Origin of the sequence: Bacillus sp. B1-WWTP-T-0.5-Post-4 (genome assembly GCF_009183795.1) — a bacterium.
In the GTDB taxonomy this organism is placed as follows: Bacteria; Bacillota; Bacilli; order Bacillales; family Bacillaceae_G; genus Bacillus_A; species Bacillus_A cereus.
The window spans coordinates 402,592-633,277 of sequence record NZ_WEIJ01000002.1 but is presented as its reverse complement, the minus strand read 5'-3'; the positions used below and the strand labels follow the sequence as shown (position 1 = coordinate 633,277).

The following is a 230,686-nucleotide window of genomic DNA, read 5'->3' as shown; positions in this document are numbered from 1 at the left end:
TCGGAAAAATAGAGAAAAAAGGATTCAGAGTGAGTCATGTAGATTATATTTAAGTTAAAAAAAGTACCTATCTGTTATATATAGATAGGTACTTTTTTGTCCCGCCATTTGTGGGCAGTAAAATCCGAGCCTCAAAATTCAGCGCAAGTAAAGAAGTTAAGTGGGGGGACGGATTGCCCATAAAAGCCCAATTGGTGAGGGCTGATTATATGTGAGTAATGAACTTTATTTTGAAACAGGAGGCGGGGATAATGCTAGATCAGATAAGAAAATAAAGTCTGCATGCTCACGAATTTTAGGGATAGAAGTTTCAATAACGCGTGATGTAATTTCACCTGGAGGGCCCACATGCCCGATAGCTACCATAATAGGTTTTTCTTGAATTTTTTTGATGAGTAATTGGGCTTGTTTTGAAATATGTCCTGCTGTATACACATCATCAAAAAATAGTTGGTTTTCAATAATAGGAACTCCTAATTCCTTTCCGATTTTTGGGACGACACTATTAGGATTCGTTTTACTATCTAAGTAAAATAAACCGTGTTTTTTACAAGCAGCAAGTATAAGGCGAACAATTCTTTCATCCGCTGTTACTTTTGACCCCATATGATTGTTCATTCCAATTGCATGCGGTACTTCTTGAATCGCTTGTTCAAGTCGGTTGTTTATTTCTTCATCGCTTAAATCAGTTGTAATTGCTTTCGGCCCAAGCCATTCTTTTTTACCTTTTATAGGTTCCATTGGCATATGTATAATAACTTCATGGCCTTTCTTATGGGCAGCTATTGCATCTTCTTTTGTGGAAGGAAGAAAAGGCATAACAGCAACAGTGAGTGGAATGGGAAGTGATAACATTTGATTAGTCCCCTTCATATTATTTCCGAAATCATCAATGACAATAGCAACTTTATTCGTATGAGCATTTGCTTGAATAGGAAATAAGAAGGACGGTAAAAACAAAACAATGATGAGTAATGCAATCGTATATTTTCGCATATAAATATTTCCTTTCTATTGTTATCCCGCTATTTGTGGGGAGTAAGACTCCCACCTCAACATTGGGCTGGATAGGTGGGAGATTCACTGCCTACCCGATTGGTGAATACTAATAATCAGTGGGGGCTGAACAAAAAACACTGATTAAAGTTTCACTTTATCAATCATCATTATGTTTTGCTTTTTTATATAAATTAAACAAAAAATGTCGAAGAAAAGTAGGTGGAAAATTAAGAATCACCGGTTTACGTAGCATTTATAAAAAAACAAGATGAAAAAAATGTCTATTATTGCGAATGTATTTACAAAGATAGAATAATTTGTAATAATTCTCAAAGTGAGGGTAAAGATTTGTAAATTACAGGGAGAAAATGTTAAAATTTCTGATTCTTCAAATTTGCATATGATTAAGTAGTTAAAAAAGTCAATGGAGAAGTGAAGTTAAGAGCATGGAAGTATAATAAGGGGGATATGGATGTTTACTGTAAAAAGGAAGTACACATTAGAAAAGCTTTCACGTGATATTCATATGAAACGTGAAGAAATGATTCAACTAGGATTAACAAGTGGGCTAAATAGTAGGGAGACAATTCAAGTTAGTCAAGAATTGGACAAGCTTATTTTACAATATCAATGTTATAAAGAAAAACAAACACCGAAATGGTTTTCAATTATAAAAATACCTATTTTCCAAATCGGGTATGAAGGAAAATCAAATAATTTTTGGCGAATGCTTGTGGCTGGTTTTATGAAATAAGTATAATTACCCTTATAGGATAAGGATAATTATACTATGTGTAACGGAATTTCGATATGAACTGTTGTTCCTTCGTTTTCTGTACTGTCAATAAAAATATGCCCATTATACATCTCTACAATTCGTTTACATATGACAAGTCCAAGACCTGTTCCAGTATCTTTATTAGTAAAGAACGGATGAAAGAGGTGTTTTTGAATATGTTGCGGAATCCCTTTTCCAGTATCTATAATCTGCAATTGTGCGTGTGTTTCATTGTTTTTTACTACAATGGTTAGTGTATCACTAGAAGTCATGGCCTCAATTGCATTTTTTGTAATGTTTAAAACCACTTGTTTCATATGGTCTTTCGAACAACGGATATGAACAGGATGGTCTGGCAAATGTAAATGGAATACAATGTTATGTAAATTCGCCTCAGATTGAATAATTAATGCTACCTCATTTAGAATTGTTCTTACATCATACGTTTGTTCGATGATGGCGGTTGGCTTTCCGAGAATAAGAAATTCACTTACAATTTCATTGATTCGCTCTATTTCTTGTTCAATTACGGAAAAGTAGAACTGATCTTGCTCATCTTTATATTTCTCTTTTAATAGAGCGACGAGCCCTTTAATTCCAGTAAGAGGATTACGGATTTCGTGTGCTGTACTCGCTGCAAAAGTTCCAACTAATTCAATTTTCTGTAGTTCATTTTGTTGTCTTTCAAGTTTTGTTTGCCGTTTTAACAAAATATATTGAGCAAGTAAAAATAAAATAGACATTAAAAATAAAGTAGCTATACACTCTATTGTAACCCACTGGTATAAGGTTTTTTGATGAATAGGTAATGGAGAAACAGAGACCTTCCAATTTAATCTTTGGAGTGGGGTAGTAAGCATATTAGAATGCGTATCACTTGTGTCGTTATTATCATCGGTTAGAAAAACTACATCATGTTTATCAGTTACCTCAAAATGGTATTGTGGTTTAATGGCATTTAAAGAAGATGAAATGTAATCAAAGCGTAAACTAGCTAATAATAATCCTGAGAGCTCCTTCTGTTTATTAAATATGGGGGCAGCAATTATAATAGCTTTATGTCCAAGAACGCGATCAGTAATGACTGATGATACAGTGGTTTTTTTAGTTTGGAGCGCGTCTTGAATATATTTACGGTCTGAAACATCTATAGGCTTTGATTCATCTTCAGATGCGATTGTAATGACTCCTTCTGGTGTAGCGTAATATAGACCAGAAAAGCGTGCATCGTTTCCATCTGTATCATGTACAATTTGTTTAATGCCATTTATATTACCAGTCTCGGTGCCTACAACTTTTGCAAGCATGTCTAAAGCAGAAATTGCTTCACCAAGATGATGATCCAAATAATCTCTATATAAAAAGAGAACTGTATGAGCAGATAATTTGTTTTCCTGTTTCATTTTATATGTATGATACGAATAAAATGTAGCACCAATCCCTATTGTCGGTAGGATAACAAGCAATATATATACAATTATGCTTTGGAATTTGACTTTCAAATGTGGTACTCCTTCTTTTTTTATTATCATTATATATAAACTATGTTAAAATTGTCATGTTTTTATTCAAGAATGATTCTTAATATATTAGGGGAGAGGAAATGGATGAGTGAATGCTCATTCGGAATTCACATGAAGTATGAAGTGGCATTTTCTTTTTATTGCTGAGAATTTAAGTGAAGGGTTGAAAGTTGTATGACATCAAATAATGAACGAGAAGATATTTCTCAATCTTTAAAAGTATTTATTGCATTATCTCGTGTACATCGTTCTGTTATGGATACTACAAATAAATCTATACAAAGTAACGGATTAAATCCAACTGAATTTGCTGTATTAGAACTGCTATATCATAAAGGCGGTCAACCACTTCAGCAAATTGGTGAGCGTATTTTAATAGCTAGTGGCAGCATTACATATGTTGTAGATAAGCTGGAGAAAAAGGGATTAGTAAAGAGAATTCCATGTCCGAATGACAGACGTGTTATTTACGCGCAATTAACTGAGTCTGGCGAGAACTTTATTGCTTCTATTTTTCCGGGGCATGAGAAAGTTATACATCAGTCTTTTGAAATGTTAACGAAAGATGAAAAAGATGAATTACTTGATTTATTAAAAAAAATTGGGAAGTATGAAAAATAATATGTTCCAAAGGAGCTTTGGATAAATAAATCCAAGGCTTTTTTTATTTGTAATGAACTCAGGGCAGTCACTGCCGAAATTTGTTGAAAATTAAGAGGGAATTCAAGAATACGTATTGAATTATAATAAAGGTATGTAATGGAGAGGAGGCTCGTTCATGTCATTTAAAGACTATGAATATAAACGCCCAAATATTGAAGAGTTAAAAGAGAAATTTACTGTTGCTTTAGAGAAGTTTGATAACGCAAAAACTGTAGAAGAACAAAAACAAGTCATTCATTCAATTAATGAGATTCGCAACGATTTTGGTACAATGGGAAACCTTTGTTACATTCGCCATTCTGTTGATACGACGGATACTTTTTATAAGGAGGAGCAGGATTTCTTTGATGAATTCTCTCCAGTTGTACAAGGATATGGTACAAAATATTATAAGGCACTCATTAATTCTCCATTTCGTGAAGAATTAGAGGCGTATTATGGAAAACAATTATTTGCTCTAGCAGAATGTGATTTAAAAACATATTCAGATGAAGTCGTGAAAGATTTACAATTAGAAAATAAATTATCATCGCAATATACACAGTTATTAGCATCTGCAAAAATTGACTTTGCTGGAGAAGAAAGAACGTTATCGCAACTGATTCCGTTTATGCAAGGAAAAGAAAGAAGCGAACGTAAAGCAGCAAGTGAAGCATACTACGGATTTTTAGCTGGAAATGAGGAAGAACTAGATCGTATTTATGATGAGCTTGTTAAAGTGAGAACGAAAATCGCAAAATCTTTAGGTTTCAAAAACTTTGTTGAACTTGGATATGCAAGAATGTACCGTACAGATTATAATGCGGAGATGGTGGCTAATTACCGTCAGCAAGTGCTAGATTATATCGTTCCCGTTACAACGGAATTAAGAAAGCGACAACAAGCACGTATCGGTGTAGAGAAGTTAGCTTATTACGACGAAAACTTTGAGTTTGCTACAGGTAACCCAACTCCAAAAGGAGATGCGGATTGGATTGTTGATCATGGAAAGACAATGTATAAAGAGTTATCGGCTGAAACAGATGAATTTTTCAATTTCATGCTAGATAATGATTTATTAGATTTAGTTGCGAAAAAAGGAAAAGCTGGTGGCGGATATTGTACATATATTGAGAATTATAAAGCGCCATTTATTTTCTCAAACTTCAATGGAACATCTGGTGACATTGATGTATTAACACATGAAGCAGGTCATGCCTTCCAAGTATATGAAAGTCGTAAATTTGAAATTCCAGAATATAATTGGCCAACATATGAGGCGTGTGAAATCCACTCTATGAGTATGGAATTCTTTACATGGCCATGGATGAAGCTATTCTTTGAAGAAGATGCAGATAAATATTACTTCTCTCACTTAAGTTCAGCACTTCTGTTTTTACCTTATGGTGTATCTGTTGATGAATATCAACATTATGTATATGAAAATCCTGAAGCATCACCTGAAGAGCGTAAGACAGCATGGCGTAACATAGAGAAGAAATATTTACCACATCGTGATTATGAGGAGAATGATTATTTAGAGCGCGGTGGTTTTTGGCAACGTCAAGGGCATATTTATAGCTCACCGTTCTATTATATTGATTACACGCTTGCTCAAATTTGTGCGCTACAATTTTGGAAACGTGCAAGAGATAATAGACAAGAGGCGTGGGAAGATTATGTGAATCTGTGCCAACAAGGTGGAAGTAAATCGTTCTTAGAATTAGTAGAGGTTGCAAATTTAACATCACCATTTGCTGAAGGCTGTGTGAAAAGTGTTATTACAGAAATTGAAGCATGGTTACATGCGATTGACGACACAAAATTGTAAAAAACATGCGCTTTTTTCACATGTTTAACATCGACATAATGGGAAAATGATGAGATAATAAAAGAAAATTCAGAATACTGAAGGGGTGTTTCTAATAAGGAGCACCTCTTTTCACCAACAAAAGGGGGGAACAAGTATGCTTCAATCTAATATGGATGTAAGTTTAGAAAGTTTAGTAAACTCATTACAGGCTACTCGAAGCACGCTATTATCAGAAATTGAAATGTTAAATGACACAGAAGTGAATGTAAAGCCACGCCGTGATAAATGGAGTATTATTCAAATTTTACACCACTTGCATTTAGTTGAACAATCTGTCACGTCTGCCCTTGTATATGCTTTACAAAAAAATGAAAGAAACATGACTCCATTTAAAGACCTCCAACTTACGCTTGATCGCACACATAAACGAGAAGCTCCTCAGCAAATGCAACCAACAGAAACTTTAATGAAAAAACAGCAAGGAATTCAATTACTAGAACATTCACGCCAAGAACTATTACACGCGCTTCATAGTGTTATAGATGAAAAAGATTTATTTGAAAATGGATTAAAGCATCCTGTTTTTAATGATCTGAATTTGTATCAATGGGTTCAATTTCTTGATTTGCATGAACAAAGACATCTTACGCAGTTAAAAGAGGCGAAACATGCAATTTTGCAACGCTAAAGTGGAAGAAGTGGGAAACCACTTCTTTTTTGATACGTGCATAGTTTTCTTTCTTATTTTGGAATACTACATGGAGAAAGAAAAGAAGGAGTTGAAAAAACATGTCTAAGAAGAAGCGAGAAGAAGAGCGCGCCTGGAAAGCACGTAAAGAAAATCAACAACCGCACGGAAAAGTGAAAGCTTTTGCTGAATTAGTTGAAGGAACAGAAAAAACGTGATGAGTATTTCATCACGTTTTTTGTATGAGTGGAAAAGTTAATAAAAAGGTTGTACCGATTCCTTTTTCACTTATAATATCAATTTTTCCATTCATAGCTTGAACAACACTGAATACGACCATCATTCCAAGTCCAGTACCTTTTTCTTTCGTTGAATAAAAGGGCGAACCAAGACGTTTTACTTGTTCTGAATCCATACCGACTCCTGTATCTTTTATATATAACTGAATATGCTTATGATCAGGAACTAATGTGAAATAAAGATCACCGCCTTTTGGCATAGCCTCAATGCAATTTTTTAAAATATTTAATAAACATTGATTTAGTTTTTGCTTTTCTCCAGCGATAAAAAAAGAAGTGCTTTGCTTTATATAATGAGTACGTACATTTGTTAAATTAGCAAGCGGTGTAATTAACGACAATGCATGTAGTAATTCTTCTTCTAACTGTAATGTTTGTTCTTTTTCAATGCTTGGTTTAGCAAAGGTTAAATAATCTGTAAGAACATGATTTGCTTGTTCGATGCCATTAATGGCAATGTCGATATATAATTTTCGTTCCTGCTCAGTGCATGTATCTGATTGTAACAGTTGTAAAAAACCTTTCGTTGAAGTTAATGGATTGCGAATTTCATGAGAGATAGACGCTGCCATTTCACCAATTAAATGAAACTTTTCAGCATTTATAAGTTCGTTTTGGAGACGAACTTGAGTTTGTAATATGTGTAGTAAATATAAAATTAGAATCGTACCAAGCATTGAACATAATTCATACACAATAATATGCGGTATATAATCAGTCTTATTTGTAACCTTTGAAAGGAAGAAGGGTATCCAACTAAATCCGTATGTGAGACTGTAGATAATAGCAAGTGTTATTTTTATACGATTAGAAGTTCGATTGAAAAATTTATATGTTAATAATAGAACAATAAATAGAAGAACAGAACCGATAAGAGATGGGAAAACACCTATCCCACCTAATAATAAGCGATATATGTTTAATACAACTAAGATAGAACCACCAGCAATAGGCCCTCCCGTTAATGTACCGACAATTAATACAATATGGCGCATATCAAATTGAAAACCATTATTTGTTTTTGCTGCAAATGTAATACAGAGTACGGTAGCAAGGCAACAGAGTACAATGAATATAGCTGAATTTAATTTAGGAGAGCGTTTCCCTTTTTGATTCCAAAATAAATGATATACGAGCATTGTAATCAGGATGAATAATATATTTAAAAAGAGATAAATAATAAAGGGTTTCAGTGGGATGCCTCCTCTCTTCTTATATTAAATTAATCATACTATAAAATGAAAGAAATGAAATAATAAATAGCTGAAAAATCAGAAATTTTTACGCTAGTATACAATATGTTACAATAAGCTGTGTCAATGAAAGAAGAAATTCCGTGCACCGCGCGGGAGAGGTTCGCGAACTCCCTCTATAAAAAACTATGGAAACAACAATATCCTTAGGTATTGTTTTGTTTTTTTATTGTGACAGTTCAAGAACGTTCTTTCTTCTTATTTATAGTAGAGAAGGAGAATGAGTGAAATGAAAAAAGAAAAAGCAGTTGTTGTTTTTAGTGGAGGACAAGATAGTACGACATGTTTATTTTGGGCAATAGAGCAGTTTGCAGAGGTAGAAGCTGTAACGTTTAATTACAATCAACGTCATAAGCTAGAAATTGATTGTGCAGCGGAAATTGCAAAAGAACTAGGAATAAAGCATACGGTACTAGATATGAGTCTATTAAATCAACTTGCTCCAAATGCTTTAACGAGAACGGATATGGAGATTACACATGAAGAAGGTGAATTGCCATCGACATTTGTAGATGGACGAAATTTACTCTTCTTATCATTTGCTGCTGTATTAGCAAAACAAGTTGGAGCACGTCATATTGTAACGGGTGTATGTGAAACTGATTTCAGTGGTTATCCAGACTGCCGTGACGTGTTTGTGAAATCGTTAAATGTTACTTTAAATTTATCTATGGATTACCCGTTTGTCATTCACACGCCACTTATGTGGATTGATAAAGCTGAAACATGGAAATTATCAGATGAACTTGGAGCATTTGAGTTTGTTCGAGAAAAAACATTAACATGTTATAACGGAATCATTGGTGATGGTTGCGGTGAATGTCCAGCATGTCAACTTCGTAAAGCAGGATTAGATACGTACCTACAAGAACGCGAAGGAGCGAACAACTAATGGATAACTTTTTTGGATTTCGCATCGTAGAGAATTTGCAAAAAATGGACAAGGATATTCAGCGTAAACAACTCAAATACCATAATAAAAGAGTAATGGTCAGCAAGGAATTTACATTTGATGCAGCACACCATTTACACTGTTATGAAGGGAAATGTAAAAACTTACATGGTCACACATATAAAGTTGTATTTGGAATTAGTGGATATGTAAATGAAATAGGTCTTGCAATTGACTTTGGAGATATAAAAGAAATTTGGAAGAATGAAATAGAAATTTATCTAGATCATCGTTATTTAAACGAAACGTTACCTGCAATGAATACGACTGCTGAAAATATGGTCGTTTGGATTTATGAAAAGATGGCAGAAGCACTAACAAAAGAGAATCGAGTGAACGAATATAAAGGAGCTCGCGTTGAATTTGTTCGTCTATTTGAGACGCCGACTAGTTATGCGGAAGTAAGACGGGAGTGGATGCTTGATGAGTAAAATCCCTGTCTTAGAAATATTCGGTCCGACTATTCAAGGTGAAGGAATGGTTGTAGGGCAAAAGACAATGTTTATCCGTACAGCTGGTTGTGATTATAGCTGTGCTTGGTGTGATTCTGCTTTTACGTGGGATGGATCAGCTAAAGATCAAATTAGACAGATGACACCAGAAGATATTTGGGATGAGCTTGTTGCAATTGGAGGAGAAAATTTTTCTCATGTTACGATTTCAGGTGGAAATCCGGCATTACTGAAAAATATTGAGTTTCTTCTTTCTATATTAAAAGAAAATGGAATGCGAACGGCAATTGAAACGCAAGGGAGTAAATGGCAAGATTGGTTACTTCAAATTGATGAGATAACAATTTCTCCAAAACCACCAAGTTCAACGATGAAAACAGATTTTCAGAGGTTAGATGCTATTATTCAGAAACTAGCAGGAAAAGATATTAGTTTAAAAGTAGTAGTATTCGATGATCATGATTTTGAATATGCAGTTAAGATGCACGAACGTTATCCAAAGGTACCATTTTTCTTACAAGTAGGAAACGATGATACAAAAACAGTGGATGATGCGATGCTTATAAAAAAATTATTAGATAAGTATGAATGGCTGATTGATAAAGCTGTAAATTGTAAAGAGATGAATGATGCAAAAGTATTGCCTCAGCTTCATGCGTTAGTATGGGGAAATAAGCGCGGCGTATAACGAGAAGGGATGTTTAAAATGACAGGAAGATTAGATGAAGATTTAAAAGATGTAACATTACTAGGGAATCAAAATACAAAATATTTATTTGAATATAGCCCAGAAATATTAGAGGTATTTGATAATAATCATCCAAACCGTGATTATTTTGTAAAATTCAATTGTCCTGAATTTACAAGTTTATGCCCGAAAACAGGACAACCAGATTTTGCAACAATTTATATTAGCTATATTCCAGAGCAAAAAATGGTAGAGAGTAAATCTTTAAAGTTGTATTTATTTAGTTTCCGCAATCATGGTGATTTCCATGAAGATTGCATGAACGTTATTATGAACGATTTAATTAAATTAATGGATCCACGTTATATTGAGGTATGGGGGAAATTCACACCACGTGGTGGTATTTCAATTGATCCATACTGCAACTACGGGCGCCCAGGGACGAAGTATGAACAAATGGCTGATTACCGCATGATGAACCACGATCTATATCCGGAAACAATTGATAATCGTTAATAGAAAGAAAGGGCCTGTATAGTATACAGGCCCTTTCTTTCTATTATATTATGCATTTTGATTAATGACAGTATAGTTTTTATGACTTACAACTGTAAGAGGTTCCATATCTAGTTCTCTAAAATTCTTCATAATTGTTATATCAACAATAACAGAGTTTTGATTTACTTTTTGAACACGGCCTTGCATTCCACCTTTAAATTCGATGATATCTCCAGTTTCTGCGATCTGCATAAGCAACTCTCCTTGTTACAGTTTTCCCAAAAAAAGAATAAATTTGGGTTTTTTTATTTCCTCCTATTTTGAACCATATTTCCTACTTTGTAAATGTTTCCAAAGTAAAAATTCGAAAAATATTCACTTTTTGTAAGAAAATATGTAGAAAATCCATGTTTTTTGAAAAAAATAGCAAAAATGCGAGAATCTTTATATCGAGGTATAATGAAAAAGTAGAATAACCTGCTGAAGTGGGAGAAATTAGAGGCGGTAAAATGATGTTTGAATTTGTGGGGAGTGTTATAGCTTTAATTTTATTTTTATTTTCTTATATGCATTTAAAAAAGATTCGTCAATATGATACGAGTACATATTTTGATGGGATGGATGGTATCCATGCTTCGATAACACATGATAATGGTGGGGAGATGTAAAGGTATATAACTTTATTTTCTTACGTGGTATGATGTTTAGAACTAGTGCATAATAGAGTTCATAAGTGATGAATGGAGAGTGAAAAGAATGAAGATTTCTTTTATTCGTCATGGTCGCTTAGATTGTACTATAGAACCAATGACGGTTACATCCTTTCATGAATGGATAAAAGGATATGACTTACATACTATAACAGAAAAACAACCTATACCATTGGAAACAAGAGAAGCGGTTGAAGTAGCGAAATTGATTGTAACGAGTGATCAAAAGTGTGCTGTACAGTCAGCAGCTGAATTAATGGATTCTTTATGTTTTATACAAAATTCTCTTTTTAGGGAAGTGGCAGTTCCGGCGAGCTTTTATGCGCCAAAATGGTTGAAGTGTAAACTTAACGTATGGATGTGTATTGGACGAGCATTATGGATACTTGGTTACCATAAAAATGTTGAATCTTATAAGGAAGTAAGAGAGAGGGCAAGGCAAGCAGCTTACGTATTACATCGTTATGCTCTCGTACATGGAAGTATTGCTCTTGTAGGTCATAATTATTTTAATTCGATGATTGGAACGGAGCTGAGGGCAATGGGATGGTCTGGTTCGCCTATTTTGCATAGAAAGCCATGGGGATGTACAACATATACGTTTCACGAGGCGATGGATGGAAATATATTAAATACGAATTTAACATAAAAGCACACGATTTATATAAATCGTGTGCTTTCTTTTTAAGATACAGAAATTTTGACGTTTAATGGTTTTACGAGATGAGCATAAGGTTCGCCTACTAGCATAACAATTTCATCTTTTTTATAACCTAACTTTTCGTATAGTGAATAGGCGCGTGTGTTTTCTAAATTAACAAGTAAAGCGATTTTTTCATGCCCTTTTTCAGTTGCATAGATTTCGGCAACTTCAATTAATTTAGAACCGATACCTTTTCCGCCGTGTGCACTTGAAACTGATAGTGTATCAATGTAATACTCATCAAGCTCAGCTTCTTTTTCTAACGTAATTGATTCATCTTTATGTAATTCTCTTAAGTGATGTACAATTGGTGCGTCAAGCTGTGTTGCTTCACTACCGTGATAAGCGACAATAACTCCAACTGCACTCTCGTCTTGTTCATAGACAAAACAGTTTTCGTAGCTCAGACGGTTATTTTCTTTTGAGAACCATGTCTCAAGTCCTAGTAATACTTCTGCTTCATCTGTGCTACCTGTGATTTTTTCAGCAATTTCATGCAGAGCATTATACAATAAAGGAGCTATTGCCATTGCATCTGTCTTTTTTGCTTTCCGAATCATAGTATCCCTCCTAGTTCTATTTGTATATTGTAGCATAGTGGTATGGAACTTTGCATAATTGAATGCCGAAATGTTTGATATAGAGAAGTAGCTATGTTAGTATATGATATTTAGTGGACATATAGTAAAACGATATTGTTTGCGAAATAACGAAAATAAAATCATGGCATAACAACGAGATAAAGTGAAACGTTAATCAGTAAGATTTTTTGTTCATTCCACGACTGATTAGTAGTCAACACCAATCGCACTACCTGCAAATAGCGGGATAAATTTACAGTTGTTGACCTATAGAATATACGATAAAATAAAATATTGCAGAGAGGTGAAATACATGGATAAAGAATTAGCAAATACAATTTTAGATCAGCTAAAAAATGGTGAAATAAAGGAGTATGTTGTTACGAAAGATGTATTTTATACGTTCAGAGAAGTTGTTGTAAATAGAGAAGACTTTAAGCATTTCATTGGTAACGCACAGCGAGGCGGGCAAGTGATTTATACATATTCAGAAACGCCACGTTCATAAAGGGGAATTTTGATCAGCAGGGCATCTCTCACTGATTAGTAGCCTTTCACCAATCGGACGTTTAATGCGGGATAAATAAAAGATAAAGGAGAGGGGAATTATGGGCGATTTTAAACAAGGCATTTTACCACATTGGGATTATATGTGGAAAGATAGAGCCGGCAATCGATTTATGGGAATGGTTATGTATCCAGAGAAACGAAAATGTTCAGCAAAAATGCTTCAGAAAATAAAAAGAGCATATGAAGAAGCAGTAGAAATTAAAGTAACTGTACAAGTTCGACATACATATCAGTACGTAGAAGGAATGATTGTATACTTTGATGAAGAGGCTCCGGTATGTACAATGATTGATAAAGATGAAAATCCGCATCATATATTTGTAAAAGATATTTTGCGCATTGAGCACTCTGAATAAACTTTTCATAAATAAATTGAAGTTCCATAATAATAATCTTTTTCTATAATAGTTATCTTTTAGTATGTAACGAGAAACGAAAGTATATGTATAATATATTTAATAAGGTAAATTTGATAAATGTAATCGTTTTTTAGAGCAGATTATAGTTTCATATCTGTTCTTTTTTGCGTGATGCTGGAGAAATATATTTCTTCAGCATCTACCGTTTTATGACAAAATATATTGTTAACTTTTTTAAAAATAAGGTTAAATTCGTTGACAACTTTTTTGAAAAGCACTTTATTGACATGAGTTTTAGAATGTTGTTTCATAGTCATTGTATTGAAAAAAAACGGCTATCATGTCGAAAAGTAAAAGTTAAAAAAAGAAAGAATTTATACATATATCTTGTGTCTTATTTTGAAACGTAATACAATATATAGAGAAATCAAGAACAACATATAGAGAATATAGATTTGAGAGGGAGGGTCGGAAATGTTAGTTGCATATGATTCTATGACAGGAAACGTGAAGCGTTTCATTCACAAATTAAATATGCCGGCCGTTCAAATTGATGAAGATCTAGTAATAGATGAAGACTTTATTCTTATTACGTATACAACAGGTTTTGGCAATGTACCAGAACGTGTTTTAGACTTTTTAGAGCGCAATAATGAAAAATTAAAAGGCGTATCTGCAAGCGGCAATCGTAACTGGGGAGACATGTTCGGTGCAAGTGCTGACAAGATTTCTACTAAATATGAAGTGCCTATTGTATCAAAATTTGAGTTATCTGGAACAAATAACGATGTAGAATATTTTAAGGAAAGGGTGCGGGAGATTGCGACACATTGAACTGAATAATGAAATCACGCAAATGCAGGACGGTTTTTATCAGCTTCATAAAGATAAAGAGGCATTAGAAGTCTTTATGGAAGAAGCTAGAGAGAATACCGTTCCTTTTAATAGCGTGGCAGAGCGAATGGAGTATATGAAAGAACATGATTACTATTACAACGTTCTGGACGAGTATAGCTTGGAGGAAGTAGAGGAAGTATATAACATCGCTTATGGTGAAAACTTCGAGTTCCAATCTTATATGGCAGCATCTAAGTTCTACAAAGATTATGCGTTAAAAACGAATGATCAAAAACAATACTTAGAAAGCTATGAAGATCGTGTAGCAATTGTTTCATTATACTTAGGACGCGGTGATGTTTCGAAGGCAAGACAATTCGCAAGCATGATTGTAAAACAAAACTACCAACCAGCGACACCAACCTTTTTAAATGCGGGAAGAAGCAGAAGAGGAGAAATGGTGTCTTGTTTCTTGTTAGAGATGGACGATAGCTTAAATTCGATCGGCTTTAACATTAATACTGCGATGCAATTATCGAAAATCGGCGGGGGAGTAGCTTTAAACTTATCTAAGCTACGCGCACGCGGTGAGCAAATTAAAGGTATCGACAACGCTGCAAGTGGCGTAGTACCTGTTATGAAATTGCTTGAAGATTCGTTTTCATATGCGAATCAGCTTGGTCAACGAAAAGGTGCCGGTGCAGTATATTTAAACATTTTCCATTGGGATATTATTGAATTCCTTGATACAAAAAAAATAAATGCCGATGAGAAGAGCCGTATTCAGTCTCTATCAATCGGAATTATCGTTCCAAGTAAGTTCTTTGAGCTTGCTGAGAAAAACGAACCTTTCCATGTTTTCGCGCCTTATACGGTTTATAAAGAATATGGCAAGCATTTAGATGATATTGACATTGATGAAATGTACGATGAATTAATGAGCAATCCGAAAGTGAAGAAGAAGCCACTAGATATTAGTGCACGTGATATGCTTATTAAAATCGCTATGATTCAGCTTGAGTCTGGTTACCCATACTTAATGTTTAAATCAAATGCAAATAATCAACATCCATTGAAGGATATTGGAACTGTGAAGATGTCGAACTTATGTACAGAAATCTTCCAGCTTCAAGAAACTTCAGAAATAAATGATTACGGTACAGATGACATTATCCGTCGTGATATTAACTGTAACTTAGGATCGTTAAATATCGTAAACGTAATGGAAAATAAAGAAATTCGTGAAGCAGTTCATGCGGGAATGGAAGCTTTAACAGCTGTTTCTGATATGACGATTATTCCGAATGCACCAACTGTGAAAAAAGCAAATGACGAGCTTCATTCAGTTGGACTTGGAGCAATGAACTTACACGGATATTTAGCAAAAAATAAAATCGCTTATGAAAGTGCAGAAGCGAAAGAATTCGCTCGTACATTCTTTATGATGTTAAATTACTACTCTATTGAGAAAAGTATGGAAATCGCTACAGAAAAAGGCGAGACATTTAAGGACTTCGATAAATCTGATTATGCGAATGGCACATACTTCGAAAAGTATGAAACGACAGATTACAGCCCAGTAACTGAAAAAGTTCAGCAACTATTTGAAGGAATTCATATTCCAACAAAAGAAGATTGGACAAGTTTAAAAGAGCAAGTACAGAAGAATGGTTTATACAACTCATATCGTCTTGCCATTGCTCCAACACAATCAATCAGTTACGTTCAAAATGCAACTTCAAGCGTAATGCCGATTGTAAGTCAAATCGAATCAAGAACATATGCGAATGCGACAACATATTATCCAATGCCGTATTTATCAAAAGATACGTTCTGGTACTATAAATCTTCTTACGATATGAATCAGTTTAAATTAATTGATTTAATCGCAGAAATTCAAGAACATATTGACCAAGGAATTAGTACAATTCTTTACGTTAATAGTGATATTTCAACACGTGAATTAGCACGTTACTACATCTATGCACATAAAAAAGGCTTAAAGAGTCTGTATTATACGAGAACACGTAAATTAAGCGTGGAAGAGTGTGTGGCTTGTACCGTTTAATATAAAAAGTGAGACATGATGAGCAGGGTTTTCTGAACCCTGCTCATGCTTAGTTATCATATTTAGAGAAGGGGCGATTTAATGCGTGCGGTAAACTGGAACAAAAAAGAAGATGATTTTAGTTTAATGTTTTGGAAGCAAAACATCGCTCAGTTTTGGACAGAAGAAGAAATTGCGGTTTCGTCTGACAAAAATACTTGGGTGCAATTATCGAAAGAAGAGCAAATTGCTTATAAGCGTGTATTAGGTGGTTTAACACTTTTAGATACGAAACAAGGTGGCGAAGGAATGCCACTTGTACTGGTTCATCTTGAAAATTTACAAGCGAAAAGTGTATTAGCTTTCATGGGAGCTATGGAAGAAGTACATGCGAAAAGTTATAGTCACATTTTCACAACATTAGCTACAGAAGAAGAGATTGATGATATTTTTGACTGGGTAGACAATCATCCGTTACTTGAGAAAAAAGCTGGTATTATTACTAGTTACTATCGTCGTTTATTAAAGCCTGAAGTAACAAAAAAAGAGTTATACATGGCAATGGTAGCAAGTGTGTTCTTAGAAAGTTACTTATTCTATAGCGGATTCTTCTATCCACTTTACTTAGCTGGTCAAGGAAAACTAACAGCAAGTGGTGAGATTATCAACTTGATAATTCGTGATGAGTCAATTCACGGCGTATTCGTCGGTATTTTAGCACAACAAATCTTCGCAGAACTTTCTGCAGAAGAGCAACAAGAAGTGCAAAAAGAAACACAAGATTTATTAATGGAACTATATGAAATTGAAATGGCCTATACAGAAGAAATTTACACTTCTATCGGTCTTGTAGAAGATGTAAATCGTTTCGTTCGTTACAATGCGAATAAAGGGCTTATGAACTTAGGACTTGAGCCGAAGTTTGAAGAAGAAGAAATTAACCCAATCGTTTTAAATGGTTTACGTACAGATACGAAAAACCATGATTTCTTCTCTGTAAAAGGAAATGGTTACGTAAAAGCAACGAACGTTGAAAAGTTAGCTGACGATGACTTCGTGTTTAACTTTTAATATAGGATTATAAAGAAAAACTGTCTTATTCATTGATAAGACAGTTTTTCTTTATAATTTTGTTTACATAACACTATTATTTTTGTATAGCGATTTATATTTGGGAAGTTCTATTCGTTTAACGGATAGAACTTTTTTGTAATTAAATGGGTATTTACAAACCTTTTGTATCGGTGTATTATTTAACTAGTACACCGATACAAAAGGAGGGAAGAAATGAAAATAGAGTTTTCTCCAAATACACCAATTTACATTCAGGTAATGGAATACATAAAAAAAGAGATCGTAACAGGACATTTATTGCCTGGTGATAAAATTCCCTCTGTCCGTGAATTAGCGAGTGAATTACAAGTGAATCCAAATACGATTCAGCGTACATTTCAAGAGCTAGAACGGGATGGAGTTGTTGTCACACGTAGAGGAATGGGACGGTATGTAACGAATGAAGGGGAGAAAATTATGGAGCTGCGAAAAGAGATGGCGAAAGAATTACTTCATTCTTTTATAGATGGAATGGACAATTTAGGTTTTTCAGAAGAAGAAATTCTTACAATTCTTCGTTCTTCATTACATGATAAGAGGGAGGAGAGCCAATGACAGAGCTATTGAAAATAGAAAACTTATGGAAGAGATACGGATTAAAAGCAGTGATCCGTGAATTAAACATAGAGATTACGGAAGGGAAAATCGTTGGGCTTGTTGGAGATAACGGGAGCGGGAAAACGACGTTATTGAAAATGATTGCAGGCTTGCAACACCCTTCTGAAGGTAGTATTACAATAGACGGTAAAAAGGTAGGGTTACAGACGAAAGAAATTGTTTCATTTATGTCCGATAAGCCAATCTTTGATGATTGGATGACTGTAAAAAACGCTTTATTTTTCTATCGAGATTTTTATAAAGACTTCGATATTCAAAAAGCGGTAGATACGATTGCAGAATTTAAAATACCGTTAGAAGAAAAAATTACAGCATTGTCAAAAGGTATGGTTGAGAAGTTGCAGATTATTTTAACGTTTTCTCGAAAAGCGAAGCTATATGTACTGGATGAGCCATTGGGCGGGATTGATCCTCTTTCTAGAGAACATGTATTGGATCTAATTCTACAGTTCTATAGGGAAGATTGTACGATATTAATTTCCACTCACTTAATAAATGAAATTGAAAATATTTTTGATGAAGTGATCTTTTTAAAAGATGGAGAAATGGTTCTATATGAAAATGTAGAAGAAATTCGTTTTCAGAGAGGAAAAGCAGTTCATGAATTGTTTAAGGAGGTGTTTAGTAAGTGAAGTCAGTACTTTCCTATTTATGGAATGTAAATAAGAAAAGATATATTGTTACTTTTTTATTCTTTGTGCTAATTGAAGCTGTGTTATTTTCACAAATGATTGTAAGAAAAAGTGATGCGGCTATCAGTAGACAAGAGGGTATATTTGGAATCATTATGATTATATTTTTCTTTTATATTGTTTATATGTTTATACAAACAATGAAATCATATTCACGCTTACTAACTAATCCAATGTTACGACTTACAGCAATATCTGGGAAACAATATGTAATTTCTATGCTTATTTTCTCATTTATCGCAATGGCTATATGGTATGGGATATGTGGAATTCTTTTCTACGTAAGTTATGTATTAGCTTTTCCTACGACTTCTGTATATGTAGAAGCAAAAGAGATTATGCAAGTAGGCATAATTAATAATTTAATATATACGATAAGCGATTTATTTGAGTTTTTGTTTAGTGTTTTACAAATCATATTGGTAATTACTCTAGTAAAGTTACTTACGAAAAAGAAAAAGGCGCAAAATATACTAATCGTTATTATTTTTCTAGTAATAAATATCGCGATTACTTTAGCGACAACCTTGCTAGGAAAATTAGCTCCAGCTTTCCAAGTATTGCGAAGAGTAGAATATCATAGTGAAAGCAAGAGTCTGTTTATTAATATGTTTCAAGAAAATGGATTTAACATTTTTAATATAAGTTTCATGGTAATGGTTAGTGCTCTAATAATATATGTAATTGCTTATATTATCGATAAAAAACTAGAAGTCTAAAGGAGGAATCAGCATTGGGAAACGTAGTAGTAAAGTTAGAGAATGTTCGAAAAAAGATTGGTGGAACGGAAATTATTCGTGGTTTATCATTTGAGGTTCGTGAAGGAGAAGTATACGGATTCCTTGGACCGAACGGTAGCGGTAAGACGACGACGATCCGTATGATGACAGGTCTTATTTCAATGACAGAGGGCGATATTACAATTTGTGGACATAGTATTCGCTCGGAGCGTGAAAAGGCACTAGAGCAAATTGGAGCGATTGTAGAAAATCCTGAACTATATGATTATATGACAGGAATGCAAAACTTAAAGCATTTTGCGAACATGGCCATTACACCAATTAGTAAAGAGCGCATTGCTGAGATTGTAAAGCTTGTTGAGTTAGAGCATGCGATTCATAAAAAGGTGAAAACATATTCACTTGGTATGAAACAACGTTTAGGAATTGCACAGGCATTACTTCATCAGCCGAAAATCTTAATTTTAGATGAGCCGACAAATGGATTAGATCCAGCTGGTATTCGCCAAATTCGTGATTATTTACAACGTTTAGCGAAAGAAGAGAATATTGCTGTAATCGTATCAAGTCACTTATTGAGTGAAATTGAATTAATGTGTGATCGCGTCGTTATTATTAAACAAGGTGAGTTTGTACAAGAGTACAACTTACATGAAAAAGTGAAGCATGATGAGGCAGTCGTTGTAGCGTTTGAAGTAGATGAAGTTCAGAAAGCGAATGAAATCATTAAAGGTAAAGCAAAAGGGAATGTAATTGTAGCATCTGTAACAAAAGACAACATTCCGCAACTTGTAAAAAAACTTGTTCATGCTGATGTGCTTGTATACGGAGTTACTGTTCAAAATAAAACGTTAGAGGATGAGTTCTTAGCGATTACTGGGGGAGTGAAAGCGTAATGTTTAAATTAATTCAAAATGAATTTTTAAAGTTGCATGCGAAAAAAGGTATGTATATTTTAATTGGTGTCATTGCTTTATTGGAGATTTTAGGAGCAGTAGTACTGGCGAAATGGGGTGAAGCTGGTAGTTTAAATGGATCTTACTTAGATTTTGTAAGTTCAGATATCGGCTTAATTATGATATTCGCAACGATTTTTGGAATTACAACAGCTTCGCGTACAATTACAGATGAATTCCAAAAAGGAACGATTAAACAATTATTAATTCGTCCAAGAAAACGAATGACAGTTTTATTTTCTAAATATATTACAGTGTTATTAACGATGTTATTTATTGTATTTGCTAGTACGTTAATTGCTATGATTATTGGATTAATTGTAATGGACGGTAGTAAAACTGAATTAACGTTAGGAATTGTTTTAAAAACAATATTATATCAGCTGCTATCACCATTTTTCTTTGCAACACTTGCATTTTTCTTAGCAAACGTATTTAGAAAATCTGTATTACCATTAATTATTACGATGTTCCTATTCTTCTTACAAGGTGCAATTAATATGGTATTAATAATGTTTGCAAAAGGTGTAGCGAAGTTTGTAGTATTCAACCATTTGGATTTAAGAGCTTACGATAGCAATAAATTAATCAATGGTGGAATGGAACCAACATTTACAGAATTTACGTTTACAACTTCATTATTACTTGTAGCTGCATACTTTGTTGTGTTACTTGTAGCATCAAGTGCATTATTCCAAAAACGTGACGTATTATAATAAAAGAAATCCCCGCTTGTAAAAACGGGGATTTTTATTACATAAATTTCACTTGGATTGCAACTTGAAGAACAACGATATGGTATTTTAAGAGATATGCTGTTTAAAAAAATGAGAAAAATAGGAAGGATTTCAACTATATTCATATTATAATTTAGTTATCCTGCTATTTATAGGGAAAGGATTGCCTATAAAGTACTAATTAAAGTTTTATTTTTACTATCTTTGGGGGTGTTTTATATGCACTATGCATTTTCACGTATAAGGCTACGTAGCTTTTTTGGATGGATGATTATAGGGGTGTTCCTTATAATGATTCCATTAGATCTAACAAATGTTTCTGAGAATACGATGGAGGTTATTTCACAAATAACTGTATTTTTTGTATTTCCGTTACTTTGGCTATACGTAAAAACAAATAAAAATAATGTTGTATTTAACAGTTTTTTTGATAAGCCAGGACGTTTATCTTGGGGATTAATTGTATTAGCAACGATAATGGGGATGATTTTTTCAGTTGGCATATCTCAGATTCAATTTTACATATTAGCACATACGTTACCGAATTTCTTAGTTACTATGCTAGAAGACGGAAATGTTATTAATACGAGTAACGTATATATGACGATATTTACTTTCATTTCAGCATGTGTGTTAGCACCTATTATGGAAGAGGTTATTTTTAGGGGATTTTTCTTACAGCGAATGGCTTATAAATGGGGAATTAAAAAAGCTGTAATTATATCTTCAATTATTTTTGGCTTAGGACATTTTGATGTTATTGGTGCGTTCATGTTTGGTGTCGTTATGTGTCTTTTATACATAAAGACAAAAAATATATGGACGAATATAGCTGTGCACGCTCTAAATAATTTGATTGCAACAAGTATGCAATTTTTCGGTGGAGAAGAAAGCGGTACAATCTCAATTACTGAATTACAAGCGCAAAGTAATTTATGGATTGGTATCGGTCTTACAGTTGTTGGATTGCTTTGGTTAATTCCTTATGTTTGGAAACAATGGCGTACAGTAAAAGAAGTTGGCGTGCCACCAGTACGTTTTATAAATGAGCAAAAAGTAGTGAGTTCATCACAAGAAAATGAAGTGTATAGTCAAGTGATCTTAACCGATAGATTGATGGCCATAGAGTTACCAGATGAGGCTGTAAATAAGCTTCGGTTAGAAGAAAATGATTATGTAACAGTATCTGTAGAAGAAGATAAAATCGTTATAAAGAAAGCACATAATAGATAATTAAAAAGTAGCTCCTAAAGAGCTACTTTTTAATTTGTAATAATTTCTACTCGAAAATTATTACCGTTCTTTACATATTTAATATCTGTAACAGTGCGGACCGTCTTTAAAATCTCCACTTTTTCACCAATTCGCGGGATGGTTGGAACATTGTCCCAAATACCAAGCAAGTCATCTAATTGTGCCGTTTTTTCATAAAACCAGATTTTCAATGTAAAGCCCCTTTCTCGAACTTTATGTATTTTAATACATAATATATTATTTTTATTCTTATTGTAAGGGGTTTTTTTATATTTTTTGAATAAAAATAAATTAATCTTCTGGGAAGATATGTTCAATATCAGGAGTAAGAGATACTTCTGATAATACGATATGAGAAACTGTCGTTGCATATGAAGAAACATCATTGATAAATTCTTCAAGTTCAACGAGTGAAGGAACAGAAATTTTTACAATGTAGCATAAGCTTCCTGTTACTCGGTAACAAAAACTTGCAGATGGATAAGACTGAATAAATTGTTGCATACGTGTTGTATCACCATTTTTTAAAGTGATTTCTAAAATACAATCTAAAACGAGTCCTGCCTTTTTATAATCAATATCGATTGTGTATTTTTGAATAACACCTTCGCTTTCGAGCTTACGAACACGTTCTGAAGTAGACGGAGCAGATAAGTTTACTCGTTTCGCCAATTCACGCATCGAAAGGCGACTATCATTATATAATTCATTTAAAATTTTTCGATCAACACGGTCTAATTGCATTTGTAAATATACCTCCAGTAAAATAATGATTTTTGTAAAGGGAAAATATAAATTAAGATTCATATGAAATGTAAAGTGAACGTTATTTATTTTACAATAAAACAGAAGGAAATAGGAGGGGAAATGATGGAGAGAATTTCATTATCAAATGTAGGAGATACAAAGTTTCAAAAGTTATTAGGGCATAATTCGGATATATTACATTCGTGGAGTACGTTAGAAGATACACTGTACAATACAGGAACTCTTTCAGCAGAGTTGAAGGAGCAAGTGAGAAGAACATTAGCGTATGGGAATGAATGTCCGTACTGTATGGCAAAGGGAAGACCTGATGATGTGCAAAAGGCAGAGGAGATTGGTGTAGCTGTTACTTTTGCGCATACATTTGTTCATGACCGAAAAGCAATAGATGATACTATGTTTCACGTATTAAAACAATATTGGACAGAAAAAGAAATTGTAGAGCTTTGCGCCTATGTTTGCTTTATTACTGCGTCACAACAACTTGGTTTTCTATTTCAATTACAGCCAAATTAAGGGGGAAATGATGACAAATCAAATAGCACTTATCATAATCGATGTACAAAAGGCATTTCAATTACCAGATTGGGGCGAGAGAAATAATATTTTTGCTGAAGAAAACATGAGAATTTTGTTAGAAGAATGGAGAAAAAGGGAACGACCAGTTTTTCATATTCAACATGTAAATAAAGAAAATGCTCAGTCAATGTTTTATGAGAGAGCGGAAACGGTAAACTTTAAAGAAGAAGTGCAACCACTACTTGGTGAAGTGGTTATTCAGAAATTCGTTAACAGCGCGTTCATTGGGGCAAATTTAGAAGAGCAATTAAGAAAGAACAAATGTAATGCAGTAGTGGTTGTAGGATTAACGACAAATCATTGCGTGGAAACTACGACACGAATGGCAGGGAATTTAGGATTTACAACATATTTAGTGAGTGATGCAACGGCTACGTTTAACCGTAAAGGTTTAGATGGTAAGGAGTATAGTGCAGAGGATATTCACAATATGACACTTGTAAATTTACATGAAGAGTTTGCTACGATTGTGACGACAAAAGAAGTATTAAAATTATTTTAAGAAAATAATTGCGAATTATGTAGAAAAAAATAAGAATATTTCGTATAATCTAAGTACAATCATTTTGAAAATAGGGGTGGCATCATATGGAGCAAATTTCAGTAAAGAAATTAGAAGAGGTACTTGTTGTAGCAGGGAATGATAAACAGAAGCAAAAGGAATTTTATGAATTGCTCTTATCTACTGAGTTTTATGTTGCTGGTTCACTAGAAGCAGAGGACGGGGCAACAGAAGGAATACTTCGTTTGCGTCATTTCCAAGGAGAAGGTAGATGGATCGTTCCGTTCTTTACACAAATGGAATTTGTAAAAGATGTGTTGCCAGAAGGAACGCCCCTTATTACGATACGTGGGAAAGAGTTATTTGGTAGCATTGAGAAAGATGCTACAGCTGTATTAAATGTTGGCACTGATATAAGTAAAACATTTATTCCAGAAGAAATTGCAGATATCGCATCTGGACGAATTTTTAATTATTATAAGTAAAAGGAAAAGCGTAATCGCTTTTCCTTTTTAATTTGAATATGGAGTGGCTATACCAGAAGAAATAGAGACTGTTTTATTATTCGTGTTTATTGTTGCTGTAGCTCCAAGTGGAATACCGATGTTTGGACTTATATGTCCAATTGGTAAATCGAATAGGACAGGTATATGATATGGCGCGAAATATTCATATAATATTGTTTGCAATGATTGAGAGGGCTTTGAAGGAGTGCAGTCGTGACAACTTGTGAAAATAACGCCCCTGCATTCATTAAACTTTCCAGATAAAAGTAGCTGATTTAACATACGGTCAATGCGGTACGGTTCTTCACCAATGTCTTCAAGTAATAAAAGTGTATTGTCCGTATTTATCTCGTAGGGCGAGCCAATTATACTTGTTAACACAGCTAAATTTCCTCCAACTAACGTACCTGTAACTGTACTGTGAGAGCTAGGTACGATACATTCTGATGCAGATAAAATGGTTGAATACGGATGGAATAGCTGATTAAAAGAGGATAAAGATAGGGAATCAATGCCTTTTCCTAGTTCTTCAATCATCGGACCATGAAATGTTATAAGCTTTGCATAACGTGAAACAGCAGTATGTAAAGCTGTAATATCGCTATATCCCCAAAAGATTTTTGGATTCTGCCTAATAACTTCATATTGAATGTGAGGAAGAAGACGAGCACTTCCATAACCACCTCGTGCACAAAAAATTGCCTTCACTTCATTATTTGTAAATGCTTCATGTATATCGTCAAGCCGAACTTGATCACTTCCGGCTAAAAATCCATATTTCTCGTAAACACTCTTCCCGATTATTACGGATAACCCCATCTCTTGTAATACATTCACACCTTTTAATACATTTTCGATTGTAGGTGGACCAGATGGTGCAATAATCATTACTGTATCACCTTGTTTTAATGCATTTGGATAAATCATTAAGCTCAGCCTCCTTCTCTTTCAATATATTCGCTTCATATGAAGTTCAACCCTTGCAAAAGCAGGGGAAAGCTTATCAAATAAAGAAGATATAAAGGAAATAGGAGGGGAAATGATGTTTACAAGTCGAGTAACAGACATATTAAAAATTGAGTATCCCGTTGTTCAAGCCGGTATGGCAGGCGCGATTACGACGCCAGAACTTGTTGCAGCAGTAAGTAATAGTGGAGGATTAGGGACGCTTGGAGCGGGCTATATGAGCCCAGAACAAATTCGTGAAGCGATTTATAGAATAAGAGAACTAACAGATAAGCCTTTCGGTGTTAATTTACTTGTAACGAAAGAGATAGAAATAGAAGAAGAGAAGGTAGATGAGGCGAAAGTATTACTAAGCGGAGTGAATAGAGAATTAGGTATAGAAGTAGAAGGAACGTTAAAGCTTCCAAAAAGCTATAAGGAACAATTACAAGTGCTATTAGATGAAAAAGTACCGGTCGTTAGCTTTGCATTTCAAACGTTAGAAAAAGAAGAAATAAATGATTTAAAAAGAAGTGGAATAAAAGTTATCGGAACAGCTACCCATGTGAAGGAAGCGAAAGTACTTGCTGAGCTAGGAGTAGATATTATTATTGGGCAAGGTAGCGAAGCAGGAGGGCATAGAGGAACGTTTATTGGGAAAGAACGAGATGCTATGATTGGTACGTTTGCGTTAATACCTCAGTTAGTAGGGGCTGTTCCGCATATCCCAATTGTCGCAGCAGGTGGTGTAATGAACGGACAAGGGCTTGTTGCGGCATTGGCACTAGGAGCAGAAGGTGTTCAAATGGGATCAGCCTTTTTAACAAGTGAAGAGAGTATTACGCACGATGTGTATAAAGAAGCGGTTTTACATAGTACAGATACGAGCACAACTGTAACTCGTGCGTTTTCCGGGAAATATGCACGCGGTATTCGGAATGAATTTATAGAGAGACATGAAGGAAAAGAAGAAGGGCTTCCGGTATATCCAGTGCAAAACGTATTAACTTCTAAAATACGCCAAGAGGCAGCGAAGCAAAATAAGGAAGAATATATGTCACTTTGGGCAGGGCAGGCAGCATCATTGGCACGAATCGAATCAGCTCAGCATGTAGTGGAGCGAGTTATGAAAGAAGCGGCGAATGCAATCGAGCAATTACAAAATATATACAAAAAGACCACTTGAGTAATTCAAGCGGTCTTTTCGTTAGTTTGCTTTATAAAATTGTTGGATGGCTTCGTCGATGTAAACCCAGCCTTTCCAACCTAAGTGCATATGATCTTTTAAGAAGTATTTATCGTATTCATGATTTGAGAAGTCGGCAATTGGATAACCAGCTTTTTCAATTTGCTCATGAACTTTCTTATAGTATGCTTCGCGGCGTTCTTTCGGGAAGCCAGCGTAGTCGTACCAAGGACCTTTGACAGGAACAGAAATGAAGAGTGGTTTTGCACCAGATTGTTTTAATAAATCAAGTACAATTTGTAAATCTTCATATTCTGGCGATTGGTCATAAGCATCATTTTTTAAGTAACCTTCACGTTGCTTTAATTTTTTCTTAATTTTGCTATTGAAGTAACCATCTTCGATACCATATTCATTAGATCTAGATTCTGCTGCACCTGTTTGATCCGCATGTTTACGAGCCTCTTCCCAGTTCATTTGTTTTAATGAAGAATCGAGCTTCTCTTTGTGCGGTTTAATATTAAACATAGCTGTAAATAAATCTTTACGATCTAAAATGTTACGGTAAATATAAGCGAAAGGTTTAGCAGCAAGTGCTTTTACTTTATACTTCGTATCATCATAAGCGATACCTTCAAGCGAAATTTTTAATAAAGTTTCTTTTTTTACAATCTCAAAGTTTAATAAACGCTTTGCAATTTGTTTTTTCATTTCAGGTTTTAAATCATTGTTGAAAATGAAGTGGTAACCTTGTTGTTTTGAAAAGTTAGGTGCAAAGTGCGTTTCGTCAATACCTTGTGGTACAAACCATTGCGGAGAAAGAACGAATACCATTTTCTTATCTTTCAATTGATCCATTGTAGATGCGAAGTTTAATACATGTACAAGGTCTTGTGTTCCGCCGCGTCCAAGAAGGAATGGCGTAAATCCTTCAGGCTTTACTTTAAAATAATTAGATGGATGGAAAGCATCCATACGTGCGAATTCCGATGAACCGTACATCGGAAGATATTTTGGATCTGCTAACATCTTTTGCTGTAAAATCATACTTTGAATTTTTTCTTCTTTTAAAGAAGTAGCAGCTTGTTCTACTTTTTCATCACTTAAAAGTGGAAGTAGGAAGCGCGTTGGAATAAGTAAGAATACAGCAAAAAGGGCCAATGCTAAAAGCATCGGACCAAATTTTGCTTTGTTCATCGGATTTCTTCCAACTTTTTAATAACCATGTTTGGTGTAGCCCACTCGTCACGGTCAAAATCAGAAATAGAAACTTCAATATCTAAACGCTCTTGGAATTCAACTAATAAAGATACTACAGCGAAAGAATCAAGGATACCTTCTTCAAATAATTGAACATCTAAGTTTTCTTTCACAATATCGTTTTCACATACTTCTTCTAAAATATCTAATACTTGCTCTTTGAATTCTGCCATTTTTAAAATCTCCTTTATATCCGAAATTATTATATGTGCAACTTCTTAATGGAATAAGAAGGGTGCATTAAAAGTATCTGTTAAGGTGTCCAGAGAAGATTAGGAAACCGAAACATACAACGTGGAACGTAATTACAATCGCAAGGATGTGTGTAAATTTATTGTTTGGCCAAAACTTATGCTTCTTGTTTTTTCGTTCGAAAATATCGAATAAAATAAACAGTGCGGCATGGTATAGACCATAAATAACATACTGCGCAACAGCGCTTCCTTGGATGTGCCAAATTCCCATAATGAAGAAGTTTAAAAATGCCCCGATATACGAAATAGTGTAACGGTTCTTAATTAACTTTTTCTTCGTTGCAAAAAAGACGAAACGCATGTAAATAAAATCACGGAACCAGAATGATAAACTCATGTGCCAGCGGTTCCAGAAGTCTTTAATATTACGACTAAGGAATGGCTTATTGAAGTTTTCTGGCGTTTTAATTCCCATCATATAACTTACACCAATTACAAAAGAGCTATAACCAGCAAAATCAAAGAATAGATATAAGCTATAGCTATACATGTAAATCATATTTGAAAATATTGTATCGTGTTGAGCGAATGCTGGATCCATACAATATTGCTTTATTAAGTAAGCAATAATAAATTTATACAAGAAACCTTGGAAAATACGATTTAGTCCTGTATATAGTAAATTTTGATATTCTTCAGCGCTAGGTGGCTTTTGAATATCTTTTTGGAATCTTCGGTAACGATCGATAGGTCCTGTTGAAATCGCAGGGAAGAATAAAACGAATTCCCAGAAGTTAAAGAAAGAAAGCTCTTTAATTAAACCATCACGAACTTCAAATACCATTTGAACTGCTCTGAATGTTACGTAAGATATACCTAGGAAAACAACAAGTTTTAACTCAGGTAAAAACGATGCAAACGGCGCGATTTTTGCCAAAATAAGAGGCAAAATCGATAAAATAACAGCTATGCAAAATGTGAATGTACTATTATTTTGTTTTCTTAAAATTAAATAGCCTTTAATAAGGACATATTGCCAAATAATAAATGCAGCTAGCATCATTGCTTGCTTTGGTTTATCTGAGAAGATAATAGCAATCATGACTAATGTTAAAACGGCATTATATTTGCGCAACATTTTACCTTTTAATCCAGCTATGATAGTAGGTATTAATAAAATGCCCACTATAGCGAAAAAATAAAATGATCCATATGCGGTCATGCTGTAACCTCACTCAATAATTTTTTGCGATCTACCTTTCCATTTGGTGTCATTGGAATAGAAGATTGATACATGAATTTACGTGGAATCATGTAGTTTGGTAATCGCTCATTGAGTTCTTTTTTGATTGCAGATGTTAATTTGAATTCTTTTTCAAACGAATGCTCCCCAGGAACAACAACCGCTAATAAATAATCGTATTTCTCACCTTTTTTAATTGGAACGATAACTGCTCCTTCTACGTAAGAACACGCACGAAGGTGATGCTCAATTTCTTCTAATTCCATTCGATAACCATGCAGCTTAATTTGGAAATCAAGACGACCATTATAGAATAGAAGACCATTTTCAACATAGCCAGCATCGCCTGTTTTATAGGCGCGCTCACCGTCAATCATAGTAAATGCTTTTTCTGTTAATTCAGGGCTTCCTAAATATCCAACGCTTACGCTTGGACCGACAATTACGATTTCACCTTTTTCACCATCAGGTGCGATCGTGCCATCTTCTTTCATAATAAGAAGGCGACAGTCTGATTTACAATAGCCAACTGGAAGTGATTTGTATTGATCAAGCACTTCTTCTGTAACGTGAATACCTGTTACAGCGACAGTAGCTTCTGTTGGACCATACGTATTCATAATTGTTGCTTTAGGGAAACGCTCAATTAATTTTCTAGCTACTTCATTTGGTAACACTTCACCGCAGAATAAGAATGTTTTCATGTTCGGTAGCATACTCTCAGAGAAAGATGCTTCCATTAAACACATTTCAGCGAAAGAAGGTGTGGAAGTCCATACTTGAATATCCGATTGCTCTAAAGAAGCAAACAAGTCTTTTGGACGCGCAATCATATCTTTATCGATTGCCCAAAGTGTACCACCTGTTACTAATGATGGGTAAATATCCATTACAGATAAATCAAATGAGAAAGGTGCTTGGTTTAAGAATACTTGCCCTGTTTGTAAGTTGAAATCTTCTACAGCCCATTTTGTAAAGCTAACAAGGCAGTTATAAGTAATCTGAACCCCTTTCGGATTACCTGTGCTTCCTGATGTGTAAATAATGTAGAAGTTCTCATCACCTTTTACCGCATGTTCAGGATTTGGAGTGTTCCCTTTATGAGTAAAGAAAATATCTTTTAAGTTGTCTTCACTTACGATGCGAACTGGTAAATCAGTTACAGTTACTGCTGTTGCCGATAAAAGTAATTTCGCACCAGAATTTTCAGCAATACGTTGTACACGATCAGCTGGGATAGATAAATCTACAGGAATGTAAGCATGTCCAGCTTTTACACATCCTAAAAAGTTAATAATCATTTCAGGTTGCATATGGCCATACACCATAATTGGTGAACGATCGTCTGGATACTCAGAAGAAATCCAATGTGCCAACGCATCAGAATCTTCCTTTAATTGTTTGTACGTAATTTTCGCATCTCGCCAAACAAAAGCGGTTTGATCAGGCGTTTCTGCAGCCCACTTTTCAATTTGTTCTAATAACTTCATAACGTTCCCACCCTAGAATTCATTGTAAATAAATGTACTTGTGTTTGTATCATGGAATCCATACAACCAAAGTAATGCAAATAAAATTGCAAGATAATAAACCGTCTTTGCAACCCATTGTGTGAGTGGTCGAGACCATATCTCTTTTAATCTTTCCATGTCTTTCCCTCTCTTAATGAAATAATAGCTCTTTGTAGGTATCATGTCCTACATTATTGTGAAAAAAACAAAATCCCACATTTTAGGTAAAAATAAGTCAAAAGGCTCTTTTTTGATATTAGCACTAAATACTAAAAAAGAAAATCCCTAACTTAGCAATTATATTACATTCAGCATGAATTTGTAATGGGTTTGACATGTAAATAGAAAGTGGATTGTGTGAATACATAAAAGTGGACTATAAGAATACGTAAAAATACAGTGTTTGTTTTTATTAATCATTTAAGACGGAGTAAACTTTTAAATTTCTAGTTCTTTTGAAAAGGAGGAAATTATCATGAATAGAGTGTGGAAGAATCTAATTTCGGAAGAAAATATCGTGAAATGGAGAAGGCATTTCCATAAGTATCCGGAATTATCATTTCATGAAAAAGAAACTTCGCAATTTATATATGATACATTATGCTCATTTTCTTCTTTTGAAGTAACGAGACCGACGAAGTATAGTGTACTAGCAATTAAAAGAGGTGTGAAGCAAGGGAAAGTAATTGCGATTCGAGCTGATATAGACGCTTTGCCAATTCAAGAGGAGACAAGTAAATCTTATACATCTGTGAATAAAGGAATGATGCATGCATGTGGGCACGATGCTCACGCAGCTATTTTATTAAGTACAGCAGAGGTGTTATCAAATATAAAGGAAGATTTTGCAGGTGAGATTCGTCTATTCTTTCAGCACGCAGAAGAGGTGTATCCCGGTGGGGGACAAGAAATGGTTGAGGCAGGTGTAATGGACGGTGTTGATTATGTAATAGGTTTACATGTTATGTCAGGACTTGAGAGTGGAAAGATAGGAATTGCATATGGACCGATGATGGCAGCTCCAGACGTATTTACAGTTGAGATTCAAGGCAAAGGAGGACATGCGGCGCGACCAGAAGAAACGATAGATCCTATTGCTATCGGAGCACAGATTATTACAAATCTACAACATATCGTATCAAGAAATACAAGTGCTTTTATGCAAAGGGTTGTTTCAGTTACACAATTTCATGGGGGAACGGCTGACAATATTATTCCTAGTACAGCAACTTTAATGGGAACTGTTCGTTCATTTAATCAAGCATTGAGGGTGGAAGCAGAAGGGAAAATCGAGAAAATTGTGAAAGGAATTACAGAAGCACATGGAGGATCGTATACATATACGTATCGATATGGATATGATCCGGTTATTAATGATGAATATATTACGAAAATAGTAGAAGAAAGTGCACTACATTTGTTTGGGAATGAGCGTGTTGTGAAGCTTGAACCTTCTATGGGTGGAGAAGATTTTTCAGCATATTTAAGAAAAGCACCTGGTTGTTTCATTAAATTAGGAACAGGTAATGAAAATATATATACTTGTTATCCACATCATCATCCGAAATTTGACGTGGATGAATCAGCATTAATTTGTGGAGTGGAGCTATTTTTAGAGACGACTATAAGATTACTAAAATTATAGAAAAACAAAAAAAGGCAACTGCACTCTATTGCAGTTGCTTTTATTTCTTTCCGTCAGAGAGGGCTGAGAAAGAACTATGCTCATTCATAGTATATGAATAGCTAACGGACAAGCTTGTACATTTTAATCATTTTTTTAAAAATAGTTATTGACATTGATAATCAATGTCAATTAATCTAAATATAGTTGAAATTGATAATTATTATCAATAGGATGGATGCGACATGTTAATGAGAAAGAATTTTCACCTTCTGCGGAGGGGATTAAAAGATAAAAATAAAGATGTTGATCAGCATATGGAATGGCAAAGAAATGTAATTCGGTCTGAATATGTAGATGAGAAGAAGAGCATTCAAACAGAAAAAGAGATACAAAGTAAAGGGAGAGGTTCAGTTGAGTAAGTTAGTAATGATTTTTGCAAGTATGAGTGGAAATACAGAGGAAATGGCTGACCATATTGCCGGCGTAATTCGTGAAACAGAAAATGAAATTGAAGTTATTGATATTATGGATTCACCAGAAGCTTCTATATTAGAACAGTATGATGGAATTATTTTAGGTGCATACACTTGGGGAGATGGCGATCTTCCTGATGATTTCTTAGATTTTTATGATGCAATGGATTCTATTGATTTAACTGGGAAAAAAGCGGCAGTATTCGGATCATGTGATTCGGCTTATCCGAAATACGGAGTGGCAGTTGACATTTTAATAGAAAAGCTACAAGAGCGCGGGGCAGCAGTTGTGTTAGAAGGACTAAAAGTAGAATTAACGCCAGAAGATGAAGATGTAGAAAAATGTTTACAGTTTGGAGCTGAATTTGTAAAACACCTTTCTTAATGGCAGAAGGGAGATGAAGAGCAAGTGCATGAGAAAATCTCAATCAAAACGATGACAGATTATCATTTGTATGATTTTATGCGTTGTCCGCATAAATTTTATTTTCGTCACATAAAAAGAAGAGAACCTTCTTCATTTGAATGGCAACAAATAGCACAAATGATTGTCAATCAAATTATTAACGAGTATTACACGCTACCTGCGGGTCAACAAACGAAAATTGTACTTTTAATATTAATAGAAAAGTATTGGAAAAAAGTAAGGATTAATATGTTTGCTTCGAAGACGGAATACTATATTGTATTAGCGAAGCTAACGGATCACTTATTACAGTTCGTTGAAAAGGATGATAGTCAGACACCACCATTGTTTTTATACGAGAAGTTTCAAACATATATGGAAGAGTTAGGTGTCCACATGTCATTGACATTTGAAGTTGGTGAGTGGAGTGCTGAGTCGTTTGTAATTAAAAAGTATGTTGTCGATGCAGATGAGGAAATGCTTGCTCTTTGTCAGAAGCTAATGACAGTATTCAGTTATAAAGCTTTCGGAGTTCTTCCAGGAAAAATTGAAGTTATTAATTTAATAGAAGGAACTAAGTATGAGTACATTCCGAAACAGGAAGATATTATAACTGGAATGGCTGATTTATCTAGAATGAAAGAAATGTTAGAGCAACCTGAGCATTATACAGAGCGTCATTTTCGTTCTGAGTGTATAAGTTGTGCGTTTCGTAGTGAATGCCAAGGGGAAGAAGTAAAGACAGAAGCGAAACAGAAGAAAAATATAGTTCATTAAAGGATGCAACTTTGCATCCTTTTTTGTTATTGACATGAAAAGCTTTTCATCATTTACGGTATATTTGTAGCAGATTTTAATAAAGTGAAACTTTAATCAGTGGGGGTTTTGTCAATCACCCACTGATTATCAGCCCTCATTAATCGGGCTACCCACAAATCAGAATAAAGGGAGGAATAATCAATGAAAGATGAAACAAAAGTATTTCAATGGTTAAAAGAACAAAATGCTCCTTTTGAAATTCAACTGCAAATTTTACAGGCGTTTCAATTGTATAAAGTTATTGTTGAAATGGATAAAAAGTTAATGATGTATGAGGAGAGAGTATATAGGGAGAGAATGTAATCTCATCCCTGTAATATCGTTTTTAGCTGTTCTGTGCCTGTAATGAATTCGAGTTCATTCTCTGACTCAAAATTATAAATAATATTATGTAGTAAAGGACTGTATTGATAAAAGGTAGTAATACGATGAATGAGTAATGGATCATGATGAGAAATAAGTGTACTGTACTGTTCATATACAGATGTAGTAAACTCATGTCCGAAATCATAATATAGTCCTGCAAAATCAAAAGCAGGATCGCCAATTTGCGCATCACCAAAATCGATAACACCTGAAATGCTTTTGTTATGCTTGTTAAATAAAATGTGATGATGAGTAAAATCAGCGTGAATGATTGTGTTTTGAAAAGTGGATGTAGCTAAACATGCAAAGAAATTTTCAAATAAGCGATTTAAGGCTAGTTTCTGTAATGAAGTAAGGCTAGTAGTGAGATATTGGTTTAATTTTGTTTGTAGCTCTTTCCAGTAGGTACATGTTTTTTCAATAGGGAAACATAGCGTTGTAACTTGGTGTAAAGGAATACTATGTAGTACCGCAAGGAAAGTAGCTAATTGTGTAATAATTGCTTTCAGCTTTGGATCCTCCAGCGTGGCAACTGTTTCTGTTTTTAATGGTTCACCATGAATGAGAGTATAGTAACTACAAAGAGGAACCTCATCAGATTCATTTTTATAAATTAGGTGATATTGTGGAACTTCGATTTCTTGTAGTGATTGAGTGAGAATTGCGCATAGTTCTTTTTCTAACGGAATTCGCATCGCATATTCCTGTTTTCGCGGGAAACGAAACAGTAGCTCATCATTTACTATAACTGCTACATTATCCCATCCTTCTTCATTTTGTTTATATGAATGTATAGAAAGATTAGGCAAAGCTTCTTTTATATAATGTTTGTAAGAGTCCATAATTGTTCCTCGTTTCTGAGTTAAGTTATTCTATTTTATGATATCAGAATTTTCTTTCTATATGTTAAAATATATCTATTATTATGAAGAAGGGCGGGAGTATTACGAAAAAAAGACTGTTAATCATTTCTCTATGTATCGCTTTTGTATTGTTTTGGTCATATAAAGAGGAGGTTTTTGCTACCTTTAAACCGATTGATCAGTACGAGTTAAATAAGGAGTTAAAGAACAAAAGTATAGAAAACTTAACTCATAATGAAATGAAAAAGGTAGGAGAGCATTTTGTGACCGAGCAACTATCAGTGTTTGGGTCTACTAATAAAGAAGATGTGAAACGAAAAGGTGAAGAACTATTTTTAAATAGAGGGTATGAACAATTAATGGGAAATTATTATCCAAATCGTTTTCAAGATTTAGAGTATAAATTTACAAACGAGGAGATACGTGAAGAGACCAATGAGAGTTTTCTTTATCAAGCTGTAGCGTACGTTGCGGGTACTGAAAATGGTAAGAGTAAGAGAAGCGAAATGAAATTGAATTATGAAGTGAAAATTGTAAAGGTTAATAATATATTTATGGTGCTAGACCAAAAGCAGCGCGTACAATAAAGGAAATTCATTGCTCAATAGAACATTTGAGGGTGTATTACTTAATGCGGAATAAAAAGACCCTTAAGGAATAAAGGGCCTTTAAAGATTTTCATTTTGTTGACCAAGTTCTTTTTGAGCAATATATAAATTCCCTTGCTCGACTTGTTTAAGAGTATGAACAGAATCTCCTGCATATCCTTTTTGTGTTTTAACAGTTCTTTTTGAACGATTGGAATCTTGTTTCTTCATATAATAGGCCACCTTTCATCAAAAATAAACGAAAATGATAAGTATGAGTAATACAGCAGCGAAAATGGTAATGCCCATTAAAAACGAAGTGTTTTTATATTTAGGTGGCTTATGTACATCTTGCCGATATCCAGGTGAAATTTCAGGGGCAAATTCTTCATCGAATGATTGCTTTTTTTCTTTGTCGTCCATATGTACCCACCTTTCTTTTTCATTATATTATACATTACAAGAAAAAATATGCATAAAGAAAACAGCCGCTTTATTATTAGCGGCTGTTTTGTGTTGTATATTTTCGTTGTACTTGAAAGAGACGGATAAGTAGGAAGGCAGCGCCAAATGCTAGACCGATAATAAGACCGATCCAATAGCCTTTCGCGGCCCATTCTGTATACGTCGCTAATATGTAACCTAGTGGTAGACCTATTATCCAATAAGCAATTAAAGTCATAATTAGAGCAACATTTACATCTTTATAACCACGCAAAGCTCCTTGTACAGGGGTTGCAATTGCATCTGAAATTTGAAATAAAATTGCAAAGATAAGAAATTCTTTTGCTAAATGATGAACTTTTGCATCTGTCGTATAAATAGAAGCAATTTGATCATCAAAGAAGTAGAGAAGAATCGAATATAATAAAGCAAAGGCAAGGGCTAATCCAATTCCAATCAGTCCGTATTGTTTTGCATTATCGTAACGTTTTGCTCCAACTTCGAATCCAACCGCAATAGTCATTGCCATTGCTAAACTTAGCGGAGTCATATATAACAAGGAAGCAAAGTTCATAGCTGCTTGGTGAGCTGCAATAGTTGTCGTACTAAAATTACTCATCATGAGCGTTACCGCAGCGAAAATACTCGTTTCAAAAAAGATAGCAAATCCGATAGGGACGCCAAGTTTTAAGAATGCTATCCAACTCGAAAGAGAAGGTCGGTATAATTGTTTGAAAATGTTGAAAGAGGCAAAAGGCTCTTTCGTCTGAATAATAATGACTGTAATAATTAAAATGCACCAATATGTTGCAGTGGAAGCAATTGCTGCTCCGACACCACCGAGCTTTGGGAAACCGAAGTTACCAAAAATTAATAGGTAATTTAATATTACATTAATTGGTAATGATAATAATGTAATAATCATCGTTGTTCGAGTTTTTCCTAATGCATCAATAAATCCACGTAAAACAGTGTAAGTGAATAAAGGTATAATTCCTATTGCGATAATACTTAAAAATTGCGCTGCAATACGTTCCACAGGTTCTTCTAAGCGCATGCCATTTAAAATAGGTGAAACGACGAAAAAACCGATGAGGATAACAACGAAGCTAGCACAAATTGCTAAATAAACTGCTTGTATGACAACGTGGGGAACGTCCTCTTTTTTCTTGGATCCAACGAGCTGTGCAACAATGGGAGTAGTAGCCATTAAAATTCCTGTTAACCCCGTACTAACTGGAATCCATATACTTGTTCCAATTGCCACACCTGCTAAATCAGTTGGACTTGCATGTCCTGACATCGTTGTATCAAAAAAACTCATCGCAAATAATGACATTTGCGTTACGAAAATCGGAAAAAATAGTAATACAAATTGCTTTAACTTTTGTGAGAATGAAGTAGTTTCTTTCATAAAATCCCCTTTCCGTATAAAAAAACAAACTCTTACTATCATACAATTTAATCAAAGATTAGAAAAGAAATACGCGCCTATAACATATGAAGCCAATAAAAAAAGGATGCACTTTGAAAAGGGATAAGGTATTATGATAAGGTGTGAAAAAATTACATATTATTTGTTATTAAGGAGGCACTACTTGTGGCTGATTGGTTAATTGGTTTAATCATGGGTGCTGTTGAAGGGTTAACAGAGTTTCTACCAGTATCATCAACAGGACATATGATTTTAACAGGACATTTAATTGGATTTGACGATGAGAGAGCGAAAGTTTTTGAAGTTGTTATCCAATTGGGATCGATTTTAGCAGTTGTTGTTATATTTTGGAAGCGTCTATGGTCGTTAGTTGGAATAGGTAAAGTAACAGACGGACCATCGTTAAATTTATTACATATTATTATCGGGATGATTCCTGCCGGGGTACTTGGCGTATTATTCCATAGCACTATTAAAGAGGTTTTATTTGGTCCAGGACCAGTTGTTATTAGCTTAGTAGCCGGTGGTATTTTAATGATTGTTGCTGAGAAGTTTTCGAAACCAAGTACAGCAAGAACGTTAGATGAAATCACATATAAACAGGCATTTACAATTGGAATGTTCCAATGTTTAGCTCTTTGGCCAGGATTTTCTCGTTCTGGTTCTACAATAAGTGGTGGTTTATTAGCTCGCGTGTCGCATACAGCGGCAGCTGAATATACGTTCATTTTAGCGGTACCGATGATGGTAGCTGCAAGTGGCTTAGATTTAATTAAAAGCTGGGATGTATTAAGCTCAGCAGATATAACGCTATTTGTAACAGGGTTTGTAACTGCATTCGTTGTTGCGATGCTTGCAATTGTTTCATTCTTGAAATTATTATCTCGTGTAAAACTAACACCGTTCGCTTATTATCGTTTCATTTTAGCTGCGGTATTCTATTTCTTCATTATGTAATAAAAAAACCTGCCGAGCTCGGCAGGTTTTTATTTTACTACTTTTTCCATCATGTTTTCCATTACATGTTCCCAAAGAGAAGTATCATCAGCTAATGTAGCACGGAAATTAGCATACATTTCTTTTTGTTTTTCTTCGAAAGTTGGATCTTCTTTTTCAGGTAATGTAGCGCGCATTGAAGTTACTAATTCTTGTACTTTTGGAGCGCGTGGTCCCCAAACAGCTTGTTCATTTCCATCTTTATCAATGAAAATAAAGATTGGAATCGCACGTGCTGTTCCATTTGTTAAATATTGATCCATTAATTCTAAGTTTTCATCGCGAATTAATAAACTCATATCAATATTTGCAACTTCAGAAATTCGTTTCATAACAGGTACGCATAAAAGAGCATCGCCACACCAATCAGCAGTTAATACGATAACACGCCAGCCATCATTTTGACGTTCTTCTAATACAGGAAGTAATTCATTTGGAATTAAAAAATTATTGTAAATGTGTAGTAGCTCGTATTGGTTTACTTGCATTTCATTCACATATGTATCAAAGGACATACCTTTATCAGCCCATTGTTGTAAGTTCATAATTAACACCTCTTTAGTAAGATTTGCTTTCATTGTACCAATTTTTATATAGAAAAGCTTGTATTCTTACTCTTTCTTGTCACTTAATAATTTATTTAATAGAAAAAAGAATAGTACGACACATAATTCAGTTAAGTTGGACATTTGTACGCTTTCTATCCAATCATCAGCAGTATGAATGACGAACCAATCTAGTGTAATTTCAATGAATGAGAAAAGAGTGAGAGAAATCCAATTTGACATGTTTTGAGTCAATGGATATAGCAGCGCTTTGAAGAAACTGAAAATAAATAATGTAATACCATCTAAGAAAGTGATTAATAAAAAAAAGAGAAGTAAAGCAGTACGTGAACTATACGCTATACCTGTAATTTGAAAGATTCCTACATATACAAAAAATATAAATGTAAAAACTATAATGAGAAAAAGAGCAATAATACTAATGATAATTGTTTTATCTTTTAGGCTGAGATTTGAGAACCTATCCTCCTCATGCATTAAAATACCCCTTTTTCTGGAAGTTGACTTCATTTTATCATGAAATACATATTAAAAAACTACGAATTATGGGAAAATAAGGTGACAAAAAGTAAGATTTCATGTAAAATTATTAATAAGGTTTTTATTTAACTAAATGAAATAAAAGGAGCTGTCAATGTTGTCTCAAAATCGAGAGCAATTAATGGAAGAACTATCGACAAATGTGTTTGCTATGTTTCGCACGTTGCGTAATGATATCGGAAAAATATTTGGTGGTTACATACCGTGGAATGAATTCATCGTCCTAAGAATATTAAATCGTACGAATAAAGAAATGGTATCGCGTGTAGCAAATGAATTAAATGTGTCGAATAGTCATATTACAGCTGTTACAGAAAAATTAATTAATAAGGGTTTTGTAACTCGTTCACGTTCTACATCAGATCGCCGAGTTGTGTATTTAGAGATTACAGAACAAGGGAAAGATTTAGTTGCGAAAATGGAAGATGCGAAAAAACAATATTTACAAGAAAGATTCTCTGCACTTTCAGAAGATGAAATGAATGTAATGATTTCAATTTCCAAAAAACTTATTTAAGTGATTATAAACAAGAAAACGCTTACGTGATAAAATAGAAGGTCTTCCTTATAGATGGGAGATCTTCTTTCGTGTGTAATAGATGTTAATAAATAAAATGTGTATGAAAAAAGATAGAGCGCCATACTACTAATACAAGGAAGGAGGGAGAAATATGACGAATCGTAACGGTAGTAAAGGGAGCGGTAATCAAGGATCACCAAAGTCCGGCCAGTTTAATCAGGAATTTAGCACTGAATTTGAAACTGGTAATGATAATAAAGGGAAAGAATATCGTTCTAAAAAAGGGAGTAAATCAAAAAAGGAGTGAAATAATTCACTCCTTTTTTGATTTACGATGCTGCCGATTGATCCGTATTATATTTTTCTTCTGATTTTGCGACAATCATTGCGCAAATTGCATCACCAGAAATGTTTACAGCTGTTCTAGACATATCTAGAATACGGTCAATACCGATAATTAAAGCGATACCTTCTACTGGTAGATTTACTTGATTTAAAACCATTGTAAGCATTACAAGTCCAACACCAGGTACACCAGCAGTACCGATACTAGCTAGTACAGCAGTTAATACGACCATAGCTAATTGCGGTAATGTAAGTTCAACTCCGTATACTTGAGCGATAAATACAGTGGCTACTCCTTGCATAATGGCAGTACCATCCATATTAATAGTTGCCCCTAGTGGTTGTACAAATGAGCTTATCGCTTTTGGAACGCCAAGCTTATCTTGTGCTGTTTTCATTGCAAATGGAAGCGATGCATTAGAGCTAGATGTACTAAATCCAATTGCCATTACTGGTCCGAAATGTTTAAAGAAACGAACAATACTTTCTTTTGCTAATACCTTTAATAAGCCGCCATATACAAAGACCCCGTGAATAATGAGTACTAACATAACGACAATCATATACTTGAACATCGCAGCGACGCCTGCAAGCCCCATTTTACCAACGGATGAAGCGAGCAAACCGAATGTTCCAATTGGGGCTAATTTCATAACGAGATTAACAAGATACATCATTAATTCGTTGCCCTGTTCAAGTAATGAATGGATACCTTGAACTCGTTTTCCTAAAATAGCTATACCGAGTCCAATCAATACGGCAAAGGCAATGATTTGTAACATGTTTCCGTCAGCCATCGCTTTTGCTGGGTTATCTGGTACGATATTTAGCAATGTGTCGACGAAAGATGTTTCAGTTTTTGCACCTTCATACTTAAGACCTTCTGTTTTAAAATTACCGCCAGCTCCTGGCTTTATAATAAGTGCAAATGTAACCGCTATAGAGATGGCAACCGCAGTTGTTACGAGAAAGAATGAAATTGATTTTAAACCGATTCTTCCAAGTTGTTTCGGATCTCCAAGGCCGGCAGCACCAAGTACGATAGAAATGAACACAACAGGAACAACTAGCATTTTAATAAGTCGAATAAACAATTGACCAATTGGGTTGAACACATATTGATTTAGTGGCTCAAAGATAGATGGAGCAGCTAAATTTAGAGTGAGTCCAACAACTAGACCTAGAAATAATGCGATTAAGATTGCTTTTGTTTGTCTCAATAAAATCCCCCCTTTTGTTTTTGCGAAATTTCTTTCTAAAGTAATTATACCGAAAAAATACCTAATTTGACAATATTTTCTGAATTTTTATTTTTTTTAAGTGTAGATAGACAGATTTTGTGTTTGGAAAATAAAATAGACCATCACATAGGATGGTCAAGGGAAGGGGACAATTTATGTCAATTTAATTAGGGATGGAAGTTGCTTTAAGACACTGGGGAATGTCTTATAAATTAGGGAGGAACAACTTCGATACATATACTATAAAAGATAGGTGTGACTCTCATGTGAACATAGGGTGAAAGAGAGGGGGAGTTTTAAATAAAAGATAGAAAGACAAAAAAATAAGACCATCATATATAAGATGGTCAAGGAAGGGGACAATTTATGTCAATTTAATTAGGGATGGAAGCTGTTCAAAGACACTGGGGAATGTCTTATAAATTAGGGAGGAACAACTTCGATACATATACTATAAAAGGTAGATGTGACCTCTGTGTGAACATAGAGTGAAAGAGAGAGGGAGTTTTAAATAAAAGATAGAAAGACAAAAAAATAAGACCATCATATATAAGATGGTCAAGGAAGGGGACAATTTATGTCAATTTAATTAGGGATGGAAGCTGTTCAAAGACACTGGGGAATGTCTTATAAATTAGGGAGGAACAACTTCGATACATATACTATAAAAGGTGGATGTGACCTCTGTGTGAATATAGAGTGAAAGAGAGAGGGAGTTTTAAATAAAATGAAAATTTAATGAGTGTTTTTTGTTCATCCCCTGTTGATTATTAGCCTTAACCAATCGGGCGTTTATTGCCCACAAATAGCGGAATAAAAGATAGAGAAAACAAAAAAATAAGACCATCATATATAAGATGGTCAAGGAAGGGGACAATTTATGTCAATTTAATTAGGGATGGAAGCTATTCAAAGACACTGGGGAATGTCTTATAAATTAGGGAGGAACAGCTTCGATACATATACTATAAAAGGTGGATGTGACCTCTATGTGAACATAGAGTGAAAGATATGGGGATTTGAAAAATAGTACATATGAAATTGTTATTGCTAGCAATATTGAGTTAGGATATAGAGTTTTCCCAGCATAAAACGAAAAGGAATCTGAATATAAATAAAAGTTGTAATCTATGAAAAAAAGGATTATGCTCAACTATATTATGAGAATATAAGGTTTGTCCCAATTATTTAAGGGCTTTTAAAAAGCTTTTTATTGTATGAGGGGAAAGCTTCACTTTAATAAGGGAGTTAGTGATATGGACGTAACAAAAAAACAAGGGCTGTATAATCGTCTTATACGATTAAACCCACCACAAATATTAGCATTAGGCTTTTTCTGCTTAATTGTGGTTGGCGGTTTGTTATTAAAATTACCATTCGCAACGAAAGTACATATTAGTTGGGTAGATGCTTTCTTTACAGCAACGTCAGCAGCGACCGTAACTGGTTTGGGAGTAGTGGATACAGCAAGTACATTTACGATGTTTGGCGAAATTGTTATTATGTTTTTAATTCAAACAGGTGGTCTAGGTCTTATGACAATTGCCATTTTAATTGTTTGGGTACTAGGTAAAAAAATCGGATTACGCCATCGTTTATTAATTGGAGAAGCATTTAATCAAACAAATATAGGTGGTCTTGTAAAATTAGTAAAGCGTGTCTTTATATTTTCGATTTGTATTGAACTTATTGGGGTCATCTTTTTATCGTTTCGCTTTATTCCAGAGTTTGGTTTTGGAAAAGGTTTATATTATAGTATTTTTCATGTAATTGCATCTTATAATAATGCAGGATTTGCTTTATGGCCAGATAATTTAACAAGATATGTAGGGGATCCCATTATTAATATTGGGATTTGCTCTTTAATTGTAATTGGGGGACTCGGTTTTACCGTATTAATTGATATATGGTATAGCCGCAGTTTTCGAAAATTATCACTTCACTCAAAAATAATGATTATTGGAACAGTAGTGCTAAATGTTATAGCAATGATTGTAATTTTTGTATTGGAATATAATAATGTGAAGACGTTAGGGAATTTATCTTTAAATGAAAAACTATGGGCTTCCTTCTTTCAAGGTATTACTCCGCGGACAGCTGGATTTAATACGGTTGACTATGGAGGTATGGAAGAATCATCTATATTATTTACGATGATTTTAATGTTTATTGGTGCAGGAAGTGTATCGACAGGTGGAGGAATTAAATTAACGACGTTTGTTATCTTAATTACATCTGTCCTTTCTTTCTTTAGAAAAAAGGAGGAAATTGTTTTATTTCAGCGTACAATTAAAATGTCGACAGTAACGAGGGCCTTAGCGATTGCTGTTGCCAGTCAAATACTTATTTTAGCAGCGGTATTCATATTAATGCTTACAGAAAACTTCAGCTTTATTCAATTATTATTTGAGACAATATCAGCGTTTGGCACAGTCGGATTAACGATGGGAATTACTGCAAAGCTATCGGCATTCGGAAAATGTATTATTATGTTTGTTATGTTCTGCGGATTAATTGGACCATTAACACTTGTGTTCTCTTTAGCGCGACCAGCAAAACAAAAAATAAAATATCCATCGGAAGATGTGTTTACAGGATAAGGTATCCCGCGTTAAGCGAGATACCTTTTTCTTTTTTAGAACAGGGAGAACAATAGACCAATAAGTGCTACTCGGAATAAAATTGCGATAAGTGCAGCAATTCCACCGACAACTGCAGCGATACCGCCAGTTACAGTAGCTCCGCGATTATAAGCGTAAATACCGAGTAAAACAGAAACAAGACCAAATAGTGTTGGAAATGTAAATAGCGATAAGATAGATAGCGCAAGAGCGATAAAACCAGCAGTTGATCCAGCAGCGGACGATTTTACAACATCTTTATCGTCTTTATCATCGTAATCATAATCAATGCGTTGTGGTGCAACCTCAGCGGCGTACTCTTCTTTATAGTCACTATAATCACTATCTATTCTATCTTTTCTTTTATAATCATCAAATTTCTCAGTCAAAGTCATGACTCCTTTCATAACAAGGTTCAATAGTAGTATGTATCTCTTTTTCTTTTTTATCCCGCTATTTGTGGGAGTCGAGAAACGTGCACATCCCACTGATTAAAGTTTCACTATACCGGAGCATGTACAGGGAGTAGTATCTTTTAAAAGGAGGAAAATGTTTTCTTGAAATAGGAAAAGTTAGTATGACTTCCTCTATTTTGGAAAATATAAAAAGGAATAATGAGGAAAGGGTGCAATACATAATGGAACATCCAATTGAAAATTTAATGAAAACGGCAATGACAAATTTAAAAGAGATGGTAGATGTAAATACAATTGTTGGGAGCCCGGTTTCAACAGCTGACGGAAATGTAGTATTAACAGTATCTCAAGTGGCTTTTGGTTTTGGAGCTGGTGGAAGTGATTTTAAAGGGGATTTCATTACTGAAAAACATAACGGTGGGCAAAATCAGCATAAAGAGAACAAACAAGGGCATCCATTTGGAGGAGGAAGCGGGGCTGGGGTTTCCATTAGTCCAGTAGCTTTTTTAGTAGTTGGTTCTAATGGGGTGCAAGTATTACATCTCAACAGCAGTACACATTTAATTGAAAAGGCTTTAAATACTGTACCAAGCACTGTAGATAAATTTGTGAATGGTCGTCAAAAGTGAACTTGCATTTTTTAGGAATTATGATATATTAGAAAAAGTGCGCTTTAGGATGATCGGAATAATTGAAATGTAAATATATATGATGTGTGGAATAAGGGAGAGGAATTTATGATTAATATCAAAAACTTAGTAGTTGGCTTATTCATGTTAGTAAGCGGCTTTGTTGTATATGTAATAAAAGAAAAAGCTCCATTCTAAAACAGACAAACCGTTAATGTCTGTTTTTAATTTGCGGAAAAAAGTTGACAAGTTATTGTATTGGTGTTATAATTTTAATTCGTGTCTCGGTTACAGCTAGTGTAAAGTAAATATCTCTTATGAATGCAATACGAAAAGTTTGCGAAAGATCGGGTAATTTTATCAACAACTTTTGTGAACAAACCCTATAAATTGTATTTGTAAGCTATATATGTATACTAGTGAATCAAGGAGCGGTCAGTGGAACCGTAATGATGAGAGAGAGGTAGGGCTTTCATCCAGTATATGTTACTTTCCCGTTAGGTGAATATAAAAAAGAGGACTCCTTTTAAAAGGAGTCCTCTTTCATTTTTTAAGTGCGACTTTCAACTTGTTGACAAATTTCATCTGTTGTTAAACCGTGAGCTGTAATGACTGATCCTTTAATTGATGTATCTGCAATGCCCATCACATTAGAATCTTGCCCAGTTACAACGCAACAATCACACCCTTGTGCATCCTGTTCTGAGTTAAGTGTAACAACTTCATGACCTTGTTGCTGAAGAGCTTGTTGAACGTCTGTTAATGAGTTTTCAACGCCAATTCTAGCCATAATTCTCACCTCCCTACCATCTAATTGCTAGTATGCTCAAGTTCACTGCATATATTTATGAAAAGACGGTAGGAAGTAAATCTTTGTTTAGTCGTTATATACGCCAGTAAGCATTTGACTAACGAATTGATCGTTTAATAATGTATCTTGTGCTGAAGAAGTATTTGAATGGATGTCGATTGAAGCAATAAAATGATTATGTTCTTGCGTATTTGGTTCTACCTCTACGTAATTATCGAATTTACAAAAACCTTTCGTATCCATTAGATCAAATAATTGCAGCATTTCTACTACCTCTTGTCTCGTTCCTTTAATTTGTACACACGCCATATTTATTTCCTCCTTCATTTTGACAAATTGTTTTTTAAAAATAGGATTATGATTACGAAATGAAAAATATGAATGTTATTTTTAGACAGCGCTATTTTTGTTATTTTCCCCCTTTTTCAGCAAAAGTCGTTATATATTTCCGGATTTATAAAATCGGACGTCCGTTTATTGAATACAATAGATTCGTATCAATTGATGAAAATCCTTCTTTTAAACAAATATTTTTTTAGTGGAAATTGGCGAAAAAAATTTTTGACTTTTTGTAAACGTTAACAATGTTGTTAAATCAGTATAAGTAAAGAAGTACGTATGATTAAAAATTATAAATTTTCTAAAAATTCACTTGATTTATTTAGAAAGGAGAGTAAACTAGGAAACAATAAAAAATTCATAGAACATAGGAGGCGCTTCTAGTGAATGAGCAATGGATTTTCTTAAATGGAGAATTTGTTCCAAAAGATGAGGCAAAAGTTTCAGTATATGATCATGGCTATTTATATGGCGATGGAGTGTTTGAAGGAATTAGAGTTTATAGCGGTAATGTTTTCCGTTTGAGAGAGCATCTTGTCCGGTTGTATGAATCAGCAAAATCAATCCTTTTAGAAATTCCATATTCATTAGATGAAGTAACAAATATTGTTGTTGAGACGATTCGACAAAATAAATTATCTAATGGATACATTCGCCTTGTTGTATCAAGAGGAGCAGGAAATCTTGGATTGGATCCCGATTCATGTAAGAAGCCGAATGTAGTAGTAATTGCAGAACAATTATCTTTATTCCCACAAGAATATTATGAGAAAGGGATTCCAGTTGTAACAGTTGCAACGCGCCGAAATCGTCCCGATGTTTTATCCCCTCAAGTAAAATCTTTAAATTACTTAAACAATATTTTAGTTCGTATTGAAGCGAAATTAGCTGGAGTACAAGAAGCGCTTATGTTAAATGATCAAGGATATGTAGCTGAAGGATCAGGAGATAACGTGTTTATTGTTAAAGGAAATAAATTAATTACACCACCAAGTTCTGCTGGAGCGTTAGAAGGTATTACACGAAACGCCATTTTAGAAATCGGCGAAAAACTTGGGTATGACGTAAGAGAAGAGTTATTTACAAGACATGATGTATATGTAGCTGATGAAGTGTTTTTAACAGGAACAGCTGCTGAAGTGATTGCTGTTACGACAGTAGATGGTAGAACGATTGGCTTAGGGCAAACAGGTCCACATACGAACCGTTTATTAGAAGAGTTTCGTAAGTTAGTTGTAGAAGATGGAGAGAAAATTTACGAAGAAAATAAAGTTGGATAACAACTTTTTTAACATAAGAAAGCGTTGATAGGGAGGAGTAGTTGATTGTGAAGCCTCACAGAGAGTCGGTGGTTGCTGAAAACCGATGGTTCACGTCGACGAACATCGCCCTTGAGTGCTAAGCTAAAGCATTTGTCTAGGCTTAGACGGTAGCTCCGTTATTAGCTAGATCCATTTATGGATCACTGAGGCAAGAGTATTCTTGCAAAGAAGGGTGGTACCGCGAAATCTTTCGTCCCTTCAGCACATAGCTGGAGTGTGGACGTAGGATTTTTTTATTGTATAAAAGGTTGAAAAAGGGGGCTTATAAGAACAATGTCTTCAAAAACGGAAGAGAAACTGGAAACTGGTGCACAGCTATTGTTAGAAGCGCTAGAAAAGGAAGGCGTAGAAGTGATTTTCGGTTATCCGGGTGGTGCCGTTTTACCTCTCTATGATGCATTGTATGATTGTGAAATTCCGCATATTTTAACAAGGCATGAGCAAGGGGCAATTCACGCTGCTGAAGGGTATGCCAGAATTACAGGGAATCCAGGGGTTGTAATTGCAACGAGTGGACCAGGTGCTACAAATGTAATTACGGGTCTAGCTGATGCGATGATTGATTCATTGCCACTTGTAGTATTTACAGGCCAAGTAGCAACAACGTTAATTGGGAGCGATGCTTTTCAAGAGGCAGATATTATGGGACTTACGATGCCAGTGACAAAACATAACTATCAAGTGCGAAAGGCCTCAGATTTACCTCGAATTATTAAAGAAGCATTTCATATTGCTAAAACAGGAAGACCAGGACCAGTCGTTATTGACCTTCCGAAAGATATGGTAGTCGAGAAAGGTGAGCGATGTAGCAATGTACAAATGGATTTACCAGGATATAACCCTAATTATGAACCGAATCTACTTCAAATAAACAAATTACTCAAAGTAATTGAAACCGCAAAAAAACCGTTAATTTTAGCTGGAGCGGGTATATTGCATGCGAAAGCTTCGAAAGAATTGACAAGTTTTGCTCGTAAATATGAAATCCCTGTTGTGCATACATTACTTGGACTTGGTGGTTTTCCACCAGATGATGAACTATTTCTAGGGATGGGGGGAATGCACGGTTCTTATACAGCCAATATGGCATTATATGAATGCGACTTACTCATTAATATAGGCGCGAGATTTGATGATCGTCTTACTGGAAATTTAGCTTTTTTTGCTAAAGGGGCGACTGTTGCACATATCGATATTGATCCAGCAGAAATCGGGAAAAATGTGCCAACAGAGATTCCTATTGTTGCAAGTGCTAAGCAGGCGTTAGAAGTATTGCTTCAATCAGAAGGAAAGAAAGAAAATCATCATGAATGGCTCTTTTTATTAAAGAATAGAAAAGAAAAATATCCATTCTCTTATAAAAGAAATTCTGAAAGTATTAAACCTCAATATGCGATTGATATGCTATATGAAATTACGAAGGGAGAAGCGATTGTAACAACAGACGTTGGGCAACACCAAATGTGGGCAGCGCAATATTATCCACTGAAAAATCCAGATAAATGGGTAACTTCTGGTGGACTAGGAACGATGGGGTTCGGATTTCCAGCAGCAATCGGTGCGCAAATTGCAAAGCCTGAAGAATTAGTTATTGCAATTGTTGGTGATGCTGGGTTTCAAATGACTCTGCAAGAATTAAGTGTATTAAAAGAACACGCTTTACCCGTTAAAGTATTTATTTTAAATAATGAAGCTTTAGGAATGGTAAGACAATGGCAAGATGAATTTTACAATCAAAGATATTCACATTCTTTATTACCATGCCAACCAGATTTCGTCGCTCTTGCAAATGCATATGGCATAAAAGGTGTTCGTATTGACGATCCACTTCTTGCAAAGAAGCAAATCCAGCATGCGATCGAATTACAAGAGCCAGTCGTAATTGATTGTCGTGTACTTCAATCAGAGAAGGTTATGCCGATGGTTGCGCCAGGAAAAGGTGTTCACCAAATGGAGGGAGTGGAAAAAGGGTGAAGAGAATTGTTACAGCGACAGTTCGAAATCAAAGTGGTGTGTTAAACCGAATTACAGGGGTTATGACACGAAGACATTTTAATATTGAAAGTATTTCAGTAGGTCATACAGAATCATCAGATATATCGCGAATGACGATTGTTGTACACGTTGAAAGTGAACAGCAAGTGGAGCAGTTAATTAAACAACTGCATAAGCAAATTGATGTTCTGAAAGTATCAGATATTACAGAAGAAGCGATGATTGCTAGAGAGCTTGCTCTTATTAAAGTAGCAACTTCTGTAGCGAGGGCAGAATTATATAGTTTAATTGAACCGTTTCGAGCCGCTGTAATAGATGTTGGGAAGGATTCCATAGTTGTGCAAGTAACAGGTACGCAAGATAAAGTAGAAGCGTTAATTGAATTACTTCGTCCATACGGTTTGAAAGAAATTGCTAGAACAGGTGTAACAGCATTTACACGTAGTATGAAAAAACAAGATAAGCAAGTTATGTTAATTCAATAATCATTTAAATATAGGGGGAAATGAAAATGGCAAAAGTTTATTATGAGAAAGATGTAACAGTAAATGTATTAAAGGAAAAGAAAGTAGCAATCATCGGATATGGCTCGCAAGGTCATGCGCATGCGCAAAATTTACGTGATAACGGATTTGATGTAGTAGTAGGTTTAAGAAAAGGTAAGTCTTGGGATAAAGCGAATGAAGATGGGTTTTCTGTATATACAGTAGCAGAAGCTGCGGAAAAAGCTGATGTAGTAATGATTCTATTGCCTGATGAATTACAACCAGAAGTATATGAAGCTGAAATTGCACCAAATTTACAGGCTGGAAACTCTCTCGTGTTCGCACATGGATTTAATGTTCACTTTGATCAAGTAAAACCACCAGCTAATGTAGATGTATTTCTAGTAGCGCCAAAAGGACCAGGGCATCTCGTACGCCGTACGTTCGCCGAGGGCGGGGCTGTTCCTGCATTATTTGCAGTATATCAAGATGCAACAGGAGTTGCGACTGAAAAAGCACTTTCTTATGCTGACGGAATTGGAGCAACGAGAGCTGGTGTACTAGAAACGACGTTTAAAGAAGAAACAGAAACAGATTTGTTTGGAGAGCAAGCTGTACTTTGCGGCGGAGTGACTGCACTTGTAAAAGCAGGGTTTGAAACGTTAGTTGATGCGGGATATCAGCCTGAACTTGCATATTTTGAATGTTTACATGAATTGAAGCTAATCGTTGACCTTATGTACGAAGGTGGACTTGAAAATATGAGATATTCAGTTTCAGATACAGCGCAGTGGGGAGACTTCGTATCAGGACCACGCGTTGTGACTGAAGATACGAAGAAAGCGATGGGGGCAGTATTAGCAGAAATTCAAGATGGTACATTTGCAAGAGGGTGGATTGCAGAACATAAAGCAGGAAGACCAAATTTCCATGCGACAAATGAGAAAGAGAATAAACATGAAATCGAAGTAGTTGGACGTAAATTACGTGAAATGATGCCTTTCGTACAGCCGCGAGTAAAGGTAGGGGTTAAATAATATGAAGCAGGTTTTGTTCATGGATACAACGCTTCGTGATGGCGAACAATCACCAGGAGTAAATTTAAATGAACAAGAGAAATTACAAATTGCTAGGCAATTAGAGAGGCTTGGTATTCATGTAATGGAAGCTGGATTCGCGGCAGCTTCCGAAGGCGACTTCCAATCGGTAAAACGTATTGCGAATACAATTCAAAATGCTACGGTTATGAGTTTAGCTAGAGCGAAAGAAAGTGACATTCGAAGAGCATATGAAGCTGTGAAAGGCGCTGTATCTCCTCGTCTACACGTATTTCTAGCTACGAGTGATATTCATATGAAATATAAACTTTGTATGTCAAAAGAAGATGTGTTAAATAGTATTCATCGCTCGGTTACGCTCGGAAAATCATTATTTCCGACAGTACAATTTTCTGCAGAAGATGCGACAAGAACATCGAGAGCATTTTTAGCTGAAGCAGTAGAAATTGCGATTCGAGCAGGAGCGAATGTAATTAATATTCCGGATACAGTTGGATATACAAATCCGGAAGAGTATTATTCTCTTTTTAAATACTTACAAGAATCCGTTCCATCATATGAAAAAGCGATTTTTTCTTGTCATTGTCACGATGATCTTGGTATGGCAGTAGCAAATTCGTTAGCTGCGGTTGAAGGGGGAGCATTGCAAGTAGAAGGAACGATTAATGGCATTGGAGAAAGAGCAGGGAATGCAGCGTTAGAAGAAGTTGCGGTAGCTCTTCATATTAGAAAAGATTTTTATAAAGCAGAGCCTTCGATGACTTTAAAAGAAATTAAGGCGACGAGTATATTAGTAAGCAGGTTAACGGGTATGGTTGTACCGAAAAATAAAGCAATCGTTGGAGCGAATGCATTTGCTCATGAATCGGGCATCCACCAAGACGGGGTTTTAAAAGAAGTAACAACTTATGAAATTATCGAACCAGCGCTTATAGGAGAATCTCAAAATCTCTTTGTACTTGGGAAACACTCTGGCCGTCATGCGTTTACGGAAAAAATGAAAGAGCTTGGTTATGAATTTACAAATGAAGAGCGAGATGCGGCATTCGAAGCATTTAAAAAATTGGCTGATCGTAAAAAGGAAATTACTGAAGAAGATTTACGCGCACTTATGCTTGGTGAAGCAGCATTTGCAGCTCAGCAATATAACATTACGCAATTACAAGTGCATTTCGTATCAAATAGTACACAATGCGCAACAGTTGTGTTGAAGGATGAGGAAGGAAATGTATATGAAGATGCAGCCACTGGTTCTGGTAGTATTGAAGCGATATACAATGCGATTCAAAGAATTTTAGGATTAGAATGTGAATTGGCAGATTATCGCATACAATCTATTACACAAGGTCAAGATGCACTTGCTCACGTTCATGTTGAATTAAAAGAAGGTAGTCACCAAATATCAGGTTTCGGAGTTGCGCAAGACGTATTGGAAGCGTCGGCGAGAGCTTATGTCCATGCAGCAGGGAAATTAAAATCTCTTATAGCGCTTGTGAAATAAATAATTGATAGGTGAGAGAAGCTTTCCTCACCTATCAAATTAAAGTTCTGAAAATTCGGTTAAAAGGAGTGTTAAAAATGGAAAAACGTATCGTTTGTTTAGCTGGTGATGGTGTCGGTCCAGAAGTAATGGAGAGTGCGAAGGAAGTATTGCATATGGTAGAAAGGCTATATGGACATCATTTTCATTTGCAAGATGAGTACTTTGGTGGTGTTGCTATCGATTTAACTGGGCAACCATTACCACAGCGAACACTTGCCGCCTGTTTAGCGAGTGATGCGGTTTTACTTGGAGCAGTAGGTGGACCAAGGTGGGATAGTGCGAAAGAAAGGCCTGAGAAAGGATTATTAGCATTAAGAAAAGGACTCGGTGTATTTGCGAATGTTCGCCCTGTAACGGTAGAAAGTGCAACTGCACATTTATCACCATTAAAAAACGCTGATGAAATTGATTTCGTTGTCGTTCGTGAATTAACAGGCGGAATTTATTTTTCTTATCCGAAAGAGCGAACGGAAGAAGTGGCGACAGATACACTTACGTATCATCGCCATGAAATTGAACGTATCGTTTCGTATGCTTTTCAATTAGCAAATAAGCGGAAGAAAAAAGTAACATCTATTGATAAAGCGAATGTTTTAGAGTCTAGTAAATTATGGAGAACTGTGACAGAAGAAGTAGCACTTCGCTACCCAAATGTGGAAGTAGAACACATTTTAGTAGATGCAGCAGCTATGGAATTAATTCGGAATCCAGGAAGATTTGACGTTATTGTAACGGAAAATTTATTTGGTGATATTTTAAGTGATGAGGCTTCAGTATTAGCTGGATCATTAGGAATGCTTCCATCAGCAAGTCACGCTGAAAAGGGACCTTCATTATACGAGCCTATTCACGGATCAGCACCGGATATTGCGGGGAAAAATAAGGCGAATCCAATTGCGATGATGCGTTCTGTTGCAATGATGCTTGGGCAATCGTTCGGATTAACGAGAGAAGGATATGCAATTGAAGAAGCAGTTTCTGCAGTCCTTAAATCAGGGAAATGTACAGCAGATATCGGGGGGACTGAAACGACAACTTCATTTACAAAGGCAGTTATTCAAGAAATGGAAGAGCAAGCGTTAGTAGGGAGAGGGAGATAATGGGAAAAAGGTTACTAGATAAGCTTTGGGAAAGACATGTAGTTGCGACTAATGAAAATGGATTGGATTTATTATATATCGATCTACATCTTGTTCATGAAGTAACGTCACCGCAAGCCTTTGAAGGCTTGCGGCTTACAAATCGAACAGTCCGCAGACCAGATTTAACATTTGCAACGATGGATCATAATATTCCAACGAAAGATGTTTGGAATATTACCGACCGCATTGCGAAGCAGCAACTAGATACACTTCGGCAAAACTGTAAACAATTTCAGGTGCCATTAGCGGATATCGGAGATGAAGAGCAAGGGATCGTTCATGTAATAGGACCAGAACTTGGACTCACACAGCCAGGAAAAACGATTGTTTGTGGTGATAGTCATACAGCAACACACGGTGCTTTTGGCGCACTAGCGTTTGGTATTGGTACGAGTGAAGTGGAACATGTATTGGCAACGCAAACGTTATGGCAACGAAAGCCGAAAGCGATGGGCATTGAGTTAAAAGGGAAGTTACCGCAAGGTGTCTATGCGAAAGATATTATTTTACACCTTCTTTCAAAGTACGGAGTAGCAGTTGGAACAGGTTACGTAATGGAATTTTATGGAGAGGCCATTCATGCTATGGATATGGAAGAGAGGATGACGCTTTGCAATATGGCAATTGAAGGGGGAGCAAAGGCTGGCATTATTGCACCAGATGAAAAAACGTTTGCTTACGTAAAAGGGCGTAAATATGCACCGAAAGACTATGAATCTATTAAGAAAAAATGGTCAGAACTTTATACAGATTTAGATGCAGTTTATGATTTACATATTCTAGTAGATGTTACGGATTTAGCGCCGTACGTTACGTGGGGAACAAATCCTAGTATGGGTGTTCGGATCGATGAGAAATTGCCAGAAAAGCATGATGCAAATGATGAAAGAGCGTTTTCTTATATGGGATTGAGTCCCGGACAAAGTACGTATGACATTCCAGTTCAACATGTTTTCATTGGATCTTGTACAAATTCCAGGCTTTCTGACTTAGAAATTGCTGCATCTGTCGTGAAAGGTAAAAAAGTAAAAGAAGGTGTGCGAGCACTTGTTGTACCTGGATCTCAAAGGGTAAGAGAAGCAGCGATGCATAAAGGATTACATCGCATATTTGAAGAAGCTGGATTTGAATGGAGAGAGCCCGGATGCTCAATGTGTCTAGGTATGAATCCAGATCAAGTGCCTGAAGGAGAACATTGTGCCTCTACGTCCAATCGCAATTTTGAAGGAAGACAAGGAAAGGGAGCACGAACGCATTTAGTTAGCCCGGCAATGGCGGCAGCGGCTGCGTTATATGGTCATTTTGTTGATATTAGAAAGGAGAGTTATGATGGAGCCATTTCGTATTCATAAAGGTACTGCCGCAGTACTGATGAATGATAACATTGATACAGATCAAATTATTCCGAAGCAATATTTAAAGAGAATTGAAAGAACTGGGTTTGGGAAGTTTTTATTTGATGAGTGGCGATATGATAATAATCGCCAAGAAAACCCTAATTTCCCGCTTAATGCACAAGAAAGAAAAGGAGCCAGCATATTAATCACAGGTGATAATTTTGGATGTGGCTCGTCAAGAGAACATGCTCCATGGGCACTTGCTGATTATGGTTTCCGCGTTATTATCGCTGGAGGATTTGCCGATATCTTTTATATGAATTGTATGAAGAATGGCATGTTACCGATTGTAATGGATAAAGATATGCGTGAACAACTTGCTAAAACAGATGCGAGGGAACAAATTACAGTTGATTTAGAAAATGAAATAATGACAACGAATACGCATAGATTCCATTTTACGATCGAGAAAATGTGGAAAGAGAAGTTATTAAATGGTTTAGATGAAATTAGTATTACAATGCAATATGAACAAGAAATAAAAGAGTATGAAAGAAAAGTGGCTTTACATTAAAAAAAATGACGGAATATTAAAAATATATTTACATTCAAAATTAACTGTTATATACTATGTGAAAATCAGAGGAGAAAGGGAGTAAGTATTATGAATATCGTGCAATCTATTACAATGCTTACACAACTACATCATCATACATGAAACCCTTGAACTTAGCGTGAAAACGTGTAGGTACAAGGGTTATTCCCGTTGTACCTACACTCTACTGAAGAGCCTTGTAGGTATTTTGTCTACAAGGCTCTTTTTATTTTCGGCTTAGGGGAATGAAATAGGCATACATTAGAAGGGGAAAGGTGTGAAAATTTAGATGACAAAATGGAAACGAGCAAACCCGAATGGAACGAGAGATTATTTATTCGAAGAATGTACGTTAATTGAAGAAGTAGAACAAAAATTAAGGCTTACTTTTTTAGAGAGAGGTTATGAGGAAATAAGAACACCTACAATTGAATTTTATGATGTTTTTGCATTTCAAAATAGACCGATAGATGAAGAGAAGATGTATAAATTTTTTGATGAAAAGGGAAGGATTATCGTTTTACGTCCAGATATGACAATTCCTTTAGCGAGAGTTATTGGAACACAGAGATGGGATACGCCACTTAAAGTGACGTATAGCGGGAATGTATTTCGAGCGAATGAATCCCATTCTGGAAAATATAATGAAATCGTACAAAGTGGTATTGAAGTTATCGGGATTGATAATGTAAGAGCTGAAATTGAATGTGTAATAAGTGTCATTCAAGCACTTCAAAAGTTGAAGGTGCAATCTTTTACAATTGAGATTGGGCAAGTACAGTTATATAAATGTATTGTAAAAAAACTCTCCATCCAGGATGAAGAAGAAAGGGTACTTAGAACGTATATAGAAAGTAAAAATTATGCAGCCCTCTCAAATTTTATCGGAGAAAAGAAATTAGATCGATGCGATGAGACAGTAAGATTACTTGAGAAATTGCCAAGGCTATTTGGAAATTTAGAAGTTATTGAGGAAGCAGAAAAGCTTGCTTCAAGTAATGAAATGAAAATGGCAATTGCAAGAGTAAAAGAAATGTATGAAACAATTGAAATGTTAGGATATGGTTCTTACATATCAATTGATTTGGGCATGATTCAACACTTAGATTACTATACGGGTGTTATTTTCAAAGGATATATATATGAAATTGGAGAAGAAATCGTTAGTGGCGGAAGGTACGATGAGCTAATTGGGAATTTTGGAGAAATGCTGCCAGCTGTTGGACTCGCGGTACAAGTAAATCAAATTGTGAAGGCGCTGCAAGAGCAGCAAGAACCATATGAACGAAATCAAATTGATATTGTGATTCATTATGAGTTAAATAGATTAGCGGAAGCAGAAAGGCTACGAAATTTACTTCGAAAGGATGGGAAAAATGCTTGGTTATCTCTATTCTCTAATTTAAGCGATACCTTTCAATTTGCAAGAAAAAATAAAATAGGAACGGTCGTTGAGGCAAAGAATGAATACTTAGTGGAATATGTATGGAATGAGAAATGGGTAGTCCAGAAAGAAGGAGAGGCTTCATGCGTAACATTCAAATTGCGTTAACGAAAGGAAGATTAGAAAAACATGTCATTCCACTTTTTGAGCAGATTGGAATTGATTGTTCCGAGCTCAAAAATAAAGGTCGGAAGCTTGTATTTCAAAGTAAAAATACAAATGTTTCATTTATTTTAGTAAAAGCGATTGATGTTGCTACTTATGTAGAACATGGGGTAGCTGATATTGGCATCGTTGGAAAAGATATTTTAATGGAAAACGAGAAAGATATTTATGAAATGCTGGATTTAGGAGTGGGGATTTGTAAGTTTTGTGTTGCTTCTATTCCTACGTATAATCCGAAGAGTTACCGGAAGAAAAGAATCGCTACGAAATACCCCCATATTACTTCTACTTATTATCATGATAAGGGAGAGGATGTAGAAATTATTAAGATAGAAGGTTCTGTAGAAATCGCTCCTCTTCTTGGATTGGCAGATGCGATTGTAGATATTGTTGAAACAGGAAAAACATTACAAGAGAATGGACTCATTGTATTTGAGGAAATGTACTTTATATCGGCTCGGATGATTGTAAATAAGGCAGCCTTAAAAACTAAAAAAGACGAAATATTCAGCATTATAAATATGATGGAGCAAGAAATCTTATCAAGGAAATAGGAGGATTTAAAATGGAAATCATTTATGAAGAATTTAAGGAGGCATTATCTAAAATAAAAGTGCTAAGAGAAAACGCTAATATAATAGAAGAAACTGTTCAAAGAAGTGTAAGAGAAATCATTAGACATGTAAGGGAAGGGAAAGATGAGGCTTTATCTTTCTATACAAAAAAGTTTGATGGTGTAGAGATGAAAGATTTTCGTGTAAGTGAAGAAGAAATACAGCAAGCGAGTATGTTTGTAGAGAATTCATTTTTAGAAGCTTTAAAAGAGGCGAAGAAAAACGTTGTTTCGTATCACGAAAAGCAAAAGAAGCACTCAATATTCGATTGTGAAAGTAAAGGGATAATTAGAGGGCAACTCATTCGGCCGTTAGAAAATGTAGGTGTATATGTACCGGGTGGGACAGCCTCATATCCTTCTTCAGTATTAATGAATGTATTGCCGGCGAAACTCGCAGGTGTGAAAAAGATTGTAATGGTAACACCGCCGAGGAAAGGAGGAATTGATCCGCATATATTAGCTGCTGCAGATCTTGCGGGAGTAGATGAAATTTATACGATAGGTGGCGCACAAGCAATTGCTGCTTTAGCATACGGGACGGAATCGATTCCGAAAGTGGATAAAATAGTTGGACCGGGAAATTTGTACGTCGCTCTAGCGAAACGAGAAGTATACGGAATAGTAAATATCGATATGATTGCTGGTCCATCAGAAATTGTAGTTGTCGCGGATGAAACAGGTAATGCAAAATATATCGCAGCGGATTTATTATCGCAAGCAGAGCATGATGAGAGAGCAACGGCGATTTGTATTACAACGAATATAGAACTAGCTAAAGAAGTAGAAAAAGAGGTAGAAAGACAGTTAGAAACGTTACCAAGAAGTGAAATTGCACGTGAATCAATAAATAGAAATGGAGCCATCTTTATCGTTCCTTCTTTAGAGGAGGCGCTAAAGTTATCAAATGAAATTGCTCCAGAACATTTAGAGTTACATATAAAAGAACCGATGAATGCTCTAGATTATGTGAAACATGCAGGTTCTATTTTCCTTGGGTCATATGCACCTGAACCGCTCGGGGATTATTTAGCGGGACCGAATCATGTATTACCAACGAGCGGAACGGCAAGATTTTTTTCTCCGTTATCAGTCGATGATTTCGTGAAAAAATCAAGTTTTATTTCTTATACGGAGGAAGCATTAAAAAATGTACAGCATCATATTGTAGAGCTTGCAAATAAAGAAGGGTTACATGCACATGCGAGAGCAATCCAAATAAGGTTTGAGGAGGAACAATAATGCGTCAGTCCAGTCAAGTACGTGAGACGACAGAAACAAAAATTAAATTAAGTTTGCAGCTTGATGAAAGTACAAATGTATCTATTCAAACGAGGGTTGGTTTTTTCGATCATATGCTTACTTTATTTGCTAGACATGGAAGATTTGGATTGCAAGTTGAAGCAGAAGGTGATGTATTTGTCGATGCACATCACACCGTTGAAGATGTTGGAATTGTACTCGGAAATTGCTTGAAAGAAGCATTGCAAAACAAAGAGGGAATTAATCGTTACGGTTCTGCGTATGTACCGATGGATGAATCTTTAGGATTTGTCGCAATTGATATAAGTGGACGCTCATATTGTGTATTTCAAGGGGAATTAACAAATCCGAAGCTCGGGGATTTTGATACAGAATTGACGGAAGAATTTTTTAGAGCAGTTGCACATGCTGCCAATATTACATTACATGCGCGCGTTCTATACGGAAGTAATACACATCACAAAATTGAAGCATTATTTAAAGCTTTTGGTAGAGCGCTTAGAGAAGCGGTCGAAAAAAATGCCAACATTACTGGTGTAAATTCAACGAAAGGAATGTTGTAATTGATTGCCATTATAGATTATGGAATGGGGAATATTCGCAGTGTAGAGCAAGCATTAAAATATATTGGCGCAGAGTACATTGTAACGAGTGATAAAAAAGAGATATTGAGAAGCGATGGCGTGATTTTACCGGGAGTAGGTGCATTTCCGAAAGCGATGGACGTATTAGAAGAAAGAGATTTAGTGTGTGTACTAAAAGAAGTTTGTGACATAGGAAAACCACTCCTCGGTATATGTTTGGGTATGCAACTTTTATTTGAACGAAGTGAGGAACTAAAAGATTGTAGCGGGTTAGGTTTACTACCAGGGGAAATTCGTAAGTTAAAAGTTTCGTATAAAATTCCTCATATGGGATGGAATGAATTAAGGAAGGAAAGAGAATTTCCACTTTGGAATGGATTAGTGGATGGTTCTTTCGTGTATTATGTTCACTCATATTACGCGGATTGTCCAGATGAAATTGTATGCGGAGTAAGTGATTATGGAATGCAAGTACCAGGGTTTGTCGCGAAAGGAAATGTATTTGGTGCACAGTTTCATCCAGAAAAAAGTGGCGAAATTGGCATGCAAATATTGAAAAATTTTCAAGGGGTGGTAGAAGCATGGAAATCTTCCCAGCTATCGATTTAAAAGAAGGACGATGCGTTAGACTTTATCAAGGAGAGTTTAGTAAAGAAACGGTGATGAATGAAGATCCAGTAGCGCAGGCGATCATATTTGAAAAGCTTGGAGCGGAAATACTACACATTGTTGATTTAGACGGTGCAATTGCTGGCGAGTCTTTAAATTTGCCCGTCATTGAAAAAATCTGCAAGGCGGTATGTATTCCTGTGCAAGTGGGAGGAGGAATTCGTTCACTTGTAACGGTGGAGAAGTTATTGTCAGCAGGTGTAGAAAAAGTGATTTTAGGAACAGCAGCTCTTTATGATAAGTCATTTTTAGAGGAAGCAGTTCGTCTATATAACGAGAAAATCATTGTTGGAATTGATGCGAAAAATGGTTTCGTAGCAACGAGAGGTTGGCTTGATCTATCTGAAATTTCTTACGTTAGTTTAGCGAAACAAATGGAAAGTTTAGGTGTTCAAACGATTGTGTTTACAGACATTTCGAAAGACGGGACGCTTGCAGGTCCAAATTTTGAACAATTAGCGATACTTCAAAAAAGTGTGGGCATTCGTCTCATCGCCTCTGGAGGAGTGGCATCTATTCAAGATGTGAAAAAGTTAAATGATATGAATATATATGGTGTCATAATTGGAAAGGCGCTTTACGAGAAAACGATTGATTTAGAAGAAGTATTACAGGTAACAAAGTTATGTTAGCGAAACGAATTATTCCATGTCTAGATGTGAAAGAAGGGCGAGTCGTAAAGGGTGTAAATTTTATAGGATTACAAGATGTCGGTGATCCGGTTGAAATAGCTGAAGCATATAACGAGGCAGGGGCAGATGAAATCGTATTTTTAGATATTACGGCGACTCATGAAAGAAGAAAAACGATCATAGATGTTGTAGAAAAAACAGCAGCAAAAGTATTTATTCCTCTTACGGTTGGCGGGGGGATATCAAGTGTGAAAGATATGTACAATTTACTAAGAGCTGGGGCAGACAAAGTTTCAATAAACTCAGCGGCAGTGCGAAACCCGAAGTTAATAGAAGAAGGGGCAGAACACTTTGGATCACAATGTATTGTCGTGGCAATTGATGCTAGAAAAGTAGCAGAAGGTAAATGGAACGTATATGTCAACGGCGGAAGAGTTGACACAGGAATGGATGCCATAGAATGGGCGAAGCGTGTTGTTAAACTTGGGGCAGGTGAAATTTTGTTAACGAGTATGGATGCAGATGGAACGAAAAGCGGATATGACCTTCGTTTAACAGAAGAAATTTCAAAAAGTGTTTCTATTCCAGTCATCGCATCAGGGGGCTGTGGTCATACGAATCATATTATAGAAGTTTTTCAAAAGACAACAGTTGATGCAGCGTTAGCGGCATCCATCTTTCATTATGGTGAGGCGACAGTGCATAGTGTAAAGCGAAAATTAAGAGATGCAAATATTGAGGTGCGGTTATGAAACCTAATTTTTCAAAAGGATTAATACCGGCAATTGTCATCGAAGAAGGTACGAAAGACGTTTTAATGCTAGCTTATATGAATGAAGAAGCATATGAAAAAACGTTAGAGACGAAAAGAACATGGTTTTATTCTCGTTCTAGGCAGTCGTTATGGAATAAGGGGGAAACATCAGGGAATGTTCAATATGTACAATCTTTATATTTAGATTGTGATCAAGATTCAATTGTTGTGAATGTGAAACAAGTAGGACCTGCTTGTCATACGGGAGAGAAGACATGTTTTCACTATCAAATTATATAGGGGGATACATATGGAAAATGCCTTTAAGTTGCTGTATAAAACAATTGAAGAACGAAAGGGAAGCCCACTTCCTGAATCGTATACAAATTATTTATTTTCAAAAGGAGAAGATAAAATTTTAAAGAAAATTGGTGAAGAGTGTGCTGAAGTAATTATCGCATGTAAAAATAATGATAAAGAAGAAGTAGTGAAAGAAATGGTTGATGTATTTTATCACTGTTTCGTTTTATTAGCTGAAAAAAATATCGCATTGGAAGATGTCATGCGAGAGGTGAAAGAACGAAATGGAAAGCTTTCGAGAGTTGGGGATAGAAGGGAAATAGATACATTATAAGGGGGAATGTATATGAAAGTAGATTATCATCTTCACTTAGAAGAAGGACCGTATTCAATAGGATGGCTTGCTAAAATAAATGAAGCGTTGGAATGTTATGAACCGCTTCAAGAAAGGCATTCTATGGATTGGCTTATGAAAACACAAGAGCGTTTGCAAAAACGTGTGAAGGAAGGGCCATTTACAACAGAATGGATAGATCTATATTTAGAAGAAGCTGTGCGAAAAGGAATAAAAGAAGTGGGAATTGTTGATCATCTATATCGTTTTCATGAAGCGAAAGGATATTATGAAAAATATGTAGATATTAGTGATTCTAAGCGCGGTCGTATACAGAAAGAATGGTTAGATCAAGTAAGGGTAGTTTCACTGTATGATTTTACAAAGGCAATTGAAGAGGCGAAAGAACGATGGAGTAAAAGAGGTGTCACACTTAAACTTGGAATTGAAGCGGATTATTTTATTGGTTGTGAAGGAGAGTTAAAAGAATTATTAGCGCTAGGAGACTTTGATTATGTAATTGGCTCTGTTCATTTTCTAAATGGCTGGGGATTTGATAATCCAGATACGAAAGAATATTTTGAGGTGCATGACCTACGCGCATTATACGATACGTTTTTTAAAACAGTTGAGAGTGCGATTCGTACCGAGTTATTTGATATTATCGCTCATCTAGATAATATAAAGGTATTTAATTATCGATTGGATGAGAATGAACAGCTTTCTTATTATGAGGAAATTGCCTGTGCGTTAGTAGAAACGAATACGGCAACAGAAATAAATGCAGGATTGTACTATCGTTATCCTGTTCGTGAAATGTGCCCAAGTCCACTATATTTACAAGTATTAGCTAAGTATGGTGTTCCAATTACGATTTCTTCGGATGCCCATTATCCAAATGATTTAGGGAACTATGTACAAGAGAATGTACAAACATTACGAGCGCACGGTGTTACTCAGGTTGCAACATTTACGAAGCGAGCAAGAGTAATGAGGTCGCTTGAAGAAGAAGTAACAAATTCAAAATGAAACGCAATTTTTTGATGAAAACCACCCTTTTTGTTCAAAATAAGAAAGAATGAAAAGGAGGGTAAGAAATGGCGAAACAACAAAATAAACAAAATGTACAAGTTGCACAGCAACAAGCTTATACTTCTGAAACGAATGCTGCATCTCAATCGGTTATTGAGGAGCAAATTAGCGATACGGTTGCAGAAGGAACTATTGATGTGAAGCTCGGAAAAGAATCGCAGGAAAAAGCGTAAGAAGAGGGGAGAGTTGCATCTCCTCTTTTTTCATGGAAAAGTGTCGATTTTCAAAACTATAATCAAATTCCTTGGTTTTTATATGTGGATTTCTTACAATGAAATATAAGAGATATCTTATTTTCTATAGAAGAGGTGTTAGTAGTGGCAAAAATATTAGTAGCGGGAAAAATTCCGGAAATTGGATTAGAACTATTAAAAGATCATGATGTAGAAATGTACGATAAAGAGGAATTAATTTCTATAGATGAATTAACAGAGCGTGTAAAAGATAAAGATGCATTGTTAAGTTTACTTTCGACAAAGGTGCCAAAAGAAGTTATTGATGCAGCGCCTCATTTAAAGATTGTTGCAAACTATGGTGCTGGTTACGACAATATTGATTACACGTATGCGGGTGAAAAAGGAATTGCAGTAACGAATACACCGAAAGTATCAACGGAAGCGACTGCAGAATTAACATTTGCACTTCTTTTAGCAGCGGCGCGTAGAATTCCTGAAGGGGATACGTTATGTCGTACGACTGGATTTAACGGATGGGCACCGTTATTTTTCTTAGGACGAGAAGTCCACGGTAAGACAATCGGAATTATTGGTCTTGGAGAAATCGGGAAGGCTGTTGCAAAACGTGCGAAAGCATTTGGAATGGATGTTTTATATACAGGGCCAAATCGTAAGTTTGAAGCTGAAAGTGAACTGGGAGCAACGTATGTGACGTTGGAAAAATTATTACAAACAGCAGATTTTATTACAATTAACTGTGCTTATAATCCGAAATTACATCATATGATTGATGAAGAGCAGTTTAAAATGATGAAGAAAACAGCGTATATTGTAAATGCTTCACGTGGACCAATTATGAATGAAGCAGCACTTGCTTATGCATTAAAAACGAATGAAATTGAAGGGGCAGCTCTTGATGTGTTTGAATTTGAACCGAAAATTACAGAAGAGCTAAAAGAGTTAAAGAATGTAGTACTTGCTCCACATGTAGGGAATGCAACGTTTGAAACTCGTGATGCGATGGCTGAAATGGCTGTCAGAAATATTTTAGCTGTATTAAACGGCGAAGAGCCAGTAACACCTGTAAATCAAAAGGTATTAGTCACAAAATAAAAAGAAACCTTCCGGACTCGGAAGGTTTTCTTATTTTTCTTTATTCGCTTTTTTAGACGGTCTTTGTCTAATGAATTGAGATAACATGTACAAAATATATAGTGGAATGGCAATGAATAAGAAAACAGAAAAATTGCCAAATCCTGTTTGATACATTGTAATAATGATTCCAACTAAAAATAGTGTAATAATGATGCTATATCGTGGAATTGGTACATCTTTTAAACTTGGGATACGAATGCGGCTCACCATTAAAAATGCGAACGTTACAAATACGGTAATAAGAACGATTTTTGGAATGGTATGTGAAAATAATGTTAAGAAAGCAACAAGCCCTCCCGCTGCTGTAATCGGTACTCCGGTGAAATATTTCATTGAAGTAGAAGATGGTGTTACATTAAATCGTGCTAAACGATATGCTCCGAAAAGAGGGAATAATCCCGCTATGTATAATCCGATGATTCCGTAGTTTGAGAAAGATGTGTAATACATTAAAACAGCAGGTGCTGCACCAAATGTTACGACATCTGCAAGCGAGTCGAGCTCTTTTCCCATTTGTGAATCAACACGTAATAAACGAGCAACACGACCATCAAGACTATCTAACATCATCCCGATAAGTACTAAAATAGCAGCTGATTTATAATATCCTAAAGATGCATAGCCGATTGATAAAAATCCGCTATATAAATTTCCGAGCGTAAATAAGTTTGGAATAGCTGCTCTATACAAAATCTGATCCCTTGCTTTCTGTAATAAATTCTTAATTAGTGTATGAAAGTTTACTTATTTTATCATACCATAAATTTATTCCTCATACGAAAGAAATTACCAATTTGTGAAAGATTTCATAGAAGGATGGTTTGAAAATTAAGTGAAAATAAAAAGAGGAAGCAACTTGTATAAAGTTGCTTCCTTTACTATTCAAATTTCGTTGTCATCGTTCCAGTTTTATATCGATTATTAGGATCGAAGCGTAATAAATCTCCATAAATTAATTTGTCGGAGAATTTTAATTCTGTTTTTGCTTTTTCAATATACGGCTGACATAGCGTCATGTCAGCTTCTTCACCCGTACTTCTTTTGTAGCACATATTTTTTGTATAAACATACTCTTCAGAAACAAAGCTACCATCACGCATTACCATAAGCGGGTCTTTCTCTTTAATAAATAAGTCAGTTCCAAATTCAACGGATTTATTTGTTTTAATACCAAGTAAATGAAGGAGCGTTGGCTTAATATCAATTTGACCGGATACTTTAGAAACAACTTTTCCTTCTTGGCCAGGCACATGAATAATAAGAGGGACTCGTTGTAATTGCATAGAATCGAATGGTGTAATAGTATCTTTTCCTAGGAACTGTGCCATAGCTGCGTTATGGTTTTCGGAAATACCGTAATGATCACCATAAATGACAATAACGGAATTATCATATAATCCTTCTTCTTTTAATTGTTGAATAAATAATTTAAGAGCTTCATCTGTGTAACGAACAGTTGGGAAGTAGCGGTTTACAACACCACTTTCCGAGTTGAATTCATCAACATATTGATCTTCCGGATTTAGAAGAAACGGAAAATGATTTGTTAATGTAATAAATTTTGTATAGAACGGTTGCGGTAAAGATTTTAACTTTGGAATAGATTGTTCAAAGAACTCTTTATCTTTTAATCCCCAACCGACAGACATTTGCTCCGTTCCTGCGTAATCATTTAAATTAAAATAACGATCATATCCAAGCGCAGGATACATTACATCCCGATTCCAAAACGTTTTATCGTTTGAATGGAAGACGGCAGAAGAATATCCGTATTTCTTTAATTGTTCTGGTGTCGCTGTGTATTCATTTGTTGCATGAGTAAAGAATACAGAACCACGATCTAGCGGATAAAGTGAGTTTTCAACGATAAATTCAGCATCAGAAGTTTTGCCTTGTCCAGTTTGATGATAGAAGTTATCGAAATAGAAACTATCCTTAATAAATTCATTTAAAAATGGTGTAATTTCTTTTCCATTTATTTTTTTATTAATAACAAAGTTTTGTGTAGATTCCATTGAAATTAAAATTACATTTTTACCTTTTGCAGCTCCAAATAAGTTTTTATCAACTTGTTTGTCTTTTGAGTCTGTATAGTTTTTAATTTCAGAAAACCCATCCCCACTTGCAAATACACGCTCAGCTGAAGACTTGGATTGAAGCGTAATATCAAATAGATGGTATGTGTATAAACCTAAATTCTTCACGACAGTTTGACGGTCAAATGAGCGCGAGAACATTTGTGGTTTATAAATAACTGATACAACAATTTGTAGTGCTAATAAAGCTGTTACACCGCTAAAGAATGTTCGCTTCTCTGAGCGGGAAAGTGGTGTTTTGTCGCCAAATGATGGGAATTTACGTGAAATAAACATTAAAATAATTGCATCTGCAAATAAAAGTAATGTTTTGTACGTAAAGAGTTCTTTTATACTTGTCCCTAAATCAGCCATATTGTTTGTTTGGAATAAAACCGGGAAAGTAACGAAATCGTTATAGAACCCATAAAACATTGCGTTTCCAAATAAAATAAATGACAGTATAAAACTGATTCCAATTATAATTCGGTTTCGGTGCTTAGATGCAAGTAAAGCTAAGCCGAAAAATAAAAGTAACGCAGCTAGTGGATTGATAAAAAGCATGAATTCTTCAAAGAAATTATCAATTTTAATATCAAATGCTAGCTTGTACACAATATATGTTTTAATCCATAGTAAAACGACTGCAACGAGTGCAAATCGCAGTTTTGGAAACAGATGTTGTAGCATAATATACTCCTCTCCTAAAAAGCATGACAGTTCTTGTGAGTCAGTTTGCTTAACGACTCATTTTATATATACGAACAGTCCTTTGTTATTATGATTATTATACTATGAGTATCATTATACGAAAATAAAAGAAGGTTGTGGGCTTTTTTATAATAATCGAGTAGAAAAAGAGTGGTGGGAGACAATAAAACAGAATTTCTATGTATGATAATTATCGTACGCAGAAAGAATCGCGTGATTATACGGAGGTTATAATGCGAAAATTATTATATTTTATAGCATGCAGTAGTGTTATACTTTTTACTTCACCGAGTGTGTCGGTAGCCCAATATGATGCACCTCTTATGGAAGATGCACTTTATTCTGTTTTATTTCCAAAAATAAATAAAGCAATTGAAAAACAATATGGAAGTTTGAAACCTTATCAATGTCCTAAAATTATTAGTTTAAAAAAAGTGTATAGCGGTACATATTTATTTCAAGCAAGTATTGAAGTGACAAAGTATGAACGTGTTGCTGGGAAAATTGCTCCACCATTTGAGAAGGTAACGATTACATTTAATAACGAAGAAGGCGAATGGGAAGTGACAAAGATTTCAGTAAAGCGCTTACCAAATGATACGAAACTAAACTGTAAAAAAACAATATAAAAATTGTTTGACAAATAAAATGGTCCTTTGGTATTGTTAATAGCAACAATTAGATGTTTGAAAATTAAATAGACTTACCTCATCTACTCTCAAAGGTAGAGGCCGCGATAGGAAAGAGTAAGCTATGGGAGATTTAATGGAATCTGTGATCATAGGTTGAAAGGGACTATTGCCGAAATATAAGAATAACCATCTTATTCATATATTGGGACTGCATTGAATAAATGTAGTACTGTCATAAGATTTATTTTATGGAGAGCTATTTGGAGATGTTGATGCGGTTTCTTATTTTGAGGAGATAACAACTCGTTTATTTTTTCAATATATATTTTTCCTAATAAGAAACGCGTGTGAACATTGTTCCGCGCGTTTTTTGTCTATCTAAAAGCGTGCTGCAATGAATAGAAGATTGGGGTTATGAGTTTTAGAGGAAATAAGGGAGGAATTTAAATGTATTTACACGGCACAAGCCGAATTAATGGGCAAGGACACTTAGAAATTGGAGGGTGCGATACGACGCAGCTAGCAAAGCAATACGGAACACCACTTTATGTATACGATGAAGAGTCTATTCGAGGAAAATGCCGAGCATTTCATCGTGCTTTTAAAGAAAGTGGTTTCTCTTATCAAGTAGCATATGCAAGCAAGGCGTTCTTGTGCATGGAGATGTGCCGAGTAGCTCGTGAAGAGAGTATGTCATTAGACGTTGTTTCTGGGGGAGAATTATATACTGCGCTCCAAGCAGGATTTCCGGCATCACGTATTCATTTTCATGGAAATAATAAAACAGAAGAAGAAATAGTGATGGCTCTTCAGGCGAATATCGGTTGTTTTGTCGTAGATAATTTCTTTGAATTAGAAGTTTTACACGATTTAGCGATGCAACATGGGAAATTTGTGAACATATTAATTCGTGTAACGCCTGGAGTAGAGGCGCACACACATGAATATATTACAACAGGTCAAGATGATTCGAAATTTGGATTTGGTGTTTCAAACGGTCAAGCGATGCAGGCAATTGGATTTGCTTTACAAAAATCAAATTATAATGTGCTAGGGATCCATTCACATATTGGGTCGCAAATATTTGAAACAGCTGGTTTTGTTCGAGCAATTGAAGTTCTTCGCCAATTTTTAGAAGAAGTGAGAGAGCAAACAAACTATGTAGTAAAAGTGTTAAATGTAGGCGGGGGATTTGGAATACGTTACACAGAGTCAGATACACCATTAACTCTTGAGACATATGTGCGAGCTGTAACAAGTGCAGTGAGAGAACAATTTACTGTATGTGAATATCCATTGCCAGAAATATGGATTGAGCCAGGCCGTAGCATTGTAGGTGATGCTGGGACAACAATTTATACAGTTGGATCTGTGAAAGATATTCCTGGTATTCGGAAATATGTATCAGTCGATGGTGGAATGACAGATAATTTAAGACCTGCTTTATATAGTGCGCGTTATGAAGCGATGTTAGCGAATCGAGGGAATGATGAGAATGAGGAACTCGTTTCGATTGCTGGGAAATGCTGTGAGAGTGGAGACATGTTGATTTGGGATATTCATTTACCGAAAGTCGCTGCTTCTGATTTACTAGCAGTTTCCTGTACAGGAGCATACGGGTACTCGATGGCGAATAATTACAATCGGATTCGAAGACCAGCCGTTGTCTTTGCAAAAGGCGGAACATCGCAAGTAGTTGTGGAACGCGAAACATATGAAAATATTATTGGGAACGATCGCATACGTATTAAAGAGCTTGTCTAAATAGGAAAAGGAGTTGTTCGAATGGACAATTCCTTTTTTATAAAATAAAATAATTAAAATATATCGGAAAACTAGGATTGAAAAAAATCAGAATTGTGATAAAATACAAATACAAAGCTTATCAAGAGAAGCGGAGGGAACTGGCCCGAAGAAGCTCGGCAACCTGCTTATAGAAAGCAAGGTGCTAAATCCAGCAAAATGGGATCCATTTTGAAAGATAAGGTAAAATATATTACCGAACAGTCTTTTCGAAATGGGAAAGATTTTTTTTATGAATAAAAAGGGGGGCTGTTCGCGTGAGTGTACGGGAACATTTTGATGAAGTATCCGAGAAGATTGAAGCGATGCTTGCTGATATGAAATATGGTTCAATTACAATTGTTGTGCAAGATGGAAAAGTAATTCAGTTAGAGAAAAGTGAAAAAGTACGTTTAAAGTGAAAAGCGCTGACTAGAAAAACTAGAGGCGGTTTTAACCTATTTTCATTAGGTTAAAACCGTCTTTTTGCTTTTACAGGGGGAAAAAACATGTTGACGTATGAAACGTGGGAAGAAAATGTTGTTTCGTTTTCGGAAGAAGATGAAACAAAAGGTGCGTTATCAGTATTAAATTGGGCTTATAAAGAATATAAAGATGAGGTTGTCTACGCATGTAGCTTTGGGGTGGAAGGTATGGTATTGCTGCACATTATAAACCAAGTAAATCCATCTGCTAAAGTTGTATTTTTGGATACAAATGTTCATTTTCAAGAAACGTATGAATTAATTCAAAAAGTGCGGGAACGATTTCCTTCATTGAATATTATAGAAAAACAGCCAGAACTTACACTTGATGAACAGGCGAAGTTGCATGGTGAAAAACTGTGGGAGAGCAATCCGAATCTTTGTTGTAAGATTAGAAAAATTTTACCTTTAGAAAAATCATTAGTCGTGGAAAAAGCATGGATATCGGGCTTAAGAAGGGAACAATCAGAAACACGTAAGCATACAAAGTTTATAAATCAAGATCATCGTTTTCAATCTATTAAAGTTTGTCCACTCATTCATTGGACGTGGAAAGAAGTTTGGCGATATGTATACAAACATAGCTTGCCGTATAACCCGTTGCATGATGTTGGCTATCCAAGTATTGGGTGTGAGAAATGTACGTTACCTGTAGGGGATGGTGGCGATTCAAGAGATGGTAGATGGGCTGGAAAAGTGAAAACTGAATGTGGTCTTCATTACCAATAAGATGAATCTTGAAATAAAGCGAAGAGAGGATATAGAAAAATGAGCATAGTAAACGAATTAGTAAACCGTATAGATGAGACATATGACGTATCACAAATTGAAAAAGAAATTAAATTAGACAATATTGCGTTAAGTGATTTAGAACTATTGGCGACAGGTGGATATAGCCCCCTTACTGGTTTTTTAGGGAAGGAAGATTATGATTCTGTTGTAGAAACGCTTCGTTTAGCAAATGGTAGTGTGTGGAGTATACCGATTACATTACCGGTAACAGAAAAAGTCGCAGAAAGCCTGAAGGCTGGAGAGGAAGTAAAGCTTGTCAACAATGGAAATATATACGGTGTCATTCAAATAGAAGATATTTTTGTACCAGATAAAGAAAAAGAAGCGTTACTTGTATATAAAACAACGGATGAGGCTCATCCAGGAGTGAAAAAATTATATGAACGACCAAACGTTTACGTTGGAGGAACTATTATTCTAACAAAACGCTTTGAAAATAATCAATTTCCTTCTTATCATTTAGACCCAATTGAAACGAGGGAAGCATTTAAAAAACGTGGGTGGAAAACAGTGGTCGGATTTCAAACGAGAAACCCGGTACATCGTGCCCATGAGTATATTCAAAAATCTGCTCTTGAAATTGTAGATGGTCTCTTTTTAAATCCGCTCGTTGGAGAAACGAAATCGGATGATATTCCTGCTGATGTAAGAATGGAAAGCTATGAAGTACTTCTTCAAAACTATTATCCGAAAAATCGTGTCTTTTTAAGTGTATTTCCTGCTGCCATGCGTTACGCAGGACCAAGGGAAGCGATATTTCATGCGTTAGTAAGAAAGAATTTTGGATGTACCCACTTTATAGTAGGGCGTGATCATGCTGGAGTAGGAGATTATTACGGAACGTATGAAGCGCAAGAAATCTTCACAAATTTTACGATAGAAGAGTTAGGAATTACACCACTATTCTTTGAGCATAGTTTTTACTGCACGAAATGTGAAGCGATGGCTTCAACGAAAACATGTCCGCACGGAAAAGAAGATCATGTTATTTTATCGGGTACGAAAGTAAGAGAATTATTAAGAAACGGTGAGATTCCGCCAAGTACATTTAGTCGTAAAGAAGTAGTGGAAGTGCTAATTAAAGGCTTGAAAAAAGAAGTAGTAACAGAATAGGGAGAGAACGAGATGGATACGAATATTACTTGGCATACAGCTTCGGTTTCAAAAGATGAGAGAAGAGTGAAGAATGGACATCATAGTTTTGTAATTTGGTTTACTGGTTTATCAGCTTCGGGTAAATCTACAGTAGCGAATGCGGTCGCTCGTAAACTGTTTGAAAAGAATATTGGAAATTATGTGCTGGATGGGGATAACATTCGCCACGGTTTAAATAAAGACTTAGGATTTTCTGAAAGTGATCGCATGGAAAATATAAGACGTATTGGCGAAGTGGCAAAGTTATTTGTAGACCAAGGAGCAGTTGTCCTTACAGCATTTATTTCACCATTTCGAGTAGACCGCAAACAAGTAAGAGATTTATTAGCGGCAGATGAATTTATTGAAATTTTTGTGAAGTGTCCGATTGAAGAGTGTGAGAAACGTGATCCGAAAGGACTTTATAAAAAGGCAAGAAAAGGTGATATTAAGGATTTCACAGGTATTGATTCGCCTTATGAAGAGCCAGAGCAAGCGGAATTAATTGTAGAAACGCACAAATATTCTATTGAAGAATGTGCAGAACAAATCGTGAAGTACTTACAAGAGCGTAGTTTTATATAGGGGGATAAACAATGAGTTATGAAAAAGTATGGGCTAACAATGAAAAATTAAATCAGACCGAGAAAAATAAATTAGAAAAAGATGGCTTAGAAATTTTTAATGATATTCCTTACTATGCGGAAAATGGTTTCGAATCTATTCCGAAAGAAGAGTGGGATGCCTTTAAATGGGCAGGCTTGTATTTACAAAGACCGAAAGAAGCTGGTTATTTTATGATGCGGGTAAATGTTCCGTCAGGGATTATTACAAATGCACAGGCAGAAGTACTTGCTTCTATCGCTGAAGATTATGGACGTAATGTAATAGATATTACGACGAGACAGGCGATTCAGTTTCACTGGTTAGAAATTCAGCAAATTCCAGATATTTTTAAAAGATTAGCAAGAGTTGGGTTATCTTCAGCGGGGGCTTGTGGTGATATAACGCGGAATATTACAGGTAATCCGCTTGCTGGTATTGATGCAAATGAACTATTCGATACAACGCATATTGTAAAAGAAGTATATGATTACTTCCAACATAATGAAGAGTTTTCTAACTTGCCACGTAAATTTAAAATGTCTATTAGTTCTAATATTTATAATTCAGCAAACGCAGAAATTAACTGTGTTGCATTTACGCCTGCAACGAAAGAAATAGATGGTGAGAAAAAAGTTGGTTTTCATATAAAAGTAGGTGGAGGATTATCAGCTCGACCGTATTTAGCTGATGAATTAGATGTATTCGTTTTACCAGAAGAAGTGAAGGCGGTGGCGATTGCGATTGCTACTATATTCCGTGATTTTGGATATCGTGAAAAACGTCATTTAGCTCGGTTGAAATTTCTTGTTGCGGACTGGGGAGCAGAGAAATTTAAAGAGAAACTAATAGAGTATACAGGGCCTTTACAAAGTAAAGGGGAAAGTGCACTCAAAGGATGGAATGCAGGCTATTTTTATGGTGTTCAAGACCAAAAACAAAAGGGATTAAAATATGTAGGTTTTAATGTACCGGTAGGTCGTTTACATGCAGAAGAAATGTTTGAGATTGCAAGAATCGCAAAGCAATATGGAAATGGACAAATTCGTACATGTAACTCGCAAAACTTCATTATTCCAAACGTTCCTCCAGAAAATGTAAAAGGATTACTTAGTGAACCGCTGTTTGAAGCGATATCTGCTAGCCCGAAATCATTTATTGGTCATGCGGTTTCATGTACCGGTATTGAATATTGTAATCTTGCACTAGTAGAAACGAAAGAAAGATTACGAAAAATTGCAGAATACTTAGATACACAAATTGCACTCGATGTTCCAGTTCGAATTCATATGGTAGGCTGCCCGAATTCATGTGGTCAACGTCAAATTGCTGACATTGGGTTACAAGGGGTGAAAATGAAAACGAAGGAAAAAGGTATTGTTGAAGCGTTTGAAATATACGTTGGTGGAACATTGTTAGATGGCGGTGCCTACAATCAAAAGTTAAAAGGAAAAATAGATGGCGAGGATCTACCTGATGTACTCGCATCATTTATAAGTTATTTCAAAGAGAATAAATTACCAGCCGAAACATTTTATGATTTTGTAGGTCGTGTTGGTGTAGATACATTACAAATAGCGTTAAATAACGTGCTAGAAGAAGTAATAGCGTCTTAGGAGGGACGATATGGATTTATATCGATTTGAAGCTGTGTTAGTAAATAGTATTGTTCCGATTGTTGTTGTTGCTCAAAGTGAAGAACAGGCATTTAAGCTTGCGGAGATTGAGCTTGAAAAGCATTTTTTACCGTTGCCAGAGGTAAAAGAGATTTCTTTGTTTGAAAAAAAGAAGCTTCGAAAAGGTGGGGCATTTGTTATCCATGAGTAGAGATCAGTAATACGAAAAAATAAAAACTTCCATTCTTATATACGAATGGAAGTTTCATTTTAATAGAAGAAATGAGGAGAGATGATGGGAAAGGTTTATATTGTTGGAGCGGGTCCTGGCGATCCAGATTTAATTACTGTTAAAGGGTTGAAATGTATTGAGAAGGCAGATGTTATTTTATACGACCGACTTGTGAATAAAGAGCTGCTTTCTTACGCAAAGCCTGACGCGGATTTAATTTATTGCGGAAAACTCCCGAATTATCACACGATGAAGCAAGAGACAATTAACACGTTTCTTATTAAGTATGCGAAAAAAGGAAAAGTTGTAACGAGGCTTAAGGGCGGCGATCCATTTGTGTTTGGTAGAGGGGGAGAAGAAGCTGAAGCATTAGCAAAGCAAGGTGTACCATTTGAAATCATTCCTGGTATTTCAGCTGGAATAGCTGCTCCTGCTTATGCGGGCATTCCAGTGACGCACCGTGATGCAAGTGCAAGTTTTGCTATTGTGACTGGGCATAGGAAAGAAGGTGCTGAAGAAGAAGTGAAATGGGAAAGTTTAGCGAAAGGTGTAGAGACTTTAGCGGTATATATGGGGGTTAGTAATTTGCCCTACATATGTGAGCAACTTATGAAGCATGGAAAAGATAAAAGTACGCCAGCTGCTATTATTGAGCAGGGGACGACGTCTATGCAACGCACAGTTGTTGGAACGTTAGGGACAATTGTAGATGTTGCGAAAAAAGAGCAAATTCAAAATCCGAGTATGATTGTAATTGGAGAGGTTGTCCGTTTTAGAGAAAAAATTCATTGGTTTGAGAAGCAGACAGAAAATGCTTATCAAGTAAGTGGAGTGTTGTAAAATGAAAGCCGTCTTATATATATGTCATGGAAGTCGTTTGAAGACAGCGAAAGAAGAGGCGATTCAATTTATTACATCGTGCATGAGCCGTATAGAAGCGACTATTCAAGAAGTTTGTTTTTTAGAGTTAGCGAATCCTTCTATTGAAGATGGTTTTCGTACATGTGTGAAGCGTGGGGCCACTGAGATTATTGCTATCCCTGTTTTTTTATTAGCGGCAGGTCATGTGAAAAAAGATATCCCTTTTGAATTGGAAAAGTTAACTAATCAATTTTCGGATGTTAAAGTGACCTATGGTAATCCGTTTGGTGTATCAGAAACACTTGTTAAATCGGTGTATAGCGGAAGTGGCATCGAACAGGAAGATAAAAATGAAGTGACGTTACTTCTTGTTGCAAGAGGGAGCAGTGATCCTGAAGTATTAAGAGATATAAACTGGATTGCTTCTTTATTTCAAACAAAAGAGAAGGTTAAAAAAGTAGAAGTTTGTTATTTAGCGGCTGCAGAGCCAAAATTTGAGGAGAAGTTAAAGGAAGTTGTAGAACGAAAAGAAAAGAACATCGTTGTACTGCCTTACTTGTTATTTACAGGTTTACTTATGAAACATATTGAGAAAGAAGTGCGTCAATATGAAGTGGAAGAGATAAAAATCAGTCCATATTTAGGGAAGAATGAAGCGTTTCAAGATATGTTAATTCAGAAAACGACGGAGTTATTGAAAGGAGATCAGTATGTATCCACTTACAGTGCGAGTTAATAAGAAACGCGTTGTTGTTATTGGCGGGGGAAAAGTTGCAGGATTTAAAATTATTCCTTTACTCAAACAGGGTGCGGATATAGTTGTGATAAGTCCAGAATTAGATGCGAATTTAGTAAAACTTGTGGAAGAAAAGAAAATTCGTTGGTATCAAAGAGAATATGAAAAAAGTGATATTAAAAGTGCTTTTTTAGTTGTTGCAGCGAGTAGTGATTCAATATTAAATGAACAAGTTGCTGAAGATGCCGCTGAGAATCAATTAGTAAATGTTATTACAAATCCGGAAAGTGGTAATGTTCATTTTCCGGCAGCGATTCATCGTGGTTTACTTAATATAGCAGTTTCTACTGGGGGAGCGAGCCCGAAGCTCGCAAAAAAAATTCGAGATGATATTGCAAATAAATATGATGAGACATATGAATCGTATTTAGATTTTTTATATGAAGTAAGGTTGAAGTTAAAAGATTTACAGTTAGAAAAGAGGGAACGAAATATATTGCTCCAAGAAGTGTTGAAATCAGTATATGTGCAAAATGAGGGGAAAAGAGAAAGTTTTTTACGTGAGTTAGAGGAAAAGGTTTTAAAATAATAAAAGATAAAGTGCGCTTTACAAATATAAAAATATAATTTATAATCACAAGTAACTTCAATAGATGAAATCGATGAGCAAGAAGAGTACGTATATTTGATGCGTTCAGAGAGCTGGGGTTAGGTGGGAGCCCGGTACGATAAAATATACAGAATGGGCTTGCGAGAGGTATGTTGAACATTGTAGTAGGCAACCCGGGTTCCGCCGTTAAAAGGATAGAGTATCGGAATTATTCCTGTACTTGAACAAGTGGGATTTATCAATCCAATTGAGGTGGTACCACGGTATTTACATTACATATATCGTCCTCTACATGCATATTTGCGTGTAGGGGACTTTTTTATTTTCTAAAGGAGGTGTGCGAGTATGACATGAAAGTGTATAATTAACAAAAGTTTAAATATTCAGAAAAGGAGAAATTATGATGAAAGAAACACAGCAATGGACGTCGAAAATAGGCTTTGTACTCGCAGCAGCCGGAGCCGCAGTAGGTCTTGGTGCGATATGGAAATTTCCATATGTTGCAGGTAATGGCGGGGGAGGCGCATTCTTCCTTGTATTTTTACTATTAACTTTATTTATAGGTATGCCTCTTCTAATAGCAGAGTTTGTTATTGGACGTAGCACGCAAAAAGAGGCGGTTACAGCTTATAAAGTACTAGTGCCAAATAGCAAATTATATCCTTGGATTGGTCGTATGGGAGTTGTTACTTGTTTTAGTGTACTATCTTTTTATAGTGTTGTAGGTGGATGGATTTTACTTTATTTATATTATAGTGTGACAGGAAGTTTCTGGAATGGTGCAGCTGATTATGGACAATTGTTCGGTGAAACGATTTCAAATCCATTAAGTGCGATTGGAGCACAATTTATCTTTATGCTTTGTACGATTTTTGTTGTAAGTAAAGGTGTAGAGAAAGGGATAGAAAAGGCAAGTAAGTACATGATGCCGCTATTATTTATTTTATTTATTGCGATTATTGTTCGTGCGCTAACACTCGATGGTGCTTTTGCTGGAGTAGAGTTCTTCTTAAAGCCAGATTTTTCAAAGCTTACAGCAGATACGATTTTATATGCAATGGGACAATCTTTCTTCTCGCTAACAGTAGGTGCCTCAGTAATGGTAACGTATAGTTCATATTTAAAGAAAGAGGAACATTTAACGAAATCAGCAACATCTATTGTAAGTTTAACTGTTTTTGTTACAGTACTTGCAGGATTAGCAATTTTCCCAGCGATTTTCGCATTAGGAGTAAAACCAACTGAAGGACCAGGATTACTGTTTATCGTCCTTCCAGCAGTATTTGCAAAAATACCATTTGGTCAATTTTTCTTTATTATGTTTTTAATTTTATTCTTCTTTGCGACTTTAACATCAGCAATTTCAATGCTTGAAATTGTAGTAGCATCTGTTGCGAAAGGTAATGAGAAGAAGCGTCCGTCAGCATCATTATTAATTGGTATTCTTATTTTTGCAGTCGGTATTCCATCAGCGTTATCATTTGGGATTATGAGTGACGTGAAAATATTTGGGAAAACGTTCTTTGATTTAGTCGACTTTTCGGTAAGTAACGTATTGCTACCGTTAGGAGTACTAGCTATTTCATTATTTGTACCAAATAAAATGAGTAAAGAATTGTTGATGAAAGAATTAGAAGTGACGGAAACGAAAGGGAAAACGTTATTTAACATTTGGTTCTTCTTACTTCGTTATGTTATTCCGGTAACTGTAATAATTGTATTTTTAAATGCGATAGGTGTATTTAAAATGTTTGCATAAAAAAAAGGCGGGGATCTCCCGTCTTTTTTTATGTTGATGAATGTAATAGACGATTATACGCTTTATAGGCTGTGGTGACTGCGAGGAATGAACCGATTAAAAATAAAACTGAGCCGCCAAATGTAAATATTCGGCCAATATACGTTCCTCTAGCTTCTTCTATTTTTTGTTGTAATTGCGTATTCATATGGATCACCTCGTCAACTATAGGCATTTAGTTATAGTCTATGTAGAACGCCTATATTGTGTGAAGTGTAAATGAAAAACCTCGGTAGGCACCGAGGTTTTTTATAATCCGATATAAGGAGATGGGTCAACTGCGTTTGTCTTGCCGACATTCCATTCTCCAAGATGAAGTTCGAAGTGTAAATGTTGTCCGTATGATTGGCCCGTATTCCCCATAAATCCAAGCTGATCGCCTTGTTTTACAGTTTGTCCATTCGATACAGAACGACTATTCATATGAGCATATACTGTCGTATATGTTTTTCCGTTTATACGGTGAGATAAATACACTACGTTTCCGTAACTAGATGATAATTCTGAGCGAATAACAACGCCATCTGCAGCAGCGATAATTGGAACCGTTCCCGAAGCAGCGATGTCAATTCCTTTATGGTTATCTAAAGAACGTACACCAAATCCGGAAGTTTTTGATCCAGCTGCTGGTTTGATAAAACCACCGATATTTGTATCATGTGGTGTTGGGGCCGCTTGAGCAGATTTAGTAGCTTGTTGTTTGCGAGCCTCTTCTGCCTGGCGGGCTTCTTCCGCTTTACGAGCTTCTTCCGCCCGTTTTTCTTCTTCAATTGCTTTTTGAACAGCTTGACGTTGATTTTCTAAAATGCCCTTGGATTCTTCTAATCCTTCAATCTCTGAATCTACTTTTGCTACTTTCGTATGTAGATCGTTAATAAGAGTTTGTTGCTGCTGTTGATTATTTTGTAATTCTTGTTGTTTTTGTTCTAGTTTTTGTTCAGAGTCTTTCAGTTGTTGTTCTTTTTTCTCAACAGCCTCTTTTTCTGTCGTTACAGCATTTTGATCAGATGTTTGTTTTTTTACAATATCTGTATCGTTGTTTAATATTAAACTTACGGAGTACATATTATCAACAAGATCAGCAATGTTTGTAGAGTTTGTTAATACTTCTGTAATGATATTTGTACGCGGTTTTTCTTGCATAGATTGTAATCGTTGTTTAATAACTTCCTGACGTGTATCTATGTTTGTTTGTAATTGTTCTATATGTTTCTTTTTGTCAGTAATTACTTGTTGTGTTTTGCTAATTTCTTTTTTTGTATCGTTTAATTCAGTCTCATTTTTATTAATGGAAGTAGTTAATTCATCGATTTTCTTCTGTAATTCTTGAATTTCTTTTTCTATTTGTTCTTTCTCGACTGATTTATTTTGTAAGTCACTTTGTTTGCCTTCTAATTCAGATTGAATGTTAGATAATTTATCTTGATTCGTTTCAGCGTATACGGGTGAAAGTAACGGGGAAGCAAAAATCGTTCCTGCTGCTAAAACGCTAAACGCTGCAAATTTCTTTTTCATTGTTGTCTGACTCCTTTCCCTATGAATGTTATATATCATAAGAAGAAGGGTGTCTATCGTTGTAATCATAATGTAAAGAAAATTTTATAAAATTGCTAAGTTTTGTCGGAATTTATCATTTTTCAACTGTAATTGTCATAGTGCTTACATTTTATTCATATGTGTAACAAAGGTAAATTTTGGGATTTATCTGTGGAATGAAGGAGGAAAGTAATCGTTTTTATGAGGTGAAATATTACTTGGAAAGCTAATAAAACACTAGTAAGGAATCGTTCTCATGTTAGGTTTTCTAACATGGGTCTGCTTTTTGTCAAGAAAATTATTTGTGTTCGGGCAAAGTTATTTTGTTGTCAGATTTAAATTTTTGATTTATGATTTTTAACAGGGACAAAATGTAGTGAATTGTCGAATAATATGTAATACTCTTAATTTCTTAGTTTTATAGAGATAGAATGAGAGATAGAGTGACACATCGAAGAGGGGGTTACAACAAATATGAAAAGAATAGGACTTGCATGGCAAATATTAATAGGACTTGCGCTTGGTATTGCGGTTGGTGCGATTTTCTTTGATAATCCAGCTGTTGTGAAGTACTTACAACCAATTGGTGATATTTTCATCCGATTAATTAAAATGATCGTTGTACCGATTGTTGTAGCAAGTATTGTTGTTGGGGTTGCTGGTGTTGGCGATGTTAAAAAACTAGGTCGACTAGGCGGAAAAACAATTCTTTACTTTGAAATTATTACAACAATTGCAATTATTGTTGGTCTATTAATAGCGAATATTTTCCAACCAGGAAAAGGCGTAAATATGGAGCAGTTAACAAAGACAGATATTTCGAAATATACACATACGACAGAGCAAGTACAAAGTCATTCATTTGCAGATACATTTGTAAATATTGTTCCAACGAACATTATGAAGTCGTTAGCTGACGGAGATATGCTTGCTATTATCTTCTTCTCTGTACTATTTGGTTTAGGTGTAGCAGCGATTGGTGAAAGAGGAAGACCAGTTCTTCAATTTTTCCAAGGTGTAGCTGATGCAATGTTTTACGTAACAAACCAAGTTATGAAATTTGCACCATTTGGTGTGTTTGCACTAATTGGTGTTACAGTTTCTACATTTGGTCTTGCTTCATTAATTCCGTTAGGGAAATTACTAATTGTCGTATATGGAGCAATGATTTTCTTCGTCGTAGTTGTCTTAGGACTTACAGCGAAAATATTTGGAATTAACATTTTCCAATTCTTTAAGATTTTAAAAGACGAGCTGATCTTAGCGTATTCTACAGCAAGCTCAGAAACAGTTTTACCAAAAATCATGGAGAAAATGGAGAAATTCGGTTGCCCGAAAGCAATTACATCTTTCGTTATTCCGACAGGTTATTCATTTAACTTAGATGGATCAACTTTATATCAAGCAATTGCGGCTATTTTCTTAGCGCAAATGTACGGTATTGATTTATCTATTACACAACAAATTACATTGTTGCTTGTATTAATGGTTACATCAAAAGGTATCGCAGGTGTACCGGGCGTATCATTCGTTGTATTATTAGCGACACTTGGTACAGTAGGTATTCCACCTGAAGGCTTAGCGTTCATTGCTGGTATTGACCGTATTTTAGATATGGCTCGTACAGCAGTTAACGTTGTAGGAAACTCTTTAGCAGCTGTAGTTATGTCTAAGTGGGAAGGTCAATATGACGCTGAAAAAGGACAAGCTTATTTAAAAGAGATTTCTGAAAAGGGTCAAGCGGCTTAATTATAATATGAACAAGCTCTCACATAATATGTGGGAGCTTTTCTGTATATAGAAGAGGAGCAGACATAATGAAACGAAAATATGGTGACGGTTCTTCGTGGAAGAGACTAATAGAAAAGAGTTATACGGTTAAGCAAGTGGAAGAGGGAATGCTCGGAATACTGGATATAAAAATGGTGAGAGAGCCTAGTTGTAAAGAATATGATGGTAAAGAAATTTGTATTGCAGCGGATCAGTATACGTGGATTCAATATTTCATAGACGGGAAAAACTTTGCGATTACCGCTATGTTAGATGATCAGAAAAAATTAGTGCAATATTATATCGATGTGGCGAAAGAATATAAAATAGACGATCGTGGTTTACCGTATTTTGATGATTTATATTTAGATGTAGTATTATTATCTAGCGGTAAGGTGTATGTATTAGATGAAGAGGAGCTAGAGGATGCTTATAAAAGTGGTGATGTCACGAAGGAAGAGTATGAGCTAGCTTGGTACACTACGAAATGGATATTAGCAACAATGAAAAATAGTGAATTTTATTGGATTTCAATATTGGAAGAAGAAATCGAAAAGTTAAAATGATTGTTGTATTCAAATTTTTGTATAATTACCAAAAAAATCTATACAAAAAATAATTGACTTTTGTTTTGTAAGCGAGTAAAGTTAGGGAAGAAATTATTATTAAAAAATAAATATGAAACCTTCTTATAAAGAGAGGCGGAGGGACTGGCCCTACGATGCCTCGGCAGCGGACTCGATTTCAGAGTGCTGTGCCAAATCCAGCAAGCGTGTGCTTGAAAGATGAGAAGAGTGTTTCTTATAGATGTATAAGACCTCTTCTCATCGGAAGAGGTCTTTTGTTATTCATTAGAAAAAGGTTGAAACTAGGGAGAGATGGTACTTTGAAAGAAACGAGAGGAAATGGTTTAGCTTTATTACCACTTGGGATATTTTTGGCGCTATTTATTGGTTCTGGAATTATTACAGGTGATTTCTATAAATTGCCGATACTTGTAGCGATTTCAATTGCTGTAGGAGTCGCTTTAGTGATGAATCGTAAAGAAAGTTTTAATGTGAAAGTAGAGCGGTTCGCTAAAGGTGCAGGAAATCCGGATATTATGATTATGGTATTAATTTTTGTGCTTGCAGGTGCGTTTTCTGAAACTGCTAAAGGAATGGGCGGAGTAGACTCAACTGTTAATTTAGCGTTAACTATTTTACCGCCAGGATTTATCGTAGCTGGAATCTTTGTTATTGGTGCATTTATTTCATTAGCGATGGGAACTTCAATGGGAACAATTGCAGCATTAGCGCCGATTGCTGTAGGTATTAGTGGTCAAACTGATATCTCAATTGCGCTTGCAATGGCTACTGTTGTTGGCGGAGCGATGTTTGGTGATAATTTATCATTTATTTCAGATACAACAATCGCAGCTGTTCGTTCACAAGGAACAGAAATGAAAGATAAGTTTAAAACGAACTTTTTAATTGTGTTACCAGCGGCTATTATTACAATTGTACTATTAGTAATAGTTACTTCAGGGAGTGACACGCAGATTAAAGCACATAGCTTTGATTGGATAAAGATTTTACCGTACGCAGGAGTACTGATTACAGCGCTACTTGGCTGGAATGTACTTATTGTATTAACTGGTGGAACTGTACTATCTGGTGTTATCGGTCTTATAGATGGAAGTTACACGTTAGAAAGTTTCTTTAAAAGTGTAACGACTGGAATGGGCGGTATGATGGAGTTAGTATTACTTGCTATATTAATTGGCGGTATGGTTGAATTAATCCGATATAATGGTGGTATTCAATATTTAATGAATGTATTAACACGTAATATTCGTTCGAAAAAAGGAGCGGAATTTGGTATTGCTGGTTTAGTGAGTATGACGAATATGTGTACAGCGAATAATACGATTTCAATTATTTTTACAGGCCCGCTTGCAAAAAATATTGCAGATCAATATGAAATAGACCCTCGTAAATCAGCGAGTGTATTAGATCTTTTCTCATGTTGTGTGCAAGGATTAATTCCGTACGGTGCCCAAATGTTAACGGCAGCAGGATTTGCAGCGTTATCTCCAGTTGAATTGTTACCGTATGCATTTTATCCAATTTTAGTTGGAGTATGTGGGATTGTTTCTATTTTAATTGGGTTTCCAAGGTTTTCGAAAGTAGCTAAGAAAAAAGAGTATCATAAAACAGCTTAATTTAATATGAATGTTAGTAATTAAAAAACGTGCAGAGAATAGACTCTGCACGTTTTTTTTGCGTAAAGGGCTGAATATGACTCGGTCTTAAGTCTGAGTAGAAAACGGTTCTTAAGCTCGTTATGGAAAGATGAAAAAATAGTTAAGATAAGAGTATCAAATCGAAGGGAGGCAAGCACAAGATGAAACAATTTCTAGCGTTTATCGCAGCCGGTATTTTGGCTTTAATTGCTCTTGGTAGTCTTGCTGGTATTGTAGGATTCGCAATCGGAGCAGGAGTTGTATATTGGAGCTATAAATCATTTGTGCGAGCTAAATCATTTTTTGGAAAGTTAGCTTGGGGTATTGTTGGTTTAATCGGTTTATCCATTGCACTTTCTCATTCGCCAGCATTAATCGGTATCGCTGCTTTAGTGGTTTTATACTACGGATACCGTGAGTGGAAAAAAGAAAAAGATGTAGTTGTTGAATCTGCTCCAGAAAGTTCTAAATCATATAGCAACTTTGAAGATGAGTGGAACAAATTAATGAAAAACTAAAACAATAAATCAAATTATAATTAAAGTAGAAGAGAGGAAGATTTATAATGAAACAATCTTTATTCGGACGTGTACGCGATGCAATTTTAGCTGATTTTCATAACGTGTTAGATGAGAAGGAAAGAAAAAATCCAATTGCGATGTTAAACCAATATTTACGTGATAGTGAGCGTGAAATAACAAAAATTGAGAAGTTAATTGAGCGTCATAAAACATTAAAATCTAACTTTGCTCGTGAGCTTGAGCAAGCACGTTATTTCGTTAATAAAAGATCAAAGCAAGCTATCATTGCTCAAGAAGCAGGTGAATTACAATTGCACGAACGTGCGTTAGAAGAGGTAGCTTATTATGAAGGGCAAGTAACTCGATTAGAAGAAATGTATGCAGGTGTTGTAGAGCAAATTGATGAGTTAGAGCGTCGTCTTTCTGAAATGAAAAATAAATTAAAAGAAATGCACGCAAAGCGCATGGAACTAATGGCACGTGAAAATATGGCACATGCAAATCGTCGTATGAATACTGCGATGCATAAAATGGATGAAAATAATCCGTTCTTACGATTTGAAGAGATTGAAGATCATATTCGTGACTTAGAAACTCGTATGAATGAAGAGCATGAGCGTGACACGTTTGATATGAAAATTGCAAAACTTGAGCGTGAAATGAAAGAAAAGAATGATGTATCGTTAACGAAAGAGTTAACAAAATAATAGTAGTATATTATAAAACAGGCTTATGATATAGTGATAGGAGAAAAGGTGTTGGAAAGCAATGCCTTTTCTTCTATGTATATGTGACAAGAAGGGGGGAGCTGAAATGAAGAAACATTTTTCAAAGACACAATTAATGGGGATGCTCCTCATCATATTTGGATTCGGTCTTTTTCTTGATATGATACTTGGACATTTTGAACCAGGTGGTCTCATTTTTGCATTTATTATGCTTATGTTTGGAAGGCATTATCGTAAAAAGAATCGTTATGTACGGGGAAATGTATTTTTATTTGTTGGTGGTATCGTATTTTTATTTTTCTTATTTTCATCAGCAGCATTTGTTCTTGTCGTATTTGCTTGTTTAGCTTTAATTGGTTATCAATTGATTCAACAAGGGCATCAGCAAAAAGCAATGAAGGTTGAAATTAAAGAAAAAGGGATTATAGACGAAGAGAAGCAAATATATCGTACAGAAACATATTTGAAAAATATGTTTGTAGGCAATGTACGAATGATGGATCATATTTATGAACTTGAGGATATTAATGTTCAATATGGTGCTTGTGATGTGGAAATAGATTTAACAACTGCTATGATTCCAGAAGGGGAAACGGTAATTGTTATTCGGGGTGTCGTTGGTAATATTCGTTTATATGTGCCGTATGATATTGAACTTTCTTTAAATCATTCTGTTATTGTCGGACGTGTGCTCTTGCCAGGTCATGAAGAGACAGGGTTTAACCGCAATGTTACATTTAGAACAGAGCAGTATAAAGAGGCTCCTCGACGTATTAAAATTATTTCTTCGCTTGTCGTAGGCGACACGGAAGTGAGGAAAGTATAATGAAGAAACAAAAAAATATTTCGTGGATGTATATTCGTTATTCTATGTTGTCCTCTGTTAGTATCGCACTCATTTGTACAATTGTATATGTATGGAAAAGCGAGCAACAAGTGTATGATTTATTATGGAAGGAATCCATCGCTTCTGTTCCAATTGGCTTGTTTATTATGACTACAAGTTTACTTATCGGGGGAATTGTAGGATATGCAATCGGTTATTATATAGAGCAGCGTATACAAGGATTAAATACTTTTCTATTTGAAGTAGAGCGAGGGAATTTTCCGAGCGATGTTTCGTTTACTGCAGATGATGAATTTCATGAAGTGGAACGAAAAGTAATCGTTCTGGCTCGTCGATTAGAGGAGCAAGCTGGACTCTTTCAAAAAGTAACGAATGAACGAGCTCATTGGAATGAAGAGATGAGACAAGAAGCGATTTCTCAAGAAAGGCATCGTTTAGCAAGGGAGTTGCATGATTCAGTAAGTCAGCAGCTTTTCGCAATGTCGATGATGATGTCAGCGATTAATGAACAAATAACTGAATTTCCAGATGTGACAAAAAAACAATTGCAACTTGTTGAAAATATGGTTGTAAATGCTCAATCAGAAATGAGAGCATTGCTCCTTCATTTACGTCCTGTACAATTGGAAGGTAAGAAACTGACAGAAGGTATAGAGGAATTATTAACGGAATTATCGCGAAAACAACATATGAAAATTGAATGGCTTATTGAGCCAATAGAATTAAAAAAAGGTGTAGAAGATCATTTATTCCGTATTGTGCAAGAAGCGCTATCAAACACGTTGCGACACGCGAAGGCAAAGAAAACAGAAGTGCGCCTTCGAAAAATTGATCAATATGCGATTTTAAAAATCATTGATGACGGCGTTGGGTTTGAAGTAGGGGTTAATAAGGCTGGTTCATATGGCCTAAGATCGATGCAAGAGCGTGTTCATGAAATTGGTGGGACACTTAAGGTACTTAGTTTCCCGGCCAAAGGTACACAAATAGAAGTAAAAGTACCGATTATGATTGAGAGAGGGGGAGAAGTATGATAAAAGTATTGCTTGTCGATGATCATGAAATGGTTCGTATGGGTGTATCGGCATATTTATCGACACAGCCAGATATTGAAGTAGTAGGGGAAGCTGAGAATGGAAGAAAAGGATCAGAATTAGCATTGCAATTAAGGCCGGATATTATTTTAATGGACCTTGTTATGGATGAGATGGATGGTGTCGAAGCAACACGTGCTATTATTCAAGAATGGCCAGAAGCAAAAATTGTAGTTGTAACAAGCTTTTTAGATGACGAAAAATTGTATCCTGTTATTGAGGCTGGGGCGACCAGTTACTTATTAAAAACATCAAGAGCAAGTGATATTGCTGATGCTGTACGAGCTACTTATGATGGAGAAACAGTATTAGAGCCGAAAGTTACCGGGAAAATGATGTCCCGTATGCGTCAAAAGAAAGAGCAACCTTTGCATGATGATTTAACGGAAAGAGAGTTTGAGATTTTGTTATTAATTGCAGAGGGAAAAAGTAATCAAGAGATTGCGGACGAGTTATTTATTGCACTGAAAACGGTAAAGACACATGTGAGTAATATATTAAATAAATTGAATGTAAGTGACCGTACTCAGGCGGTTATTTATGCATTTAGGCATCAATTAACGAAGTGATAAAGTGAAACTTTAATCAGTGGGGAGGTTGTTCCTCTCCCACTGATTATCAGCCCTCACCAATCGGACTTTTACGGGCAGTTAATGCGGGATAAAGTAAAACTTTAATTGGCGGGGAATTCCTCGCTGATTATTGGCTCGATACAATATAGATTTGGCGTTAAAACAATTGAATGTTTTTATTGACGACAAATAATGTAAGCGTTATCATTGAGGTGTTAACAGTACATATAAAGGGGAGAATGTATATGTTAGTTCAAACTATATTCGGAATGGATAAGTCTAAAAAATTAGGGGATTATGTGAACGCATTACAAGCGCTTTGTGAACAATATAATGTTGAAACAGATAAAATTGCGATTATTGAGGCAACAGAGGAATACTATTTATTTTTAGTAAAGCAAGAAGAGCGCTATGATGTTGTCAAGGTAGAAACAGTTGATACGAATATTGAATATTATACGAAGGCTTATAAAATAAGCAGTTTTAATCATGCTGCGTATCAAATGTAAAAAAACTCCCTTTTGGGAGTTTTTTTAGGAGGCTTTTACTTCGTGAGATTCGGTTACTAATGGAACTTTTTTCGTACCGCTTAACTTAGCCATTGCAAGACCAATAAGACCTCCTACTAATGCTGGTATTAGCCAGCCGATTCCTTCATTATATAAAGGGATAAATTCAAAATATGGTGTGATAAATGAAACTGAAATACCACCTTGTTTTAATCCATCAAATACGCTCACTACAGCTGCTCCAATTAAAGCACCTACATAAACAGAGCGATATCCACCGAAGTATTTATGAAGTAATGATAGTAGTACGAGTACAATCGCAATTGGATACACAACAAGTAGAATTGGAACAGAGATTGCGATAATTTTCGTTAAACCTAAGTTGGCAACTAGTAATCCTAATGCGCAAATGATACTCGCGAACGTTTTGTATGAAAATGTAGTCAATAATGTTGAAAAATATTGGCTGCACGCAGATACGAGTCCAACGCATGTCGTTAAACAAGCGAGTGTAACGATAAGAGATAATAGGAGCAAACCGTATGGACCGAATAATTGTTGTACGATAACAGTAAGTAGCTGTCCGCCATTTTTTGCATATCCGAGCGAGACGCTAGTTGCCCCAAGCCAGCCGAGTGCACCGTATACAAGTACGAGCCCTGTAGCGGCAATAAGCCCTGCTTTTGCTGTGGCGATGGCAATGGACTTACGATCATTCACACCTTTAGAGCGAATTGCATTTACAACGATAATTCCGAATGCAAGTGCTGAAATAGTGTCCATTGTTAAGTAGCCTTCCATAAAGCCTTTGAAGATTGGAGAAGTTTGATACTCTTGCATTGCTGGTCCTGATTGCCCAAGTGGTGTAAATACACTTTTAACAAACAATAAGAAAATAGAGAGTAATAAAATAGGTGTTAATACATTTCCAATACGATCAACAAGTTTAGATGGATTCAAACTCAGCCAAAATACGATAGTAAAGAAGATGATTGTATATACAAATAGCACTAGGCTGCTAGAGCGGATTGTTTCTGGTAAGAAAGAACTAACACCCATTTCATAAGCGACATTTGCAACACGTGGGATGCCCATAGATGGACCGATAGCAATGTATACAATTACTGTAAAGAAAATTCCGAATAATGGATGAACATGACTTGCAAGTTGCTGCATTCCATTTCCAGATAGAGAAATTGCGATAACAGTTAGTAGTGGTAAGCCAACTCCTGTTAGTAAAAATCCAATCATTGCTGGCCAAAAGTTTTCACCTGCATTTTGGCCAAGCATGGGAGGGAAAATTAAATTACCTGCCCCAAAAAATAAAGAAAATAGCATAAGACCCGTGAAAAAAATATGTTTTTTTGATACAGTGTTCATTGTTTTTCCTCCTTTTTTAAATTCATTTGTAAGAACACAAAAAACTCGTCCCTAAAGAAAGGGACGAGTTATATTTACCCGCGATACCACCCTAATTTACACATGTAGAAATAAATCTATATGTATACGGCTTTGCAACGTACAACATGATACGTGTTCCTTGTAACGGGGGACGGCCGGTAAGAACTTACTGTAACATTCGGTTCTACTTCTCGGAGATGATTTTCGGTTACGCGCTGAACGTTGGCTTTCAGCAAATCGCCAACTCTCTGGGGAACAGTTCTATAACGTACTCGTTCTCGTCAATGAATTTTTATTCAAGTATTCTGACAGTATTGTTGCATGTTTTTTTTAGAAAGTCAATATGTTTTTTGAAAGATATATTTATATACGGAAATATCGAAAGTGATATTCGTTGTTGTAAAGGAAATGATGAATTGTAAAATGGGAGTGAAAATTTGCGGAGAATTGTAAAATTTATAGAGAAAGTTGATATTTATAAGAGTAAAGAAGGGATTGTTTGAATTTACAGAGAATAATACAACAATCCACTTGCTGGAAAGAACAAACCAAAAGAGGTGACTGAAATGCTTGCGATGGGAGTATTATTTGGCATTATTGCTATAATTGGTTTTATGTGGTTATATTATTCGCGTTCGTTTAAACAAGCAGAAGTTTTACTCTTTCAAAAAGGTAGTTTATTGACAAATCAGTCTAGATATTTAGTATGTCCGAAGTGTGGAAGTGCACAGGCCAGAAGTGGAGGATATCAAGAGTGTTGCAAAATTAGATTATGAAAGAAAGGAAGCCTCACATTATTTTGTGAGGCTTCCTTCCTTACAACTTCATGGCGCTCCAAATTGTCCATCGATCTCTTTCAATAATAGGAGAGACGTTTTGTAATGCGGTCTGTATATGTTGTAGAAGTTGAGAAAGTTCATCATCTGTTAACTCATATAGAATAGATCGACCTGTTCGAGGAGATAAATCTTGCAATAATGCTTCTACAGAATCATGTATTTTTCGTATTTCCCATTGTGTTTGTGTGGGAAGTACATGAAGAGAATGTTTTTGTAATTCTGTCTGTATAGTGTTGGTTTTTGGACGTCTTTTTGACTCTATTTCAATAAGTTTTGGAAATAGAGAGAAAAAATATCCGCGAATGTGTTCGGGACTTCCTGGAATTGTACAATCTTCAATTGTTCGATCTTGTAAAATAAGTACACCGTTTTTATTTAATATACGAGAAGCTTCACGTAAAAATGTAGGAATGTCTTGTAAATGATGAATAACTGCACGCGAAATAACTATGTCGAATGTTTCATTAGGGTATGGGATATTATGTGCATCACCGTGGATGAATGAAATGTTTGAAAAGTTGTTACAATTTTCTTTTGCAGCTTGTAATATTTCTTTTGAAAAATCAAGTCCCACAACATTATTGGCTCCCATAAGAGCGAGTTCTTTCGTATAAATCCCACCACCACAGCCGATATCAATTATTTGCTTGTTTTGTATTTCTGTAATGTTTTTTACCATTTCAGCCCAAGAAATATGAGCGTTTCTTGTTGCATATGTGTACTTATTATTTTCATCATGAAAATTAATGGACATGATAAAGACCTCCTTTCAATGATTAGTATAGCGTATTTAATAGGATGTCACGTTTTTGTTTTATGTATGAAGATTATAAGGATTTCTTATCGTAAGAGGAGGATTAATTTGAAAGGGAAATATGTATTGGTGTTGTTGTTTGTTATGTTACTAGCAGCTTGTGGTCAAGTTGAACCGAAAAAAGAAACAAAAAAAGTAGAAGAGACGGTGAATGAAGTGAAAGAAACAATAGGGGTAACCGTTATACAAAAAAAACATAAAGAGAAAAAGTTGCAGGAATCAGAAGCGAAGTTAGTAATAGACATTTTGAATAAAGCTGAGAAACAAGAAATAACAGGAAGCTTCGGTGAACCTGAATATGAAATACAAATTAGTAGAGATGGGAAAAAAGAAACTTATTATGCATGGTTAAGGGGAGAAGATAGACGAGGATGGGTGCAATATAAGAAAGCTATGTATATGTTGAATGAAAAAGATACGGAAAAGCTTTTGGATATATTTCCAAATGTCTCAGAACAAAAAGAAGATGAGATGCAGGTAAGCCCTTTAACGGAAGTAACAAAAAAAGATTTGCAGATTACCGCGTTTCATATTAAAACAGGCGATCAAAACGTGAATTATACGGTACGGTATACGATTTCACAATCACTATACAATAAGTTAGTGAAGGAGCAAGAATATTATTTGCAACTCAATTTTCCAGAAAAAGTTCAAAAATTAATTGGAGCAAAAGAGAGTGAAATGATTTTAGGTGAAAAAGTAAAGGAAGGGTATAAGCAATATGAATTACATGCTACTGTTCCGATAAAAAGCGCTTCAGAATCACAATTAAAATCATTAGAAACATATTACGAAAGTTATGATTTGAAAATATTAAACAGTGAAAAAGAAAAAATAGGTGTGTTTCAAAATATAATTCAGATTGTTAAAGATTATGGTGAAAAAATGAATTTTCAAAGATAAAGTGAGACTTTAATTAGCCCTTACGGATTGGAATGAATATAAACTCGTCAAATCTATATGACCTTTCCTAGGAAATGATAATAGAGAGGGGAAAGCACCCCTCTCTATTACTTTGCTTTTGTAGATGGCTCATTCATTGATTTTCGTGTAATAAGAAAAGAAATCATAAGAGCGGAAAGGATGACAAGGGCAATAAATACGTGATTGGGCAACAAATCTAATAATAATACGTAACTAACGGTATAAAAAATAAGAGTTGAAGCTAAAAACGATAGAGCACCTATTATAAGAGATTGTAAATTCATTTGTGTACACCTCCTTTTATTTATATTTTTGGCTGAAAATGGATTATATAAACATTATTTCTAACAATAGAAAAAAATATGTCATAATAGAGAAAAGAACAAGCTTTGATGAATGATATGATTCATTAATGAGAGATAAAGGAGAGGAATATGAAAAATAATAAAAAAGGATTATGGGGAATTATTGTTGCGATAGGTCTATTTTTACTGTCTAAGTTAAAGTGGGTATTTGCAATTTTTAAATTAGCAAAGTTTTCAACGGTATTTAGTATGTTTCTATCGCTTGGCGCATACGCAGTTCTATATGGTTGGAAATTTGGAGTGGCGCTCATTTATTTGTTGTTTGTTCATGAAATGGGCCATTTATGGGCTGCGAAAAGAAAGGGGATCCCAACATCGCCAGCAATCTTTATTCCATTTATGGGGGCCCTTATTGGAATGAAAGAGATGCCGAAAAATGCGAAAGATGAAGCTTACATTGCCTATATGGGTCCGCTTTTCGGACTTCTGTCATTTTTACCAGCGATACCGCTTTATATAATGACGAAAGAGCCATTTTGGGCGCTTGTTATTTTGCTTGGAAGTATGATTAATTTCTTTAATTTAATTCCCGTTTCGCCGCTAGATGGTGGGCGAATTATTTCAGTTGTCAGTACTAAAATTTGGGGAGCAGGCCTTATTTTATTACTTGGCTATTCAATTTACTTTAAAAGTATTTTGGGAGGATTTATTGTTATTATCGGTTGTATGGAGTTATATAGAGTAATAAAGAGAGATGAGCCGATTAAGGAATTAGGGCATAAAATTGATGGGATGAAAGAATATGTTACTAGGCTTGAAGAGGAATTAAAAGAAACGGGTGCTGTACATCGGACTATATACGTGATGCATCATGAGATGAATGCATTAAGACAAAGAGAACGGGAAAAAGAGTTACAAATAGGTGAACTTCAAAAAATGGAAGTGTTAGAGTATCTTTTACCGAAGTTCGAACCGTTAGATTATGTTCCATATGAAGATGAAAAAGATGAGTATACAATTCACATAAGGGAAGCATTTGAAGCGTCAGAAAGAAAATTAAATGAATGGAAAACAGAAAAGGAACAACAAGAAAACTATTATAAAGTGGATGCGAAAACGAAATGGACAGTATTTGCTTGTTATATCGGATTAATGGCTATACTCGGTTACACAGCTTATGAAGGATATATTGTTTTACAAGAACATTTGCCAACGAGAAATGTATAGAAAAATATTGTCGAAATGATAGGAAGAATTTATACAGGAATTATATTTCTGCGAGAGAAAGTTACAAGTATAGTCATACATTGTAATATTTTTAGTAGAGAAGGAGTTCTGTATATGAAGAAATTGTTAAGTGTATTCGGGATTATTATCGTGATGATCATTGCAAGCTATAGTCTTATGAAAGTGCTGTTACATTATGCGAATAAGCCTGCTGAGGTAAATACAATAGCTCAAATAGAAGATGTGCAAGAAGAGACAAAAGTGCTAAATTTTATTCGAATGACACATGAAAGCTATAATAATTTCTTAAATTACGGTAAAGCAGAGAATTATACAGACGGGGATTGGAATCAATTTAAGCAATGGTTTCAACAACAAGAATCATCGTTAAAAAATATACATACAGAAATAAAGAATGAAAAAATAAAACGCGATGTAAATAGAAGCTATGAAATTGTAAAAAAAGGTGTGGAACTTCAAAATATTGAGTATGTAGTGTATGCCCACCGTGTATATCATGACTTGGATATTATCGTAAATAAATATAGAGGTGAAACGAATATCTGGGGATATACGGAGTTTGGCGATGGGAAAGATATAAAAGTAATTGAACAAGCTATACAAACAAAATAATAAGCTAGCTAGAATTCTAGTTAGCTTATTTTCTTTTGTAAATATAATGTTCATATATTATTCACAAAAACACCGTGTTAATAGTGATTAAAATCACAATCTGCATTATAAGATTCAGTTAAACTAAAAACAGTTAAGGAAATAGAGGAGTGGGATACAATGTTAAGTGCAAAAACAATTGAAATCGTAAAGTCAACAGTACCATTATTACAAGAAAAAGGCGTTGAAATTACAACGAGATTTTATGAAATTTTATTTTCGGAACATCCGGAGTTATTGAATATTTTCAACCATACAAATCAGAAAAAGGGAAGACAACAACAAGCGTTAGCGAATGCTGTTTATGCAGCTGCAACGTACATTGATAATTTAGAAGCTATTATTCCAGTTGTAAAACAAATTGGTCATAAGCATAGAAGTTTAGGTATTAAAGCAGAGCATTATCCGATTGTAGGTACATGTTTACTACGTGCCATTAAAGAGGTCGCAGGTGCACCTGATGAAGTTTTAAATGCATGGGGAGAAGCATATGGTGTCATTGCTGATGCATTCATTAGCATTGAAGCAGAGATGTATGAAGAAGCTGCACATAAAGAAGGTGGATGGAAAGACTTCCGCAACTTTGTGATTGTAAAAAAAGTGAAGGAAAGCGATGTTATTACGTCATTTTATTTGAAACCTGAAGATGGAGGGAAAGTTTCTTCATTCATCCCAGGTCAATATGTAACGATTCAAATCAATATTGAAGGTGAGACATATACACATAATCGTCAATACAGTTTATCCGATGCTCCTGGGAAAGAATATTATCGTATTAGTGTAAAAAAAGAAAAAGGTGTAGATACACCAGACGGTAAAGTGTCTAATTACTTACATGAACATGTAAAAGAAGGAGATGTTTTACCAGTAAGTGCACCAGCGGGAGATTTCGTGTTAAATATGGATTCAACATTACCAGTTGTACTAATTAGTGGTGGAGTAGGGATTACACCGATGATGAGTATGTTAAATACGTTAATTGAACAAGATTCAAAACGTAATGTATATTTTGTTCATGCAGCAATAAATAGTAATACACATGCAATGAAAGAACACGTTAAGGCAGTAGAAAATGAATATGAACAAGTTAAAGCATATACTTGTTATTCTGCACCGACTGAAAAAGATTTAGAAATGAAGAACTTTGATAAAGAAGGTTTCATTGAAAGTGAATGGTTAAAAACTATTATTCCGACAACTGAAGCAGAGTTCTATTTCTGTGGTCCAGTAGCATTTATGAAGCATATAAATGCTGCACTAACTGATTTAAGTGTGAAACAAGAGCATATTCATTATGAATTTTTCGGCCCAGCAACAAGCTTACAATAAGCAAAAAAAACGAGGTATTTATTTTACCTCGTTTTTTATTTGTTCTCGTAATAAACGGTTTACTGTTTCACGGCGTATACCTATCAGTTGGCCAATTTCGGTTTGTGTTAATATTTCATATATAGGAATGTCACCTAAATATAGAGTGAACCATTCTTGTAAACGATGAAGACGTTCTTTCGGAGAGACGGTTGTCAATTGATCAATTCGTTGTTGCATCATTCTTAATTTAGATTGCAATTGCATAGCAATGTTAGCATACGATTCGGGATTTGCTTGAAGCCTCTCATACCATTCACTACTAGTGATCGGTTCCACTTCTGTTTTTATTAAAGCGATAGCTGTACCGTGATATTCTTTCGGTGAAATTAAAGAATGATGAGGTATCGTTTCACCTGGAACGATAATATTGAATAAAAATGGTGTTCCGTTTTCTTCTAGCCGAACTACTTTTAATAAGCCTGTTTTTATAAAGTATAAAGGACCGTCCTCGCCTTGACGGAATAGTACATCTCCTTTGTGTAGAATCAATGTTAGCCCCCCATTAATATGTTTCTATTTCTTCTATTTTAGCGTATATGTATATAGACAATATGCTATTTCAACAGCAATTTCATTGACGAAATGTATGCTATTACAGTAGTATACTATTTAGTGTGTAATAGTACTAGCAATGAATACGCTGTAGGGGGTTTAGTATATTGTTAGATGCGATGAGAATGACGGATATGAGAATTCCGGCGAATGCTATCATTCATGTAGAAGAGATGAAAGGTGGAGTCGTTTTATCCGTTGAAGTAGACGGCCAAATTATTTATACGATGGCTTATGATGAAGAAACAGATAGCTATGCTGAATTATATGATCGAAACGATAAGAGGGCGTGCCAAGTACATGAAGACTTCATGGGGTGGTCACTTCTTCATTAAAAAAGATGTCAATATGACATCTTTTTTTATTAAATCGATAGAATATACAAAGAAATGAAATATAAGGATAAAATTTGTAATAATTGATTTTGCATTGTTAGCACTCTGTAACTGCAAGTGAACTATTTTTTCGCTATCATAAAGATAACAGTCGCAGTTATAGGAGTGGTCAACTTGAAGAAAGTACATATTTCAAATTATATGTTATTATGTGTTTGTTTAATTTTATTTGTTCTCCTCGGAGGATTTTTATATTCATGTGTATAAGAAAAACGCATTCTAAAAAGAATACGTTATAAAAGGGAAATAATGATTAATCTAGTTCCAAGAATAATCAACGTAATACGTAATAAATTAATTACGGCGTTACCACTTAGTTTTGTATTAATGTAAGCCCCGATTTTTCCGCCAATCCATGCACCCGGAATCAGGATTAATGCATAAATCCAGCTGACATTTCCAAGTGAGATGTGAGTTGCAGAACTTACAATTGCTGATAGAAATACGATGAACATTGAAGTTGCTACTGCAATATGTGCTGGGAATGCAAAAAGAAGCATCATTGCTGGAACAAGTAAGGCACCGCCACCAATTCCAAATAATCCAGATATAAACCCAACTATAAAGGCGATAAAGATAGCAAGAAACGGTGGGAATTGGTAGTGTACAGTATTTCCATCATTATCTGTAAAAGAACGCTTAATTACAGACGTATTTGAGAGGGAAAGAGGTTTTAATTTGTCTCGAAGCATAAGTAGAATTGAGACGAATATAAGGAAAATCCCAAAGTATAAAGAAAATGTGTCTTGGTTTAAAAATTTATTTGCCCATGATCCGATAATACCACCAGGGCCGCTTCCGATAAATAAAATAAGTCCACTTTTATAATCTACTCGCTTATGCTTCATGTAAGTAAGGGTGGAAGATAGTCCTGTGAAAACGACTGTTACCATAGAAGTCCCTACTGCAAGTTGTGGTGATAAACTGTGTAATCCAATTAATAACGGAACAATAATAATTCCGCCTCCAAGCCCAACTAGGCTGCCGACTGTTCCGGCGATTAGTCCGATGAAAAGTAACATGATGTATTCCAAAATTGCCAACTCCTCTAAATAACTTATCCACCAATTATTATACACGCTTTTTAATGAGAAATAGGCTTGTTCACAAAAAAGTCGTCTTCCTAGAAAAATAAGGAAGACGACTTTTGATTAGAAAACAAAATGTAATAGGTAGTAAAACAGAGCAGCTAAAGAAGCTGAAATAGGAAGTGTAATAACCCATGTAATTAACATGCGTTTTGCAGTTCCCCATTTTACCCCTTTCACACGGTGAGAAGCACCAACCCCTAAAATAGAAGAAGAGATAACGTGCGTCGTACTAACCGGTAAGTGAATGAATGTTGCACCGAAAATAACAAGTGATGATGATAAATCGGCAGCTACACCATTTACAGGACGAATTTTCATAATTTGTCCACCGACAGTTTTAATAATTTTCCATCCGCCGACAGAAGTACCAAGCCCCATTGCGATAGCACAAGATAATTGTACCCAGAATGGGATATCGCTAGAAGTATGATAGTTATTAGCCATAAGAGCCATCGTAATGATTCCCATTGCTTTTTGTGCATCATTCGTACCGTGTGTGTAGGCTTGTAATGCTGCAGTGAAAATCTGGAATATACGGAAGTTCTTATTCGTTTTTGTTAAGTTAAAGTTTTTAAATACTACTTTAAAAATACTGTATACGGTATAACCAATAACGAAAGCGATAATCGGTGAAATGATTAAAGCTTCAATAATTTTAATAAATCCTTTAAGATTTAGCGAGCTAATCCCAGCGGCCGCAATTGCTGCACCTGCGATTGAGCCGATAATTGCATGCGAAGAACTACTTGGAATACCGTAGTACCAAGTAATTAAGTTCCAAGCTATTGCCGCAAGCAAAGCAGCTAAAATTACAAGAGAACCATTTTGTAAGGCGAATGGATCAACGATATCTTTTGTAATCGTTTTTGCTACACCTGTAAATGTCATTGCGCCTAAAAAGTTCATAATAGCCGCCATAATAATGGCATGTCTAGGCTTTAGAGCTTTCGTTGAAACAGCCGTTGCAATAGCGTTTGCTGTATCGTGAAATCCATTGATAAAGTCAAAAGCTAAAGCGCAAATGACTACTAAAACGGTCAGTATCAAGAGTGTATCCATGATCAAACTCCTTACGCGTTCTTCATAATAATTGTTTCTAATACGTTTGCAACGCTTTGACAGCTATCAGCTACTTCTTCAAGCTCTTCGTAAATCTCTTTAAATTGAATAATCTTAATCGGATCTTTTTCACGAGAGAATAAGTTCTTAATCGCATGACGGCGAATATCATCACACTGTGATTCATAATCCTTAATCTTAATCGCATTTGTACGAATGTCGACTAATTTTTTGTTAGACATTAATTCAACAGAGTTTGCAATCTCAATCGCACATTGATTAATTGCTTCTACGAATTTAATCATGTATTCATCTGCTTCTGTAATAGAATACATTTCGAACAGACCAGCACTGTGATCTAATCCGTCTAATACATCATCCATACTCATTGCAAGTTGTAGGATGTCCTCACGCTCAATCGGAGTGATAAACGCTTTGTTTAACTCCATAATGATTTCGTGAATAAATGAGTCACCTTTTGACTCATACTCTTTCATGCGCATAGAAAACTCTTTTAAATCGCTAGCATTTTTAATTTTATACTCCACGAAAAACTGCGCGCCTTCTTTTAAATTTTCGGAAACATTCATTAACATTTCAGAAAATTTATCTTTTTTTGATTTAAAGACCATTATTGTTACCCCCACAAAAGTAATATATGTAAAATATATTGGCTAATCAATTCTAACAAAAAACTGTCGTTTTTTAAAACATTTTATCGAAAAGTTTACAAAAACTTAACATAACTCTCGTTGTTCTATTAATAATATTAATATCCAATAGTGAATATCTTACTTGTAGAATGTCCTTTTCTTGCAAAAAGTATGAATGTAAAAGAAAAGCTTTACACTATAGGAATGACTACGTTATTATAATAAATTTAAAAGGCGGTATATTCTTCCTTTTAAAAAGAAGAGTGTAAATAAATGAAGGAAGTGAACGAATGAAATTGAAGAACACTCATTTTAAAAAAATGCTTGAGTGGTTCAATAAGAGGAAGAAACTTCGTAATTCATTAATTGTATTGGGAAGTGTATTCGTTACTCTATTTATTGCTGTAAATATAATAATTTCCATTCAAGACATATCTGAATTAAAACAAGCTGTTCCACAACCGACTTTAATTTATGATGCAAATAATGAGGTCGCAACTAAATTAGCTTCCTCGAAAACAGAAGGCGTTAAAAGAAAAGATATTCCTGATATTATGGTTCAGGCAATTGTTGCAGTAGAAGATAAGGAATTTTTTAACCATCATGGTATTTATTATAGTGGAATTATAAGTGCGGTTTTTAAAAATATTACAGCAGGAGAAGTTGTAGCAGGGGGAAGTACAATAACACAACAACTTGCGAAAAATGTATTTCTGACACAAGACCGCACATACTCCCGAAAAATAAAGGAATATTTTTTAACGAAAAAAATAGAGCGCACGTATACGAAAGATGAAATCATTGAAATGTATATGAACCAAATTTATTTTGGTGAAGGTGCTTGGGGTATAAAAAGGGCAGCTAAATCTTATTTTGATAAAGATGTAAAAGATTTAACAATTTCAGAAGCTGCAACGATTGCGGGCTTGATTAAAGCACCATCTGCGTATTCACCTTATAAAAACTTTAACAAGTCAATTGAAAGACGTAATGTCGTATTAAGTTTAATGAAAGAGCAAGGGTATATTTCTGACGAACAGTATAATAAAGAAAAAGAGAGCGGACTTGTGTTAAAACGTGGCGTTGATGATAAATATAAGGGAAAATACTCTCAATATGTAGACTATATTGTTAGAGAAGCGATGGAAAAGTACGAATTAACACAAAATGAAATTTTAGCGGGTGGTTATCGTATTTATACAGAGCTTGACCCGAAAAAACAACAGGCTGTAGAAGACGTTGTGAATAATGATAGTTATTTCAAAGATAGTGGCTCAAACCAACTTATGCAAACGGGTGTAGTTCTTATGAACCCCAAAACAGGTGGTGTACCAGCTCTAGTTGGAGGCAGAGGGCCGTATCAGTTTTTACAGTTTAACCATGCAACCCAATTAAAAAGACAACCTGGCTCAACGTTAAAGCCTTTGGCTGTATATGTACCAGCGTTAGAACAAGGATATGAAGTATACGATATATTAAAAGATGAACCATTTAACATTAAAGAATATAAACCACAAAATAGCGATCATACTTTTCACGGTGATGTGACAATGTATGAAGCTGTGGCAAAGTCGTACAATGTTTCAGCTGTGTGGCTATTAGAACAAATTGGATTAGATAAAGGATTGAAATCTTTAGAGCGATTTGGTATCCCATTAGTGCCAGAAGATCGTACGTATCCGATTGCTTTAGGCGGTATGCATGTGGGGACATCTCCATTTGTAATGGCTCAAGCATACAGTACATTTGCAAATGATGGAGTCCAAGTGGAAGCTCATGCAATTAGGGAGGTACAAAATGCTGAAGGTGAAACGCTTGGAAAGTGGTATAAGAAAGAGACACGAGTGACGAGCGAGAAAGTTTCTCAAAAGATGACATATTTATTAAAAGGTGTTGTCGAAAAGGGAACGGGCGAAAAGGCGAAAGTTAATAATGTTGATACGGCAGGTAAGACAGGAACTACTCAAATTGTAAATGGCCCGAGCACCGGTGCAAAGGATTCATGGTTTGTTGGATACACGCCAGATTTGGTAGGTGCGATTTGGGTAGGATATGATAAAACAGATAGCGATCATTATGTTCCGGGGGGTAGTCAAATTACGACGACAATGTTCCGGGATATTATGAAAAAAGCAAACGCAAATCCAGCTCAAAAAGCATTCCAGTTATCGCTCATATCTGAGGCTGATTATAAAAAACAATTGACTACAATAGAAGAGGAAAAACGAAGAAAAGAAGAAGAGAAGAGAAGGAAAGAAGAGGAACAACAACGAAAACAAGAGCAACAAGAGTGGCTTGATAAAGTGAAAGAATGGATTCCTTCATTTTGGTAAAAGAAAGAGGCGAATAAAAAAATTCGCCTCTTTTTTTGTATGAAAACAAAATAAAATTTTAATCGGTAGAGATTTTTGTCTATCTTAATTAGCTATTAATCCATATCCGTTGAGATACATGATATTACTCATTAAGTACAATATTCGTACTGCCAAAGGATTCGGAATCGTATGTGACGATTATTTTGCCTTTACTAATAGGTTCGTAAGGCAATTCTTCTTCGTACTTACCATTATTTTCATTGTGGATAGAAAGTGTAATTTCATCGATTTTTTTATTTGTATACTGATCTTTAATCGTTTCAGCGATTTGGAGTAACGCCTCGGAACTAGAAGCTTTCGTAATAAGCATTCCTTTTATAACTTTTTTTTCATTATTTGTTGCATTGGAATAAGGGATGTTGCTTTGTTTTGTATACAAAAGTTTGTATGGAACAGTTTTTCTCTCTGCTTTTGATATAGTGGAATATTTTAGAGTTAAAAAAAATCCTACACATAAAATAATGCATACCATAAGAGCAAACCAAATGCGTATTAGTGACATAACTCTCATTTTCATCCCTCTTTCATATCTTTGACTTCATTATTTATCATACAAAAAGAGGATTAAGATAGAGTAAATTTGAGGTAAAGAAACGTAAAGAAGGAGCACTTACCCTCCCAAATAAGTGCTCCTTTCTATATAAAGAGAGATTTAATAGTCAATCAAAAGCACATCTATTACTTATAAATGTGCTTAGTCCTCCCAAAATATTTTCGGAAATTGTGGTTAGTAAATTCGGAAGACAGATAGTGTCGCAGTTGTATCGCCCGCAGGTCCTTGTTGAGGCCCTTGAGCACCAGTAGTCCCCGTAGTTCCTCCGCCTAGGCAACCAGATCCATATTGAACTAGAATAGCTTGACCAAGAGTTTGAAGAAGTCTAACAAATTCTGTAAGTTCTGACTTAGGGATGTTAATATGGCTACATGCTCTTACTTCGCAACAATCATTACCATAAAATACTTTTCCTTTATTTTTATTGTTCATCTTTTCATTCTTTTCTTTCATAGAATCATTAGTCATTACTATATATTAAAATGAAATTTATACTAAATTCGTGATGGACAAACTACCATTTCTAAAAAAATAAGAAATTGGCCCACCTAGAAAGAAATAAGTAAGATATAGAGAAAGGTTTATATAATGTAAAGAAGAAAAGTGCAACATAAAAAACTACATGCTAATTGTTGGGAGTGTTTAACAATTGGCATGTAGTTCGTGGATTAGTCCTTTATTTACATTGATTTAATTTTTCAAGGGTTGTTTTAGGTAAGATTGGAATAGAAATAGTGAAAGTTGTACCGTTTGAAGCACTAGTCATTTTGAGCGTGCCGTTATGATTTTGGATGATTTTTTTTGTTACTGACAAGCCTAGTCCTGTTCCCGAATCCTTCGTTGAGAAGAATGGATCAAAGATATATTCTTGAATAGCTGGAGGAATACCAATTCCATTATCTGTGAAAGTAATCCGAACGAAGTTATCAAGGCGATAACTAGTAATTTGAATAGAAAGAGGTTTGTCGCCTTGAGCATCGACGGCATTTTGAAATAGATTTAAAAACACTTGAACAAGTTCATGTCGATCAATATTGACTAAAATATCATCTAATTCATTAGAGAAGTTATAATCAATTGAAATATTATGCAAGGAAACTTCACTAACTAGTAACTGTTGAATATAGTCACGTAAAAATGTATTAATGGGAAACGGTTCTCTTGTAAATTCCCGTGTTTTTGAAATGGCTAAAAATTTTGTAATAATATTATTTGCACGATCTAATTCAGGGATAAGCAAATTTTTAAATAACTCTTTATTTGATGGAGAAACGCTTTCTTGTAAAAATTGTAAGTATCCTCGTACTGTTGTAAGAGGATTTCGTACTTCGTGTGCAATTCCAGCTGCGATTCGCCCTGCTAACGAAAACTTCTCTGCATCACGTTCTGTATTTAAATAATGAAAGACACTAATAACTCTAAAAATCTCCCCGTTATAATCACGAATAATTCGGTTATTTATAATGCCATAGTTTTTGTCTAAAACTTCTTCATTATATATTTCTGTTCCCGTTTTTAATGTTTCAATCGCTTTAATTTTTTCTTCCGGCAAGTTTAGTAATTGTTGAATCGGTTTTCCGATAATATCATTTCGTATTACACCGAAATCATCTGCAGCAACTTGATTACATAAAGTAATATTCCCTTTATTATCGACAAAGGTTACATGATGTGAAAAGGCATCAAAAATATGTACAAAGTGTTTTTCGAGTTGTTCAAATAAAAATAATGAATCACAAGTAAGTTGAAAATGAGCCTCTTTATTCTCTTTTGGTATTTCTTGAATGGAATGGGTTGTTCTAGTTTTCTTTATTCGTAAACCAATATGTGGATTTTTGTATGTGAAATGATGTGGTAATTGATTCACAAGTTCTTCATAAAAACGTACTTTATTTTCTAGTTCTTCAATTCGTTTTTCATGAGATACAGTAGCATCGTTTGGAAGCATAAATAAATAACCCCTCATTTTAAAAATTCTTCCATATAGTATATCATATTTTTATAAGGATACTCTTAAAGAAAAGGCTACATGATGCAAAGTGTTTGGAAAGTGAATAGAAGATGAAGTTAAAAAGGGAGGGGTATATGTGCTGTTTATTGGAGTGACAGGATGGGGAGATCATGATTCTTTATACATAAATCCCTATGAAAATAGAAATAAATTACGAACATACAGCGAGTATTTTCCTATAGTAGAAGTGGATAGCTCATTTTATGCGATGCAACCTGCACGAAACTATACAAAATGGGCAATGGAAACACCGAAAGATTTTTCTTTTATCGTAAAAGCATATCAAGGAATGACAGGACATATGAAAGGTGAAATTCCTTTTTCTACGTTCGATGAGATGTTTGATGTATATAAACAATCTATTCTTCCTTTAATTGAAGCTGGTAAATTAAAAACGATTTTATTTCAATATCCACCATGGTTTGATTGTAAAAAGAAAAATGTAGATTTTCTCCGATATACAAAAGAAAAAATGGAAGGTTTGCCGTGTGCGATAGAATTTCGAAATCAAACATGGTTTTATCCAAAAATGAGAGATAAGACGTTACAGTTCCTAGAGCTGGAGAAATGGATTCATACAATTTGTGATGAGCCACAGGCAGGGATGGGTTCAGTACCGCTTGTATTAGAAGTAACGAATGCAGAGATGGTGTTAATACGTTTTCATGGCCGGAATGTTCATGGCTGGCTTGATAAAGGGGAAAATTGGAGAGCGGTGCGTTGCTTATATCGCTACAACAATAAAGAATTAGAAGAATGGGTAGAAAGACTAGAACAATTAAAAAAGAAGACAAAGGACATATACGTACTATTTAACAATAATTCGGGCGGCGATGCAGCAGATAATGCGAAACAGCTTATGAAAATGATGAACATTACATATGGTGAGCCGAAGCCGGAGCAATTAAATTTTTTTGAATGATAATAAACAAGAAAGGCACTGTACAAACAGGGGGAATGTACAGTGCCTTTCTATATGAAAAAGAGGGGTAACAATGTTACTGAGCGTTTGGTTGATTCATCAATTGTTGGCTTCATAATAAATGATAATGGTTATCATTATCATTGTCAATGGTTTTTCTAAAAATATATAAAAAACTTTGTATATTTTAAATAGAGATAAAAAAAGAACAGCATTAATGCTGTTCTTTTCCGTTGACGAATTGTTGTAAATCAAAAGGAGTTATCGCCTGGATAAATTCTTTTGAGATAAGTGTTTGAACGAGAGTGCTCTCAGAGATAGAAGCACCTGTTTTCTTTTCATAAGCTTGTTTTAATAAATCAAGTTTTTCAGCCGTTTCTTTTGGTAATTCAATTGTAAGTGTGTTCATAATTTCTCCCCCTTATTATTAGAGTACCACTACAGTATAGGAGAGACAAGAAAAGAGAATATGAAATATAAAAAAGGTTACCAAATTTTCAAATGGTAACCTTTTTTATGTATAAGAGTTATTAAGCAATACCGATATACTTTAAAGTTTTTGATGGAGTACTGTGATCAAAGAAGTGTTGTAAAAATGCGATATCAACACCTGATTTGTATGCACAATAACCCCAAGTTTTTCGAAGTGTATGTGAGCTAATCCCTTCTAATCCAACTTCTTTTGCAGCTTTGTTTAAAATGTACCATGCATGTTGTCTCGTAATAGATTTTGTTCCTTTTTGAGATTTTAACAATGGTTCATTACGTTTCCAAGTTTTACGTTCTTTCATGTAGTCTTCGATTGCGTGCTGTAAGTCTTCATTTACAGCAAACCATTTATGTTTCTTCACTTTTTCATTGTAAAATAAAATGGAATGGCGAACATTTTCATTTTCATCGATTACATCACTAACTTTTAATTGTAAGATTTCACTTACTTTTAAGCCAGAATTTACAGCTAATACGAATAATAAGCCATCACGTTTCGAAGATTGTAAAAGTATATTTTTGATAGTTTCTAATTGTTTTTCATTTTGAATAGGTTGTCCTGCTTGTTTCATTTCACGCACTCTCCTCTTTTATATGTGTAAAGGAAAGGATTAACTTGTTTCTTACTATAAAGGGAGAGTGTGAATTTCATGTGAACTCCTAGTGAAATTAAGACAAATTATTTGACTTCTTTTACTTTTTGTAAATTGAAATAGAATACAACACTGTTAGTCGTATTATACACACCATACTCGGCATGATGGAGGTCTAAAATGTTTTTTACAATAGATAATCCGAGACCGGTACCTCCAGTGTGACGGCTACGCGATGCATCTAGACGATAGAAGCGATCCCAAATTTTTTCAAGACTTTCTTCAGGGATAGGGTTTCCTGTATTCTCGATTTCGACTTTTACGGTATCTTCTGCTTCTATAATGGAGACTTGTATTTTTTCTCCCTCTGGCGTATAACGGATTGCATTACTTAGTAAGTTCACAACTACTTGCTCAATGCGACTGCGATTTGCTTTAACAAGTATAGAAGAGTCTGCATCGATGTTCACTTGTAAATGTTTTTCTTCCATGCTAAATAATAATTTTGTGTAGACTTGTTGCGTTAATTCACCGATTGAGAACGTCGTCATATCTAGTTTGTAAGTACCAGATTCCAACTTTGCTAATTCTAACATTTCAACAATCAGCCTGTTCATATTTTCTGTTTCTTCTAAAATAACATCAGTATAATACGAAGTATCCTTACTAACACCATCTTTAATTCCTTCTGCAAAACTTCTAATTACACTTAGCGGTGTTTTTAATTCGTGTGATACGCCAGAAATGAATTCTTTTCTTGTTTTTTCTAATTGACGTTCACGTTCAATATCTTGTTGTAACTTTGTATTAGCAACATTTAATCGATCGATTCGATCTTTTAAATTTACAGATAATGTATTGATACTGCCAGAAAGCCCGCCAATTTCATCGTCAGCTGTAACAGGTAATTTCTCGCTGAAATCAAAATTAGCCATTTTTTTTGTAACACGATTTATTTTAATTAATGGCTTAACAATGATTTTTGAGTAGTAGAAGGATAACAAAATAATTACGAGAAACACGATGATTAAGGCATAGACATAATAATCTTTTAAAACGAGCATCGCTTCATTAACAGGCTGCAAAGATGCTATCGCAAAAGCGTATTCTGTAATCCTTCCATTTTCTATAATCGGTTTTACAAAGATACTATTTTTTATATTTTCTCCGCCATCTAATATGAAAGTACTTAATTGGTTCGAGTTAGAAGTTCCCTCTCTAATCATATCTGCAAAATATTGAACGGCTTGTAATGTTTCAATATCATTTGCAAGACGAACCTCCGCTTTGGATGGGAGCTGTAACTTAGTTATAACACCTGTAAAGACAATTCGAGTTGTAGATTTGTATCGGCTTGCAAGTCTGTTCTTAGAAGGGTTACCATTAATTGACTGAAAATCCGAATAGAAATGTTCGTTCTGCCATTGATTATAATTCGTTCCTAATTTTTGTGGTGTGATTATATTATTCTCTTGTACGACTCCATCAACATTGATTATTACATCTTTTTTTAAACCTAAATTTTCGAATTTATTATATTCTTCTGGTGTTAAAAGATTATTAAGTGGAATGGAATACTGTTTATTATTGTTGGGATTAAATACATCGATATAGTAATTGTTATCACTTTTAATAATACCGTTAGAATCCAAAAACTGCATATCGGCATTTGTTTTATCATGAAATTCTTGTTTTAATTTTCTAACCTGCTCATAACTTTTATCACTTTTATCATAATTATCTACGAATTTTTCAAAAGCAGTTTGGACTGTTTTTACTTTCTTATTAATATAAAATTTCTCTAAAAATAGAGATTGTCCTAGGAAAAAAAGTAGGAATATGATTGTAAATAAAGTGGATGTTAATAAAAATAGTTTAAAGACGATACTTCTGTTTTTCACTGCGTCACCTCTTATGAGAAATACTGTAAATGATTTCTTTATCCCGCTTTAACGGGCAATAAGACTCCCACTTCAAAATTCGGCGAATACAAGGGAGTTAGGCGGGAGATCAATTGCCCGTAAAATCCGATTGGTTCAACTAATAATCAATGGGGGATGGAAAAAACCTCCACTGATTAAAGTTTCACTTCATTATAACAAACGTTACAAGAAAGTAGAGGGGAGAAATCTGTCTCTTTATAAAGTAGTTATTTATAAAAAGTCACATAAAAAGAACTCGCCAGACGTATGACAAGTTCTTTAGTGTATTATTGTTGAATTGCTGCATCTAAAGCGATTTCAATCATTTCGTTAAATGTAGTTTGACGCTCTTCAGATGTTGTTTCTTCGCCAGTGAAGATGTGATCGCTAACTGTTAATACAGATAATGCATTTACACCGTATTTCGCTGCTAATGTGTAAAGAGCAGTTGTTTCCATTTCTACTGCTAATACACCGTAATCTCCAAGTTTTTTAACCATGTCCATGCTTTCACGATAAAACACATCTGCTGTTAAAACGTTACCGACACGAACGTGTAATCCTTTTTCAGTTCCAGCATCATAAGCTTTCTTTAAAAGGTCAAAGTTTGCAGCTGGTGCAAAATCAAATCCTGGGAATGTTAAACGGTTCATATTAGAATCAGTACAAGCCGTCATTGCGATAATAACATCACGAACTTTTACATCTTTTTGAATTGCACCGCAAGTTCCAACGCGAATTAAATTTTTAACTCCGTAGCTTTGGATTAATTCGTTTACATAAATAGAAATAGAAGGAACACCCATACCTGTACCTTGAACAGATACACGTTTTCCTTTATAAGTTCCAGTGAAACCTAACATACCACGCACATTATTATAGCAAGTAACGTCCTCTAGAAATGTTTCAGCGATATATTTTGCACGTAATGGATCACCAGGTAATAGAATAGATTCAGCGATTTCGCCTTGTTTTGCTTCGATATGTACACTCATAAAAAAGTCCTCCTTATAATGTATTGATAGAAATCAATATCATTTGCATTATACACTACGAATCCTTTCAATTAAAATCTTTTTATTATTTGTAATATGTACAAAATAGGAGGATTTCATAAATCATAATCTAGAATATATATCTTAAGAAGTTTTGTATGAATAGAGACAATAAAAATGGTAGGTGATGTTTTGAAAAATCTTGTCATTGGGCTTATTGCGTTAGTACTTATTGTGGCAGGAGGATTTTACATAAAAAAATATCAAGAAAACGAAGAGACTGTAGGAGATGTTCAGGAAGTAAAGTGGGATGTTTCAAATGGAAAGGGAAATGAGAAAGTAGATATTGTATTTCAGTTGTTAAACAACAAGAATAATGAAATTCGTGGTGTAAATGATCAAATGCGGGCAGTGATTGTAGATGGACAGTTAAAAAACATACAACAAATTAAACCCACATTTGCAGGAAACGGGTCATATAAGTTATCTTCCAAAATAGCGAAAGACGAAGAATATACAATATTTTTATACGAAGACAAAAATAAGTCCGTAGAGTCATTCGCTAGGAAGAATTTTGGTAGAACGAAAGAGGAGAACAATAAGAAAAAAGTGAAATTTCCAATCGACAGTGTACTTACAAAAAAAATAGGAGAGTATGAAGTTTCTCTTTTATTTGGCGCATTACATCCGAATGAACCAGTTACGTTAACATTTCAGTTTCAAGCGAAAAAGGGTGAAAAATTGAAATTGCATTCAGAGAGAGGAGAAGTAGAGTCACTCTATATAGTGGATGAAACGAAGGAGAATTTTTTATACGCTATGCCTGTAGATACGGATGAGCAATTACAATACCGAATTACATTTCCTGCCGAGGGCACGTATAAAATGTGGGGGAATTTCTATATAAATGGTAAGAAGTATGAAAAAGAATTTATTGTACAAGTTCAAAAAAGAAAAAACAGCTAAGAATTTAGCTGTTTTTTCTTTTTCCTATTAATTTTGTTACAGAGAGCATTGTAATTGGTAAAGAATGATTCTTCCTAAATGCTAAATATTTACCGCTCCATGCTGGTTTATATTTTTCTTTAAAATGTCGTAATCCGCTGAAACTATACGTATAACGAACGTTATTAAAGATTGCAGCAGCCACTCGTTCAGACCAGAAAGACTGTGTGGATAAACCAACATTTGAAAGTGGTGCCATACCGATATTAAAGGAGTGGTATTCATTTTCTTTTGCCCACTGGAATAAGTGGATGAAAATTGCGTCCATAATGCCGCTAGGCGCATCTGGATAATATCGCATTAAATCGACAGATAATGATCCGTTTTGATATACAGGCATGAATGTTGTGAATGCAATAATTTTTCCATCCGCATCAGATAATGTTGCGATAGGAGCGCGACTAATATATTCACGATCGAAGTATCCGAGTGAAAAACCTTTCTCTTTTTTTCCACCAAGCCATGCATCTGAAACTTTTCTTAACTCTTCATATAATTCGTCGGAGAAAGGTGGCTCATGAATAGAGAATGTATAGCCTTCTCTTTCAAAACGGTTGAAAGTAGCTCGCATGCCAGCGCGTTTCTTTCCTGTTATTGTAAAGGTATTTAAATCAACAACAGCTTCTTCACCAAGCTTAAAGAAGTTATAACCAAAATCGTGGTATAAACTCATCCATTTACTTTCAATTTGATAGAATACACAAATGTATCCAAATCGATCAGCCTCAGCTAAAAACTCTTGCAATACAGTACGATAGGAGGAAGGGGCCCCAATTGGATCACCTAGTACAATAAGTCGTTTTCCAGTTATTGAGAAGAGAATGAGTGCTTTTCCATCACTACTGAAAAAGAACTGTTTATCTCCTAAAAAACCTAAATGACTAAGTACATTTCCACCATGTTCATCTAAGAAGTTTTGTAATCGTTTATCATTAGCTGGTTGCCCGGGAAATTCATTTCGATAACGATTTGCAATGAGTGAACCAATTAGTAAAAAAGTAGGAACAAAAAAGGCAGCTGCTAATGCACTTCGTTTTACTTGTGTAATATTACGAACGACAAAATCAGGTTTGAAAGCTTCTTTTGCACCTGCAAATAAAATACCTAAGTTTTTATATAAATATAACGTTACAAGTAGGAATATAAAAACTTTTACGATATCGGAAAGTGAGACTTCCATTTTCTCACGTACAAACCTTTTACGAAGCATATACAATACAGCGAGTACGATTAATAAAATAAAAGTTTCTTCAACATCAATTCCTTTTAGTGTGTTAAAAATAGCCGCTCCAATTAAAGAAACAATCGTCATATAATAAGAACGTTTTGTTCCGTAATATATCCCCCGCGAAAGAATGAGGAGGAGAATACCGAATGTTAGCGATAAGCTAAAAGAAAATTGAATAAGATGTTTTGGAGCTAGAATATGTAAGGCGTGTGCCCGATTTATACTTGTCGGTAGAATGGTTGATAAAATAACCATTAAGCCAGCAAATACTGTTAAAGCAGCAGATGCCCAAGAACCTAACTTTCCTAGAAAGTCACGCTGCAAAGTCCATATAACACCAGTTGTCTCTAATGCAGGCGCAATAAAAGGTTTATCTTCAAACTTTTTAATGGCTACTCCTGTCATTTCAAAAGCTGCAAAAATGAGACCAAGGCAGAAGGGCAAGATGTAATAGACGAGACGATATAATAACATAGCAGGGAGTAAAACACCTGTATCGATGCCGTATTGCCCAAGCCCAGTTAAGAAGACAAGATCAAATGATCCAAGGCCACCAGGAACAAGACTAACGACACCAGCTAAAGCAGCAATAACATATACGCCTAAAAACTTTTGGAATTCGATTTCAATGCCAAATAATAGTAATATGACGTACATAACAATACCAGCAGATACCCATTCGACTAATGAAACTAATGAGTATAAAACAGTTGGGTTTTTCTCCTCTTCTTCTTGTTCCTCTGTTTGCGTCGCTTTTCTATTTTTTAATTTAGAAAATCCGATATATATAGGGACGAAAAGAGCGAAGAAGATAAGAACAGGCCATAGCCATGGTTTTTCATGCAAAATAAATCTCGTGTCTAATATTCCGATAAGACCAAGAAATGAAAGAATGGCTAATCCATTAATAAAGGCAGTTGTCATCCAAGCGATACTTTTAATAAGTTTTCCATTTTCTTTTATATATGGACGATAAAGCATTGTGCGTACGCCGGCTCCAACAAGACCACCAAACCCGATAAATCCATTTAAAGTATTAGCAATCCACGAGATACGGAAAATCTTTTGGACAGGAATATCAGCTTTTAAGTAACGAAGCATAACATAGTCATAAAAGAACATTGTTGATACAGCGAATGCACCAAGTGTAATTGCTAAAAAGACTCCTCCAGTTGGAATGTTTTTAATTGTATCAATCGCTTCTAAAAAAGAAATGCCCGCTAATTCTTTTTTTGCTTGAAAGAATACAATTGTTAATACAACAAATGGGAAGATAATTTTCCCGATTTGTAAGAAACGTTTCCATGAAAACGACATAAATACAACTCTCCTTGTATAAGAAAACTGAGACAATAATATTATTATGACAAACTTCAAGAAAAATAAAAAGGTAATTTCCTGTATAGGGGAGCTATTTTTTATATAGGTATATTTAAAAGAATATTTTGTTTATCGGAAAATTAAGTTAGAATAAGGTGAAAGAAGGGTGAGGGGGGAGTATATGATTATAAAAGGTTACGTAGGATATGAGTTAGAAAAAGAGAAACCTAATACATCAGAAGATTTTTTTAACAGATCTGAAGTGACATATATATTAAATGGTAAAGAGAAAACTTTTTCGGTTTTATACGTTCGATATTTTGAAGAAGTTTTACAAGAAATTACTCCTTTTGAAGGAAATCCAGTGTATAAAGTAGAAGAACAAAACATATATTTGCGCGATATTGTAGCGATATGTTGTTTAATGAAAGATAAGGAGCTTCGTGCGCAAAAACGTTTGTATTTAAATAATATGGAAGAATTTCAACAATATTTTGATGAGGGAACGGTGTCGAAAGTACAAGAAATATTGGCTGAATTACATAAAAATAAAAGAGTAGAAATAGCGTGAAATGGCAAAGGAGAGAGAAAAAATGTCTAATTTGATGGTTGAAAATCAAACAGAACAAGTTTCTATATTTTTAGAAGATGCTATTAATTTGATAACCAATTATGTAAATTATCATACGTTACCTTCTTTATTAGAGGAAACACCAGCAGGGAATGAGCGATATTATAAAGGGTTATTAGCATCAATGAGACGACTTCTCGTTTTTTGCGAAGAAGGACAGGATGCATGTTTTGTTTTGTTGAATAGCCAGCCATTTCGAAAAACAGCAGCTGAAAAAATTTTATATAAGATTTACCATCAAGTAATTGCAGAGTTTTTTTCACCGAAGAGTGATCATTGGTATGAAAATAGTCGGTCTGCATATACAGGGAAAAATTCTATCGTTTTTCAACAAACACCACCTGCATCTTTAGAGCAAGTGATGAAGAGTTTAGAAGGTAAATTTCAATTGATGCGTGAAGAACTAGAATATTATGAGACGGATTATCAGACAAAGATGTTACACAAATATTGATTGAGGAAAAGAAGCTAAGGTGACTTAGCTTCTTTTCCTTTTGTACAGTTATATAAGGGATTTTCATTGAATATAGTTAAGTGGATAGCATTAGGGAGGTGCAACATGAATCAGCAAGGTGTATTTACAGATTACTTTCATGAAGTAGAAAATTGGTGTGAAAGTGTTCTTCACGTATTAGATAGTCGCGCAATGGAAGTGTATGATGTCCATATGCTTGCTTATAAAATTCAGACGTTATTAGAGCGTATGAAAGAGCATGAGTATGAAACAGATGCAGAGTTTATGTATGAAATAAGCGATGATGTAGAACATATTCAGCATCACTTGCAGGAAGTATTTATGCAAGAAGAAGAGGAATATGAATTATATGAAAGAGGGGATAGTGAACGAGCTGTCCCAATTGGAGGACATACACTCCCGCCATTACCTTATCCATATAATGCGTTAGAACCGTATATTTCTAAAGAAATTATGATGTTACATCATGATAAACATCATCGGAGTTACGTGGAAGGATTAAATAAAGCAGAGAAGATGATGGAAGAAGCGAGAAAAACAAATAAATTTGATTTAATTAAGCATTGGGAAAGGGAAGCGGCTTTTCATGGGTCAGGTCATTACTTACACACGATATTTTGGAATAACATGAAAAAAGACGGTGGTGGAAGTCCAAGAGGAACTTTTTCACAACAAATTGAACAAGATTTTGGGAGCTTTTTACGTTTCCAAAAACATTTTACAGAAGCAGCCTCTAAAGTAGAAGGTTCAGGCTGGGCAATTCTCGTTTGGGTACCCCGGTCTGGAAGGTTAGAAATTTTGCAAAGTACACTTCATCAATTATTTACACAATGGGATACGATACCGCTCCTTGTACTAGATGTCTGGGAACATGCGTATTATTTACAATACCAAAATCGAAAAGATGAATATATTAAAAACTGGTGGAATGTTGTAAATTGGCCTGATGTAGAAAAAAGGTTTGAAACTGCGAAACAAATTGAATGGACACCATATTAGACGCAAATTCTCTGCGTCTTTTTTAATGGAAGTAGAAGGAAGATTTCGTTCATATTTTAAAAGGCCAAGCATACACTTGTACAAAAAGTGCCAAAAGGACGTGGGGGGAAATATGAGACGAATTTGTGTAATCATTACGCTTCTTATGATGTATGCAAGCGTTATGCCGATTCCTACATATGCAAAGATGAACAGCAATGTTAGTGCTCGAAATGCTGTATTAATGGAGCAACAGTCTGGTCGTGTATTATACGGAAAGGCAGAACATGAGCCTCAAAAAATTGCTAGTATAACAAAAATTATGACCGCCTTATTAGCTGCTGAATCAGGGAAGATGAAAGAAATGGTATCAGTTAGTAATGAAGCGGTGAGGGTGGAAGGATCGGCAATCTATTTAAAGCCTGGACAAAAAGTGAAGTTAGAAGATTTAGTATACGGACTCATGCTTAGATCTGGTAATGACGCAGCGCAAGTAATTGCTGAAAGTGTGGGTGGGAGTATAGATGGATTCGTATATTTAATGAATCAAAAAGCGAAAGAAATTGGAATGAAAGATACGCACTTCTCAAACCCTCATGGCTTAGATGGAGATGGATCACATTATTCGTCGGCTTACGATATGGCATTATTAACGAAATATGCAATGGGAAACGAGACATTTAAGAAAATCTTTGGAACCAAAACATATAAATCAGATTCTTGGGATTACCCGTGGAAAAATAAACATAAGCTGGTAACGTCTTATTATGAATTTGCAACAGGGGGAAAAACAGGCTTTACGAAGAAAGCTGGGCGAACGCTTGTTACAACGGCATCAAAAGGTGGACTAGATTTAATTGTCGTAACTTTGAGTGCCTCTAGTGATTGGGATGATCATATGAATTTGTTTGATAAAGGTTTTGACCGTTTCAAACAAACGAAAGTTTTAGGACAAGGAGCAATTGCTGAAATAAATGAAAAGAAGTATGCCAACCATGTTTATACGAAAAATAGTTTTTCGGTACCGTTAACTGAAGAAGAAAAAAAGAACGTAGTATTAAAAGTTGAACTCGATAAAAGTACAAAACTTACGGATGGAGTAAAGGTTGGGAAGACAGACATTTATGTTGGTAATGAAAAAGTTGGAGAACGGAATTTATTTTATAGTAAACGAAAGTTAGTAGCTACAACGGGACTTTACTGGAATAATGTGAAAGAAATTTTTTCTTACATGATAGGTGTTGGGAACGATGGTTAATCTCGTATGGGTAGCGATGGCTGTCATTGGGATTGTATACGCCATGATAAATGGAACGATGGAAGAAGTGAATAAAGCTGTATTTGACGGAGCAAAAGATGCGGTAACGATTTGTATAGGACTTATTAGTGTTTTAGTATTTTGGCTCGGTTTAATGAAAATTGCAGAGGAAGCCGGATTGTTAAAAAAATTAGTTACACTTTTTATGCCGATAGTAAAAAGGTTGTTTCCAGAAATACCAAAGGATCATCCGTCTATGGGATTTATTCTATCAAATATGATGGCAAACTTTTTTGGTCTAGGTAATGCAGCGACCCCTCTTGGTATTAAAGCGATGGAACAACTGAAAGAGTTAAATGGAGGAAAGGATTCGGCGAGCCGTTCTATGGTGACGTTTCTAGCATTAAATACATCAGCTATTACATTAATTCCTACGACAGTCATTTCCATTCGAATGACGTATGAATCAGCGAATCCTACTGAAATTGTTGGGGTAACATTTATTGCACAAGTACTTTCTATGATTGGGGCAATTTGGATTGACCGCTATTTTTACCGAAGAAGGAGTAGAAAGGGGCGGAAAAAATGAGCATTGTAAATACAATTTCCTTATGGGTAATCCCTTGTGTAATTGGTTTTATCCTTTTATATGGCACAATAAAGAAAGTACCGACGTATGAATCGTTCGTTGAGGGAGGAAAAGAAGGGATTCAAATTGCAATTTCCATCTTACCGTTTATGGTTGGAATGCTTGTGTCTATTTCTATATTCCGGTCTTCAGGTGCGTTAGATGCAATGATATCGGTAATGAAGCCGATGTTAGATTTGATCCATGTTCCAGCAGAAATTGTACCCTTAGCACTTATACGCCCTATTTCAGGCTCTGCTGGTTTAAGTATTACGACCGATCTAATTGCTACATATGGGCCAGATTCGTTTATTGGGAGATTGGCTTCTACGATGCAAGGGAGCACAGATACGACTTTCTATATTTTAACTGTATATTTTGGAGCGGTTGGGATTAGAAAAATGGGGGATGCACTAAAAGTAGGACTTTTTGCAGATTTAATCGGGATTATATGCTCAATTGTGTTCGTTTCTTTATTGTTTCAGTAATACTATTCATTTTTTACGCTATTTCGCTTATAATATGTATACGACCACTATTAAGGTGTAGCTTAATAGTGGTTTTTTTATGTGGTATTTTTGACAAAATGATGAACTTTTATTGTTAGAAATATGAAAAATATGGACAATAATAAAGGGTAAAAACATGATTTGACCTTTATATGTTTATTATCATCGCTATGTTGTTTAAGTAAGATGAAGCGAATAGCCGTAAAGCGTATGCGGTTGCCAAGTCTTTCTAATGTAAGGTAAGATAAATTCGAGGTGAAAAAAAGAAATGGAACGATTACAAAAAGTGATTGCGCAAGCAGGTATTGCATCGAGAAGAAAGGCTGAGGAATTAATTCAGCAAGGAAAAGTGAAAGTTAATGGAAAAATAGTGAAAGAGTTAGGGACAAAAGTAACTCCTCAAGATAAAGTAGAAGTAAATAACATCCCTCTTGAAAAAGAAGAACCTGTTTATTTTTTACTATATAAACCAACTGGCGTAATTTCAAGTGTATCAGACGATAAAGGAAGAAGTGTTGTAACGGACTTTTTCCCGGAAATTACACAACGTTTATTCCCAATCGGACGCTTAGATTATGATACGTCTGGCGTATTATTAATGACAAACGATGGGGACTTCGCAAACGTATTAATGCATCCTAGATATAAAGTTGAAAAAACATATGTTGCAAAAATAAAAGGGCCATTAACAGGTGAGAAAATTCGCATGTTAGAACGCGGTGTTACGTTAGAAGACGGTAAAACAGCACCAGCACGTGTGAAAATTATTTCTTGGGACAAGCGTAAAGAGATGGCTATTGTACAATTAACAATTCATGAAGGACGTAATCGTCAAGTACGTCGTATGTTTGAAGCGTTAGACTGTAAAGTAGTGAAATTAAAACGTGAACGTTATGCTTTCTTAGAAGTAGGAAGCCTGCGACCTGGTGATGCGAGAGAATTGACACCACATGAGGTGAAACAATTACGCGCGCTTGCTTCTACAAAGCCAAGATAAGCTATAGAGTTAAAAATTCACCAGTGGAGTGCTCTGCTGGTGATTTATTCAATACAACATTTACAGAAGATAATACATAACATTTATCGAGGAGAGGAGAGGTAATATGAAGAAAAATCGCTTATTATTTCGCGTTATTATTCTACTCATTTTATGTGGTGCTGTAGGATTTACCCTTTATCAAGGATTCTTTGCTAATAAAGAGAAAATGCAAATCGGAAAAGAAGCACCTAACTTTATTGTGACGGATTTAGAAGGAAAGAAAATTGAACTAAAAGATTTAAAGGGAAAAGGTGTATTTTTAAACTTTTGGGGCACGTGGTGTAAACCTTGTGAAAAAGAAATGCCTTATATGAATGAATTATATCCAAAGTATAAAGAAAAAGGCGTTGAAATCATAGCGTTAGATGCAGATGAAACGGATATTGCAGTAAAGAACTTTGTGAACCAATATGGTTTGAAATTCCCAGTTGCCATTGATAAAGGACAAAAGATTATAGGAACATATGGAGTAGGTCCTTTACCGACAAGCTTTTTGATTGATAAAGATGGAAAAGTAGTGGAGCAAATTATAGGGGAACAAACGAAAGAACAGTTAGAAGGGTATTTAAAGAAAATTACTCCGTAATAAAGAAAGCCTTTACATAAGGGGTGCGTGTTTATAGTGCCTCTGGTTTAAAAATTCTGAGTATTGCGGTAACTTGAGGTTAGAATATACAATAGTACATATAGATACAGGGGCGGTGAGAGTGTTGAAAGAAATTAAATGTGAATGTGGACATGTTAATCCGATAGGAACCGTTTTTTGTGAAGCTTGCGGGAAACCATTTGAAAGCAATGAAAATGCAAAACTATTGGATATGCGCTATGAGGGGAGTGCACGGAGATCTCTCACGCAGACAAAAACGATAGTCGATAAAATTTGGAGCTTTTTCTCTTCTGTAAAAGTAGGTGTATGGCTAATCGTAATAACTTTAGCTGCATCAGCGATAGGAACTATATTTCCGCAAGAAATGTACATAACTCCAGGTATTGCACCAGCTGAATATTATAAACAAGAATACGGATTTTTAGGACAATTATACTATCAATTAGGGTTTAATAATTTATACGGTTCATGGTGGTATATGATTTTGATTGCTTCTATCGGTATTTCACTTGTGATATGTAGTTTAGACCGCGTTATTCCACTTTATAAAGCTTTAAAAAAGCAAGGCGTAAAAAGACATCCTAGTTTTTTAAAGAGACAGAGATTATATGGGACTGGTACACCGCAAGAAGGTGACCTGGAAAGAGTGCAAGAGAATTTAAAGAAAAGAAACTATAACGTGAAAGTGGAAGACGGAAACGTTTTAGCAGAAAAGGGACGCTTCTCGCGTTGGGGTCCATATGTAAATCATATCGGTCTTATTATCTTTTTATTCGGTGCGATGCTTCGTTTTTTACCGAGTATGTACGTAGACGAAGCACTTTGGTTACGTGACGGTGAAACGAAAGAAATACCAGGGACGGATGGACAATACTACTTAAAAAACGAGAAATTTATAAAAGAAGTTTATGATAAAAGTAAGGACAAGGAAGTTTTTGATGAAGCGATTGATCGTGTAGGAGATAAAATGATTGCGAAAAACTTCCAAACGAATGCCGTATTATATAAAGCAGTAGGAGAAAATATAGCAGGACAAAAACCGAAATTAGAAAAAGTAAAAGAAGCGGAAATTCGAGTGAATGAACCACTGAAATTTGATCAATTTGCAGTGTATCAAGTGGATTATAAAGAAAGTGAATTTAAAAGTATGTCCTTTAACTTGCAAAATAAAGAAAATAATCAAAAGTGGGGACCAATTAAAGTAGATTTAACGAATCCTAAGGAAAAATATGATTTAGGAAATGGTTATTCTCTAGAACTATTAAGCTATTTTCCTGATTTTTATTTTGATGAGAATGGAAAACCAAATACAAAAACGAAATTACCAAACAATCCTGCATTTGTATTTAAAATGTTTACACCTGAAACACCAGATGGTGAAGTGAGTTTTGTTGGTATTCAGCAAAATATAGAACCAGATGGAAACAACAAATATAAAATGTCGTTTGCAGGTGTTGAAATGCAAAATGCAACAGCACTTACTGTAAGAAAAGATTTAACGCTTTGGATTCTCGGCATTGGAGGATTTATATTTATGGTTGGTGTCATTCAAGGTATGTATTGGAATCATCGCCGTATTTGGATACAACGTGTTAATGATGAATGGTGGATTGCAGGGCATACAAATAAAAATTGGTTCGGTTTAAAGAAAGATATTGAAAGAGTACTAGAAGGTACAGCAATTCCACAGCCAAATGATAAAGTAATTGATAAAAAAATTAGTTAAGGTGGGGAAACGATATGGTGCAAATAAGTAGTAACTTTCTCTTTACCGCATTTATTTTATATTTAATTGCCACTCTATTTTTCGGGGGAGCAATTAAAGAAAAGGGTCATAAATGGGCAAATGTAGGAATAACGATTACAATTTTAGGGTTTATTGCACAAACAGTATATTTTGTTACAAGGTGGATTGCATCAGGACATGCGCCAGTTAGTAACTTTTTTGAATTCGGTACATTTTTCGGCATGATGCTTGTAGGAGCATTTATTGTCATGTATTTTATGTACCGTGTAAGCATAATCGGACTATTTGCATTACCAGTTGCGCTTTTATTAATTGCCTATGCAAGTATGTTTCCGAGGGAAATATCTCCGCTTATTCCATCTTTAAAAAGTAATTGGTTACATATTCACGTGACGACGGCAGCAGCAGGACAAGCCATTTTAGCGATTAGTTTTATTACAGGTGTTATGTATTTATTGAAAAATGTAGATCAATCGACGAGAAGTAAACGTACATTTTGGCTAGAGACGGTAGTATTTACACTTGTTTGTACAGTTGGATTTATTGGAGTAACAACGGTATTTTCTAGTATGAAATATGAAGCGAAGTTTCAATGGATTGATAAAAATGAACAACAAGTGGAAATGAAATACAATCTTCCGGCTTTAGTTGGACCGCACGAAGGGAAGTTACTGACAGAAAATAAATTAGAACCGGCAGTTGAAGTTCCAGCGATTGTAAATGCGAAAAAATTAAATACTGTTATTTGGTCAGTGTTAGTTGGAACATTACTGTATATTGTATTAAGACTTGTTTTACGGAAGCGAGTATCGGCGGCACTTCAGCCGTTAGTAAAGAATACGAATAGTGATTTACTAGATGAAATCGGATATCGATCTATTGCAATTGGATTCCCAGTGTTCACATTAGGTGCATTAATTTTTGCGATGATTTGGGCACAAATAGCGTGGACACGTTTTTGGGGTTGGGATCCAAAAGAGGTTTGGGCACTTATCACTTGGCTCTTTTATGCGGCAGTATTACATTTACGCCTATCAAAAGGATGGCATGGAGAGAAGTCAGCTTGGCTTGCAGTAATTGGTTTTGCAATCATTATGTTTAACTTTATTGTAGTAAACTTAATTATTGCCGGTTTACATTCATATGCATAGAGAAATAAAATAGGGGAGTGCATGTCACTTTCCTATTTTATTTTTGTCAACTTTTCTTCTTTTTTGAGAAAAACATGACAAAGTAGCGGTTGATTTTGTAAAATGATGTCGAGGACATTATATGCTGTTCAAAAAAAATACATAGTTTTGGAAAAAAATTGAACAAAATTTATTATTCTTGTGAAGCATAATATGGGAAGTGAAACATTTAGAAGATTGCTTAAATAAACGAGAATAGCGCAACATAATAGTTAAAGAAGGGTAGGTGTGAACCGCTGAGGTGAGAGTGCGCAGCGGGTAGAGATGGAAAATGAATCAAGAATTTTAATTGTAGATGATGAGGATCGTATTCGTCGTTTATTGAAAATGTACTTAGAAAGAGAACAATATACGATTGAAGAAGCAGATAATGGTGATACAGCTTTAGAAATGGCGTTGCAAAATGATTACGATTTAATCTTATTAGATCTTATGATGCCTGGTAAAGATGGCATTGAAGTATGTAAAGGGGTTCGTGAGAAGAAAGCGACACCAATTATTATGCTGACAGCAAAAGGTGAAGAAGTAAATAGAGTACAAGGATTTGAAGTTGGAACAGATGATTATATTGTAAAGCCATTTAGTCCACGTGAGGTCGTACTACGTGTGAAAGCGGTATTACGTCGTGCTGTACCAACAACATTCTTTACACAAGATACAACGACAAAAGATGTTACTGTATTCCCGCACTTAACAATTGATAACGATGCACACCGTGTTACTGCAGATGGTAATGAAGTAAACTTAACGCCGAAAGAATATGAGTTACTATTATTTTTAGCGAAAGCTCCTGATAAAGTATTCGATCGTGAGCAACTGTTAAAAGAAGTATGGCAATATGAATTCTTCGGAGATTTACGTACAGTTGATACACATGTAAAGCGTTTACGTGAGAAGTTAAGCAAAAAATCACCAGATGCAGCGAAAATGATCGTTACTGTTTGGGGTGTAGGTTACAAATTTGAGGTTGTGAACGACTGATGCTTTGGAGAAGTGTAGTAGGGAAGTTATGGATGACCATATTACTTCTCGTTTCGTTTGTTCTTGGATTTGTTGCGATTTTACTTTCACAATTTTTTAGAACGTATTATGTTGATATGAGTGAAGCTAGGCTTCAAAAAGTTGCAACAAGTGTTTCAGAGTTAATTGAAGAAGGTGCCGATGTAAAAACGATTGAGAATATCGCTTACAAATTCTCTGACCCACTTTCAAGGATTATTATTGTAGAAGATGGTAAAGAAATCTCTTCTTCACCGAAACAAGAAGGGTTAGTCACTCTTACAATGGATGACTTAAAAGAAGATAAAGAATTAGCGGCTGTGTTTACAGACAAAAAAGAAATTAAGAATAATATTAGAAAAGCGTCTAATAGTAGGAAGAATAAAAACACCGAAAATGATATTATGATCGTCGGAAAACCAGTGCAATCAAAAAATCAAAGTGCAGTGTTCGTATATGAATCTTTACAAGTACCGATACAAGGTATGGAAAGAACAACTGATTTTATTTTCTTATCGGCTGGAATTGCGATTATATTAACAACTTTCTTTGCGTTCTTCTTATCTACTCGGATTACAGCACCGCTTCGTAAAATGCGTGAGGTTGCTTTTGAAGTGTCACGTGGGAAGTTTGATGCAAAGGCTCCTATGGTATCTCAGGATGAGATTGGTGAGCTTGCAACGGCCTTAAATCAAATGGGAAAACAGTTGAAGTTTAATATGAACGCCTTGCAACAAGAAAAAGAGCAGTTAGCAAGTATTTTGAGTAGTATGGCAGATGGGGTTATTACGTTAAATCAAGAAGGTGAAGTCGTTGTAATCAATCCGCCGGCCGAACATTTCTTACAAGTTTGGCAAGAAGAAAAAGAGATAGAGTTAAGTAAAAAATTACCTTCTGAACTTGTGGAATTATTCCATCTCGTTGTAGAAAGCGAACAACAACAAGTTGTTGAAATTAATTTACAAAAAGGAAACTATGTAGTTCTTATGACGCCGCTTTACAATCAAACGAAAATTCGTGGAGCTGTAGCAGTGCTGCGAGATATGACGGAAGAACGTCGTCTTGAAAAGATGCGTCAAGATTTTATTGCGAATGTATCACATGAACTTCGTACACCAATGGTCATGCTGCAAGGGTATAGTGAAGCGATTTTAGATGATATTGTGCAAACGAAAGAGGAAATAGATGAGTTTGTTCAAATTATTTATGATGAATCTGTTCGTTTAGGTAAACTTGTAAATGAATTGTTAGATTTAGCTCGTATGGAAAGCGGTCATGTAGAGTTACATATTGGTGAAGTGGATATACATCCGTTTGTTGAAAAAATTGGTCGTAAATTCCAAGGGATTGCAAAGGATAAAGAGGTCGCGTTAACGGTTGATTTCAAAGATCCAATTGAACAATACCCGTTTGATGCAGATCGTATGGAACAAGTATTGACGAATTTAATTGATAACGCAATACGTCATACGAATGCAGGCGGACATGTAACGCTTGTAATTGATACGAAAAATAACGGTCTTATTTTTGAAGTACAAGATTCGGGTGCAGGCATTCCAGAAGAAGATATTCCATTTTTATTTGATCGTTTCTATAAAGCTGATAAAGCAAGAACACGTGGGAAAAAGGGTGGAACAGGACTCGGGCTTGCGATTGCGAAAAATATTGTTCAAGGCCATGATGGTAAAATTTCTGTATCAAGTGTTGTTGGAGAAGGAACTACATTCTCTGTATATTTACCGAATCGTATAATTTAGATATGCGTTTTTAAAGTTGATAATGAATAAAGTTCTGCTGTTTTTTATTTTTTTGTAAACTCAATTAAATAAAGAATGGTAGAACTTTTTTCTATGTTGCTCGAATAAAGAATAACAAGAGAGGTGCTGTGAAGAAATGAAATTATATACAAAAACAGGAGATAAAGGAACGACAAGTGTAATAGGTGGCAGGGTTGATAAAGATGATATCCGTGTGGAAGCGTATGGAACAATAGACGAGGCAAATTCTCATATTGGATATGCAATGACTAAGCTTCAAGGTGGGGCTTTTATAGATATTTACAATGAGCTCGAAAATATTCAACATGAACTATTTGATTGTGGAGGAGACTTGGCAATAGTGGAACAAAAAATTCCTTATAAAGTGACAATTGAGATGGTTGAAAGTTTAGAAAGAAAGATTGATTTATATATAGAAGAAGCCCCGCCACTAGAACGCTTTATTTTGCCAGGTGGTAGCGAGGCAGCGGCTACTATTCATATTGCACGTACTGTTGTAAGGAGAGCAGAACGCTCTATAGTATCATTGCAAAAAGAAGTGAAAATAAATGAAGTTGTATTAAAGTATGTAAATAGATTATCTGATTATTTGTTTGCGATAGCTCGAGTAATAAATGCCCGATTACAAGTGAAAGATGTGGAGTATAACCGTAGTGCATTAGTTTTTCGTGATAAGAAAGAGAAGGAAGTGGAGTAATTCACTTTCTTTTTTTGTATACTTTTTTCTGTAATATACCAAAATAGAGAAGGTATGGTGGTAATTAGAAAACGGAGGATGTATATGAAAGTTTTAAAATGCGGTGTCATGTTATTGAGTATACTGTTTGTATCTCAATTACATGTTTATGCAGAAGAAAATCGATGGACATGGCCTGTTGAAGGTCAGATAAGTGATTATTTTGGGACAAGGCATGGAAAACACTATGGTATTGATGTAGCTGCGCCGATTGGAACGCCTGTGGCAGCTATCCAAGATGGTAAGGTAACGAGGTCTTATTATTCAAGTAGTTATGGAAATGTTGTATTTATTAAACACGGAGAATATGAGGCTGTATATGCACATTTAAATAAGAGATATGTGGATCAAGGAGATTATATTTCCAAAGGAGAAAAAATTGGAGAAGTAGGGAACACGGGAGAATCGCGAGGTGCGCACTTACATCTAGAACTTCATCAAGGAAGATGGACGATGGCGAAAAAGAATGCGATGAACCCATTGCTTGTTTTAAGTGAACAAAGAAATGAAGTTGTTTCTTCGTCATTATATGTCGTACAAAAAGGGGATACTTTAGTTAGTATTGCACGGAAATTTAGTATGACACTTAAGGAAATTAAAGAAAAAAATGGATTGCAGCAAGAGCTAATTTATCCTAATCAACAATTATATGTTAAGTAAAGGAAACGCTTCAAAAATTAAACTTTGAACAAATTTATGTTCTTCTGAAATAAGATTCAATGTAAATGAAATTATATGGGCGCTTTTGCTAGAACTATTGAGTGAATCAGAGCATCTATATCTAAAAGAAAACCGTCCCAAAATTTATTTTGGGACGGCTTCTTTTACCAAAAAATAAAGACACATATAAATCCAGAAATAGCTAAATAGCTATATAAGTAAAAAACTTTTGTTCTTGTTTTCTCTTTTGTTCGAAACAGTACGATAGTCGGTTCAATTAAACCGATTGTCAAACAAAGTAGGCCAAGAAGCATACAACCAATCGAAATAGAATACAGGGCGATTTGTGGTGCTTGAAATGGAATCATCCATTTTAATAAAAATGCAATAAGTGCAGTGTAACAAATACTACCGATGTATTTATTCAGTGGTGTATTAGAACGAAAACCAGGAAGTTTTTTTAAGAAAGAGCGGGAAACAACTTCTGTTTGTAAAGATGTATGCTCTTCAATAATTTTTTGAGCTTCTTTTCCTTTTTGAAAAAGAGATAAGATCCAATTTCGCTCACCCTGAAAAATAAATTGAGAAGTTGTCAAATAGTGATCAATCTTCACTTTATTCCAACTCTTCCACGGATGACGCTCACACAATTTTAATTTACTTTCTGTTTTTTTATCATACTGATAAATACTGATGCCATCTTCATCGAAAGTAGCATAGTATGTCTCGTTTGAGAATGTGCCTAAATCAATTGGGCAGTAGAAAAGTAATTCTTTTTTTAAGTAAAAGTATTCTTTTCTTAAGTTTTTTTTCATTGCTTCTCGAATAGAATGTCTCTTGTCTTTTTTCATGACATTTCCTCCATAACTCAGAAAATGTTCTTATCTTAACAATTCAATATCTTATCACTTTTAATTATATATGACTAGGTAATTCAAAAGAGAAATGCCGAATAATAAAAAATATGGATTGTATTGTAAAATATCTCGCAATTTATTTTTTGTTACGAAAAATAAATAACTAATTTTAAATAAGTTACAATTTTTTAGTTCACAATGTTATGAGGTTGTTGTATAATGAAGGGGAAAATAGAATATCGGTCTATCTTCGGGGCAGGGTGAAAATCCCGACCGGCGGTGATGAACTATTTATGATTTTGTTCTAAGCCCGCGAGCCGTTAAGGCAGGATTTGGTGTGATTCCAAAGCCGACAGTATAGTCTGGATGGGAGAAGATGGAGGTTCAAGCGTTCAAAAAAGATATGGATTTGAACGTCTGTTTGATGTGCCTTAAATTCTCCCTTTGTGTAAAACACAAAGGGTTTTTTCGTTCTATGAAAAAATAGGCATAGCAGAACCTTTCCACTTTCCATGAGATGATCGATGGAAAAGGAGAGAGAAAGATGAAACAAAAAAACAGTGTAGTGCAGATGGTGAGTGTAGCGATGCTAAGTAGTATTGCATATTTACTAATGATGTTGGATTTCCCGTTCCCAGGGCTTCCGCCATTTTTGAAAATTGATTTTAGTGATGTACCAGCTCTAATTGCGGCAATTATCTTTGGACCAGTAGCAGGAGTGATTGTAGAGGCGATAAAGAACATTTTACATTACGGGATTCAAGGAAGTCTAACGGGAGTACCAGTTGGAGAAATTGCAAACTTTATTGCAGGATGTTTATTTATTGGGCCAGCAGCTTTCTTATTTAGAAAGTATCGTACTGTGAAGAGTTTAACTACAGGATTAATGCTAGGGACAATTACAATGGCACTTATTATGAGTGTATTAAACTACATCATCATATTCCCGGCGTACACTTGGTTTTTAAATTCACCAGCTATGTCTAGCGAAGCTATAAAAACAACGGTTGTAACGGCAATCTTACCATTTAATTTAATTAAAGGGATTGTTGTAACAATTGTATTTGTAGCATTATTCTCACGCCTGAAAGTATGGGTGTTTGCAAAAATGAAAAATGCATAATATATACTAAAACCATTAGTAGTGTGAAACTACTAATGGTTTTTTATTAAGGAAAATAAAGTTTAGATACAAAAAATGCCCCTCATCAATATGAGGGGCATTTTTTGAAGTTAATAAAAGACTATTCGAATTTTAAAGCGTCTCCATCGAATGATTCGTCAGCAACTTTAATTGAGTCAGTTGGACAGCCTTCGAATGCATCCATCATATCTTCAATTAATACATCTGGAATTTCAACGATACCTTGGTTATCATCTAATGTTACAAATGCAATACCTTCATCATCATAGTCATAAATGTCTGGTGCAGCAGCGCCACAAGCACCACATGCAATACAAGTATCTTTATCAACGATTGTATATTTTGCCATCTTTTTTCCCTCCTGATAATATGTATGTGAAAAGCTCGCCATAAAAATTATAACCTTATTGTAAAACGGTTTGTAAAACTTTTCAACATAAAATTATAATGATAATGCTTATCAATTAGAGTGTCAACTTATTTTTGAATTATGTCATAAGATTTTCAAAATACGTAAATATGATTTCGTTTGATACAATAGAATATATACAAGTATATAGTTCTTATATGATAAGTTTAATGAGCGACAGTAGATAGTGTAATTGTACTGAAAAGAATGAAGTTAAGATTGGAAGGTGGAAGCGGTCATGCAAATACAATATACTTTGTTGCATTGTTTAAAACAATTGAATGGTGAAAGAACCGTTTCTTCTATTTATTATTTACTAAAGGGCAAACGTTCTTCGCAAACTTTACAAGATGGAAATATGTTCCGAATTTCTTTTTTGTTCGGAATATATAAATCATTAAATAGAAATGACTATGATGGTGAAGTTGCAAAGTTGTTGCAAGCGGATTTTATTCAAGAAATACATGAAAATACATATGTGTTAACACCTACGGGTAAAATGCAGTTACATAAATGGGAGGAAGTTTATGCTTTTCCGGCGCATTTGCATGGTTTACATTATGGTGAATTAGGTGAAACATTTTGGAAAAGATTATCATTAATTATTCAAACCATATCAAATTTACAACAGAATAATACGAGGTTTATTCCAATTCAGCAAGATACAGAAATAATGATGTGGGTGAAACGTTTTCTAACAGGAAGGCCATATAAGAGAAGTGAGTTGGCGAGAAAACTATGGACGGAAGTACATAATCTTTTAGAAAAGAGTAATGCGATAGAAGCGACGATTGTAACATATCGATTAACAGGTTATGAACGCATTGGTTGTACATTGCAACAATTAGCAGAAATTACGAAACAAGATATATTCAGGGTGTATTTTTTATTTTGGGGTACAATACATTTCTTTATACAAGAAGTTCGTGATAAAGAAAATGAATTTCCACTATTAGCTGAAATTATATCTTATCCAAATGAGAGAGCTGAATTATTTAGTTTATCCACGAAAAAAACATATAATTTTTGGAGACAAGGACGTTCTTTAGAAGAAATAGCGACGATTCGGAATTTAAAGGTTGCAACGATAGAAGATCATTTTGTTGAAATTGCTTTGCGAGAAAAAGATTTTTCTATTGAAATGTTTATGGAAAAAGAAAAGATAGACAAAGTAATAAAAGTAATTGAAGCATTGCAAACGCGGAAGTTACGTGTTTTGAAACAAGCGGTTGGAGAAGATATCTCTTATTTTGAAGTTCGTCTTGTATTAGCGCGGATGGAGGGTGTAAATGAAACTTGAAGAATATTTATATAAGTGGTTTGGATATTCTGAATTTCGTCCAGGTCAAAAAGGAGTAATTACAGATTTATTAGAAGGAAAAGATGTGATAGCAATGCTTCCGACTGGAAGAGGGAAATCTATGTGCTATCAGTTTCCGGGGCTTATGCGAGAAGGAACAGTGCTTGTTGTATCACCGTTATTATCTTTAATGGAAGATCAAGTGACACAATTAAAGTATGTTGTGAAAAACCGAGTGATAGCATTTAATAGTTTTCGGACATTAAATGAAAAAAGAGAAGCGATGAAAAAATTATCTTCATATAAATTTATTTTTGTTTCACCAGAGATGTTGCAGTCGGAGTTATTAATTAGGGAATTGAAGAAAATTCATATTTCATTATTTGTTGTTGATGAGGCTCATTGTATTTCTCAATGGGGTTATGATTTTAGACCGGACTATAAAAAACTAAATGTAGTTATTGAAAATATTGGTTCTCCTACAGTATTAGCATTGACAGCCACAGCGACAAAAGGGGTACTGCAGGATATCGCAGATAGTTTAAATTTAAAGGATGCCGCGGAACATGTATACTCTATTGATCGTCCTAATATTGCAATGGATGTGCAATTTGTAGAGACGATAGAAGAAAAGAAAGAGGCGCTTTTAGAGCAGGTGATGTATTTACAAGGGCCGGGGATTGTATATTGCTCAAGTAGAGCGTGGACAGAAAGGTTAACGGAATACTTGAGAGGGAAAGGTGTTACTGGTGTAGCTTTTTATCATGGTGGTATGGAACATGAAGAGCGTATGTTAATTCAACAGCAGTTTATGAACGATCAATTGCAACTTGTAATATGCACAAGTGCATTTGGTATGGGGGTAAATAAGGCGAATACGCGATATATTATTCATTTTCATTATCCAACTAATATAGCCTCTTACTTACAAGAAATCGGAAGAGCTGGAAGAGATGGCGAACCGAGTATAGCTATTTTATTATGTAGTCCGTTGGATCATGATTTACCAATTTCAATCATTGAGGATGAATTGCCAAGTAAGTCACAAATACAATTTTTATTTTCTTTACTACAAGAAAGAATGTTTCAAACGAAGGAATTACCAATAGAAGATGTAGAAGAAATTTGTTATAATGCAGCAAGATTTAATGAGCAATATTGGCGTTTCGTTCGTTATCATCTCGAACAGGTTGGAATTATACAACAACGAAGATTATTATTAGAAGGTTTGTCAGATGAAATCATGAACCGATTAATAGCTGAAGTAGAAATAAGGTTGCGTAATAAATATAGTGAGCTAGAAAATATGAAGTCATGGATACAAGTTAAAGGGTGTAGACGTGAATATGTGCTGCAACAGTTCGGTTATAGGAAAGAGCAAGAGTTAATTAATTGCTGCGATTATTGCGGTATTACCAAAGAAGATTATAAAAAAAGACGAGCGCAACAATCGGATTTCGACTATAATTGGGAAACAGAGTTACAAAAGCTTTTCGGCCTAGAAAAGATGGAGGAATGATGAACATTCAAAGGCATAATGTTGAAGATATGAGTCCGCAGGAAATAAGGCTGAATCTATATATAACACAGTTAATTATTATCGGTATTGGCTGTTTACTGGCATATATATTATTTCAAGATGTAAAAGAAGTCTTTAATTTATGGAAATGGGAACCAGTATCTATACTTATTATAGGTGGTTTGTTAGCGATTGGTATTGTGTTATTAGATTATGTTGCAATGCGAGTGTTTCCGGAGTCTTGGTTTGATGATGGTGGTATTAACGATAAGATGTTTCGAGGAATGTCCGTTCTACACTTACTCGTTATTACGTTCTTGATTGGTTTTGCAGAAGAATTTTTATTTAGAGGTGTAGTACAGACTCATTTTGGAATTGTAATTGCGAGCTTCGTATTTGCAGTGTTACATATTCGTTATATAACAAAGCCATTTTTATTTTGTTTCGTCTGTTTCATTAGTTTTGTCTTTGGTTATGTATTTGAATGGACAGGAAATTTGTTTATAACAATCTTTGCACACTTTCTTGTTGATTTTATAATGGGACTCCAATTAAGAAAATAAATGGAAGGTGGTGGTGAACAACATGAGGAAACGAATTCCTGATTTTGAAGAGGAATTAGAAGTTGAGCGAGTGGAAGAAAAAGAAAGTTTACCGCCGCGTAGTGAAATTCATAGAAATAAAGAGAAAAAACAAAAGTTTAAAATAAATCACATTTTCGTCCGGGTTTTAACATTTCTATTCATTCTTCTGCCGATTAGTATTTTGTGGTACACGGATAAATATATTCAGGTGAAGGGTGATAGTAATAATGCTGGAAAAAGTGCGTTTGAAGTAATCTTCTTTGATTCAGCTAAATCTGAGTCGCAGAAACATTCTGAAAAAGTAATAACGCATACTGTGAAAGAGGGAGAAACTTTAGAAAGTATAGCGAAGCAATATTTTTCAGATGGAAATGGAATTGAAGTAATTAAAAAGTATAATAACTTGCAAGAAGATGAAGTGAGTGCAGGTCAAGAATTAAAAATTCCGATAAAAGATAAGTCCACAAAGCAAGAAAGCTAGCGAGTTAAGCGATCACAGTTTGTTATAAAAGCCTAGGATTATCTTTATGAGGAGGGAGTCAAAAATATGATATGGATTATATTATTCAGTACTCTCATAGGCATGGGGATTTTATTACTTTTTGTGATGTATAAAGAAGCGATGCGTAATACGGTGTTGGAACATACTTTAGTATTTAAAGAATTTCCGAAAAGTTTTCAAAAAGTAAATGTGTTTTTTATTTCTGATATTCATAGAAGGGTCATTTCGAATTTGTTAATTGAACAAGTAAAAGGAAAAGTAGATCTCGTAATTATCGGAGGAGATTTAGCAGAGAAAGGTGTCTCTTTATCAAAAATCTCTGCGAATATTCAAAAGTTAAGAGAGATAGGTCCTGTATATTTTGTGTGGGGAAACAATGATTATGAGATAGAATATCATGAATTAGATGCGTTATTATTAGAAAATAACGTAAAAGTTTTAGATAATACAAGAGTGGTATTTGAGTCTGAATTAGGAGAGAAAATTTGTTTGCTCGGTATAGATGATGTTGGATTGCACCGTGATCGTCTAGATTTGGCATTGGCGGATTGTAAAGAAGATGGTTTTCGTATCCTAGTTAGTCACAACCCTGATATAATAAAAAAAATGTCTGGAAATGAACAGATTTCACTTGTGTTAAGTGGACATACGCATGGAGGACAAATCCGATTATTCCCATCTAAAAAATATTTAAAAGGTGGCGTATATAACCATTTGAATACGATTCTCTTTGTTAGTAATGGGTATGGAACAACATTGATACCACTTCGTTTCCGAGCACCTGCTCAAACACATATCATTACATTGTGCGGAGGGAAATGATGCCAACTCTTAGTGGGAAATATAATATAAAAGCCGTTTCGAATATAATTGGAGTTCAGCCGAGTACGCTTCGTGCATGGGAAAGACGATATCAAATTATTGCCCCAAAGCGGAATCAAGCTGGGCATCGCTTATATACAGAAGAGCATATTCAAATTTTAAAATGGTTAATGGAAAAAGTTTCTTCCGGTATGATGATTGGACAAGCAGTTCAGTTATTAGAAGAGAATCGTTTGCAGAGTACAGTTCAAAAAGAGATACATTTCGATAAAGAAGTTGTTTTAGTGGACGATTTGCTACAAGCTTTGTTAAAATTTGATGAAATTACAATTGCTGCATTATTAAACGAAGCTTTTAGTATATATTCAACTGAAAAGGTTGTTGCCAGTATCGTTCTTCGAGTGACAGACAAATTATTAACGTCAAAAAATAATAATGAGATTTCAATGGTGCAATTTCAATATGCACTATCATTTTTACAAACGCGTCTAGGGATGGTGTATCACAATGCCTCAATGTTTTCCTCTTTACACAAAGTTATTGTGTTAGAAAAGGATGCATTGAAAGGATTTATTTTTTCAACTTATTTACGCTTAAAAGGATATGAGGCGATATATATTAGGACAAGCTTAGCTGAAGATGGTATGTTATCAGCGGTAGAGGAAATACAGCCGAAATATGTATTTATATCTTTTGCTGACGAACAAGAAATGAAAAAGACGATGAACTTTATAAATTTATTACAAGAAAAAAGGGAATCTCTTTCTGTTGGATTTATCGGAAAGCTAGGCGTTCTAAACCAGTTGGACATTGAAACAATCTTAATTGGTGATACGAAAGAAGAATGGGATGGATGGTTAAAAATGTCGGAATAGTTGTTCGAAAAGAACCATCTATTTTCTATTTCATATAATAAAAATTAGATGCATTGGTTACGTAGGGAGGGTATGAGATGAGGCTGGAACGATTAAATTACAATAAGATAAAAATTTTTCTAACATTTGATGATTTATCTGAACGAGGATTAACGAAAGAAGATTTATGGAGAAATGCACCGAAAGTACAGCAATTATTTCGTGATATGATGCAAGAAGCAAATAAGGAATTAGGGTTTGAAGCAGATGGTCCGATTGCAGTTGAAGTGTTTTCTCTACAAGCACAAGGGATGGTTGTAATTGTAACGAAAGAAAATCAAGAAATGGATACAGATGATGAGTTCCGTGACGAGTTTATTGAAATGCAAGTGACTCTAGATGAAAGTGAGCATATATTATATGAGTTTGCTACTCTAGATGACGTAATTAACCTGTCGAATCGCTTATATAACCTTGGTGTAACTGGCGGAAAGCTATATACGTGGGATGAGCGCTTCTATCTTTGGGTGGAAGAAGAGGAACAAATTCAATTGTTAAAGGCGGATTTTATAGCTATTTTAGCGGAATACGGTAATCCGTCTACAGCAACCATTTATCGCATCATGGAGTACGGTAAAGAATTAATGGATGTTAACGCGATAGAACAAATACACAATTACTTTGTGAAAAAACAAAACCTCAGCTAATACAACATAGCTGAGGTTTTGTTTTTATTTGGAGAAGGGAAGGGATGATTGTAAATACTCGAACATACTTTTTGAAAATAAAATATGCAGTTTTATGGGAGTGTGGTTGATGAAAATAAAAAATATTTAAATATTTAAGTATTTTACTTTTCTAAAAGTAATAAAAGGACTATAATAATAGTGAAAACGCTTGCAACAGAAAATAGTTTGTATATATTTGTTAGCGTTTTCTATTGCATTCCAAATTTAAGGGTGTATACTAGGCAATGAAGGTTTACTAAACAAGTGAAATTACAGGGGGTTTACTTACTATGGTAGCCGAAAAGGGAACTCAAACAAAAACACAACAACAAAGGGAACAACATTTTGAACTATTGAATTCAACACAAATTGTTATTAGTGAAGCGTTAGAAAAATTGGGTTATCCAAACGAAGTATATGAATTATTAAAAGAACCAATTCGTATGATGACAGTGAAAATACCAGTTCGTATGGATGACGGGACTGTTAAAATATTTACAGGATATCGTGCGCAACATAATGATGCTGTTGGTCCAACGAAAGGTGGAATTCGCTTCCATCCGAATGTAACAGAAAATGAAGTGAAAGCACTTTCAATCTGGATGAGTTTAAAATGTGGTATTGTTGATTTACCATATGGTGGAGGTAAGGGTGGAATTATCTGTGATCCACGTGAAATGTCATTCCGTGAGTTAGAAAGATTAAGCCGCGGTTATGTACGAGCAATTAGCCAAATCGTAGGTCCGACGAAAGATATTCCAGCTCCAGATGTATTCACAAACTCTCAAATTATGGCGTGGATGATGGATGAGTATAGCCGTATTGATGAGTTTAATTCACCAGGATTTATTACAGGTAAACCGCTTGTATTAGGTGGATCACATGGACGTGAAACAGCAACAGCGAAAGGTGTAACAATTTGTATTCGCGAAGCTGCTAAAAAACGTGGCATTGATATTAAGGGTGCACGCGTTGTTGTTCAAGGATTCGGTAATGCTGGTAGCTTCTTAGCTAAATTTATGCATGATGCAGGTGCGAAAGTTATTGCAATCTCAGATGCTTACGGCGCGTTACATGATCCAAACGGATTAGATATTGATTATTTATTAGACCGTCGTGATAGCTTCGGTACAGTAACAAAGCTATTTAACAATACAATTTCAAACAAAGAATTGTTAGAACTTGATTGCGATATTTTAGTACCAGCTGCAATTGAGAACCAAATTACAGAAGAAAATGCTAATGATATTAAAGCAAAAATCGTTGTTGAAGCTGCAAATGGTCCAACAACATTAGAAGCGACTAAAATTTTAACAGATCGCGGAATTTTGCTTGTTCCAGACGTGTTAGCAAGTGCTGGTGGTGTAACAGTATCTTACTTTGAGTGGGTACAAAACAACCAAGGTTACTACTGGACTGAAGAAGAAGTAGAACAACGTTTAGAAAAAGTAATGGTAAGATCATTTGATTCTATTTATGAAACAGCACAAGTTCGTAAAGTGAACATGCGCTTAGCGGCGTACATGGTTGGTGTTCGTAAAATGGCTGAAGCAAGCCGCTTCAGAGGTTGGGTATAAAATATTATATCTTGAGAAAACGTGATTTCCTTTCGAGGGAATCACGTTTTTTTGTTGAAGTATTAAATGAGGTGTTGTATATGGAGAATGAAATGCTGGAACGAGTAGAACAATTAGAAGAGAAGGTTAAGAGGTTAGAGGGAGAACTTGCAAGAACGATGAAAGCTCGAAAAATAAGTACCGTTCGGATGTTCGGGGAAGGGCTACTGTTTTTGGTATTTGGTGTGGTTGTAGTAGGGCCGATTATTGCCGTTGTAATCTCGATTTTTACTTGGCTTGCTGAAAAATAAAATAAAAATAAAAAGAACGCTTGTTCTATACGAACAAACGTGCCATACTCTCCTTAGATAAACAAAACGGAAATGATTTTAAGGAGAGATAAATGATGAAAATGACAGTAGACCAAAGATTTATGATGCCAGCAGATGTTGTAGAGCGAGTGGAAGTATTACGAAACAAACAAAGCAAGCGTGGCACATTATTACAATCGGTAAATAAATTTTTCGGTTTAGATACGAAAGAAGATTGTGTTTGGTTTTACGGTTTTTATGGAGTGGCTGTAAGTATCTTGTTGTTTATGGTGTTCACTTCAAATATTTTCGATTTTCTCTTCGCGTAAGAAATATGCGATAAGGACATTGCTACCGAATACATATATAAGGAAGTAAGGTAATCTTCTAGAGCGGGAGTTGGTAGCAATGGCGATGTTTCCTATAGAGCGCAACTATATTGGATATGGAAGTTCACGACCGGGGATTCCTCTGACTAAAGTGAGATTTATTGTAAGCCATGATACGGGGAATCCTGGAAGCAATGCGATAGGGAATCGAGATTACTTTAATGAATTACAACCGAAAGCTTCGGCGCATACATTTATAGATGATAAAACAATATTGGAGATTATTCCTATAAATGAAGTTGCGTATCATGTTCGATATGGTGTGCCGACGGATAATGACTTATATGGCTATGACGCGAATAAGGCGGCCATTGGAGTGGAACTTTGTTATGGTGGTGATGTTAACTTTTGGGAAGCATATAATCGTTTTACATGGTATCATGCGTATTTATGCCAAAACTTTGGCTTAAATCCGAAAAAAGATATCGTGTCACATAAAACGCTTGATCCAGCTAGAAAGATTGATCCTGAGAATGTATTAGGGAAACAAGGTATTAAATTTCAGCAGTTTTTAGCAGATGTCTATCGGATGTACGTTTCGTTTAGATGACAAATATATGAAAAATGAATACAATAAAGATAGGTGCCTACTGCTGTAAGTAGGTTTTTTCTTGTTTTTATAAATAGTGTATTGGTAGAAGACTAGGAGTGGACGAGTATGCAGAAAGAAACAGTTATTATAATCGGAGGCGGTCCGTGCGGATTAGCGGCTGCAATTTCGTTGCAAAAGGTAGGGATAAATCCGTTAGTAATTGAAAAAGGAAACATTGTAAATGCCATTTATAATTATCCAACTCATCAAACATTTTTCTCTTCTAGTGAAAAATTAGAAATTGGTGATGTAGCTTTTATTACAGAAAATCGTAAGCCAGTTCGAAATCAAGCGCTTGCGTATTATCGTGAAGTAGTAAGACGTAAATCTGTACGTGTAAATGCTTTTGAGCGAGTGGAGAAAGTTCAAAAAGATGGAGAAGTTTTTCAGATTGAGACGACAAAGCGTGACGGAAGTAAGGAAATATATATAGCGAAATATATTGTTGTAGCAACTGGATATTATGATAATCCAAATTATATGAATGTTCCAGGTGAGGAATTGAAGAAAGTAGCTCACTATTTTAAAGAGGGGCATCCTTATTTTGATCGAGATGTAGTAGTTATAGGTGGGAAAAACTCGAGTGTAGATGCCGCGTTAGAACTTGTTAAATCTGGTGCACGTGTAACGGTACTGTATCGTGGAAGTGAGTATTCACCAAGCATAAAGCCTTGGATTTTGCCGGAATTTGAGGCGTTAGTACGAAATGGTACAATTCAAATGCATTTTGGGGCTCATGTGAAAGAAATTACTGAGCATACATTAACGTTTACAGTTGATGGTGAAGCTCTTACAATCAAAAACGATTTTGTATTTGCGATGACTGGTTATCATCCTGATCATAGCTTCTTAACGAAGATGGGTGTTCAGATTGATGAAGAAACAGGACGTCCAATTTATACAGAGGATAGAATGGAAACGAATGCTGAAAATATTTTCATTGCAGGTGTCATTGCTGCTGGAAATAATGCAAATGAAATATTTATCGAGAACGGAAGATTTCATGGAGATGCGATTGCGCAGACCATTGCATCAAGAGAAAAATAAAAAGGAGCTGTCGGGAAAACCTCGACAGCTTCTTTTTATTCGTGCATAAACATATTTTGAATGGATTCATGAGAATTTGTATTCTCTAATGCAACAAGTAATTTAATGCGTGCTTTTTGTGCATTTAAGCCGTATGTGAATACAATGCCCATATCTTTTAAGTGTTTACCGCCACCTTCATACGAATATACGTCTTGAACGATACCGTTGAAACAGCGAGAAACTAATACGACAGGAATACCTCTATTTAATAATCTTTCTAGACTAGGTAGTGTTCTTGGAGGGAGATTACCTTGTCCAAGAGCTTCGATAACAATGCCGTCTACAGGAAGATTTTCGATTGCTGCTAATAATGTATCATCCATGCCAGCATATGCTTTTAGAACAACTACATTTTTAGACACTTTGTTTATCGTATATGTTTCGTGATGTACTAAAGCGTGATGGAAGACAACGCCGCGTTTTGTTACCATTCCAATTGGTCCGTATTGTGGGCTTTGGAATGTTGCAACATTACTTGTATGTGTTTTCGTTACATTTGTAGCGCAATGAATTTCGTCGTTTAATACGACTAAAACACCTTTTTCTGCAGCTTCATCACAACTAGCAACTTTTACAGCTGATAAGAAGTTATATAGACCATCAGCACCTAACTCATTGCTAGAGCGCATTGCACCTGTCACTACGATCGGAATAGTTGCTTGTACTGTTAAATCTAAGAAATAAGCTGTTTCTTCTAATGTATCCGTGCCATGCGTAATGACTACGCCATGAATGTTGTCTTGTTTTACTCTTTCATCAATGATGACTTGTAATTGTAACATTTCGCTCGGTGTCATATGAGGAGATGGTAGGTGGAACACATCTTCAACGATTAAATCAACATCGCCTTCTAAATCAGGAATGAATTTTAAAAGAGGATTTTTTTCACCTGGTTGTACGACCCCAGTTTCTTTATCTTCCTCCATTGCAATTGTTCCACCTGTGTGTAAAACTAGGATTCTTTTCAATGCTTATACCCCTTTCAAGTAAAAAAATACATTTAGAACATAACATGTTTTGAGTAAATTCGACAATGGAAATGTATAAAAGTATGCCTCGAAAATGACAATAAAATTAACTGCTATATGTACGATGTATAAAATCATGAAACGAAATGTGCAAATATAGTATAGGAGGGAAGAATTCCGGTGAAAAAGATGGAGAGAATTTTTATTCGTATATTAATAATACAATTCATTTGTCTTTCTGTTGTGCAATTGTTATTTATACATAAGTCATCAGTGAAATATTTATCTAAAATTGTTTATTATGAAGGTGTCATGGTAAAAAACAAAGTGGAAATCTTGCAGGTGAATAGGTAGTTTTCATTTTCTTCTATGAAGGATTATGCTACAATAATTGAGGATTTAATGACGTGAAGCAAATGAGAAGAAGCAGGGTGAACACCTGCTTTTCGTTTTGTTTTATAAGTGAAAAAATGAGGTGTTACAATGGATAAACGAATTTCAATTGCTATAGATGGTCCAGCAGCTGCTGGGAAAAGTACAGTGGCAAAAGTTGTTGCGAAGGAACTTTCTTACGTTTATATTGATACAGGCGCAATGTACCGTACGCTTACATATGCAGCCCTTGAACAAAAAGTAGACATTGAAAATGAAGAGCAGTTAATGGAAGTTGTAAAGAATGTAAATATTGAGTTTCAGCAAGGAGAAAATACACAGCTTGTATTTTTAAATGGACAAGATGTTTCTGAAGTAATTCGTACACCTGATGTGACGAATCGAGTATCTATTGTAGCGAAACATCGCCTTGTTCGTGAAGAAATGGTACGTCGTCAGCAAGAGTTAGCGAAAAAAGGCGGCGTTGTAATGGACGGCCGTGATATTGGTACACATGTATTACCGGATGCTGAAGTGAAAATCTTTATGCTTGCTTCTGTTGAAGAAAGAGCGGAAAGAAGACATTTAGAAAATTTAAATAAAGGTTTCGATTCTAATTTAGAGCAGCTAAAAGAAGAAATTGCTCAGCGTGATAAATTAGATTCAGAACGCGAAGTTTCTCCACTAAAAAAGGCTGATGATGCATTGGAATTAGATACGACTTCTTTATCAATTGAAGAAGTTGTCCAAAAAATTATGAGCATTGTTTCTGGAGTGTTTGCGAAATAAAGAAAGGGGATAGTCCTCTTTCTTTTTTTGTTTAAATAGAAATGTAAAGGATACGTGAATTGTGAGTCTCTTTCCTTGACAAATGAGCTGATTTGTAAGAAGTTAGTTAAAGAGGAATGAAACTGTCAGAATATATTCGCTATTATATTTCAAAACATACTTTTTTCAAGCTGGTTTTGCTGTATACTATTTATATAGGTTTAATATATTTTCTTGTGAATGTTATTGAAAAAGAGTATGTGATGAGAAATTCTTAAACATGCAAATGAAAACTTTGTTTTCATTTCGTATATACATAAAAAATGCTTTGTCAATTCTGTAGGGAGGTATTTCCATGGTAGAGAAAATGAATGAAGAAGTTATGGATTCAAAAGAATTACAAGTTGGTGACGTTGTTACAGGTTCTGTAACGAAGGTTGAAGAGAAACAAGTGCTTGTAAATGTTGGATACAAAACAGATGGCGTAATTCCAATTAGTGAATTAGCTAACGTTCATATTGAAAAAGCAAGCGATGTTGTAGAATTAGATCAAACACTAGAGTTGAAAATTATTAAATTAGAAGAAGATGATCTTGTCTTATCTAAACGTGCTGTTGATGCAGAAAAAGCATGGGTAGAACTACAAGAGAAATTTACTTCTGGTCATGTATTTGATGTTACTGTAAAAGATATTGTGAATGGCGGATTAGTTGTGGACCTTGGTGTTCGCGGTTTTATTCCAGCTTCACTTGTAGAAGTACATTATGTAGAAGACTTTACTGACTATAAAGGTAAAACATTAGCGGTGAAAATTGTTGAATTAGACCGTGAAAAAAATCGTGTAATCCTTTCGCATAAAGCGGTAGTAGAATTAGAACTAGATTCTAAGAAAAAAGAAGCAATTTCTTCATTAAAAGAAGGGGACGTTGTTGAAGGAACAGTACAACGATTAACTGACTTTGGCGCATTCGTTAACGTTGGTGGAGTGGACGGTTTAGTTCACATTTCACAAATTTCACACGAACGTGTAGAGCAACCTTCTGAAGTGTTAGAGCAAGGTCAAAAGGTTAAGGTAAAGGTGTTATCTGTTGATGCTGATACACAACGTATTTCTTTATCAATTAAAGCAGCTCAACCAGGACCTTGGGAAAACGTTGCTGGCGAAATAAAAGCTGGAGATATTCGTGAGGGAGTAGTAAAACGCCTTGTTACATTTGGTGCATTCGTTGAGATTTTACCGGGCGTTGAAGGGCTTGTACACGTATCTCAAATTGCAAATCGTCACGTGAAAAATCCGAATGAAGTATTGGAAATGGGACAAGAAGTAAAAGTGAAAGTACTTGAAGTTCACGTAGCAGAGAAACGTATTTCTTTAAGTATAAAAGAAGCGCTTGAGGAAAATAATGTAACTGAAGATTATAGTCAGTATGAGCCAAATGCTGATTCTGCTACTTTCCAATTAAGTGATATTATTGGTGAACAACTGAAAAAATTAAAGAAATAATGAGGGGTACAAGTGGTAAGGGCAAAACGTAAATTAGATCATATTGAATACGCTCTTTCTACTGGTCAGTCTCGTACGCATGGCTTTCATGATATTGATTTTGTGCATCAAAGCTTGCCAAATTCAAATTATGACACAATAACATGTGAAACAAAAATCGGCGAACTTTCACTAAGTTCGCCGATTTTTATCAATGCGATGACTGGTGGTGGAGGAGAGAAAACGTTACATATTAATGAGCAATTAGCATATGTAGCGAAACATCATAACCTTGCTATGGCTGTAGGTTCGCAAATGGCGGCGTTAAAAGATGAAAGTGAAGCTGCTTCTTATAAGGTGATTAGAAAGGTAAACCCAAATGGTATTTTCTTTGCTAATTTAGGTAGTGAGGCAACTATCGAGCAGGCAGAGCGCGCCGTTGATATGATTGAAGCGAATGCATTACAAATTCATTTAAATGTCATACAAGAGTTAACGATGCCAGAAGGAGACCGTGATTTTACTGGAGTACTTCAGCGCATTGAGAAAATTGTTTTAAATAGTAAAGTTCCTATCATTGTAAAAGAAGTTGGATTTGGGATGAGTAAGGAAACAATGCAACAGTTAGTGAACGTAGGTGTAACAGCAATTGATATTGGTGGGCAAGGTGGTACGAATTTTGCTGCTGTTGAAAACGAAAGAAGACAGCGAATGCTTTCTTATTTTAATAACTGGGGCATACAAACAGCAACCTCGATTATTGAAGCAACCTCTACAAATAATAACCTCTCTTTTATTGCATCTGGGGGTATACAAACAGCGCTTGACGTAGCGAAAGCAATCGCATTAGGGGCGAATACAACTGCGTTTGCTGGTTATTTTTTACGTATTTTAATGCAAGATGGTATCGAGAAGTTAGTAGATGAAATTGAGCTTCTACATACAGATTTGAAATTTATAATGACAGCTCTTGGTGCGAAGACGATAGAAGAGTTGCAATCTGTACCTCTTGTTGTAAAGGGTGAAACATATCATTGGTTAATGCAGCGTGGTATTGATACTGCGCATTATAGTAGGAGATAAAAAATCAACCATTCGGTTGATTTTTTTTTGTTCTATTCTTTTTCGTAATATAAAGTGGAGAATGGAATTAGCATTATATAAAAATATCATTTCGTAAAAATTGTAATTGAAAAAGGGTTGAAAAATGTAGATGGTGTGTTGTCGAATTACTGGAGAGAACTTAATTTTTAATGGGAATAGGTGAAGGTAAAAAGAAGTAATGGGAGGATATAGTGCGCGAAATATTATTTCAATATAAATAGAAATCATTAAACTGATTATGTAAAAGACGGTTTCGTACAATATAGAAACCGTCTTTTGGTATTAATTAGTGCTGGTTTTGTTTTCGAGCCTGTTCTGGTGTATCAAGTCCAGTTGCACCTGGATATTGTAGTGATTGATCACGATCGGATTCAACGCGGCGTGATTCTCGTAGTTTTCGTTCTTGGCGATCTTTACCCATAATGAATAACACCTCCTTGTTAAAAGTGTTGCTGTTATAAGAAAAAACTATGCGTAAATAAAGTGGATTAACTTTCATAAAAAGTTCCCATAATGGAAAACATAGGAGGTGAAGTTGATGGATGGAAGTACTTTTTATTTTGTAGCTTGGATAGGGTGGATCATTGTAACCTTTTTTATGAAAAAGGACCCTATCCGGTGGAAGTTAGGCGCTTGTATACTGATTTTTATAATTTGCTCTCCGTTACATGTAACGATTGCCTCATTCGTGGTATCAGTAAATGCTCTTTTACTTTGTATTATTTCTTTTATAGGGATCACGCTATATTCTGTCTGGAAAAAAGTGTATAGCTTACTTTCGGCACTTATTATTGCAATGTTATATACAAGTTTTCATCTGTTAGAAATATATGATCCGATTTGGATTGTGGTGGATAGAGTGTTTCTGCTAAGTAGTGCTCTTGTGTATGCATCGGTGTTATTGCATGGGGATCGCATATTACGATTATGTTCTCTATATGTAGGGATGTTACAAGGAGAGCTGCTAGTGACATTTATTTTTAGGAAATTGAATTTTCCATATGATTACGGTAGTTTAGCATTTTTTGATATCGTCGCCATTTCTACATTATTCATGGCAATATTGTTTTGGATTGCAAAAGCATCAGTATACATGGAACGGTTTAAGAGAAAAACACGTAAAAGAAAGGCGAGGGTAATACATGACTGAATATACACCAGCCATTTTATGCGGCGTAATAGCGGGGACAGTTACAAGGGTGCTAATGCTTCGGACGGATACGCGGCAATATCCGACGAGGCTACATGGGAAAATTATTCATATTGCAATGGGGTTAATTGCAGCTGCTTTAGGAGCGATTGCAATCCCGTCTATTTTGAAAAAAGATTTTTCTGCCATTACATTTCTTACATTAGCAGCGACACAATTTCGTGATGTACGTAATATGGAAAGAAATACGCTTCAACAATTAGATGGGTATGAGCTCGTACCGCGTGGAAATACATACATTGAAGGAATTGCATTGGTTTTTGAAAGTCGCAACTATTTGGCAATGTTAACGTCGTTTGCAACGACGTTTGCGTATATAGGATTCCGTTCATGGATTGCAGGAGTAATTATGGCTATAATCGCATTTTTTATCGCGAAAAAATTAATGTCTGGTAAAAGGCTACATGATCTTGTTGAAATTGAGCACGTTCCGCTTCGTTTTGAAGGAGCAGGGCTTTATATTGACAATATTTACATTATGAATATTGGATTGCCAGCAAGACAAGAAGAAATTATGAAATATGGTATGGGTTTTATTTTAAAGCCGAAATCAATTGATGCGATGGTTACAATCTCAAATTTAGGGCAACGACAAGCTATTTTACACGATGTTTCAGTAGCGTTAGGGATTTATAGAGATTCTGGTACACCAGCGCTTGTACCGTTAGCAAAGCGTGATTTAGAGGATGGCAGGGTTGGGATTTTTGTCCTGCCGCAAGATCAAGATGCAGAGAAAGCGATAGGTGTCATAGGAAATGTACCAACGTTAGAAAGTGCTGTCCATATGTCATCGGAAGCCCCAAAAGGAAGGGGAGATAAGAGATGATGTTAGAAAGTGTTATTCTGGCAGTTATAACAACGACTCCAGAAAAATTTGCAGGTGGTGCTCCTTTATTCGTTTGCGAATCGACGGAGGAACTAGAATTTGTTGCAAATAATTTAGAAGCAATTTTAGATGGTATTGCACACCGCTTACAAGAGAATGTATATATTATTGTGAAACATTAGCAACGTGTGTTATAATGTGAGGTGTTTTGATACGTTGAGAAATATTCTGGAATGCAAATCCCTTCTTGCACAAAGAAGGGTTTTTTACATAATAAACAGAAGCAAGTTGAAAGGATGAAAGTATATGCCGAAACCAGTAATAGCGATAGTAGGTCGCCCGAACGTAGGGAAATCTACTATTTTCAATAGAATTGTTGGAGAAAGAGTTTCAATCGTAGAAGATATTCCAGGTGTAACGCGCGATCGTATTTATAGCGCTGGAGAATGGTTAAATCATGAATTTAACATTATTGATACGGGCGGAATTGATATTGGAGACGAGCCGTTTTTGACACAAATTCGTCAACAAGCTGAAGTAGCAATTGATGAAGCGGATGTTATCATTTTTATGACAAACGGTCGTGACGGTGTAACAGCAGCTGATGAAGAAGTTGCAAAAATTTTATATCGTTCAAATAAACCGGTTGTACTTGCAGTAAATAAAGTGGACAATCCGGAAATGCGCAGTGACATTTATGACTTTTATGCATTAGGATTTGGCGAACCATTCCCAATTTCAGGTACACACGGATTAGGGTTAGGTGACTTACTAGACGAAGCTGCACAACATTTTCCAAAGATTGAAGAAGACGGATATGATGAAGACACAATTCGTTTCTCTTTAATTGGACGTCCAAACGTAGGGAAATCATCACTTGTAAATGCTCTTCTTGGTCAAGAGCGTGTAATTGTTAGTAATGTAGCAGGAACAACTCGTGATGCTGTCGATACACCATATAGTAAAGATGGAAAAGATTATGTAATTATTGATACAGCTGGTATGCGTAAAAAAGGAAAAGTGTATGAAAGTACAGAAAAATATAGTGTACTTCGTGCGCTAAGAGCGATTGAACGTTCTGACGTTGTTTTAGTCGTTTTAGATGGTGAAGAAGGAATTATTGAGCAAGATAAAAAAATCGCTGGATATGCTCATGATTCAGGGCGAGCTGTTGTTATCGTTGTAAATAAATGGGATGCAGTGAAAAAAGACGAAAAAACAATGAAAGCATTTGAAGAAAATATCCGTGCTCATTTCCAATTCTTAGAATACGCACCAATTGTGTTCTTATCTGCAAAAACGAGAAAACGTACACAAACATTAATACCGGTTATCGATGAGGTAAATGAAAGTCATAGTATCCGTATTCAAACGAACGTATTAAACGATGTAATTATGGATGCGGTAGCGATGAATCCGACGCCAACTCATAATGGTAGCCGTCTGAAAATTTTCTATGCAACACAAGTTGCGGTAAAACCACCGACATTTGTTGTGTTTGTAAACGATCCAGAATTATTGCACTTCTCATATGAGCGTTTCTTAAAGAATCGCTTACGTGAATCATTTGGCTTCGTAGGAACGCCGATTCACATTATCGCTAGAGCAAGAGACTAATGGAGAGGATGTGATTTTATGACAAAAATCACAGTAGTAGGAGCAGGTAGCTGGGGAACAGCGTTAGCGATGGTATTAGCTGACAATGGACATGATGTACGTATTTGGGGAAATCGCCCAGAACTTATGGATGAAATTAATACGAAACATGAGAATAGTCGATATCTCCCAGGCATTACATTGCCAAGCACAATCGTAGCCTACTCTTCTTTAGAAGAAGCATTAGTAGATGTAAATACAGTACTGCTAGTAGTACCAACGAAAGCGTACAGAGATGTATTACAAGAGATGAAAGAAATTGTTACTGAACCAATTACTTGGATTCATGCGAGCAAAGGAATTGAACCTGGTACGTCAAAACGTATTTCGGAAGTGATTGAGGAAGAAATTCCAGAGCACTTAATTAAAGATGTTGTTGTACTGTCTGGACCGAGTCATGCTGAAGAAGTCGGTTTACGACAAGCGACAACAGTTACGTCTGCAGCAAAGCGTATGGAAGCGGCTGAGGAAGTACAAGATTTATTTATGAATAGTTATTTTCGTGTATACACAAATCCAGATATCGTTGGAGTTGAACTTGGTGGTGCGTTAAAAAATATTATCGCATTAGCTGCTGGTATAACTGATGGTCTTGGATTAGGTGATAATGCAAAGGCGGCATTGATGACACGTGGTTTAACAGAGATTGCTCGTTTAGGAAGAAAAATGGGCGGGAATCCGTTAACGTTTGCTGGTCTAACTGGTATGGGAGACTTAATTGTAACTTGTACAAGTGTTCATAGCCGAAATTGGCGCGCTGGAAATATGCTTGGAAAAGGACACTCTTTAGAAGAAGTGTTAGAAAGCATGGGTATGGTTGTGGAAGGTGTAAGAACAACGAAAGCTGCTCATGAATTGGCAGAGAAAATGGAAGTTGAAATGCCGATTACAGCTGCTTTATATGACGTGCTGTTCAATGGGAATAACGTAAAAGATGCAGTAGGCTCATTGATGGGACGTGTTCGAAAACATGAAGTGGAAGCTATACCTGATTTACTGTAAAGAAAAGCGACAGAAGTACATTTGTACTTCTGTCGCTTTTTTATTTTTTGGGTCTTTTCACCATTTTTTCATTTTTGCATAGGATGAAGAGTAACTTGAGGAGAGGGTGAAAAGAATGGATAATAATATTTTTAATAATATTGAGAAGGAAGCGAAAGTAAATAAAGAGGATATTTTTAAATTAGCATCATCCGTGCAAAATGCGAATTTACGTGATGAAACTGTACTTCGTCAATTAATTCATCAAGTGGCTCTTATGGCGGGACGTGAAGTGCCGAAAGAGCAAGAGGATCAAATTGTAAAAGCGATTATTAATAATAATATGCCAACAGATTTTGGCTCGTTAAGCAAAATGTTTAAAAAATAAATTATGAGAAACAAAGAGTTTGGAGATTGCATATGATAGCCATGAAAGAATGGGAATAGAGCTGTTTTTGGGCATATTTGGTCAACCGAAGCGAGAGATACAATCGCTTCGGTTTTATTTTTTCCTAGATTGGTGAGAAATGCTGGAAAACCTATTGATTAAAGTTACATACTCGCGATTTGTAGTAAAATGTTCTTTTTGTATTTGTTTAAAGATTTTAATTTGTTAAAATAGTATAAAAATAGATTAATAAAAAGGGGTGTGTATATGTCAGAAGGGCTTATGAAAATGTGGTTGGCTTTAGGGGCAATTGGATTTATGTTTTTTGCAGTAAGTTTTATTTTATTAAGTAGACATAGAATAAAGAATAAATTTTTGAAAGGGATTACAGCGTTAGTAGCGTACACCCTTATGATTGTGTCAGGAATTGTTATTTTTCTTGTTGTATTTAGTGGACCTGTACAGCAGTAAATGGAATGGTCTCGAAAATACTACATACGGAGCAAATTAGATTAGTATGAAAAGGTGATGCTAGTGAAAAAATTCCATATTATTTTAATATTTTGTTGTATGAGCCTTTTAACGGGGTGTCTGTATCCGAAAGAAAATATGAAGCAAAATGCGGTTCCTTATGAAGATCAGCTACAGGTTGTTCAAAAAGCTGTTGTGACATTTAAGGAGCAAAATGATGGGATATTGCCAATTAAGACGAGGGATATGAGTACACCTATTTATCAAAAGTATCCAATCGATTTTCAACAGATTGCCCCGCGTTACATACAAGAAGCGCCAGGGAATGCGTATGAAAGTGGAGGAGTATATCAATACGTATTAATAGACGTTGAAACAAATCCGACAGTAAAGTTAATTGATGTTAGGATGGCTGAACAAATTCAGGAACTATCTTTAAAGCTTAGGATGTATCGTGATGAACATCAATATCCACCTTTTAAAAAAGTAATTTCAGATGGTGTATATGAATTGGATTTCAAAAAACTAGGATATAAAGATGTGCCACAAGTGACAAGTCCATATTCTGGTAAAGGACTTCCTTTTGTAATTAATGAAAAAGGAGAAGTTTTTGTTGATTATAGAATCGACTTATATGACGCTTTGAAAAAAAATGAAGGGCAGTTTACAGAGGGAGAAGATATTCGAAATATCCTTTCGAAAGGTTCCCCATTTGTACCAGCTTATTCTTTACCGTACACAGTAAAGGACGGAGAACCAATTTTTTTAAAATGATAAGTCATGAACCTTTCTTTTAGTGAATAAGTTCTAGAAGAAAGGTTTTTTATGTTATACAACTTACGATGCAAACAAAAGATATTTTTTAATAGTCATATGAAATTGGACAAAATTATATGATATATTGTCCGAACTTCTAGAATACCATTATATTATATCAGATATTATAGGCAACGTTAGAGAAGGTATTAGTTGACTATAAACGTGGAATTATTCCCAAAAATTTTGAGGGAGGGAATCACTTGGAAAAGGTAGATATTTTTAAAGATATTGCAGAACGAACAGGCGGTGATATTTATTTTGGAGTTGTAGGAGCTGTTCGAACAGGGAAATCAACATTCATTAAAAAATTTATGGAACTTGTAGTTATTCCAAATATTGAGAATGAGTCTGACCGTCAAAGAGCGCAGGATGAATTGCCTCAAAGTGCTGCTGGTCGTACAATTATGACGACGGAACCGAAGTTTGTTCCAAACCAAGCGGTTTCTATCGAAGTAGATGAAGGACTTGAAGTGAATATTCGATTAGTAGATTGTGTTGGATATACGGTTCCTGGAGCGAAGGGCTATGAAGATGAGAATGGCCCGCGTATGATTAATACCCCTTGGTATGAAGAACCTATTCCATTCCATGAAGCTGCAGAAATCGGCACGCGTAAAGTAATTCAAGAACATTCAACAATTGGTGTTGTAATTACAACAGATGGAACAATTGGTGAAATTCCAAGAAGAGATTATATAGAGGCAGAAGAACGCGTTGTAAATGAGTTGAAAGAAGTAGGAAAACCTTTCATTATGATAATTAATACGGTACAGCCGTATCATCCAGATACAGAGCAATTACGCCAAAGTTTATCAGAAGAATATGATATCCCGGTTATTGCAATGAGTGTGGAGAGTTTAAGAGAAACAGATGTATATAATGTACTTCGTGAAGCGCTATTTGAATTCCCTGTATTAGAAGTGAATGTGAACCTTCCGAGTTGGGTAATGGTGCTAAATGAAGGGCATTGGTTGCGTCAAAGTTATCAAGAAGCAGTTCAAGAAACTGTGAAGGATATAAAACGTCTTCGTGATGTGGATCGCGTTGTTTGGCAGTTTAGTCAATATGAATTTATTGATCGAGCGAGCCTAGCTGGCATTGATATGGGGCAAGGTGTGGCGGAGATTGATTTATATGCGCCAGATGAATTATATGATCAGATTTTAAAAGAAGTAGTAGGAGTAGAAATTCGAGGGAAAGATCATTTATTAAAGCTTATGCTCGATTTATCTCATGCGAAAATAGAGTACGATCAAGTGGCGGATGCACTGCGTATGGTTAAGCAAACAGGATATGGTGTAGCAGCACCTGCATTAGCGGATATGAGCTTAGATGAGCCAGAAATTATTCGTCACGGTTCAAGGTTTGGTGTGAAGTTAAAAGCGGTAGCGCCATCTATTCATATGATTAAAGTAGATGTAGAGTCAACGTTTGAGCCGATTATTGGTACTGAAAAGCAAAGTGAAGAATTAGTTCGTTATTTAATGCAAGATTTTGAAGATGACCCGTTATCAATTTGGAATTCTGATATATTTGGACGTTCACTTAGCTCGATTGTTCGAGAAGGAATTCAGGCGAAATTATCTTTAATGCCAGAAAATGCTAGATATAAATTAAAAGAAACGCTAGAAAGAATTATTAATGAAGGATCTGGCGGATTAATTGCGATTATACTATAAGAAAAAATCCCTCTCATTGTAGAGGGATTTTTTGTTTTTTTTTATTATAAAATAGAAAAATAAACAGTCATTATCTAATACATTGTTGTAAATTGTCAAGTTTCATCAGATTTTCACATTTTAAGAGTAACAATTTCCTTAAAAATATTGAATTATAAAGGAGAATCGTATAATATAGGCGTTGATAATGATTTATCTACATCTTTGTAGTATAGAATTTGCAAAAATTGCCTACAAATGAAAGTAAGACTCATTTTATGATCATTATACAGTCTTATCTTTGGGAGGAGGTGAATGGCATGAACAAGACAGATTTAATCAATGCTGTTGCAGAAGCAAGTTCCCTTTCTAAAAAGGACGCAACAAAAGCAGTAGACGCTGTTTTTGATTCTATCTTAGAAGCTTTAAAACAAGGTGATAAAGTACAACTGATCGGATTCGGTAACTTCGAAGTTCGTGAGCGTGCGGCTCGTAAAGGTCGTAACCCACAAACAGGTGAGGAGATTGAAATCGCTGCAAGTAAAGTACCTGCATTCAAACCTGGTAAAGCGTTAAAAGATGCGGTTAAATAATCCTTACATATTAACAGGGAAGAAGAGTTTCCTTTTTGGGAACTCTTCTTTTTGCTTTTAAAAACATAAATATGCTAGAATGTGTTCGTATCACTTTTAGGTTTTCGGGAGGGCTAGCGGATGGCAAAAGTTAATTTAGAACAAATTGAACATGCAGTACGCCTTATTTTAGAGGCGATTGGGGATGACCCAAATCGTGAGGGAGTACTTGATACACCGAAGCGTGTTGCAAAAATGTACGCAGAAGTGTTCTCAGGTATGCATGAAGATCCGAAAGAGCATTTGCATAAAGTATTCGGAGAAGATCACGAAGAGCTTGTACTAGTAAAAGATATACCATTTTATTCGATGTGTGAGCATCATTTAGTACCATTCTATGGAGTTGCTCACGTTGCATATATTCCGCAAGGTGGAAAGGTAACAGGGTTAAGTAAATTAGCTCGTACCGTAGATACAATTGCACGTCGCCCACAACTACAAGAACGTATTACATCAACAGTAGCGAACTCTATTATGGAAGTACTAGAGCCTCATGGTGTAATGGTAGTAGTAGAAGCAGAACATATGTGTATGACGATGCGTGGTGTGAAAAAACCAGGTGCGAAAACAGTAACGACAGCAGTGCGTGGTGTGCTTGAAAATGATGCTGCAGCGCGCAGTGAAATTTTATCGTTTATTAAAACGAAGTAAAGAAAAGCGGGAAACTGCTTTTCTTTTTTTTTTTAGTAAATAAATGATATAGTTTTAACTAGACAGAGTGAGATTAGAAAGATTGCTTACATGAATGGTAGGTGTAGCCAAGTTTTGGTTATAGAAAATAGAGTGTATGTGTTATAATAAGTTTTATGAATTAGAAAACAAGGGTGATTTTTTGTGTGTGACATCTACGGAGGGTATGCGGGTATAAAAGAAAAATTGATGGAGAAATTACGCCATCCTTATTTTATAAACTATATTGAAGAACCATTTATTGATGAAGAAAAGATAGCATTGTTATATGGTGCTTTAAAGAGTGCAAACTTACATATAGAACAAATTGAGCATTACGTAGTAACAATTATGCTTGTACAAATTGCGCTTGATACGCATGAAAGGGTATCAAATAAAGCAGGCGAGGAAGAGATTGAATTCCATAAATGTCGTCAATTAACAGTACTTGCAGGCGATTACTATAGTGGACTATATTATTATTTATTGTCTATGAATCGTGATATTGTTTTAATTCGTGCACTTGCTGAAGGAATTAAAGAGATAAATGAACACAAAATTATGTTATACCAAAAAGCGCATGAAACGACGGATGACATAATGAAAAGCATAGTAACGATTGAGTCTGCGCTCCTTCAAAAAACATGTGATCATTTTCAGTTATCACATTGGAAGCCATTTATCACATACGTATTAGGTGGAAATCGCCTTCAAAAAGAAATTCAATTGTATGCTGATAAGCAACATTCACCTGTTTTTCAAGCTATGCAAGATGCTTTAGGGGATAAAGCAGAAGTAGTGATTAATGGTTGGATGAAGGAATTGAGAAAGAAAGAAAAACAATTTTTAGAAAATCACACAGACATAAATGAAATAAATTCTGTGTTAAGGAATAAATAGAAGACATAAGCAATTTTACATTGGAAGAAGGTACGAGCATGCAACAATCAAAAGAAGAAAGAGTACATGACGTATTTGAAAAGATTTCTGATAAATACGATGTGATGAATTCTGTAATTAGTTTTCAAAGACATAAAGCGTGGCGGAAAGAAACGATGCGAATTATGGATGTACAACCAGGCAGTCAAGCGCTTGATGTATGCTGTGGAACCGCAGATTGGACAATTGCGCTAGCTGGAGCCGTAGGTGAGCAAGGAAAGGTTGTTGGCTTAGACTTCAGTGAAAATATGTTATCTGTCGGTAAGCAAAAGGTAGAGGCGTTACAATTAAAACAAGTAGAACTTCTACATGGGAATGCAATGGAACTTCCGTTTGAAGATAATACGTTTGATTATGTGACGATTGGGTTTGGTTTACGTAACGTACCGGATTATATGCACGTATTAAAAGAAATGACGCGTGTAGTAAAACCAGGTGGAAAAGTAATCTGTTTAGAAACATCTCAACCAACAATGATTGGTTTTCGACAAGGCTATATTTTATACTTTAAATATATCATGCCGTTATTTGGAAAGATGTTTGCGAAAAGTTATAAAGAATATTCATGGCTTCAAGAATCTGCTAGTACGTTCCCAGGGATGAAAGAATTGGCTCAAATGTTTGAGCAAGCTGGACTTGAACGTGTGCAAGTGAAACCATTTACTTTTGGGGTAGCAGCAATGCATTTAGGAATTAAACCAGAATCAAAATAGAAAAAAGAAGTTTTAGGTTAAGGTGAACAATATGAAGTTACAACTTATGTACTCTTTTTTACGATCGGATATTAATGTGATAGAAAAAGAATTAAAAAAGACAGTCGCTTCTGAACAGCCATTAGTAGAAGAGGCAGCATTACAGCTTATTGAAGCTGGTGGGAAACGAATTCGTCCTGTATTTGTGTTGCTTGCAGGGAAATTTGGAGATTATAAGTTAGATGCGATTAAGCATGTTGCTGTTGCGTTAGAACTTATTCATATGGCTTCTCTTGTTCACGATGATGTTATTGATGCTGCATTTTTACGACGCGGCAGTGCGACTGTGAATGCGAAATGGGGAGATCGTATTGCGATGTATACAGGGGACTATCTGTTCGCTAAGTCTCTTGAATGTATAACCAATATCGAAATTCCAGAGGCACATCAAGCGTTATCACATACTATTTTAGAAGTCTGTAAAGGTGAAATTGAACAAATTAAAGATAAATACAATTATGACCAAAATTTAAGAACGTATTTAAGAAGAATAAAGCGAAAAACAGCATTATTAATTGCCGCGAGTTGTCAATTGGGAGCGATTGCTGCTGGTGCTAATCGTGATACGGTAAATCGTCTATTTTGGTATGGGTATTTTGTAGGAATGTCTTATCAAATTATTGATGACATTTTAGACTTCGTTTCTACAGAAGAGAAACTTGGAAAACCTGCTGGTGGAGATTTACTACAAGGGAATATTACACTTCCTGCTTTATATGCGATGGAAGATCCCGTACTTCGCCAGAAAATCACATCTGTACATGAAAATTCAACAGCAAGTGAAATGCAAGAAATTATTGATGCTGTAAAAAATAGTACAGCAATTGATCAAGCATTTGCGTTTAGTGAACGTTATTTACATAAAGCTTTAGAAATAATAAAACCACTCCCACGTGGAAAAGCAAAGTACGCATTACAAAATGTTGCAAAGTATATTGGAAAACGAAAATTTTAAGGTTTATTCTAAAAAATAAAATAATCTCTCTATTTCAAAACTATTGCACAATTGTGATAAGGGTGATAATATGTGTGTGGGGATATACAATTACATACATAATTCAGAAGTGGAGAGATTTTTTATGGAAAAAACATTTCTAATGGTAAAACCAGACGGTGTACAACGTGCCTTCATTGGGGAAATTGTAGCTCGTTTTGAGAAAAAAGGCTTTCAATTAGTTGGTGCAAAATTAATGCAAGTCACTCCAGAAATTGCTGGACAACACTACGCTGAGCATAAGGAAAAACCTTTCTTTGGTGAGTTAGTAGACTTTATTACATCTGGACCTGTATTCGCAATGGTATGGCAAGGTGAAGGTGTAGTAGATACAGCTCGTAACATGATGGGGAAAACAAGACCACATGAAGCAGCTCCTGGAACAATTCGTGGAGATTTCGGTGTAACTGTTGCGAAAAACATTATCCATGGTTCTGATTCTTTAGAAAGCGCAGAGCGCGAGATTGCTATTTTCTTTAAAGAAGAAGAATTAGTTGACTACTCAAAATTAATGAATGAATGGATTTACTAATTATTTTGAAATAATTTGTAAACGCTTTAATAACTGTGATAATAGTAAAAAGTGCAAGGAGAATAGGGGTATTCTTCTTGCACTTTTTTTATTTTCAGTTAGTTACGAAGTTTGAACTGTTATGATATGTTGATATTTAAATTAGGACTATCGGAAATATAGAATAAGAAAATGGTCGATTTATGATATAATTTCTTTAATATTTTTAGAATGATAAAAGTTAATATAGTGAGATAAATACATATACGAAAAGAGGAATAACGTATGCGATATATTACAGCTGGTGAATCTCATGGTCCACAACTTACAACGATTATAGAAGGTGTTCCGGCAGGATTGTCTTTAGTAGCAGATGATATAAACGAAGAGTTAGCTAGAAGGCAAAAGGGATATGGGCGCGGTAGACGCATGCAAATTGAAACGGATCAAGTGCAAATTTTAAGTGGTGTTAGACATGGAGAAACATTAGGTTCCCCTATTGCACTTGTTGTTGAAAATCGTGATTTTGCACACTGGACAAAAATTATGGGGGCGGAGCCTTTAACTGAGCAAGAAGAAAAAGAGATGAAAAGGAAAGTGACAAAACCAAGGCCTGGGCATGCTGATTTAAATGGTGCGATTAAATATGGTCATAGAGATATGAGGAATGTACTGGAACGTTCGTCAGCGCGCGAAACGACGGTGCGTGTTGCTGCTGGTGCGGTTGCTAAAAAGGTGTTAGCAGAACTTGGTATTAAAGTAGCGGGCCATGTAATTGAAATTGGCGGTGTACAAGCTAAGGAGATTACGTATAGTTCAATTGAAGAATTAAAGAGTATTACCGAAGCATCTCCTGTACGTTGCTTAGATGACGAAGCTGGTAACCAAATGATGAAAGCGATTGATGATGCGAAAGCAAATGGTGATTCAATTGGTGGAATCGTTGAAGTAATTGTGGAAGGGATGCCAATTGGAGTAGGTAGCTACGTGCATTATGATCGAAAACTGGATGCGAAATTAGCAGCTGCAATTATGAGTATTAATGCTTTTAAAGGTGTCGAGATTGGAATTGGTTTTGAAGCAGCGCATAGACCAGGAAGTGAAGTTCATGATGAAATTCTGTGGAATGAGGAGCATGGATATACACGAAGAACAAATAATGCAGGGGGATTAGAAGGCGGTATGACGACTGGAATGCCAATTGTTGTGCGCGGTGTGATGAAACCGATACCTACACTTTATAAACCTCTTCAAAGTGTAGATATTGATACGAAAGAGCCTTTTACAGCGAGCATTGAACGTTCAGATAGTTGTGCAGTGCCAGCAGCTAGTGTCGTTGCAGAAGCGGTTGTGGCTTGGGAATTAGCGACAGCTTTAATAGAACAATTCGGATTAGATCGTATGGAACTAATTCGTGAAAATATTGAGAAACATAATGAATATGCGAGGGGATTTTAATGGGAAACATACATATTCAAACGAAATCAAAAGAATATGATGTACATGTTGGTAAAGAAGTGTTGTCAAACTTAACAACGATCGTTCAAAATATGCAGCCAGCGGTATCTAACGTAATGATTATTTCAGATGAAGCTGTTGCATCACTACATTTACAGACAGTTATCGATGCATTACAAGTAGAGCAGCACGTGTTTTCGTTTGTTGTACCAAGTGGCGAAAAAGAGAAGTCTTTCGAAAATTTCTATGCGGCTCATACGTCAGCTCTTGAAAATAAATTAGATAGAAATTCTTTAATTCTTGCACTTGGAGGCGGAATGATTGGAGATTTAGCTGGTTTTGTTGCTGCATCGTTTATGCGTGGTATTCGCTTTGTGCAGGTTCCGACAACTTTATTAGCGCACGATAGCGCAGTGGGTGGGAAAGTAGCGATTAACCATCCGTTAGGTAAAAATATGATTGGTGCATTCCATCAGCCAGAAGCAGTTGTATATCATACACCTTTTTTACAGTCTCTTCCTGAAAAAGAGTGGCGTTCAGGTTATGCAGAGGTGATAAAGCATGCTCTTATCGGTGATGTGGAGCTATACCATTGGTTAAAAGAAGAAGTGCAAACATTAGCGGATCTTCATGATGAGAAGTTAATCCATATATTAACGAAGGCGATTCCTGTAAAGGCAAATGTTGTGTCACAAGATGAAACAGAGAAGGGTGTACGTGCTCATTTGAATTTTGGACATACGTTAGGACATGCTCTTGAAAAAGAGCTAGGGTATGGAAATATTACTCACGGTGACGGTGTAGCGGTTGGAATGTTATTCGCCATATTTTTAAGTGAGCAAGTGTACAAGGTTGATCTTGCTTATGAAGATATGAAGCAGTGGTTCTTGAAATACGGCTATCCAAAAATGCCAAGCGATTTGAATGTAGAGCGCCTCGTTCAATTGATGAAACAAGATAAGAAAGCAAATGCAGGAGCAATTCATATGGTGCTTATGCAGGAATATGGGGTAGTGAATGTCGTATCTATTTCAGATGAGACTGTTCATATTGCGTTAGAGGCATTTCAAAAAGATATGGTTTAAAATGATAGCGAAGTGCTGTGAAGTGCTCATTTAGAGGTATTCTCGTAATAGTGATGGTTATGACAAAAGATTACAGTAAGGGGCTATAACCGTATTGTAATCAAATTGAATGAAATGACTGGGGGAAGAAAAATGAGAGTGAAAGAGCAATTGTTAACTTTGAGAGCGTATGTGCCTGGGAAAAACATTGAAGAAGTAAAAAGAGAATATGGTTTATCAAAAATTGTGAAATTAGCATCCAATGAAAATCCATTCGGTTGCTCAGCACGTGTGACAGAAGCATTAACTTCTTTAGCGAGCCAATATGCCCTTTATCCAGATGGATATGCCTTTGAACTTCGGACAAAAGTAGCGGAACATTTAGGTGTAAAAGCAGAACAACTACTATTTGGTAGTGGATTAGATGAAGTCATTCAAATGATTAGCCGAGCGTTACTACATGAAGGAACAAACGTTGTAATGGCGAATCCTACGTTTTCACAATATCATCACCATGCTGTTATTGAAGGAGCAGAAGTTCGTGAAGTATCACTTAAAGATGGTATTCACGATTTAGATGCAATGCTAGAGCAAGTAGATGAGAAAACGAAAATTGTATGGATTTGTAATCCGAATAATCCAACAGGTACATATGTTGAGAAACAAAAATTACTTTCATTTTTAGAATCAGTTCCTAAGTCGGCTCTCGTTATTATGGACGAAGCATATTATGAATACGCGGAAGCAGAAGACTATCCGCAAACATTACCACTTCTTGAAAAGTATGAAAATCTTATGGTTTTACGCACGTTTTCAAAAGCATATGGTTTAGCTGCTTTTCGTATCGGATATGCGATTGGGGATGCGAAGTTAATCGGACAGCTAGAAGTAGCTAGGTTACCATTCAATACATCAACTGTAGCCCAATCTGTAGCACTCACTGCATTAGAAGATCAAGCCTTTTTACAAGATTGTGTGCAAAAGAATGCTGAAGGTTTAAATCAGTATTATGCATTTTGTAAAGAATATAACGTATTCTATTATCCATCTCAAACAAATTTCATTTTCTTAAAACTCGGTATACCAGGTAATGAAGCTTTCGAACGATTAATGAAAAAAGGATATATCGTTCGTTCTGGTGCTGCATTTGGTATCGATGATGGTATTCGTATTACTGTCGGTTTGAAGGAAGAAAATGATGAAATTATAGAGTTACTGAAAGAGCTTGTAAATGAGCAAGTACAGAAAGAAGAAACATATTCTTAAGAGATTGTGAAGGCTCCTATTATAGGAGCCTTTTTTATCGCATTCAAAATAAAGGTTGAAGACTGCTAATTAAGTTATTCTGTAAACCACGGTTTGTATGGCTTGATAATTAGTGAGAGAAGTTATTTGCACGGTCATAAAAGAAAGCGGTACAATAGAAGATGATGATAAGGTATCGGTGTCATATCCGAACCTTTTGAACAATTAACTACTCTGTAGGAAGAAGTATAAGAAGAAGCATGCTCATTCTAAAGGTTGCGTTCTAACAGTGAGTTGCTTATGATAAATGAACAGAAGAGAATATTTTTTAGAATTAAAGGAGACGTTTATGCAAAAGTTTGAACAAGCTGTTTCATATATTGAAAATGGTGAAGCGGAAAAAGGATTACAATTATTAAAAGAACAATTAAAAATTGCGAATGATGAAGAGAAGTATGATATCGCTCGTTACTATCATACACTTGGATTTACAGATGAGGCATTAGCAATTACTGAAGACTTACGTTTACTGTATCCAGAAGAAAGTGAATTCACTGTATTTTTAGCAGAATTATATATTGATCTAGATAAAGAAGATGAAGCGATTGAAGTGCTTCATGATATTCCAGAAAATGACGATTTATATGTTCAATCGTTATTACTTGTTGCAGATTTATTCCAAATGCAAGGTTTTGATGATGTAGCAGAGCAAAAACTATTAAAGGCGAAAGAAATGATGCCTGATGAACCTGTTATTACGTTTGGTTTAGCAGAATTATATAGTAGTAAAGGTGAAGAACAAAAGGCAATTACTTATTATGAATCGCTATTAGCGGAACATAAAGTAATGGGTGGTGTTGTGATCGCACTTCGCCTCGCAGAAACGTTAAGCGCGATCGGAAACTGGGAAGAAGCGATTTCTTATTATGAAGCAGGCCTAGAGGAACAAAAAGATATTCACTCATTATTTGGATATGCCTTCACATTATACCAAGGTGAAGAATATCAGAGAGCAATTGGTGCTTGGCAAGAACTAAAAGAATTAGACCCTGAGTACGCATCACTGTACATGTATTTAGCGAAAAGCTATGAAAAAGAAGGAATGCTTCAAGAAAGCTATGAAACGCTTCATGAAGGAATTAAAGTAGATGAGCTTTCAGTTCCATTTTATGTAGAGTTAGCGAACATTGCGGCGAAATTAGGAAAAATAGTAGAAGCAGAGGAAGTTCTTCAAAAAGCGCTTGAGTTAGATCCAGGGCATTTAGGTGCAACATTAAAATATGCATATATCTTAAAAGAACAAGAAAAGTACGAAGAGTTAATTGCAATTGTAGAGCGTGCTATTGATAGTGGAGAACCAGATACACAACTACTTTGGGATCTTGCGTATGCAAAAAAACAATTAGAAATGTATTCGGATGCATTAAAACACTATGAAAGTGCATATACTTCTTTTAAGAATCATCCAGACTTCTTAGAAGAGTACGGTTATTTCTTATTGGAAGAAGGAAAACGAAAAGAGGCGAAAGAAGTATTTACCCAGTTATTACAACTAGACCCGACACAAATTCATATTGAAGAGTTGTTATATAATTTAGAGGATTTTTCATAAGTTGGAAGGAAACTGAATGCCGCTTCTTGAATCTAAAAAGAAAAGAGAAAGACAGAGGAGGGACTTAATTGCTATGAATACCCCTGTTTCTGTAAACGAGAAGAAGGATTTTGTAAAATGGTTTTTGAATAATTACCAACTGAAACAGCGTGAATGTGTATGGATTCTGAATTATTTAATGAGTCACGACCAATTGATGCATAAAGTCCACTTCGTAGAGCATGCAAAATATTGTCCGCGTGGCTTAGTGATGTCAGCGAATTGTGTGAAAGACACACCGTTTCACTTTTTTAAACAAAATGTTATGACAACAGATGCTGAAAAATCGTTTCATGATATTCGTTTAAATCGAGATGAGGATATTTATATTCAACTCAACTTTAAATCATCGTTTCAAAATGCGAATTATGTAGCTGTATTAGAAGAAAACCCATATCTACCAAAGCATATTGAAGTAAATGAAAAAGATCGTTTACTTGCAGAAAGGTTTTTGGAAGAAAGTGTATTTTCGTTTAGGAGAGAACGCCTTTTGAAACAAATTGATGAAGCGTTAGATAAGCAAGATAAGGAAGCGTTTCATAGATTAACGGCAGAGTTAAAAACTTTATAGAATTTATTTGGATTAATAAATTTTTACAAATTTCAGACTTTCATCAAGAAAAACTACCTATATTGGGTAGTTTTTCTTTTTTTACCTCTTTTAGTATGGTTTAATATATATAAAGTGAAAGTTCTGTCATTTGTAAGTGAAGGAGGGAAGGAATTTGAAGTGGATTGTAAAAGATGTGGAACAGTTTGAGCAAGCAAGAGAGTATGTTGATACAGGAGTAATACCGCTGTTATCAATTTCGGCAGCAAAAGAAATGAAAATGGTTGTAGAACAAGGTGAATTTATCGAATTGTTGAGCACGGAATTGGAAAGAGAGTATAAGGGAAGAGTGCTTTTACTGCCTGCGTTTACGTATTTGGTAGAAAGTCAAAAGAATGAAAAAGGTCGTTTGCAAGAATGGACAAATCATTTACGAAGTGAAGGTTTTAAGCATATTGCTTATGTTACAAGTGATTTTTCATGGAAAGAGGATATGCAAGAGTTACAGGGAGATTTGTTTTGGTTTCCTTCATTAGCATTAGAACAATTTAGTGATCAAGCAAAAAGAGAAGTTATTCATGCACATATAAAAAATATAATGGTGATGTTGGAAGAGAAATGGGGAAACTCATAATAAACAGAAAGTTCTTATTATTATGAGTAGTATGATATTGACCTGTGCATGAGCGTATTATATCATGATAGTGTCCTAGTTTTTATTTTTTATATAATTTATCACGAGGGGACAATTTCTGATAGAGGGGGGAAATTTTCGTGAGCGAGAAAGAACATCGCGTGTCAAGAAGACAATTTTTAAATTACACACTCACAGGGGTAGGAGGCTTTATGGCTGCCGGTATTTTAATGCCGATGACGCGATTTGCGCTTGATCCGGTGTTAAGAAAAGAAGCGGGAACGGATATGGTTGCTGTTGCGCAAGTAAAGGATATTACAACAGAGCCGAAGCGTTTCGATTTTAAAGTGAAGCAGGTTGATGGTTGGTACAAGTCTGAAGAACCAAAATCAGCTTGGGTTCATAAAGATGAAAGCGGAGACATTGTTGCGTTCTCTCCAGTATGTAAACATTTAGGATGTACAGTTAACTGGAATTCGGACAAAGCACATCCGAATCAATTCTTTTGCCCATGTCACGGGGGTCGTTATACAAAAGATGGGATTAACATTAAAGGTACGCCACCCCTTGCTCCGCTTGATGTGTACGAGTCTAAAGTGAAAGATGGAACGCTGTATCTAGGAAAAGCGAAGCCAAGAGGGGGTGCAAAGTAGATGTTAAATAAAATTTATGATTGGGTGGATGAAAGATTAGATATTACACCAATATGGCGTGATATCGCTGATCATGAAGTACCTGAACATGTAAACCCGGCACATCACTTTTCTGCATTCGTCTATTGCTTTGGAGGACTTACCTTTTTCGTTACTGTAATTCAAATTTTATCTGGAATGTTTTTGACGATGTATTATGTGCCTGATATTAAAAATGCTTGGGAATCAGTTTACTATTTACAAAATGAAGTTGCTTATGGGCAAATTGTTCGTGGTATGCACCACTGGGGTGCTAGTCTCGTAATTGTAATGATGTTTTTACATACACTCAGAGTTTTCTTCCAAGGTGCGTATAAAAAGCCCCGTGAGTTAAACTGGATTGTTGGTGTTCTTATTTTCTTTGTTATGTTAGGTCTTGGTTTTACCGGATATTTATTACCGTGGGATATGAAAGCTTTATTTGCTACAAAAGTAGGGATTCAAATTGCAGAGCAAACACCGCTCATTGGTCCTTATATTAAAACATTACTCGCTGGTCATTCCGAAATTGTTGGCGCTCAAACATTAACTCGCTTCTTTGCTATTCACGTCTTCTTCTTACCAGCAGCACTTCTAGGTTTAATGGCCTTCCACTTCATCATGATTCGCAAACAAGGTATTTCCGGTCCACTATAAGAGATTGCTAAATTAAAGGGGAAAGAACTAAAGGAGGGAGATTATGCATCGCGGCAAAGGGATGAAGTTTGTAGGAGATTCTCGGGTACCAGTAGCTCGGAAACCAAATATTCCAAAAGACTATTCTGAATACCCAGGGAAAACAGAAGCATTTTGGCCGAACTTCTTGTTAAAAGAATGGATGGTTGGTGCAGTTTTTTTAATCGGTTATTTATGTTTAACAGTGGCGCATCCGTCGCCGCTTGAGAGAATGGCGGACCCAACAGATGCTGGATATATACCACTTCCAGATTGGTATTTCTTATTCTTGTATCAGTTATTAAAGTATTCGTATGCTTCCGGTTCATTTACTGTAATTGGAGCATTTATTATGCCAGGGATTGCGTTTGGAGCATTACTGTTAGCTCCATTTCTTGATCGAGGTCCAGAAAGACGTCCATTGAAGCGTCCTGTGGCAACTGGATTTATGCTTTTAGCAATTGCATCGATTATCTTTTTAACTTGGGAATCTGTAGCACACCACGACTGGGAAGCTGCAAAAAAACAAGGAGCAATTGTAAAAACAGCGCCAGTTGATAAAAATGATGATGGCTATAAATTAATGCAAAAAAATACTTGTTTAACATGTCATGGTGACAATTTACAAGGCGGGGCAGCAGCACCGGCACTGCAAAACTTAACTTTAAAGCCAGAAGAAATTGCTAAAATTGCGAAAGAGGGAAAAGGTTCAATGCCTAAAGGTGTATTTAAAGGTACGGATGAGGAACTGAAGAAGCTTTCGGAATTCGTTGCAAAGTATAATAAAAAATAATAAAAAAGCTGACTACAAAATTTGTAGTCAGCTTTTTTATTTAGTTGGATGAAGTTTGTTATAATAGAGTAGGATTTAGTGAATGAATTACTTTGCTTGAAAGGTGTTGGACATACGGATTGGTGTACTTGTATGCAATGTTAAGACAACGCTCGGTATTATTATTTTTATTAATTGTTAACTTATTAGGTACAATTTATGGATTTATATGGTACGGAAATCAATTGAAAGAAACGTCACCTATATTTTGGCCGTTTGTACCAGATAGTCCTATGGCGACTCTCTTTTTTGTCTTTGTTTTAATTGCTTTTTTGGCAAAGAGAAACTGGGGATTAATAGAAGCGTTAGCGATTGTAACTTTAATAAAATATGGTATTTGGGCTGTTGTTGTAAACGCGATTATGATTTACGTAAAAGGGCCTATAGGCCTTATGGGCTACATGTTAATGCTTTCGCACTTCGCGATGGCAATACAAGGATTTTTATATGCTCCATTCTATCGTATAAAAAAATGGCATTTTATAGTAGCAGCTGTGTGGACGTTGCATAACGATGCAATTGATTATTTATTTTGGCAAATGCCGCGATATGGAATTATGCATTTGTTTGTAGAGGAAATTGGTTATTTTACGTTTTGGTTAAGTATTGCTGTACTATGTATTACATATTATTGTTGCTTACGTGAGCAAAGAAAACAATTTTCTTTATGATGGTTAGAACATTTAGGGGGAGAACATGGAGAAAAATAAGAGTGGTACAAAAATATTGGATCGATTGATTACTTTAGTTGTTTCATATAGCATAGCATTTTCTATTTTTGCACTAGCAACAACGGCAGTTGTGTATGGAAAATGGTTGTATTATTTTGAAATTGATTTTTTAAATATTCCTGATTTAGCGGATATGACGAAGGATGAAATTAAAAGAAATTACGATGTGCTTATTACATATTTATCCCCGTTTTATGACGGAGCATTACATTTGCCCACATTAGATATGTCCACAAATGGCCGTATTCATTTTGTAGATGTTAAAAATATTTTAGTAAAGATTCAATATGTGATGTATGCGACAATTATGATTGCAGTGATAGGCGGAATTTATTTATTAAAAAAGAAAAATGAAAAGTTTTTACTGCACGGATCGATTTTAACAATCATTTTTCCGATAGCGCTTATGTTACCAATTGCTATTAATTTTGAAAAGAGTTTTGTATTATTCCATAAACTTTTATTTAGTAATGATTATTGGGTTTTTGATCCTGAAAAGGATCCAATTATATTAATGTTACCAGAAGAGTTCTTTATGCATGCTGCGTGTGCTATTTTATTATTCATTTTAGGTGGGAGTATACTTTGTTACAGCTTATATAGATATCTCGTAAAAAAGAAAAGGATGTCACAGAAAAAATTCTCTGCTTAAAGAGAATTTTTTTCTTTGTAAAACGATAATATATTTTTCGGTCTAGTTCTGTTCTATTCTTGTCCAAATTAACATATTTTGTACTAGTAGTTAAGGGGGGACCGGGATGAAGAGAACATTAATTGGATTGATAGCATTTCTAATTATAATGTTTCCGTTACGTATATATGCTGAAGAGTGGAATGAGCTAACAGGGTTGTTAGACGACTCGTTACAGTTAGTGAAGCGTAATGAAGATGAAAAAGCGGTACAAGTATTACAACATTTCTCGGAGCAGTTTTTAATAAAGGGGAATGAAAAGAAGCAGGAAGTAACACCAGATCAAGTTAGAGTTATTTCTTTAGCTTACGATAAGGCGCAACAATCGCTCTCTGAAGAAGGTTTAGGTAAGCAAGCTAAAATTGATAATGTGCTGGCATTACAACTTGCTGTTGATGCACAAGTATCGAAATATCAACCACTTTGGATGGAAAGAGAAAGGAAAGTAATGGATGCCTTTTCTCAAATGGAAAAAGCGATGGAAAAAGAAGATGCTGGGCAGTTTCAACAAACGTTAAATACGTTTTTAAATGAATTCAATATTATTTATCCAAGCTTAATGATTGCTTTGCCAGAAAACGAGGTCCAGCGTGTAAATGTTCATTTATCTTATTTAGATGAATTTCGTAACGTTATGTTAAAAACGAAAGGCGGCCAAATGCAATTAGGGATTATTAAAGGGGATTTGCAAAAGATATTTCACACAGTAAAAAAAGATGAAATTGCACCCTCTCTCATTTGGTTTATGACAATTACTGGGGGACTTATTTTATTCACATTAACTTATGTTGGATGGAGAAAGTATAAAGGAGAGAGAGAAAAAAGAAAAAGTAATGTACATTCTAAAAATAGATAATGCAATAAATAAAGATATGGATTGTAAGGTTTATTCATTGACAATAGTGGCAGAAGAAAATAGAATGAGAAGTACTATAATTAAAACTTCAATGGAGGTTCATGATGTTTTATTTAATTTACTTCGCGATCATAATGATCATACCGTTGTATGCACAGTCAAGAGTACGTAGTGCCTATAGCAAGTATTCACAAGTTTATTCAACATCAGGTATGACAGGAGCGGAAGTGGCTCGAAAAATTTTAGATGAAAATGGATTATACAACGTAGCTGTAGAAGAAACACCAGGTCATTTATCAGACCATTATGATCCAACCGCTAAGACGGTTCGATTATCAACAGATAACTATTATGGACATTCAGTTGCTGGTACAGCAGTTGCAGCACACGAAGTAGGACACGCAATTCAAGATGCACAAGATTATAACTTTATGCGTATTCGTCATTCGTTAGTTCCTGTGGCTAATTTTGGATCGAATATATCATGGGTATTTATTATGATTGGTATATTTGCGACAATGTCAAAACTATTGTTATTAGGTATCATTTTAATGGCAGCAGGTGTTGTGTTCCAGCTCGTTACATTGCCAGTTGAGTTTGATGCGTCAAAGCGCGCAATGCAACAAATTGAAGCGTTAGGTATTGTATCAACAGATGAATATGGGCAAGCTCGTAAAGTATTAAATGCGGCAGCATTAACATATGTAGCAGCTGCAGCTGTAGCTGTATTTGAATTATTACGTCTCGTATTAATGTATACTGGTATGCAGCGTAGCGACGACTAAAGACTATCAATTTTGATAGTCTTTTTTTGTTGTGTGGATTGAATTATATAATGTATTGCAAATAGAAATAATAGAAGTAATGCGGAAAGGTGGTGGGGGAAATGAAATATCCAGACCATTTAGTAAAACAAGTGCAAAAGCGTAGTGCTCCTTATCAACTAGAAGGTTTTTTAAGTGGACAAGGTCCTGAAAATCCCAAATTTATGTTGTTAGGAGAAGCACCTGGTGAAACAGAAATTCATAATGGGATTCCGTTTAGCGGGAGGGCGGGAAAACAATTAATGGTTTTTTTAGAGCGTATTCACGTTACAAGGGAAGAAGTATATATTACGAGCGCTGTTCGGAGTAGACCTTATAAATGGCGAGAGAAAAAAGAACGAAATGGTGAAATCATACAAAAAAAGTATAATAGAACGCCAAATCAGGGAGAAATAGTTGCCCATGCGCCTTTGTTAGATTATGAATTAGAGAAAATACATCCGAAGCTTATCGTCACGCTTGGAAATATCGGTCTTCAACGTTTAACAGGAAAAAATAAAAAAATCACAGATGTACACGGGCAATTATTAAAACAGCCCATTCAAAAATTAAAGGATATGCAAAGTGCAGAGTTTACATGGTCAGAGAAAGAATATCATGTTTTTCCGACTTTTCATCCAGCTTCCATTTTTTATAATCGGAGTTTATTGGAGCTTATTCATGAGGATTTTGAGAAGCTTAAAAGACTTGTAATAAAAAACTAGAAAAGCTAAGGCGCTTTTCTAGTTACATTTAATTATGTAAAGGGTTTTTATTTTCATCTAACGTAAATCCTTCACCAACTACATCATGTACATCACTTACAGCGACAAAAGCATGAGGATCTACAGAAGTAATGATATTCTTTAATTTCACGATTTCATTTTTAGCAACAACGCAATACAATACATTACGTTCCACTTTTGTATACGATCCAACAGCTTTTAAAAAGGTTGCTCCGCGCTCCATTTCAGATAAAATTTTGGCAGCAATTTCATCGTTTTTCTCTGAGATAATAGTCGCTCCTTTGGCAGCATAAGCTCCTTCTTGCATAAAATCAATGACTTTAGCACCGATAAAAACAGCAACTAGCGTATACATGCCCTCGCGGTATGATAAATATGTAAGAATAGAGACGACGATAACGACAGCATCAAACATAAACATTGTTTTCCCCATACTCCAGCCAACATATTTGTGCGCTAGTCGTGCGATAATATCTACACCGCCAGTAGTCCCGCCATATTTAAATATTATTCCAAGGCCGATACCGATAAATGCCCCGGCGAATAAAGCTGCGAGTGTCATATCATTTTGCAAGTTTAAATGTAAGTTGAGTACTTCGTAACGCTGGAAAATCCATAGAAATAAAGATACGCTAAAGGTTCCAATTAATGTATATAAAAATGTCGTTCTGCCAAGTAACCTCCAGCCAATAAAAAATATAGGGATATTTAAAATTAAGTTTGAGTAGGAAGGATCAAACTTAAATAAAAAATACAATAATAGTGTAATACCAGTAAACCCACCCTCTGCAAGGTGGTTTTCAATATTGATATTGACAATACCGAAAGAAAATATAGCGGAACCAATTAAAATAAAAATAATATTTCGCATCTTCAATTTTGATGTCATATAGAAATCCCCCTAATTATGTAATGATTGCATTGCTCCGCTGAAACGGTAAAACATAATAATAAGTAATTTCTAGTTGCTAGTGAAAATAGTAAGAACCTGATTGATGTGGACTGATTTTTTGTAAAAAGTGCAAAAGAAAGTTTCACTTTATCCCGCTCTAAAGGCTGATAGGAGATGAAGCAAAGAAGAGGGGCAAACCAGCCGTAGGAACCCGATTGGTGTGGGCTGATCTTTTGCAAAAATCGCAAAAGAAGTTTCACTTTACCCCGTACCAACGGCTGTTAGGAGATAAAGCTCTGAAGAAAGGCGAACCAGCCGTAGGAACCCGATTAGTTCAACTAATCTTTTGCAAAAAAATCGCAAAAGAAGTTTCACTTTATTATAGTCTATCCAAAAATGGGTCGCAAATAGGTGTTTGGCGGGGAATAATATTTGTCAAATCGCGATGAATTGGCTAACATGAAAGAGGAAGGATTAGAGGTGAATAGTATGGAAGCAAAAACGATGAAAGATATGCAGAAAGAAGTAGATGCATATATTGGTCAGTTTAAAGAAGGTTATTTCAGTCCGCTTGCAATGATGGCTCGTTTAACGGAAGAAATGGGAGAGCTTGCAAGAGAGGTAAATCATTATTATGGCGAGAAACCGAAGAAAACAACTGAAAAAGAAAGAAGTATTGAAGAAGAGCTTGGAGATGTATTATTTGTTATGATTTGTATGGCAAATAGTTTAAATATTGATTTAGAGACAGCACATAACATTGTAATGAATAAATTTAATACACGTGATAAAGATCGCTGGACACGTATTGATGAGGGAGAGAAAGAATAATGAAAGAAATTAAAGTAATTATCGCCGGACCAAGAGGACGTATGGGACATGAAGCAGTCCTTCTTATGGAAAGAACGGAACATTTTAATTTAGTAGCAGCAGTGGATTATAAGCATGGTGGTGAGAAGATTTCTGATTTACCTGGCATGCCAGCATTACATGCGCCGATTTACGCTGATTTACATACTTGTTTAGATGAAGTAGAAGCAGATGTGTTGTTAGATTTAACAACACCAGAAGTGGGGAAACAACACGTTACACTTGCAGTTGAGCGTGGACTTCGTTCGGTTATTGGTACAACTGGATTTACAGAAGAAGAATTGGCACGTTTAACAGAGAATGCAAAAGAAAAAGCAGTAGGAACAATTATTGCTCCAAACTTTGCAATTGGTGCAGTTCTTATGATGAAATTCTCACAAATGGCAGCGAAATATTTCCAAGATGTTGAGGTAATTGAATTACATCATGATCAAAAATTAGACGCACCATCTGGTACAGCTGTAAAAACGGTAGAGTTAATTCGTCAAAATCGTGAATCAAAGCAGCAAGGTCATCCAAATGAAGTAGAGCAACTAGCAGGTGCACGAGGTGCAAATGTAGACGGTATTCACATTCATAGTGTACGTTTGCCAGGGCTTATTGCACACCAAGAAGTAATGTTTGGTGGAGATGGACAAATGTTAACAGTTCGTCATGATTCATTCAATCGTGCATCATTTATGTCAGGTGTAAAACTATCAATTGAGACAGTAATGAACCTTGATCATCTTGTGTACGGTTTAGAAAATATTATCGACTAAAGGGGAGACAACGGATGAAAATTGCCTTAATCGCACATGACAAAAAGAAAAATGATATGGTTTCGTTTGCATACGCATATAAACCAATTTTTGAACAACATGAATTATTTGCAACAGGAACGACAGGGCTTCGCATTATGGAAGCGACTGGATTAGTTGTAACAAGATATCAATCTGGCCCTCTTGGTGGAGATCAAGAAATTGGTGCAATGATTGCAAAGAACGATTTAGATATGGTGATTTTCTTCCGCGATCCATTAACAGCACAGCCGCATGAACCGGATGTGAATGCATTACTTCGTTTATGTGATGTATATGCGATTCCACTTGCAACGAATATGGCAAGTGCTGAAATGTTAATGCACGCATTAGAGCGAGGAGATTTAGATTATCGTAAGTTAAGAAAATGAGGGGAACAATTATGAGTGGATTACATATATTAGCGTTTGGTGCTCATGCCGATGATGTTGAAATCGGCATGGCTGGTACCATCGCTAAATATACAAAGCAAGGGTATGAAGTAGGTATTTGTGATTTAACAGAAGCTGATCTTTCTTCAAATGGAACGATAGAGTTGAGAAAAGAAGAAGCGAAGGTCGCAGCTCGTATAATGGGAGTAAAAACGAGGCTGAATTTAGCGATGCCAGACCGTGGTTTGTATATGAAAGAAGAGTATATACGTGAAATTGTCAAGGTGATCCGTACATATAAACCAAAACTAGTTTTTGCGCCGTACTATGAAGATCGCCATCCAGATCATGCAAATTGTGCAAAGCTTGTGGAAGAGGCTATTTTTTCAGCAGGAATCCGTAAATATATGCCGGAACTTTCACCACATCGTGTGGAGTCTTTTTATAATTATATGATTAATGGTTTTCATAAACCGAATTTTTGTATAGATATAAGTGAGTACCTCTCTATAAAGGTGGAAGCATTAGAAGCGTATGAAAGTCAGTTTTCAACAGGGAGTGATGGTGTTAAGACACCGTTAACAGAAGGTTACGTTGAAACTGTGATTGCTCGTGAGAAGATGTTTGGAAAAGAAGTTGGAGTCTTGTATGCCGAGGGATTTATGAGTAAGAAACCGGTTTTATTACATGCTGATTTATTAGGGGGATGTAAATGAAATTAAAAATAGGTATTACATGTTATCCTTCTGTAGGTGGTTCTGGAGTTGTTGGAACAGAATTAGGAAAGCAATTGGCGGAACGTGGGCATGAAATTCACTTTATTACATCGGGTTTACCATTCCGGTTAAATAAAGTATATCCAAACATTTATTTTCATGAAGTGACGGTAAATCAATACTCTGTATTTCAATATCCACCATACGATTTAGCGTTAGCAAGTAAAATGGCCGAGGTTGCACAAAGAGAAAACTTAGACATTTTACATGTGCATTACGCAATACCACATGCAATTTGTGCATATTTAGCAAAACAAATGATCGGAGAGCGTATTAAAATTGTTACAACCTTACATGGAACAGATATTACTGTGTTAGGTTCCGACCCTTCGTTAAATAATTTAATTCGTTTTGGTATTGAGCAATCGGATGTTGTTACTGCTGTCTCGCATTCATTAATTAACGAAACACATGAGCTTGTAAAACCAAGTAAAGAAATTCAAACGGTATATAACTTTATAGACGAACGTGTATATTTCAAGCGTAATATGTCTCAATTAAAGAAAGAATATGGTATAAGTGAGAGTGAAAAAGTACTTATTCATATTTCGAATTTCCGTAAAGTGAAACGTGTGCAGGATGTTGTTCACGCATTTGCTAAAATTGTTAAAGAAGTAGATGCGAAGTTGCTTCTTGTTGGAGACGGACCAGAATTCTGTACGATTTTACAGATAGTGAAGAATTTACATATTGAAGATCGCGTTTTATTCCTAGGGAAGCAAGATAATGTTGCAGAACTACTTGCGATGAGTGATTTAATGTTGCTTCTATCAGAGAAGGAAAGTTTTGGTCTTGTTTTATTAGAAGCAATGGCGTGTGGTGTACCTTGTATCGGAACGCGGGTTGGAGGTATTCCAGAGGTTATTCAACACGGGGAAACAGGATATTTATGTGAAGTTGGCGATACAACAGGAGTGGCAAATCAAGCTATTCAGCTATTAAAGGACGAGGAACTTCACCGTAATATGGGAGAACGAGCAAGAGAAAGTGTTTATGAGCAATTTCGCTCAGAAAAAATTGTTTCACAATATGAAACGATTTACTATGACGTACTAAGGGATGACAAAAATGGAAAGATTTAAAAAAGCTAGTTCTATTATTGAGACATTAAAGCAACAAGGATATGAGGCTTATTTTGTTGGTGGGAGCGTACGAGATCTTATTATCGATAGGCCGATTGGAGATATTGATATTGCGACATCTGCTCTACCAGAAGAAGTGATGGCTATATTCCCAAGAAATGTTCCTGTTGGTCTTGAGCATGGAACTGTAATTGTTGTAGAAAATGGTGAGCCCTATGAGGTAACTACTTTTCGAACAGAAAGCGAATATGAAGATTTTCGAAGACCTAGTAGTGTTCAATTTGTTCGTTCATTAGAAGAGGATTTAAAACGTCGTGATTTCACGATGAATGCAATTGCTATGACAGAAGAAGGCAAAATGGTCGATTTATTTGCTGGACAGGAAGCCATTCAACAGAGAGAAATTGTGACAGTTGGAAATGCTGCGGATCGTTTTCAAGAAGATGCCCTGCGAATGATGCGTGGTATTCGGTTTGTAAGCACGTTAGGTTTTTCATTAGAAATGAAAACGAAGCAAGCGATTGAAACGTATGGGCATTTGCTAGAACATATAGCAATTGAGCGTATTACAGTAGAGTTTGAGAAACTGTTAACTGGTACATATTGTGTGAAAGGTCTCAAAGAATTAGTAGAGACGAAGCTATTTTCTCATTTGCCATATTTACAAATGTCAGAAGAGAGACTGTTAAAAGCTACGCAGTATAAATGGGATTCTTTCGAAACGGATATTGAGGCGTGGGCATTTTTCTTATATTGTATCGGAGAAGAACATCCATCTGTCTTTTTACGTCAATGGAAGTTTTCGAATAAAAAAATAAAAGATATTGTTGCAGTTTTATTGACAATCCGTACTAGAAAGGAGAAGGATTGGGATACAGTCCTTCTTTATAAAACGGGAATTCATATCGCTGAAATGGCAGAGAGAGTATATGAAGCGATGATTGAACGCTATGACCCTACATCTGTTGAACGAGTACAATCAATGTTTCATGCATTGCCAATCCAGGAGCGTCAAGAAATGAATGTGACTGGTAATGATTTATTAAACTGGGCAAACAAAAAGCCTGGTCCGTGGGTTGCTGAGATGCTTCAGAAAATCGAAGAAGCAATCGTACAAGGAAACGTAGTTAATGAGAAAGAGCGTATAAGGGAGTGGCTACAAGGATGCAATCTACTATAAGAAAGCAGTTATTGCAAGTTTTTTCTGAAGCGGATGGCGAGTTTGTATCCGGCCAAACAATTAGTGATAAACTTGGTTGTTCAAGAACTGCTGTGTGGAAACATATGGAGGATCTGCGGAGTGAGGGATATGAACTTGAAGCTGTGCGTCGATTAGGTTACCGAATTGCAAGTAAGCCAGACAAAGTGACCGCTAATGAAATTCAGTTAGGGCTACAAACGAAGCGGATTGGTAGAACAGTGTATTTTGAAGAAACTGTTGAATCAACGCAGCACATTGCAGCAAAACTTGCTTATGAAGGTGCAGAAGAAGGAACTGTCGTTGTAGCAGAAGAACAAACAGCGGGAAGAGGTCGTTTAAGCAGAAAATGGCATTCACCGAAAGGAACAGGGATTTGGATGAGTATTATTTTACGCCCATCAATCCCAGTTCATCATGCACCGCAACTTACTTTGTTAGCGGCCGTTAGTGTTGCACAGGCAATTGAAAAATGCACGGGTGTAAACGTAGGAATAAAATGGCCAAATGATATTTTAATTCAAGGTAAAAAGGCTGTAGGTATATTAACAGAAATGCAAGCGGATCCTGATAAAATTAATGCTGTCATTATGGGCATTGGTATTAATGCGAATCAAAAGCAAGAACATTTTGATGAAGAAATTCAGCACATTGCTACTTCATTAGCGATTGAATCAGGTAAGCCGATTGTTCGTGCAGAACTTATGCAACAAATCTATTTACAACTAGAAAAATTATATGAAGAGTATTTACAAAATGGTTTCTCTGTCATTAAAATTCTTTGGGAAAGTTACGCTGTGAGCATCGGGAAAGAAATTACCGCTCGAACGATGAGAGAGACAATTACGGGGTTAGCAAAAGGAATCACAGAGGATGGTGTATTACTTCTGGAGGATCATGAGGGGAAAGTACATCATATTCATTCTGCAGATATTGAAATTAAGTAAAAGAAGTTCCTCTTTTGGAACTTCTTTTTATTTCAATAGTTTTGAGTTGAATTTGTAACATGATAATAAATTTTTTTCATATTTAAAGTTCATTTCAAAATATCTTCCGTCGAGTTGGCAGGGCATGTTATTTGACGATTACTTTGCCTGCCATTCCTTTAAGAAGATGGTATCGACATATTAATTCATATGTACCAGTATTTTTAGGTTTCACGGTAATATTCTTTTCTTTTCCTGACTCGATTACGACGTCAATGCCGAGTTTTTTCACTGTAAAGGTGTGCTCGTTTTTACCTTTATTTTTCAATAGTAATGTTGTTGATCCTTCAAGCGGAATCGTGATAACATTTGGATTAAAGTAATCATCATTTAGTTCAACCTCAATCACTTTCGTTAAATCGGTGGGGGGTGTTACGACAGTAACTGAGGCAAATACATGGGAGGATCCTAAAGACATCCACCATACAATCATTACAAGCAAACTGCTGAATCGAAATAACCACCTGTTCATAGACATCTGCAATTCTCCTTTGTTAAGTACTTTCCTCAATTAACCTGCATCATTAGTTTAAGAGTTATACTATACAGTTAAATGGATTACAGAAAAAATTAACTTGGACTTTTTTAGCATGCGTTGAAAAAACATGTATCTTTTCAGGATTGAATTCTCCATAAAAACTGTATAGCATATATACTCTCGTGTTAAATTTCATATACCGTAATAAGAATAAAAAATTATTTTTTCAAAAAAATGTAGTAATTCCTTTTTGTAGTTTGCTATAATTAGTTCGAATGTGGGCAGTATCAGAGCGAACTGCACCATGATTCGAAGTCATACGAAAAATAATAACTTGGATTCTGCCTTGATCCAATAACGGACTGGGACAGAGGGATGAATAATGCCGACTAACACACAACCCTTCTGCCCTTTTATGGTCAGAGGGGTTTTTTATATGATTTCGGCCATCTCCTCTCTCCTGCATAAAGGAGGAGTAGTTTTTGAAAACAAAAACAGATTTTTTGAAGATGAAAGAGCAAGGTGAGCCGATTACAATGCTAACGGCGTATGATTATCCATCTGCTAAATTAGCAGAAGAAGCTGAAGTTGATATGATTCTAGTTGGAGATTCTCTTGGAATGGTTGTACTCGGATACGATTCAACAGTACCTGTAACAGTAGAGGATATGATTCATCATACGAAAGCTGTACGCCGTGGAGCGAAAGAGACGTTTATTGTAACTGATATGCCATTTATGTCGTATCACGTATCATTACAAGAAACGATGGTGAATGCACGTCGCATCGTTCAAGAGAGCGGGGCACACGCACTGAAGGTAGAAGGTGCTGGAGAAGTTATATCGACGATTCAATATTTGACGAACGCAGGAATTCCTGTTGTAGCGCATTTAGGTTTAACCCCTCAATCTGTAGGAGTGTTGGGTGGATATAAAGTGCAAGGAAAAGATGCGGAGAGTGCAAAAAAATTAATAGAAGATGCAAAGAAATGTGAAGAAGCTGGTGCAATAGCGCTTGTGTTAGAATGTGTACCAATGCAGTTAGCAGAACTTATTTCAGAGCAACTAACAATACCAACAATTGGGATTGGTGCAGGGCAAAAAGTAGATGGGCAAGTGCTTGTTTATCATGATCTTATCTCATACGGCGTAAATCGTGTTCCGAAATTTGTGAAGCAATATACGTCTGTTCAAGAGGAGATTGTGCGTGGGATTTCACAATATGTTACTGAAGTAAAGACAAGGCAATTTCCTGAAGAAAAACATTCGTTCACAATGAAAGAGGAAGAATGCTTAGCGTTATACGGAGGAAAACAATAATGAAAATCGTAACTACAGTGCAAGAGATGCAGCAAATTACAAGCGAACTTCGTGCAAGTGGAAAGAGTATTGGTTTTGTTCCAACAATGGGTTATTTACATGAAGGCCATGCTACTTTATTACGTAAGGCAAGAGAAGAAAATGAAATTGTAGTTTTAAGTGTATTTGTAAACCCACTACAATTCGGCCCAAATGAAGATTTAGATCGATATCCTCGTGATATTGATAGAGATGAAAATGTAGCAAAAGAAAACGGTGTAGATTATTTATTTTATCCGAGTGTAGAAGAAATGTATCCAGCAGAACAAACAACAACAGTAGAAGTTGTGAAGCGCACGGACGTATTATGCGGTCAACAAAGACCTGGTCATTTCGCTGGTGTTGCAACTGTACTGATGAAACTATTTAATATTACGGTGCCAACGCGTGCTTATTTCGGTATGAAAGATGCTCAACAAGTTGCAGTAATTGAAGGATTTGTAACTGATTTCAATATTCCAGTTACAATCGTACCAGTTGATATTGTAAGGGAAGAAGATGGTTTAGCAAAAAGTTCTCGTAACGTGTACCTATCACAAGATGAACGTGAAGAGGCTCTTCATTTATACCGCAGCCTATGTATAGCGAAAGAAAGAATTGAGGCAGGTGAACGTAATCCGGAAATCATTACAAATCTTGTGAAAGATTATATTGAGACGCATACGAAAGGCACTGTAGATTATGCGGATTTATATGCATATCCGTCATTAACAATGGTAGAGAAAGTCGAAGGAAGAATCATTTTAGCTATTGCAGTTAAGTTTGAAAATGTAAGATTAATTGACAATATAACATTAACGGTTAAATAAGGGGGAGCATCTATGTTTCGCACAATGATGAGAGCAAAGTTACATCGTGCAACTGTAACGGAGGCAAATTTAAATTATGTAGGTAGTATTACAATTGATGAAGACTTAATGGATGCAGTAAATATTGTAGAAAACGAAAAAGTCCAAATTGTAAATAATAATAATGGTGCTCGCTTAGAGACATACGTTATTAAAGGGGAACGCGGTAGTGGTGTTGTTTGTTTAAACGGTGCTGCGGCAAGACTTGTACAACCAGGGGACAAAGTAATTATTATTTGTTATGGGCTAGTTACGGAAGAAGAGATTCATACACAAGAACCAAAAATTGCAGTACTAGACGATAATAATCAAATTATTGAAATGTTAGGTGCTGAAAAAGCGGGTACGATATTATAAGTAGAAAAGCTATCTCCATTGCGGAGATAGCTTTTTTGTGCATCTTTTCATTAAGATGAGATAAAACGTGGTATAGTAACATTATATAAATTATTGTTGTTTGAAAGGTAAGAAATTGAGGTGTTACATATATGAGTAAGCGTTATGTCGTTGTTGATTTAGAGACGACAGGGAACTCCTGGAAAGATGGGAAGGATAAAATTACCCAAATTGCAGCTGTTGTAGTAGAAGATGGAGAGATATTGGAGATTTTTTCGTCTTTTGTTAACCCAAAGAGAGAGATCCCACCATTTATTACAGAATTAACAGGGATTGATGAAAGTCTTGTAAAACAAGCCCCGTTATTTCAAGATGTAGCCCCGATGATTGTTGAGCTATTACAAGGTGCGGCTTTCGTTGCGCATAATGTTCACTTTGATTGGAATTTTTTAAATGAAGAATTAAGGCAAGCTGGATATACAGAAATACATTGTCCGAAAATCGACACGGTTGAATTGGCTCAAATTCTTTTGCCGACAGCCGATAGTTATAAATTACGTGATTTAGCTAAGAAGCATGAACTAGAGCACGATCAACCACATCGTGCGGATAGTGATGCTCTTGCAACAGCGGAATTATTTTTACAATTTTTAAATGAAATTGAAAAGTTACCACTTGTCACGTTGCAATCGCTTTATGAATTAAGTGATGTGTTCCAAAGCGATATAGCTGATGTGCTTTCTGAAAATATTTTAAAGAAAGTAATGCACGGTAAAGAAGATATAGCGGAGTATGAAATACATCGAAATATTGCGCTGAAAAAGCGGAACTATTCCTTAAACCTTGGAGAAACGTGTTCATCAAAGTTTGATGCTTTCTTGAATAAAACGATGGATAAATTGGAATCACATATGCCAAAGTTTGAAAGAAGAGAAAGTCAACAACTGATGATGAAAGAGATATATACGGCGTTAAGAGATTCTCGTTTTTCACTAATTGAAGCCGGTACAGGAACAGGAAAGACTCTCGCTTATTTGCTTCCTAGTCTTTATTTTGCAAAGAGAAAAGAAGAACCTGTCATTATAAGTACACAAACGGTACAACTCCAACAACAAATATTAGAAAAAGAAATTCCGTTATTACAAAAAATAATGCCATTTTCATTTGAGGCAGCTCTTCTAAAAGGAAGAAAGCATTATTTATGCTTACATAAATTTGAGTATGCTTTGCAAGAGGAAGAAAAAAATTATGATATGGCACTTACAAAGGCGAAGATTTTAGTTTGGCTATTGCAAACTGAAACAGGTGATCGAGACGAATTAAATATTCCTGAGGGCGGAAAGTTACTTTGGAATCGTATTTGTAGCGATGCGTATAGTCCAGGCGGTATGCAAAGTAATTGGTTTAGTCGTTGTTTTTACCAGCGAGCGAAGAATAAAGCTTTATTTGCAGATATCGTTATTACAAATCATGCGTTATTATTTCAAGATTTTTCAAGTGAAGAACCGTTGTTCGCTTCATGCGAACATATTATTTTTGATGAAGCTCACCATATTGAAGAAGCCGCGAGTAGAACATTGGGTGAACAGTTCTCTTGTATGTATTTTCAATTGGTTATATCTCGTCTTGGGACACTAGAAACAGAAGATGTACTCTCCAAAGTATATAAAATGATGAAAAAATCAGAGCAAGCATCTCGTTCAACTTTCCGTATGATAAGTTATAGTTTGAAGGAACTTAAGTTTGATGCGGATGAACTCTTCCAAATGTTACGTACTTTTATATTTAAACAAACAAAGCAAGAGCAAGGAACGAATAATATGCCGCTCATCTATAGGTATAACGCAGAACTAGAAAAAGGTAAGTTGTGGGATAGTATCGTCGAATTAACAAATCGTTTTATATATGAATTAAGAAGGGTAGTAACTGCTCTTGAGAAGCAAGTGGATATATTGCAAAGTAAGTTAGAATGGGAGATGCATGTTGTAACAGGTGAATTTATGCATTTAATTGAGTTGCTGAGAAAGATGGCAGAATCATTACAGTTACTCGTATTAGAAAAGAATTCGTATGTAACTTGGATGGAGACTGAAACGAAAGGGACGATTCATTCAACAGTTCTATATGCACAGCCTGTTCATATTGGTGAAAGATTTGCTGATGAATTTTTAACAGAAAAAAAGAGTGTTATTTTTACATCCGCAACACTAACAGTTAACGATACGTTTGATTATATAAAAGAGGAACTTGGTTTACATGATTTCGCTCCAAATACTTTAAAGGTTCCGTCGCCATTTCGTTATGATGAACAGATGAAATTAATGGTGTCAACGGATGTACCTTTTATTAAGCAAGTAAGTAATGAGCGATATATTGAATCTGTATCGGAACATATTGCAAAGATAGCGAAAGCCACAAAAGGCAGAATGCTCGTTTTATTCACTTCGTATGAAATGTTAAAAGAAGCGTATGCGAATTTAAAAAATAATGATGAATTAGAGGGGTATTTATTACTGACCCAAAGTGTGAATAATAGAAGTCGAAGCCGCTTAATTCGAAAGTTTCAAGAATTCGACAAATCAATTTTATTAGGGACGAGCAGTTTCTGGGAAGGAATAGATATTCCAGGAGATGCCTTAAGTTGTCTTGTTATAGTCCGTCTACCATTTACACCTCCTCATCAGCCGATGATGGAAGCGAAAGGTGAGTGGCTAAAAAATCAAGGTGAAGATGTATTTGCTAAATTAGCGCTTCCACAAGCAATATTACGTTTCAAACAAGGATTCGGCCGCTTAATTCGAACGAATACAGATACAGGAACGGTAGTAGTGTTAGATCGTCGTTTGACGAGTTCTTCCTATGGAAAACGATTTCTACAATCGATTCCTAACGTACCTCTTTATGAAGGGCCATTAGAAGAATTGTTAGTACAATTAGAAGAATCACCAAATGAATAAAAATGGAAGAAAAATACGCCTGAAGTACTTATAAACTTCAGGCGTAAAAAATGTGGGTAGGAGGAATTTTATTTTTCTTACTTCTTGTATACAAAATGTGTTGGTTTTCGACTTGAAACCTTTTTTTGCTGTACATGTCCTGCTATAATAGATGGGTGATGAAGCAGGGGTTGTAAAGAATGTACTCTTATTGTAACCGCATTGCGTTCTTCTATAATTAGAAATTTTTGTGTAACGGAGGAGTTTTTTCATGGAGAAGAAAATCGAAGTACTATCAACGACGCGTATTAAATATTCGTCGGATTTGTATAAAATTGTTGATAGTTTAAATCGTACGTTAAAAGAGCAGGACCTCATGTTCGGACTAGCATTAGACGAAAAAGATAAAGAAACAGCTGTATTTACGATTTACAGAACGTAGTGATACAATGAAAAAGTGGATCTTTGCAATCATTATTGTTATCGTTGCTAGCGGAATATATGGGGCGTATGTTTATAATAAAGCGATGGGAAAGAAAATTCCAAAAGAGTCGAAATTTGTAGAAATTGCTAAAGAAAAAGCAAAGCTTACAAAGGTGAAATCTGTTGATTATTACAACGGAAAATCTGCATATATAGTCGTGCAAGGTACAGATGAAAAGGGAGAACAACTTATCGTTTGGGTGCCTGAGAAAAAAGGGGATACTGTAGTAAGGAAAAAGAGCGAAGGTATTTCTGAAAAAGAGGCTATACAAAGAACAATAGAGCAAGTCGGCAATGAAAGTAAGGAATCAAAAAGTAAGCCGAAAGAGATTATGAAAGTGAAATTAGGCTTTGAAAATGATGTACCACTATGGGAAGTTACATATATTGATGATGACAATCGTTATAGTTATTACTATCTTGAATTTAAAGATGGAAAATTTTTAAGACGATATAGCATTGAAAAATAGATGTAGGGGGAACTACAAATGAAATTAGCAAAGCGAGTAGCTGCTTTAACACCGTCTTCAACTTTAGAAATTACAGCAAAGGCACAAGCATTAAAAGCAGAGGGTCATGATGTAATTGCATTAGGGGCAGGGGAACCTGACTTTAATACACCAGAGCATATTATGGATGCTGCACATAAAGCGATGTTAGAAGGGCATACGAAGTATACACCAACAGGTGGATTACAATCGTTAAAACAAGAAATTGTGAAGAAATTTACTCGCGATCAAGGTATTGCGTATGATCCATCTGAAATTATTGTATGTAATGGTGCAAAGCATGCATTGTATACATTATTCCAAGTATTACTTGATGAAGGAGATGAAGTTATCATCCCAACTCCTTACTGGGTAAGCTATCCAGAGCAGGTAAAGCTTGCTGGCGGTAAGCCGGTTTATGTAGAAGGTTTAGAAGACAATGAGTACAAAATTACAGCAAAGCAGCTGCGTGAGGCAATTACAGAGAAAACGAAAGCAGTTATTATTAATTCACCGAGCAATCCAACAGGAATGATTTATAGCAAAGAAGAATTACAACAGCTTGGAGAAGTATGTTTAGAACATGATATTTTAATCGTTTCTGATGAAATTTATGAAAAATTAATTTATGGTGGCGTAGAATATACTTCAATTGCCCAGCTTTCTAATGCATTAAAAGAACAAACACTTATTATTAATGGTGTATCTAAATCTCATTCTATGACAGGATGGCGTATTGGATATGCTGCAGGAAATAAGCAGCTTATTAAAGCGATGACGAACTTAGCGAGTCATAGTACGTCAAACCCTACTTCAATCGCTCAATACGGCGCAATTGCGGCATATGCAGGCTCACAAGAACCTGTGGAAACAATGCGTCAAGCCTTTGAAGAGAGATTAAACATTATTTATGATAAATTAATTCAAATCCCTGGCTTTACTTGCATTAAACCGCAAGGTGCATTTTACTTATTCCCTAACGTAAAAGAAGCTGTAGCTTTATCAGGATATGCAACAGTTGATGATTGGGCAAAAGCTCTATTAGAAGAGGAAAAAGTGGCTCTTGTACCAGGTACAGGATTTGGTGCTCCAAATAATGTTCGCTTATCATATGCGACATCTCTTGAACAAGTAGAGAAAGCATTAGAGCGTATCCATACATTTATGAAAAGTAAAGTGCAAGCTTAATTTTATATTTCATTCATGTAATATAAAAAACCTCCCCATTAATAGGGAGGTTTTTTTGACGAATTGTGGCAAAAAGAAATAGCTAAAGGTGTGTTATACTAGAGAGCGAGGTGTTTGGTGATGAAAAAGAAAATGATGTTACAGTGGTTTGAGCAGGGAAGCATTGCAATTCCAAAATTACTTATGATGCATTATAAAAAATTAGGTTTAAATGAGACGGAATTTATGGTCGTACTTCATGTACACACATTTTTAGAGTCAGGTAATTCGTTTCCGACTCCTTCAGAGATTTCTGAACGGATGACGATAACGGAAATGAAATGTATGGAAGTAATTCAAGCATTGATTCAAAAAGGGTTTTTATCACTAGAAGGTGGACAAAGATCAGAAGCGATGATGTGCGAAAGTTATTCTTTACAACCGTTATGGGAAAAAATATTACATTTCTTAATGGATGAATCGATAGAGGAAGAGCAAAAAGAAAAAAAACAGCTGCAAGTAAATTTATATACAGTATTTGAAAAAGAATTTGGAAGACCACTTTCGCCGTTCGAATGTGAAACGTTAGGAATGTGGGAGGACCAAGATCAACATCATCCAAATTTAATTCAAGCGGCTCTTAGAGAAGCTGTAATGAGTGGAAAACTAAATTTCCGATATATTGATCGTATTTTATTTGAATGGAAAAAGAATGGAATTAAAACGGTAGATCAGGCTCAAAATCAAGGTCAAAAATTTAGAGCGAATCAACAAAGAGCACAACAAATGACAAAACAAGAGACGAAATTTACTGGAAAAGTGCCTTTTTATAATTGGTTGGAGCAGTAATATAGGAGGAAGTATATGTTAAATAAAACGCAAATTCGCTATTGTTTAGACACAATGGCGGATATGTATCCAGAAGCACATTGTGAATTAATTCATGAGAATCCTTTTGAATTAGTAATCGCGGTAGCACTATCTGCACAATGTACAGATGCACTTGTAAATAAAGTGACGAAAAATTTATTTCAAAAATATAAAACACCAGAAGATTATTTAAGTGTATCTTTGGAAGAGTTACAACAAGATATACGTTCTATTGGGTTGTATAGAAATAAAGCAAAAAACATTCAAAAATTGTGCCAGATGTTGCTGGATGATTACAATGGAAAAGTTCCAGAAGACCGTGACGAGTTGACGAAATTACCAGGAGTAGGGAGAAAAACAGCAAATGTAGTTGTTTCGGTAGCGTATGGCATCCCGGCAATTGCTGTTGATACGCATGTAGAAAGAGTGAGTAAACGGTTAGCGATTTGTAGATGGAAAGATTCGGTGTTAGAAGTAGAAAAAACATTAATGAAGAAAGTACCGATGGATGAGTGGGGAGTTACACATCATCGTATGATTTTCTTTGGACGTTATCACTGTAAAGCACAACGACCGCAATGTGAGGAGTGCAGACTGTTAGAAGTATGTCGTGAAGGAAAGAAGCGAATGAAGGTGAAATAAAGGATGGAGCGAGTTATAGAAATACCGAAAGAATTTCACTGTTTACCATTTTTTAAAGAAAGTGTAAATTTAGTTAAGTATCATACAGACAATTCTTTTGAAGAGATAATACAAAATACTTACTTTATATTTGATATTGAAAGACAGTATGAGCCGTGGAAGGAAATTGAAAACAGCATTCCAGCGATGTTGAATGTATGGAAAAATAAGCATGAAGACATTGCTATACTGTTTCGAAATAGAAATAAGCAAGAGGCTGAGGGACCAATGATTCTTTTTGCAGCTCACTTGTTATCGGTTGTCTATTGGCTAAATGAACAACCTGTTCATAGTTTGAATGAAATGCAAATAAATACGAATAAATTAAAAGTGCAACCTGTTAATTTTATGGAAAGATATTCATTCATTATAAAGAAACCGAGTAATTATCATTCTTATATTCAATTAGCGCAGTTGTATATCGAAATAGAAAAGCTGTATGTAAAGAAAATGATAACAAAAAAGAAGTCCGCTTCTCGTTAAGAGAAACGGACTTCTTTTTTGTATATTAGGACTCTGTTGTAACAACAGCACCGTCTGCGTGAGGTGTATCTCCTCCGGTATTTTGGTGTTGCTGTTCTTGTTGTTTCTTAGCCTCTTCTTCAGCTTTTTTCTTGGCCTCTTCTTCAGCTTTCTTCTTAGCTTCTTCTTCAGCTTGTTTCTTAGCTTCTTCTTCAGCTTTTCTTCTAGCTTCCTCATCAGCTTTCTTTTGAGCTTCTTCTTGCTGTTTACGTTGTTGTTCTTGCTGTTGTTCTTGTTGTTTCTTAGCCTCTTCTTCAGCCTTTTTCTTAGCTTCGTCTTGTTTTACTTTATCTTCATTAGCCTTTTTCTGGGCTTCTTCATCAGCTTTTTTCTTAGCTTCTTCATCGGCCTTTTTCTTAGCCTCTTCTTCAGCTTTTTTCGCATCTGGAGTTCCGCCAGGCGCAGTGAAGGATGCACCAACTGCTGGGCTTGTTCCAGTACCTTTTTTCGCTACTACAGAGAAGCTGTAAGTAACACCTGGTTTAATACCACCAAGAGTAGCTGTCGTACCACTTATTGATAGGCTACCACTTGAACCATCAGTTGCTTTATAGCTGGCTGCATATGCATCGACTTCTGCTGGTCCAGACCAGTTTAGTGTAACTGTGCTAGCGCCATCAAAAGTGACATTCAGACCACTAGGGGCATCTACTTTAATTTGTTTAATTGCATCTTTTTTCGCACCTTTTACGTATAATTCTCCGTTTATTTCTTGTACAGAAGAAGGACGTTCAAAGCGAGATTTATCTGTAGCGAATTTGCTCATCATTACTTGGAACATTTGCTGTGCAATTTTAGTATAACGATCACTAATGTAGTTTTCTGGACCATTCTTTACGTAACCCGTCCATACAGCCATCGTATATTGTGGTGTATATCCAGCGAACCAGCTATCCCTGTTTGCATCAGCTGGAATGCCGTATTTCTTTAAATCTTTTGCATCAAAGTTTTGCGTTCCAGTTTTACCCGCTACGTCAACACCTGAAACATATGCTGTTGGTCCTGTACCACCAGAACCAGGTTTTACTACGTCACGAAGAACGTCAGTTACCATGTAAGCTGTATAGTCTTGCATAGCGCGTTGTTCTTTCGGTTTAAAGCTTTTCTTTTTCCCGTCCGGGAAGGTTACTTCTTTTACGAAGTGTGGTTTATTATAGTTACCACTATTACCGAAGGTTGCATATGCACCTGCTACTGCTAATGGAGAACTATCGTTACTACCAATTGCAGTAGATTCATGTACTCCATTTTCAAATGTCATGCCTAAACCTTCAGCAAACTCTTTTGATTTATTAAGTCCAACTGTTTGAGCTGTCTTTAAAGCCGGGATGTTTAATGACTTCTTCAATGCTTCACGAAGTGAAACGTCACCTTTAAAACTCCCTGTAGCATTTTTAATCTTTGTGCCATCCGAATAAGTATATTCAGAGTCATTTAATTGATGGTAAGTAGACCATTGAAGATTCTCAATCGCTGGACCGTAGTCGAAAATTGGTTTCATTGTTGAACCAACTTGGCGTTTTAAATCAGTTGCCATATTATGACCTTTGAAAGTGGACTTATTTTCTTTACGTCCAGCACCAATTGCTCGAACTTCTCCAGATTGTGTATCCATAAATACGAATGATCCTTGGAATTGATCGTTTGGATACTTAATAAGATTACCATCCATAATTTTTTCAGCGTAATCTTGAGCATCTTGATCAAGTGTTGTATGAATCGTTAAACCATCTGAACCGATATTTACATCAGGATATTCTTTTTCAACTTCTTTTACAACCGCATCTAAAAATGCTTGATACTTCATCTCAGTTACTTCTGAAGACGGTTGAAGGCCCTCAGTTACTGGGATCTTAACGGCGTTATTCATTTCTTCTTTTGTTATATAACCATGTCGATTCATTAATGATAATACGACATTACGACGATTTGTTGCTCGTTCAACATTTTCCTTTTTTGTTGGATCATAAATGTTTGGACCTTGGGGTAAACCAGCGAGCATAGCAGCTTCATGTAATTGCAAGTCTTTTAAATCTTTACCATAATATTTTTGCGCTGCTGTCGCAATACCGTATGAACGGTTACCTAAATTAATCTTATTTAAGTACATTTCTAAAATCTCATGTTTAGAGTATTGTTGCTCTAATTTGTAAGATAAGTACCATTCTTGTACTTTTCTTTTAGCAGTTTTGTCCATCGTTAGAAAGTAGTTTTTAACGACTTGCTGTGTAATCGTACTACCACCTTGGGAACCGAAACCACCAGTGACATTTTCCATAACTGCTTTTGTAGTTCGTTTAAAATCAATTCCATTATGATCATAGAAACGCGAATCCTCAGTTGCAAGGAATGCATTTTCAACTACTTTTGGAATTTGATCATAAGTAACGTGTGTTCGTTTTTCAGCACCGTATTCATAGAAGAAATTCCCGTTTTTATCAAGAAACTTTGTTGATAAAGGATTAACAAGTTTGGCTTTGTCTAATTTTGGAGCATCCTTTACCATAACAAAGAAAGCGGAAACGCCGGCTACAAGACCAACGATACCAAGAAGTAGACAACCTATAAGAAATTTCTTGAAAAAGGAGCCTTTTTTCTTTGGTTTTTCTTCTTTATGTGTTTTTTTCTCTTGATTTTTCACATGATTTCGTTCTGTACGAGAACGATAATTATCTGACATTATACTTTCTCCTACCTTTCATTCTCTCCCCCAAAAGTCGAAAAAAGAGCCTTAGTGATGACTCTATCACGAAAAATAAACCATGTCTAGTACACGGATATAGTCAATCCGAGGGTGATAACCGCATGATAATAAGGATCCATGCTCTTCTATTTCTTCTTTCGTAATCGACTTGCGTCCACCAGTATTTTGACGATTCCAAAATGCAATAATATGTTTTGCATCTAGTAAATAAAATTCATCAAAAAGTGTAAATTTAATAATAACAAATGCAATTCCATTATGAGCAACCACTTGCTTCATATGTTCAATTTGATGAAGGTGGAAGTTTTGAAGTGGGAAACTAGTTTTATTTTTTGTTTCCTTTGCTTCAAAATCGATGTATTTCCCTTTGTATACACCGTTGTAATCTGTTGTAGAAGGTTGTTTAAAATACGCTTCTTTTACCACTGCAGCACTTCGAGCGGGGTAATCTACTTTTACAATTTGAAGAGGTGTAGGCTTTTTATGTACACATGCAATATTATGGGTTAAGTAATATTGATTTGTTTCATTCAATTCCTCTTCAAGGGACATACCTCTATTACTATAAGTATGTGTTTTTATAGGTGTTTTTTGAGGTTGTGAAGCTTGATTATACCTTTTTCCATTTGGGTAACGAATGGTCATAGTGTGTCCACCCCCAACTTGCTAAGAATTACTTACAAAGGTGATTATATCAAAAAATGAAAAAAGATGTGACCTTTTTGATGAAAGGTATGATGACTTATTTATGTTTACATGGAATGATTATATGAAAATGAAACAAAATCGAGAAAAAAATTTTTGTACAGAGGAAGAAAAAGCAATCGTTCACAATATTAAAAAGAAAACAGAAATAGCTAATGTGGACAATATTTCTCGGACACAATCTTATCAAGAATATTATTTAAGAAATAGTGAAATCAGGTGGGCCTTTTTAGCGAGTATGGTTTCGAGAAATGCGGGCTGGAATATGACTGATTTAGAAGGGAGATATTATGCTACTGTTTTACCTAGAACGGTAAAAAAACATTTATTTATTCTGTACGAACAGGCTAATTGGATTATTTTTTTAGATGCATTTCCTCAGCTATTATTGTATGAGGAAAGTAAGAAGAGACGTGCACCTCTCTTTCATTTGTTGCAATATTTCAACGTATCAATATTTATGGAAAAAGAATGGTTACTTTTCTGGGAAAGAAGAGATATGAATAGGCTTATGACAGCGCTTATTATAAATGAACAAAATAAAATTCAAAAACCAGTCATTGAGAACACATATTTTAAAAAACATGTATTCCATACTGCACTTTTTAAAGTGCAAGAAAGACTTCATATTAGTGCAGTTATCTTCCCAACAATTGAAGGGAGAATGTATGGATTTTCGGTTTATCAATTTGAAACGTTACAACAGCGTATAGAACTAGGAAAAAAATTAGCATGGTTATTGTTTCATCCAATTTATAATGGTTCGTTTTATAAGTTTGCATTGCAAACTACACATACTGGGTCTAGAGAAGATTATGAAGTTTACGCAAAGGAAACTCGAAAGTCTTATACGCCAACACTTAGAGATATTTATCCTGTTATTTTACATGAAGAAATAAAAATGAGAGATTGGTTTTGTGCAAATATGAAAATGAATGTGCTATTTGTACCTGAAGAACCTAAAGGGGAAGTTAATATAACAGAATGGTATAGAAGAAAGAGAGAACAAATCTATAGGCTATCTATCGCAAATCGTTTTGCTAAAAGGATGGATGAGTTCATGATATAATAAAAAAGAAGTCCCGTCTTCCATTTTGAAGACGGGACTTCTTAATTTGAAACAATCCTGCTATGTGTGCTACAACTTTAATCTCAAAACGTAATGCTAGTAGGAGATTAAGGGTGACTTGAAATTTAACTGTTCGTAATAAAGTCTCGCTTTATGTAGCAGGGAAGTTTGGACCATCTAGCTTTGGATTGCCAGTCTCGGGTTTATTTTGTTGTTTGTTTTGGTTTTTCTTTTTTTCATTTTTGTTCTTTGCCATTGTAATACACCTCCTTTTTGTATTGTTACCATTTCTATAAATGACATACGAAATGATTTCTTTGACGAATAACAACTAGTTTTGTCATGTGGGCAGGAGTGGTGAATCATTCGGCGAAATTACATGACAAAGGAAAAGCAAAGAAGGAGGCGTTTTGTATATGGCGATGGTTCAGAAGGAAGATGTAATGAAAAAAATGGATCAAATGTTAAGTTCTCTCGATTTGCTGGAAATGAATATAGGGATTAGAATGAATCATGCATTAAAGGATGCGAGTGAAAAAATATGCAATAAGATAGAAATAACAGAAATGCATATTGAACATATGGAAAATAAATTAGTGCATCACGAAGAGAAAGGGAATTGGGTAAAGACATTTCAAAACGTCGTAGTGAGTGCATAATAAGGTGGGAAAGAAATGAAGAATGAAGCATTAATACAGTCTTCAGAAAAACTCATGCAGTATAATAATGAAGCGAATGTAAAAAAGAGAGAACTAACCGAATACGACTTTTATAAGGATATGAAACCGTTTGTAGATATGGTAGATGAGGAATTAAAGAAGTGGAAAGAATTAGCTTATAAGTGGATTAAAGAAGAAAAGCCAAAATATATACATGTACAGCAAATTGATCAAGTATATGATAATTTACAAACGAATGTGTTGCAATGCTTTGTAAATAAAGGTAAAGGTAAACGATTCTTTGAAACACACCAAGCCATTTCGTATACTTTGCAAAATATAGTTGAGCAATGTAAATAACAAGAGGGAGATCCCTCTTGTTATTTTTATGCTTCTGTCATTGTTGTAGGTTTTGTTGCGCCGTTTATTTCTAATTCTTTTATTAATGTTCGATAATCTGATATGCATATTTTTCCTTCGAGATACCAATGTCTCGCAAAGTCTAATAATTCATTTGCATTCTCTGTGCAATACCCCTTTTTTTGAGAAAACGCTTGTTTTAAATCCCCTAATACCATGTTGATTCCTCCCCCATGAGAATCTTCTTCTTTATTATCATAGCATGGAAGGGTTTTCTTTTTTAATTTTTTAAAAATTTAAACTTCCGACAAAAATAGACAGATACTCCATCACACATATTATTTTATAGGTACATATTATATATGTAGAAACTTATGTGAAGGAGGAGAGAATGCATGTTTCAACAACCTAACTTATATCAGCAAACGAATCCATATGCACAGCAAAATATGTACCAATATAATACGGATACATATTTACGGTATAATATGTATCCTTTCGAGCCTTATTATGGAAATCAAAATTATTATCAACCGTTTGAAGTGTCCTTTATGAATCAAGCTCAACAACCACAACAGCAGCAACCTTATGTGAATCAAGCTCAACAACCACAACAGCAGCCTTATATGAATTCGCAATATTATATGCCACCACCATCGCCGTATGCTAATCAACAAGCGATGTTTTATCCACCAAAACAACCGTACCCGACGCAGGGTAAGCAAAAGCAACAACAGCCAAGTCAGTTTTCTAGTTTTGTTTCTCAATTTAAAACATCAGATGGTAACTATGATGTAAATAAAATGATGAATACAGCTGGACAAATGATGAATGCGATGAATCAAGTGACAGGTATTGTAAAGCAAGTTGGAGGCTTTTTTGGTAAGTGATGTTGAAGGATTGTCTATAAAAACAATGTAAATGAAATAAAGGACTAGACAAATTTCCTTGTAATAAATGGGTATATATAACAAACGGCTTTCTCTCTTTTCTCATACTGTAAAGTGTAATCAGATTTTTTTAACGAGAGAGGAGAGAAAAAACTATGCATCATTGTCATCCTTGCTTTGGAGGGCATAAGCCTACAGGACCTATTTGTACGACTGCTCCTGTCATTCATCCGACGAAACAATGCGTAACACACTCTTTTTCAACAACGGTGGTGCCACACATTTTCCCAACACATACAACACATGTACATCATCAACAAATTAAAAACCAAAACTTCTTCCCGCAAACAAATTCAAATGTAAATGTTGTGGACCCAATCGACCCAGGATTCGGTGGCGGATGTGGACCGTGTGGCCATGGTCATCATCATCATCATCATCACCACGGTCATCAAATATCTCCATTTGGGCCAGGACCGAATGTATCACCGTTTGGACCAGGACCAAATGTATCACCGTTTTTACCAAACAATGTATCACCAGTAGGTCCAAATATCGGACCAAACGTTGGTGGAATATTTAAAAAGTAAATGATATGTTAGAACTAGCGAAATGCTAGTTCTTTTTTTGTAATTGGAGTGTTGATATGAAAGTTATTGCAGTAACAGGATATAAGCCATTTGAACTTGGAATATTTAAAAATGATCATCCAGGAGTGGAGTGTATAAAGAAAGCATTACACCGTAAATTAATCACTTTTGTAGAAGATGGTTTAGAATGGGTTATAATAAGCGGCCAATTAGGTGTAGAATTATGGGCTGCTGAAGTTGTTTTTGAAATGCAAGTAGAATATCCTGATTTAAAATTAGCGGTATTCACTCCGTTTTTAGAACAAGAAGAAAATTGGAAAGAAGATAATCGTGAATATTACGAATTTATTCTTTCTCAAGCAGACCATGTTGATAGTATCACGAAACGGAAGTATGAAAGCCCAGAGCAATTTAAATTAAAAAATCAATTTTTTATTGAAAAAAGTGATGCGCTTTTAGCGGTATACGATGAAGAAAAACCAGGAAGTCCCAAATATATTGTAGAATCAGCAAAGAAAAAAGGGGAAATAGAAAATTATCACAGTTATTTCATTCTTTTTTCTGATTTACAAGATATAATAGAAGAGGAACAGTGGAATAATGCAGAGTAATATGTAATATAGTACTCGTATATATGATTGACAAAAAGCATTGTTTCTGAAAAAATTTAGTTAATGAAAGTTTTGGTAAAAATTTGAGGTGAAGAAAATGATTTCGGATAAAATTAAATTAACAGCGAAAGATATTTTAGAAAAAGAATTTAAAACAGGTATGAGAGGTTATCAGCAAGAAGAAGTAGACAAGTTTCTTGATATGATCATTAAAGACTATGAAGCTTTCCACAAAGAGTTTGAGCAATTAAAGCAACAAAATGCTCGTTTAAAGCGTGAATTAGAGGAACAAAAACTAGCAGTAACGCAAGTTCCACAACAACCTGTACAAACACCAGTTGCACAACCGGTTTATAACAACACGAATACGGATATTTTAAAACGCTTATCTAACTTAGAAAAAGCTGTATTTGGAAGTAAGTTATACGAATGATGTAAGGTGGGAAAAGGTTTAAGCATTTTACATAGAAAAAAACGTTGCAAAATCTTTTTGTTTCCACTATACTAATGGATGTCATAACGTTTGGGTAATCGCTGCAACGCCAACGTTGTAGAGGAAAGTCCATGCTCGCACGGCCTGAGATGGCTGTAGTGTTCGTGCCTAGCCAATTCATAAGCTAGGGTATTCTGGCTGTAAGGCTGGTTTAACGGCAGGGAAAAAACCTAAGTCCTTTCGGATATGGTTTGACTACCTTTAAAGTGCCACAGTGACGAAGTCCTTGAAGAAATGATAGGAGTGGAACGAGGTAAACCCCACGAGCGAGAAACCCAAATAATGGTAGGGGAATCTTTTCCAAGGAAATGAACGACGGGAAAGGACAGGTTTTATAACCTGTAGATAGATGATTGCCACCGGAGTACGAGGCGTGGGCCGTTTGTAGTACAAAGGAACAGAACATGGCTTACAGAACGTTATGAACCAACTATGAAATAACTCAGCTCTCCTTTGTTAGAGGAGGGCTTTTTATTTGTATGAAGTTATAAAGTATGAGTTAAAATGGTTAATGAGAATATTTTTCGTAAAATGTAATAATTAATAGGACCAATTGCTATTAATTATTGTTTGAATATACATAAGAGGTGAATGCAAATGGGAAAAGTTACTTTAATTGCAACAGCGGCAATGGGTATTGAAGCGTTAGTTGCCCGAGAAGTTCGCGATCTTGGTTATGAATGTCAAGTAGAAAACAGCAAAGTAACATTTGAAGCAGATGAAAAGGCGATTTGTCGTACGAATTTATGGTTACGTACTGCGGACCGTGTAAAAATTAAAGTTGGCGAATTTAAAGCAACGACATTTGATGAGCTATTTGAAAAAACGAAAGCATTAAACTGGGGAGATTATATTCCAGAGAATGGAGAATTCCCTGTTATCGGTAAATCTTTAAAATCTGAATTATTCAGTGTTTCGGATTGCCAACGTATCGTTAAAAAAGCTGTCGTTGAAAAATTAAAAACAACATATAAACGTACAACTTGGTTTGAAGAAGATGGTCCGTTATTCCGTATTGAGATTGCAATGCTCAAGGATATTGCAACATTAACAATTGATGCGAGCGGTGTTGGACTTCATAAACGTGGATACCGTATGGATCAAGGGGAAGCTCCGTTAAAAGAAACATTAGCTGCATCTTTAATTAAATTAACAAACTGGAAGCCAGATCGTCCATTTGTTGATCCATTCTGTGGATCAGGTACAATTCCGATTGAAGCAGCATTAATTGGACAAAACATTGCACCAGGATTTAACCGTGGTTTCGCATCTGACGAGTGGGGCTGGGTAGGTAAACAAAACTGGCGTGAAGCTCGTCAAGAAGCTGAAGATTTAGCGAACTATGATCAACGATTACAAATCATTGGATCAGATATTGATCATCGTATGATTCGAGTTGCTCAAGATAACGCAGAAGAAGTGGGCTTAGGCGATTTAATTACATTTAAACAAATGCAAGTAAAAGATTTCACAACAAAAGAGGATTATGGCTACGTTGTAACGAATCCTCCATACGGAGAACGTTTAAGTGAAAAAGCACTCGTTGAACAACTGTATAAAGAAATGGGACAAGTATTCCGCCCGTTAGATACATGGTCAGCGTATGTATTAACAAGCTACGAAGCATTTGAGAAGTGTTATGGAAAAGATGCGTCGAAGAAGCGTAAACTGTTTAACGGATTTATCCGTACAGATTACTACCAATACTTCGGAAAACGTCCACCGCGTAATTCATAGTATAAAACTCCTCCAGCGCGCATATACTGGCTATTATGTAATGCGTAAAGGAGGAAGTGATATGGATAATTTTCAATTATCAATGATTCAAAAAGCTATTCACCGTACGTATGATGAGCTCGGAAAAGAAGTGGATAGTCAAGGTGCGATTGTAGATGAAATACAAAAAGCACAAGAAGAATATTTGTCAGCTCTTTCACATGAAACAGCGATTGATAAACGGTATTTAAAGTCATTAATATAGAAGAAAATTTTCCTTTTTCGAAAGGAAAATTTTTTTTCGTGAATTTCTATGTATTGCAACAGGGGAAAGCAAATGCATACATATGCGTAGCAGTTGCTATTATTTTTTTATAGAAAAACTTTTTGGTTGGAGGCTAAGGATGTTTACTGAGAAGAGATTACCATTTGAAGTAGGAAAACAAGATAATTTTTATGATAAGTTGAATGAGTGGATTGGAGATGTGTTTTACGACATCCTTCCGGAAAAAGGCTTTGAAGAGCGTGATGAACAAATTTTTATGGCGTTTCAGTTAGAACGCGCTTTCCAAGAAAAGAAAGTTATGTTCGCAGAAGCTGGTGTAGGAACAGGGAAAACAATTGTATATCTTCTATATGCAATTTGTTACGCGCGTTATACTGGGAAACCAGCTATTATTGCTTGTGCAGATGAAACGTTAATTGAGCAGCTTGTGAAAGAAGAAGGGGACATCGCTAAGTTATCTGAAGCATTAGGGCTATCTGTTGATGTAAGGCTTGCAAAATCAATGGATAATTATTTATGCTTACGTAAACTTGAAGATGTTATGAGTGGACGAGCTCCAGAAGTAATTGAAGACGTATATTATGAGTTACCACAGTTTGTATTCGATCATGGTACGATGCAAAACTTTACTCACTATGGTGACAGAAAAGAATTTCCACTTTTAAATGACGAAGAATGGTCAAAAGTAAATTGGGATTACTTCCAAGATTGTTTTACTTGTGATTCTCGTCATCGTTGTGGACAAACTCTTTCTCGTGAACATTATCGTAAAGCAGCAGATTTAATTATTTGTTCTCAAGATTTCTATATGGATCATATTTGGACGTACGATGCTCGTAAGCGTGAAGGGCAAATTCCGTTATTACCAGAAAGTAGCTGCGTTGTATTCGATGAAGGACATCTTGTAGAATATGCAGCTCAAAAAGCTTTAACATACCGTTTAAAGCAAACAATGATGGAGCAACTTTTAACGAGATTGCTACAAAACGATATTCGTGAGGAGTTTGCACATTTAGTAGAAGAAACAATTTGGCAAACAGAGCGATTCTTTGATGTGTTACAAGAAAACAAAAAAGAAATTGCCGGTTCTGATCGTTTAGAAATTACTGTGACAGAAAAAGTAACAGCTGAAGCGAAACGACTTTATGCAAAAATCGGTGAAGTTGGAGATGCATTAGTATTCGAAAGTGAAATGCATACAGTAAACACGTATGATTTAAATATTGTTGATGAGCATTTAGATGTATTAGAACATTCACTTCGTCTGTTCATGCACGAGAAAAATGTAATCACTTGGGGTGAAGAAGGTGATGGTGCCTTCACATTAGTGATTATGCCGCGTGCAGTTGAAGAAGTATTACAAGAGAAAGTGTTCTCGAAGAAAATACCGTATATTTTCTCTTCTGCGACATTATCGAACAATGATTCATTCGCGTTTACAGCTAATAGCCTAGGGGTAAAAGATTACTTATCATTCTCAGTTGCTTCACCGTTTGATTACGAAGAGCAAATGGCAGTAAACTTACTATCGCATACGAAAGAAAATGAATGGGAAAGAAAGTGTCAATATACACTTGAAAATATACAAAAAACAAATGGACGTACGCTTGTATTATTCCGTACAACGCAAGAGCTTGCAGCGTTCAAAGAGTATGTAAGTAAGGAGCAAATGTCGGTTCCGTTCTTATATGAAGGAGATCAGGAAATTAGCCAGCTCGTTTCTCGTTTCCAAAATGAAGAAGAGACTGTACTTTGTGCGGTTCATTTATGGGAAGGTTTAGATATTCCTGGTTCATCATTATCACACGTTATTATTTGGTCATTACCATTCCCTCCAAACGATCCTGTGTTTGAAGCGAAACGTAAGCACGTAAATGATCCATTCTGGGATGTAGATGTACCATATATGATTTTACGACTTCGTCAAGGAATTGGGCGTTTAATTCGTACAAGTGAAGATAAAGGTGCTATATCAATCTTCTTATCTGATTCAGAAGATGAGAAAGTAGTTGCAGCTGTGAAAAATGTACTGCCGGTAGAAGGTAAAGAATTATAAGGAGAAAGCTTGGCGCTTGCCAAGCTTTTTTTCTATTATAAAAGGAATTTATGTTTCCGTGTCGAATTAAGTTTGAGGTAGAAAAAGGAGGCTTTTATAAGATGACAGTTGCTACATATGAGGTAGAAAAACAATTTTTAACATACGTGAAGAAGATACAGAATTACGGAGAAGCATTAAGTTTAATGTTTTGGGATTTAAGAACAGGTGCACCAAAAAAAGGTGTAGATCAGCGTTCAGAAGTAATTGGTATGCTTTCGTCAGAAGTGTTTGCTATGTCGACTTCAGATGAGATGGGAAACTATTTAACAGAACTTGAAGCTTTAATACGTGAAGATAAACTTTCTGAAACGACAAAGAAAATGGTTGAAGAGTGTCGGAAAGAATATGATAGAAATAAAAAAATTCCACAAGCTGAATATGAGGCTTATGTGAAATTAGAAGCGAAAGCAGAGAGTGTGTGGGAAGAAGCTCGCGAAAAATCTGATTTCGAAATGTTCCGCCCGTACTTAGAAAAAATTGTTGAATTTAAAAAGAAATTTATTACATATTGGGGTTATGAAACATATAAATACAATACATTATTAGACATGTATGAGCCAGGTATTACAGTAGAAGTTTTAGATCACGTATTTGGTCAACTTCGTGAGCGTATCGTGCCGCTTGTAAAAGAAATCTCTGAGTCTAAAAAAGGATTAAAAACAAGTGCTTTATCGGAACAGTTTTCAAAAGAAAAACAAAAGAACTTTACATTAGAACTATTAAAGCAATTGAATTATGACTTTGAAGCAGGTCGTCTTGATGAAACAGTACATCCTTTCGAAATTACATTAAATAGAGGGGATGTTCGTATTACGACACGCTATGATGAAAAAGATTTCCGTATGGCTGTATTTGGAACAATTCATGAATGTGGTCATGCAGTATATGAACAAAACATTGCAGAACAATTTGAAGGTACACCACTTTGCAGTGGTACATCTATGGGTATTCACGAATCACAATCATTATTCTTTGAGAACTTTATCGGCCGTAATAAATCATTCTGGAAGAAAAATTATGATTTATTAAAAGAGTATAGCGATGGTCAATTTGATGATATGTCAGTCGATGAATTTTATGATGCAATTAACGAATCGAAGCCGTCATTCATTCGTATAGAAGCAGATGAGCTTACATACCCGCTTCATGTTATGGTGCGTTATGAATTAGAGAAAGAATTATTTGATGGTACATTACAAGTGAAGGACTTACCAGCAGCTTGGAATGATAAGATGGAAGCATATTTAGGAATTCGTCCGGAAAATGATGCGCAAGGTGTATTGCAAGATGTTCACTGGGCTGGTGGCTCATTTGGATACTTCCCATCTTATGCACTTGGTTATATGTATGCAGCGCAATTTAAGCAAAGAATGTTAAAAGACATTCCGAACTTTGATGCATTATTAGAAGAAGGAAACGTAACACCAATTCGTGAATGGTTAACAGAAAACATTCACCAATACGGTAAAACGAAAAAGCCACTTGAAATTTTAGAAGATGTAACAGGTGAAGGCTTAAATGCAAACTACTTAGCCGATTATTTAGAAGCGAAATATAAAGAGATTTATGAGTTGTAAAAAAAGAGCTGCTTAATTGCAGCTCTTTTTTAAAGGGGGATGGGAGAATGGACTATACATATAAAGTAATGACGCAAGAAGAAGCAGAAGAAATTGCATACAACTGGCATTATGAAGGGAAATATTCCTTTTACGATATAGAGGCAGATGAAGAAGATTTAGCTGAATTTTTACATGATGAAAGTAGAGGGAATCATACATTTTCTGTGAAGGAAAATGGCACTCTCATTGGTTATTTTACTGTTTGTAAAATAAATGACGGAACGGTTGATATTGGTCTTGGAATGAGACCTAATATAACTGGGAACGGATTTGGTTTACAGTTCTTAAACGCTATACTAGCTTTTAGTAAAGAAAAATATGGATGCAAGTATATAACACTATCAGTAGCTATATTTAATGAGAGAGCGATTAAAGTGTATAAAAGGGCAGGGTTTGAAGTAGTTGGAACGTTTATACAGAAAACAAATGGTAGTTGTTTTGAGTTTTTGAAAATGAATTATATATGTAAAAATGATTAAAAAACAGAAGAATCTCCTTCTGTTTTTTTATGCAGAAATAAATCATACTTTTTGTAATTGGAAGTTTTGAAATTTTGGAAGAGGATGTGTATGATTGAAGTTTAATAGTAAATAGCAAGTTTAGTAAGGAGAGACAGCATGAGTATAATTAAAACGAAAAATGAAATAGAGTTAATGCATGAATCTGGAAAATTACTTGCTTCATGTCATAGAGAAATTGCGAAGATGATGAAACCAGGTATTACTACAAAAGAAATTAATACGTTTGTTGAAGCATATTTAGAACAGCATGGTGCAACGTCTGAGCAGAAAGGGTACAACGGATATCCATATGCGATATGTGCATCTGTAAACGATGAAATGTGTCATGCGTTTCCGGCCGATGTCCCTTTAACTGAGGGTGATATTGTAACAATTGACACGGTAGTAAACTTAAATGGGGGTCTTTCAGATTCTGCTTGGACGTATAGAGTTGGAAAAGTTTCTGATGAAGCAGAAAAGTTGTTGTTAGTAGCTGAGAATGCTTTGTATAAAGGAATTGACCAGGCGATAATCGATAACCATGTAGGAGATATTGGCTATGCAATTGAAAGTTATGTAACAAATGAAGGTTTTTCTGTTGCAAGAGACTTTACGGGACATGGAATCGGTAAAGAGATTCATGAAGAACCAGCAATTTTTCATTTTGGGAAACAAGGACAAGGACCTCAGTTACAAGAAGGAATGGTAATTACAATTGAACCGATTGTAAATATAGGTATGCGATATTCTAAAGTAGATTTAAATGGGTGGACTGCACGAACGATGGACAGGAATTTATCAGCTCAATATGAGCATACAATTGCGATTACAAAAGATGGGCCAATCATTTTAACGAAGTTGTAATTGGAAATGAAAGAGTTTGCAAAACTCGAACAAAAATAGTAGTTTTTAAAAATTTGTACGTGTTTTTTCGATAAATGCTTTTCAAAGCATAAAAAGTACGTTATAATCCTTCTATAAAATAAATAGTTAGCTACACTCATATAATCGCGGGGATATGGCCTGCAAGTTTCTACCGAAGTACCGTAAATACTTTGACTATGAGTGAGGACGAATATAATTGCTTGTTTAGCATTCTTTTTTTGCGAAACTCCAAAAGCGCGTCTCTCACTTGTAACGAGTGGTGGCGGCTTTTGGAGTTTTTTTATTGCATAAGAGGGGGAACAAACATGAAAGTATTACAAGAAAAGATTTTGAACGAAGGAAAGGTTTTATCTGGTGACGTATTAAAGGTAGATGCTTTTTTAAATCATCAAATTGATCCAGTACTTATGCAAGAAATCGGAAAAGAATTTGCTAAACGTTTTAAAGAAGAGAACATTACAAAAATCGTGACGATTGAATCTTCAGGCATTGCACCAGCAGTTATGGCTGCATTAGAGCTTGGTGTAAAAGTAATTTTTGCACGAAAACGTAAATCGTTAACGTTACAAGATAATATGTACGTTGCAAACGTATATTCATTTACAAAACAAGAAACAAATGAAATTTCATTATCTCGAAATCATATCGATGAAAATGATCGTGTATTAATCATCGATGACTTTTTAGCAAACGGTCAGGCTGCTTTAGGTTTAATGAGTTTAGTAGAGCAAGCTGGAGCGAGTATTGCAGGAATTGGAATTGTTATTGAAAAAGCATTTCAAGATGGAGGAAAGAAGCTTCGTGAACAAGGCGTTCGTGTTGAATCACTAGCAGAAATTGCATCACTTGATAACGGCACAGTTACATTTGTACAGCAAGAAACTGCGGAGGTGAAATAAACGATGAAGCAGCATCCATTTAAAATTGCATCGCTTGGTATGCAGCATATGCTTGCAATGTATGCTGGAGCAATTATCGTTCCGCTTATTGTGGGCGGTGGACTTGGTTTAAATCAAAAAGAGTTAACATATTTAGTCTCAATTGATTTATTAATGTGCGGCGTTGCGACAATTTTACAAGCATTATCAAATCGCTTTTTCGGTATAGGACTTCCCGTTGTACTTGGTTGTACATTTACAGCCGTTGGACCGATGATTGCGATTGGAAAACAATACGGTGTGTCTTCAATTTATGGAGCAATTATTGCTGCTGGGTTATTCGTTGTTATTTTTGCGAAATTATTTGGAAAACTTGTAAAACTGTTTCCACCTGTTGTAACAGGATCTGTTGTTACTGTAATTGGAGTTACACTTGTTCCAGCAGCAATTAATGATATGGCTGGAGGAGTAGGAAGTAAGGATTTCGGTAGTCTTGAAAATTTAGCATTAGCATTTGGTGTGTTATTATTTATCATCATTATGTATCGTTTCTTTGATGGATTTATTCGTTCAATCTCTATTTTACTAGGTCTATTGTTCGGTACTATCGTTGCAGCGTTTATGGGGAAAGTAAGTTTGCAAGCGGTTGGAGAGGCGGATTGGTTCCACGGTATTCAACCATTTTACTTTGGTACACCAACATTTGAATTAACACCAATTATTACGATGATTCTCGTTGCTTGTGTAGGGATTGTAGAAGCAACGGGTGTATACTTTGCATTATCTGATATTTGCAATAAAAAAATCGGTGAAAAAGAATTAACAAAAGGCTATCGCGCAGAAGGATTAGCGATGGTGTTAGGTGGCATTTTCAACGCGTTCCCATATACAACATACTCTCAAAACGTAGGACTTGTTCAATTAACTGGAGTAAGAAATCGCGTTATTATTTATACTTGCGGTGGTATGTTAATCGCACTTGGTTTCATTCCTAAAATCGCAGCTATTACAACAATTATTCCGAAATCAGTACTGGGCGGTGCGATGTTAGCGATGTTCGGTATGGTTATGGCATATGGTATTAAAATGTTAAGTAGCGTTGACTTCGGAAGACAAGAAAACTTATTAATCGTTGCATGTTCTGTCGGAATTGGGCTTGGCGTAACAGTCGTTCCTACATTATTTTCACAACTTCCAGAAAACATTCGTATTTTAACAGATAACGGAATTGTACTTGGAAGTGCGTCAGCAGTACTTTTAAATATCGTATTTAATATGGTGCCGCAGCGTAAAGTGAAAGTAGAAGAAGAGCCAGTATCTATGCAAAATGCAGTAAGAGAAGCGTAAAAAAGCAAGGTCTCGTTATGAGACCTTGCTTTTCTTTTTAAGTGGCATCATTTTCCCGTAAGTACCAAGACGCCAAATGTACTCAAGTGGCCCGTATTGGTAATGTGAAAGCCACCAGCGGCTAATAAAGATTTGTAACGTGTAGAAACTAATGCAGAATATTGGTCCAACCCATAATGGAGCAGGATAATAATTTTTAAGTAATAGACCAAATACAAGTAATGTAACAATTGTATGCGAGATGTAATTTGTTAATGCCATTCGTCCAACGTATTGGAATGGACGTAATAACGTTTGCCATTTTTCTTTTTGTAATAAACGCATTAGAGTGAAAATGTAGAATATGAATAACGTTTTTCCGCTAAACATTGTAAAGACCTGCATATAAATTGGTTCATAAAATGGTTTTGATAAGAAGTAACGGACCATGAAGAACCACATTGGTAATGTTAAAAGGAACATAATAATTTGCCATTTTTTAAGTTTTGGATCTAACTCTTTCGTGCGGCGGAAAATATCCTTTTTGCCGGCGTATAAACCAAGTAAAAATAGCCCAACTGTTTCTGGAAGCATAAGTAAATTTAATCCAATTCCATCAGCGTAAAATGCATGGAAACGATTTTGTATTTGTGACAGCCAGTCTTCTAATGGCATGATAGGTAAGGAAAAACCTAGCTCTTCCTTTGGTACCAATGCAACCGTAATACCAGCCATTAGCATAATGAATTGAAAAATACTCAATAAAACGATAGCCCATATTAAAATAGTACGAGGTTCTCTCTTATAAAATAAAAATAAGAAAAATCCAGCAATCGCATAAGTATGTAAAATGTCTCCGTCCCATAAAAGAACGTAATGTAAGAAACCGAATAATAATAAAATAAATAAGCGGCGAACAAATAAAATTTTTGGATGATCTGTTTTCGCTTCAGCACGACTCATAAAAATATAAAAACCTAATCCGAATAAAAACGAAAAAATTGTATAAAATTTCGTTTGAATAAACATATCGTAAAATAGGCGAATGTAGCTGTCTATCCCTTCGTAAATTCCTGAAAGATCACGTGAGTCAACCCCGGCGATAACAGGCCAATTCACAAGAAAAATACCTAGTACAGCTATTCCTCTAATAACATCAATGGAGTGTATCCTCTCGCCTTGTGTGAGATTTTGTGTCATTTTTTTCCTCCTTGTTAAGTAATTCCCTTTTATTATACAAAATGTAAGGTGGAGGGGATAGGGGATATTTCCATTTTTTTAAACTGTTAAGTTATGTAGGATGAGATATAATAAGAGTGCACAACAAGTTTTAACCTTTTTCAAAACAGGCAGTAAAGCTCCTTCTTATAAGGAGCTTTCTTTATGAAAAGTGTTGATAATGATTCTCTTTAATGATAAACTGTATTCAAAAGTGATAATCATTATCAAAAAAGGTTGGTGCGTAAGTATGGTATATGCATTAGTAGCAGGTACAGTCGCTGTATATGCAGTTATTGCGAAGTATGTTTTAAATGGAGTAGGAACAGCAAAATGAGTGATATGACATAAAATCCCTTTCATTTGTAAAAAGAATGAAAGGGATTTTTTATTTTTAATGAGAATATGCTGAAAATTTAGTATGATAGTAAAGTGAAACTGTAATCAATGGGTAGGTGTAACTCTCACTGGTTATGAACTCGCAAATAGCGGGGAAAAGTATATACATCTTGGATAAAGGGGAACAAGGGGATGACAAACATAGTACAGACAAACGGTATGAAAAAACTTGTTTGTTTTTATGAAGAGTGGCAAAAACACGGCGATGCAGAGAATAGTTTAAAGTTGTTTGAGGTAATTCAAAAATATAAACAAGAACAGCTTATGATAGCGTTCTGCGGTCACTTCTCTGCAGGGAAATCAACGATGATGAATCATCTATATAAAGCGCAGTTGTTACCGACAAGTCCAATTCCGACAAGCGCTAACGTTGTCAAAATTGAAAAAGGAATGGATCGTGTTGTTGTAACGGTTAAATCTGGAGAGCAGTACGAATATGACGGTGCATATTCAGCAGAAGAATTAAAACAAATTTGTAAAGACGGCGATGAAGTAATTGGTGTTCATATTTATCGAAACGACGCGCCAATTCCTGAAGGGGTTATGTTAGTTGATACACCAGGGATTGATTCAACAGATGATGCCCATCAATTAGCGACAGAGTCGACACTTCATCTGGCAGATGTCATTTTTTATATGATGGATTATAATCACGTCCAATCGGAAGTGAATTTACAATTTGTTAAAGAATTGAAACAACGTAATAAAACGGTTTATCTCGTTGTAAATCAAATAGATAAACATAAAGAAAATGAATTATCGTTTGAGAATTATAAAGATAGTGTAAAACAATCATTCTCTAACTGGGATATTGAAGTAGATGGTGTTTATTATACGTCATTACGAATGATGAACCATCCACATAATGAAATTAGAAGCTTAGAAGCGTTAATTACTTCTATTATGAAAGAAAAAGAGCAGTATGTAAGGACTGGAATGGAGCGAGAAACAGAATATTTAATGGGGGAACATTTCTCGTTTATTTTTTCTGAAAATGAAAAAGCTCTTTTGAAATATGAGGAAGAGTTAGCATCACCACTTTCTATTTCAGAGGTAGTTGAAAAGAAGGAAGAGTTAACGGAAGCGAAAAATCGTGAGGCAAGTAAAGAATCTCATGTGAGAAACGAATTTATAAAAGGTTTACAAGCTATATTAGATAACGCTTATTTAATGCCATTTGAAATGAGAGAATTGGCAAATGCATATTTAGAAACGAAATTAACAAAATTCAAGGTCGGTTTGCTATTTTCGAAAGGAAAGACGGAGCAAGAAAAACAAAGACGTGTAGAGGTGTTTTATTCTGCCCTTCAAAAAATTGTTGAAACGCAGCTTGATTTTCATGTGAAGGAATTTATTGTAGCCTTCTTAAAAGAAGAAGGATTGTTCACGGAGGAAGTTGGGAAAGACATATATGGGTTAGAAATTGCTTTCGGACCAGAAATGTTGGCCGAAGTAATTAAACAAGGTGCAGGTTTCACAGGTGATTACTTACTTCTTTATACAGCGGATGTAGCGAATGAACTGAAGAAACGTTATTTTATAAAAGCACAGCAAATTTTTGATAAAAGTGCGGTCGTTTTAAAGCAAAAGGTAAGGGAAGCAGTTGCTCGTATTGAAGAAGAGATTGAAACATATACGATGTTGCAAACGGCGAAAGAAACACAATTACAATACAGTAACAATTTGGAGGCATATGAAGACCATTTACGAAATGTTTGGCACGATCATGTTGCTACGCCTGAAGGGTTGCAAATAGATGAGATATTGCAAAGGGAAAAGCAAATTGTTAGTGAGAAATTTACACTACAAGAGCAGGAAATCGTAAACAATAACGTAGCGGTTCATGAAGAAGAGCTGAAAGGAACGGCGGCTTTAAATATTCAGCGGATATTAGAGAAAGTGAAAAAAGCTGAAACGATATTAGAGCCATTGCCTGCGCTGAAACATGTACAGCAAGAGGTAATAGAGAAAAGAAGACGTGTGGAAACAAAACAATTTACAGTAGCGTTATTCGGGGCATTTAGTGCTGGAAAATCATCATTTGCCAATGCCTTACTCGGTGAGAAAGTACTTCCTGTATCACCAAACCCGACGACGGCAACGATTAATCAAATTTTGCCGGTTACAGAGAAAAAACCACACGGAACAGTAATTGTTCAGTTTAAATCAAAGCAAGCGTTATTAGAAGATATGAAAGCTGTTTATAAGCTGTTTCATTATGAGATTGCTACGTTAGATGAAGCGTTAGCACAAATTGATAAAATTATGAAATATCCTTCACCAACTGGGAAGCAAAAAACAACATTTAGCTTTTTACGAGCGGTACAAAAAGGGTATGATGCAGTTTCTACTTATTTAGGAGAACAAGTACAAGTTACATTAGAAGAGTTCTCTGATTATGTAGCGAATGAAGAGAAATCATGCTTCGTTGAGTATATGGAACTTTATTATGATTGTGCTTTAACAAGGCAGGGAGTAGCGCTTGTAGACACACCTGGAGCGGATTCTATTAATGCTCGCCATACGGATGTTGCATTCCAGTATATTAAAAACGCAGATGCTATTTTATTTGTAACATATTATAACCATGTATTCTCTCGTGCTGACCGTGAATTTTTAATTCAGCTTGGTCGTGTAAAGGATACTTTTGCCCTTGATAAAATGTTCTTCTTAATTAATGCGGCGGATTTAGCAGAGTCTGAAGAAGAACTTGAAATGGTAAAAGGTTATATCGCAGATCAGCTGCTGCAATACGGTATTAGAAATCCGCGTTTATTTGCAATTTCAAGTTTATGTGCGCTTGAAGAGAAACAAGGAAAGAATGTTGAAAAAGAGAAGTATGGTATTTTACAAAACTCTGGGATTACGAAGTTTGAGGAATCATTTACGTCCTTTATGATGAGAGATTTAATGCTTGTTTCTGTGCATGCTCTATATGGTGCTTTGCAAGGGGCAGATCAGCTTTTAGTAAACATGATAAAGGGTGCAAAACAGGGGAATGAAGAGAAAGAGAAGCAAACGAAAAAATATGAAGCAGAGCGTGATCAACTACTTCATATCATTTCATCATATAGTGTACTTGCTGAAGAACAGGCGATGCAAAATGAAGTGAAAGAGTTGCTTTATTACGTGCAACAGCGTCTATTCCTACGCTATAACGATGTGTTTACTGAATTTATTAATCCGGCGTCACTTCGAACGGACGGAAATGTGAAAACACAATTGCAACAGTGTGTTATGGATTTAGTAGCATTTATTCAGCATGATTTATTGCAAGAAATGCGTGCGACATCATTACGCCTTGAAAAATGGATAGACGAAGCGATGAAGCGTGCAAAGGACGAAATTGTAGTGAACTGTAAAGTAGAAAATGAATCAATTTCTATGAATGGAACAGTGGAGTATGAATATAAAGATATTACACATAAAGAACCGTTCCCTTCAGTTGAAATAAAAGATTTCAAAAAAGCACTGGCACATTTTAAAAATGAGAAAAGCTTTTTTGAAAAGAATGACAAAGCTTTTATGCAAGAAGACGCTAAATCTGTATTAGAACCGTTCGTATCAAACTATGTAGCTGATGAAAAAGATTTATTTGTTCATCATTATAAGCAAGAGTGGGATATGAAGTGGAACTTATTCCAAAAAGTGATGCAGCAAGATGTGATGAACTATTATGAAAGTATATTGTTTGCATTGGCTGAAACGATTGATGTATCTCTATATGAACAAAGTAAAGAACAATTGCAAAAGCAGTTAGTAGAGATTGAAAAAGAAATTTATGTTATATAGTCGTTAGGAGAAAAAGATTCGTTCAATTTTCTTTTGCAGTACAGTATCTAAAGATTTTACAAATCCAGCAAATTCATCGGTAGAAATCATATGAGTAAGAACGAGTCGTCTGCCATCTGGTGTTTCACCGCATAAGACGAATGAAGAAAATTCATATGTTTTGTTTTCAACTACTAATTTTGGATAGGAATACGTGTCGCTTTTCTTCTTCTTTCCATCAATAGAGATGACGTTGCATTTTTTCTCATTGTTGTCCATGGTGAATCCCTCCTTTCTATTACTTATGGTAGACAAGGAGGGTTTAGAACAATAGAGAAGGGGGAATTTTTTATGTCTGTTGTAATAGAACGTATTCCAAAAGAGGCTATACCGAAGTCTTTATTGCTACTTGCTGATCCAAGTGAACGGCAAATAGCTACATATGTACAAAGAGGATTAACATACGTAGCTAAGCAGGGGGGGAGCGTTATCGGTGTATATGTTCTTTTGGAAACAAGGCCAAAGACGATGGAAATCATGAATATTGCGGTTGCAGAGCATTTACAAGGAAAAGGGATTGGGAAGAAGCTATTAAGGCATGCTGTAGAAACTGCTAAAGGATATGGTATGTCAAAACTTGAAGTTGGTACAGGCAATTCTAGTGTTTCACAACTTGCTTTATATCAAAAATGTGGATTTCGTATTTTTTCTATTGATTTTGATTACTTTTCGAAGCATTATGAAGAAGAGATTATTGAAAATGGGATTGTATGTCGTGATATGATCCGGCTTGCAATGGAATTGAATAAAAACGTATAACTATTTAGGGGGAAGAGAAGATGGAAGTACATAAAGCAATTACAGCACATTCTCGTAAACAAAATGAAAGTGTAAAAGCATGTTTACAATTAGATGCACAGCGTGAAGCAGCTATTGAAGCTGCCGTATCTCTTGCGTCAAATGGGAAAGAATTTTCGGTTGATGTCATTAATGTTGTAACGAAGCAAATTAATGATCTTGCAAAAAATGGTATTACCTTGCAGCGTAAATATGTTACAGAAGAAATGGTTATGGAGTATGTAAGTCGTTTGAAAGAGAAAGAAGGTCGTTAAAGATGATAGTTACAGTCGAATGGTTACGTGAGCATATAGAAGATGAGAATGTCCGTATAATCGATTGTCGTTTTGATTTAGCGAATCCTAATTGGGGTAGAGAAAAGTATGAAGAAGGACATATTCCTCATGCGTTATATTTTGATTTGAATTTAGATTTATCAAGTCCTATAGCAGAACATGGTGGCCGCCATCCTTTACCAAATATTGAGGAGTTTGCAGACAAGCTTTCGGAGGCTGGTATTGATGAACATACGACAGTAATTGCGTATGACAGTCAAGCCGGTGCAAATGCTGCTCGTTTATGGTGGTTATGTAACTATGTAGGACATGAGAAAGTATATATATTAGATGGTGGTTTCCCGGCTTGGAAAGAGAATGGACTACCGACAACAACGGAAATTCCTGTTGTTATACGAAAAACATTCAAAGATAACATACAAGATCATATGCTTGTAACGATGGAAACGGTCAGAGAGAATATCCGTGCAGGTGCGGATGTTACATTAATTGATTCTAGAGAGCCAAAGCGTTATGCTGGTGTCGAGGAACTTGTCGATCATAAAGCAGGTCATATTCCGACAGCGGTAAACCATTTTTGGAAGGATGGAATGTTGCAATCAGGACAATTTAAGAATGGAGCTGGGCAACAAGAACGCTTCCAAAATCTTTCGAAAGATAAGGAAACAATTGTATATTGTGGTTCTGGTGTTACAGCGTGCCCAAATATCGTTGCATTAAAATTAGCTGGATTCCAAAATGTAAAATTGTATGCAGGTAGCTGGAGTGATTGGATTTCTTATCCAGAAAATCAAATTGCAAAAGAAGAAGATTAATCACTTGCATGCAAAAATAATTTGTATTAAAATAAGGTCACAAGCAAGAGATTGCTCGAAAAACTTTGTATTTTACACATTAGAAACAATGTGATAATATAACGACAAGTAAATAATACATCCTGCGGTGTGCGTAACTTATTTATGTCTAAAACCGATGTTAGTTATACGGAAGCTCAATATTTAGCGACCATCATCAAGCCTTCTTTGTGGAGGAAGATGTACGGTAACTGTGAGGGCATCCACCTGCGAGTAGCGGGTTTTTGGACATTTACGAGGAGCGGCACGTGCGGGGGTCTTATTTCAACTAACCTTATATAAAATTCCTACGGTGTACGTAGCTTATGCATGTCTTAAACCAATAAGTTTAATATGGAAGTTCAATATTTAAATGTAGCTAACATGCCATCTTTTTAAGAAGGAAGTTACAAACATTTGTGAGAGCATCCACCTGTGAGAGCAGGTTTATGGACATCTAGAGAGAACGGCATATGTGGGGCTATATAAAAACCTTACGTTTTATACGTAAGGTTTTTTTGTTGCATAGATATATCAATATTATCTTGATTCACCTGTGAAGTTTCCGTAATAAATGTAGCACTTTCTGTCTTCATCAATCTCTCTTGAATCTAAGGAGAACTCCATAGACATGCCGTCTCGCTGAATATATATAATATCTGAATGAAGAGATGGTAAAATTTCTTCATAGTTCCATACATCTTGACTATCTACTATGTTTGAACTCGTTTCACTTAGTTCTCTAATTTCAAAACCGATGTAGGAGTATGTAGGGTCTGAAGGGTCATTTGTGAAAACTTCTTTTTGAATATAAATAACTGCTGTTCCGTCTGGATCAACCGAAGTTGCAGTAACAACATAAGTATTTTTCTCTTTAATAAAATATTCACAAGTCATGCGTGCGATAATTTCAGAATTAGAAATATTGGCGTAGTTCCATAAAGCAGGATACCCTTTCGTTTCATCATTAAGTCGATATTCTAAGCGCATTTAATCCCTCTTCTTCCTTTTTCTTCTACTTTATCATGCCATCCTATATAATAGGAATAGAATTTAAAAAGGGGAGTGCGAAGGTGACAAAAACGAAATGGCTAGTAGGTGGTGTCGTAACGTCTTTAATGACTGGCACTTTATTTGGTTGCGCACAAGATCTTCCCCCAAAACCGAATGATAATAGTTGTTCTGATTGGGATTGGGATGATGAACTTGGGGTATGGCAGTGTGATGATAGTAGTTCAGGTTATCGTGGGCATTACTTCTATGGTGGACGATACTATCAAAATAAATCCACTTTTAAAAATTCATCGGCGTTTAAATCGTATCAATCGTCTGCTGAATTTAAAGGTGGAATTGGAAGCGGTTCAAAGGGAGGATTTGGGGGCTAAAATATGTCGCAATACATAAGGGATAGAAAAGAATTTTATTTAAAATATCCGAATTTTTGGTCGGATTTATATGAATGTGAGTATAGTTTGTTTCATGTTTTTTCTATAACAAATCAGACTTTGGAACAAGTACACTTAGCGACTGAACGAATGGGTAAAATATTTTTTAAGACTGCTAGACTTTTGCGAAATTTAAGTGACGAACAGCTTCTTGAGCTTGGTTTTCCTCCTGCGAGCTTATCATTCATTAGAATGAAAGGGCTTTATCCTGAATCTGTAATTTCGCGATTTGATTTTGCCGTAACAGAGGATAACCAAATCAAAATGCTTGAGTTTAATAGTGATACACCAACTTTTATTATGGAATGCTTTCAAATGAATGGGAAAGTATGTGGAAATCTAGGCTATGATGATCCAAACTCGGATCAAGAACGATTGCTATCTTCTGGTGTAACGAAAGCAGTAATGGAAGCGACAAAGGGATTAGATAATCCAAATGTTGTTTTTACAGCACATCATGAACATATCGAGGATTGGAATACCACTATGTATTTAAGTCAGCTATGCCATGTTGAAAATAAAGTAGTGCCAATGTCAGAACTTAGAATTACAAAGGATGCTCTAGTCGATAAAGATGGGGCGAAGATTGATGTTTTATATCGCCAAACATATCCGATAGAAGATTTAATTGAGGATCAAGATCCTGAAACAGGAGATTTGGTAGGTGTGGAATTGTTACAACTTGTAAAAGCCGGAAAGCTTTTTATAATAAATCCTTTGTCAGCATTTTTACTTCAGCCAAAATCAATTCAGTGTCTTATTTGGGGGTTAGCAGAAGAAGAGGCCTTTTATACAAATGAGGAACAACAGTGGATTAAAGAATATATGTTACCTACATATTTAGAACCAGATTTATTTTTAGGAAAAGGTTCTTTCGTTCAAAAACCTTCATTTGGGAGAGAAGGAGATACAATTACGATTCGCGATAAAGACGAAAATATTATGCTTCAAAATGCACACCAAACATATAAAGCGTCACTGCCGATATTTCAAAAGTATATCGAACTGCCAGTCGTATCCTTGGAAACAGAAAAAGGGATCGAGAAACTGTCATATGTGTTTGGTTCGTTTTTAATTGCTGGAAAAGCGAGTAGTATCGGTATTCGTGCGGGAGAAAAGATTACAGGAAATGAATCGTACTATTTACCGGTAGGTATAAAAAGGAGGGGAAAAAATGATTAATTTTTTATTATATTTAGTAGTAACACTCGGCCTTTTATGTATAGGTCTGTTCTTGATGGAAGTGACAACGAAAGTAAAGGAATTTAAGTTAATGGCCCAAGGAAATAAGGCGGTAAGCTATGTGCTTGGAGGACGATTACTTGGGTTAGCTGTTGTTTTATATTCGACAGCAGCTAATTCAATTTCACTTCTTGATATGATTTCGTGGGGAGCAGTTGGGATTTTGGCTCAAATTATCGTCTTTTATTTAGCTGAGTGGCTTACACCACGCTTTAATATAAACAAAAGTCTCGAAGAAGATAATCAAGCAGTCGGTCTTTTTCTTATGTTTTTATCAATTTCAATTGGGATTGTAATTGCTGGTTGTATAACTTATTAAAAACTTTACGTTTAAACGTAAAGTTTTTTATTTTATCCCGTAAAAGCCCGATTGGTGAGGGCTGATTAAAGTTTCACTTTATATATGTTAGTTTGCCATACCTTTTGAAAAAATTATAGGCTACGGTTGACATCTATTTTAAATAAGAGTAACATTTTCAATGTAATGAAAATAAGTCTCTGTTAGGTGAGGCTCCTGTATAGAGAAATGCTACTGCCCAAAAATGTCGAGAGACGCCAATGGGTCAACAGGAATGATCGAATTAAGGTTTTTCTTAACGTAGCTGGTAATGTACCTATGCTATACAGTGCTAAAACTCGGTGAGGGAGAGGTCCGTAGATTTCTAATTATATTAGAAATCGTTTATTTGTGTATGTAATGGCCGCTACTCTCTTAAGGGTAGGGGCCTTTTTTGTTACCAAGCTATGAGTAATTTCATAGTATAAACTATAAAATTAAACGAGGAGGTGAGGAGCATGTCAAATTCTGACTCGGTTCCGTTACCCATATACTTCAAATCAAAAATATATGATGTAGGCAGGAAACGATTTGTTCCTCCCTCTATATTTATCATAATGTAGCGTTTATAAAACGCGAGACACTTTCACAGTAAAGTGGATAAATTGAGAAACAAAGCGTTTCTTCCTATGTTGTAAAGGAGGAGACGATAATATGTTATATGCAAACAAAACTGTGGGTAACACGTCATATAAACTAAGTAAAAAATCAATAAAAGAACAAACAATGCTCCAAAAAAATAAAGATTTATTAATTGAAATTGCAACAAGAGATGTAAAATCTGTATTTGCATATTTTAAAACAACAAGAGACGGACTATCAATGAAAGAGGCACAAAAACGTATTCAAGTATATGGCCGAAATGAACTAACTTCAAAAAGAGCACTTCTCGCAGAAGTAATGATGAAGCTTGGTGGCATGATTCCAGGTTTTTCAAAACAACGTGTGTGTGATGAATTACAACGTGAAACGATTACTGTATCTAGAGTAGAATGTTCTAGTAGTACAGGGCTAAATAGTGAACTGAAAATGATGGAGATACCAGTGCAAGAACTTGTACCTGGAGATATAATTTTTCTTTCGGCTGGAGATGCTGTGCCGGCTGATGTACGTATTATTTATGCAGATGATTTATTAGTGAATGAGTCTGTGTTAACGGGAAACGAAGCGAATATAGAGAAGTTTGAAAGCTGCTATCACCTTGAACGTAAACGATTTATTCCATTAAAACGGATGAAAGATTATAATCCACTTGAGCTTGAAAATGTATGTTTTAAAGGTTCACATATCGTTAGTGGAAATGCAAAGGCTGTCGTTGTTTCTACTGGAAAAAATACGTATTCAGGCATATTGCATACTTGTTGTAGTAGAACGTCTTAATGTGTTAATGGTGCTAAATATACAAAAACAATGTATAATAGACAAAGTTGAGCAAAAACGTAGAATGGTAATCTATTTATATAACCTTACGTGATAACGTAAGGTTATTATTTTTTTAATAGGAGAGGAATTATGAAAAAAGTATTATTAGTTGATGGTATGGCACTATTATTTCGTGCTTTTTACGCAACAAGTGTCTACGGACAATTTATGAAACGACAAGATGGAACCCCTACGAACGGGATTCATGGTTATATGAAACACTTATTAACAGCTACGCAAGCGATCGAACCAACACATATCGTTACATGCTGGGATATGGGAAGTACGACATTTAGAACAGAATCGTTCTCGAATTATAAAGCAAATCGTGCAGCGCCACCAGAAGAATTAATTCCTCAATTCGATTTAGTGCAAGAAATGACTGCGAAATTATCCATTCCAGTTATCGGTATGAAAGGCTACGAAGCGGATGATTGTATCGGTACGCTTGCAAAACAATACTGCAATGAAGCTGAAGTTTATATTTTAACAGGTGATACGGACTTACTTCAACTTGTTGATAAGAACGTTACAGTTATGCTTCTGCGTAAAGGAATTGGAAATTACGAATATTACACACCGGAGAAAATCATGGAAGAAAAAGGTGTAGAGCCGTGGCAAATCGTCCATGCAAAAGCTTTCATGGGAGATACAAGTGATAATTATCCAGGTGTAAAAGGTATCGGTGAAAAAACAGCGTATAAGCTTATTCAAGAGCACGGAACAGTATACGCTGTACTAGAAAATGTAGAATCATTAACAAAAGCGCAGCGTACGAAGATTGAAAGTGATTTAGAGAACTTAAATATTTCGTTACAATTAGCCGAAATTCACTGTGAAGTTCCAATTTCATGTTCACTAGAAGAAGGGTTACACACAATGGATGAAGAAAAACTTAGATTTGTTTGTGAAGAAATGAATTGGGGAAGACCTGAAATATTAATAAATATGCTATAAATAGTTTGGAAAGAGGGATGTTGCATAAGTCGAACTTTGACTTGGTGACACCTTCTTTTTGTTTTTGTAAACAGTATGATAGTAAATAAAATTATGTCGAACTCAATTTTTAATATATAAATGTTTCGACAAGATATAATGATAAAAGTTGATGAAAATAGTAATTTTTATAATGAAGTAAATTAATTTCAACATAGTTTTAGATAGTCTTTTTTTTCGTGTTCACAAAGTTGTCAGAAAATAAACGGAATTTTCATATGAAGTTCAAATAGAATTCACAACAATCAATTATTATAAGAACACACAGATAATTCTTTATCTTTTATATAAATCATCCCCCAAGGAGGACAATGAAAATGAGAAAAAAAGTGAGAAAATCTTTTAAACAATTATTAATTGAAAATAAACAATCACTATTAAATAATAAAGAAAATATGAAGGAAATTGAAGAGAGAATTGAGAAACGACATGTAGCATATAGTGGTGCTAGTAATTAAATAAAATAAAAAAGATAGCCTATGCAGGCTATCTTTTTTATTTTATATTGAAAAAACGCTATTCATCTCTTTAATTTATGTAAATTTGCAAGATATTTTTATAGCGTTTTTCTATCAATATTACTCATTTTTCGAGGTTGAAATTGGTATATACCAATTTTTGAGATTCGCTATTCATAATATTACAAAAAATGTTACAATACACTCAAATTTATACTATAAAATCATTTTAATATGAAAAATTGGAATGAAAAGAAAGGAGAGGAATATGAATAAAGATGTCGCTTTGAAATGATTATTATCATTTCATTAGGAGTTGATGTAAAAAGATGAAGAGATACGAGGAATTGGATTCTATAAGAGGGATTTCTTCATTAATAGTAATGATCGGTCATCATTTAATGATTTTTTCAGCATTTCAAAATTACAGTTATGAAGATAATAAACCATTTGTTGTGTATCTATTAAAAGAAACGCCTGCTCGTCTAATTTTTAGTAGTGGTAACGAATCAGTTATTATCTTTTTTGTTTTGAGCGGATTTGTTTTGTATGAATCTATTCAAAAAAACTATAGTAGCTATGGGTCATACCTTTTAAAACGTATATGCAGAATATATATTCCTTATATTGTGGCAATAATTATAGCTATTGTATGCCAGATTACAATTAGTGAATATGGTATTTCTTATTTAAGTGAATGGTTTAATCGCTCATGGACGATTGAAAGTTCTTCAAGCTTAATCGCACAACATATTTTATTGGTTGGGAAATATAATACAGATGCATATAACGGTGTGATTTGGTCACTTGTCCATGAAATGCGAATATCAATAATTTTCCCGTTAATTTTGATGATTTGCTTACGAAAAACGTTAAGGTGTTCATTACTATTATTGTTTAGTTTTAGTATATGTTCTGTCGTAATATTATTTTTGTTTCGCTCGGGCTTAACATTAACAAGCTATGCATTAACATTGCATTACACAGTGCTGTTTTTACTAGGAGCACTAGTTGCGAAGTATAAAAATAATTTAATAGTTTTTTATAGTAATTGTACTAAAAACACGAAAATTGCATGGTTTTTATTTGCGATTTTACTTTTTATGTATGAAGGGCTTATAGGAGAAATTAAAGTGCTCAATAATTTTATATTTCGAGACTACGTAGTGGCGATAAGTGCATGTTTATTGGTCATATTAAGTTTGTCAATATCAACTTTGTCGTCCTTGCTACATAATAAATATTTGTTATATTTGGGGAAGATTTCTTACAGTCTTTATTTATACCATATTATATCGTTGTTTTCCCTTATATACATGCTCCATGAAATATTACCGTTGCCTATTATTTTAATTTTTCCACTTGTTTTTTCGTTTATACTTGCAATGCTTTCGTATGTATATGTAGAAAAATTTGCATTCGGAGTCGGAAAGTATGTAACAAAACAAGTGGATAGAAGAGAGAAAGGGTTATCTGTAAAGAGTGAATTGCAGGATGTTATTCAGAAAAGGGCGGTGAAATAATTGAAGCAAGAAATGAGTATAAAAGATTTTCAACAATTACTGAAAAGAAGATTCGTAACGATTATTTTAACGATGTGTTGTTTAACCGCTTCTTTAGTTCTTATCTCTATGTATGTTTTAAAGCCGTCATATCAATATTCAACGCAAATTCTTGTTGGGAATTTAGATGAGTTTAATAAGGAAAATTCAACAAATAAAACACAAGAGAATAAGCAACTAGTAACATCGTATGTTGATATTTTAAAAAGCCCATTAATTATTTCAACAGTCAAAAAAACTTTGAAATTAGAGCAATCAAGTTATGAATTAGCACAAAAAATCTCGGTTGTGAATACGGACAACTCACAAATTGTAACTGTTACAGTAAAAGATTCCAATCCGAAAATCGTGAAAGACATTGTAAAGACATTGGCAGAGCAATCACAACAAAGTTTTCAACAGTACACAAATGTACAAGGTGTGAAAGTGTTGACGGATCCTGAGTTACAGGAACAGGCTGAAAAATTGTTTCCAAAATTTCAACTGATCATTCCTATTTCTTTAATTTTTAGTTTTTTTGTTGGGATAGGTTTAGCTGTATTTCAAGATTATTTTGATGAACGTATATACACGGAACAAGATTTAGAGAAAATAACAACAGTCTCTGTTATTGGTCACATAAATATGAAACCGAATAGAAAAAAGAAACCTACAGAGGTTGATAAACAATCATCTATATATCGAGGTGAACATGTCGATGTTTAGGACAAAGAAACAGCTGCCATTCGATCTGCATGATGATCTGATGAAAGAGCAGTTTTATACGGTGTATCACGATCTGAAAAAATCTGGAAAACAACTGTTCACAGTTAGTTCAACGAAGGACAGAGGGGTTGTTGCCTCGCTTATAGTAAATATGGGTCTAGTGTTTGCGGAAATGAAGAAAAAGGTGTTACTTATTGATGTGAATTTTTCTGACCCTAAATTACAGGTATTATTACAAAGTGATCACATGATAACAGTAAACGATATAATAAGCTCTTCCCCCTACAATTATGAATCTTTTTCTAGTAATTTGTCTAAATACTTATATTGTATTCCTGCAAAAAAAACAGTACACACAGGGACGCCCTTAGTTGCTATGGATGAATTTGATAATGCGATTGCTAAGTGGAAAGAAGATTTTGATTACATTTTCTTTTATTCTTCTGAAGTATTTGATCTTCCTGCTACGCACATTATTGCAGAGAAATGCGATGGAGTGGTCTTAGCAGTTAAAAAGCGAAAAGATTCACTACGTACAGTGCAAAAAGTAATAGCGGATATAAATAGGAAAGAATGTGAATTAATAGGTATAATTTTATATTCTTGAATGTGGGGGTAACGATCCATGATTCGTGAAACAAATCAAGCCAAGTTGTATACGATTCCGGCTCAAGAAAAGCCTAGCATATTGAATCGAAGTGTAAAACGCTTGTTTGATATTATATTTTCAATCATATTGTTACTATTAACAATACCAATTATGTTGTTCTTTTGTATTATGATTACCTTAGAAACATCAGGGGCTCCAATATACTTTCAAGAACGTTTAGGTATAAACGGGAAGAAGTTTAATGTATTTAAATTAAGGTCGATGGTAAAGGATGCTGAAATGAACGGACCACAATGGGCAAAAGAACATGATCAAAGAATTACAAAAGTTGGATTGTTTATAAGAAAAACGAGAATTGATGAATTACCGCAACTTTTAAACATTTTAAGAGGAGATATGTCTTTTGTAGGCCCTAGACCAGAGAGAGAGTTTTTTTATAATGAATTTGATGCGTATATTCCAGAATTTAAGGAACGTTTAATAGTAAAACCAGGATTAACAGGATGGGCACAAATAAATGGAGGGTATAATCTTGATCCAAAGGAAAAGTTGAGGCTTGACATGGAGTATATTGAAATGAAAACATTTCGGATGGACATCCGTATTTTATGTAAAACCGTTTTAATTGTATTGAACGGTAATGGTGCAAGATAAATATGTAAACAAACAACATATGTAAGTAGGTTACTTGCAAAGGAGAACTTGTATGGGTAGATCTATTCTAAACAATATTATCCATCTATTTTATAGTACAATTTTAGCTAACCTTCTTCAGGCCGTCAGTTTAATTGTTTTAGCAAACTTTTTTAACGCACAACATTATGGGATGTTTAGTGTTGCCATAGCAGTGACGTTTGTTATGTTATTCTTTACAGACTTAGGACTTAGTAATACGTTTCTTCGAGAAGGGGCAAAGGATGGAGCAGATTTAGAGCAGATTTTATCATCGTATATAAAAATAAGGATGATTCTACTTATTTTTATTTCTATCATCGGTTATATTGCTATTCATTATATGTATGCGGATAAAAATTTAATTTATATGATGATAAACGTAATGTTTTTCATGTTAATAGGATTAACTTGGCAAAACATAGGGATTGCCTATTTTCAACTGACGGAACGTATGAAGTATATAGCGCTCATAAAAGTTGTATCAGCATCAGTTGTCATTATAATTACATGTTTTTGTATTTTCGGAGAGTTACCGGTGTATGTAACGGCTCGTTTATATGCTTTTGGGTATATGATCGGTGGTTTATTTAGTATATATATCATGAGAAGAAAGACGAAAATGAATATGAAAGTCGTAATTCATAAAGCGTTATTTTGGCAATTAACTCCCTTTATTATTAGCGGTTTTTTAATAATGAGTACGCCACAATTAGCACCTATCTTGCTCAACTATACATTGCCATTAAGTATGGTAGGTGTTTTTGCAGTGGCGTACCGGATGCCGGCAGCTTTATATCAGGTACCAGGGGTAATTGCAGGTGCGTTTTTTCCGGTGCTCTTTAAGCATTATAACCAGAATAATTTAGAAGAGCATACGAAATTAAATTTGCTTCAAATTAAATCAATGGCGATTGTAGGAATATGTATGACGATCGGTTTATATCATTTAGCACCATACTTTATTTCTATATTTTTTCATGAGGAATGGAGCAATGCAGTAGAACCACTCCGAATATTATCATTTCTTATTGTGCTACAAAGTTTAAATATTGCTATTGCTGACGGTTTAACGACGAGTGGATGTCAAAATAAGAGAACTGTTGTGCAGTGTGTAGCATTGGTGATCGGTGGGGTTATGCTTTATAGCTTTAGTAGTCTTGGTGGAGTGATAGGAGCAGCATACGCTATGGTTTTATTTGAAATAGTCGCTTTAGTGGGATATATAGCGGTAAGTGTAGTGAAGAAAAAAATTGTATTCCAAATTGTAATACCGTATACAATTTATTTTGGTGTAACCTTTATTGGAGTGCAATATATATTGCATACATATCATTTAATTGCGCTTGTTCTTAATATACTAATTGTACTAGCTGCCATATTCCTATATGATTATGAGCTAAAAAAACTTCTTCTTTCTTTTATAAGAAAAATACGCAAAAAGGATTATATTACGAAACAGGGGATATAGCCTATGGAAAATAATATGAAAGTATCAATGGGATGGATTATTCTTCTAATATTATTTGTCATGTTAAGTAAATACAATTTATATATTGGATTTTCATTGAAGATATATATGATTTTTTTAGTCATATATTTTTGTTTAACAATTAAAGACTTTCATATTCAAAAGTTATATTTTCATGAAGTTATATTTTTACTGTTTTATTTCATTTATTGTTTAAGCGGAATTCTTTCTATGTATTTAAATGCTAGTATTCGTATGATTTTTGGCGTGCTACTCGTTTTAGGATGCTATTTTATAATGAGAAATTTATTGGGGAATACTGAAATAGTGGTACTTGAATCATCTATTGCTTATGTAGGAGTAGTATTTAATGTTGTAAGTCTAATACTCTATATAATCGGTTTACAATACTTTAGTTTATACGGTGGAGAAGAGAGAGAAATTTTTGCTGGTTTATTAGTTGATAGAGGATATCCACGGTTAATTGGATTGCTAGATGATCCTAACATCTTTATTTTCTATAATACAATATTTTTTATGTACTATATGACGAATTTACAAAATATCACTAACATTCTAGGGTTAATTTTATGTGTTACGACGAGTTTATTAACCTTTTCAAGGGGTGGTATACTAGCGCTTGTGCTTGTCGTTTTTGTATATATATGTATGTCTAGTTTCGCTAAAAGAATAAAAATAATTATAAGTTTAGTATTGTTTAGTGTAGTTATTTTTAGTTTATCGAATAGTGTAATGGGGGGCCAATTAGATGACATATTAAATAAACGAATTTCTGATTTTTCCCATGATAATGGAAGTGGTAGATTTACATTATGGGAAGCTGCTTTTAAATATTATTTATCCAATCCATATATCGGAATCGGTGCTTTTAACTTTTCGAATTATTATGAGTATCAATTTAATGAAAAATTATATGTACACAATACATTTTTAGAAATCTTGTCTGAATCGGGTACAATTGGTTTTCTTCTATATAGCGCGTTTTTATTCATATTAATGTTCAAGCTAGCACAGCATACTTTGTTTCGTGAAAAACCATATCTTCTATTGACTATGATTGCATTTATATTTCAGATGATGTCATTGTCACTCATTATTAACGAAGCATTCTTTTTATTTTTAGCAGTTGTTGTGAAGTATATTTCAATATATGAAGGAAGGGGAAAGATAGATGGTAAAATGTCTATCAGCACATAACGAGCCGCCTTATGTTTCTGTAATAACACCTTCTTATAATAGTATACGATTTATAGGTGAGACAATTTTATCTGTACAGAATCAATCGTATGAAAACTGGGAAATGCTTATCGTTGATGACGGTTCAACCGACCAATCTGCCACAAAAATTAAAGATATAATAGAAGGAGACTCACGTATTAGGTTATTATCATTAAAACAAAATGTTGGTGCTGCTAAAGCTCGGAATTTAGCGATCCAAGAGGCAAGAGGAAGGTACATTGCCTTTTTAGATAGCGATGATATATGGTTGCCGCATAAATTGAAGACACAATTGTTATTTATGGAAGAAATGAATATTGCTTTTTCATATGCGTCGTATAGTTTAATTGATGAAAACGGTAATGAATTAAATCGTGAAGTGAGTGCACCAAAATCTGTTGACTATCATTATTTAGTAGGAAATACAATTATCGGTTGTTTAACAGTGATGATTGATCGTGAAAAAATTCCATATGTCGAAATGCCTAGTATACAGCCGGAAGATACAGCGTTATGGCTGAACTTATTACATGAAGGGTATGAAGCAAAAGGTATACAGCAAGTGTTAGCAAAATATAGAATTGTTACAAATTCTGTTTCTAGAAATAAAATTAGAGCAGCTTTTCGGTATTGGAAATTATTAAGGGACCAAAAAAGTCTTAATGCAGTGCAAAGCTTTTACTATTTTAGTAAGTATGCTTATCATGCTTATAAAAAAAATAAAATCAATGTAGTTGGGAAGACGCAATTATGAACATACTGTTGATGACAGATAAATTGATAACTGGCGGAGCCGAAAATTATTTCTGTAAATTAGAAAATAATTTGCATTATGAGGATTTTAAGATTTATACAGCTGCAGGTGATGGAGAACTATATGAATCCCTTACTAGAAAAGAAAATTTTATATTACTTAGTCGATGGAATCATTTGAGAAATATTTATTATTTACGAAACGAAATTTGTAAACGAAAGATAGAACTTATTCATGCAAATAGTTTGCGAATGGTATTATATGCTTTTCTACTTCAAAAGTTTATTAAAAAAAAGATGAAAATTGTTTATACGAAACACAATGTAACGATATTAGAAAAGAAAATGCCAACGCTTTTTCGGTATTTCATGAATAAATATGTGAACAATATTATTACAGTAAGTGAGTTTGAAAAGAACAATTTAATTTCAATTCATGTAGCAGAAGAAAAAATAAATACAATTTATAACGGTGTTGATATTGAAAAGTTTTTATTCCAGCAGAAAAAGAAAGAATCTACATATAAAATAGGGATATTAGCTAGATTATCCAAAGAGAAAAACCATCAACTATTTGTCAAAATTGCAAATGTGTTGAAAAAGAGAAATGATTTTATGTTTTATATTGCTGGTGATGGACCAGAGAAAGAATCGATTATGAAAGAAATAGAAAAATATGGATTGCAGCAAAGGGTGAAGATGCTAGGGAATATTTCAGAGCCGCATGAGTTTATAGGGAATATGGACGCCTTACTTTTATTATCTTTTCGTGAAGTGTTTCCAATGGTAGTAATTGAAGCGATGGCTACAGGGACACCAATTGTTTCAATAGATGTTGGTGGAATACATGAAGCGGTAATAGATGGAGAGTCAGGTGTTTTGATATCTGAATATTGCGAATCTGAATTCGCAAGTGCGCTTGAGGAACTACAAGGGAATGAAGAAAAGGTAACTGCTATTAGATTGAAAGCACGAGAGAAAGCAATGAGATATTTCTCGTTAACTAAAATGATAGAGGAAACGAAAAATATATATGAATTAAACAAATGACCGAGTAGGTCGTTTGTTTTTTTTATTATAGAAACTTTTAAGAGACAACTCACATATTATATGAAAAAGGTAATATGAGGAGTGAATTTATTTTGTCAGAATATATTTCATCCCAAGAAGATTGTGCGCCAGAAAGTAGCGTTCATATTGATTGTTTTGGCGCAGTTCCAAACTCGGGAAATGATAGCTCATTAGCAATTCAGCAAGCTATTGATTATTGTGTAGCGAATCGAATTTCGACGGTTAGAATTACAGGGGTAAATACGTACAAAATTGTAAAGCCGATTGTTATTAAATCAAACGTAAGATTAGAGTTGGATCCTACCGTAACACTGCAAATTGATGGGGATTTTAATGCATTTGAGCTACAAAGTAACGCTTCGATAGTTGGTGGTACTCTTCAAGTTATAAATCCATTGTTTCAATCTGCTGTTATTTATGTTTCTGGTTCACAACAAATCGAAGTACCTAATCAATCTGTTATATCAAATATAAATATAATAAATACAACTCCATCGTATAAAGGAAAAGCTATACATTTTTATTGTCAAAAGGCATGGGATTTTATTAGTTTCTTTCAAGTTAAATTTATTCAAATTAAAAACTTTCAAACTGCAATACATTTGAAGACAGAATATATAAATGATATCAATACACCTTGCTGGATTAACGCCAATGTATTTCAATCTATATTTATTGATGGATGTGTATATGGGATTGAAGTAGATGGAAATAGTGATTTGCCAAATGAAAGTTCAGGAAATACGTTTCATGATATTCAAGTGCAATGTAGACAACAAACGGAAAAAGTAATTCGTTGTTCAGGTGCGTATAATACATTTGATTGTATGATCTGGGATACGTACCGGATGAGTAGTGAACAAATTGTTATTGAATTTTCTTCCAATTCTCATCGTAACTACCTTTTTTCAAATCTGCTTTCGACAACTATTGTAGATAAAGGACAGTACAATGTTTGTAAGTCTACTTATGAAGAATCCCTACGAATTCAGTTACCTTTGACGTTAAATAGACCTCATTTAATAGGAAATCAAGATGATATTTTAGTAAATGCTCAGCAGAAATATAACGTTAAGCAAGTAAGTGGAAAAGTGCCGTACGGGGGAAATCTCACAAATTGCTTTAATTTAATAGATGAACAAAGTGTAAACTATATTGACGTTCCAGATAGTAATCCAGTTGTAATTGAAATGGATTTTACGAAAAAACCAATACAAATGTTAAATTGTTTTGGAATGTATTTTGGATGGGGAGAGAGCCCAAAGAAAATTAAAATTGAATATGCATTAAGTGCAACTGGAAGTTGGGTTATCGCGTTGGATGTTCCATTAAATGTTGGCGATACAATTATATCGAATATGAAGGCGAGTCAGTTATATAAAGTTAGAATTACATTAAGTGGTTATTCTCAAGATCATAAGCGTTTTCGAATTAATCGTATTTTTGCAAGATCTTCTATGGAAAATGGGAGTGCTTGGTTAGCGACAACTGGCGGAAGAATGTTTGGAGATATTGAAATAGAGGCAAGTAAAGGTATAATCATGAAGACTGCTAGTGGAGTGAAATGGAAAGTTACCATTAATGAAGCTGGCCAACTTATTACGACTAAAATAACTTGAGGTGGTGTTTAATCGTATATCCTTGGACGAGTTACAACGTAGTGGAATATAGGTAATGAAAAAGAGATTGTAATTTGGTTTCAACCAAACTACAATCTCTTTTTTGTTTCAATTACTTCCACCAAATCCAAGTCCAAAGGTAGTTTCGTATATTTCGAGGAGTAATGCGAATGAAGCGTTCACCGTCAAAGAAGCAATTTAAATTTGGAAGTGTTTCATCTGGATTTTCTGGAACAAAGGTGACGATGTTTTCGTTACTTGTAACGGTTACTGTAATTGGTGGGTCGGTAGGCGAGACTTGAAGTTGTAACGAAATATTGGCCGTATTTTTAAACTCATTATTAACAGGTGGACTTATTACTTGTACTGTGAATAACACGATAATTGTTTCGTTTGGTTCCAAATTAGTAGCAACTAGGAAACCGATATTCGGATTCGCTAGTGGAGAGCGTTCACCGTTAATAAAGACAGTGCCATTTATAAATTGTAAACCTGCTGGAATAGTATCTTGTAACGAAATATTTGAGAGTGAAATTTTGGAAGTATTTGTAATGCGTACCGTGTAATCAAAATATTGATTTAAATAAGCTGAGCTGACGGAAGCATTTTTCGTGACTGTTGCAGTTATAAATTGAACTGGTATACGAACGATATTTGAATTAACAATGAAAGTAATAATTGGATCCTGTGGTGTCAACTGAAAAGCAGCGGTAACTGTTGCAGAATTTATAATTGTACTGTTTGAAGGAATAGAAGTTGCGAGAACTTGAAATGTTATAGTTGCTACTGTACCTGCAGATAAAGAACCAATATTAATACCAGTGTCTGGACGAACATTTGGAACGGGAGTGCCGTTAATGGTTACGCTGTTTTCTATAAATGTTGTACCAGCTGGAATTGTGTCTATAACAGAAGTACTGATTGTCGGAATTGGGGAGTGATTAAATACCGCCAATGTGAATGTAATGATATCTCCTATAACGACAATAGATTTGTCAGCTGTTTTTTCAATGCGAACCATCGGATCAATAACTGTCGTTGTAACGGTATTTGTTTGTTTTGTAATTGTAATAGGTGGTTTTGTTGGATCAATGATAACGGTATAGGAAACAGAAGCATCATTATTAATTGTAGATTGAAGAGTAGAAGAAGATATTGTCACTTGGAACGTAATAATAACAAATTCATTAGGAGCAAGATTTCCTAACGTAATACCATTTTCAGGATTCTCATTAGGCTGATTGATTCCGTTAATCGTAACACTACCAGCAACAAAAGTCGTATCTATTGGTACGGCGTCTATGGCAAGAAGGTCTTCAATCGTTACATTACCGCTATTCGTAATCGTAATTGTATACGTTAAAGTTTGACCAGGTAAGGCGTTTGTTACATCAGCAGACTTAAAAGCAATGACATTATCATTTTGGACAGTAGTTTTGACAGTATTTGTTGTAGTCGTATTTGTAACAGGTACGTTATTTGGGTTGACTATATAGTTAAAAGTAGTAATTGCGTTGTTGTTTAGTTCATTTGGTGTTGGAATAGAAGTCACAGTTACTTGGAATGAAACGATAGCATCTCCACTAATAGTTATAGTACCAATTGGTATGCCGCTTACTGGATTCACTCCTGGAAGAGTTTCTCCGTTTACAATGACGCTATTTTCTATAAACGTAGTACCTTGAGGAATAATATCTTGAATGATTACATCATTTACTGCAACATTACCGGTTTGATTTAGTGTAATCGTATACGTTAACGTATCACCAACCGTTGCAAATGCAAGGTCAACAGCTTTATTACTATTCAAATTTGCGTGATTAATTTCTGTTGCGGCAGCTGATGAAATAATAGTTTCGGTAATAGGTGGTCGATCTGGTACCGTGTATTCATATTCAATTGTACTCGTGTTAGAGATTGGATTTGTTTGTGGAATCGAAGTAACCCGTACTTGGAATAGAATGGTTGCTGTCGTATTAGGTGGAATAGTATCAATTTGTATACCGTTAAGAGGGTTGTCATTTGGCCGAGCGTTGCCGTTCACAATAACACTATTCTCTATAAAGCTCGTATTTGCTGGGATAATATCTGTAACAATAATGTTTTCGACTTGTATATTTCCGTTATTTATGATGGAAATTGTATAAGGGATGATAGTTTGTAAGTCAGCATATTGGATAGGTGTTGTTTTTGTCGCAATTACATTAGCGGAAATAACTTCAGTGAAGGTAATATTGCTAGTCGATATTTGTTCTTCCGTGTTTATTGTATAACGAGAAGTTGATTGATTTTGAACATGACCGCTAGCAGGAAGAGCTACGACGGTAACAGAAAATGTGACTGGGATAGAAGTGTTAGGAGCAATCGTTCCTACAAGTATACCTACACTTGGATTGGCGTTAAGCTGAGGAATGTTATTTACTAAAACGCTACCGTCAATAAAGGTTGTTCCATCAGGTATATTGTCTGTAAATACAACAGCAGTGGCATCCGTATTCCCTGTATTCGTTAAAGTTGTTGTATAAGTTAAAATGTCACCAATCGTTACAGAGGTTAAATCAACGGTTTTAAGTGAAACGATATCAGCATCATTAATTTGAACGAAAGTAGTATTGGAAGTAGTAGATTTTTGAATTGGTGCAAAGTCAGGATTGAAAATAAAGTCGTAGACGATGTTTGCAGTATTAGGTGTTGGATTTACAGTAGGTAAATTCGTAACGGAAACTTGGAATGTTATTGTAGTCATTTGACCTGCTGCGACATTAGGAATGGAAAAGCCGATATTCGGATCTGCTGCAGGAAGTACAGTATTATTAACTATTACACTTCCTGGAATAAATACTGTTCCATCCGCTATAGTATCTGTAAAAAAGATGGAGTTAGTTGTAGCCGATCCATTATTTTGAATGAATACTGTATATTCAATGGTTTCATCAATAGTAGCTAATACAGTATTAGCAGATTTTGTAGTAATAAGAATAGCATCAATAAATTGTATGTTTGTAGCATTGGAAGAGGTCG

The 230,686-nt window shown here is 35.2% G+C and carries 257 protein-coding genes, 3 other RNA genes, 7 riboswitches and 3 other annotated features (2 of these 270 running past the window's edge); of the genes, 204 read left to right on the top strand and 56 right to left on the bottom strand.

Annotated elements, in window-relative coordinates:
- On the top strand, positions 1–53 hold the end of the coding sequence (gene cbpA, locus GBN91_RS08925) for a cyclic di-AMP binding protein CbpA (protein ID WP_001264208.1). It extends 571 nt beyond the left edge of the window; the window shows 53 of its 624 coding nt (coding positions 572–624); its start codon lies off the left edge, out of view; it ends in the stop codon at positions 51–53.
- 172 nt (positions 54–225) lie between these two features.
- Here cbpA and GBN91_RS08920 read toward each other — a convergent pair whose 3' ends face one another.
- A complete protein-coding gene (locus tag GBN91_RS08920) occupies positions 226–996 on the bottom strand; it encodes a divergent polysaccharide deacetylase family protein (RefSeq protein WP_001234119.1) in 771 nt (256 codons plus the stop codon).
- 475 nt (positions 997–1,471) lie between these two features.
- Here GBN91_RS08920 and GBN91_RS08915 point away from each other — a divergent pair, with 475 nt between their 5' ends.
- Positions 1,472–1,753 carry an aspartyl-phosphate phosphatase Spo0E family protein gene (locus tag GBN91_RS08915; protein WP_000495536.1) on the top strand — a complete coding sequence of 94 codons (282 nt, stop codon included), beginning with the start codon at positions 1,472–1,474 and terminating at the stop codon, positions 1,751–1,753.
- Between the two features lie 29 nt (positions 1,754–1,782).
- Here the strand turns inward: GBN91_RS08915 and GBN91_RS08910 are convergent, their stop codons facing one another.
- The gene (locus GBN91_RS08910; RefSeq protein ID WP_025687770.1) at positions 1,783–3,279 is read right to left on the bottom strand and encodes a DUF3149 domain-containing protein; all 1,497 of its coding nucleotides are present in this window, start codon (positions 3,277–3,279) and stop codon (positions 1,783–1,785) included.
- Between the two features lie 195 nt (positions 3,280–3,474).
- Between GBN91_RS08910 and GBN91_RS08905 the strand changes: the two genes are divergently transcribed.
- From GBN91_RS08905 to GBN91_RS29215, 4 genes are all read left to right on the top strand, one after another.
- The gene (locus GBN91_RS08905) at positions 3,475–3,921 is read left to right on the top strand and encodes a MarR family winged helix-turn-helix transcriptional regulator (RefSeq protein WP_000203336.1); all 447 of its coding nucleotides are present in this window, start codon (positions 3,475–3,477) and stop codon (positions 3,919–3,921) included.
- 157 nt (positions 3,922–4,078) lie between these two features.
- Positions 4,079–5,773, top strand: a complete 1,695-nt coding sequence (locus tag GBN91_RS08900; RefSeq protein WP_000008577.1) for a M3 family oligoendopeptidase — start codon at positions 4,079–4,081, stop codon at positions 5,771–5,773.
- Between the two features lie 136 nt (positions 5,774–5,909).
- Positions 5,910–6,443, top strand: coding sequence for a DinB family protein (locus GBN91_RS08895; RefSeq protein ID WP_000941961.1), 534 nt, complete (start codon positions 5,910–5,912; stop codon positions 6,441–6,443).
- A 101-nt stretch (positions 6,444–6,544) separates the two neighbouring features.
- Positions 6,545–6,661: a DUF6254 family protein gene (locus GBN91_RS29215; RefSeq protein WP_000038355.1), complete on the top strand. Its 117-nt coding sequence runs from the start codon at positions 6,545–6,547 to the stop codon at positions 6,659–6,661.
- 11 nt (positions 6,662–6,672) lie between these two features.
- Here the strand turns inward: GBN91_RS29215 and kinB are convergent, their stop codons facing one another.
- Positions 6,673–7,881, bottom strand: a complete 1,209-nt coding sequence (kinB, locus tag GBN91_RS08890) for a sporulation sensor histidine kinase KinB (RefSeq protein WP_000964151.1) — start codon at positions 7,879–7,881, stop codon at positions 6,673–6,675.
- A gap of 206 nt (positions 7,882–8,087) precedes the next feature.
- Positions 8,088–8,131: riboswitch (PreQ1 riboswitch) on the top strand.
- Positions 8,132–8,224: 93 nt separating this feature from the next.
- On the opposite strand from kinB, the gene queC reads away from it, so the two are divergent.
- The 4 genes from queC to queF are packed head-to-tail and all read left to right on the top strand — an operon-like array spanning position 8,225 to position 10,603.
- Positions 8,225–8,887, top strand: coding sequence for a 7-cyano-7-deazaguanine synthase QueC (queC, locus tag GBN91_RS08885; protein ID WP_000711595.1), 663 nt, complete (start codon positions 8,225–8,227; stop codon positions 8,885–8,887).
- Complete coding sequence (queD, locus tag GBN91_RS08880; RefSeq protein WP_000368414.1) at positions 8,887–9,378, top strand: 6-carboxytetrahydropterin synthase QueD; 492 nt, start codon at positions 8,887–8,889, stop codon at positions 9,376–9,378. Before queC ends, queD begins: the two co-directional genes overlap by 1 nt.
- On the top strand, positions 9,371–10,087 hold the full coding sequence (gene queE / locus GBN91_RS08875) for a 7-carboxy-7-deazaguanine synthase QueE (RefSeq protein ID WP_000036294.1): 717 nt from the start codon (positions 9,371–9,373) through the stop codon (positions 10,085–10,087). The genes queD and queE overlap by 8 nt, the downstream gene beginning before the upstream one ends.
- 18 nt (positions 10,088–10,105) lie before the next feature.
- Positions 10,106–10,603, top strand: a complete 498-nt coding sequence (queF, locus tag GBN91_RS08870) for a preQ(1) synthase (RefSeq protein ID WP_001986050.1) — start codon at positions 10,106–10,108, stop codon at positions 10,601–10,603.
- A 48-nt stretch (positions 10,604–10,651) separates the two neighbouring features.
- On the opposite strand, the gene GBN91_RS08865 is transcribed toward queF, so the two are convergent.
- Positions 10,652–10,837 carry a YkvS family protein gene (locus GBN91_RS08865; RefSeq protein ID WP_001165082.1) on the bottom strand — a complete coding sequence of 62 codons (186 nt, stop codon included), beginning with the start codon at positions 10,835–10,837 and terminating at the stop codon, positions 10,652–10,654.
- A gap of 233 nt (positions 10,838–11,070) precedes the next feature.
- Between GBN91_RS08865 and GBN91_RS28785 the strand changes: the two genes are divergently transcribed.
- Positions 11,071–11,253, top strand: coding sequence for a hypothetical protein (locus GBN91_RS28785; protein WP_002023607.1), 183 nt, complete (start codon positions 11,071–11,073; stop codon positions 11,251–11,253).
- Between the two features lie 88 nt (positions 11,254–11,341).
- On the top strand, positions 11,342–11,944 hold the full coding sequence (locus GBN91_RS08860; protein WP_000703102.1) for a hypothetical protein: 603 nt from the start codon (positions 11,342–11,344) through the stop codon (positions 11,942–11,944).
- A 35-nt stretch (positions 11,945–11,979) separates the two neighbouring features.
- On the opposite strand, the gene GBN91_RS08855 is transcribed toward GBN91_RS08860, so the two are convergent.
- The gene (locus tag GBN91_RS08855; RefSeq protein WP_000619544.1) at positions 11,980–12,558 is read right to left on the bottom strand and encodes a GNAT family N-acetyltransferase; all 579 of its coding nucleotides are present in this window, start codon (positions 12,556–12,558) and stop codon (positions 11,980–11,982) included.
- A gap of 334 nt (positions 12,559–12,892) precedes the next feature.
- Here GBN91_RS08855 and GBN91_RS08850 point away from each other — a divergent pair, with 334 nt between their 5' ends.
- The 11 genes from GBN91_RS08850 to GBN91_RS08795 all read left to right on the top strand — a co-directional run bounded on the left by GBN91_RS08850 (position 12,893) and on the right by GBN91_RS08795 (position 22,481).
- Positions 12,893–13,087, top strand: coding sequence for a hypothetical protein (locus tag GBN91_RS08850; RefSeq protein ID WP_000356684.1), 195 nt, complete (start codon positions 12,893–12,895; stop codon positions 13,085–13,087).
- A gap of 100 nt (positions 13,088–13,187) precedes the next feature.
- Complete coding sequence (locus GBN91_RS08845) at positions 13,188–13,505, top strand: hypothetical protein (protein ID WP_000502205.1); 318 nt, start codon at positions 13,188–13,190, stop codon at positions 13,503–13,505.
- A 477-nt stretch (positions 13,506–13,982) separates the two neighbouring features.
- The gene (gene nrdI / locus GBN91_RS08835; protein ID WP_000959447.1) at positions 13,983–14,342 is read left to right on the top strand and encodes a class Ib ribonucleoside-diphosphate reductase assembly flavoprotein NrdI; all 360 of its coding nucleotides are present in this window, start codon (positions 13,983–13,985) and stop codon (positions 14,340–14,342) included.
- Complete coding sequence (nrdE, locus tag GBN91_RS08830) at positions 14,329–16,413, top strand: class 1b ribonucleoside-diphosphate reductase subunit alpha (RefSeq protein WP_001215839.1); 2,085 nt, start codon at positions 14,329–14,331, stop codon at positions 16,411–16,413. Before nrdI ends, nrdE begins: the two co-directional genes overlap by 14 nt.
- 81 nt (positions 16,414–16,494) lie before the next feature.
- Positions 16,495–17,463 carry a class 1b ribonucleoside-diphosphate reductase subunit beta gene (gene nrdF, locus GBN91_RS08825; protein WP_001203028.1) on the top strand — a complete coding sequence of 323 codons (969 nt, stop codon included), beginning with the start codon at positions 16,495–16,497 and terminating at the stop codon, positions 17,461–17,463.
- Between the two features lie 216 nt (positions 17,464–17,679).
- A complete protein-coding gene (locus GBN91_RS08820; protein ID WP_000687512.1) occupies positions 17,680–18,060 on the top strand; it encodes a GntR family transcriptional regulator in 381 nt (126 codons plus the stop codon).
- A complete protein-coding gene (locus tag GBN91_RS08815; RefSeq protein ID WP_000137745.1) occupies positions 18,057–18,755 on the top strand; it encodes an ABC transporter ATP-binding protein in 699 nt (232 codons plus the stop codon). The genes GBN91_RS08820 and GBN91_RS08815 overlap by 4 nt, the downstream gene beginning before the upstream one ends.
- Entirely contained in the window at positions 18,752–19,534 is a 783-nt protein-coding gene (locus GBN91_RS08810) for a hypothetical protein (protein WP_000843921.1), read from the top strand. Before GBN91_RS08815 ends, GBN91_RS08810 begins: the two co-directional genes overlap by 4 nt.
- A gap of 14 nt (positions 19,535–19,548) precedes the next feature.
- On the top strand, positions 19,549–20,451 hold the full coding sequence (locus GBN91_RS08805) for an ABC transporter ATP-binding protein (protein ID WP_000528788.1): 903 nt from the start codon (positions 19,549–19,551) through the stop codon (positions 20,449–20,451).
- Complete coding sequence (locus GBN91_RS08800) at positions 20,451–21,227, top strand: ABC transporter permease (protein ID WP_000475435.1); 777 nt, start codon at positions 20,451–20,453, stop codon at positions 21,225–21,227. The genes GBN91_RS08805 and GBN91_RS08800 overlap by 1 nt, the downstream gene beginning before the upstream one ends.
- Positions 21,228–21,467: 240 nt before the next feature.
- Entirely contained in the window at positions 21,468–22,481 is a 1,014-nt protein-coding gene (locus GBN91_RS08795; protein ID WP_000558806.1) for a CPBP family intramembrane glutamic endopeptidase, read from the top strand.
- A 29-nt stretch (positions 22,482–22,510) separates the two neighbouring features.
- Here GBN91_RS08795 and GBN91_RS08790 read toward each other — a convergent pair whose 3' ends face one another.
- Positions 22,511–22,693: a DUF3913 family protein gene (locus GBN91_RS08790; RefSeq protein ID WP_000707107.1), complete on the bottom strand. Its 183-nt coding sequence runs from the start codon at positions 22,691–22,693 to the stop codon at positions 22,511–22,513.
- Positions 22,694–22,793: 100 nt separating this feature from the next.
- On the bottom strand, positions 22,794–23,246 hold the full coding sequence (locus GBN91_RS08785) for an Lrp/AsnC family transcriptional regulator (protein ID WP_001175505.1): 453 nt from the start codon (positions 23,244–23,246) through the stop codon (positions 22,794–22,796).
- Between the two features lie 126 nt (positions 23,247–23,372).
- On the opposite strand from GBN91_RS08785, the gene GBN91_RS08780 reads away from it, so the two are divergent.
- The 3 genes from GBN91_RS08780 (at position 23,373) to GBN91_RS08770 (ending at position 24,833) form a co-directional block, all read left to right on the top strand.
- Positions 23,373–23,783: a carboxymuconolactone decarboxylase family protein gene (locus GBN91_RS08780; protein ID WP_000439759.1), complete on the top strand. Its 411-nt coding sequence runs from the start codon at positions 23,373–23,375 to the stop codon at positions 23,781–23,783.
- Positions 23,784–23,793: 10 nt separating this feature from the next.
- Positions 23,794–24,348: a cysteine hydrolase family protein gene (locus tag GBN91_RS08775; protein ID WP_000184428.1), complete on the top strand. Its 555-nt coding sequence runs from the start codon at positions 23,794–23,796 to the stop codon at positions 24,346–24,348.
- Between the two features lie 86 nt (positions 24,349–24,434).
- Positions 24,435–24,833, top strand: coding sequence for an SseB family protein (locus GBN91_RS08770; protein ID WP_006928838.1), 399 nt, complete (start codon positions 24,435–24,437; stop codon positions 24,831–24,833).
- A gap of 27 nt (positions 24,834–24,860) precedes the next feature.
- Here GBN91_RS08770 and GBN91_RS08765 read toward each other — a convergent pair whose 3' ends face one another.
- Entirely contained in the window at positions 24,861–25,781 is a 921-nt protein-coding gene (locus GBN91_RS08765) for a S66 peptidase family protein (RefSeq protein ID WP_000640062.1), read from the bottom strand.
- Between the two features lie 115 nt (positions 25,782–25,896).
- Between GBN91_RS08765 and GBN91_RS08760 the strand changes: the two genes are divergently transcribed.
- Positions 25,897–26,985, top strand: a complete 1,089-nt coding sequence (locus GBN91_RS08760; protein ID WP_006928844.1) for an NAD(P)H-dependent flavin oxidoreductase — start codon at positions 25,897–25,899, stop codon at positions 26,983–26,985.
- A gap of 21 nt (positions 26,986–27,006) precedes the next feature.
- On the opposite strand, the gene dltD is transcribed toward GBN91_RS08760, so the two are convergent.
- The 5 genes from dltD to GBN91_RS08735 form a co-directional block, all read right to left on the bottom strand.
- Entirely contained in the window at positions 27,007–28,182 is a 1,176-nt protein-coding gene (gene dltD, locus GBN91_RS08755; protein WP_001030273.1) for a D-alanyl-lipoteichoic acid biosynthesis protein DltD, read from the bottom strand.
- The gene (gene dltC, locus GBN91_RS08750) at positions 28,179–28,418 is read right to left on the bottom strand and encodes a D-alanine--poly(phosphoribitol) ligase subunit DltC (protein WP_000807310.1); all 240 of its coding nucleotides are present in this window, start codon (positions 28,416–28,418) and stop codon (positions 28,179–28,181) included. The genes dltD and dltC overlap by 4 nt, the downstream gene beginning before the upstream one ends.
- Positions 28,419–28,485: 67 nt before the next feature.
- Positions 28,486–29,661 (bottom strand): D-alanyl-lipoteichoic acid biosynthesis protein DltB, encoded by a 1,176-nt coding sequence (dltB, locus tag GBN91_RS08745; RefSeq protein ID WP_000127933.1) that lies wholly within the window; start codon positions 29,659–29,661, stop codon positions 28,486–28,488.
- Entirely contained in the window at positions 29,658–31,172 is a 1,515-nt protein-coding gene (dltA, locus tag GBN91_RS08740; protein WP_000770505.1) for a D-alanine--poly(phosphoribitol) ligase subunit DltA, read from the bottom strand. The genes dltB and dltA overlap by 4 nt, the downstream gene beginning before the upstream one ends.
- A gap of 12 nt (positions 31,173–31,184) precedes the next feature.
- The gene (locus GBN91_RS08735) at positions 31,185–31,331 is read right to left on the bottom strand and encodes a teichoic acid D-Ala incorporation-associated protein DltX (RefSeq protein WP_000440293.1); all 147 of its coding nucleotides are present in this window, start codon (positions 31,329–31,331) and stop codon (positions 31,185–31,187) included.
- A gap of 337 nt (positions 31,332–31,668) precedes the next feature.
- On the opposite strand from GBN91_RS08735, the gene amaA reads away from it, so the two are divergent.
- The 5 genes from amaA to GBN91_RS28775 all read left to right on the top strand — a co-directional run bounded on the left by amaA (position 31,669) and on the right by GBN91_RS28775 (position 34,821).
- Positions 31,669–32,838 carry an N-acyl-aliphatic-L-amino acid amidohydrolase gene (amaA, locus tag GBN91_RS08730; RefSeq protein ID WP_006928846.1) on the top strand — a complete coding sequence of 390 codons (1,170 nt, stop codon included), beginning with the start codon at positions 31,669–31,671 and terminating at the stop codon, positions 32,836–32,838.
- 224 nt (positions 32,839–33,062) lie between these two features.
- Entirely contained in the window at positions 33,063–33,239 is a 177-nt protein-coding gene (locus GBN91_RS28780) for a hypothetical protein (RefSeq protein WP_000929023.1), read from the top strand.
- The gene (locus tag GBN91_RS08725; protein WP_000041153.1) at positions 33,232–33,678 is read left to right on the top strand and encodes a flavodoxin; all 447 of its coding nucleotides are present in this window, start codon (positions 33,232–33,234) and stop codon (positions 33,676–33,678) included. The genes GBN91_RS28780 and GBN91_RS08725 overlap by 8 nt, the downstream gene beginning before the upstream one ends.
- Positions 33,679–33,702: 24 nt before the next feature.
- A complete protein-coding gene (locus GBN91_RS08720; RefSeq protein ID WP_000544574.1) occupies positions 33,703–34,476 on the top strand; it encodes a hypothetical protein in 774 nt (257 codons plus the stop codon).
- Between the two features lie 183 nt (positions 34,477–34,659).
- Positions 34,660–34,821: a hypothetical protein gene (locus tag GBN91_RS28775; protein ID WP_000651086.1), complete on the top strand. Its 162-nt coding sequence runs from the start codon at positions 34,660–34,662 to the stop codon at positions 34,819–34,821.
- A 2-nt stretch (positions 34,822–34,823) separates the two neighbouring features.
- On the opposite strand, the gene GBN91_RS08715 is transcribed toward GBN91_RS28775, so the two are convergent.
- Positions 34,824–35,726 carry an aminoglycoside phosphotransferase family protein gene (locus GBN91_RS08715; protein ID WP_000378982.1) on the bottom strand — a complete coding sequence of 301 codons (903 nt, stop codon included), beginning with the start codon at positions 35,724–35,726 and terminating at the stop codon, positions 34,824–34,826.
- A gap of 83 nt (positions 35,727–35,809) precedes the next feature.
- Between GBN91_RS08715 and GBN91_RS08710 the strand changes: the two genes are divergently transcribed.
- Positions 35,810–36,334, top strand: coding sequence for a biotin transporter BioY (locus tag GBN91_RS08710; RefSeq protein WP_152121390.1), 525 nt, complete (start codon positions 35,810–35,812; stop codon positions 36,332–36,334).
- An 81-nt stretch (positions 36,335–36,415) separates the two neighbouring features.
- Here GBN91_RS08710 and GBN91_RS28770 read toward each other — a convergent pair whose 3' ends face one another.
- From GBN91_RS28770 to GBN91_RS08700, 3 genes are all read right to left on the bottom strand, one after another.
- A complete protein-coding gene (locus GBN91_RS28770) occupies positions 36,416–36,565 on the bottom strand; it encodes a hypothetical protein (protein WP_000743742.1) in 150 nt (49 codons plus the stop codon).
- Between the two features lie 18 nt (positions 36,566–36,583).
- Positions 36,584–36,757 carry a hypothetical protein gene (locus GBN91_RS08705; protein WP_000341062.1) on the bottom strand — a complete coding sequence of 58 codons (174 nt, stop codon included), beginning with the start codon at positions 36,755–36,757 and terminating at the stop codon, positions 36,584–36,586.
- A gap of 76 nt (positions 36,758–36,833) precedes the next feature.
- Entirely contained in the window at positions 36,834–38,192 is a 1,359-nt protein-coding gene (locus GBN91_RS08700; RefSeq protein ID WP_000665546.1) for an MATE family efflux transporter, read from the bottom strand.
- Positions 38,193–38,378: 186 nt separating this feature from the next.
- On the opposite strand from GBN91_RS08700, the gene uppP reads away from it, so the two are divergent.
- A complete protein-coding gene (uppP, locus tag GBN91_RS08695) occupies positions 38,379–39,170 on the top strand; it encodes a bacitracin resistance undecaprenyl-diphosphatase (RefSeq protein WP_000796256.1) in 792 nt (263 codons plus the stop codon).
- Positions 39,171–39,199: 29 nt separating this feature from the next.
- Here uppP and GBN91_RS08690 read toward each other — a convergent pair whose 3' ends face one another.
- On the bottom strand, positions 39,200–39,787 hold the full coding sequence (locus GBN91_RS08690) for a thioredoxin family protein (protein ID WP_002023667.1): 588 nt from the start codon (positions 39,785–39,787) through the stop codon (positions 39,200–39,202).
- A 33-nt stretch (positions 39,788–39,820) separates the two neighbouring features.
- Positions 39,821–40,252 (bottom strand): regulatory YrvL family protein, encoded by a 432-nt coding sequence (locus GBN91_RS08685; RefSeq protein ID WP_000544069.1) that lies wholly within the window; start codon positions 40,250–40,252, stop codon positions 39,821–39,823.
- A 160-nt stretch (positions 40,253–40,412) separates the two neighbouring features.
- On the opposite strand from GBN91_RS08685, the gene GBN91_RS08680 reads away from it, so the two are divergent.
- Both GBN91_RS08680 and GBN91_RS08675 read left to right on the top strand, forming a co-directional pair.
- The gene (locus tag GBN91_RS08680; protein ID WP_000081432.1) at positions 40,413–40,832 is read left to right on the top strand and encodes a MarR family winged helix-turn-helix transcriptional regulator; all 420 of its coding nucleotides are present in this window, start codon (positions 40,413–40,415) and stop codon (positions 40,830–40,832) included.
- A gap of 154 nt (positions 40,833–40,986) precedes the next feature.
- The gene (locus GBN91_RS08675; RefSeq protein WP_000184928.1) at positions 40,987–41,142 is read left to right on the top strand and encodes a hypothetical protein; all 156 of its coding nucleotides are present in this window, start codon (positions 40,987–40,989) and stop codon (positions 41,140–41,142) included.
- Between the two features lie 22 nt (positions 41,143–41,164).
- On the opposite strand, the gene GBN91_RS08670 is transcribed toward GBN91_RS08675, so the two are convergent.
- Positions 41,165–42,400: a dicarboxylate/amino acid:cation symporter gene (locus GBN91_RS08670; RefSeq protein ID WP_086389294.1), complete on the bottom strand. Its 1,236-nt coding sequence runs from the start codon at positions 42,398–42,400 to the stop codon at positions 41,165–41,167.
- Between the two features lie 1,277 nt (positions 42,401–43,677).
- Between GBN91_RS08670 and GBN91_RS08665 the strand changes: the two genes are divergently transcribed.
- Complete coding sequence (locus GBN91_RS08665; protein ID WP_000383526.1) at positions 43,678–45,021, top strand: TrkH family potassium uptake protein; 1,344 nt, start codon at positions 43,678–43,680, stop codon at positions 45,019–45,021.
- Positions 45,022–45,056: 35 nt separating this feature from the next.
- On the opposite strand, the gene GBN91_RS08660 is transcribed toward GBN91_RS08665, so the two are convergent.
- Positions 45,057–45,431 (bottom strand): hypothetical protein, encoded by a 375-nt coding sequence (locus GBN91_RS08660; RefSeq protein ID WP_000136541.1) that lies wholly within the window; start codon positions 45,429–45,431, stop codon positions 45,057–45,059.
- A 188-nt stretch (positions 45,432–45,619) separates the two neighbouring features.
- Here GBN91_RS08660 and ytfJ point away from each other — a divergent pair, with 188 nt between their 5' ends.
- Positions 45,620–46,087, top strand: a complete 468-nt coding sequence (gene ytfJ / locus GBN91_RS08655) for a GerW family sporulation protein (protein WP_000204234.1) — start codon at positions 45,620–45,622, stop codon at positions 46,085–46,087.
- 108 nt (positions 46,088–46,195) lie between these two features.
- Positions 46,196–46,285 carry a hypothetical protein gene (locus tag GBN91_RS08650; protein ID WP_000608227.1) on the top strand — a complete coding sequence of 30 codons (90 nt, stop codon included), beginning with the start codon at positions 46,196–46,198 and terminating at the stop codon, positions 46,283–46,285.
- A gap of 352 nt (positions 46,286–46,637) precedes the next feature.
- Here the strand turns inward: GBN91_RS08650 and GBN91_RS08645 are convergent, their stop codons facing one another.
- Positions 46,638–46,877: a YkuS family protein gene (locus GBN91_RS08645; protein WP_000101022.1), complete on the bottom strand. Its 240-nt coding sequence runs from the start codon at positions 46,875–46,877 to the stop codon at positions 46,638–46,640.
- 87 nt (positions 46,878–46,964) lie between these two features.
- On the bottom strand, positions 46,965–47,207 hold the full coding sequence (locus GBN91_RS08640) for a DUF3911 family protein (protein WP_000752513.1): 243 nt from the start codon (positions 47,205–47,207) through the stop codon (positions 46,965–46,967).
- Between the two features lie 413 nt (positions 47,208–47,620).
- Here GBN91_RS08640 and ilvE point away from each other — a divergent pair, with 413 nt between their 5' ends.
- From ilvE to GBN91_RS08540, 20 genes are all read left to right on the top strand, one after another.
- Entirely contained in the window at positions 47,621–48,517 is an 897-nt protein-coding gene (ilvE, locus tag GBN91_RS08635; protein WP_001005486.1) for a branched-chain-amino-acid transaminase, read from the top strand.
- A gap of 15 nt (positions 48,518–48,532) precedes the next feature.
- Positions 48,533–48,760, top strand: a binding site (T-box leader).
- Between the two features lie 72 nt (positions 48,761–48,832).
- Positions 48,833–50,533 carry an acetolactate synthase large subunit gene (gene ilvB / locus GBN91_RS08630; protein WP_000095876.1) on the top strand — a complete coding sequence of 567 codons (1,701 nt, stop codon included), beginning with the start codon at positions 48,833–48,835 and terminating at the stop codon, positions 50,531–50,533.
- On the top strand, positions 50,530–51,039 hold the full coding sequence (gene ilvN, locus GBN91_RS08625; RefSeq protein WP_000822952.1) for an acetolactate synthase small subunit: 510 nt from the start codon (positions 50,530–50,532) through the stop codon (positions 51,037–51,039). Before ilvB ends, ilvN begins: the two co-directional genes overlap by 4 nt.
- Before the next feature lie 26 nt (positions 51,040–51,065).
- Positions 51,066–52,076, top strand: a complete 1,011-nt coding sequence (gene ilvC / locus GBN91_RS08620) for a ketol-acid reductoisomerase (RefSeq protein WP_001151741.1) — start codon at positions 51,066–51,068, stop codon at positions 52,074–52,076.
- A 1-nt stretch (position 52,077) separates the two neighbouring features.
- Entirely contained in the window at positions 52,078–53,598 is a 1,521-nt protein-coding gene (gene leuA / locus GBN91_RS08615; RefSeq protein WP_000815753.1) for a 2-isopropylmalate synthase, read from the top strand.
- Positions 53,599–53,675: 77 nt separating this feature from the next.
- Positions 53,676–54,740, top strand: coding sequence for a 3-isopropylmalate dehydrogenase (gene leuB, locus GBN91_RS08610; protein ID WP_000415384.1), 1,065 nt, complete (start codon positions 53,676–53,678; stop codon positions 54,738–54,740).
- Entirely contained in the window at positions 54,740–56,134 is a 1,395-nt protein-coding gene (leuC, locus tag GBN91_RS08605; RefSeq protein ID WP_000518111.1) for a 3-isopropylmalate dehydratase large subunit, read from the top strand. The genes leuB and leuC overlap by 1 nt, the downstream gene beginning before the upstream one ends.
- Positions 56,112–56,693: a 3-isopropylmalate dehydratase small subunit gene (gene leuD / locus GBN91_RS08600; RefSeq protein ID WP_000433189.1), complete on the top strand. Its 582-nt coding sequence runs from the start codon at positions 56,112–56,114 to the stop codon at positions 56,691–56,693. Before leuC ends, leuD begins: the two co-directional genes overlap by 23 nt.
- 310 nt (positions 56,694–57,003) lie before the next feature.
- Positions 57,004–58,266: an ATP phosphoribosyltransferase regulatory subunit gene (locus GBN91_RS08595; protein ID WP_000170296.1), complete on the top strand. Its 1,263-nt coding sequence runs from the start codon at positions 57,004–57,006 to the stop codon at positions 58,264–58,266.
- Complete coding sequence (gene hisG, locus GBN91_RS08590; protein ID WP_001244488.1) at positions 58,242–58,877, top strand: ATP phosphoribosyltransferase; 636 nt, start codon at positions 58,242–58,244, stop codon at positions 58,875–58,877. The genes GBN91_RS08595 and hisG overlap by 25 nt, the downstream gene beginning before the upstream one ends.
- Before the next feature lie 11 nt (positions 58,878–58,888).
- Positions 58,889–60,178, top strand: coding sequence for a histidinol dehydrogenase (gene hisD / locus GBN91_RS08585; protein ID WP_000402930.1), 1,290 nt, complete (start codon positions 58,889–58,891; stop codon positions 60,176–60,178).
- Positions 60,178–60,762, top strand: coding sequence for an imidazoleglycerol-phosphate dehydratase HisB (gene hisB, locus GBN91_RS08580; protein WP_001249960.1), 585 nt, complete (start codon positions 60,178–60,180; stop codon positions 60,760–60,762). Before hisD ends, hisB begins: the two co-directional genes overlap by 1 nt.
- Positions 60,763–61,392, top strand: a complete 630-nt coding sequence (hisH, locus tag GBN91_RS08575) for an imidazole glycerol phosphate synthase subunit HisH (protein WP_000560360.1) — start codon at positions 60,763–60,765, stop codon at positions 61,390–61,392.
- Positions 61,365–62,084 carry a 1-(5-phosphoribosyl)-5-[(5-phosphoribosylamino)methylideneamino]imidazole-4-carboxamide isomerase gene (gene hisA / locus GBN91_RS08570; RefSeq protein WP_152121389.1) on the top strand — a complete coding sequence of 240 codons (720 nt, stop codon included), beginning with the start codon at positions 61,365–61,367 and terminating at the stop codon, positions 62,082–62,084. The genes hisH and hisA overlap by 28 nt, the downstream gene beginning before the upstream one ends.
- The gene (hisF, locus tag GBN91_RS08565; protein WP_152121388.1) at positions 62,078–62,836 is read left to right on the top strand and encodes an imidazole glycerol phosphate synthase subunit HisF; all 759 of its coding nucleotides are present in this window, start codon (positions 62,078–62,080) and stop codon (positions 62,834–62,836) included. Before hisA ends, hisF begins: the two co-directional genes overlap by 7 nt.
- Positions 62,833–63,138: a phosphoribosyl-AMP cyclohydrolase gene (gene hisI / locus GBN91_RS08560; RefSeq protein ID WP_000803955.1), complete on the top strand. Its 306-nt coding sequence runs from the start codon at positions 62,833–62,835 to the stop codon at positions 63,136–63,138. Before hisF ends, hisI begins: the two co-directional genes overlap by 4 nt.
- Before the next feature lie 10 nt (positions 63,139–63,148).
- A complete protein-coding gene (hisE, locus tag GBN91_RS08555; RefSeq protein WP_000426358.1) occupies positions 63,149–63,472 on the top strand; it encodes a phosphoribosyl-ATP diphosphatase in 324 nt (107 codons plus the stop codon).
- A gap of 12 nt (positions 63,473–63,484) precedes the next feature.
- Positions 63,485–64,501, top strand: coding sequence for a histidinol phosphate phosphatase domain-containing protein (locus GBN91_RS08550; protein WP_152121387.1), 1,017 nt, complete (start codon positions 63,485–63,487; stop codon positions 64,499–64,501).
- 68 nt (positions 64,502–64,569) lie between these two features.
- The gene (locus tag GBN91_RS08545; RefSeq protein ID WP_001118893.1) at positions 64,570–64,737 is read left to right on the top strand and encodes a DUF4025 domain-containing protein; all 168 of its coding nucleotides are present in this window, start codon (positions 64,570–64,572) and stop codon (positions 64,735–64,737) included.
- A gap of 144 nt (positions 64,738–64,881) precedes the next feature.
- Positions 64,882–65,853 (top strand): NAD(P)-dependent oxidoreductase, encoded by a 972-nt coding sequence (locus GBN91_RS08540; RefSeq protein WP_086389302.1) that lies wholly within the window; start codon positions 64,882–64,884, stop codon positions 65,851–65,853.
- A 30-nt stretch (positions 65,854–65,883) separates the two neighbouring features.
- On the opposite strand, the gene pssA is transcribed toward GBN91_RS08540, so the two are convergent.
- Together pssA and GBN91_RS08530 are read right to left on the bottom strand one after the other, a co-directional pair.
- Positions 65,884–66,585: a CDP-diacylglycerol--serine O-phosphatidyltransferase gene (pssA, locus tag GBN91_RS08535; RefSeq protein ID WP_000285417.1), complete on the bottom strand. Its 702-nt coding sequence runs from the start codon at positions 66,583–66,585 to the stop codon at positions 65,884–65,886.
- A 188-nt stretch (positions 66,586–66,773) separates the two neighbouring features.
- On the bottom strand, positions 66,774–68,660 hold the full coding sequence (locus GBN91_RS08530; RefSeq protein WP_025688976.1) for an LTA synthase family protein: 1,887 nt from the start codon (positions 68,658–68,660) through the stop codon (positions 66,774–66,776).
- A 254-nt stretch (positions 68,661–68,914) separates the two neighbouring features.
- On the opposite strand from GBN91_RS08530, the gene GBN91_RS08525 reads away from it, so the two are divergent.
- The 12 genes from GBN91_RS08525 (at position 68,915) to GBN91_RS08470 (ending at position 79,923) form a co-directional block, all read left to right on the top strand.
- Positions 68,915–69,310 carry a DUF3888 domain-containing protein gene (locus GBN91_RS08525; protein ID WP_001228823.1) on the top strand — a complete coding sequence of 132 codons (396 nt, stop codon included), beginning with the start codon at positions 68,915–68,917 and terminating at the stop codon, positions 69,308–69,310.
- An 88-nt stretch (positions 69,311–69,398) separates the two neighbouring features.
- Positions 69,399–69,580, top strand: a riboswitch (Lysine riboswitch).
- A 180-nt stretch (positions 69,581–69,760) separates the two neighbouring features.
- The gene (lysA, locus tag GBN91_RS08520) at positions 69,761–71,077 is read left to right on the top strand and encodes a diaminopimelate decarboxylase (protein ID WP_000280676.1); all 1,317 of its coding nucleotides are present in this window, start codon (positions 69,761–69,763) and stop codon (positions 71,075–71,077) included.
- Positions 71,078–71,192: 115 nt separating this feature from the next.
- A riboswitch (SAM riboswitch) is annotated at positions 71,193–71,301 on the top strand.
- Positions 71,302–71,373: 72 nt separating this feature from the next.
- Entirely contained in the window at positions 71,374–71,517 is a 144-nt protein-coding gene (locus tag GBN91_RS08515) for a YezD family protein (RefSeq protein WP_000116158.1), read from the top strand.
- An 87-nt stretch (positions 71,518–71,604) separates the two neighbouring features.
- Positions 71,605–72,309 carry a phosphoadenylyl-sulfate reductase gene (locus GBN91_RS08510; RefSeq protein ID WP_000959020.1) on the top strand — a complete coding sequence of 235 codons (705 nt, stop codon included), beginning with the start codon at positions 71,605–71,607 and terminating at the stop codon, positions 72,307–72,309.
- Positions 72,310–72,348: 39 nt separating this feature from the next.
- Positions 72,349–73,485 carry a sulfate adenylyltransferase gene (gene sat, locus GBN91_RS08505; protein ID WP_000029491.1) on the top strand — a complete coding sequence of 379 codons (1,137 nt, stop codon included), beginning with the start codon at positions 72,349–72,351 and terminating at the stop codon, positions 73,483–73,485.
- A gap of 12 nt (positions 73,486–73,497) precedes the next feature.
- Positions 73,498–74,091, top strand: a complete 594-nt coding sequence (cysC, locus tag GBN91_RS08500; RefSeq protein WP_000380499.1) for an adenylyl-sulfate kinase — start codon at positions 73,498–73,500, stop codon at positions 74,089–74,091.
- Between the two features lie 11 nt (positions 74,092–74,102).
- Entirely contained in the window at positions 74,103–75,725 is a 1,623-nt protein-coding gene (locus GBN91_RS08495; RefSeq protein WP_016122164.1) for a nitrite/sulfite reductase, read from the top strand.
- A 10-nt stretch (positions 75,726–75,735) separates the two neighbouring features.
- Entirely contained in the window at positions 75,736–75,936 is a 201-nt protein-coding gene (locus GBN91_RS08490) for a DUF3906 family protein (RefSeq protein WP_152121386.1), read from the top strand.
- An 84-nt stretch (positions 75,937–76,020) separates the two neighbouring features.
- Positions 76,021–76,797, top strand: a complete 777-nt coding sequence (cobA, locus tag GBN91_RS08485; protein WP_000521262.1) for a uroporphyrinogen-III C-methyltransferase — start codon at positions 76,021–76,023, stop codon at positions 76,795–76,797.
- A gap of 1 nt (position 76,798) precedes the next feature.
- On the top strand, positions 76,799–77,554 hold the full coding sequence (locus tag GBN91_RS08480) for a sirohydrochlorin chelatase (protein ID WP_000648887.1): 756 nt from the start codon (positions 76,799–76,801) through the stop codon (positions 77,552–77,554).
- The gene (locus GBN91_RS08475; RefSeq protein WP_152121385.1) at positions 77,529–78,143 is read left to right on the top strand and encodes an NAD(P)-binding protein; all 615 of its coding nucleotides are present in this window, start codon (positions 77,529–77,531) and stop codon (positions 78,141–78,143) included. Before GBN91_RS08480 ends, GBN91_RS08475 begins: the two co-directional genes overlap by 26 nt.
- 64 nt (positions 78,144–78,207) lie before the next feature.
- Positions 78,208–78,456, top strand: a binding site (T-box leader).
- Between the two features lie 111 nt (positions 78,457–78,567).
- The gene (locus GBN91_RS08470; RefSeq protein WP_065223950.1) at positions 78,568–79,923 is read left to right on the top strand and encodes a sodium-dependent transporter; all 1,356 of its coding nucleotides are present in this window, start codon (positions 78,568–78,570) and stop codon (positions 79,921–79,923) included.
- 28 nt (positions 79,924–79,951) lie between these two features.
- Here the strand turns inward: GBN91_RS08470 and GBN91_RS28765 are convergent, their stop codons facing one another.
- Both GBN91_RS28765 and GBN91_RS08465 read right to left on the bottom strand, forming a co-directional pair.
- Positions 79,952–80,110, bottom strand: a complete 159-nt coding sequence (locus GBN91_RS28765; RefSeq protein ID WP_001096006.1) for a hypothetical protein — start codon at positions 80,108–80,110, stop codon at positions 79,952–79,954.
- A gap of 101 nt (positions 80,111–80,211) precedes the next feature.
- Positions 80,212–81,477, bottom strand: coding sequence for a murein hydrolase activator EnvC family protein (locus GBN91_RS08465; protein WP_000726086.1), 1,266 nt, complete (start codon positions 81,475–81,477; stop codon positions 80,212–80,214).
- A gap of 495 nt (positions 81,478–81,972) precedes the next feature.
- On the opposite strand from GBN91_RS08465, the gene gltP reads away from it, so the two are divergent.
- The 9 genes from gltP (at position 81,973) to GBN91_RS08420 (ending at position 89,763) form a co-directional block, all read left to right on the top strand.
- Positions 81,973–83,247 (top strand): glutamate/aspartate:proton symporter GltP, encoded by a 1,275-nt coding sequence (gene gltP, locus GBN91_RS08460; RefSeq protein WP_000821130.1) that lies wholly within the window; start codon positions 81,973–81,975, stop codon positions 83,245–83,247.
- Between the two features lie 68 nt (positions 83,248–83,315).
- Positions 83,316–83,834, top strand: a complete 519-nt coding sequence (locus tag GBN91_RS08455) for a ribonuclease FAU-1 family protein (protein ID WP_152121384.1) — start codon at positions 83,316–83,318, stop codon at positions 83,832–83,834.
- A gap of 120 nt (positions 83,835–83,954) precedes the next feature.
- A riboswitch (SAM riboswitch) is annotated at positions 83,955–84,060 on the top strand.
- A 94-nt stretch (positions 84,061–84,154) separates the two neighbouring features.
- Positions 84,155–85,471 (top strand): Na+/H+ antiporter NhaC family protein, encoded by a 1,317-nt coding sequence (locus tag GBN91_RS08450; protein WP_025709328.1) that lies wholly within the window; start codon positions 84,155–84,157, stop codon positions 85,469–85,471.
- Between the two features lie 182 nt (positions 85,472–85,653).
- Positions 85,654–86,010 carry a lmo0954 family membrane protein gene (locus tag GBN91_RS08445; protein WP_000808641.1) on the top strand — a complete coding sequence of 119 codons (357 nt, stop codon included), beginning with the start codon at positions 85,654–85,656 and terminating at the stop codon, positions 86,008–86,010.
- 47 nt (positions 86,011–86,057) lie between these two features.
- Entirely contained in the window at positions 86,058–86,720 is a 663-nt protein-coding gene (locus tag GBN91_RS08440; protein WP_000814127.1) for a PspA/IM30 family protein, read from the top strand.
- 106 nt (positions 86,721–86,826) lie between these two features.
- Positions 86,827–87,567 (top strand): cell wall-active antibiotics response protein LiaF, encoded by a 741-nt coding sequence (gene liaF, locus GBN91_RS08435; protein WP_000716095.1) that lies wholly within the window; start codon positions 86,827–86,829, stop codon positions 87,565–87,567.
- Complete coding sequence (locus GBN91_RS08430; RefSeq protein ID WP_000744326.1) at positions 87,567–88,622, top strand: sensor histidine kinase; 1,056 nt, start codon at positions 87,567–87,569, stop codon at positions 88,620–88,622. Before liaF ends, GBN91_RS08430 begins: the two co-directional genes overlap by 1 nt.
- Positions 88,619–89,251: a response regulator gene (locus GBN91_RS08425; RefSeq protein ID WP_000598707.1), complete on the top strand. Its 633-nt coding sequence runs from the start codon at positions 88,619–88,621 to the stop codon at positions 89,249–89,251. The genes GBN91_RS08430 and GBN91_RS08425 overlap by 4 nt, the downstream gene beginning before the upstream one ends.
- A gap of 173 nt (positions 89,252–89,424) precedes the next feature.
- Positions 89,425–89,763, top strand: a complete 339-nt coding sequence (locus GBN91_RS08420; protein ID WP_002025529.1) for a DUF3922 domain-containing protein — start codon at positions 89,425–89,427, stop codon at positions 89,761–89,763.
- A gap of 24 nt (positions 89,764–89,787) precedes the next feature.
- On the opposite strand, the gene brnQ3 is transcribed toward GBN91_RS08420, so the two are convergent.
- Entirely contained in the window at positions 89,788–91,143 is a 1,356-nt protein-coding gene (brnQ3, locus tag GBN91_RS08415) for a branched-chain amino acid transport system II carrier protein BrnQ3 (protein WP_016122166.1), read from the bottom strand.
- A 56-nt stretch (positions 91,144–91,199) separates the two neighbouring features.
- Positions 91,200–91,458 (bottom strand) — a binding site (T-box leader).
- Between the two features lie 272 nt (positions 91,459–91,730).
- Between brnQ3 and GBN91_RS08410 the strand changes: the two genes are divergently transcribed.
- Positions 91,731–91,940, top strand: a complete 210-nt coding sequence (locus GBN91_RS08410) for a hypothetical protein (protein WP_000880630.1) — start codon at positions 91,731–91,733, stop codon at positions 91,938–91,940.
- Positions 91,941–91,980: 40 nt separating this feature from the next.
- Here the strand turns inward: GBN91_RS08410 and GBN91_RS08405 are convergent, their stop codons facing one another.
- Complete coding sequence (locus tag GBN91_RS08405) at positions 91,981–92,757, bottom strand: class I SAM-dependent methyltransferase (RefSeq protein WP_000026285.1); 777 nt, start codon at positions 92,755–92,757, stop codon at positions 91,981–91,983.
- Between the two features lie 108 nt (positions 92,758–92,865).
- Here GBN91_RS08405 and GBN91_RS08400 point away from each other — a divergent pair, with 108 nt between their 5' ends.
- Positions 92,866–93,720, top strand: a complete 855-nt coding sequence (locus GBN91_RS08400) for a YhfM domain-containing protein (RefSeq protein ID WP_152121383.1) — start codon at positions 92,866–92,868, stop codon at positions 93,718–93,720.
- Positions 93,721–93,827: 107 nt separating this feature from the next.
- On the opposite strand, the gene GBN91_RS08395 is transcribed toward GBN91_RS08400, so the two are convergent.
- Positions 93,828–94,025: a hypothetical protein gene (locus GBN91_RS08395; protein WP_001053357.1), complete on the bottom strand. Its 198-nt coding sequence runs from the start codon at positions 94,023–94,025 to the stop codon at positions 93,828–93,830.
- 150 nt (positions 94,026–94,175) lie between these two features.
- Between GBN91_RS08395 and GBN91_RS08390 the strand changes: the two genes are divergently transcribed.
- The 3 genes from GBN91_RS08390 to hmpA all read left to right on the top strand — a co-directional run bounded on the left by GBN91_RS08390 (position 94,176) and on the right by hmpA (position 97,274).
- Complete coding sequence (locus GBN91_RS08390; RefSeq protein WP_000794491.1) at positions 94,176–95,273, top strand: site-2 protease family protein; 1,098 nt, start codon at positions 94,176–94,178, stop codon at positions 95,271–95,273.
- Positions 95,274–95,387: 114 nt separating this feature from the next.
- Positions 95,388–95,906 carry a hypothetical protein gene (locus GBN91_RS08385; RefSeq protein ID WP_000735526.1) on the top strand — a complete coding sequence of 173 codons (519 nt, stop codon included), beginning with the start codon at positions 95,388–95,390 and terminating at the stop codon, positions 95,904–95,906.
- Positions 95,907–96,065: 159 nt separating this feature from the next.
- Complete coding sequence (hmpA, locus tag GBN91_RS08380) at positions 96,066–97,274, top strand: NO-inducible flavohemoprotein (protein WP_006915513.1); 1,209 nt, start codon at positions 96,066–96,068, stop codon at positions 97,272–97,274.
- Positions 97,275–97,292: 18 nt separating this feature from the next.
- Here hmpA and GBN91_RS08375 read toward each other — a convergent pair whose 3' ends face one another.
- On the bottom strand, positions 97,293–97,805 hold the full coding sequence (locus GBN91_RS08375; RefSeq protein WP_000600589.1) for a Crp/Fnr family transcriptional regulator: 513 nt from the start codon (positions 97,803–97,805) through the stop codon (positions 97,293–97,295).
- A gap of 170 nt (positions 97,806–97,975) precedes the next feature.
- Here GBN91_RS08375 and GBN91_RS08370 point away from each other — a divergent pair, with 170 nt between their 5' ends.
- On the top strand, positions 97,976–98,203 hold the full coding sequence (locus GBN91_RS08370) for a hypothetical protein (protein ID WP_000883009.1): 228 nt from the start codon (positions 97,976–97,978) through the stop codon (positions 98,201–98,203).
- 293 nt (positions 98,204–98,496) lie between these two features.
- Here GBN91_RS08370 and GBN91_RS08365 read toward each other — a convergent pair whose 3' ends face one another.
- From GBN91_RS08365 to GBN91_RS08355, 3 genes are all read right to left on the bottom strand, one after another.
- Positions 98,497–99,297, bottom strand: coding sequence for a sulfite exporter TauE/SafE family protein (locus GBN91_RS08365; RefSeq protein ID WP_000455762.1), 801 nt, complete (start codon positions 99,295–99,297; stop codon positions 98,497–98,499).
- 117 nt (positions 99,298–99,414) lie between these two features.
- Positions 99,415–100,413: an inorganic phosphate transporter gene (locus tag GBN91_RS08360; RefSeq protein ID WP_000380273.1), complete on the bottom strand. Its 999-nt coding sequence runs from the start codon at positions 100,411–100,413 to the stop codon at positions 99,415–99,417.
- Between the two features lie 11 nt (positions 100,414–100,424).
- Positions 100,425–101,045: a DUF47 domain-containing protein gene (locus tag GBN91_RS08355; protein WP_000231449.1), complete on the bottom strand. Its 621-nt coding sequence runs from the start codon at positions 101,043–101,045 to the stop codon at positions 100,425–100,427.
- A 311-nt stretch (positions 101,046–101,356) separates the two neighbouring features.
- Between GBN91_RS08355 and GBN91_RS08350 the strand changes: the two genes are divergently transcribed.
- The gene (locus GBN91_RS08350; RefSeq protein ID WP_152121382.1) at positions 101,357–103,399 is read left to right on the top strand and encodes a transglycosylase domain-containing protein; all 2,043 of its coding nucleotides are present in this window, start codon (positions 101,357–101,359) and stop codon (positions 103,397–103,399) included.
- A 124-nt stretch (positions 103,400–103,523) separates the two neighbouring features.
- Here the strand turns inward: GBN91_RS08350 and GBN91_RS08345 are convergent, their stop codons facing one another.
- The 3 genes from GBN91_RS08345 to GBN91_RS08335 form a co-directional block, all read right to left on the bottom strand.
- Entirely contained in the window at positions 103,524–103,952 is a 429-nt protein-coding gene (locus tag GBN91_RS08345; RefSeq protein ID WP_001265568.1) for a hypothetical protein, read from the bottom strand.
- A 216-nt stretch (positions 103,953–104,168) separates the two neighbouring features.
- Positions 104,169–104,447, bottom strand: coding sequence for a hypothetical protein (locus tag GBN91_RS08340; RefSeq protein WP_002182597.1), 279 nt, complete (start codon positions 104,445–104,447; stop codon positions 104,169–104,171).
- Positions 104,448–104,670: 223 nt separating this feature from the next.
- Positions 104,671–105,942: an ATP-binding protein gene (locus GBN91_RS08335; RefSeq protein WP_086385527.1), complete on the bottom strand. Its 1,272-nt coding sequence runs from the start codon at positions 105,940–105,942 to the stop codon at positions 104,671–104,673.
- A 139-nt stretch (positions 105,943–106,081) separates the two neighbouring features.
- Here GBN91_RS08335 and GBN91_RS08330 point away from each other — a divergent pair, with 139 nt between their 5' ends.
- Positions 106,082–106,927 (top strand): DUF72 domain-containing protein, encoded by an 846-nt coding sequence (locus GBN91_RS08330; protein WP_006924471.1) that lies wholly within the window; start codon positions 106,082–106,084, stop codon positions 106,925–106,927.
- A gap of 214 nt (positions 106,928–107,141) precedes the next feature.
- On the opposite strand, the gene GBN91_RS08325 is transcribed toward GBN91_RS08330, so the two are convergent.
- From GBN91_RS08325 to deoD, 4 genes are all read right to left on the bottom strand, one after another.
- Complete coding sequence (locus GBN91_RS08325; RefSeq protein WP_001094860.1) at positions 107,142–107,336, bottom strand: DUF3924 domain-containing protein; 195 nt, start codon at positions 107,334–107,336, stop codon at positions 107,142–107,144.
- A gap of 121 nt (positions 107,337–107,457) precedes the next feature.
- Positions 107,458–107,988: a tyrosine-type recombinase/integrase gene (locus GBN91_RS08320; RefSeq protein WP_000806236.1), complete on the bottom strand. Its 531-nt coding sequence runs from the start codon at positions 107,986–107,988 to the stop codon at positions 107,458–107,460.
- Positions 107,989–108,095: 107 nt separating this feature from the next.
- A complete protein-coding gene (locus GBN91_RS08315; protein WP_000797518.1) occupies positions 108,096–109,910 on the bottom strand; it encodes a sensor histidine kinase in 1,815 nt (604 codons plus the stop codon).
- Between the two features lie 308 nt (positions 109,911–110,218).
- Positions 110,219–110,926, bottom strand: a complete 708-nt coding sequence (gene deoD, locus GBN91_RS08305) for a purine-nucleoside phosphorylase (RefSeq protein ID WP_000110707.1) — start codon at positions 110,924–110,926, stop codon at positions 110,219–110,221.
- A 177-nt stretch (positions 110,927–111,103) separates the two neighbouring features.
- Between deoD and GBN91_RS08300 the strand changes: the two genes are divergently transcribed.
- Positions 111,104–111,892, top strand: a complete 789-nt coding sequence (locus GBN91_RS08300; RefSeq protein WP_000232610.1) for a hypothetical protein — start codon at positions 111,104–111,106, stop codon at positions 111,890–111,892.
- A 4-nt stretch (positions 111,893–111,896) separates the two neighbouring features.
- Here the strand turns inward: GBN91_RS08300 and mprF are convergent, their stop codons facing one another.
- Positions 111,897–114,476 carry a bifunctional lysylphosphatidylglycerol flippase/synthetase MprF gene (gene mprF, locus GBN91_RS08295; protein WP_000010845.1) on the bottom strand — a complete coding sequence of 860 codons (2,580 nt, stop codon included), beginning with the start codon at positions 114,474–114,476 and terminating at the stop codon, positions 111,897–111,899.
- Between the two features lie 184 nt (positions 114,477–114,660).
- Here mprF and GBN91_RS08290 point away from each other — a divergent pair, with 184 nt between their 5' ends.
- The 14 genes from GBN91_RS08290 to GBN91_RS08225 all read left to right on the top strand — a co-directional run bounded on the left by GBN91_RS08290 (position 114,661) and on the right by GBN91_RS08225 (position 127,714).
- On the top strand, positions 114,661–115,050 hold the full coding sequence (locus GBN91_RS08290) for a hypothetical protein (protein WP_000584367.1): 390 nt from the start codon (positions 114,661–114,663) through the stop codon (positions 115,048–115,050).
- A gap of 22 nt (positions 115,051–115,072) precedes the next feature.
- Positions 115,073–115,564 (top strand): YpuI family protein, encoded by a 492-nt coding sequence (locus GBN91_RS08285; protein ID WP_000067557.1) that lies wholly within the window; start codon positions 115,073–115,075, stop codon positions 115,562–115,564.
- 105 nt (positions 115,565–115,669) lie between these two features.
- Positions 115,670–116,584 carry a superoxide dismutase gene (locus GBN91_RS08280; protein WP_001075741.1) on the top strand — a complete coding sequence of 305 codons (915 nt, stop codon included), beginning with the start codon at positions 115,670–115,672 and terminating at the stop codon, positions 116,582–116,584.
- 112 nt (positions 116,585–116,696) lie between these two features.
- On the top strand, positions 116,697–117,821 hold the full coding sequence (gene dacB / locus GBN91_RS08275) for a D-alanyl-D-alanine carboxypeptidase DacB (protein ID WP_001252638.1): 1,125 nt from the start codon (positions 116,697–116,699) through the stop codon (positions 117,819–117,821).
- Positions 117,814–118,410 (top strand): spore maturation protein SpmA, encoded by a 597-nt coding sequence (gene spmA / locus GBN91_RS08270; protein WP_000247811.1) that lies wholly within the window; start codon positions 117,814–117,816, stop codon positions 118,408–118,410. The genes dacB and spmA overlap by 8 nt, the downstream gene beginning before the upstream one ends.
- Positions 118,407–118,937 (top strand): spore maturation protein SpmB, encoded by a 531-nt coding sequence (spmB, locus tag GBN91_RS08265; RefSeq protein ID WP_000029514.1) that lies wholly within the window; start codon positions 118,407–118,409, stop codon positions 118,935–118,937. Before spmA ends, spmB begins: the two co-directional genes overlap by 4 nt.
- A gap of 289 nt (positions 118,938–119,226) precedes the next feature.
- Positions 119,227–119,955: a 23S rRNA pseudouridine(2605) synthase RluB gene (rluB, locus tag GBN91_RS08260; protein WP_000440556.1), complete on the top strand. Its 729-nt coding sequence runs from the start codon at positions 119,227–119,229 to the stop codon at positions 119,953–119,955.
- 106 nt (positions 119,956–120,061) lie between these two features.
- Positions 120,062–120,583: a thiol-disulfide oxidoreductase ResA gene (gene resA / locus GBN91_RS08255; protein ID WP_000742192.1), complete on the top strand. Its 522-nt coding sequence runs from the start codon at positions 120,062–120,064 to the stop codon at positions 120,581–120,583.
- Between the two features lie 121 nt (positions 120,584–120,704).
- Complete coding sequence (gene resB, locus GBN91_RS08250; protein WP_000910522.1) at positions 120,705–122,330, top strand: cytochrome c biogenesis protein ResB; 1,626 nt, start codon at positions 120,705–120,707, stop codon at positions 122,328–122,330.
- Positions 122,331–122,344: 14 nt separating this feature from the next.
- On the top strand, positions 122,345–123,502 hold the full coding sequence (gene resC / locus GBN91_RS08245; RefSeq protein ID WP_000250083.1) for a cytochrome c biogenesis protein ResC: 1,158 nt from the start codon (positions 122,345–122,347) through the stop codon (positions 123,500–123,502).
- 303 nt (positions 123,503–123,805) lie between these two features.
- A complete protein-coding gene (gene resD, locus GBN91_RS08240) occupies positions 123,806–124,522 on the top strand; it encodes a DNA-binding response regulator ResD (RefSeq protein WP_000426861.1) in 717 nt (238 codons plus the stop codon).
- Positions 124,522–126,297: a sensor histidine kinase ResE gene (resE, locus tag GBN91_RS08235; RefSeq protein ID WP_000964673.1), complete on the top strand. Its 1,776-nt coding sequence runs from the start codon at positions 124,522–124,524 to the stop codon at positions 126,295–126,297. Before resD ends, resE begins: the two co-directional genes overlap by 1 nt.
- Before the next feature lie 136 nt (positions 126,298–126,433).
- Complete coding sequence (locus GBN91_RS08230) at positions 126,434–127,015, top strand: cob(I)yrinic acid a,c-diamide adenosyltransferase (protein WP_000781266.1); 582 nt, start codon at positions 126,434–126,436, stop codon at positions 127,013–127,015.
- Positions 127,016–127,099: 84 nt separating this feature from the next.
- Positions 127,100–127,714 (top strand): peptidoglycan DD-metalloendopeptidase family protein, encoded by a 615-nt coding sequence (locus GBN91_RS08225; protein ID WP_000866117.1) that lies wholly within the window; start codon positions 127,100–127,102, stop codon positions 127,712–127,714.
- 164 nt (positions 127,715–127,878) lie between these two features.
- Here the strand turns inward: GBN91_RS08225 and GBN91_RS08220 are convergent, their stop codons facing one another.
- The gene (locus GBN91_RS08220; RefSeq protein WP_000710837.1) at positions 127,879–128,565 is read right to left on the bottom strand and encodes a hypothetical protein; all 687 of its coding nucleotides are present in this window, start codon (positions 128,563–128,565) and stop codon (positions 127,879–127,881) included.
- Between the two features lie 248 nt (positions 128,566–128,813).
- A riboswitch (FMN riboswitch) is annotated at positions 128,814–128,953 on the top strand.
- A gap of 162 nt (positions 128,954–129,115) precedes the next feature.
- On the opposite strand from GBN91_RS08220, the gene GBN91_RS08215 reads away from it, so the two are divergent.
- Positions 129,116–129,694 carry an ECF transporter S component gene (locus GBN91_RS08215; RefSeq protein WP_000810855.1) on the top strand — a complete coding sequence of 193 codons (579 nt, stop codon included), beginning with the start codon at positions 129,116–129,118 and terminating at the stop codon, positions 129,692–129,694.
- A gap of 121 nt (positions 129,695–129,815) precedes the next feature.
- Here GBN91_RS08215 and GBN91_RS08210 read toward each other — a convergent pair whose 3' ends face one another.
- Positions 129,816–130,064, bottom strand: coding sequence for a ferredoxin (locus GBN91_RS08210; protein ID WP_001151993.1), 249 nt, complete (start codon positions 130,062–130,064; stop codon positions 129,816–129,818).
- Between the two features lie 298 nt (positions 130,065–130,362).
- Here GBN91_RS08210 and GBN91_RS08205 point away from each other — a divergent pair, with 298 nt between their 5' ends.
- From GBN91_RS08205 to GBN91_RS08150, 12 genes are all read left to right on the top strand, one after another.
- On the top strand, positions 130,363–131,424 hold the full coding sequence (locus GBN91_RS08205) for a YpbB family protein (RefSeq protein WP_001167004.1): 1,062 nt from the start codon (positions 130,363–130,365) through the stop codon (positions 131,422–131,424).
- Positions 131,414–132,943, top strand: coding sequence for an ATP-dependent DNA helicase RecQ (gene recQ / locus GBN91_RS08200; protein WP_152121381.1), 1,530 nt, complete (start codon positions 131,414–131,416; stop codon positions 132,941–132,943). Before GBN91_RS08205 ends, recQ begins: the two co-directional genes overlap by 11 nt.
- Entirely contained in the window at positions 132,943–133,506 is a 564-nt protein-coding gene (locus GBN91_RS08195) for a CPBP family intramembrane glutamic endopeptidase (protein WP_001025780.1), read from the top strand. The genes recQ and GBN91_RS08195 overlap by 1 nt, the downstream gene beginning before the upstream one ends.
- Before the next feature lie 22 nt (positions 133,507–133,528).
- Positions 133,529–134,008, top strand: coding sequence for a LysM peptidoglycan-binding domain-containing protein (locus GBN91_RS08190; protein WP_001231553.1), 480 nt, complete (start codon positions 133,529–133,531; stop codon positions 134,006–134,008).
- A gap of 66 nt (positions 134,009–134,074) precedes the next feature.
- Positions 134,075–134,851, top strand: a complete 777-nt coding sequence (locus GBN91_RS08185; RefSeq protein ID WP_000637791.1) for a metallophosphoesterase — start codon at positions 134,075–134,077, stop codon at positions 134,849–134,851.
- Entirely contained in the window at positions 134,851–135,726 is an 876-nt protein-coding gene (locus GBN91_RS08180) for a MerR family transcriptional regulator (RefSeq protein WP_001142718.1), read from the top strand. The genes GBN91_RS08185 and GBN91_RS08180 overlap by 1 nt, the downstream gene beginning before the upstream one ends.
- 77 nt (positions 135,727–135,803) lie before the next feature.
- A complete protein-coding gene (locus GBN91_RS08175; protein WP_001235402.1) occupies positions 135,804–136,412 on the top strand; it encodes a genetic competence negative regulator in 609 nt (202 codons plus the stop codon).
- Between the two features lie 311 nt (positions 136,413–136,723).
- Entirely contained in the window at positions 136,724–138,010 is a 1,287-nt protein-coding gene (gene gudB, locus GBN91_RS08170; protein ID WP_000225173.1) for an NAD-specific glutamate dehydrogenase, read from the top strand.
- An 80-nt stretch (positions 138,011–138,090) separates the two neighbouring features.
- Entirely contained in the window at positions 138,091–138,300 is a 210-nt protein-coding gene (locus GBN91_RS08165) for a hypothetical protein (protein WP_000426763.1), read from the top strand.
- 92 nt (positions 138,301–138,392) lie between these two features.
- Positions 138,393–138,629, top strand: a complete 237-nt coding sequence (locus GBN91_RS08160; protein WP_001983018.1) for a DUF3961 domain-containing protein — start codon at positions 138,393–138,395, stop codon at positions 138,627–138,629.
- Positions 138,630–138,708: 79 nt separating this feature from the next.
- Positions 138,709–139,239 carry a peptidoglycan recognition protein family protein gene (locus GBN91_RS08155; protein WP_001240655.1) on the top strand — a complete coding sequence of 177 codons (531 nt, stop codon included), beginning with the start codon at positions 138,709–138,711 and terminating at the stop codon, positions 139,237–139,239.
- A gap of 108 nt (positions 139,240–139,347) precedes the next feature.
- Complete coding sequence (locus tag GBN91_RS08150; protein ID WP_152121380.1) at positions 139,348–140,328, top strand: YpdA family putative bacillithiol disulfide reductase; 981 nt, start codon at positions 139,348–139,350, stop codon at positions 140,326–140,328.
- 35 nt (positions 140,329–140,363) lie between these two features.
- Here GBN91_RS08150 and ansA read toward each other — a convergent pair whose 3' ends face one another.
- Positions 140,364–141,338, bottom strand: coding sequence for an asparaginase (gene ansA, locus GBN91_RS08145; RefSeq protein WP_000822010.1), 975 nt, complete (start codon positions 141,336–141,338; stop codon positions 140,364–140,366).
- Between the two features lie 180 nt (positions 141,339–141,518).
- Between ansA and GBN91_RS28760 the strand changes: the two genes are divergently transcribed.
- The 4 genes from GBN91_RS28760 to GBN91_RS08130 all read left to right on the top strand — a co-directional run bounded on the left by GBN91_RS28760 (position 141,519) and on the right by GBN91_RS08130 (position 145,044).
- Positions 141,519–141,692, top strand: a complete 174-nt coding sequence (locus GBN91_RS28760; protein ID WP_000738057.1) for a YpfB family protein — start codon at positions 141,519–141,521, stop codon at positions 141,690–141,692.
- A 129-nt stretch (positions 141,693–141,821) separates the two neighbouring features.
- Positions 141,822–142,499 (top strand): (d)CMP kinase, encoded by a 678-nt coding sequence (gene cmk / locus GBN91_RS08140; protein WP_000361252.1) that lies wholly within the window; start codon positions 141,822–141,824, stop codon positions 142,497–142,499.
- A gap of 334 nt (positions 142,500–142,833) precedes the next feature.
- Positions 142,834–143,982: a 30S ribosomal protein S1 gene (gene rpsA / locus GBN91_RS08135; protein ID WP_000229559.1), complete on the top strand. Its 1,149-nt coding sequence runs from the start codon at positions 142,834–142,836 to the stop codon at positions 143,980–143,982.
- A gap of 12 nt (positions 143,983–143,994) precedes the next feature.
- The gene (locus GBN91_RS08130; protein ID WP_000251036.1) at positions 143,995–145,044 is read left to right on the top strand and encodes a type 2 isopentenyl-diphosphate Delta-isomerase; all 1,050 of its coding nucleotides are present in this window, start codon (positions 143,995–143,997) and stop codon (positions 145,042–145,044) included.
- Between the two features lie 307 nt (positions 145,045–145,351).
- Here GBN91_RS08130 and GBN91_RS08125 read toward each other — a convergent pair whose 3' ends face one another.
- Positions 145,352–145,486, bottom strand: a complete 135-nt coding sequence (locus GBN91_RS08125; RefSeq protein ID WP_000513900.1) for a YpzI family protein — start codon at positions 145,484–145,486, stop codon at positions 145,352–145,354.
- A gap of 117 nt (positions 145,487–145,603) precedes the next feature.
- On the opposite strand from GBN91_RS08125, the gene GBN91_RS08120 reads away from it, so the two are divergent.
- The 29 genes from GBN91_RS08120 to GBN91_RS07980 all read left to right on the top strand — a co-directional run bounded on the left by GBN91_RS08120 (position 145,604) and on the right by GBN91_RS07980 (position 170,157).
- Positions 145,604–146,215 (top strand): YphA family membrane protein, encoded by a 612-nt coding sequence (locus GBN91_RS08120; protein ID WP_006924441.1) that lies wholly within the window; start codon positions 145,604–145,606, stop codon positions 146,213–146,215.
- On the top strand, positions 146,208–147,101 hold the full coding sequence (locus GBN91_RS08115) for a YIEGIA family protein (RefSeq protein ID WP_000141596.1): 894 nt from the start codon (positions 146,208–146,210) through the stop codon (positions 147,099–147,101). The genes GBN91_RS08120 and GBN91_RS08115 overlap by 8 nt, the downstream gene beginning before the upstream one ends.
- Positions 147,098–147,283, top strand: coding sequence for a capping complex subunit for YIEGIA (locus GBN91_RS08110; protein ID WP_000979059.1), 186 nt, complete (start codon positions 147,098–147,100; stop codon positions 147,281–147,283). Before GBN91_RS08115 ends, GBN91_RS08110 begins: the two co-directional genes overlap by 4 nt.
- Before the next feature lie 124 nt (positions 147,284–147,407).
- Positions 147,408–148,718: a ribosome biogenesis GTPase Der gene (der, locus tag GBN91_RS08105; protein ID WP_001125893.1), complete on the top strand. Its 1,311-nt coding sequence runs from the start codon at positions 147,408–147,410 to the stop codon at positions 148,716–148,718.
- Between the two features lie 18 nt (positions 148,719–148,736).
- Positions 148,737–149,759: an NAD(P)H-dependent glycerol-3-phosphate dehydrogenase gene (locus GBN91_RS08100; protein WP_000161763.1), complete on the top strand. Its 1,023-nt coding sequence runs from the start codon at positions 148,737–148,739 to the stop codon at positions 149,757–149,759.
- Positions 149,760–149,874: 115 nt separating this feature from the next.
- The gene (locus GBN91_RS08095) at positions 149,875–150,126 is read left to right on the top strand and encodes a stage VI sporulation protein F (RefSeq protein WP_000369754.1); all 252 of its coding nucleotides are present in this window, start codon (positions 149,875–149,877) and stop codon (positions 150,124–150,126) included.
- Positions 150,127–150,393: 267 nt separating this feature from the next.
- Entirely contained in the window at positions 150,394–150,597 is a 204-nt protein-coding gene (locus tag GBN91_RS08090; RefSeq protein ID WP_001289008.1) for a DUF2768 domain-containing protein, read from the top strand.
- A gap of 63 nt (positions 150,598–150,660) precedes the next feature.
- Positions 150,661–151,371 carry a hypothetical protein gene (locus GBN91_RS08085; RefSeq protein ID WP_000713407.1) on the top strand — a complete coding sequence of 237 codons (711 nt, stop codon included), beginning with the start codon at positions 150,661–150,663 and terminating at the stop codon, positions 151,369–151,371.
- A 245-nt stretch (positions 151,372–151,616) separates the two neighbouring features.
- Positions 151,617–153,095: a stage IV sporulation protein A gene (gene spoIVA / locus GBN91_RS08080; protein WP_000416519.1), complete on the top strand. Its 1,479-nt coding sequence runs from the start codon at positions 151,617–151,619 to the stop codon at positions 153,093–153,095.
- A 299-nt stretch (positions 153,096–153,394) separates the two neighbouring features.
- Positions 153,395–153,667: an HU family DNA-binding protein gene (locus tag GBN91_RS08075; RefSeq protein ID WP_001043860.1), complete on the top strand. Its 273-nt coding sequence runs from the start codon at positions 153,395–153,397 to the stop codon at positions 153,665–153,667.
- A 120-nt stretch (positions 153,668–153,787) separates the two neighbouring features.
- Positions 153,788–154,357, top strand: coding sequence for a GTP cyclohydrolase I FolE (gene folE / locus GBN91_RS08070; protein WP_001151482.1), 570 nt, complete (start codon positions 153,788–153,790; stop codon positions 154,355–154,357).
- Between the two features lie 183 nt (positions 154,358–154,540).
- Positions 154,541–155,275, top strand: a complete 735-nt coding sequence (locus tag GBN91_RS08065; protein ID WP_000332847.1) for a heptaprenyl diphosphate synthase component 1 — start codon at positions 154,541–154,543, stop codon at positions 155,273–155,275.
- A 38-nt stretch (positions 155,276–155,313) separates the two neighbouring features.
- On the top strand, positions 155,314–156,027 hold the full coding sequence (menG, locus tag GBN91_RS08060) for a 2-heptaprenyl-1,4-naphthoquinone methyltransferase (RefSeq protein ID WP_001187674.1): 714 nt from the start codon (positions 155,314–155,316) through the stop codon (positions 156,025–156,027).
- 31 nt (positions 156,028–156,058) lie between these two features.
- On the top strand, positions 156,059–157,021 hold the full coding sequence (hepT, locus tag GBN91_RS08055) for a heptaprenyl diphosphate synthase component II (protein WP_000776077.1): 963 nt from the start codon (positions 156,059–156,061) through the stop codon (positions 157,019–157,021).
- 124 nt (positions 157,022–157,145) lie between these two features.
- Positions 157,146–157,592: a nucleoside-diphosphate kinase gene (gene ndk / locus GBN91_RS08050; RefSeq protein WP_000415883.1), complete on the top strand. Its 447-nt coding sequence runs from the start codon at positions 157,146–157,148 to the stop codon at positions 157,590–157,592.
- A gap of 264 nt (positions 157,593–157,856) precedes the next feature.
- The gene (gene aroC, locus GBN91_RS08045) at positions 157,857–159,029 is read left to right on the top strand and encodes a chorismate synthase (RefSeq protein ID WP_001269384.1); all 1,173 of its coding nucleotides are present in this window, start codon (positions 157,857–157,859) and stop codon (positions 159,027–159,029) included.
- A complete protein-coding gene (gene aroB / locus GBN91_RS08040; RefSeq protein WP_000526821.1) occupies positions 159,029–160,114 on the top strand; it encodes a 3-dehydroquinate synthase in 1,086 nt (361 codons plus the stop codon). Before aroC ends, aroB begins: the two co-directional genes overlap by 1 nt.
- 132 nt (positions 160,115–160,246) lie before the next feature.
- Positions 160,247–161,359, top strand: a complete 1,113-nt coding sequence (gene hisC / locus GBN91_RS08035; protein WP_152121379.1) for a histidinol-phosphate transaminase — start codon at positions 160,247–160,249, stop codon at positions 161,357–161,359.
- Between the two features lie 328 nt (positions 161,360–161,687).
- Positions 161,688–162,950: a tetratricopeptide repeat protein gene (locus GBN91_RS08030; RefSeq protein ID WP_001168671.1), complete on the top strand. Its 1,263-nt coding sequence runs from the start codon at positions 161,688–161,690 to the stop codon at positions 162,948–162,950.
- A gap of 73 nt (positions 162,951–163,023) precedes the next feature.
- Positions 163,024–163,560 carry a ReoY family proteolytic degradation factor gene (locus tag GBN91_RS08025; RefSeq protein ID WP_001095925.1) on the top strand — a complete coding sequence of 179 codons (537 nt, stop codon included), beginning with the start codon at positions 163,024–163,026 and terminating at the stop codon, positions 163,558–163,560.
- Between the two features lie 154 nt (positions 163,561–163,714).
- Positions 163,715–164,173 (top strand): YpiF family protein, encoded by a 459-nt coding sequence (locus GBN91_RS08020; RefSeq protein ID WP_000871313.1) that lies wholly within the window; start codon positions 163,715–163,717, stop codon positions 164,171–164,173.
- Between the two features lie 140 nt (positions 164,174–164,313).
- A complete protein-coding gene (gene qcrA, locus GBN91_RS08015) occupies positions 164,314–164,826 on the top strand; it encodes a menaquinol-cytochrome c reductase iron-sulfur subunit (RefSeq protein WP_001290418.1) in 513 nt (170 codons plus the stop codon).
- Positions 164,827–165,501: a menaquinol-cytochrome c reductase cytochrome b subunit gene (qcrB, locus tag GBN91_RS08010; protein ID WP_000932700.1), complete on the top strand. Its 675-nt coding sequence runs from the start codon at positions 164,827–164,829 to the stop codon at positions 165,499–165,501.
- Between the two features lie 43 nt (positions 165,502–165,544).
- Complete coding sequence (gene qcrC / locus GBN91_RS08005) at positions 165,545–166,312, top strand: menaquinol-cytochrome c reductase cytochrome b/c subunit (RefSeq protein ID WP_000554603.1); 768 nt, start codon at positions 165,545–165,547, stop codon at positions 166,310–166,312.
- A gap of 119 nt (positions 166,313–166,431) precedes the next feature.
- Positions 166,432–167,022: a lipoprotein heptaprenylglyceryl N-acetyltransferase LhaT gene (lhaT, locus tag GBN91_RS08000; RefSeq protein WP_025709269.1), complete on the top strand. Its 591-nt coding sequence runs from the start codon at positions 166,432–166,434 to the stop codon at positions 167,020–167,022.
- Between the two features lie 25 nt (positions 167,023–167,047).
- Positions 167,048–167,734: a lipoprotein intramolecular transacylase Lit gene (gene lit, locus GBN91_RS07995; protein ID WP_000414378.1), complete on the top strand. Its 687-nt coding sequence runs from the start codon at positions 167,048–167,050 to the stop codon at positions 167,732–167,734.
- Positions 167,735–167,840: 106 nt separating this feature from the next.
- The gene (ypjB, locus tag GBN91_RS07990; RefSeq protein ID WP_000831584.1) at positions 167,841–168,629 is read left to right on the top strand and encodes a sporulation protein YpjB; all 789 of its coding nucleotides are present in this window, start codon (positions 167,841–167,843) and stop codon (positions 168,627–168,629) included.
- Positions 168,630–168,730: 101 nt separating this feature from the next.
- The gene (locus tag GBN91_RS07985; RefSeq protein WP_011109966.1) at positions 168,731–169,414 is read left to right on the top strand and encodes a zinc metallopeptidase; all 684 of its coding nucleotides are present in this window, start codon (positions 168,731–168,733) and stop codon (positions 169,412–169,414) included.
- A gap of 101 nt (positions 169,415–169,515) precedes the next feature.
- A complete protein-coding gene (locus GBN91_RS07980; RefSeq protein ID WP_000876878.1) occupies positions 169,516–170,157 on the top strand; it encodes a uracil-DNA glycosylase in 642 nt (213 codons plus the stop codon).
- A 28-nt stretch (positions 170,158–170,185) separates the two neighbouring features.
- Here the strand turns inward: GBN91_RS07980 and GBN91_RS07975 are convergent, their stop codons facing one another.
- Positions 170,186–171,067: a YitT family protein gene (locus GBN91_RS07975; RefSeq protein WP_000202121.1), complete on the bottom strand. Its 882-nt coding sequence runs from the start codon at positions 171,065–171,067 to the stop codon at positions 170,186–170,188.
- Between the two features lie 492 nt (positions 171,068–171,559).
- Between GBN91_RS07975 and GBN91_RS07965 the strand changes: the two genes are divergently transcribed.
- Genes GBN91_RS07965 through GBN91_RS07935 form a run of 7 tightly spaced genes read left to right on the top strand, consistent with a single transcriptional unit; the run spans position 171,560 to position 177,114 of the window.
- On the top strand, positions 171,560–171,901 hold the full coding sequence (locus GBN91_RS07965; protein WP_002108639.1) for a nucleotide pyrophosphohydrolase: 342 nt from the start codon (positions 171,560–171,562) through the stop codon (positions 171,899–171,901).
- On the top strand, positions 171,901–172,701 hold the full coding sequence (gene dapB / locus GBN91_RS07960) for a dihydrodipicolinate reductase (protein WP_000658810.1): 801 nt from the start codon (positions 171,901–171,903) through the stop codon (positions 172,699–172,701). Before GBN91_RS07965 ends, dapB begins: the two co-directional genes overlap by 1 nt.
- A 14-nt stretch (positions 172,702–172,715) precedes the next feature.
- Positions 172,716–173,111 (top strand): methylglyoxal synthase, encoded by a 396-nt coding sequence (gene mgsA, locus GBN91_RS07955; protein ID WP_000684765.1) that lies wholly within the window; start codon positions 172,716–172,718, stop codon positions 173,109–173,111.
- An 11-nt stretch (positions 173,112–173,122) separates the two neighbouring features.
- The gene (gene bshB1, locus GBN91_RS07950) at positions 173,123–173,827 is read left to right on the top strand and encodes a bacillithiol biosynthesis deacetylase BshB1 (RefSeq protein ID WP_000015673.1); all 705 of its coding nucleotides are present in this window, start codon (positions 173,123–173,125) and stop codon (positions 173,825–173,827) included.
- Complete coding sequence (bshA, locus tag GBN91_RS07945) at positions 173,824–174,969, top strand: N-acetyl-alpha-D-glucosaminyl L-malate synthase BshA (RefSeq protein WP_000768304.1); 1,146 nt, start codon at positions 173,824–173,826, stop codon at positions 174,967–174,969. The genes bshB1 and bshA overlap by 4 nt, the downstream gene beginning before the upstream one ends.
- Complete coding sequence (locus GBN91_RS07940) at positions 174,956–176,149, top strand: CCA tRNA nucleotidyltransferase (RefSeq protein WP_152121378.1); 1,194 nt, start codon at positions 174,956–174,958, stop codon at positions 176,147–176,149. The genes bshA and GBN91_RS07940 overlap by 14 nt, the downstream gene beginning before the upstream one ends.
- The gene (locus GBN91_RS07935; protein WP_001192063.1) at positions 176,134–177,114 is read left to right on the top strand and encodes a biotin--[acetyl-CoA-carboxylase] ligase; all 981 of its coding nucleotides are present in this window, start codon (positions 176,134–176,136) and stop codon (positions 177,112–177,114) included. Before GBN91_RS07940 ends, GBN91_RS07935 begins: the two co-directional genes overlap by 16 nt.
- Positions 177,115–177,241: 127 nt before the next feature.
- On the opposite strand, the gene GBN91_RS07930 is transcribed toward GBN91_RS07935, so the two are convergent.
- Complete coding sequence (locus GBN91_RS07930; RefSeq protein WP_000062388.1) at positions 177,242–177,631, bottom strand: cupredoxin domain-containing protein; 390 nt, start codon at positions 177,629–177,631, stop codon at positions 177,242–177,244.
- A gap of 482 nt (positions 177,632–178,113) precedes the next feature.
- On the opposite strand from GBN91_RS07930, the gene panB reads away from it, so the two are divergent.
- The 10 genes from panB (at position 178,114) to GBN91_RS07880 (ending at position 187,281) form a co-directional block, all read left to right on the top strand.
- Positions 178,114–178,950: a 3-methyl-2-oxobutanoate hydroxymethyltransferase gene (panB, locus tag GBN91_RS07925; RefSeq protein WP_000851108.1), complete on the top strand. Its 837-nt coding sequence runs from the start codon at positions 178,114–178,116 to the stop codon at positions 178,948–178,950.
- Positions 178,950–179,798, top strand: coding sequence for a pantoate--beta-alanine ligase (gene panC, locus GBN91_RS07920; protein ID WP_000707025.1), 849 nt, complete (start codon positions 178,950–178,952; stop codon positions 179,796–179,798). The genes panB and panC overlap by 1 nt, the downstream gene beginning before the upstream one ends.
- Before the next feature lie 12 nt (positions 179,799–179,810).
- Complete coding sequence (gene panD / locus GBN91_RS07915; protein WP_000490184.1) at positions 179,811–180,194, top strand: aspartate 1-decarboxylase; 384 nt, start codon at positions 179,811–179,813, stop codon at positions 180,192–180,194.
- A gap of 131 nt (positions 180,195–180,325) precedes the next feature.
- Entirely contained in the window at positions 180,326–183,130 is a 2,805-nt protein-coding gene (gene dinG / locus GBN91_RS07910; protein WP_025709260.1) for an ATP-dependent DNA helicase DinG, read from the top strand.
- A gap of 250 nt (positions 183,131–183,380) precedes the next feature.
- Positions 183,381–183,551 (top strand): YpmA family protein, encoded by a 171-nt coding sequence (locus GBN91_RS07905; protein WP_000412179.1) that lies wholly within the window; start codon positions 183,381–183,383, stop codon positions 183,549–183,551.
- A 7-nt stretch (positions 183,552–183,558) separates the two neighbouring features.
- Entirely contained in the window at positions 183,559–184,062 is a 504-nt protein-coding gene (locus GBN91_RS07900) for a cell wall elongation regulator TseB-like domain-containing protein (RefSeq protein ID WP_000758739.1), read from the top strand.
- Positions 184,063–184,080: 18 nt separating this feature from the next.
- The gene (gene aspB, locus GBN91_RS07895) at positions 184,081–185,268 is read left to right on the top strand and encodes an aspartate transaminase AspB (protein WP_000761560.1); all 1,188 of its coding nucleotides are present in this window, start codon (positions 184,081–184,083) and stop codon (positions 185,266–185,268) included.
- A 120-nt stretch (positions 185,269–185,388) separates the two neighbouring features.
- Positions 185,389–186,096 (top strand): DNA replication protein DnaD, encoded by a 708-nt coding sequence (dnaD, locus tag GBN91_RS07890; protein WP_000728542.1) that lies wholly within the window; start codon positions 185,389–185,391, stop codon positions 186,094–186,096.
- Positions 186,097–186,111: 15 nt separating this feature from the next.
- The gene (gene nth, locus GBN91_RS07885) at positions 186,112–186,759 is read left to right on the top strand and encodes an endonuclease III (protein WP_000933030.1); all 648 of its coding nucleotides are present in this window, start codon (positions 186,112–186,114) and stop codon (positions 186,757–186,759) included.
- A gap of 3 nt (positions 186,760–186,762) precedes the next feature.
- A complete protein-coding gene (locus tag GBN91_RS07880) occupies positions 186,763–187,281 on the top strand; it encodes a YpoC family protein (RefSeq protein ID WP_016122187.1) in 519 nt (172 codons plus the stop codon).
- A 25-nt stretch (positions 187,282–187,306) separates the two neighbouring features.
- Here the strand turns inward: GBN91_RS07880 and GBN91_RS07875 are convergent, their stop codons facing one another.
- Both GBN91_RS07875 and recU read right to left on the bottom strand, forming a co-directional pair.
- Positions 187,307–190,000: a PBP1A family penicillin-binding protein gene (locus tag GBN91_RS07875; RefSeq protein ID WP_152121377.1), complete on the bottom strand. Its 2,694-nt coding sequence runs from the start codon at positions 189,998–190,000 to the stop codon at positions 187,307–187,309.
- Positions 190,001–190,066: 66 nt separating this feature from the next.
- Positions 190,067–190,669, bottom strand: coding sequence for a Holliday junction resolvase RecU (gene recU, locus GBN91_RS07870; RefSeq protein ID WP_000155598.1), 603 nt, complete (start codon positions 190,667–190,669; stop codon positions 190,067–190,069).
- A gap of 103 nt (positions 190,670–190,772) precedes the next feature.
- On the opposite strand from recU, the gene GBN91_RS07865 reads away from it, so the two are divergent.
- Entirely contained in the window at positions 190,773–191,798 is a 1,026-nt protein-coding gene (locus GBN91_RS07865; RefSeq protein ID WP_002023716.1) for a DUF2515 domain-containing protein, read from the top strand.
- Between the two features lie 151 nt (positions 191,799–191,949).
- On the opposite strand, the gene GBN91_RS29545 is transcribed toward GBN91_RS07865, so the two are convergent.
- Entirely contained in the window at positions 191,950–192,129 is a 180-nt protein-coding gene (locus GBN91_RS29545; protein WP_001987054.1) for a hypothetical protein, read from the bottom strand.
- Between the two features lie 85 nt (positions 192,130–192,214).
- Here GBN91_RS29545 and GBN91_RS07860 point away from each other — a divergent pair, with 85 nt between their 5' ends.
- Entirely contained in the window at positions 192,215–192,457 is a 243-nt protein-coding gene (locus tag GBN91_RS07860) for a hypothetical protein (RefSeq protein WP_001252036.1), read from the top strand.
- Positions 192,458–192,472: 15 nt separating this feature from the next.
- Positions 192,473–192,817 carry a YppE family protein gene (locus GBN91_RS07855; RefSeq protein ID WP_000786939.1) on the top strand — a complete coding sequence of 115 codons (345 nt, stop codon included), beginning with the start codon at positions 192,473–192,475 and terminating at the stop codon, positions 192,815–192,817.
- A gap of 26 nt (positions 192,818–192,843) precedes the next feature.
- Here GBN91_RS07855 and GBN91_RS07850 read toward each other — a convergent pair whose 3' ends face one another.
- Positions 192,844–193,035, bottom strand: coding sequence for a YppF family protein (locus GBN91_RS07850; RefSeq protein ID WP_000242652.1), 192 nt, complete (start codon positions 193,033–193,035; stop codon positions 192,844–192,846).
- 177 nt (positions 193,036–193,212) lie between these two features.
- Here GBN91_RS07850 and GBN91_RS07845 point away from each other — a divergent pair, with 177 nt between their 5' ends.
- From GBN91_RS07845 to pbuX, 13 genes are all read left to right on the top strand, one after another.
- The gene (locus GBN91_RS07845; RefSeq protein ID WP_152121376.1) at positions 193,213–193,707 is read left to right on the top strand and encodes a YppG family protein; all 495 of its coding nucleotides are present in this window, start codon (positions 193,213–193,215) and stop codon (positions 193,705–193,707) included.
- A gap of 155 nt (positions 193,708–193,862) precedes the next feature.
- The gene (locus GBN91_RS07840) at positions 193,863–194,297 is read left to right on the top strand and encodes a CotD family spore coat protein (protein WP_000546273.1); all 435 of its coding nucleotides are present in this window, start codon (positions 193,863–193,865) and stop codon (positions 194,295–194,297) included.
- A gap of 56 nt (positions 194,298–194,353) precedes the next feature.
- Positions 194,354–194,908: an SLOG family protein gene (locus GBN91_RS07835; protein ID WP_000862908.1), complete on the top strand. Its 555-nt coding sequence runs from the start codon at positions 194,354–194,356 to the stop codon at positions 194,906–194,908.
- Between the two features lie 97 nt (positions 194,909–195,005).
- Positions 195,006–195,341 carry a cell division regulator GpsB gene (gpsB, locus tag GBN91_RS07830; protein WP_000622431.1) on the top strand — a complete coding sequence of 112 codons (336 nt, stop codon included), beginning with the start codon at positions 195,006–195,008 and terminating at the stop codon, positions 195,339–195,341.
- Positions 195,342–195,427: 86 nt separating this feature from the next.
- Positions 195,428–195,818, top strand: an RNA gene (rnpB, locus tag GBN91_RS07825) — RNase P RNA component class B.
- Between the two features lie 180 nt (positions 195,819–195,998).
- A complete protein-coding gene (locus tag GBN91_RS07820; RefSeq protein WP_000521224.1) occupies positions 195,999–197,138 on the top strand; it encodes a THUMP domain-containing class I SAM-dependent RNA methyltransferase in 1,140 nt (379 codons plus the stop codon).
- A 61-nt stretch (positions 197,139–197,199) separates the two neighbouring features.
- Positions 197,200–197,382 (top strand): DUF3921 domain-containing protein, encoded by a 183-nt coding sequence (locus tag GBN91_RS07815; protein ID WP_000368570.1) that lies wholly within the window; start codon positions 197,200–197,202, stop codon positions 197,380–197,382.
- Positions 197,383–197,521: 139 nt separating this feature from the next.
- Complete coding sequence (locus tag GBN91_RS07810) at positions 197,522–199,459, top strand: ATP-dependent DNA helicase (protein WP_000493700.1); 1,938 nt, start codon at positions 197,522–197,524, stop codon at positions 199,457–199,459.
- A 101-nt stretch (positions 199,460–199,560) separates the two neighbouring features.
- A complete protein-coding gene (ypwA, locus tag GBN91_RS07805; RefSeq protein ID WP_000215074.1) occupies positions 199,561–201,078 on the top strand; it encodes a carboxypeptidase in 1,518 nt (505 codons plus the stop codon).
- 47 nt (positions 201,079–201,125) lie between these two features.
- Positions 201,126–201,599 carry a GNAT family N-acetyltransferase gene (locus tag GBN91_RS07800; RefSeq protein WP_000386765.1) on the top strand — a complete coding sequence of 158 codons (474 nt, stop codon included), beginning with the start codon at positions 201,126–201,128 and terminating at the stop codon, positions 201,597–201,599.
- A gap of 138 nt (positions 201,600–201,737) precedes the next feature.
- Positions 201,738–202,484, top strand: coding sequence for a type I methionyl aminopeptidase (locus GBN91_RS07795; RefSeq protein ID WP_152121375.1), 747 nt, complete (start codon positions 201,738–201,740; stop codon positions 202,482–202,484).
- A 116-nt stretch (positions 202,485–202,600) separates the two neighbouring features.
- Positions 202,601–202,702, top strand: a riboswitch (purine riboswitch).
- 108 nt (positions 202,703–202,810) lie between these two features.
- The gene (locus tag GBN91_RS07785; protein WP_000866483.1) at positions 202,811–203,404 is read left to right on the top strand and encodes a xanthine phosphoribosyltransferase; all 594 of its coding nucleotides are present in this window, start codon (positions 202,811–202,813) and stop codon (positions 203,402–203,404) included.
- Between the two features lie 3 nt (positions 203,405–203,407).
- Positions 203,408–204,730, top strand: coding sequence for a xanthine permease PbuX (pbuX, locus tag GBN91_RS07780; protein WP_000809212.1), 1,323 nt, complete (start codon positions 203,408–203,410; stop codon positions 204,728–204,730).
- Positions 204,731–204,745: 15 nt separating this feature from the next.
- On the opposite strand, the gene GBN91_RS07775 is transcribed toward pbuX, so the two are convergent.
- Positions 204,746–205,909 carry a DUF418 domain-containing protein gene (locus GBN91_RS07775; RefSeq protein WP_000193194.1) on the bottom strand — a complete coding sequence of 388 codons (1,164 nt, stop codon included), beginning with the start codon at positions 205,907–205,909 and terminating at the stop codon, positions 204,746–204,748.
- Between the two features lie 232 nt (positions 205,910–206,141).
- Here GBN91_RS07775 and GBN91_RS29435 point away from each other — a divergent pair, with 232 nt between their 5' ends.
- Positions 206,142–206,264 (top strand): hypothetical protein, encoded by a 123-nt coding sequence (locus tag GBN91_RS29435; protein WP_257148772.1) that lies wholly within the window; start codon positions 206,142–206,144, stop codon positions 206,262–206,264.
- Positions 206,265–206,458: 194 nt separating this feature from the next.
- The gene (locus GBN91_RS07770; protein ID WP_000182134.1) at positions 206,459–210,118 is read left to right on the top strand and encodes a dynamin family protein; all 3,660 of its coding nucleotides are present in this window, start codon (positions 206,459–206,461) and stop codon (positions 210,116–210,118) included.
- 3 nt (positions 210,119–210,121) lie between these two features.
- On the opposite strand, the gene GBN91_RS07765 is transcribed toward GBN91_RS07770, so the two are convergent.
- A complete protein-coding gene (locus GBN91_RS07765; RefSeq protein WP_000369740.1) occupies positions 210,122–210,376 on the bottom strand; it encodes a DUF3931 domain-containing protein in 255 nt (84 codons plus the stop codon).
- Positions 210,377–210,448: 72 nt separating this feature from the next.
- Between GBN91_RS07765 and GBN91_RS07760 the strand changes: the two genes are divergently transcribed.
- The 5 genes from GBN91_RS07760 to ssrS (GBN91_RS07740) all read left to right on the top strand — a co-directional run bounded on the left by GBN91_RS07760 (position 210,449) and on the right by ssrS (GBN91_RS07740) (position 212,549).
- The gene (locus tag GBN91_RS07760) at positions 210,449–210,916 is read left to right on the top strand and encodes a GNAT family N-acetyltransferase (RefSeq protein ID WP_000117689.1); all 468 of its coding nucleotides are present in this window, start codon (positions 210,449–210,451) and stop codon (positions 210,914–210,916) included.
- A 20-nt stretch (positions 210,917–210,936) separates the two neighbouring features.
- Positions 210,937–211,209 (top strand): YpbS family protein, encoded by a 273-nt coding sequence (locus GBN91_RS07755; RefSeq protein WP_000451814.1) that lies wholly within the window; start codon positions 210,937–210,939, stop codon positions 211,207–211,209.
- 2 nt (positions 211,210–211,211) lie between these two features.
- The gene (locus GBN91_RS07750) at positions 211,212–212,045 is read left to right on the top strand and encodes a sulfurtransferase (protein ID WP_152121374.1); all 834 of its coding nucleotides are present in this window, start codon (positions 211,212–211,214) and stop codon (positions 212,043–212,045) included.
- A gap of 116 nt (positions 212,046–212,161) precedes the next feature.
- Positions 212,162–212,344: non-coding RNA, 6S RNA (ssrS, locus tag GBN91_RS07745), on the top strand.
- A 21-nt stretch (positions 212,345–212,365) separates the two neighbouring features.
- A non-coding RNA gene (ssrS, locus tag GBN91_RS07740) (6S RNA) lies at positions 212,366–212,549 on the top strand.
- Positions 212,550–212,603: 54 nt separating this feature from the next.
- Here the strand turns inward: ssrS (GBN91_RS07740) and GBN91_RS07735 are convergent.
- Complete coding sequence (locus tag GBN91_RS07735; protein WP_001235526.1) at positions 212,604–213,053, bottom strand: hypothetical protein; 450 nt, start codon at positions 213,051–213,053, stop codon at positions 212,604–212,606.
- Positions 213,054–213,136: 83 nt separating this feature from the next.
- Between GBN91_RS07735 and GBN91_RS07730 the strand changes: the two genes are divergently transcribed.
- From GBN91_RS07730 to GBN91_RS07660, 15 genes are all read left to right on the top strand, one after another.
- On the top strand, positions 213,137–213,448 hold the full coding sequence (locus tag GBN91_RS07730) for a hypothetical protein (protein ID WP_000169030.1): 312 nt from the start codon (positions 213,137–213,139) through the stop codon (positions 213,446–213,448).
- 3 nt (positions 213,449–213,451) lie between these two features.
- Positions 213,452–214,690 carry a glutathionylspermidine synthase family protein gene (locus tag GBN91_RS07725; protein WP_000084947.1) on the top strand — a complete coding sequence of 413 codons (1,239 nt, stop codon included), beginning with the start codon at positions 213,452–213,454 and terminating at the stop codon, positions 214,688–214,690.
- Entirely contained in the window at positions 214,683–215,069 is a 387-nt protein-coding gene (locus GBN91_RS07720) for a DUF350 domain-containing protein (protein ID WP_000606868.1), read from the top strand. Before GBN91_RS07725 ends, GBN91_RS07720 begins: the two co-directional genes overlap by 8 nt.
- 171 nt (positions 215,070–215,240) lie before the next feature.
- Positions 215,241–215,406, top strand: a riboswitch (M-box (ykoK) riboswitch).
- Between the two features lie 335 nt (positions 215,407–215,741).
- The gene (locus GBN91_RS07715) at positions 215,742–216,467 is read left to right on the top strand and encodes a P-type ATPase actuator domain-containing protein (RefSeq protein WP_000964947.1); all 726 of its coding nucleotides are present in this window, start codon (positions 215,742–215,744) and stop codon (positions 216,465–216,467) included.
- 132 nt (positions 216,468–216,599) lie between these two features.
- Complete coding sequence (locus GBN91_RS07710) at positions 216,600–217,466, top strand: 5'-3' exonuclease (protein ID WP_152121373.1); 867 nt, start codon at positions 216,600–216,602, stop codon at positions 217,464–217,466.
- A 356-nt stretch (positions 217,467–217,822) separates the two neighbouring features.
- Positions 217,823–217,963 carry an FbpB family small basic protein gene (locus tag GBN91_RS07705; RefSeq protein ID WP_001228048.1) on the top strand — a complete coding sequence of 47 codons (141 nt, stop codon included), beginning with the start codon at positions 217,823–217,825 and terminating at the stop codon, positions 217,961–217,963.
- 329 nt (positions 217,964–218,292) lie between these two features.
- Positions 218,293–219,486: an acyltransferase family protein gene (locus tag GBN91_RS07700; protein ID WP_152121372.1), complete on the top strand. Its 1,194-nt coding sequence runs from the start codon at positions 218,293–218,295 to the stop codon at positions 219,484–219,486.
- Positions 219,487–220,230 (top strand): YveK family protein, encoded by a 744-nt coding sequence (locus tag GBN91_RS07695; RefSeq protein WP_152121371.1) that lies wholly within the window; start codon positions 219,487–219,489, stop codon positions 220,228–220,230.
- The gene (locus GBN91_RS07690; protein WP_025709243.1) at positions 220,217–220,837 is read left to right on the top strand and encodes a CpsD/CapB family tyrosine-protein kinase; all 621 of its coding nucleotides are present in this window, start codon (positions 220,217–220,219) and stop codon (positions 220,835–220,837) included. Before GBN91_RS07695 ends, GBN91_RS07690 begins: the two co-directional genes overlap by 14 nt.
- Positions 220,838–220,855: 18 nt before the next feature.
- A complete protein-coding gene (locus GBN91_RS07685; protein WP_000617648.1) occupies positions 220,856–221,494 on the top strand; it encodes a sugar transferase in 639 nt (212 codons plus the stop codon).
- 52 nt (positions 221,495–221,546) lie between these two features.
- Positions 221,547–222,983 (top strand): oligosaccharide flippase family protein, encoded by a 1,437-nt coding sequence (locus GBN91_RS07680; protein WP_006928695.1) that lies wholly within the window; start codon positions 221,547–221,549, stop codon positions 222,981–222,983.
- Between the two features lie 3 nt (positions 222,984–222,986).
- Positions 222,987–224,201: an O-antigen ligase family protein gene (locus tag GBN91_RS07675; RefSeq protein ID WP_152121370.1), complete on the top strand. Its 1,215-nt coding sequence runs from the start codon at positions 222,987–222,989 to the stop codon at positions 224,199–224,201.
- Entirely contained in the window at positions 224,176–224,976 is an 801-nt protein-coding gene (locus tag GBN91_RS07670; protein WP_152121369.1) for a glycosyltransferase family 2 protein, read from the top strand. The genes GBN91_RS07675 and GBN91_RS07670 overlap by 26 nt, the downstream gene beginning before the upstream one ends.
- Positions 224,973–226,025, top strand: coding sequence for a glycosyltransferase family 4 protein (locus GBN91_RS07665; RefSeq protein WP_001023684.1), 1,053 nt, complete (start codon positions 224,973–224,975; stop codon positions 226,023–226,025). The genes GBN91_RS07670 and GBN91_RS07665 overlap by 4 nt, the downstream gene beginning before the upstream one ends.
- A 92-nt stretch (positions 226,026–226,117) precedes the next feature.
- Entirely contained in the window at positions 226,118–227,665 is a 1,548-nt protein-coding gene (locus GBN91_RS07660) for a glycoside hydrolase family protein (protein ID WP_006928703.1), read from the top strand.
- Between the two features lie 112 nt (positions 227,666–227,777).
- Here GBN91_RS07660 and GBN91_RS07655 read toward each other — a convergent pair whose 3' ends face one another.
- On the bottom strand, positions 227,778–230,686 hold the 3' portion of the coding sequence (locus GBN91_RS07655; RefSeq protein WP_152121368.1) for a DUF7507 domain-containing protein. It continues 12,124 nt past the right edge of the window; 2,909 of the gene's 15,033 nt are visible here — the last part of the coding sequence; the start codon falls outside the window, past its right edge — the gene reads right to left on this strand; the stop codon is at positions 227,778–227,780.

Coding starts and splice junctions, on each gene's coding strand:
- GBN91_RS08920 (WP_001234119.1), bottom strand. CDS start 996: ATGCGAAAATATACGATTGCATTACTCATCATTGTTTTGTTTTTACCG.
- GBN91_RS08915 (WP_000495536.1), top strand. CDS start 1,472: ATGTTTACTGTAAAAAGGAAGTACACATTAGAAAAGCTTTCACGTGAT.
- GBN91_RS08905 (WP_000203336.1), top strand. CDS start 3,475: ATGACATCAAATAATGAACGAGAAGATATTTCTCAATCTTTAAAAGTA.
- GBN91_RS08900 (WP_000008577.1), top strand. CDS start 4,079: ATGTCATTTAAAGACTATGAATATAAACGCCCAAATATTGAAGAGTTA.
- GBN91_RS08895 (WP_000941961.1), top strand. CDS start 5,910: ATGCTTCAATCTAATATGGATGTAAGTTTAGAAAGTTTAGTAAACTCA.
- GBN91_RS29215 (WP_000038355.1), top strand. CDS start 6,545: ATGTCTAAGAAGAAGCGAGAAGAAGAGCGCGCCTGGAAAGCACGTAAA.
- kinB (WP_000964151.1), bottom strand. CDS start 7,881: ATGCTCGTATATCATTTATTTTGGAATCAAAAAGGGAAACGCTCTCCT.
- queC (WP_000711595.1), top strand. CDS start 8,225: ATGAAAAAAGAAAAAGCAGTTGTTGTTTTTAGTGGAGGACAAGATAGT.
- queD (WP_000368414.1), top strand. CDS start 8,887: ATGGATAACTTTTTTGGATTTCGCATCGTAGAGAATTTGCAAAAAATG.
- queE (WP_000036294.1), top strand. CDS start 9,371: ATGAGTAAAATCCCTGTCTTAGAAATATTCGGTCCGACTATTCAAGGT.
- queF (WP_001986050.1), top strand. CDS start 10,106: ATGACAGGAAGATTAGATGAAGATTTAAAAGATGTAACATTACTAGGG.
- GBN91_RS08865 (WP_001165082.1), bottom strand. CDS start 10,837: ATGCAGATCGCAGAAACTGGAGATATCATCGAATTTAAAGGTGGAATG.
- GBN91_RS08860 (WP_000703102.1), top strand. CDS start 11,342: ATGAAGATTTCTTTTATTCGTCATGGTCGCTTAGATTGTACTATAGAA.
- GBN91_RS08855 (WP_000619544.1), bottom strand. CDS start 12,558: ATGATTCGGAAAGCAAAAAAGACAGATGCAATGGCAATAGCTCCTTTA.
- GBN91_RS08850 (WP_000356684.1), top strand. CDS start 12,893: ATGGATAAAGAATTAGCAAATACAATTTTAGATCAGCTAAAAAATGGT.
- GBN91_RS08845 (WP_000502205.1), top strand. CDS start 13,188: ATGGGCGATTTTAAACAAGGCATTTTACCACATTGGGATTATATGTGG.
- nrdI (WP_000959447.1), top strand. CDS start 13,983: ATGTTAGTTGCATATGATTCTATGACAGGAAACGTGAAGCGTTTCATT.
- nrdF (WP_001203028.1), top strand. CDS start 16,495: ATGCGTGCGGTAAACTGGAACAAAAAAGAAGATGATTTTAGTTTAATG.
- GBN91_RS08820 (WP_000687512.1), top strand. CDS start 17,680: ATGAAAATAGAGTTTTCTCCAAATACACCAATTTACATTCAGGTAATG.
- GBN91_RS08815 (WP_000137745.1), top strand. CDS start 18,057: ATGACAGAGCTATTGAAAATAGAAAACTTATGGAAGAGATACGGATTA.
- GBN91_RS08800 (WP_000475435.1), top strand. CDS start 20,451: ATGTTTAAATTAATTCAAAATGAATTTTTAAAGTTGCATGCGAAAAAA.
- GBN91_RS08795 (WP_000558806.1), top strand. CDS start 21,468: ATGCACTATGCATTTTCACGTATAAGGCTACGTAGCTTTTTTGGATGG.
- GBN91_RS08785 (WP_001175505.1), bottom strand. CDS start 23,246: ATGCAATTAGACCGTGTTGATCGAAAAATTTTAAATGAATTATATAAT.
- GBN91_RS08780 (WP_000439759.1), top strand. CDS start 23,373: ATGGAGAGAATTTCATTATCAAATGTAGGAGATACAAAGTTTCAAAAG.
- GBN91_RS08775 (WP_000184428.1), top strand. CDS start 23,794: ATGACAAATCAAATAGCACTTATCATAATCGATGTACAAAAGGCATTT.
- GBN91_RS08770 (WP_006928838.1), top strand. CDS start 24,435: ATGGAGCAAATTTCAGTAAAGAAATTAGAAGAGGTACTTGTTGTAGCA.
- GBN91_RS08765 (WP_000640062.1), bottom strand. CDS start 25,781: ATGATTTATCCAAATGCATTAAAACAAGGTGATACAGTAATGATTATT.
- GBN91_RS08760 (WP_006928844.1), top strand. CDS start 25,897: ATGTTTACAAGTCGAGTAACAGACATATTAAAAATTGAGTATCCCGTT.
- dltD (WP_001030273.1), bottom strand. CDS start 28,182: ATGAACAAAGCAAAATTTGGTCCGATGCTTTTAGCATTGGCCCTTTTT.
- dltC (WP_000807310.1), bottom strand. CDS start 28,418: ATGGCAGAATTCAAAGAGCAAGTATTAGATATTTTAGAAGAAGTATGT.
- dltB (WP_000127933.1), bottom strand. CDS start 29,661: ATGACCGCATATGGATCATTTTATTTTTTCGCTATAGTGGGCATTTTA.
- dltA (WP_000770505.1), bottom strand. CDS start 31,172: ATGAAGTTATTAGAACAAATTGAAAAGTGGGCTGCAGAAACGCCTGAT.
- GBN91_RS08735 (WP_000440293.1), bottom strand. CDS start 31,331: ATGGAAAGATTAAAAGAGATATGGTCTCGACCACTCACACAATGGGTT.
- amaA (WP_006928846.1), top strand. CDS start 31,669: ATGAATAGAGTGTGGAAGAATCTAATTTCGGAAGAAAATATCGTGAAA.
- GBN91_RS28780 (WP_000929023.1), top strand. CDS start 33,063: ATGTTAATGAGAAAGAATTTTCACCTTCTGCGGAGGGGATTAAAAGAT.
- GBN91_RS28775 (WP_000651086.1), top strand. CDS start 34,660: ATGAAAGATGAAACAAAAGTATTTCAATGGTTAAAAGAACAAAATGCT.
- GBN91_RS08715 (WP_000378982.1), bottom strand. CDS start 35,726: ATGGACTCTTACAAACATTATATAAAAGAAGCTTTGCCTAATCTTTCT.
- GBN91_RS08710 (WP_152121390.1), top strand. CDS start 35,810: ATGAAGAAGGGCGGGAGTATTACGAAAAAAAGACTGTTAATCATTTCT.
- GBN91_RS28770 (WP_000743742.1), bottom strand. CDS start 36,565: ATGAAGAAACAAGATTCCAATCGTTCAAAAAGAACTGTTAAAACACAA.
- GBN91_RS08705 (WP_000341062.1), bottom strand. CDS start 36,757: ATGGACGACAAAGAAAAAAAGCAATCATTCGATGAAGAATTTGCCCCT.
- GBN91_RS08700 (WP_000665546.1), bottom strand. CDS start 38,192: ATGAAAGAAACTACTTCATTCTCACAAAAGTTAAAGCAATTTGTATTA.
- GBN91_RS08690 (WP_002023667.1), bottom strand. CDS start 39,787: ATGAAAGCAAATCTTACTAAAGAGGTGTTAATTATGAACTTACAACAA.
- GBN91_RS08685 (WP_000544069.1), bottom strand. CDS start 40,252: ATGCATGAGGAGGATAGGTTCTCAAATCTCAGCCTAAAAGATAAAACA.
- GBN91_RS08675 (WP_000184928.1), top strand. CDS start 40,987: ATGACGAATCGTAACGGTAGTAAAGGGAGCGGTAATCAAGGATCACCA.
- GBN91_RS08665 (WP_000383526.1), top strand. CDS start 43,678: ATGGACGTAACAAAAAAACAAGGGCTGTATAATCGTCTTATACGATTA.
- ytfJ (WP_000204234.1), top strand. CDS start 45,620: ATGACTTCCTCTATTTTGGAAAATATAAAAAGGAATAATGAGGAAAGG.
- GBN91_RS08650 (WP_000608227.1), top strand. CDS start 46,196: ATGATTAATATCAAAAACTTAGTAGTTGGCTTATTCATGTTAGTAAGC.
- GBN91_RS08645 (WP_000101022.1), bottom strand. CDS start 46,877: ATGGCTAGAATTGGCGTTGAAAACTCATTAACAGACGTTCAACAAGCT.
- GBN91_RS08640 (WP_000752513.1), bottom strand. CDS start 47,207: ATGGCGTGTGTACAAATTAAAGGAACGAGACAAGAGGTAGTAGAAATG.
- ilvB (WP_000095876.1), top strand. CDS start 48,833: ATGTCTTCAAAAACGGAAGAGAAACTGGAAACTGGTGCACAGCTATTG.
- ilvC (WP_001151741.1), top strand. CDS start 51,066: ATGGCAAAAGTTTATTATGAGAAAGATGTAACAGTAAATGTATTAAAG.
- leuA (WP_000815753.1), top strand. CDS start 52,078: ATGAAGCAGGTTTTGTTCATGGATACAACGCTTCGTGATGGCGAACAA.
- leuB (WP_000415384.1), top strand. CDS start 53,676: ATGGAAAAACGTATCGTTTGTTTAGCTGGTGATGGTGTCGGTCCAGAA.
- leuC (WP_000518111.1), top strand. CDS start 54,740: ATGGGAAAAAGGTTACTAGATAAGCTTTGGGAAAGACATGTAGTTGCG.
- leuD (WP_000433189.1), top strand. CDS start 56,112: ATGGAGCCATTTCGTATTCATAAAGGTACTGCCGCAGTACTGATGAAT.
- GBN91_RS08595 (WP_000170296.1), top strand. CDS start 57,004: ATGACAAAATGGAAACGAGCAAACCCGAATGGAACGAGAGATTATTTA.
- hisG (WP_001244488.1), top strand. CDS start 58,242: ATGCGTAACATTCAAATTGCGTTAACGAAAGGAAGATTAGAAAAACAT.
- hisD (WP_000402930.1), top strand. CDS start 58,889: ATGGAAATCATTTATGAAGAATTTAAGGAGGCATTATCTAAAATAAAA.
- hisB (WP_001249960.1), top strand. CDS start 60,178: ATGCGTCAGTCCAGTCAAGTACGTGAGACGACAGAAACAAAAATTAAA.
- hisA (WP_152121389.1), top strand. CDS start 61,365: ATGGAAATCTTCCCAGCTATCGATTTAAAAGAAGGACGATGCGTTAGA.
- hisF (WP_152121388.1), top strand. CDS start 62,078: ATGTTAGCGAAACGAATTATTCCATGTCTAGATGTGAAAGAAGGGCGA.
- hisI (WP_000803955.1), top strand. CDS start 62,833: ATGAAACCTAATTTTTCAAAAGGATTAATACCGGCAATTGTCATCGAA.
- hisE (WP_000426358.1), top strand. CDS start 63,149: ATGGAAAATGCCTTTAAGTTGCTGTATAAAACAATTGAAGAACGAAAG.
- GBN91_RS08550 (WP_152121387.1), top strand. CDS start 63,485: ATGAAAGTAGATTATCATCTTCACTTAGAAGAAGGACCGTATTCAATA.
- GBN91_RS08545 (WP_001118893.1), top strand. CDS start 64,570: ATGGCGAAACAACAAAATAAACAAAATGTACAAGTTGCACAGCAACAA.
- GBN91_RS08530 (WP_025688976.1), bottom strand. CDS start 68,660: ATGCTACAACATCTGTTTCCAAAACTGCGATTTGCACTCGTTGCAGTC.
- GBN91_RS08525 (WP_001228823.1), top strand. CDS start 68,915: ATGCGAAAATTATTATATTTTATAGCATGCAGTAGTGTTATACTTTTT.
- lysA (WP_000280676.1), top strand. CDS start 69,761: ATGTATTTACACGGCACAAGCCGAATTAATGGGCAAGGACACTTAGAA.
- GBN91_RS08510 (WP_000959020.1), top strand. CDS start 71,605: ATGTTGACGTATGAAACGTGGGAAGAAAATGTTGTTTCGTTTTCGGAA.
- sat (WP_000029491.1), top strand. CDS start 72,349: ATGAGCATAGTAAACGAATTAGTAAACCGTATAGATGAGACATATGAC.
- cysC (WP_000380499.1), top strand. CDS start 73,498: ATGGATACGAATATTACTTGGCATACAGCTTCGGTTTCAAAAGATGAG.
- GBN91_RS08495 (WP_016122164.1), top strand. CDS start 74,103: ATGAGTTATGAAAAAGTATGGGCTAACAATGAAAAATTAAATCAGACC.
- GBN91_RS08490 (WP_152121386.1), top strand. CDS start 75,736: ATGGATTTATATCGATTTGAAGCTGTGTTAGTAAATAGTATTGTTCCG.
- cobA (WP_000521262.1), top strand. CDS start 76,021: ATGGGAAAGGTTTATATTGTTGGAGCGGGTCCTGGCGATCCAGATTTA.
- GBN91_RS08480 (WP_000648887.1), top strand. CDS start 76,799: ATGAAAGCCGTCTTATATATATGTCATGGAAGTCGTTTGAAGACAGCG.
- GBN91_RS08475 (WP_152121385.1), top strand. CDS start 77,529: ATGTATCCACTTACAGTGCGAGTTAATAAGAAACGCGTTGTTGTTATT.
- GBN91_RS08470 (WP_065223950.1), top strand. CDS start 78,568: ATGAAAGAAACACAGCAATGGACGTCGAAAATAGGCTTTGTACTCGCA.
- GBN91_RS28765 (WP_001096006.1), bottom strand. CDS start 80,110: ATGAATACGCAATTACAACAAAAAATAGAAGAAGCTAGAGGAACGTAT.
- GBN91_RS08465 (WP_000726086.1), bottom strand. CDS start 81,477: ATGAAAAAGAAATTTGCAGCGTTTAGCGTTTTAGCAGCAGGAACGATT.
- gltP (WP_000821130.1), top strand. CDS start 81,973: ATGAAAAGAATAGGACTTGCATGGCAAATATTAATAGGACTTGCGCTT.
- GBN91_RS08455 (WP_152121384.1), top strand. CDS start 83,316: ATGAAACGAAAATATGGTGACGGTTCTTCGTGGAAGAGACTAATAGAA.
- GBN91_RS08445 (WP_000808641.1), top strand. CDS start 85,654: ATGAAACAATTTCTAGCGTTTATCGCAGCCGGTATTTTGGCTTTAATT.
- GBN91_RS08440 (WP_000814127.1), top strand. CDS start 86,058: ATGAAACAATCTTTATTCGGACGTGTACGCGATGCAATTTTAGCTGAT.
- liaF (WP_000716095.1), top strand. CDS start 86,827: ATGAAGAAACATTTTTCAAAGACACAATTAATGGGGATGCTCCTCATC.
- GBN91_RS08430 (WP_000744326.1), top strand. CDS start 87,567: ATGAAGAAACAAAAAAATATTTCGTGGATGTATATTCGTTATTCTATG.
- GBN91_RS08425 (WP_000598707.1), top strand. CDS start 88,619: ATGATAAAAGTATTGCTTGTCGATGATCATGAAATGGTTCGTATGGGT.
- GBN91_RS08420 (WP_002025529.1), top strand. CDS start 89,425: ATGTTTTTATTGACGACAAATAATGTAAGCGTTATCATTGAGGTGTTA.
- brnQ3 (WP_016122166.1), bottom strand. CDS start 91,143: ATGAACACTGTATCAAAAAAACATATTTTTTTCACGGGTCTTATGCTA.
- GBN91_RS08410 (WP_000880630.1), top strand. CDS start 91,731: ATGCTTGCGATGGGAGTATTATTTGGCATTATTGCTATAATTGGTTTT.
- GBN91_RS08405 (WP_000026285.1), bottom strand. CDS start 92,757: ATGTCCATTAATTTTCATGATGAAAATAATAAGTACACATATGCAACA.
- GBN91_RS08395 (WP_001053357.1), bottom strand. CDS start 94,025: ATGAATTTACAATCTCTTATAATAGGTGCTCTATCGTTTTTAGCTTCA.
- GBN91_RS08390 (WP_000794491.1), top strand. CDS start 94,176: ATGAAAAATAATAAAAAAGGATTATGGGGAATTATTGTTGCGATAGGT.
- GBN91_RS08385 (WP_000735526.1), top strand. CDS start 95,388: ATGAAGAAATTGTTAAGTGTATTCGGGATTATTATCGTGATGATCATT.
- hmpA (WP_006915513.1), top strand. CDS start 96,066: ATGTTAAGTGCAAAAACAATTGAAATCGTAAAGTCAACAGTACCATTA.
- GBN91_RS08360 (WP_000380273.1), bottom strand. CDS start 100,413: ATGGATACACTCTTGATACTGACCGTTTTAGTAGTCATTTGCGCTTTA.
- GBN91_RS08355 (WP_000231449.1), bottom strand. CDS start 101,045: ATGGTCTTTAAATCAAAAAAAGATAAATTTTCTGAAATGTTAATGAAT.
- GBN91_RS08350 (WP_152121382.1), top strand. CDS start 101,357: ATGAAATTGAAGAACACTCATTTTAAAAAAATGCTTGAGTGGTTCAAT.
- GBN91_RS08345 (WP_001265568.1), bottom strand. CDS start 103,952: ATGAGAGTTATGTCACTAATACGCATTTGGTTTGCTCTTATGGTATGC.
- GBN91_RS08340 (WP_002182597.1), bottom strand. CDS start 104,447: ATGAAAGAAAAGAATGAAAAGATGAACAATAAAAATAAAGGAAAAGTA.
- GBN91_RS08335 (WP_086385527.1), bottom strand. CDS start 105,942: ATGCTTCCAAACGATGCTACTGTATCTCATGAAAAACGAATTGAAGAA.
- GBN91_RS08325 (WP_001094860.1), bottom strand. CDS start 107,336: ATGAACACACTTACAATTGAATTACCAAAAGAAACGGCTGAAAAACTT.
- GBN91_RS08320 (WP_000806236.1), bottom strand. CDS start 107,988: ATGAAACAAGCAGGACAACCTATTCAAAATGAAAAACAATTAGAAACT.
- deoD (WP_000110707.1), bottom strand. CDS start 110,926: ATGAGTGTACATATCGAAGCAAAACAAGGCGAAATCGCTGAATCTATT.
- GBN91_RS08300 (WP_000232610.1), top strand. CDS start 111,104: ATGGTAGGTGATGTTTTGAAAAATCTTGTCATTGGGCTTATTGCGTTA.
- mprF (WP_000010845.1), bottom strand. CDS start 114,476: ATGTCGTTTTCATGGAAACGTTTCTTACAAATCGGGAAAATTATCTTC.
- GBN91_RS08290 (WP_000584367.1), top strand. CDS start 114,661: ATGATTATAAAAGGTTACGTAGGATATGAGTTAGAAAAAGAGAAACCT.
- GBN91_RS08285 (WP_000067557.1), top strand. CDS start 115,073: ATGTCTAATTTGATGGTTGAAAATCAAACAGAACAAGTTTCTATATTT.
- GBN91_RS08280 (WP_001075741.1), top strand. CDS start 115,670: ATGAATCAGCAAGGTGTATTTACAGATTACTTTCATGAAGTAGAAAAT.
- dacB (WP_001252638.1), top strand. CDS start 116,697: ATGAGACGAATTTGTGTAATCATTACGCTTCTTATGATGTATGCAAGC.
- spmA (WP_000247811.1), top strand. CDS start 117,814: ATGGTTAATCTCGTATGGGTAGCGATGGCTGTCATTGGGATTGTATAC.
- spmB (WP_000029514.1), top strand. CDS start 118,407: ATGAGCATTGTAAATACAATTTCCTTATGGGTAATCCCTTGTGTAATT.
- rluB (WP_000440556.1), top strand. CDS start 119,227: ATGGAACGATTACAAAAAGTGATTGCGCAAGCAGGTATTGCATCGAGA.
- resA (WP_000742192.1), top strand. CDS start 120,062: ATGAAGAAAAATCGCTTATTATTTCGCGTTATTATTCTACTCATTTTA.
- resC (WP_000250083.1), top strand. CDS start 122,345: ATGGTGCAAATAAGTAGTAACTTTCTCTTTACCGCATTTATTTTATAT.
- resD (WP_000426861.1), top strand. CDS start 123,806: ATGGAAAATGAATCAAGAATTTTAATTGTAGATGATGAGGATCGTATT.
- resE (WP_000964673.1), top strand. CDS start 124,522: ATGCTTTGGAGAAGTGTAGTAGGGAAGTTATGGATGACCATATTACTT.
- GBN91_RS08230 (WP_000781266.1), top strand. CDS start 126,434: ATGAAATTATATACAAAAACAGGAGATAAAGGAACGACAAGTGTAATA.
- GBN91_RS08225 (WP_000866117.1), top strand. CDS start 127,100: ATGAAAGTTTTAAAATGCGGTGTCATGTTATTGAGTATACTGTTTGTA.
- GBN91_RS08220 (WP_000710837.1), bottom strand. CDS start 128,565: ATGAAAAAAGACAAGAGACATTCTATTCGAGAAGCAATGAAAAAAAAC.
- GBN91_RS08215 (WP_000810855.1), top strand. CDS start 129,116: ATGAAACAAAAAAACAGTGTAGTGCAGATGGTGAGTGTAGCGATGCTA.
- GBN91_RS08210 (WP_001151993.1), bottom strand. CDS start 130,064: ATGGCAAAATATACAATCGTTGATAAAGATACTTGTATTGCATGTGGT.
- GBN91_RS08205 (WP_001167004.1), top strand. CDS start 130,363: ATGCAAATACAATATACTTTGTTGCATTGTTTAAAACAATTGAATGGT.
- recQ (WP_152121381.1), top strand. CDS start 131,414: ATGAAACTTGAAGAATATTTATATAAGTGGTTTGGATATTCTGAATTT.
- GBN91_RS08195 (WP_001025780.1), top strand. CDS start 132,943: ATGAACATTCAAAGGCATAATGTTGAAGATATGAGTCCGCAGGAAATA.
- GBN91_RS08190 (WP_001231553.1), top strand. CDS start 133,529: ATGAGGAAACGAATTCCTGATTTTGAAGAGGAATTAGAAGTTGAGCGA.
- GBN91_RS08185 (WP_000637791.1), top strand. CDS start 134,075: ATGATATGGATTATATTATTCAGTACTCTCATAGGCATGGGGATTTTA.
- GBN91_RS08180 (WP_001142718.1), top strand. CDS start 134,851: ATGCCAACTCTTAGTGGGAAATATAATATAAAAGCCGTTTCGAATATA.
- GBN91_RS08175 (WP_001235402.1), top strand. CDS start 135,804: ATGAGGCTGGAACGATTAAATTACAATAAGATAAAAATTTTTCTAACA.
- gudB (WP_000225173.1), top strand. CDS start 136,724: ATGGTAGCCGAAAAGGGAACTCAAACAAAAACACAACAACAAAGGGAA.
- GBN91_RS08165 (WP_000426763.1), top strand. CDS start 138,091: ATGGAGAATGAAATGCTGGAACGAGTAGAACAATTAGAAGAGAAGGTT.
- GBN91_RS08160 (WP_001983018.1), top strand. CDS start 138,393: ATGATGAAAATGACAGTAGACCAAAGATTTATGATGCCAGCAGATGTT.
- GBN91_RS08155 (WP_001240655.1), top strand. CDS start 138,709: ATGGCGATGTTTCCTATAGAGCGCAACTATATTGGATATGGAAGTTCA.
- GBN91_RS08150 (WP_152121380.1), top strand. CDS start 139,348: ATGCAGAAAGAAACAGTTATTATAATCGGAGGCGGTCCGTGCGGATTA.
- cmk (WP_000361252.1), top strand. CDS start 141,822: ATGGATAAACGAATTTCAATTGCTATAGATGGTCCAGCAGCTGCTGGG.
- rpsA (WP_000229559.1), top strand. CDS start 142,834: ATGGTAGAGAAAATGAATGAAGAAGTTATGGATTCAAAAGAATTACAA.
- GBN91_RS08125 (WP_000513900.1), bottom strand. CDS start 145,486: ATGGGTAAAGATCGCCAAGAACGAAAACTACGAGAATCACGCCGCGTT.
- GBN91_RS08120 (WP_006924441.1), top strand. CDS start 145,604: ATGGATGGAAGTACTTTTTATTTTGTAGCTTGGATAGGGTGGATCATT.
- GBN91_RS08115 (WP_000141596.1), top strand. CDS start 146,208: ATGACTGAATATACACCAGCCATTTTATGCGGCGTAATAGCGGGGACA.
- GBN91_RS08110 (WP_000979059.1), top strand. CDS start 147,098: ATGATGTTAGAAAGTGTTATTCTGGCAGTTATAACAACGACTCCAGAA.
- der (WP_001125893.1), top strand. CDS start 147,408: ATGCCGAAACCAGTAATAGCGATAGTAGGTCGCCCGAACGTAGGGAAA.
- GBN91_RS08100 (WP_000161763.1), top strand. CDS start 148,737: ATGACAAAAATCACAGTAGTAGGAGCAGGTAGCTGGGGAACAGCGTTA.
- GBN91_RS08095 (WP_000369754.1), top strand. CDS start 149,875: ATGGATAATAATATTTTTAATAATATTGAGAAGGAAGCGAAAGTAAAT.
- GBN91_RS08090 (WP_001289008.1), top strand. CDS start 150,394: ATGTCAGAAGGGCTTATGAAAATGTGGTTGGCTTTAGGGGCAATTGGA.
- GBN91_RS08075 (WP_001043860.1), top strand. CDS start 153,395: ATGAACAAGACAGATTTAATCAATGCTGTTGCAGAAGCAAGTTCCCTT.
- folE (WP_001151482.1), top strand. CDS start 153,788: ATGGCAAAAGTTAATTTAGAACAAATTGAACATGCAGTACGCCTTATT.
- menG (WP_001187674.1), top strand. CDS start 155,314: ATGCAACAATCAAAAGAAGAAAGAGTACATGACGTATTTGAAAAGATT.
- hepT (WP_000776077.1), top strand. CDS start 156,059: ATGAAGTTACAACTTATGTACTCTTTTTTACGATCGGATATTAATGTG.
- ndk (WP_000415883.1), top strand. CDS start 157,146: ATGGAAAAAACATTTCTAATGGTAAAACCAGACGGTGTACAACGTGCC.
- aroC (WP_001269384.1), top strand. CDS start 157,857: ATGCGATATATTACAGCTGGTGAATCTCATGGTCCACAACTTACAACG.
- aroB (WP_000526821.1), top strand. CDS start 159,029: ATGGGAAACATACATATTCAAACGAAATCAAAAGAATATGATGTACAT.
- hisC (WP_152121379.1), top strand. CDS start 160,247: ATGAGAGTGAAAGAGCAATTGTTAACTTTGAGAGCGTATGTGCCTGGG.
- GBN91_RS08030 (WP_001168671.1), top strand. CDS start 161,688: ATGCAAAAGTTTGAACAAGCTGTTTCATATATTGAAAATGGTGAAGCG.
- GBN91_RS08025 (WP_001095925.1), top strand. CDS start 163,024: ATGAATACCCCTGTTTCTGTAAACGAGAAGAAGGATTTTGTAAAATGG.
- qcrB (WP_000932700.1), top strand. CDS start 164,827: ATGTTAAATAAAATTTATGATTGGGTGGATGAAAGATTAGATATTACA.
- qcrC (WP_000554603.1), top strand. CDS start 165,545: ATGCATCGCGGCAAAGGGATGAAGTTTGTAGGAGATTCTCGGGTACCA.
- lit (WP_000414378.1), top strand. CDS start 167,048: ATGGAGAAAAATAAGAGTGGTACAAAAATATTGGATCGATTGATTACT.
- ypjB (WP_000831584.1), top strand. CDS start 167,841: ATGAAGAGAACATTAATTGGATTGATAGCATTTCTAATTATAATGTTT.
- GBN91_RS07985 (WP_011109966.1), top strand. CDS start 168,731: ATGATGTTTTATTTAATTTACTTCGCGATCATAATGATCATACCGTTG.
- GBN91_RS07980 (WP_000876878.1), top strand. CDS start 169,516: ATGAAATATCCAGACCATTTAGTAAAACAAGTGCAAAAGCGTAGTGCT.
- GBN91_RS07975 (WP_000202121.1), bottom strand. CDS start 171,067: ATGACATCAAAATTGAAGATGCGAAATATTATTTTTATTTTAATTGGT.
- GBN91_RS07965 (WP_002108639.1), top strand. CDS start 171,560: ATGGAAGCAAAAACGATGAAAGATATGCAGAAAGAAGTAGATGCATAT.
- dapB (WP_000658810.1), top strand. CDS start 171,901: ATGAAAGAAATTAAAGTAATTATCGCCGGACCAAGAGGACGTATGGGA.
- mgsA (WP_000684765.1), top strand. CDS start 172,716: ATGAAAATTGCCTTAATCGCACATGACAAAAAGAAAAATGATATGGTT.
- bshB1 (WP_000015673.1), top strand. CDS start 173,123: ATGAGTGGATTACATATATTAGCGTTTGGTGCTCATGCCGATGATGTT.
- bshA (WP_000768304.1), top strand. CDS start 173,824: ATGAAATTAAAAATAGGTATTACATGTTATCCTTCTGTAGGTGGTTCT.
- GBN91_RS07940 (WP_152121378.1), top strand. CDS start 174,956: ATGGAAAGATTTAAAAAAGCTAGTTCTATTATTGAGACATTAAAGCAA.
- GBN91_RS07935 (WP_001192063.1), top strand. CDS start 176,134: ATGCAATCTACTATAAGAAAGCAGTTATTGCAAGTTTTTTCTGAAGCG.
- GBN91_RS07930 (WP_000062388.1), bottom strand. CDS start 177,631: ATGTCTATGAACAGGTGGTTATTTCGATTCAGCAGTTTGCTTGTAATG.
- panC (WP_000707025.1), top strand. CDS start 178,950: ATGAAAATCGTAACTACAGTGCAAGAGATGCAGCAAATTACAAGCGAA.
- panD (WP_000490184.1), top strand. CDS start 179,811: ATGTTTCGCACAATGATGAGAGCAAAGTTACATCGTGCAACTGTAACG.
- dinG (WP_025709260.1), top strand. CDS start 180,326: ATGAGTAAGCGTTATGTCGTTGTTGATTTAGAGACGACAGGGAACTCC.
- GBN91_RS07905 (WP_000412179.1), top strand. CDS start 183,381: ATGGAGAAGAAAATCGAAGTACTATCAACGACGCGTATTAAATATTCG.
- GBN91_RS07900 (WP_000758739.1), top strand. CDS start 183,559: ATGAAAAAGTGGATCTTTGCAATCATTATTGTTATCGTTGCTAGCGGA.
- aspB (WP_000761560.1), top strand. CDS start 184,081: ATGAAATTAGCAAAGCGAGTAGCTGCTTTAACACCGTCTTCAACTTTA.
- dnaD (WP_000728542.1), top strand. CDS start 185,389: ATGAAAAAGAAAATGATGTTACAGTGGTTTGAGCAGGGAAGCATTGCA.
- nth (WP_000933030.1), top strand. CDS start 186,112: ATGTTAAATAAAACGCAAATTCGCTATTGTTTAGACACAATGGCGGAT.
- GBN91_RS07880 (WP_016122187.1), top strand. CDS start 186,763: ATGGAGCGAGTTATAGAAATACCGAAAGAATTTCACTGTTTACCATTT.
- GBN91_RS07875 (WP_152121377.1), bottom strand. CDS start 190,000: ATGTCAGATAATTATCGTTCTCGTACAGAACGAAATCATGTGAAAAAT.
- recU (WP_000155598.1), bottom strand. CDS start 190,669: ATGACCATTCGTTACCCAAATGGAAAAAGGTATAATCAAGCTTCACAA.
- GBN91_RS07865 (WP_002023716.1), top strand. CDS start 190,773: ATGTTTACATGGAATGATTATATGAAAATGAAACAAAATCGAGAAAAA.
- GBN91_RS07860 (WP_001252036.1), top strand. CDS start 192,215: ATGGCGATGGTTCAGAAGGAAGATGTAATGAAAAAAATGGATCAAATG.
- GBN91_RS07855 (WP_000786939.1), top strand. CDS start 192,473: ATGAAGAATGAAGCATTAATACAGTCTTCAGAAAAACTCATGCAGTAT.
- GBN91_RS07850 (WP_000242652.1), bottom strand. CDS start 193,035: ATGGTATTAGGGGATTTAAAACAAGCGTTTTCTCAAAAAAAGGGGTAT.
- GBN91_RS07845 (WP_152121376.1), top strand. CDS start 193,213: ATGTTTCAACAACCTAACTTATATCAGCAAACGAATCCATATGCACAG.
- GBN91_RS07840 (WP_000546273.1), top strand. CDS start 193,863: ATGCATCATTGTCATCCTTGCTTTGGAGGGCATAAGCCTACAGGACCT.
- GBN91_RS07835 (WP_000862908.1), top strand. CDS start 194,354: ATGAAAGTTATTGCAGTAACAGGATATAAGCCATTTGAACTTGGAATA.
- gpsB (WP_000622431.1), top strand. CDS start 195,006: ATGATTTCGGATAAAATTAAATTAACAGCGAAAGATATTTTAGAAAAA.
- GBN91_RS07820 (WP_000521224.1), top strand. CDS start 195,999: ATGGGAAAAGTTACTTTAATTGCAACAGCGGCAATGGGTATTGAAGCG.
- GBN91_RS07815 (WP_000368570.1), top strand. CDS start 197,200: ATGGATAATTTTCAATTATCAATGATTCAAAAAGCTATTCACCGTACG.
- GBN91_RS07810 (WP_000493700.1), top strand. CDS start 197,522: ATGTTTACTGAGAAGAGATTACCATTTGAAGTAGGAAAACAAGATAAT.
- ypwA (WP_000215074.1), top strand. CDS start 199,561: ATGACAGTTGCTACATATGAGGTAGAAAAACAATTTTTAACATACGTG.
- GBN91_RS07800 (WP_000386765.1), top strand. CDS start 201,126: ATGGACTATACATATAAAGTAATGACGCAAGAAGAAGCAGAAGAAATT.
- GBN91_RS07795 (WP_152121375.1), top strand. CDS start 201,738: ATGAGTATAATTAAAACGAAAAATGAAATAGAGTTAATGCATGAATCT.
- GBN91_RS07785 (WP_000866483.1), top strand. CDS start 202,811: ATGAAAGTATTACAAGAAAAGATTTTGAACGAAGGAAAGGTTTTATCT.
- pbuX (WP_000809212.1), top strand. CDS start 203,408: ATGAAGCAGCATCCATTTAAAATTGCATCGCTTGGTATGCAGCATATG.
- GBN91_RS07775 (WP_000193194.1), bottom strand. CDS start 205,909: ATGACACAAAATCTCACACAAGGCGAGAGGATACACTCCATTGATGTT.
- GBN91_RS07770 (WP_000182134.1), top strand. CDS start 206,459: ATGACAAACATAGTACAGACAAACGGTATGAAAAAACTTGTTTGTTTT.
- GBN91_RS07765 (WP_000369740.1), bottom strand. CDS start 210,376: ATGGACAACAATGAGAAAAAATGCAACGTCATCTCTATTGATGGAAAG.
- GBN91_RS07760 (WP_000117689.1), top strand. CDS start 210,449: ATGTCTGTTGTAATAGAACGTATTCCAAAAGAGGCTATACCGAAGTCT.
- GBN91_RS07755 (WP_000451814.1), top strand. CDS start 210,937: ATGGAAGTACATAAAGCAATTACAGCACATTCTCGTAAACAAAATGAA.
- GBN91_RS07750 (WP_152121374.1), top strand. CDS start 211,212: ATGATAGTTACAGTCGAATGGTTACGTGAGCATATAGAAGATGAGAAT.
- GBN91_RS07735 (WP_001235526.1), bottom strand. CDS start 213,053: ATGCGCTTAGAATATCGACTTAATGATGAAACGAAAGGGTATCCTGCT.
- GBN91_RS07725 (WP_000084947.1), top strand. CDS start 213,452: ATGTCGCAATACATAAGGGATAGAAAAGAATTTTATTTAAAATATCCG.
- GBN91_RS07720 (WP_000606868.1), top strand. CDS start 214,683: ATGATTAATTTTTTATTATATTTAGTAGTAACACTCGGCCTTTTATGT.
- GBN91_RS07715 (WP_000964947.1), top strand. CDS start 215,742: ATGTTATATGCAAACAAAACTGTGGGTAACACGTCATATAAACTAAGT.
- GBN91_RS07710 (WP_152121373.1), top strand. CDS start 216,600: ATGAAAAAAGTATTATTAGTTGATGGTATGGCACTATTATTTCGTGCT.
- GBN91_RS07705 (WP_001228048.1), top strand. CDS start 217,823: ATGAGAAAAAAAGTGAGAAAATCTTTTAAACAATTATTAATTGAAAAT.
- GBN91_RS07700 (WP_152121372.1), top strand. CDS start 218,293: ATGAAGAGATACGAGGAATTGGATTCTATAAGAGGGATTTCTTCATTA.
- GBN91_RS07690 (WP_025709243.1), top strand. CDS start 220,217: ATGTCGATGTTTAGGACAAAGAAACAGCTGCCATTCGATCTGCATGAT.
- GBN91_RS07685 (WP_000617648.1), top strand. CDS start 220,856: ATGATTCGTGAAACAAATCAAGCCAAGTTGTATACGATTCCGGCTCAA.
- GBN91_RS07680 (WP_006928695.1), top strand. CDS start 221,547: ATGGGTAGATCTATTCTAAACAATATTATCCATCTATTTTATAGTACA.
- GBN91_RS07675 (WP_152121370.1), top strand. CDS start 222,987: ATGGAAAATAATATGAAAGTATCAATGGGATGGATTATTCTTCTAATA.
- GBN91_RS07670 (WP_152121369.1), top strand. CDS start 224,176: ATGGTAAAATGTCTATCAGCACATAACGAGCCGCCTTATGTTTCTGTA.
- GBN91_RS07665 (WP_001023684.1), top strand. CDS start 224,973: ATGAACATACTGTTGATGACAGATAAATTGATAACTGGCGGAGCCGAA.